The sequence below is a fragment of the Rhodococcus sp. APC 3903 genome (assembly GCF_030407755.1).
In the GTDB taxonomy this organism is placed as follows: Bacteria; Actinomycetota; Actinomycetes; order Mycobacteriales; family Mycobacteriaceae; genus Rhodococcus_F; species Rhodococcus_F erythropolis.
Genome location: NZ_JASDCV010000016.1, coordinates 1 through 169566, shown reverse-complemented (window position 1 = coordinate 169566; position 169566 = coordinate 1). Strand labels below are relative to the sequence as shown.

General features: G+C 61.7%; 152 protein-coding genes, 2 tRNA genes and 2 riboswitches. Of the genes, 94 read left to right on the top strand and 60 right to left on the bottom strand.

The window, feature by feature from the left end; genetic code table 11:
- Nucleotides 1-521: 521 nt before the first annotated feature.
- On the top strand, nucleotides 522-1841 hold the full coding sequence (locus QMA15_RS22570; protein ID WP_290286557.1) for a plasmid pRiA4b ORF-3 family protein: 1320 nt from the start codon (nucleotides 522-524) through the stop codon (nucleotides 1839-1841).
- A gap of 82 nt (nucleotides 1842-1923) precedes the next feature.
- On the opposite strand, the gene QMA15_RS22565 is transcribed toward QMA15_RS22570, so the two are convergent.
- On the bottom strand, nucleotides 1924-2499 hold the full coding sequence (locus QMA15_RS22565) for a TerD family protein (protein ID WP_003940660.1): 576 nt from the start codon (nucleotides 2497-2499) through the stop codon (nucleotides 1924-1926).
- A 113-nt stretch (nucleotides 2500-2612) separates the two neighbouring features.
- Nucleotides 2613-5795, bottom strand: a complete 3183-nt coding sequence (locus tag QMA15_RS22560; protein WP_290286555.1) for a DEAD/DEAH box helicase — start codon at nucleotides 5793-5795, stop codon at nucleotides 2613-2615.
- A gap of 111 nt (nucleotides 5796-5906) precedes the next feature.
- Here QMA15_RS22560 and QMA15_RS22555 point away from each other — a divergent pair, with 111 nt between their 5' ends.
- Complete coding sequence (locus QMA15_RS22555; protein ID WP_113684019.1) at nucleotides 5907-7025, top strand: alpha/beta hydrolase family protein; 1119 nt, start codon at nucleotides 5907-5909, stop codon at nucleotides 7023-7025.
- A gap of 52 nt (nucleotides 7026-7077) precedes the next feature.
- Here QMA15_RS22555 and QMA15_RS22550 read toward each other — a convergent pair whose 3' ends face one another.
- Together QMA15_RS22550 and QMA15_RS22545 are read right to left on the bottom strand one after the other, a co-directional pair.
- Nucleotides 7078-7437 carry an excalibur calcium-binding domain-containing protein gene (locus QMA15_RS22550; RefSeq protein WP_020970160.1) on the bottom strand — a complete coding sequence of 120 codons (360 nt, stop codon included), beginning with the start codon at nucleotides 7435-7437 and terminating at the stop codon, nucleotides 7078-7080.
- A 172-nt stretch (nucleotides 7438-7609) separates the two neighbouring features.
- Nucleotides 7610-8983 (bottom strand): dicarboxylate/amino acid:cation symporter, encoded by a 1374-nt coding sequence (locus tag QMA15_RS22545; RefSeq protein WP_003940669.1) that lies wholly within the window; start codon nucleotides 8981-8983, stop codon nucleotides 7610-7612.
- A 339-nt stretch (nucleotides 8984-9322) separates the two neighbouring features.
- Here QMA15_RS22545 and QMA15_RS22540 point away from each other — a divergent pair, with 339 nt between their 5' ends.
- From QMA15_RS22540 to QMA15_RS22530, 3 genes are all read left to right on the top strand, one after another.
- Nucleotides 9323-10228: a phosphodiesterase gene (locus tag QMA15_RS22540; protein ID WP_020970159.1), complete on the top strand. Its 906-nt coding sequence runs from the start codon at nucleotides 9323-9325 to the stop codon at nucleotides 10226-10228.
- 78 nt (nucleotides 10229-10306) lie between these two features.
- A riboswitch (SAM riboswitch) is annotated at nucleotides 10307-10420 on the top strand.
- Complete coding sequence (locus QMA15_RS22535) at nucleotides 10403-11749, top strand: LLM class flavin-dependent oxidoreductase (protein ID WP_151531919.1); 1347 nt, start codon at nucleotides 10403-10405, stop codon at nucleotides 11747-11749. It overlaps the preceding riboswitch by 18 nt.
- A gap of 20 nt (nucleotides 11750-11769) precedes the next feature.
- Complete coding sequence (locus QMA15_RS22530) at nucleotides 11770-13137, top strand: NtaA/DmoA family FMN-dependent monooxygenase (protein ID WP_020970157.1); 1368 nt, start codon at nucleotides 11770-11772, stop codon at nucleotides 13135-13137.
- 51 nt (nucleotides 13138-13188) lie between these two features.
- On the opposite strand, the gene QMA15_RS22525 is transcribed toward QMA15_RS22530, so the two are convergent.
- Complete coding sequence (locus QMA15_RS22525) at nucleotides 13189-14682, bottom strand: stealth family protein (protein WP_020970156.1); 1494 nt, start codon at nucleotides 14680-14682, stop codon at nucleotides 13189-13191.
- Between the two features lie 280 nt (nucleotides 14683-14962).
- Between QMA15_RS22525 and QMA15_RS22520 the strand changes: the two genes are divergently transcribed.
- Nucleotides 14963-15196 (top strand): hypothetical protein, encoded by a 234-nt coding sequence (locus QMA15_RS22520; RefSeq protein WP_041815078.1) that lies wholly within the window; start codon nucleotides 14963-14965, stop codon nucleotides 15194-15196.
- Between the two features lie 3 nt (nucleotides 15197-15199).
- Here the strand turns inward: QMA15_RS22520 and QMA15_RS22515 are convergent, their stop codons facing one another.
- On the bottom strand, nucleotides 15200-15748 hold the full coding sequence (locus QMA15_RS22515; RefSeq protein WP_020908401.1) for a nuclear transport factor 2 family protein: 549 nt from the start codon (nucleotides 15746-15748) through the stop codon (nucleotides 15200-15202).
- Nucleotides 15749-15859: 111 nt separating this feature from the next.
- On the opposite strand from QMA15_RS22515, the gene QMA15_RS22510 reads away from it, so the two are divergent.
- Nucleotides 15860-16834 (top strand): TauD/TfdA family dioxygenase, encoded by a 975-nt coding sequence (locus QMA15_RS22510; protein ID WP_290286546.1) that lies wholly within the window; start codon nucleotides 15860-15862, stop codon nucleotides 16832-16834.
- Here QMA15_RS22510 and QMA15_RS22505 read toward each other — a convergent pair whose 3' ends face one another.
- Together QMA15_RS22505 and QMA15_RS22500 are read right to left on the bottom strand one after the other, a co-directional pair.
- Nucleotides 16835-17677: a hypothetical protein gene (locus QMA15_RS22505; protein ID WP_290286543.1), complete on the bottom strand. Its 843-nt coding sequence runs from the start codon at nucleotides 17675-17677 to the stop codon at nucleotides 16835-16837.
- 31 nt (nucleotides 17678-17708) lie between these two features.
- Nucleotides 17709-19502 carry an alanine racemase gene (locus QMA15_RS22500; protein ID WP_290286541.1) on the bottom strand — a complete coding sequence of 598 codons (1794 nt, stop codon included), beginning with the start codon at nucleotides 19500-19502 and terminating at the stop codon, nucleotides 17709-17711.
- Between the two features lie 160 nt (nucleotides 19503-19662).
- Here QMA15_RS22500 and QMA15_RS22495 point away from each other — a divergent pair, with 160 nt between their 5' ends.
- On the top strand, nucleotides 19663-21108 hold the full coding sequence (locus QMA15_RS22495; protein WP_214888896.1) for an amino acid permease: 1446 nt from the start codon (nucleotides 19663-19665) through the stop codon (nucleotides 21106-21108).
- Nucleotides 21105-22025, top strand: a complete 921-nt coding sequence (locus QMA15_RS22490; RefSeq protein WP_290286537.1) for a universal stress protein — start codon at nucleotides 21105-21107, stop codon at nucleotides 22023-22025. The genes QMA15_RS22495 and QMA15_RS22490 overlap by 4 nt, the downstream gene beginning before the upstream one ends.
- A gap of 42 nt (nucleotides 22026-22067) precedes the next feature.
- Here QMA15_RS22490 and QMA15_RS22485 read toward each other — a convergent pair whose 3' ends face one another.
- On the bottom strand, nucleotides 22068-23069 hold the full coding sequence (locus QMA15_RS22485) for an MBL fold metallo-hydrolase (protein WP_124569539.1): 1002 nt from the start codon (nucleotides 23067-23069) through the stop codon (nucleotides 22068-22070).
- A gap of 297 nt (nucleotides 23070-23366) precedes the next feature.
- On the opposite strand from QMA15_RS22485, the gene QMA15_RS22480 reads away from it, so the two are divergent.
- The 10 genes from QMA15_RS22480 to QMA15_RS32820 all read left to right on the top strand — a co-directional run bounded on the left by QMA15_RS22480 (nucleotide 23367) and on the right by QMA15_RS32820 (nucleotide 40448).
- Nucleotides 23367-24467, top strand: a complete 1101-nt coding sequence (locus QMA15_RS22480) for an LLM class flavin-dependent oxidoreductase (RefSeq protein WP_290286532.1) — start codon at nucleotides 23367-23369, stop codon at nucleotides 24465-24467.
- Between the two features lie 198 nt (nucleotides 24468-24665).
- Nucleotides 24666-26345 carry a hypothetical protein gene (locus QMA15_RS22475; protein ID WP_290286530.1) on the top strand — a complete coding sequence of 560 codons (1680 nt, stop codon included), beginning with the start codon at nucleotides 24666-24668 and terminating at the stop codon, nucleotides 26343-26345.
- A gap of 81 nt (nucleotides 26346-26426) precedes the next feature.
- The gene (locus QMA15_RS22470; protein ID WP_290286528.1) at nucleotides 26427-31790 is read left to right on the top strand and encodes an AAA domain-containing protein; all 5364 of its coding nucleotides are present in this window, start codon (nucleotides 26427-26429) and stop codon (nucleotides 31788-31790) included.
- Entirely contained in the window at nucleotides 31775-33502 is a 1728-nt protein-coding gene (locus QMA15_RS22465) for a DEAD/DEAH box helicase (RefSeq protein WP_080910613.1), read from the top strand. The genes QMA15_RS22470 and QMA15_RS22465 overlap by 16 nt, the downstream gene beginning before the upstream one ends.
- A 115-nt stretch (nucleotides 33503-33617) precedes the next feature.
- Entirely contained in the window at nucleotides 33618-34481 is an 864-nt protein-coding gene (locus QMA15_RS22460; RefSeq protein WP_290286524.1) for a ParA family protein, read from the top strand.
- Nucleotides 34469-34966 carry a hypothetical protein gene (locus tag QMA15_RS22455; protein ID WP_235169815.1) on the top strand — a complete coding sequence of 166 codons (498 nt, stop codon included), beginning with the start codon at nucleotides 34469-34471 and terminating at the stop codon, nucleotides 34964-34966. Before QMA15_RS22460 ends, QMA15_RS22455 begins: the two co-directional genes overlap by 13 nt.
- 2 nt (nucleotides 34967-34968) lie before the next feature.
- On the top strand, nucleotides 34969-36408 hold the full coding sequence (locus QMA15_RS22450; protein ID WP_290286522.1) for a sigma-70 family RNA polymerase sigma factor: 1440 nt from the start codon (nucleotides 34969-34971) through the stop codon (nucleotides 36406-36408).
- Between the two features lie 99 nt (nucleotides 36409-36507).
- Complete coding sequence (locus QMA15_RS22445; RefSeq protein WP_290286520.1) at nucleotides 36508-37395, top strand: hypothetical protein; 888 nt, start codon at nucleotides 36508-36510, stop codon at nucleotides 37393-37395.
- A 149-nt stretch (nucleotides 37396-37544) separates the two neighbouring features.
- Nucleotides 37545-39626 (top strand): DUF262 domain-containing protein, encoded by a 2082-nt coding sequence (locus tag QMA15_RS22440; protein WP_235169812.1) that lies wholly within the window; start codon nucleotides 37545-37547, stop codon nucleotides 39624-39626.
- 627 nt (nucleotides 39627-40253) lie between these two features.
- On the top strand, nucleotides 40254-40448 hold the full coding sequence (locus tag QMA15_RS32820) for a phospholipase D-like domain-containing protein (protein ID WP_356701986.1): 195 nt from the start codon (nucleotides 40254-40256) through the stop codon (nucleotides 40446-40448).
- 213 nt (nucleotides 40449-40661) lie between these two features.
- On the opposite strand, the gene QMA15_RS22435 is transcribed toward QMA15_RS32820, so the two are convergent.
- Entirely contained in the window at nucleotides 40662-41255 is a 594-nt protein-coding gene (locus QMA15_RS22435; RefSeq protein ID WP_235169811.1) for a hypothetical protein, read from the bottom strand.
- A gap of 339 nt (nucleotides 41256-41594) precedes the next feature.
- Here QMA15_RS22435 and QMA15_RS22430 point away from each other — a divergent pair, with 339 nt between their 5' ends.
- From QMA15_RS22430 to QMA15_RS22410, 5 genes are all read left to right on the top strand, one after another.
- Nucleotides 41595-42893 (top strand): plasmid pRiA4b ORF-3 family protein, encoded by a 1299-nt coding sequence (locus QMA15_RS22430; RefSeq protein WP_356701983.1) that lies wholly within the window; start codon nucleotides 41595-41597, stop codon nucleotides 42891-42893.
- A 386-nt stretch (nucleotides 42894-43279) separates the two neighbouring features.
- Nucleotides 43280-44932 carry a sodium:solute symporter family protein gene (locus QMA15_RS22425; RefSeq protein ID WP_290286569.1) on the top strand — a complete coding sequence of 551 codons (1653 nt, stop codon included), beginning with the start codon at nucleotides 43280-43282 and terminating at the stop codon, nucleotides 44930-44932.
- 27 nt (nucleotides 44933-44959) lie between these two features.
- A complete protein-coding gene (locus QMA15_RS22420) occupies nucleotides 44960-45091 on the top strand; it encodes a putative transporter small subunit (protein WP_003941363.1) in 132 nt (43 codons plus the stop codon).
- 103 nt (nucleotides 45092-45194) lie between these two features.
- A complete protein-coding gene (locus tag QMA15_RS22415) occupies nucleotides 45195-45638 on the top strand; it encodes a MarR family winged helix-turn-helix transcriptional regulator (RefSeq protein WP_007726042.1) in 444 nt (147 codons plus the stop codon).
- A complete protein-coding gene (locus tag QMA15_RS22410; protein WP_020908378.1) occupies nucleotides 45635-47428 on the top strand; it encodes a long-chain fatty acid--CoA ligase in 1794 nt (597 codons plus the stop codon). The genes QMA15_RS22415 and QMA15_RS22410 overlap by 4 nt, the downstream gene beginning before the upstream one ends.
- Here QMA15_RS22410 and QMA15_RS22405 read toward each other — a convergent pair.
- A complete protein-coding gene (locus QMA15_RS22405; RefSeq protein ID WP_003941392.1) occupies nucleotides 47425-47805 on the bottom strand; it encodes a helix-turn-helix domain-containing protein in 381 nt (126 codons plus the stop codon). The genes QMA15_RS22410 and QMA15_RS22405 overlap by 4 nt on opposite strands.
- A 223-nt stretch (nucleotides 47806-48028) precedes the next feature.
- Between QMA15_RS22405 and QMA15_RS22400 the strand changes: the two genes are divergently transcribed.
- From QMA15_RS22400 to QMA15_RS22390, 3 genes are all read left to right on the top strand, one after another.
- On the top strand, nucleotides 48029-48274 hold the full coding sequence (locus tag QMA15_RS22400) for a hypothetical protein (RefSeq protein WP_223257939.1): 246 nt from the start codon (nucleotides 48029-48031) through the stop codon (nucleotides 48272-48274).
- Nucleotides 48275-48398: 124 nt separating this feature from the next.
- Nucleotides 48399-49988: an FAD-binding protein gene (locus tag QMA15_RS22395; RefSeq protein ID WP_290286510.1), complete on the top strand. Its 1590-nt coding sequence runs from the start codon at nucleotides 48399-48401 to the stop codon at nucleotides 49986-49988.
- Nucleotides 49985-50308 carry a ferredoxin family protein gene (locus QMA15_RS22390; RefSeq protein ID WP_007726052.1) on the top strand — a complete coding sequence of 108 codons (324 nt, stop codon included), beginning with the start codon at nucleotides 49985-49987 and terminating at the stop codon, nucleotides 50306-50308. Before QMA15_RS22395 ends, QMA15_RS22390 begins: the two co-directional genes overlap by 4 nt.
- Here QMA15_RS22390 and QMA15_RS22385 read toward each other — a convergent pair.
- On the bottom strand, nucleotides 50298-51353 hold the full coding sequence (locus QMA15_RS22385) for a 2,3-butanediol dehydrogenase (RefSeq protein WP_003941279.1): 1056 nt from the start codon (nucleotides 51351-51353) through the stop codon (nucleotides 50298-50300). The two genes, QMA15_RS22390 and QMA15_RS22385, sit on opposite strands and share 11 nt — an antisense overlap.
- Nucleotides 51354-51529: 176 nt before the next feature.
- On the opposite strand from QMA15_RS22385, the gene QMA15_RS22380 reads away from it, so the two are divergent.
- Entirely contained in the window at nucleotides 51530-52024 is a 495-nt protein-coding gene (locus QMA15_RS22380) for a DUF3558 domain-containing protein (protein ID WP_290286507.1), read from the top strand.
- Between the two features lie 41 nt (nucleotides 52025-52065).
- Complete coding sequence (locus tag QMA15_RS22375) at nucleotides 52066-52392, top strand: hypothetical protein (protein ID WP_290286567.1); 327 nt, start codon at nucleotides 52066-52068, stop codon at nucleotides 52390-52392.
- 1 nt (nucleotide 52393) lies between these two features.
- Here QMA15_RS22375 and QMA15_RS22370 read toward each other — a convergent pair whose 3' ends face one another.
- The 3 genes from QMA15_RS22370 to QMA15_RS22360 all read right to left on the bottom strand — a co-directional run bounded on the left by QMA15_RS22370 (nucleotide 52394) and on the right by QMA15_RS22360 (nucleotide 55940).
- Nucleotides 52394-52747, bottom strand: coding sequence for a UBP-type zinc finger domain-containing protein (locus QMA15_RS22370; protein ID WP_003941317.1), 354 nt, complete (start codon nucleotides 52745-52747; stop codon nucleotides 52394-52396).
- A gap of 70 nt (nucleotides 52748-52817) precedes the next feature.
- The gene (locus QMA15_RS22365; RefSeq protein WP_003941311.1) at nucleotides 52818-54254 is read right to left on the bottom strand and encodes an ATP-binding protein; all 1437 of its coding nucleotides are present in this window, start codon (nucleotides 54252-54254) and stop codon (nucleotides 52818-52820) included.
- A 9-nt stretch (nucleotides 54255-54263) separates the two neighbouring features.
- On the bottom strand, nucleotides 54264-55940 hold the full coding sequence (locus tag QMA15_RS22360) for an FAD-dependent oxidoreductase (protein ID WP_029255750.1): 1677 nt from the start codon (nucleotides 55938-55940) through the stop codon (nucleotides 54264-54266).
- A 180-nt stretch (nucleotides 55941-56120) separates the two neighbouring features.
- On the opposite strand from QMA15_RS22360, the gene QMA15_RS22355 reads away from it, so the two are divergent.
- Nucleotides 56121-56648 carry a DUF3558 domain-containing protein gene (locus tag QMA15_RS22355; protein ID WP_310504002.1) on the top strand — a complete coding sequence of 176 codons (528 nt, stop codon included), beginning with the start codon at nucleotides 56121-56123 and terminating at the stop codon, nucleotides 56646-56648.
- A gap of 212 nt (nucleotides 56649-56860) precedes the next feature.
- A complete protein-coding gene (locus tag QMA15_RS22350; RefSeq protein WP_290286502.1) occupies nucleotides 56861-57040 on the top strand; it encodes a hypothetical protein in 180 nt (59 codons plus the stop codon).
- Between the two features lie 56 nt (nucleotides 57041-57096).
- On the opposite strand, the gene QMA15_RS22345 is transcribed toward QMA15_RS22350, so the two are convergent.
- Both QMA15_RS22345 and QMA15_RS22340 read right to left on the bottom strand, forming a co-directional pair.
- Entirely contained in the window at nucleotides 57097-57558 is a 462-nt protein-coding gene (locus QMA15_RS22345; RefSeq protein ID WP_050655365.1) for a 6,7-dimethyl-8-ribityllumazine synthase, read from the bottom strand.
- A gap of 46 nt (nucleotides 57559-57604) precedes the next feature.
- Nucleotides 57605-58117 (bottom strand): Lrp/AsnC family transcriptional regulator, encoded by a 513-nt coding sequence (locus QMA15_RS22340; protein WP_003941343.1) that lies wholly within the window; start codon nucleotides 58115-58117, stop codon nucleotides 57605-57607.
- A gap of 219 nt (nucleotides 58118-58336) precedes the next feature.
- Here QMA15_RS22340 and QMA15_RS22335 point away from each other — a divergent pair, with 219 nt between their 5' ends.
- The 3 genes from QMA15_RS22335 (at nucleotide 58337) to QMA15_RS22325 (ending at nucleotide 62181) form a co-directional block, all read left to right on the top strand.
- The gene (locus tag QMA15_RS22335) at nucleotides 58337-59452 is read left to right on the top strand and encodes a Glu/Leu/Phe/Val dehydrogenase dimerization domain-containing protein (RefSeq protein ID WP_060938982.1); all 1116 of its coding nucleotides are present in this window, start codon (nucleotides 58337-58339) and stop codon (nucleotides 59450-59452) included.
- A 129-nt stretch (nucleotides 59453-59581) separates the two neighbouring features.
- Entirely contained in the window at nucleotides 59582-60700 is a 1119-nt protein-coding gene (locus QMA15_RS22330; protein WP_279164021.1) for a class I SAM-dependent methyltransferase, read from the top strand.
- 113 nt (nucleotides 60701-60813) lie between these two features.
- Nucleotides 60814-62181 (top strand): acetamidase/formamidase family protein, encoded by a 1368-nt coding sequence (locus QMA15_RS22325; RefSeq protein ID WP_046378835.1) that lies wholly within the window; start codon nucleotides 60814-60816, stop codon nucleotides 62179-62181.
- A gap of 20 nt (nucleotides 62182-62201) precedes the next feature.
- Here QMA15_RS22325 and QMA15_RS22320 read toward each other — a convergent pair whose 3' ends face one another.
- The 7 genes from QMA15_RS22320 to QMA15_RS22290 all read right to left on the bottom strand — a co-directional run bounded on the left by QMA15_RS22320 (nucleotide 62202) and on the right by QMA15_RS22290 (nucleotide 68628).
- Complete coding sequence (locus tag QMA15_RS22320; RefSeq protein WP_070385708.1) at nucleotides 62202-63548, bottom strand: hypothetical protein; 1347 nt, start codon at nucleotides 63546-63548, stop codon at nucleotides 62202-62204.
- Nucleotides 63549-63760: 212 nt separating this feature from the next.
- Nucleotides 63761-64243, bottom strand: coding sequence for a hypothetical protein (locus QMA15_RS22315; protein WP_020970103.1), 483 nt, complete (start codon nucleotides 64241-64243; stop codon nucleotides 63761-63763).
- A gap of 165 nt (nucleotides 64244-64408) precedes the next feature.
- Entirely contained in the window at nucleotides 64409-64966 is a 558-nt protein-coding gene (locus QMA15_RS22310) for a LysM peptidoglycan-binding domain-containing protein (RefSeq protein ID WP_279164020.1), read from the bottom strand.
- 306 nt (nucleotides 64967-65272) lie between these two features.
- Nucleotides 65273-66067 (bottom strand): ABC transporter ATP-binding protein, encoded by a 795-nt coding sequence (locus QMA15_RS22305; protein WP_290286563.1) that lies wholly within the window; start codon nucleotides 66065-66067, stop codon nucleotides 65273-65275.
- Between the two features lie 8 nt (nucleotides 66068-66075).
- Nucleotides 66076-66879: an ABC transporter permease gene (locus QMA15_RS22300; RefSeq protein ID WP_041815060.1), complete on the bottom strand. Its 804-nt coding sequence runs from the start codon at nucleotides 66877-66879 to the stop codon at nucleotides 66076-66078.
- The gene (locus QMA15_RS22295; protein WP_020908360.1) at nucleotides 66857-67885 is read right to left on the bottom strand and encodes an ABC transporter substrate-binding protein; all 1029 of its coding nucleotides are present in this window, start codon (nucleotides 67883-67885) and stop codon (nucleotides 66857-66859) included. The genes QMA15_RS22300 and QMA15_RS22295 overlap by 23 nt, the downstream gene beginning before the upstream one ends.
- Nucleotides 67885-68628 (bottom strand): TenA family protein, encoded by a 744-nt coding sequence (locus QMA15_RS22290; protein ID WP_020970100.1) that lies wholly within the window; start codon nucleotides 68626-68628, stop codon nucleotides 67885-67887. Before QMA15_RS22290 ends, QMA15_RS22295 begins: the two co-directional genes overlap by 1 nt.
- Nucleotides 68616-68711, bottom strand: a riboswitch (TPP riboswitch). (Overlaps the previous gene by 13 nt.)
- A 130-nt stretch (nucleotides 68712-68841) precedes the next feature.
- On the opposite strand from QMA15_RS22290, the gene QMA15_RS22285 reads away from it, so the two are divergent.
- Entirely contained in the window at nucleotides 68842-70410 is a 1569-nt protein-coding gene (locus tag QMA15_RS22285; protein WP_256065407.1) for a carboxylesterase/lipase family protein, read from the top strand.
- On the opposite strand, the gene QMA15_RS22280 is transcribed toward QMA15_RS22285, so the two are convergent.
- Both QMA15_RS22280 and QMA15_RS22275 read right to left on the bottom strand, forming a co-directional pair.
- Nucleotides 70403-71587 (bottom strand): MFS transporter, encoded by a 1185-nt coding sequence (locus QMA15_RS22280; protein ID WP_153211270.1) that lies wholly within the window; start codon nucleotides 71585-71587, stop codon nucleotides 70403-70405. The two genes, QMA15_RS22285 and QMA15_RS22280, sit on opposite strands and share 8 nt — an antisense overlap.
- 212 nt (nucleotides 71588-71799) lie before the next feature.
- Complete coding sequence (locus tag QMA15_RS22275; RefSeq protein WP_020908356.1) at nucleotides 71800-72069, bottom strand: GNAT family N-acetyltransferase; 270 nt, start codon at nucleotides 72067-72069, stop codon at nucleotides 71800-71802.
- A gap of 575 nt (nucleotides 72070-72644) precedes the next feature.
- Between QMA15_RS22275 and QMA15_RS22270 the strand changes: the two genes are divergently transcribed.
- Entirely contained in the window at nucleotides 72645-72971 is a 327-nt protein-coding gene (locus QMA15_RS22270; RefSeq protein WP_003941297.1) for a hypothetical protein, read from the top strand.
- A gap of 57 nt (nucleotides 72972-73028) precedes the next feature.
- On the opposite strand, the gene QMA15_RS22265 is transcribed toward QMA15_RS22270, so the two are convergent.
- Nucleotides 73029-73652, bottom strand: a complete 624-nt coding sequence (locus tag QMA15_RS22265; protein ID WP_279164019.1) for a Type 1 glutamine amidotransferase-like domain-containing protein — start codon at nucleotides 73650-73652, stop codon at nucleotides 73029-73031.
- A gap of 34 nt (nucleotides 73653-73686) precedes the next feature.
- Nucleotides 73687-74505, bottom strand: coding sequence for a maleylpyruvate isomerase family mycothiol-dependent enzyme (locus tag QMA15_RS22260; RefSeq protein WP_069147276.1), 819 nt, complete (start codon nucleotides 74503-74505; stop codon nucleotides 73687-73689).
- Nucleotides 74506-74696: 191 nt separating this feature from the next.
- Here QMA15_RS22260 and QMA15_RS22255 point away from each other — a divergent pair, with 191 nt between their 5' ends.
- Nucleotides 74697-76235, top strand: a complete 1539-nt coding sequence (locus QMA15_RS22255; RefSeq protein WP_279164018.1) for an AMP-binding protein — start codon at nucleotides 74697-74699, stop codon at nucleotides 76233-76235.
- Nucleotides 76236-76326: 91 nt separating this feature from the next.
- On the opposite strand, the gene QMA15_RS22250 is transcribed toward QMA15_RS22255, so the two are convergent.
- Nucleotides 76327-76488, bottom strand: a complete 162-nt coding sequence (locus tag QMA15_RS22250; RefSeq protein ID WP_021344889.1) for a DUF488 family protein — start codon at nucleotides 76486-76488, stop codon at nucleotides 76327-76329.
- 274 nt (nucleotides 76489-76762) lie between these two features.
- Here QMA15_RS22250 and QMA15_RS22245 point away from each other — a divergent pair, with 274 nt between their 5' ends.
- The 3 genes from QMA15_RS22245 to QMA15_RS22235 are packed head-to-tail and all read left to right on the top strand — an operon-like array spanning nucleotide 76763 to nucleotide 79652.
- A complete protein-coding gene (locus tag QMA15_RS22245) occupies nucleotides 76763-77902 on the top strand; it encodes an NAD(P) transhydrogenase subunit alpha (RefSeq protein WP_041815059.1) in 1140 nt (379 codons plus the stop codon).
- On the top strand, nucleotides 77902-78225 hold the full coding sequence (locus QMA15_RS22240) for an NAD(P) transhydrogenase subunit alpha (RefSeq protein ID WP_003941319.1): 324 nt from the start codon (nucleotides 77902-77904) through the stop codon (nucleotides 78223-78225). The genes QMA15_RS22245 and QMA15_RS22240 overlap by 1 nt, the downstream gene beginning before the upstream one ends.
- Complete coding sequence (locus tag QMA15_RS22235; RefSeq protein WP_020908350.1) at nucleotides 78225-79652, top strand: NAD(P)(+) transhydrogenase (Re/Si-specific) subunit beta; 1428 nt, start codon at nucleotides 78225-78227, stop codon at nucleotides 79650-79652. Before QMA15_RS22240 ends, QMA15_RS22235 begins: the two co-directional genes overlap by 1 nt.
- Nucleotides 79653-80022: 370 nt before the next feature.
- Here QMA15_RS22235 and QMA15_RS22230 read toward each other — a convergent pair whose 3' ends face one another.
- The 5 genes from QMA15_RS22230 to pdhA are packed head-to-tail and all read right to left on the bottom strand — an operon-like array spanning nucleotide 80023 to nucleotide 85189.
- Nucleotides 80023-80676, bottom strand: coding sequence for a hypothetical protein (locus tag QMA15_RS22230; RefSeq protein ID WP_020970091.1), 654 nt, complete (start codon nucleotides 80674-80676; stop codon nucleotides 80023-80025).
- 29 nt (nucleotides 80677-80705) lie between these two features.
- Nucleotides 80706-81911 (bottom strand): MFS transporter, encoded by a 1206-nt coding sequence (locus QMA15_RS22225; RefSeq protein WP_019749231.1) that lies wholly within the window; start codon nucleotides 81909-81911, stop codon nucleotides 80706-80708.
- Between the two features lie 10 nt (nucleotides 81912-81921).
- Nucleotides 81922-83130 (bottom strand): dihydrolipoamide acetyltransferase family protein, encoded by a 1209-nt coding sequence (locus QMA15_RS22220; protein WP_279164017.1) that lies wholly within the window; start codon nucleotides 83128-83130, stop codon nucleotides 81922-81924.
- Nucleotides 83127-84104 carry an alpha-ketoacid dehydrogenase subunit beta gene (locus QMA15_RS22215; RefSeq protein ID WP_279164016.1) on the bottom strand — a complete coding sequence of 326 codons (978 nt, stop codon included), beginning with the start codon at nucleotides 84102-84104 and terminating at the stop codon, nucleotides 83127-83129. Before QMA15_RS22215 ends, QMA15_RS22220 begins: the two co-directional genes overlap by 4 nt.
- Nucleotides 84101-85189: a pyruvate dehydrogenase (acetyl-transferring) E1 component subunit alpha gene (pdhA, locus tag QMA15_RS22210; RefSeq protein ID WP_195791921.1), complete on the bottom strand. Its 1089-nt coding sequence runs from the start codon at nucleotides 85187-85189 to the stop codon at nucleotides 84101-84103. Before pdhA ends, QMA15_RS22215 begins: the two co-directional genes overlap by 4 nt.
- Nucleotides 85190-85410: 221 nt before the next feature.
- Here pdhA and QMA15_RS22205 point away from each other — a divergent pair, with 221 nt between their 5' ends.
- The gene (locus QMA15_RS22205) at nucleotides 85411-86439 is read left to right on the top strand and encodes a phosphotransferase family protein (RefSeq protein ID WP_279164015.1); all 1029 of its coding nucleotides are present in this window, start codon (nucleotides 85411-85413) and stop codon (nucleotides 86437-86439) included.
- Here the strand turns inward: QMA15_RS22205 and QMA15_RS22200 are convergent.
- The 3 genes from QMA15_RS22200 to QMA15_RS22190 are packed head-to-tail and all read right to left on the bottom strand — an operon-like array spanning nucleotide 86436 to nucleotide 88630.
- Nucleotides 86436-86885, bottom strand: a complete 450-nt coding sequence (locus tag QMA15_RS22200) for a thioesterase family protein (RefSeq protein WP_019749226.1) — start codon at nucleotides 86883-86885, stop codon at nucleotides 86436-86438. The genes QMA15_RS22205 and QMA15_RS22200 overlap by 4 nt on opposite strands.
- Nucleotides 86882-88120, bottom strand: coding sequence for a benzoate/H(+) symporter BenE family transporter (locus tag QMA15_RS22195; protein WP_092765287.1), 1239 nt, complete (start codon nucleotides 88118-88120; stop codon nucleotides 86882-86884). The genes QMA15_RS22200 and QMA15_RS22195 overlap by 4 nt, the downstream gene beginning before the upstream one ends.
- Nucleotides 88121-88156: 36 nt before the next feature.
- The gene (locus tag QMA15_RS22190; RefSeq protein ID WP_003941284.1) at nucleotides 88157-88630 is read right to left on the bottom strand and encodes an Lrp/AsnC family transcriptional regulator; all 474 of its coding nucleotides are present in this window, start codon (nucleotides 88628-88630) and stop codon (nucleotides 88157-88159) included.
- A gap of 102 nt (nucleotides 88631-88732) precedes the next feature.
- Here QMA15_RS22190 and QMA15_RS22185 point away from each other — a divergent pair, with 102 nt between their 5' ends.
- Together QMA15_RS22185 and QMA15_RS22180 are read left to right on the top strand one after the other, a co-directional pair.
- Nucleotides 88733-89356: a LysE family translocator gene (locus QMA15_RS22185; RefSeq protein ID WP_003941342.1), complete on the top strand. Its 624-nt coding sequence runs from the start codon at nucleotides 88733-88735 to the stop codon at nucleotides 89354-89356.
- Between the two features lie 22 nt (nucleotides 89357-89378).
- Nucleotides 89379-90215, top strand: a complete 837-nt coding sequence (locus QMA15_RS22180; RefSeq protein ID WP_279164014.1) for a sulfurtransferase — start codon at nucleotides 89379-89381, stop codon at nucleotides 90213-90215.
- A 1-nt stretch (nucleotide 90216) separates the two neighbouring features.
- Here the strand turns inward: QMA15_RS22180 and QMA15_RS22175 are convergent, their stop codons facing one another.
- The gene (locus QMA15_RS22175) at nucleotides 90217-90678 is read right to left on the bottom strand and encodes a DUF6328 family protein (protein ID WP_003941357.1); all 462 of its coding nucleotides are present in this window, start codon (nucleotides 90676-90678) and stop codon (nucleotides 90217-90219) included.
- 13 nt (nucleotides 90679-90691) lie between these two features.
- Nucleotides 90692-91510, bottom strand: a complete 819-nt coding sequence (locus QMA15_RS22170) for a shikimate 5-dehydrogenase (protein ID WP_153211238.1) — start codon at nucleotides 91508-91510, stop codon at nucleotides 90692-90694.
- A gap of 127 nt (nucleotides 91511-91637) precedes the next feature.
- Between QMA15_RS22170 and QMA15_RS22165 the strand changes: the two genes are divergently transcribed.
- Nucleotides 91638-93212: a molybdopterin-dependent oxidoreductase gene (locus QMA15_RS22165; RefSeq protein ID WP_153211237.1), complete on the top strand. Its 1575-nt coding sequence runs from the start codon at nucleotides 91638-91640 to the stop codon at nucleotides 93210-93212.
- Here QMA15_RS22165 and QMA15_RS22160 read toward each other — a convergent pair.
- Nucleotides 93199-93834 (bottom strand): TetR/AcrR family transcriptional regulator C-terminal domain-containing protein, encoded by a 636-nt coding sequence (locus QMA15_RS22160; protein WP_279164013.1) that lies wholly within the window; start codon nucleotides 93832-93834, stop codon nucleotides 93199-93201. The genes QMA15_RS22165 and QMA15_RS22160 overlap by 14 nt on opposite strands.
- 158 nt (nucleotides 93835-93992) lie before the next feature.
- Between QMA15_RS22160 and QMA15_RS22155 the strand changes: the two genes are divergently transcribed.
- The gene (locus QMA15_RS22155; RefSeq protein WP_290286463.1) at nucleotides 93993-95225 is read left to right on the top strand and encodes an amidohydrolase family protein; all 1233 of its coding nucleotides are present in this window, start codon (nucleotides 93993-93995) and stop codon (nucleotides 95223-95225) included.
- 1 nt (nucleotide 95226) lies between these two features.
- Here QMA15_RS22155 and QMA15_RS22150 read toward each other — a convergent pair whose 3' ends face one another.
- Both QMA15_RS22150 and QMA15_RS22145 read right to left on the bottom strand, forming a co-directional pair.
- Entirely contained in the window at nucleotides 95227-95928 is a 702-nt protein-coding gene (locus QMA15_RS22150) for an HNH endonuclease family protein (protein ID WP_279164011.1), read from the bottom strand.
- 80 nt (nucleotides 95929-96008) lie between these two features.
- On the bottom strand, nucleotides 96009-96929 hold the full coding sequence (locus QMA15_RS22145) for an NADP-dependent oxidoreductase (RefSeq protein ID WP_279164010.1): 921 nt from the start codon (nucleotides 96927-96929) through the stop codon (nucleotides 96009-96011).
- Nucleotides 96930-97021: 92 nt separating this feature from the next.
- Between QMA15_RS22145 and QMA15_RS22140 the strand changes: the two genes are divergently transcribed.
- From QMA15_RS22140 to QMA15_RS22130, 3 genes are all read left to right on the top strand, one after another.
- Nucleotides 97022-99838, top strand: coding sequence for a DEAD/DEAH box helicase (locus QMA15_RS22140; protein ID WP_279164009.1), 2817 nt, complete (start codon nucleotides 97022-97024; stop codon nucleotides 99836-99838).
- Nucleotides 99835-100608 carry an SWIM zinc finger family protein gene (locus tag QMA15_RS22135; RefSeq protein WP_113684080.1) on the top strand — a complete coding sequence of 258 codons (774 nt, stop codon included), beginning with the start codon at nucleotides 99835-99837 and terminating at the stop codon, nucleotides 100606-100608. Before QMA15_RS22140 ends, QMA15_RS22135 begins: the two co-directional genes overlap by 4 nt.
- 149 nt (nucleotides 100609-100757) lie before the next feature.
- Nucleotides 100758-101507, top strand: a complete 750-nt coding sequence (locus QMA15_RS22130) for a GntR family transcriptional regulator (protein ID WP_019749216.1) — start codon at nucleotides 100758-100760, stop codon at nucleotides 101505-101507.
- Nucleotides 101508-101561: 54 nt separating this feature from the next.
- On the opposite strand, the gene QMA15_RS22125 is transcribed toward QMA15_RS22130, so the two are convergent.
- Both QMA15_RS22125 and QMA15_RS22120 read right to left on the bottom strand, forming a co-directional pair.
- Entirely contained in the window at nucleotides 101562-102020 is a 459-nt protein-coding gene (locus QMA15_RS22125; RefSeq protein WP_019749215.1) for a glucose PTS transporter subunit IIA, read from the bottom strand.
- Nucleotides 102017-102247, bottom strand: a complete 231-nt coding sequence (locus QMA15_RS22120) for a PTS glucose/sucrose transporter subunit IIB (RefSeq protein ID WP_003941324.1) — start codon at nucleotides 102245-102247, stop codon at nucleotides 102017-102019. Before QMA15_RS22120 ends, QMA15_RS22125 begins: the two co-directional genes overlap by 4 nt.
- 327 nt (nucleotides 102248-102574) lie before the next feature.
- On the opposite strand from QMA15_RS22120, the gene QMA15_RS22115 reads away from it, so the two are divergent.
- The 11 genes from QMA15_RS22115 (at nucleotide 102575) to QMA15_RS22065 (ending at nucleotide 114162) form a co-directional block, all read left to right on the top strand.
- Complete coding sequence (locus QMA15_RS22115; RefSeq protein ID WP_279164008.1) at nucleotides 102575-103918, top strand: PTS transporter subunit EIIC; 1344 nt, start codon at nucleotides 102575-102577, stop codon at nucleotides 103916-103918.
- Between the two features lie 2 nt (nucleotides 103919-103920).
- Nucleotides 103921-104190, top strand: a complete 270-nt coding sequence (locus QMA15_RS22110) for an HPr family phosphocarrier protein (protein ID WP_019749212.1) — start codon at nucleotides 103921-103923, stop codon at nucleotides 104188-104190.
- Nucleotides 104190-105863 (top strand): phosphoenolpyruvate--protein phosphotransferase, encoded by a 1674-nt coding sequence (gene ptsP / locus QMA15_RS22105; protein WP_279164007.1) that lies wholly within the window; start codon nucleotides 104190-104192, stop codon nucleotides 105861-105863. Before QMA15_RS22110 ends, ptsP begins: the two co-directional genes overlap by 1 nt.
- The gene (locus tag QMA15_RS22100; protein ID WP_279164006.1) at nucleotides 105860-107101 is read left to right on the top strand and encodes an N-acetylglucosamine-6-phosphate deacetylase; all 1242 of its coding nucleotides are present in this window, start codon (nucleotides 105860-105862) and stop codon (nucleotides 107099-107101) included. Before ptsP ends, QMA15_RS22100 begins: the two co-directional genes overlap by 4 nt.
- A complete protein-coding gene (gene nagB / locus QMA15_RS22095; RefSeq protein ID WP_070797126.1) occupies nucleotides 107089-107868 on the top strand; it encodes a glucosamine-6-phosphate deaminase in 780 nt (259 codons plus the stop codon). The genes QMA15_RS22100 and nagB overlap by 13 nt, the downstream gene beginning before the upstream one ends.
- Before the next feature lies 1 nt (nucleotide 107869).
- Nucleotides 107870-108592 (top strand): copper homeostasis protein CutC, encoded by a 723-nt coding sequence (locus QMA15_RS22090; RefSeq protein WP_290286453.1) that lies wholly within the window; start codon nucleotides 107870-107872, stop codon nucleotides 108590-108592.
- 129 nt (nucleotides 108593-108721) lie between these two features.
- The gene (locus tag QMA15_RS22085; RefSeq protein WP_019749207.1) at nucleotides 108722-110239 is read left to right on the top strand and encodes a CoA-acylating methylmalonate-semialdehyde dehydrogenase; all 1518 of its coding nucleotides are present in this window, start codon (nucleotides 108722-108724) and stop codon (nucleotides 110237-110239) included.
- 14 nt (nucleotides 110240-110253) lie between these two features.
- Nucleotides 110254-111414: an isobutyryl-CoA dehydrogenase gene (locus QMA15_RS22080; protein WP_007726145.1), complete on the top strand. Its 1161-nt coding sequence runs from the start codon at nucleotides 110254-110256 to the stop codon at nucleotides 111412-111414.
- Nucleotides 111411-112469 carry an enoyl-CoA hydratase/isomerase family protein gene (locus tag QMA15_RS22075; protein WP_019749206.1) on the top strand — a complete coding sequence of 353 codons (1059 nt, stop codon included), beginning with the start codon at nucleotides 111411-111413 and terminating at the stop codon, nucleotides 112467-112469. The genes QMA15_RS22080 and QMA15_RS22075 overlap by 4 nt, the downstream gene beginning before the upstream one ends.
- A 23-nt stretch (nucleotides 112470-112492) precedes the next feature.
- Nucleotides 112493-113386 (top strand): 3-hydroxyisobutyrate dehydrogenase, encoded by an 894-nt coding sequence (mmsB, locus tag QMA15_RS22070; protein WP_279164005.1) that lies wholly within the window; start codon nucleotides 112493-112495, stop codon nucleotides 113384-113386.
- Nucleotides 113386-114162, top strand: coding sequence for an enoyl-CoA hydratase (locus QMA15_RS22065; RefSeq protein ID WP_003941374.1), 777 nt, complete (start codon nucleotides 113386-113388; stop codon nucleotides 114160-114162). The genes mmsB and QMA15_RS22065 overlap by 1 nt, the downstream gene beginning before the upstream one ends.
- Before the next feature lie 93 nt (nucleotides 114163-114255).
- On the opposite strand, the gene QMA15_RS22060 is transcribed toward QMA15_RS22065, so the two are convergent.
- The gene (locus tag QMA15_RS22060) at nucleotides 114256-114789 is read right to left on the bottom strand and encodes a MarR family transcriptional regulator (protein ID WP_279164004.1); all 534 of its coding nucleotides are present in this window, start codon (nucleotides 114787-114789) and stop codon (nucleotides 114256-114258) included.
- A gap of 85 nt (nucleotides 114790-114874) precedes the next feature.
- On the opposite strand from QMA15_RS22060, the gene mraY reads away from it, so the two are divergent.
- Entirely contained in the window at nucleotides 114875-115951 is a 1077-nt protein-coding gene (gene mraY, locus QMA15_RS22055; protein WP_003941316.1) for a phospho-N-acetylmuramoyl-pentapeptide-transferase, read from the top strand.
- Here mraY and QMA15_RS22050 read toward each other — a convergent pair.
- Nucleotides 115948-117162 carry a multidrug effflux MFS transporter gene (locus QMA15_RS22050; RefSeq protein WP_051253189.1) on the bottom strand — a complete coding sequence of 405 codons (1215 nt, stop codon included), beginning with the start codon at nucleotides 117160-117162 and terminating at the stop codon, nucleotides 115948-115950. The two genes, mraY and QMA15_RS22050, sit on opposite strands and share 4 nt — an antisense overlap.
- 276 nt (nucleotides 117163-117438) lie before the next feature.
- Between QMA15_RS22050 and QMA15_RS22045 the strand changes: the two genes are divergently transcribed.
- Nucleotides 117439-117509: transfer RNA gene (locus tag QMA15_RS22045), tRNA-Cys, on the top strand.
- Between the two features lie 159 nt (nucleotides 117510-117668).
- Nucleotides 117669-118964, top strand: coding sequence for a DNA cytosine methyltransferase (locus QMA15_RS22040; RefSeq protein ID WP_041815047.1), 1296 nt, complete (start codon nucleotides 117669-117671; stop codon nucleotides 118962-118964).
- Nucleotides 118965-119046: 82 nt separating this feature from the next.
- Here QMA15_RS22040 and QMA15_RS22035 read toward each other — a convergent pair whose 3' ends face one another.
- Both QMA15_RS22035 and QMA15_RS22030 read right to left on the bottom strand, forming a co-directional pair.
- Nucleotides 119047-119172 carry a hypothetical protein gene (locus tag QMA15_RS22035; protein WP_255246884.1) on the bottom strand — a complete coding sequence of 42 codons (126 nt, stop codon included), beginning with the start codon at nucleotides 119170-119172 and terminating at the stop codon, nucleotides 119047-119049.
- A 394-nt stretch (nucleotides 119173-119566) separates the two neighbouring features.
- A complete protein-coding gene (locus tag QMA15_RS22030) occupies nucleotides 119567-120214 on the bottom strand; it encodes a TetR/AcrR family transcriptional regulator (protein WP_046378816.1) in 648 nt (215 codons plus the stop codon).
- 97 nt (nucleotides 120215-120311) lie between these two features.
- Between QMA15_RS22030 and QMA15_RS22025 the strand changes: the two genes are divergently transcribed.
- Both QMA15_RS22025 and QMA15_RS22020 read left to right on the top strand, forming a co-directional pair.
- Nucleotides 120312-122102 (top strand): amidohydrolase family protein, encoded by a 1791-nt coding sequence (locus QMA15_RS22025; protein ID WP_020970060.1) that lies wholly within the window; start codon nucleotides 120312-120314, stop codon nucleotides 122100-122102.
- The gene (locus QMA15_RS22020) at nucleotides 122099-122944 is read left to right on the top strand and encodes an alpha/beta fold hydrolase (protein WP_019749200.1); all 846 of its coding nucleotides are present in this window, start codon (nucleotides 122099-122101) and stop codon (nucleotides 122942-122944) included. The genes QMA15_RS22025 and QMA15_RS22020 overlap by 4 nt, the downstream gene beginning before the upstream one ends.
- An 85-nt stretch (nucleotides 122945-123029) precedes the next feature.
- On the opposite strand, the gene QMA15_RS22015 is transcribed toward QMA15_RS22020, so the two are convergent.
- Genes QMA15_RS22015 through QMA15_RS22005 form a run of 3 tightly spaced genes read right to left on the bottom strand, consistent with a single transcriptional unit; the run spans nucleotide 123030 to nucleotide 126128 of the window.
- Nucleotides 123030-124169: a sulfotransferase gene (locus tag QMA15_RS22015; RefSeq protein WP_279164003.1), complete on the bottom strand. Its 1140-nt coding sequence runs from the start codon at nucleotides 124167-124169 to the stop codon at nucleotides 123030-123032.
- 7 nt (nucleotides 124170-124176) lie between these two features.
- Nucleotides 124177-124959 (bottom strand): SDR family oxidoreductase, encoded by a 783-nt coding sequence (locus tag QMA15_RS22010; RefSeq protein WP_007726165.1) that lies wholly within the window; start codon nucleotides 124957-124959, stop codon nucleotides 124177-124179.
- 2 nt (nucleotides 124960-124961) lie between these two features.
- Nucleotides 124962-126128: a hypothetical protein gene (locus tag QMA15_RS22005; RefSeq protein ID WP_021334277.1), complete on the bottom strand. Its 1167-nt coding sequence runs from the start codon at nucleotides 126126-126128 to the stop codon at nucleotides 124962-124964.
- Between the two features lie 116 nt (nucleotides 126129-126244).
- Between QMA15_RS22005 and QMA15_RS22000 the strand changes: the two genes are divergently transcribed.
- The 5 genes from QMA15_RS22000 to QMA15_RS21980 all read left to right on the top strand — a co-directional run bounded on the left by QMA15_RS22000 (nucleotide 126245) and on the right by QMA15_RS21980 (nucleotide 131613).
- Nucleotides 126245-127180 carry a helix-turn-helix domain-containing protein gene (locus QMA15_RS22000; protein WP_019749196.1) on the top strand — a complete coding sequence of 312 codons (936 nt, stop codon included), beginning with the start codon at nucleotides 126245-126247 and terminating at the stop codon, nucleotides 127178-127180.
- Nucleotides 127181-127323: 143 nt separating this feature from the next.
- Nucleotides 127324-128250: a sulfate adenylyltransferase subunit CysD gene (gene cysD / locus QMA15_RS21995; RefSeq protein WP_019749195.1), complete on the top strand. Its 927-nt coding sequence runs from the start codon at nucleotides 127324-127326 to the stop codon at nucleotides 128248-128250.
- A complete protein-coding gene (gene cysC, locus QMA15_RS21990) occupies nucleotides 128250-130094 on the top strand; it encodes an adenylyl-sulfate kinase (RefSeq protein ID WP_019749194.1) in 1845 nt (614 codons plus the stop codon). Before cysD ends, cysC begins: the two co-directional genes overlap by 1 nt.
- A complete protein-coding gene (locus QMA15_RS21985) occupies nucleotides 130091-131245 on the top strand; it encodes a 3'(2'),5'-bisphosphate nucleotidase CysQ (protein ID WP_047889193.1) in 1155 nt (384 codons plus the stop codon). The genes cysC and QMA15_RS21985 overlap by 4 nt, the downstream gene beginning before the upstream one ends.
- A complete protein-coding gene (locus QMA15_RS21980) occupies nucleotides 131242-131613 on the top strand; it encodes a limonene-1,2-epoxide hydrolase family protein (RefSeq protein ID WP_042952314.1) in 372 nt (123 codons plus the stop codon). Before QMA15_RS21985 ends, QMA15_RS21980 begins: the two co-directional genes overlap by 4 nt.
- 9 nt (nucleotides 131614-131622) lie before the next feature.
- Here QMA15_RS21980 and QMA15_RS21975 read toward each other — a convergent pair whose 3' ends face one another.
- Together QMA15_RS21975 and QMA15_RS21970 are read right to left on the bottom strand one after the other, a co-directional pair.
- Nucleotides 131623-132774: a N(5)-(carboxyethyl)ornithine synthase gene (locus QMA15_RS21975; protein WP_019749192.1), complete on the bottom strand. Its 1152-nt coding sequence runs from the start codon at nucleotides 132772-132774 to the stop codon at nucleotides 131623-131625.
- Between the two features lie 232 nt (nucleotides 132775-133006).
- Complete coding sequence (locus QMA15_RS21970) at nucleotides 133007-133384, bottom strand: MarR family transcriptional regulator (protein WP_019749191.1); 378 nt, start codon at nucleotides 133382-133384, stop codon at nucleotides 133007-133009.
- Between the two features lie 85 nt (nucleotides 133385-133469).
- On the opposite strand from QMA15_RS21970, the gene QMA15_RS21965 reads away from it, so the two are divergent.
- Nucleotides 133470-134999, top strand: coding sequence for an MFS transporter (locus QMA15_RS21965; RefSeq protein ID WP_290286438.1), 1530 nt, complete (start codon nucleotides 133470-133472; stop codon nucleotides 134997-134999).
- A gap of 73 nt (nucleotides 135000-135072) precedes the next feature.
- Here QMA15_RS21965 and QMA15_RS21960 read toward each other — a convergent pair whose 3' ends face one another.
- The 4 genes from QMA15_RS21960 to QMA15_RS21945 form a co-directional block, all read right to left on the bottom strand.
- Entirely contained in the window at nucleotides 135073-136965 is a 1893-nt protein-coding gene (locus QMA15_RS21960) for an FAD-dependent monooxygenase (protein WP_279164082.1), read from the bottom strand.
- Nucleotides 136966-136967: 2 nt separating this feature from the next.
- Nucleotides 136968-138296: an MFS transporter gene (locus QMA15_RS21955; RefSeq protein ID WP_019749188.1), complete on the bottom strand. Its 1329-nt coding sequence runs from the start codon at nucleotides 138294-138296 to the stop codon at nucleotides 136968-136970.
- 128 nt (nucleotides 138297-138424) lie between these two features.
- The gene (locus QMA15_RS21950; RefSeq protein ID WP_019749187.1) at nucleotides 138425-139351 is read right to left on the bottom strand and encodes a LysR family transcriptional regulator; all 927 of its coding nucleotides are present in this window, start codon (nucleotides 139349-139351) and stop codon (nucleotides 138425-138427) included.
- 89 nt (nucleotides 139352-139440) lie between these two features.
- Nucleotides 139441-139516: transfer RNA gene (locus QMA15_RS21945), tRNA-Arg, on the bottom strand.
- 243 nt (nucleotides 139517-139759) lie between these two features.
- Between QMA15_RS21945 and QMA15_RS21940 the strand changes: the two genes are divergently transcribed.
- Nucleotides 139760-142129: a phosphoketolase family protein gene (locus QMA15_RS21940; RefSeq protein ID WP_290286436.1), complete on the top strand. Its 2370-nt coding sequence runs from the start codon at nucleotides 139760-139762 to the stop codon at nucleotides 142127-142129.
- Nucleotides 142130-142194: 65 nt separating this feature from the next.
- On the opposite strand, the gene QMA15_RS21935 is transcribed toward QMA15_RS21940, so the two are convergent.
- Nucleotides 142195-142914 carry a DUF305 domain-containing protein gene (locus tag QMA15_RS21935; protein ID WP_019749185.1) on the bottom strand — a complete coding sequence of 240 codons (720 nt, stop codon included), beginning with the start codon at nucleotides 142912-142914 and terminating at the stop codon, nucleotides 142195-142197.
- Between the two features lie 4 nt (nucleotides 142915-142918).
- The gene (locus QMA15_RS21930; RefSeq protein WP_020908297.1) at nucleotides 142919-143746 is read right to left on the bottom strand and encodes a DUF3105 domain-containing protein; all 828 of its coding nucleotides are present in this window, start codon (nucleotides 143744-143746) and stop codon (nucleotides 142919-142921) included.
- A gap of 216 nt (nucleotides 143747-143962) precedes the next feature.
- Between QMA15_RS21930 and argS the strand changes: the two genes are divergently transcribed.
- The 22 genes from argS to QMA15_RS21820 all read left to right on the top strand — a co-directional run bounded on the left by argS (nucleotide 143963) and on the right by QMA15_RS21820 (nucleotide 167303).
- Nucleotides 143963-145615, top strand: a complete 1653-nt coding sequence (gene argS / locus QMA15_RS21925) for an arginine--tRNA ligase (RefSeq protein ID WP_019749183.1) — start codon at nucleotides 143963-143965, stop codon at nucleotides 145613-145615.
- Nucleotides 145612-147033, top strand: a complete 1422-nt coding sequence (gene lysA / locus QMA15_RS21920) for a diaminopimelate decarboxylase (RefSeq protein WP_019749182.1) — start codon at nucleotides 145612-145614, stop codon at nucleotides 147031-147033. Before argS ends, lysA begins: the two co-directional genes overlap by 4 nt.
- Nucleotides 147030-148343 (top strand): homoserine dehydrogenase, encoded by a 1314-nt coding sequence (locus tag QMA15_RS21915; RefSeq protein ID WP_007726192.1) that lies wholly within the window; start codon nucleotides 147030-147032, stop codon nucleotides 148341-148343. The genes lysA and QMA15_RS21915 overlap by 4 nt, the downstream gene beginning before the upstream one ends.
- The gene (gene thrC, locus QMA15_RS21910; protein ID WP_003941280.1) at nucleotides 148340-149422 is read left to right on the top strand and encodes a threonine synthase; all 1083 of its coding nucleotides are present in this window, start codon (nucleotides 148340-148342) and stop codon (nucleotides 149420-149422) included. Before QMA15_RS21915 ends, thrC begins: the two co-directional genes overlap by 4 nt.
- A 44-nt stretch (nucleotides 149423-149466) precedes the next feature.
- A complete protein-coding gene (thrB, locus tag QMA15_RS21905; protein WP_007726194.1) occupies nucleotides 149467-150411 on the top strand; it encodes a homoserine kinase in 945 nt (314 codons plus the stop codon).
- A gap of 503 nt (nucleotides 150412-150914) precedes the next feature.
- A complete protein-coding gene (gene rho, locus QMA15_RS21900; protein ID WP_290286428.1) occupies nucleotides 150915-153062 on the top strand; it encodes a transcription termination factor Rho in 2148 nt (715 codons plus the stop codon).
- A gap of 225 nt (nucleotides 153063-153287) precedes the next feature.
- Nucleotides 153288-153524, top strand: a complete 237-nt coding sequence (gene rpmE, locus QMA15_RS21895; protein ID WP_003941310.1) for a 50S ribosomal protein L31 — start codon at nucleotides 153288-153290, stop codon at nucleotides 153522-153524.
- A gap of 146 nt (nucleotides 153525-153670) precedes the next feature.
- Nucleotides 153671-154750 carry a peptide chain release factor 1 gene (prfA, locus tag QMA15_RS21890; RefSeq protein ID WP_003941341.1) on the top strand — a complete coding sequence of 360 codons (1080 nt, stop codon included), beginning with the start codon at nucleotides 153671-153673 and terminating at the stop codon, nucleotides 154748-154750.
- Between the two features lie 77 nt (nucleotides 154751-154827).
- Complete coding sequence (gene prmC / locus QMA15_RS21885; RefSeq protein WP_019749178.1) at nucleotides 154828-155760, top strand: peptide chain release factor N(5)-glutamine methyltransferase; 933 nt, start codon at nucleotides 154828-154830, stop codon at nucleotides 155758-155760.
- On the top strand, nucleotides 155757-156419 hold the full coding sequence (locus QMA15_RS21880) for an L-threonylcarbamoyladenylate synthase (RefSeq protein ID WP_003941345.1): 663 nt from the start codon (nucleotides 155757-155759) through the stop codon (nucleotides 156417-156419). The genes prmC and QMA15_RS21880 overlap by 4 nt, the downstream gene beginning before the upstream one ends.
- A gap of 2 nt (nucleotides 156420-156421) precedes the next feature.
- The gene (glyA, locus tag QMA15_RS21875) at nucleotides 156422-157747 is read left to right on the top strand and encodes a serine hydroxymethyltransferase (protein ID WP_080910658.1); all 1326 of its coding nucleotides are present in this window, start codon (nucleotides 156422-156424) and stop codon (nucleotides 157745-157747) included.
- Nucleotides 157744-158931 (top strand): MraY family glycosyltransferase, encoded by a 1188-nt coding sequence (locus QMA15_RS21870; protein ID WP_290286421.1) that lies wholly within the window; start codon nucleotides 157744-157746, stop codon nucleotides 158929-158931. Before glyA ends, QMA15_RS21870 begins: the two co-directional genes overlap by 4 nt.
- 92 nt (nucleotides 158932-159023) lie before the next feature.
- Nucleotides 159024-159434, top strand: a complete 411-nt coding sequence (locus tag QMA15_RS21865) for a hypothetical protein (RefSeq protein WP_020970050.1) — start codon at nucleotides 159024-159026, stop codon at nucleotides 159432-159434.
- A gap of 280 nt (nucleotides 159435-159714) precedes the next feature.
- Nucleotides 159715-160542: a F0F1 ATP synthase subunit A gene (atpB, locus tag QMA15_RS21860; RefSeq protein WP_019749174.1), complete on the top strand. Its 828-nt coding sequence runs from the start codon at nucleotides 159715-159717 to the stop codon at nucleotides 160540-160542.
- An 83-nt stretch (nucleotides 160543-160625) separates the two neighbouring features.
- Entirely contained in the window at nucleotides 160626-160868 is a 243-nt protein-coding gene (locus tag QMA15_RS21855; RefSeq protein WP_003941327.1) for an ATP synthase F0 subunit C, read from the top strand.
- Nucleotides 160869-160875: 7 nt separating this feature from the next.
- Nucleotides 160876-161433: a F0F1 ATP synthase subunit B gene (locus QMA15_RS21850; protein ID WP_019749173.1), complete on the top strand. Its 558-nt coding sequence runs from the start codon at nucleotides 160876-160878 to the stop codon at nucleotides 161431-161433.
- Nucleotides 161434-161438: 5 nt separating this feature from the next.
- Nucleotides 161439-162263, top strand: coding sequence for a F0F1 ATP synthase subunit delta (locus tag QMA15_RS21845; RefSeq protein ID WP_003941304.1), 825 nt, complete (start codon nucleotides 161439-161441; stop codon nucleotides 162261-162263).
- 62 nt (nucleotides 162264-162325) lie between these two features.
- Nucleotides 162326-163969 carry a F0F1 ATP synthase subunit alpha gene (atpA, locus tag QMA15_RS21840; RefSeq protein ID WP_019749171.1) on the top strand — a complete coding sequence of 548 codons (1644 nt, stop codon included), beginning with the start codon at nucleotides 162326-162328 and terminating at the stop codon, nucleotides 163967-163969.
- Nucleotides 163970-164017: 48 nt separating this feature from the next.
- Nucleotides 164018-165001, top strand: coding sequence for a F0F1 ATP synthase subunit gamma (locus QMA15_RS21835; protein WP_003941320.1), 984 nt, complete (start codon nucleotides 164018-164020; stop codon nucleotides 164999-165001).
- Between the two features lie 3 nt (nucleotides 165002-165004).
- Nucleotides 165005-166456 (top strand): F0F1 ATP synthase subunit beta, encoded by a 1452-nt coding sequence (gene atpD, locus QMA15_RS21830; RefSeq protein ID WP_003941349.1) that lies wholly within the window; start codon nucleotides 165005-165007, stop codon nucleotides 166454-166456.
- A gap of 6 nt (nucleotides 166457-166462) precedes the next feature.
- Nucleotides 166463-166831 (top strand): F0F1 ATP synthase subunit epsilon, encoded by a 369-nt coding sequence (locus tag QMA15_RS21825; RefSeq protein WP_019749170.1) that lies wholly within the window; start codon nucleotides 166463-166465, stop codon nucleotides 166829-166831.
- A 49-nt stretch (nucleotides 166832-166880) separates the two neighbouring features.
- Entirely contained in the window at nucleotides 166881-167303 is a 423-nt protein-coding gene (locus QMA15_RS21820; protein ID WP_029255703.1) for a DUF2550 domain-containing protein, read from the top strand.
- 10 nt (nucleotides 167304-167313) lie between these two features.
- On the opposite strand, the gene QMA15_RS21815 is transcribed toward QMA15_RS21820, so the two are convergent.
- Nucleotides 167314-167886, bottom strand: coding sequence for a cob(I)yrinic acid a,c-diamide adenosyltransferase (locus QMA15_RS21815; protein WP_019749169.1), 573 nt, complete (start codon nucleotides 167884-167886; stop codon nucleotides 167314-167316).
- A gap of 54 nt (nucleotides 167887-167940) precedes the next feature.
- Between QMA15_RS21815 and murA the strand changes: the two genes are divergently transcribed.
- Complete coding sequence (murA, locus tag QMA15_RS21810) at nucleotides 167941-169200, top strand: UDP-N-acetylglucosamine 1-carboxyvinyltransferase (RefSeq protein ID WP_003941314.1); 1260 nt, start codon at nucleotides 167941-167943, stop codon at nucleotides 169198-169200.
- Nucleotides 169201-169566: the final 366 nt, after the last annotated feature.

The window sequence follows — 169566 nt, the reverse complement described above, 5'->3', positions numbered from 1 at the left end:
GCGCCGATGGTACTGCACTCGACAGGGTGTGGGAGAGTAGGACACCGCCGAACACAAATTAAGAGAAGCCCCCCAACCAGTGATGGTTGGGGGGCTTTCTCGTACCCAAACACCCCCCACATCGAGTGAACGGCACGTCCGTCGCCTCAGATCGACCGAACGCCCCGTTCACACCATCATGAGCGGGAGCACACGGCCGGCACACCCCCGACTTCGAGCGAACGGTACTTTCGTCGCCTCAGATCGACCGAACGTACCGTTCGCACGATCAGGGCACGATCAGGGCAGGGATTGGGCGAGGAAGATGCCAGCGCCGACGCACGTAGCGACTGGTTAGCCAAGGTACAGATTGTGAACCCTCTCATAGGTGCGAAGTACTCTCCGATTTTGTGCCTTTGTCCCTAGTACTTTGGCCTAGGCTGAGTGTCATGGTGGGGTTGAGCAGCTCGCGGGTGTCGCATTTGCGACTCGTTCCGACGGAACCTGAAGAACTGCAAAGGTTTGTACAAGAAGCTGGCGGAGTGCGTGGGGGCATTCAGATTGCGCGATCGTTACGTTCGAAGAGGCGCGCGGTACCGGCGCAATACGCGATACGTATCAGCGTCGACAATGTATCCACTCAGATCTGGCGACGAATTCTCGTCGCGTCGGATCTGAATCTGGATGACCTGCATTCGGTCGTTCAACGGGCAATGGGGTGGAGTGACCGTCATTCGCACGCGTGGTCCAAGTCAGGAACCCGATTTCCCGGCGAGGTCGAAGAGTATGTAGCTTCCGGAAGCAACGCCGAGCAGCGCCTCGCCGGACGAGTGGCGATCGTAGAGTCTGCGGTACGTCTGGACGAGGTCATGGCCTCGCCCGGCGATGAACTTAGATATCGCTACGGACGCTTCGGAAACTGGAGTCACACGCTGACACTTGAATCTTCGGAAGTACTGCCCGACGGATTCCAAATTGTGTGTGCCGCGGGTCGCGGTGCGTGTCCGCCGGAGGAATGCGTCGGGCCTGACGAGTACGAGCAGCTCCTCGGTGTCCTCGCTTCGGAGAAGTTGCGCTCCCACGAATGGACCCTCGAATGGCCGCAAACCGAATTCGAGCCGACACGATTCGAGATCGCTGAGGTCAACAATCGGCTTCATATACCTCGACCGGACGAGATCGTTGCGCCGTACGACATCGCAATGCTCGTCGAATGCCTGGAACCCTCGCGAGTCCCGGAACTGCACGCGGTCCTCGCCCGAGCCGGCATTGACGATGAGTCGGCAATCGGAGAGTTGGTCCACGTCGAGGCGGGCCAACGCCTTCAAGCGGTCTTGACGCTGATCGGTGTCGAAGGGGTCGACGCTGATGATTTCTTCACGACGGTCGACGCAATGCTCGACGAACCCGAACTAGGACCTGTCAACCTTCCCAAGGGGCGATCACTCTTCGCAGTACTCAAGAGGTTTGGCCTGGTGCGAAAGCACAAAGGGCAGATTGTGCTGACGAAGCGGGGACAGTCAGCGCAGCAGGACGCATCAATCATGTGGTCGGTGATCGTCGACAGCGTTCCGGTTGCGCCGGGAGGCTCGCAGAGAGCAGTGGAACTTCTTGTCCTCCTCGCCGTAGCCGCTGGTTTGTCGCCGGCAGATCGTCATCGCTTCGTCGCGGGAGCACTGGAGTCGATTCGGTCGTCAAGCATCCTCATGTCCGGCGCTCAGACTTCCAAACGTGACACGTCCGGGAGCACCGTAGAGGTGCTCGGTTTGATCGGCGCTACGGGGTACGAGCTGGGGAAGTTCGGCACCAAAGAGGACTCTCCCTGGGCTGTTCACCTCGCGAGGGCGATCCTGCAGCGTTAACTCGCGCGTTCGATGCAGACAACCGAAACGGGGTTCGATCCGGCAATGCCGAATCGAACCCCGTTTCATGTCCTGGAGGAGATCAGATGTTGACGCCGTAGTCGCGGGCGATGCCGGCGAGTCCGGATGCGTAGCCCTGTCCGACTGCGCGGAACTTCCACTCGCCGTTGTGGCGGTAGAGCTCACCGAAAAGCATGGCGGTCTCGGTGGAAGCGTCTTCCGAGAGGTCGTATCGTGCCAGCTCGGATCCATTCGACAGATCTACGACGCGGATGTAGGCGTTGGTGACCTGCCCGAAGGACTGGAGTCGGGCATCGGCGTCGTGGATCGAGACGGGGAAGAAGATGTTGGTGACGTTGGGCGGTACAGCCGGGAGGTCGACGTTGATGACTTCGTCGTCGCCGTCACCTTCACCGGTGAGGTTGTCGCCGGTGTGCTCGATGGATCCGTCGGGCGAGCGAAGGTTGTTGTAGAAGACGAAGTGCAGGTCGGAAAGAACCTTGCGTTCCGGGCCGGTGACCAACGCGCTGGCGTCGAGGTCGAAGTCGGCACCACTGGTGCTGCGTGCATCCCAGCCGAGACCGACTGCGACCTTGGTGAGGTTGGGTGCGGCTTTCGACAGAGATACGTTGCCGCCCTTGGCAAGTGTGACGCCCATTCAGGTTCCTCTCGTTCGAACGAAGTGGATTTCTTCGTTCGGGAGTTCTGTGTTGTCCGTTCTCGACTCACATTACCGTGAGCGGGTAGGTGCGGTTCGACCGAATAGCTACCTCACTCGAACAGCGCGCGAAGATCCTCGGCGTCGAGTCCGGTGCCGAGTGTCCCTTCGGCGTCCATGACATTCGAGAACAATGCCAACTTCTTGGCTTTGAGCGCCATGACCTTCTCTTCGATCGTGTCTTTGGCAATGAGACGGTAGACCATGACGTTTCGTGTCTGCCCGATGCGGTGAGTGCGATCGACCGCTTGTGCCTCGGCGGCCGGGTTCCACCAAGGGTCGAGAATGAAGCAGTAGTCGGCCTCGGTGAGGTTGAGGCCGAAGCCACCAGCCTTGAGGCTGATCAGGAATACGGGGGCTACGCCAGACTTGAACTCCTCCAACACTTCACCGCGATTGCGCGTCGAACCGTCGAGATAGCTGTACGGAATTTTTTCCGCTTCGAGTCGTTTGCGGACAGAACCGAGGAACCCGGTGAATTGGCTGAAGATCAACGCACGGTGTCCGCCGGCAATGACGTCGTCCAATTGCTCGACGAGAGCGTCGACCTTGGCTGAGGGGACAGGTCCGCTTTCCTCGTCGACCAGCGAGACGTCGAGACTGAGTTGGCGTAGCACCGTCAGCGATTGCAGGATCGTGAATCGGTTCTTGTCGACGTCGTCGAGCAGTCCGAGAATCTTCTGCCGTTCGCGTTGCAGATGGGTGTCGTAGATCGCGCGATGGCTCGGATGCAACTCGATCTCGAGTATCTGTTCCTGCTTCGGCGGCAAGTCTGCAGCCACCTGTTCCTTGGTGCGCCGAACCATCAGCGGTTTGACGCGCCGCCGAAGTTGCGCCAATCGCTCTGTGTCGCCTTCCTTTTCGATCGGGTTGCGGTAGACGTCGGTGAAGGTGGTGGGACTGGGGAACAGTCCTGGTGCAGTGATCGCGAGGAGCGACCACAACTCCATGAGATTGTTTTCCATGGGAGTGCCGGTGATCGCGAGTTTGAAGGGTGCGTTCACTGCCGTCGCACACTTGTGGACCTTGGACTTGTGGTTCTTGGCGAATTGGGCTTCGTCGAGTACCAGTCCGGACCAGACGCCCGCCGAATACGCATCGGTGTCGAGGCGAAAGAGAGCGTACGACGTCACGACGATGTCCGCCCCGTCGACGAGTGTTGCCAGGTCGGTTCTTCTGCGCCGCAGAGTATCCGTGATGACAGCGGTGTGGAGGGTTGGTGCAAACTTGGCCACCTCGGATTTCCAATTGGAGACCACGCTGGTGGGAGCAACGATCAGAAAGGGCGGCGCCGCTGGATTCGATTGCCGTGCAGTGCAGATCATTGCGAGAGTTTGCAGGGTCTTGCCCAGGCCCATGTCGTCGGCGAGTATGCCGCCCAGGCTGTGCTGCCGGAGGAAGTTGAGCCAGCGGAATCCGTCGACCTGATAGGGGCGCAGTGTTGCCGTCAACGTGGCGGGGACGTCGACGGGATCGATCCCGGAACCGCCGAGCAATCCTGCGATCTGCTTCTTCCAAGCTGCTGCCTGATGTTCGACTCTTCCCAGTGCCGTCAATTCTTCCCACAGCCCGGCTTGAAACTTGCTGATCGCGAGTTTGCCGGTTGGTCGATCGAGCAGCGACCGCGCTTCGGTGATGAGTCGGTGTAGACCGAGAAGTTCGGGTGCGTCGAGTCGGAAGAAGGCGCCGTCCGGCAGCAGTATGTGAGTCTCACCCTTGCTCAGGGCGGAGAACAGCGTGGTGAACGGAACGCTTTGTCCCGCAACGTCGACGGTGACGTCGAGGTCGAACCAGTCGGATCCGCTGTTCCCGTCGGGGGCTGACGTGCTGAGGCCGATCACGACAGCGTCGTCTGCGGGCCGATAGTCGGCGGGAGTGCCCACGACGGTGAGGTCGACGTCGTCGTTCGCGTCGAGTTGGGGGAGGAGGTCGAGTGTGAACTGCATGGAATCGAGGCCGGCCAACGTTCCCGCGAGAGTGGCCTTCGCCGCGGCCGCACCGAGGCTCTTGGCAATGGCATCTTCGGCAACGTGGTTGCGGATCTCGGACTCGTCGGTGGTTGTGTCTGCGGTAGAAATGATCAGTTCGTCGGCATCGACTGTGTACTTCCATGCCGATTCGATGTCGATGCGGTGGTTGTCCGCGTACGTGGCGACCAGTTGTAGCCGTGGACCGGACACAGTCGGTGGGTTGTAGGCGCCGTCGGAAGATATGACGGGAGCGAGGTTTCCGAGTTTGAACACGAACCGCGAAGTGAATGCATCCCGATGCTCGGCGGGGATGTCGACCGATTTTCCGGAGTCGATCAACTGCCTCAATTGGTGAGTTATCGGCGTGTGCAGTGGTGTCAGAGTGATCGCGTTGGCGTCGTCGAGCGCGAAGACGCCATGTGCCGGCGTGCCGACCAGTCCCCAGTCGGAATGAGTCACGATGTGCCCACCGGCCTGAATTCGGGGCGTCAGGCGGAGGTTGTTGTCTTCTGCACCGTGGACGTCGAGGCAGATGCTGGCATCGTCGAGTAGGGAGATGTTGCCGAGGCCGGCCTTCGAGTGAACGAGTGAAACGCCGACGCTGATGGCCTCACGAAGAAGCGACCAGAGTTGCGGGCTCGCGAACCCGGCAAGATCGATTTCCGCGGCATTTTGATTTCGGTAGTAGTTGCCGGCGCTGTGGAGGAGATGTATGTCGCGTAGAACCCGGAGGTGATCTGCGGGGAACTGAAAAGTGCTTCCGAGTTTGTTCCAGGCGAGCCCGCCGGAGATCCACCCTCTCGCTCCTGGTTGCACGGGTTTGATGATGAGCCTTGTCGATGCGCCCTTGGTTCGGGTGGTGAATTGAATGCCAAGTCCACGTGTAGTGCGGCCGGCCGGGTCTGGTCGGAGCAACTCCTCGAGCGCGCTGTCCCATCCGAGGTGTTGTGGAGTCTTGTTCGCCTCGGCCACCGCTGCGAGCACCAACGCGACTACGTGCTTGCAGTTCATCCGCACGGGACACGTGCAGAGGCCACGCGTGAACGTTGCTGTACCGGCCGCGCTGCGACTTACCGAAATCGTGCAGGTGTACGGCTCTCGCGCAGTTCCCGATACAGCGCCGGTCAAGGTGTCAGCGGTGTCGTTCCATGCGATGGATTCGACTGCATTCTGCCGCAGGTAGGTAAGTCCGCGTTCGTAGGTGGTTGTGCCCACGACAGCGCGAATTCGGTCGAGGTCGAGGGCCCTGACTGAATCCGGTTGCACGGGGCCAGCCTAGTAGCGGTGACCGACAGATCTTGTCGTGGTCGTTTGTCCAAGAAAGTCCGAACTGCACGGTATGTTCACGGAAACATCTTTGACTGGTTTGGGAGTTTCATGAGGACTGAGCGGCGTGCGTGGATCCGATCTGCGCGCACAGGTGCGGTGTGTTTGGCCGTCTGTGCACTTTCTTTGCAGTTGGGCGGACTGTCGACGGCAGCGCCGAGTTCCGGGAGCTCGGGAAGCTCGGGAAGTCTGGGCAGCGTCGAGGGCAGCGTGAGTTCGGGGTCGACGATCCCAGGACCGCTTCAGGAGGATCCGGGCCCCAAGCCGGAGCTGCGCGACGACATCGTCGTCCCGGCCATCGTCGGCGAGAAGGTGACCGCACCGCAGGCAATCAGGCTGACGGTGGCGTCGCCTGCACTTCGACGCGAGGTCGGCGTCGAGATCTTGCTACCCGCGGACAATTCGGTTCCGCGCCCGGCGCTGTACATGCTCGAGGGTGTCGACGCCGGTGAGAAGAGCAGCGGATGGATGACGATCGGCGGCGCTCCGGCGTTCTTCGCCGACAAGAACGTCAACGTCGTGATGCTCAACGGTGGTATCGCGAGCCTGTACTCGGACTGGGAGAATCCGGATCCGCGGCTGGGACTGCACAAGTGGGAAACCTTCATCACCGAAGAGTTGCCACCGCTGATCGACGCACGGTTGAAGACCAACGGCATCAACGCGATTGCCGGCAATTCCATGGGCGCGATGGGCGCAATGATGCTCGCCCAACGCTTTCCGGACATGTATCGTGGCGTCGCGGTTTTCAGTGGCTGCTACTCCACGATGGATCCGCTCGGCCGAACTGCCGTCCAGGCCACGATTTCTTCGCGAAGCGGAGATCCGGCCAACATCTGGGGTGTGCCAGGAGGCCCCGAGTGGGAGGCACACGATTCGTTGATCAACGCAGAGAAGCTGCGTGGCAAGGAAATCTACGTGTCGACGGCAAATGGTCGTCCCGGATCCGACGAGACGCTGCAGACTCCGGAACTACTCGAGCGTCTGGTGATCGGCGGCGGCATCGAGGTTGCTGCGCATGCCTGCACCAAGATGTTCGACGCGCGGTTGCAGGAGCTGAAGATTCCGGCGCAGGTAGATTACGAGCCGAACGGCACACACGCGTGGGCATATTGGCGTGAACGACTACCCAAGGCGTGGCCGACTTTGTCCCGGGCGTTGGGCGTCTGACGGTTCGACAACAGTGCTCGGGTTGTGGGTGCACCACAACCCGAGCGTTGGATCACTCGCAGGCGATGCCGTCGTTGTCCCGGTCGAGATGCGGGGCATATCCGTTCTGGCCCCGGTACAACGGAGCTGCGCCGGCGTTACGCACGGCAGTGCAGTTCTGGTAATACCGCGCCGGTGCGGGAGTGTTCTGCGGCGCCGGCTGGTTCTGGGGCGCTTGCGGAGCGGGCGGTGCAGGCGGTGCGAAGACCGGGGGAAGGAACGGCTGGACTGCGTCGGCAGAGCCAGTCGGAATCATGCGTGCGATCTCGATCGGTAGGAAATCGAAAACCGTGGATGCCTGAGCGGCGGGTGCGGCAACCAGAGTGATTGCGGCGCAACCTGCGATGCTGAATGCCAGACGGCGGAGCTTCATGTGACCTCGTGTTCAACTGGGCAGCCCTTCCACTTCGGAGGGCTGTGCCGGCTGAGCATACTGGCCATAACGACCAAATGGTCTATTTCGGTAAGGGTGAAACCTGGGGTGAAAAGCAGCGTCCCCGCACCGTATTGCTCGGGTGCGGGGACGCTGCTGCTGTCAGCGAGGGTTACGCGTCGACAAGTTCCTCGGCGAAGGGATCACCGTTGCGGGGAGCGTCGAAGCGTTCCTTGTCGAGAATGCCCTCACGCTTTGCGACGATGACCGGGACCAGTGCCTGGCCGGTGACGTTGACTGCGGTACGGCCCATGTCGACGATCGGTTCGACTGCGAGGAGCAGTCCGACGCCGGCCAAGGGAAGACCCAGGGTGGAGAGTGTGAGTGTGAGCATGACTGTCGCACCCGTAGTTCCGGCCGTTGCTGCCGAGCCGATGACCGAAACGACGACGATCAGCAGGTAATCGGTGAAGGTCAGCGGAACGTCGTAGAAGCCGGCGACGAAGATTGCCGCGATCGCGGGATAGATTGCGGCGCAACCGTCCATCTTCGTGGTGGCACCGAGCGGAACTGCGAACGAGGCGTACTCACGAGGAACGCCGAGGTTGCGTTCGGTGACGCGCTCGGTCAGCGGCAGGGTGCCGATCGACGAGCGCGAGACGAACCCGAGCTGAGTTGCGGGCCAGACACCGGAGAAGAAGCTTCGAACCGAGAGACCGTGTGCGGCAATCAGGATCGGGTAGACCACGAAGAAGACAATGGCCAGACCGATGTAGATGGCGGCGGTGAAGACGCCCAGCGAGCCGATCGCATCCCAGCCGTAGGTGGCGACAGCGTTGGCGATCAGCGCGGCGGTGCCGATCGGGGCGAGGCGGATGATCCACCACAGGACCTTCTGGACGATCGCGAGCAGCGAAGCGTTGAACTCGAGGAACGGCGCAGCCTTGGGACCGATCTTGAGTGCAGCAATGCCGATTGCGCCGGCGATGACGAGCAGCTGCAGGACGTTGAAGCTCAGCGATGTAGTCGCCACGCCTTCGGCGACGGAAGTCTTTGCACCCAACCCCAGGAAGTTGTTCGGAACCAGTCCGGTGATGAACGCCCACCACGAGCCGGAGCTCTTGGGTTCCTTCGCGGCTTCGGCGGCGACGTCGGTCCGTGAACCGGGATCGGTGATCAGGCCGACGATGATGCCGATGATCACAGCGATGAAAGCGGTGATCGCGAACCAGAGCAAGGTCTGCACGGCCAGGCGAGCTGCATTGGCGACCTGGCGCAGGTTGGCGATGGAGCTGACAATGGCGGTGAACACCAGCGGGATCACCGCAACGGTGAGCAGCTTGACGTAACTCGAACCGATGGTCTGCACGGTGCCGACCAACCAGTTGACGTTGCCGTCGGCTGCATCAGGCATTGCCCGGGCGACGAGACCGATGATGACGCCGAGTACGAGACCGGCGACGATCTGCGGTCCGAATGCCGTCGCCCAGGACGGAAAACGGGACGTGGACTTTTCCGGCACGCCGGTGGAGGTGGAGCTGGGCATGACTATGCCTTTCGAAAATCAAGGGAGCGAAACGCAGCGCGGCACCAGAGGCCGGGCAGATTCGAAGAAATGTTTCCTGGTACGCGTCAGGTCAGAGCGAGCGCGTACACATTGCGCTCGCCTGCAGGCGAAGGTCGACGTAACGCCGACTGGTCAGGAACAACACTGTCCACACACTACTCGCAGCTTCAACTACTCGATCCCGAGGGTCGCCGCGGGAGTTCGCTTCGTGTTCGTCGGGCGTGCCCCGATCAGTCACTGTTGGTCGGTTGACTAGTCTCGACGATCAGTAGGTGCCGCACCGGCGCCTAAGCGTCGGCAAGCGGAAGCGAGAGACCGATGAGCGTTCGGAATGCCGAGTACCCGCGTCCGAAGCATTTCCTGGTGCACCTCAGTGACACGCATCTGGTGGCTCAGGGGGAGTTGTACGACGCCGTGGATGCGTCGACGAGATTGCGGGAAGTGCTCAGCGGGATCGTGGCCTCGGGCGCACGCCCGGATGCACTGATATTCACCGGCGACCTGACCGACCAGGGACACCCCGACGCATACGCGGAATTGAAAGCCATCGTGGAACCCGTGGCGGCCGAGATCGATGCGCAGGTCATCTGGGCGATGGGCAACCACGACGACCGCTCTACTTTCAGGTCTCTGCTGTTGGGCGAGGACGCCACCGATCATCCCGTCGACAACGTCTACGACCTTGACGGACTGCGGGTGATCACCCTGGATTCGTCGGTTCCCGGTCACCACTACGGTGAGATCTCGGATCGTCAATTGGATTGGCTACGCTCAGAATTGGCGGTGCCCGCGCCCGACGGAACAATTCTGGCCCTGCATCATCCGCCGGTTCCGTGCATTCAGGATCTCGCGGTTCTGGTGGAGTTGCGCGATCAGTCCCGGTTGGCAGACGTCTTGCGTGGCAGCGACGTCCGGGCGATTCTTGCCGGGCATCTGCACTATTCGACGACGGCGACGTTCGCCGGCATTCCGGTGTCCGTGGCGTCGTCGACGTGTTACACCCAGGACTTGAACGTGGAAGTCGGTGGTCAGCGTGGTCGTGACGGGGCTCAGGGGTGCAACCTGGTGCACGTCTACGACGAGACAATTGTTCATTCGGTCGTTCCACTCGGCGCGCACGTGACGGTCGGTGAGCCTGTCGACGCGGCCGAGGGAGCCCGGAGGCTCAGCGCTGCCGGTATTCGAATCCTCGAGAGCGAAAAGGCGGCACGCTCGATCATCTGAGGTGGCAGGCGGTTTCCGGCACCCCGGCGCAGTTCGGGGTGATTGCCGGGCTGTCGCGTACTCACTACCGTCGAGGTAGGTGCAGAGCTCCAGCAACAAGGACCGGCTAGCTGGACGGCAACCCTTCATGCCGATGGGGTGCCCCGGAATCACACCTGGCGATACGCGCGGTGCGTGTCGCAAGCGGCAGTCGCCACGAGAACCGTCAGTCGGGTGCTGACGGTTTCTGCGGTCGGCACTGTGCGCTCCCGAGTAGTTCTCGAACAGGAGTATGCGCCGATGACCTCCACCCCCTCTTCTCATCTTGCTCCGTTGCATCTCGCCGTAGCGCTGGACGGTGCCGGTTGGCACCCTGCAGCCTGGCGAGAGCCACACTCGCGCCCGAGTGAGCTGTTCAGCGCGTCGTATTGGACTGACGTGGTGACGACCGCCGAGCGTGGTCTGCTCGATTTCGTCACCATCGAGGACAGTCTCTCGGTGCCGGCCAACCCACTCGAGCCCGTCGACGACGCGGTTGATCGGGTGCGCGCTCGGCTCGACGCACATCTCGTGGCCGCCCGACTGGCACCGATCACGAGCAACATCGGCTTGATCCCGACCATCACCACCATTCACACCGAGCCGTTTCACGTGTCCAAAGCCGTTGCCACGCTGGATTACACCTCGCGCGGTCGCGCCGGATGGCAGGTGAAGGTTTCGGCGTCGGAATCCGAGGCAGCACAGTTCGGGCGTCGCGACATCCCAGCGCTCACCGATGCCGACCGTCAGTCGATCGTTTCAGGCGTCCTCCCGGACTTCGTGCGCGACCTGTTCGACGAAGCTGCGGAGGCGGCTGACGTAATCCGGCGACTCTGGGACAGCTGGGAGGACGGCGCCGAGATCCGCGATGTGGAGCAGCGCCGGTTCATCGACCGAGACAAGTTGCACTACATCGACTTCGAGGGAAAGTACCTCTCGGTCCGTGGACCGTCGGTGACTCCGCGCCCGCCGCAGGGGCATCCCGTCGTTACCGCGTTGGCACATCAGCGGGTCGCGTACGAGCTGGCGGCGCGGACGGCCGATCTGGTGTTCGTGACGCCGTTCGACGACGAGCAGGTCACGGCAATCCTGGGTGAAGTGCGAGCCGCCGAAGAACACGTGCAGCGCACCGGCGAACCTCTTCGGGTCTTCACCGACATCGTCGTCTTCTTCGATGCGCCGGAAGAAACCGGAAAGGAACGGCTCGCTCGCCTCGACGCGCAGGCCGGCGCCGAATACCGTTCGGACGCGCTGACCTTCACCGGCTCTGCTGCGGAGTTGGCGGATCTCCTGCTCCGGTGGCAGCAGTTGGGAATCGAAGGCTTCCGGTTGCGGCCGGGCGTCCTCGTGGACGACCTCGACGCCATCGCAGGTGAGCTGGTGCCTGAACTGCAGCGACGCAGCGTATTCCGCACCGAATATCCGCAGACGAATCTTCGCGGACTCCTTGGTCTACCCATCGACGTTCCCAACCGCTACGCCGCCGGCACTCCGGCCGCCTGACAGACGAGGAATAGATTTTCATGAGTTCTCAGAAGCGTAAGCAGGTCATCCTGGGTGCCTACCTCGGCGGCGTCAACCATCACACTGCATGGTGGGATCCGCAGGCGGGCAGCCAGATAGAGTTCGATTCTTTCGAGCACACCGCTCGAACCGCCGAGCGTGGGAAGTTCGACTTCTTCTTCCTCGCCGAAGGCCTCGCCCTTCGTGAGCGTGCGGGACAGATTTTCGACCAAGACATCATCGGTAGGCCGGACACCTTCACGGTCCTTGCATCGTTGGCGGCGGTAACCGAACACCTCGGATTGGCCGGCACTATCAATGCCACGTTCAACGAGCCGTACGAACTGGCCCGCCAATTCGCGACGCTGGATCAGTTGTCCGGAGGGCGTGCCGCCTGGAACGTCGTCACCTCGTTCGACGCATTCACCGGCCAGAACTTTCGCCGCGGCGGATACCTCGACCGCGCGCAACGATACGAGCGTGCGGAGGAGACCGTAGCGCTGGTGCGTGAACTGTGGGATTCGTGGCGAAGCGACGACATCGTGGCCGACAAGGCATCAGGGCGCTTTCTCGCGCGACCGGATGCCGGTGAATTCGCTTTTCATGGATCGCATTTCGACGTGAACGGCCGATTCACAGTGCCGCGTAGCCCGCAAGGGCGCCCGGTTATTCTGCAGGCCGGGGTGTCGCCGCAGGGGCGCGATTTTGCTGCCGGCAATGCCGACGCGATCTTCTCACCGTACGGTCAGTTGCCCGAGGCGGCCGATTTCTATCGCGATATCAAAGCACGTGCCGTCGCGGCCGGACGTGACCCGGGTGACATCAAGATCCTGCCGTCGGCGAGTTTTGTTCTCGGCACCTCGGAGGCAGATGCGATCGAGAAGTACCGAGAGATTCGCGACCAGCAGGTCACCGGCCAGACCGCTTTGGTTCTGCTCGAACAGATCTGGAATCTCGATCTGTCGAAGTACGACCCCGAAGGACCACTACCCGATATCGCTCCGGATCCCGAGGCTCCGCCGATCATCCAGGGCCGCGCCTTCATTCACCAAGATCGTTTCGCGACCGTCGCAAAACTGCGCGCGGTAGCCGAGAGCAAGAAGTTGAATCTGCGCGAAGTGGTGATCGATCAGTTCGAGCGTGGACCGATCGTCGGTACACCGCAGCAGGTTGCCGAGAAAATAGATTCGTTTGTCAGCAACGACGGTTCGGACGGATTCATCCTCGGGTCGCACCTCGTGCCGACCGGCCTCGACGAGTTCGTCGACGACGTGGTGCCGCTGCTGCAGGATCGAGGTGTTCTCCGCAGTGACTACGAAGGAACGACGTTGCGTGACAATCTCGGACTGCCCATCCCGGTGCAGCGGGAGCGTGCGACAGCACGCTGATCGACCGAAGTAGCAAGGGCCCAGCCGAAATCGGCTGGGCCCTTGTTTTGTCTAGGCTTCCCAGGGCGCCGGGATGGGGTAATAGCTCTCCAGAAACTCCGTGATCTTGCGTGTGCGAAGTTCCAGATCGATCTCCGGAGCGCTGCCGTCGTTGAGGCAGAAGAAGTCCATGGAGCGCTTGGCGAGCAGTGAGTCCATGTCGCGCAAACCGGCTTTGACCGTCGTATCGACGTACTTGACGGCTGCGGACTTCTGTACCACCGACCGTCCACTCATCAGTGTGTAGTAGTGATACAGCGAATTGGTCACCGAGATATTGGAACTCGCGCGGAAGGTGCTTGCTGCAGTTGCGGCGAAGTCTTCGGCGAACTCGCGTTCCATCTCGGCCATCACGCTTTTGCGTAGTGGCGTCGCTGCGTGCTCCAGATGCCTGGTGGTCATCAGACCGAAGCGGTCCTGGAGTAGCCGGCGGTTGACGCGAGCCGCATTCTCGAACCCGCTGCGGTCGTTGTCGTTGTGTCCCAATCCGATTCTGGTGTCGGCCTCGATGAACATGCTGATCCCACCGGGGGAGAAGAACATGTCCGGGCCAACGGGGCGACCGAAGAACATGTCGTCATTGGAGTAGAGGAAATGCTCTGCCAGACCCGGAATATGGTGCAGCTGGCACTCGACAGCTTGAGAATTATGGGTAGGCAACACACTTGGATCGGCGAAGAATTTTTCGCTGGGCATGAACGTGACTCGCGGATCGTCGGCAAGCCAGTCCGGACGATCGGAATCGGTTGCGACGAAGATCCGCCGGATCCACGGCGCGTACATGTGGATGGATCGAAGCGCGTATTTGAGCTCGTCGATCTGACGGAAGCGCGCTTCTGATTCGTCGCCCTCTCCGACGATGTAGTTCTGCATGCGCTTGGCGCGCTGAGCCTGAAACTCCTTGGAAGAGCCGTCGACCCAGGAAAAGACCAGATCGATATCGAAGCTGATATCGGAGGCATGATCGGCGAACATGTTCTCGATAGTCGGCCAGATCCGGCCGAATCGCTCGACGGTTCCTCGGACAGCTTCTTCGGGGAGGACGGTTCGTCGTGTCAGTGAGTTCTCGACGGGTAGGACGATTTCTTCGTCGGAAATCGACCACAATTCGATTTGAACTCCGATGTTGGCGCCGTAGTTCATGCCGCTTGCGACGTGAACCCGCGGACGGAACAAGCGGAAGATCCGTGACTTGTTGGTTTTCGACAGGGCACCGTCCGCGACAAGGAGCGCGGGGCTCTTCTTCGCGTCGACGGTTTTGGAATAGAAGGGTGCGTTGGCGCATCCCTCGACAAGTGCCTGCCGCAGGTTTTTGCGCTCGGTCCAGCTCACCGCGATCACGGGGCGCTCGTCGTTTCCGCGGACGAGTAGATACTCGATTCCTGCGGCGTCGAGGATGTCGCGGATGAAGAGGAGATCTTCGACCATCGCTTCGAGCGGCGTGGTGGTCGTGATCGCGAGGGCAAAACGATTCTTGAATCGGACGGTCTCGGGTAGCTCGCCCATCCGTGCGCGTGACGCGGCCGACGCCGGTTCCACGGGATTGGGGCTGTCCTGCTCCGGGGGTACGAAGTAGATGTCGTGCGGAGCGGGAGATTCTGTAATGGGATGCCTTCCGATTCTGATCCAGCTGTGTATCTGTCGCCCCCGACGCTGCGAGAGCGTGGTGGCGACGAGCTCAGTCTATGCCGTCGCCGCCGAAAGTCGGACATGAGTGACGGCGATGGGTAGGGCGGGGCGAGTCGGGTACCCCGAGGACCGAAGCGAGAGTGAAGGAGGAGAACCGATGCGTGTGAAAGCGATGGTCGGAACAGGCGCGATGGCGGTTGCGCTGGCCGCCGGCCCAGTTGCGACAGCGTCTGCGGAGCGAACCGAGGCAGCGGGGTCGGAGGGTTCACCGGAGATGCTGACCTGCGAGGTGGTCTTCGATGCACTGGAAGACATGAGCCCGGAATGGGCGGAAGAGGGGATCGATCAGGTCGAAGACTGGTGTGAGTTGATCACCGGCGAAGAAGACTGACCGTCAGCCGCGCGAGATCACTCGTCGCGACAGTCGCCACCGCCCGTCTTCGAGTTCGAACTCATCGGCGTAGCTCCCGACGCCGCTGAGCTTGGGCGAGGTGGTCGTGTCGACGTAGAACGTCCACACCGCATCCGCGCGGGCTGTAGTTTCCGAGGTCACGTCCACGGCGATCGCCGTGGTGACGTGGCGTGTGAATGTGCCCGGACCTTGAATGCCGGCGGCCCGGCGCTCGACTACTCCAGCGGCAATTTCTTCACGGCCACGTCGTACCTGTGCGGGGATACCGCGATCGGGATTGGCCGGCATGTTCCATTCGGCCTCGCGGGTGAACTGCTCGACGTAGTCCTCGACAGAGCCGGTGTCAGCCAGATGGGCGATCCGAGCGAGCGTTGAACGAATCTGTTCGGCAGGGCCCTCGGGTTGCATGCTGTCCTCCGTAGACGTGGGTGCGGCAGATCGCACGCTACAGCTCATGACGACAACGACGACGGCCTCGTCCCAGTGAGCGGCAATATTCTCCGGCGAGGGAGCGGCGAACTTTGAGATCACCTCGAGTTCAACCGTATTCGAGCCTGCAGCGTAAATGATTGAGTGTTCACAGTAGGCAGCGCCATGACGACTGCCGCGCCCGTAGGCTTGACCGACTCACAGGAGATCGCCATGTCCATCACCGAACTCGAACGCGCCACTCAGACCCCGGAGCAGATCTACGCTGCCGGGGGAATCACTGTCCACAAGGTCGGTGAACTGATCGGCGCCCGCATCGACGGCGTACACCTCTCCGGGGACTTGTCCGAAGAAACCGCCTACGCGATCAACTATGCGCTGGCAGCGCACAAGGTTGTGTTCTTCCAAGGGCAGCAGCATCTCGACGACACGTCGCAGTACGAATTCGCCGGAACCCTCGGCACCCAGACCACCCCGCACCCCACGGTGAAGTCCAAGGGAGACAAGCTGTTGGTGCTCGACCGTGCTGCCAACAGTTGGCACACGGATGTGACGTTCGTCGACCGCATCCCGAAAGCCTCGATTCTGCGAGCTACGACCATTCCCGAGTACGGTGGAGCGACCACGTGGGCGTCCACTACCGCTGCGTACGAACAACTGCCGGCTTCGCTCAAGGTATTTGTCGAGAATCTGCGTGCCGTTCACACCAATGCCTACGACTATGCCGAGGTTGTCGATCAGGCGAACCCGGTAGACGCGCAGCGCCAGGCCTACTACGCCGAATTCACTCGCGAGATCTACGAGACCGAACACCCGGTAGTGCGGATCCATCCGGCGACGAGGGAGAAGACCCTCCTGCTCGGTCACTTCTTCAAGGAGTTCGTCGGCCTCAAGCCGTCCGAGTCGGTCGCTCTCTACCAGATCCTCCAGGCGCGAATCATCAAGTTGGAAAACACTGTTCGATGGAACTGGTCGGCCGGCGACCTGGCGATCTGGGACAACCAGGCGACTCAGCATTACGGTATCGCCGACTACGGGACTCAGGCCCGCAGTGTGCACCGGGTGACATTGGCCGGCGACGTCCCCGTCGACGTCCGCGGCGAGCAGAGTCGAATCCTCCAGGGCGATGCCGCGGAGTATTCGATCATCGCGGACATCGATCGGCTTCCTGGCTTCGCCGCGAACTGATCAGTCGTGCTGCGGGTGATCCGGCGGGAACATCTGTCCCCATGAGTGACTGCACGCTCGGCACGTCCATTCGGGGGTGTCCGGTCCCACGACGCAGCCTGTTCCGGCGAGCCACGGTAGGTGATCGAACGGATGGACCGGCATCCCCGGGGCACACTGAGCGGTTCTGTGTGCACCGCACTGCGGGCACAGTGGATTCTTCGACAGCATGTAGTCGATGAAGTTGGTGTGCCCGGAAGTGGCCATCCTTCCGGTGCATTTGCGGCACAGGGCGGCTGGGTAGTCGTCCCCAGGTTCGGCCTGCCTGAAGATCCGTGATGCGGAATGAAAGTGAAGGCGATCGCCGCTGTTGAACTTTCGCAACGGCATCGGTGCGCTGCAACCTGTGCAGTTTCCCCGCTCGCGCATCAACGTTCGGGCGTGGGCAGCCGTGGACGTCGGATCCGGTGTGTCGATGTCGCCGAAGTAGGGCACTTCGTATGACTGGACGGCCGCGAGAATCCGGTCGGCCAGTGCGTCGTCGACCGGCCCTGGATCCGTGGGAAAAGTGATGGACCATCGTTGTTCGAGTTCGGGGACGACGGGTAAAGAGCGGAGCGCGCTCACTTCTTCGTCGACTTCCATCCGCGACGTGCCGTCGAACGGCGCAGCCACGGTCTCGATGCAGAGCACCGTGCGAGGAGTGGTGTCGAGCACAGTGATCACCAGGTCACCGATGGCCATCTTTCCGTGCATGATCCAGGGATCCACACGCGCTCTGGGTTCGAGAAACGCGACTACGGCATCGATCCATGGCGTGCCGAGTGCGATGAATACGTGTTGACCGGGGCTCCGCGTGATCATCGGACGATTCTCGCAAGGGCTGCCGACAACGTCAGGCTTTGACCACCTTGCGCCCCAGCAGCGATGCAACCAATCCGTCGACGAAGGTCGCCTGACGGCCGAGAGGATCGGAAGCCGCCGCTGCGACGCTTCCGATCGACATCGATCTCGTCAGGCCGGTCTCGCTGATGAATTCGGCGGCCAGGTGCGCTTCTCGGAATGTGAGGCCGCCCAGGTGCGTCGTGTCGTCGACGCCGAGAACACGCCCGTCGATGATGTCCATGTCGAAGTGGACGTGGACACCGTTCACGCCCTGGCCCGCCGCGGCGAGGACATGAGGCATCAAGGCTGCCATGCCATGACGATCGATCTCGTCGATCGTCACCAGCAACACCCCGTACTCGTCGAGTGCGCGCTTGTGATCGACCGTGGCGTTCTTGACCCCCACCAAGACGGTGTTCTCCAAACTGGGGCCGTGCAGATCCGCCGCGGACGACAGCAATTGCTCGATATCGCCGTGGGAGGCGAAAATGATTGCACCCAAATCGGTTCCGGGTTCGGTGGCGATCGGAATTCTGGTGTTCTGCCAGGCCTCGGAAGTGAGCCACAGCGGCAACGTCGTGAGATCCGCGGCAGCGTTCTCGGCTTGGATGCAGTTGAATCCGATTCCGGACATGTCTTCGCGTAGACCGTGATCGAGGAGATGGCGTGCCAGGCCGGCAGTTTCGAGGTCGATCAATTCGACTGTTGCATTGGCGTCGATCGGTTCGGTGCCCAGGACATAACGCTTTTCGACGTAGGGCGACGTCATCGCCATCAAGAGCGCGCCGTAATCGATCGTGAAGTCGACCGTGCCACCCAGTCGGTATTCGTCGCCTGTTTCTCCGGCGTCGACGAGGAGGTGATCGCTGCTGGCACTGATCACCTTCAGGCGCGGATCGATCGGGGTCAAGCCTTCCGGCGAGATGTCTTCGCGGCCGATGGACAAGATCAGGCGTCGGCTCGGCTTGTCCTCGTTGTCGAAGACGGGGCGTCGGCCGAATGCATCTTCGCCTGAGACTCCATACGGCCGCGACGGCTTGACCTTCGCCTCGATGATGTCCGCGGTGAGAGTGAAGGCGTCGTTGTTCAGCAGTTCGTACAGTCCGGGGGGAGTAGGTGATTCGGCCAGTACGATGCTGGCGCCCAAACGCAGATGGTTGATCCCCTCGGGCATCGTGCCCGTCTCGAGTAGTGGCAGTGAGAACGTATTGCCGCCGGAAACGATCGGCAGTTCGATCGAGAACCGCTTCGTGATTTCGTCGGCTAGGTAGACCAGATTCGACAGGTTGTCGACGGTCGGTTGGATGCCACCGACGCACGCGAGGTTCGCGCCGATTCCGATCAGTCTGATGCCCTCGATGGGAAGGATTTCAGCGACTACGTCCAACGCCTCCGCCGGCAGGATTCCTTCGCGGAGATCTCCGAGGTCGATCATCAGCACGATGTCGTGGACGACTCCTCGCGCCCGCGCTGCTCTGCCCAGAGCAGCAATCGTCGTCAACTCGGAGTTGAGGCTGATGTCCGCGTAGCGGATCGTGTCGTCGATCTCGTTCAGCGACGGTGCGCGGATCAGCATCAGGGGAACGGTGATGCCGTCGCGGCGAATGCGGGCCAGGTTGTCCAGGCGGGAGTCGGCGATCTGCGTGACGCCGCCGCGGACCATTGCTCGTGCCACTTTGGGGGAGCCGCACGTAGATTTGCTGACACCAGCCACCGATATACCGTGAGCGCTGGACGCCTCGACGAGGACGCGCGCATTCTGTTCGATACGACGCAGGTCGACGGTGATGGTCGGGCCGGTCATGATCTCCCCGTTTTCTCCGAAGGCGGTTCACGATCCGGGCATTCCAGACCGGACGGTTGGCGTGAGCTGGACAACTTTGCTCCAACTGTTGTGTCGCAGGACACTTACGTGCAGTATGAGGATACAACAGTTTCCTACCAGGCACTCTAGAGGAGCGTCGATGGCTACTCTCGTCAAACACGTACTTCGGCGCAAGCCGGCTTTGCAGATAGACCAGGAGACCGGCGCAGATACCAACGGCGGTGAGCTGACCCGCAGTATCGGTTTAGCGCAGTTGTCCATGTTCGGCATCGGCGCCACGATCGGCACCGGTATTTTCTTCGTCCTCTCGCAGGCTGTCCCGGTTGCGGGTCCGGCAGTGATCATCTCCTTCGTTGTTGCCGGTCTCGTCGCGGGACTCACGGCGATCTGTTACGCGGAGTTGGCCGGAGCTGTCCCGGCGTCGGGCTCGTCGTATTCCTACGCTTACGCGACGCTCGGAGAGCTTCCGGCCATGGCCGTCGGCGCGTGTCTGCTTCTCGAGTACGGAGTCTCGGCCGCGGCGGTGTCCGTCGGATGGTCGCAGTATTTGAACCAGCTACTGGGTAACCTCTTCGGGTTCCAGATTCCCGACGCGTTGTCACAAGCGCCGGAACAGGGCGGCATCATCAATCTGCCCGCAGTGATCCTGGTGTGCCTGTGCGGTGTTCTGCTCATCCGCGGCGCCAGCGAATCAGCCAAGGCCAACGCCATCATGGTCTCGATCAAACTCGCAATTCTGCTGCTCTTCATCGTGGTCGGCATCGCCGGATGGAACAGCAATCACTTCGCCGACTTCGCACCGTTCGGATTCAGTGGCGTCATGTCCGCCGCCGGAATCATCTTCTTCTCGTACATCGGCCTCGACGCAGTGTCCACCGCCGGCGAGGAAGTGAAGAACCCTCGTCGCAATCTCCCTCTCGCGATCCTCATTGCACTCGTGTCCGTCACCGCGATCTACATCGCCGTCGTCGCCGTGGCGATCGGTGCACAGGATTCCGCATCGTTCGAAGGTCAGGAAGCCGGACTGTCCGCCATCCTCGAACAGGTGACCGGATCTACCTGGCCGGGAACACTTCTGGCCGCCGGTGCGGTGATCTCCATCTGCAGCGTCACGCTCGTGGTCATCTACGGTCAGACCCGTATCCTGTTCGCGATGTCACGCGACGGCATGATTCCGTCGATCTTCCACAAGGTGAACCCGCGGACTCTGACGCCGGTGCCCAACACCATCATCGTCTGCGTCGTCATCAGCATTCTGGCCGGTTTCATTCCGATCAACTTCCTCGCCGAAATGACCAGCATCGGAACCCTGGTGGCCTTCCTCGTGGTCTCGATCGGGGTCATCATCCTGCGCCGCAGTGACCCGGACCTGCCGCGCAGCTTCAAAGTTCCCGGTTATCCGGTGACGCCGATCCTCTCGATCCTGGGCTGCCTGTGGATCATCAAGGACCTCCGAACCGTCACGATCTACGTGTTCCTCGTCTGGGTGACCGTCGCGATCATCTGGTACTTCGCCTACGGTATGAAGCACTCGCGCCTCGGTGCGAAGAACCGCGCCGAATTGGGATCGGAGTCCGAGTCATGACGCTGCTCGCGGGATACGCACCCGACGGTGACAGTTCCGGAACCGTCCATCTTGCAACGCTGTTGGCGCGCTCGTCCGGTGAACCGCTGGTGATCTGCGCGGTGATTCCCTCGCCGCCACCGCCCGGGATAACGCGTGTCGACGCCGAATACCACCAGCAATTGCGAGCCGAAGCCGAAGCGGCACTGGCGAAAGCGCGGGCAGACATGCCCTCCGACGTCGACGTGACCTATGTCGTGCATGAAGCTCAGTCGACGTCGAGTGGCCTGCTCGATCTCGTTCACGAGCACGAAGCCAAGATGATCGTCCTGGACTCGTCCACGGCCGGGGTGTTCGGCCACGTGGCTCTCGGCAGCGTCACCTCCCGCTTGCTGCACAGCTCCGACGTCCCGGTCGCGCTGGCGCCGAGGGGATTTCGAACCAAGCCCGGTGAGGTGGTTCGCCGCGTCACCGCCGCATACTCGGGCACACCCGATCAGGACGACCTGGTGCTCGCCGCCGCGACCGTGGCTGCGCGTGTCGATGCCGGACTCAGATTGGCGGCGTTTGCAGTTCGTGCAAACGCGCAGTACACGACCACGCTCGGGACCGAGGGGGACTCGCCGGTCATCTCCGAGTGGGCCGAGGTGGTCGAGCGCGAGACCAACGCTGCCTTCGAGAGAGTGCGTGCACTGCCCGAGATACCTGACGTCATGGAATCGGTTATCAGCCATGGCCGTAACTGGGCCGAGGCGCTCGAGGGCGTCGAGTGGGATCGAGGTGACGTTCTGACGGTCGGCTCGAGCAAGGCAGGTCCACTAGCGAGGGTGTTTCTCGGCAGTCGGGCAGCGAAGATCGTGCGGTACTCGCCGGTTCCGGTGGTGGTGGTCCCGCGATCCGCGTCGACCCGAATAGTCGATCAGGCCGAAGCGGAATAAAGATCAGGGCCGACGAGCGGAGGGCTTGTCGGCCCTGATCTTTCAGACGGAGCGAGCGAAGAGCGCGGGCTCGGAGCCGGGAACCTGAGAGACCTGCTCTCGGGCAACCAGATGGCGAAGGTGAGCTGCGCCCTCGGACAACGCCATCGTCTTTCCCATCGGGGAGATCTCGGCCCACGGCTTGTACCACTTCATCTTTGCCGCGACGTCCCACACCGTGAGCTTGTCGTCGGCGAACTCCTGCAGCAGGTGATCGAGTCGTTCCTGGTGATGCTCGATCAGCTCGCCGGCGCGACCTCCGACGTCGTCGATCGGAATGCCGTGAGCGCCGAGACCGCGGGTGATGTTCATGTTCTGCACCCGTGCGAGCGAATCGAGGAAATCGGCGAGGGCGTCACGCTCGTCGAGTGGGTACACGAAGTTGCCGACGTGTGGGGTTGTCTTCTGCAGGACGTGGTCGCCGGTGAACATGACGTCGGCGTCGTCGAGGTAGAAGCAGACGTGGCCAGGCGTGTGGCCGGGGGTGTAGACAACGCGGAGGCCGCGGCCGGTCAGCGCGATGATCTCGTCGTCCGCGAGAAGGCGGTCGGGAGCGGACTCGGGGCCCACGGGAGACTCGCCCGCAGCTGTCAATTTAAATGCATCGCGGTCGGCTTTGGGGGCTCCAGCGCGTTCCATGTTCTCGAGCTGGTAGGCCATCCATTCGTCGTCGCGTGCAGTCGACATCTGATCGAACAGGTAGTGGTCGTCCTCGTGCATCGCGATCCAGGCGCCGGACGCCTCGCGGACCCGGCCGCACAGTCCGGTGTGGTCCGGATGGAAGTGCGTGACTACGACGCCCTCGATGTCGGTCACCGAATGCCCGATCTCGGCGAGCCCCGCGTTGAGGCCCTGCCAGCCGTTGTCGTCGCCCCAACCAGCGTCGACCAAGATCAGTCCGCCGGGGGATTCCATGGCGTAGACGAGCGTGTGCCCGAGCGGGTTGTCCGTGATCGGGACAGGAATCTGAAATATGCCATCACCGATGGCTGCCGCACCGTTCATATCAAGTACCTCTTAACGATAAGGGAACGCACTCTTAGTACTTCATGTTTACCGTGCGCTCGTTTGGTTGGTGACACAGGTCCTGCCTGGCGGGAGTTCGGCATGTTTTCGGTCGACTTCGGATCGGTGAGAGTTTTATCGACCGACTGGTCTCGTTGAGTCGAAAGATGCTGCTGATTAGTAGATTTCGCACATTGGTTGCATTGGGAGCGTCGGTCGGTTGGCGGATCCGTCGAGGAACCGCGCACTAGCCTCCGAGGGACAGGCGCGCTGTGCGGTTATCGAGAAAGACGGGTCATGCGTTTTCAGGTTCTGGACATCATTTTCAACCCACCCCATCCAGTGACCGGCGAGGTAGTTGCCCCGTCCGATCGGCTCAACCGCGTCGTCGAACTGGCGGTTCTCGCCGAAGAACTGGGTATCGATTCGTTCTCGGTGGGTGAGCGCCACGCCGGGCCGGTTCTTTCGTCGGCGCCAACCGTCGTTTTGGGGGCAATTGCGCAGGCCACGGACAGAATCCTGCTCTCGACGGGTGTCACCGTCCTGTCGCTACTCGACCCGATTCGAGTCGCCGAAGATTTCGGAACCATCGATCAGCTGAGCCGGGGACGCCTCGAGATCGTGATCGGCAAGGGCAACGAGGTCCTTCAGTACCCGCTCCTCGGGTTGGATATCGCCAAGCAGTACGAGTACCTCACCGAGAACTATGAACTCCTCAAACTGCTGATCAGCGAGGAAAACGTCAAGTGGGTGGGGACACACCGACCATCGCTCGAGGACGCGACGACGCTACCGCGTCCCTACGACGGCCCGTTCCGTATCTGGCACGGATCGGCTACCTCGTTCGAGGCCGTCGAACTCGCGGCGAAGTGGGGCGATCCCATCGTCACCGCCAACGCCTTCCAGCCTCGTGAGAACTACAAAGTGCTGATCGACCACTACCGCGAGCAGTACCTGGCGTACGGACACGACCCGTCCAAGGCGTACGTCGGCTCGGGTTCGGGTGGATTGTTCCTCGCCGATACCACCGAGCAGGCCATCGAAGAGTTCCGTCCGATCTACGAGGGCGCCGTTGCACAAGCTGACAAACGCAAGCACGACCCCAAAGCGGTCGGAAAGTCGACGAGCTTCCGGACCATCGAGGAGGCCGTCGACCGTGGGCCGGCGTTGGTCGGGTCTTCGGAACGAGTCGCCGAGAAGATCATCGATTACCACCAGAGCTACGGCCACGATTTCCAATCGGTGTCGGTCAATCATGTGCTCGACTTCGAGCATCAGAAGGACACCCTGCGCCGATTTGCGGAAGAGGTTATCCCGCTGGTGAAGGCCGAACTGTCGACGACGCTGTGGACCTCGGCCGACAAAGATCGGGCGAAGGGTTTCACCGCCGTCGACTAAAGACCTCGTTGAGTTGAGTACTTGGGGTTGGATGTGGACGCACCCGCACAATTAACGACACAGAGAGGCGTTGGTTGCGTAGTTCGTAGCCCGAGCCTGTCGTGTTGTCGTGCTAATGATTATCTGGACAGGTGCACTGCATGCCTCGAAGTGTGCACATTCATCAGTGAGTTGGCGAATTTGTTAGCGGAGGAATAAGTGCGGCGGTACGACGGGCTCAACGGGCAGATCGTTATCGATGGTCCGTACTTGTGGCTCACACGGGAACATGCGCCGGCACCGTTGGATGTCAGACTATCGTTGGAGCCCAGACGGGTACTCCTCGAGAAGGTCGTGGGGTGCCTATTCGAGGCTGGAGAGCCGGCTGGAGTCGGCTCGGTCTGTGTGTTGGTCGAAGATGCAGCGACCATCGACGCGTACAGCGCCGACGAACATCCGGACGCTATTGTTTTTGCTCCGGATTCGCGCGAGGAATTCAGAAAGCTGGCGGCCCTGCTATCGGGCGCAGGTAATGAATCGACCAGTGACGAATCACGAGAAGTCACATCTGCCAAGAAGTTCCTTGCAGCACTGGATTCGCTTGATGGACTGGCTGCTGCGGAAGAAATTGTGTCTGTTGTTGCAGGCGTGGACGAGGACGAAGGCGACTACGACGTTTACAACCAACTGGCGGACGAACTCGATATTCTCGACAACGATCCGAGGGTGACGTGGGCTTGGATCGGGGAGTGCTGGTTTGCGGTCGGGGGATTGGCTCCTGGCTCCGAGGACGATCGCACGAAGACGCTTCGAGCGTTTGCATCACTAGCGCAATCTCTCCCCGCCCATGCGGGAACCAAACAGCTTTCGAATGCCGTGAAGGGAACACCTCTCTCTCATTTGTCAACAATGAGGCTGGCACAGCTGTGGGAGTTGGTAGCTCACCTGGTCGACGACTCACAAGTACCTGGCGATGTCTGTCCTGCCGACGCTTCGACTCTGCCGGTGAGCGTGCGGCCTGCCGCGGCTCCATCTTATGTGCGGCCGGTTGCGAGAACAGTGCTGACTCGTCCTGCAGTGATTCCTACTGAAAAGTCGAAGGAACAGGTTCCTCGACCTAGTCCGCCATCGACACGGTTGCCGACAGGTTCTGCCGCAGTCGGCCGAAAGTGGCGAGTGTGGCTTGACTGCGAAGGGTTTCGCACACTGGCAGTCTGCGATCCGGTTTCTGGTGAAACCCACATCACCAAGGGCGATCTGGAAGGCCGACGATTCACGGACCCCTCCGCTGCTGCCAGCGCAGTGATCGACCGATATGACCCGGGTAGTTCACAGGGCGTCGACGGATGGACACTGTGGACATTGCATGACGGGTCAGGGCGATCGATTGGTTCCATGAGAGGTCCATCATCGGCCGGCAGAGTTGGGGCGGTCTCGACGCCGAAACCCGGCACCCGGACCGTTTCATCGGCCGAACAACTGAGTACGTCAGATCGTGGGGTCCTGTGGTTCCTGCAGATGGTGCGTACCCGCGGTGCAGAGTGTGGGCGCCTGGATTCTTCGCGACGAACAGCTGTGTGGATATCCACGACAAGCGGACGACGGTTCATCGTTCGGGTCAAGACGCGCACAGCCGGCACGTGGCAAGCCCAGAAGAGCGATGAGGATCTGACGCTGGACGACACCGGATCGAGGTTTTGGGCCTTCGTCGATCTCGCCGGCGCGGAGCCTGCCGTCTTCATTCTGCATTCCACCGAAGTAGCAGCCGGCATCCGAAAGGCGACCGACGATTGGGTTGCGCATGACCGGCGACGTGACCGAACGGGGCATCACGCGATCGAGCTGAGTCGGGTTGCTCATGGACAAAGCAGATGGGATCTGCTCGGCCTTCGGAAATAGGCACGCCGGAATTGCGGGGTCGCGAGAATTTGTCCGACTCCTTCTTTACTCTTGTGTGTGATGTGGCGCTGCAGTGCCCTTGTGAACAATGAGAGGGGCGAGCAGTTGCCGAATCCGGAGGACGATCCGCAGCTCAAAGACCGCGTTCAACGATTGATGAAGTTCCTACGCGAACTGGTCAAAGCTAGAACCAAGCCTGTGCGCAATCTTCGCCAGCATGACAACATCATCTGGCTCAGTGGCAATTTGCTATCGGTGTCCATCGAGCACAGTGCATCGGGTGGGGAAGTTCTGCTCCGCGCGCGCCGGATCTCGCTGGACGACGCACCTGCAGTGCCCGTTGGCCTGCGCGGCTGGGTGCTAGGAAATATTGCGGATTCGGCATCGACGCCGACACTCTCGGAAGAGTCGTCAGGTGTCGACGCGACATTTGAGCGATGGCTTGCAGAGTGGCGGATGTGGGCGAAACTAGATCAGGAGCGTCGACCATTCTGGCTCTTGTATCAGGATCTGCAAAAGGTTCTTCAAGAACTCACTTCTCGGCCGGAGTCTGTCGAGCTGGTACTTGCATCAGGTCTGCTCGAGCTGTCGGCCAATGCGGCGGGCGAAGATATCAGGACACACATCATCAGTCAGTCGGCCACCGTCGAACGAGATGAATCGTCGGGTGACCTGTTGGTGCGGCTTTCGCCAGATAGTGCACCGAGGCTCGAAGACACGCAGCTACTGACCGGGCTCCATATTTTCGACGGAACCGGGTCGCGGTCTCTCCAGGAGAGTTTGATCGACTACACGTCGCCGGTAGCCGACGATATCGTTGTCTTCTTGAAAGAATGGGCTGCGCGAGCGCTGACAACAACTGTTGAGGTCGGCGATACGGGGTCAGCGTCCCGAACTGGGCGGGCGCTAACTCCCGCACCAGCTCTCGTGCTTCGCAAGCGCGGCGCCTTCGCTCTGGTCGAGTACTACGAGGCGATGATTGCCGAAGCCGAACATGATGGAACTGCAATACCGTTGGGTCTCGCGCAACTGGTCACCCCGATCGAGCCCGAAGATCGAATCGCATGGCTGCAACGGACGGGTTCGGCCGCCACCGTTGCCTACGCGGAAGATCCGCTGTTCCCATTGCCTGCCAATCGGGAACAGGGCGACATCATCGAGAGACTCATCGGTGACAGCGGAGTGGTGGTCGAAGGTCCACCAGGTACTGGCAAGACGCATACCATCGCAAACTTGGTGTCGGCGCTGTTGGCCAAGGGGCAACGCGTGCTGGTTACCAGTGAAAAGTCGCAGGCACTGCGAGTATTGAGGGATAAGCTTCCCGACGAAATGAAGGAGCTGTGCGTTTCCATCACGGACATCGGACGTGGCGGATCGACCGAACTGAACAAAAGCGTCGCTGAAATTGCAACGCGCAAAGCATCATTCAATCACAGGGCGTCGGCAGAGGTCGTCGACGGTCTGAACGACAAGAGGAATCAGGCGCTCAGCCGTAAGGCGGTTATTACGGAAGAGATCAGAGCCCTACGCGAGCGGGAGACTTTCAAGCATCCCCTTGTTGCTCAGGGATATTCGGGGACCGCAGCCGAGATAGTGCGTGATGTCGTCGCTTGCGGCCAGCGGTATGAATGGCTTCCGGCGCCATTGCAGTCGGCTGCGCCAAGCTTGGATCTTCCTCAGTTTCGACAACTCCTGGCGTTGGCGTCGCAATCGAACCCAGTTCGCGCACAGCGGGCACATCAAATGTTTCCAGTGATCGAGGGCAGGCTTCCACAGTGGCCTGACCTGCAGCGTGCCTGTGAGGCGGCCGCGACCATTCCAGCTCCTTTGAATCCCGCTGCGGCGGAGCTTTTGCAAGTCCTCGACGGTGCTAGTCCGGCGACGTTGGCGGAGATCGGTGATAGATGCAAACGGCTTCAGTTCGCAGTAGCCGCAGTACGCGAGTTGGATCCGGCCTACCAGGGTGTTGCAGACGGAATACTGTCCGGAAGCGCGGCCCACTTGTGGTCGAAGACTGCCAAAATCCCAGAACTCCTCCACGTCGCGGCGCAGGCTGACCAGCATGTCGGCGTACGTGTGGTGGAAACCGAGGTCGATGGACGGCGCGCTGCGGTCGTATTCCACGAACTTGCTGTTGCGATGGAAAACGGCCAGGAATGGCGTGGACGATTCCGCAAGAGTGACCAACAAAAGGCGGTCGAAGAGCTGGGCCCTGTCCCCACCGTGGACGGCCAACCTGCAACGTCAACCGAGAATGTCCGATACGTTGCGGAACACCTGCGGGCCTTGGATTGTGTGCGGTCAGCGGCAGCGATCCTTGCCGATCTCGGAGTTAGTGTAACTACCAAGGGTTCTCGCGCCTTGCAAGTGAACAACTTGCATCGCACTGTGAGTGAAGTGCAAACCGTCAATGCCTGCGTGGCCGAAGTGCGGGCGCTCGTAGAGAGGCTTGTTGCCGTAGGCCAAGGCGCGCCGCCTATCCGAGGGCTTGCGCAGGCGCAGGCAGTAGCAGCTGCGGCCGGTGCGGTCGCTGACACTGACCGAGCTGAGCAAGCTCAGACTTACATGCGGCAGCTCAGCGTGGACATTGCCGGAGCATTTGCAGGCGCGGTTTCACCTGAAAGTCAGGCATTGATCGAAGCGATCGACGCGGCCGACATCGACGATATCTCGCATGCGTTGACCGGGTTGGAGATCGCTCGTCGAGAGCGCGACGAAGAGATTCAGCTCAACACGCTGAGTGCGCAATTGGAATCAGAAGCACCGAATCTGGCCCAGTTAATTCGGGGAACGTCCGACGACTCGAGTTGGAACGTCAGACTCGATGAACTCGACGATGCATGGGCGTGGAGGCGTGCCCAAGTCTGGGTGCAGAAACAGCATGAGCCTGGGCGTGACAAAGAACTCGAGCATGTACTCGACGTCACCGAGGCAGATATTTCCCAGCTGACGGCTAAACTCGCGGCAGAGCGAGCGTGGATCGGTTGCCTCGAACGGATGACCGCGGAACAAGTCGGAGCCCTGCAGTCGTACCGCGATCACGTTGCCAATATCGGCAAGGGCACCGGAAAGTACGCCGAGACCTTCCGTGTCGCAGCGCGCGATGCGATGCAGAAGGCACAGGGCGCGGTACCTGCCTGGGTTATGCCACTTCAACAGGTGCTTGCATCGATTCCGCCAGAGCCCAATAGCTTCGACGTCGTTATCGTCGACGAAGCCAGCCAGGCAGATCTCAGTAGCCTCTTCCTCCTGTGGCTGGCACCCCGGGTCATTGTGGTCGGAGACGACAAACAATGCGCGCCAAGTGAAGTAGCGTCCGGCGCGCTCGACGACGTTTTCGGTCGGTTGGAAACGTATCTACCGGACATGCCCGTATATCTGCGGAGCAGCCTCACCCCGAGATCGAGTATGTTCTCGATGCTTCGGACCAGATTCGGCCAGGTGGTCCGTCTGCGCGAACACTTCCGGTGCATGCCCGAGATCATCAACTGGTCGAGCAATCAATTCTACCGCGACGCGCCGTTGATCCCGGTTCGACAGTACGGCGCTGACCGCCTTCCGCCGCTTCGTACCACTTACGTTCCGGGCGGGGCTGTCACCGGCAAGAACGCAGCGTTGGTCAACCGAACAGAGGCCCTCGCTATCGCCGACGCCATCGAGGCGTGCCTGTCCGATACGGCGTACGCGGGTAAGACCTTCGGCGTCGTCGTACTGCAAGGGCAGCGTCAGGTCGACCTCATTCAAAACGAATTGCTCAAACGGCTCGATGTCGACCAGTGGGAGGACCGCAGACTTCGGATCGGAACACCCCCGGATTTCCAGGGCGACGAGCGACACGTAATCCTCCTGTCTATGGTGATCGGGCCTGAACAACGCGTGATGGCCATGACAAAGAACGAGTACCAGCGTCGGTACAACGTCGCGGCATCACGAGCCCAAGATCAGCTCTGGCTGTTCCATTCCGTGACGTCGGACAATCTGCAATCCACTGACCTTCGTCACTCATTGATGACGTACATGCAGAGCACATCGTCGGCGCCGGCCGATCCTATGCCCGAGCACGTCACTCGAGACAGTAAGCACAGCGAATTCGACAGTCTTTTCGAGCAACGAATCTTCCTCGACATCGTTGCGCGCGGGTACCACGTCAACTGCCAGGTAGAAGTAAACGGCAGACGAATCGATCTGGTAGTTACCGGTTCTGCCGGTCGGCTCGCAGTCGAATGTGATGGTGACCATTGGCATTCGACACCTGACCAAGTTCGCTCGGACATGGAACGCGAGCGTGAACTCAAGCGGTGCGGCTGGGAGTTCTGGCGAATTCGGGAGTCCGAGTACTACATGGACCCCGTTGCCTCACTGTCCGGCCTGTGGGCCGAGCTCGATCGCCGCGGAATTTCTCCGGGATCAGTGTCGTCCTTGCCGCTGGCGAAAGCCGCTACAGCCGTGTGGGTTCCGCCTGTGATGCCTAATGACGAATCACTAGCCGAGGACGTTGCGGAGGCCGAGCTGGCCAATGTGATTCCTGCTGATGTCCCGGTTCCGGCAGTCGCTGCACCGGTCGCGGTGACGGTTGTTGATATCCCCGAAGTTTCGGGTGCGATTGCCGACGACGTTGTGGATACGTTGCCCTTTGTGGAGCCGGTTGTGGAAGCGCTGCCTGTTGTGGAACCTGTTGTGGTGGTTGAAGAAATTCCGCAAGAGGAGACTCATCTAGCCGACCCTTCATCGTCTCAAGCCTCAAAGTTGGAGGTATCAACGGCGTGGGAAGTGATGCCGGACAGCGCTATCCCTCGCCCGGACGACTATCTGTTCGACCGAATCTTGGCCATTGTCGAAAGTGAACCTGTGTCCTCACGTGGACTCGCAGCATCGTGGAACCTTAATCATCCGCAAGTGTGGTCTGCATTGCGCAAACTCACACATGACGGCAGATTGATTCGATCAGGCACGCGACCCAATCTGACATACGAGCTAGCTGCGAGATCCGGCGGCTCAGATCCAGTCGATGACTCTGCGAAAGAATCTGTCGTCGAATATATTTCAATTGCTCCGCGCTTGATGCAGACGTTGATTGTCTCCGAGCTTAAATCGGGTCCCATCGATCTATCTACGCTGGCATCGAGGCTGCGTGCAGATCCCGATGCCATTTCCGAAGCTCTGGAGATCCTCGTCTCGATGGGCTTGGTCGAGTTCGTGAACGACCGTTATGCACTTCCAGGAGAGAGCGAATCAGCTGAACCAGCTCTGCCGCCGGCGGATCGAAACTCGGCGAAAGCGGTCCTGACCGCCGCTGCTTGGATGGGTCCGATAACGATTCCTAGGGGCCGTCGGATCACACGCCTGCCGGCGGATCAATTGACTGCAATTCTTGCTGAACTTGTCAGCGAGGGATTGCTGCGCAAGCAAAGCAGCAGCGATGGCGATGAATGGGCCCGGCCATGACAGCGGCACCCGAGGTCGAATCGGATCAACTCAACCTCCGGGACTGGCAGCGAGAAGCGTTGGACAAGTGGTGGTCAGCTGATCGTCGCGGCGTTGTCGAAGCAGTGACGGGAACAGGCAAGACCACCCTGGGGATTGCGGCTTCGGCGTGGGCTGTTCGGCAAGGTTTGTCGGTTCTGGTTGTCGTGCCGGGAATCGACTTGTTAGATCAGTGGTTTCGAGCTTTTCAGAAGAATTTGCCGAAGACGCGGGTCGGTCGTCGAGGTGGCGGATATTCGGAAACCTTCGAGACGTGCGACGTCCTGATCACAACAGTTCAGTCGGCAATCCAGAAGAAAGCACCTATTCCACCAGGTCGGGCTTTGATGGTTGCTGACGAAGTGCATCGCTATGGCGCGCTGACATTTTCGCAACTCTTGCAGCCCATCTACTCTGAACGTCTGGGATTGACAGCGACATTCGAGCGTACTGATGATGGCGTCGAACAGCACCTGTTGCCATACTTCGGCTCGGTGATTCAAGGCTGCGACTACGAGCGCGGACACCAGGACGGCATTCTGGCGCCCGTGCGAGTGATGTTGGTGGCGGTTCCGCTCTCTGAGGTTGAGCAATCGAAGTATTCCGAACTCGATGAAACCGCTCAACGCGAGCAACGTGCATTGATCGGAAAATATGGTTGCACGCCAGAGCCGTTCGGTGAATTCATGCGCGAAGTGCAGCAGTTGAGCGAGGGCGAGGCAGGGCGTGCGACGTGGGCAGCCCGCAATTATCTCCGCGCCTTTTCGCAGCGCCGAGCGCTTCTTGCCGAAGCCGAAAGCAAGCTGGACACTGTGCGAAACTTGGGTGCGGTTCTGTCCCGCTCCGGACGCAGTATTCTCTTCTCCGAGACCAAGGAATCGTCTCGTGCTGCTGCAGAAGTGCTTCTCGAAGAAGGAGTGCTTGCGGCTCCTTATACTAGTGACTTGTCCCGTACTGATCGTTCTATTCTGCTAGCTGCCTTCAGGAACGGCGCGATGAAGGCGCTCGTTGCCCCGAAGGTGCTTGACGAAGGCGTTGATGTTCCCGAGGCTGACGTCGGAATCATTCTGGCGGGCAGCAAAAGTCGTCGTCAGATGATCCAGCGGATGGGGCGGATCATCCGCCCCAAGACAGACGGCAGACATGCCTCCTTCCTGGTTCTGTTTGCGAAGGGAACGTCTGAGGATCCGGAGAACGGAGCACACGGGACGTTCCTCGAGCAATTGACCGGAATCGCGTCAACCATCATTACCGTTGATTCGGCTGTCGCTCCCGGGATTTTGCAGGGGTGGCTGGGTGGATCAAGGGCAGAGGAGAATTCTGTCGACGCGCAGTGCAGCGCGCAGTATCGGGAGACGGCGAATCGACTGAGTTCGAAGTCGGATTGTTCGGAGCTCGACTATGATCTTGGTGAATCTCACTCGTACGAGTTGCGAGCGGTATTGCACGACGTTGCCCGCACTCCATCCGCAGAGAAGTTGGATGCTGTGCTGACTAGTCTTTCGGTCCTGACTCCAGATGCCGTTAGCGTCATGATTCTCCGGTACGGATTAGGAGGGCACCGGCCGATGAGCCGCGTCGAGGTAGCCGCCGCATTAGGGATTGCCACGGAGGCCGCAGCCGCAGTCGAAGCAGAAGCGATGGTACGTCTGGGAGAAAAGGACGCAGCGGAAACGTTGGCTGCGTTGCTTTAAGTCGAAAAATTTCGATCGTGTCGGATGTTCACGCTAGATTGCTGGTAAGCGGAATCGCATATGCGATGGCTGTACGAGTTATCGGTCTGCACTGGGTTTAGAGGGAGAGGCATAAGTGACGCACGTCGTCGCGACTATCAATCTCAAGGGTGGGGTCGGAAAGACGACAACAACTGCGGCGCTCGCGGAGATGCTGTCCGGCGAATTTGGCCAACGTGTGTTGCTGATTGATCTCGATCCGCAGACCAACCTCACGATCATGATGGTAGGCGAGCGTCGTTGGGGTGAAGTCGATTCGCTGAACCTCACCATTGCTTCACTTTTTGACGCAGCGGTCGCGTCAAATGGCGCCGACTACGACATTTCGAGGTTGATCCTCCGCGGTGTTTCACCCTTGAAGAAGGTGATGTCTGTAGATCTCATACCTTCGTCGCTGGCGTTGATCGGTATGCAGGAGAAGGTGGCTGCCGCGGCGCTCGGAATCGGAAATGAATCTACCGACATCCTGCTCCGTGCGCTCACACACGTCGTAGACAACTACGACTACGTACTGATCGATTGCCCGCCGAACCTTGAGACGATCACGCTCAATGGTTTACGCGCTGCAGATGCCTATATCATTCCGACAATTCCAGACGTCATGTCCACCTACGGTATCGGTCCTATCCAGGAACGGGTCAAAAGCCATGGCGAACGTTGGGGCAAGTCGATTGTCGAGCTGGGGATCGTGATCACAAAATACCGGAGGGCGTCATCCGTACATCGAAATACTGTCGATGACCTGAACCGTCGCAAAGACATCGGCATGGTGTTCCCGTCTCTTATTCCCGAGGCCAACCAAATAGCGGCGGCCGCCGAATATGCAGATTTCGGAACGTTGCGGCAAAAGTACGGTACAGATGGTCAGTTCACCGCATTACGGGAACTGACGCAGGATTTCGTGGCAACGACGAAGGTGAGGCTCGGGTGGGCGCGGTAGAGGTTGAATCACAGGTCGTATCGCAGAGTGAGTTAATTCTTCGCCGTGCTACGTCGGACGCTGAGTCCGCGTTGGTGGCGTTAGGGGCATTGGACCCGACTGTCGGTGCCGCGTTGTCCCGCCTCGTCCAGGTTGTGGCGGCAGAGGCGACTCGCACGCCGCGATTCGCCAAGGCGTTGGCAGAGGTCTTTACCTCCGATCAAGGTGCTTCGTCGGCCTTACCCACTCCGCGATCAGTCACATCGAAGAAGCCGAAACGCTCTCGGGCACTGCTTGATCCGTTCCAGGTTTTCGAGGTCTCGGGCGAGGTGGGACTGCGTGCGCGACTGAAGACACTCAGCGTTGATCAGCTCAAAGACGTTGTCGCTCAACATGCAATGAACTACGACAAAGCAGCGATGCGGTGGAAGTCCGACACACGCCTGACCGATCGTATCGTCGAACGCGTTCAGGCTCGCGTGTCCAAGGGTGATGTGCTGCGCTGAGGATGACGACACTCAAGCGTTATGAGGGCTTCGACGGCCAGATTTTGTTGCATGACGGATATCTGTGGATCACACGAGAACGTCTCGCACGACAGATTAATATCCCGTTTCCGATGGATCCTCGTCGGATCCTGTTGTCGGCAATCAGATCTGTACGACTGATTGCTGGTGACGTGGCCCTTCTGGGATCCGTTGTGGTCGGAGTCGATGATGACGATCTGACGCAGATCGACTCGCTGCACGCACATGTCGATGCGGTGAGATTCGACGAATCTGCGAACGCGGACTTCGCGGAACTTTCGAAGCTGTTGGTAAGTCTCGGTGTTTCGGTTTTCGCGGACAGTCTCTTCAAAGTTTCTGATCCTGCTAGTCCCCCAAGCGTTCCATTCCGAGACCCCCCGGAGCCGATACACACTCGGTCTCGACTATCGAAACCTCGCGTTGTTGAGCACTTGCAGATTCCAACTTCCAGTGATTCAGAGCTACCGGTCGTCGAAGATCTGGATGTCGACGCGGATGTCGAACCCGCGGATTCACTTGCTGTGTACTTGGCGCAGGCGGCCAAGTTTTCACTGCTCGATGCGGAAGAGGAAGTTGATCTGGCGAAGCGCATCGAGACGGGACTTTACGTCGACTCGATCTTGGACGAGCTGTCTGCAAAGGGTGAGAAACTACCGGCCTTGGTGCGTCGAGATATGATGTGGCTGAAGCGAGATGGTGATCGATCGAAGATGCTATTCATCAATTCCAACCTCAGGCTCGTAGTGTCGATCGCGCGCCGCTACATCGGACGCGGACTCGACTTCCTCGATCTCGTGCAAGAGGGAAATCTGGGATTGATCAGAGCCGTTGAGAAATTTGACTTCACGACGGGAAATAAGTTCTCCACCTATGCCACGTGGTGGATCAGGCAAGCGATCACCCGGGCGCTCGCAGATCAGGCCCGAACAATCCGCGTACCAGTTCACATGGTGGAGAAGATCGATCGGATCCGGAGCGAAACTCGGCGTCTGGAGATTGAGCGCGGTGTCGGCCCGACGATTGACGAACTCGCTGCATTGCTGGACGAGTCGCCGACCAGTATTCGTGCAATGCAGGACTACGACCGTAGGACCCTCAGTTTGGATGTCCTGACGGATTCTCTTGACGGAGATCAGACGGACATCGCGGATGAATTCGCGGTATCCGTAGACGAAGTGATAAACCACAAGGTGTTCCACCAACAGGTGGAGGATTTGCTGGCTGAGTTCCCCGATAGGCAGGCAGAAATCGTACGGTTGCGGTTTGGGCTCAGCGGACAAGAACCACTGACGCTGGACGAGATCGGAAAGATCTACGGCGTCACCAGAGAGCGAATCCGGCAGCTCGAGGTGAAAACGATGAAGGTTCTCAGGGAAGACAAGAACATGAAGATCTTAGAACCGTATCTCGGCGTGTCTTAGTGGGGTAACGGACTTCGGCGGTGAGCATTTTGTCGGAGTATGGTGCGTACACTTCCAGCGAAGGTAGACCGAGATCTCGGACGTATGGGGAGGAACTGCATGAGTGTTCGATTTGTAGTCGCGGTTGCATGCGCGGGGGTATTGGCAGCAGGCTGCTCGGCCAGCGAAGATGTCAGTTCGGTAGATCCGGACAGCTCGACAAGTACTGCAGCCGTGGATGTGGGCTCAACCTCAGTGACGGCCCAATCGCCCGTCAATCAGGATAAGTACTACCTCGGCTACGGCAAGCATGCTTTTCGATTGGACTCGGGTCAGGCGGGGTGTTGGTTTAATCCGAATACCCAATCGACTGAGCATCTGTCATGCACAATCCCTCTTCCAGCCACTGACGCACCGATAACTGATCCCACGACAGGAATCGTGGCAGCAGCCAACTCGGTCACGATCGATTCAGAGCACGCGCGTAAGGCCATCAACGTGGCCGGCGGGATGTTGGCGGGTCCAGTTCTGCCTACCGGGGCCACTCTTGCCGTTGGTGAATTGGAATGCACTGCGCTTTCCGCTACTTCGATGTCCTGCAAGGGCCGAGGTGGATCCTTTACCTTCGACGGTGATCAGCGGACTGTGAATGTCACAGACAGTAATCCGATCACGACAACGGTCGCGCCATCCTCATCATTTGGAGCTAACAGTTCGCCGCGCGTGGCCGGCGTTGGTGAGGAATGCGGAACGATTTCCAGCAAGAGTGTTGGATCTTTGCCTGTTGTAGTGTTGGTCGGTCAGGTCGATTGTGCCGAAGCCCTTGCGATAGCGGATGCGTATCTCAATGACACGGCAGTAGTAAAACAAGGGCAGGGACAGTTCGCAGACGTCGGCGGGTGGGCATGTTCTTGGCCGTATGTCGTAGGGCGCTCTCACGCGGATTCGTATCTGCAATGTTCGGACAACCGCAATGAACCCAAATTTTCATTCAGGATCGGGGATTGATTTAAGCCAATTCGACGCGGTTTTGGAATGCTGCTGACCGCCTCAATGTGCGCCGATGGCGAATTGCGATAAGTTTCTGTCGACCGCGCGGAGTCGATTTTTGGAATACGGTGATGTGTCCTCCCCCCTTGGAAAGGTAAAGTGCATAAGTGGTCGCAGCTCGAGAAGTTAGTGTTCAGAAACTCCTAGAAGGCACCTCTCAGTATCTGGTGCCCCTCTATCAACGTCCATACCAGTGGGGGCCGGACAATTTTAAAGTTCTTTGGAACGATGTCCTTCAGCTAGTCGAGGATCGTCCCGACGACCCCCTCGCTACGCACTTCATGGGTTCGCTGGTCCTCGCTCCAGTGCCAGATAACATAGCTGGCAGTGTCACTCGCTACCTCGTGGTCGATGGTCAGCAACGATTGACCACGGTGACGCTGTTGTTGGCAGCCATACGTGACCATCTCAGGGAGAACGAGCCCGCGTCGCAACGTGTCTTCGACCGAATCCATAACCAGCTACTTACCAACCAATACGAAGACGATCCGTACAGGCTCAAGCTTGTGCCTACTCAAGCTGACCGTCATGTGTATTCGGCAGTTATCGACGCCAGTCCCACGGCCGGTGGAGACGACGCAGTTGGCGGTGCATATCGATTTTTCCGAGCGCGTCTGTCGGACCTCTCTGCCATTGACGAACAGTTGACTGCAATCCAGATATACGACGCAGTTACTTGCGGATTGTCGGTTGTATCTATCAGCACAGACCCGCGCGACAATGTGCACCGAATTTTCCAGTCACTCAACAACACTGGTCTCCAGCTGACCCAAGGTGACTTGCTCCGAAACTATCTATTCATGCGTATGCCTGACCGCGGTGAGGAAATCCACCGCAAATTTTGGCGACCCCTCGAAGAGGCGCTTGACAGTAATGATCAGATCGAAACACTTTTCTGGCTCGACCTCGTTCACCGCAGGCCCATCGCCAAGCGGACCCAGACGTTCACAGGGCAACAAGCCCGTATTGACCGCTTCACAGACGAAGCGGCCGTTGTCTCCGAGGTGGAGCGCATCGCTCGGCTGGGTGGGCTGTACCGCCTGATGCTCCACCCTAGTGAAGAAACCGATCCTGCGGTGCGCGAGCGACTGGCACGACTTGCAGAATGGGACTCAACGACACCAGCTCCACTGGTACTGCATTTGCTCGTGCTTCGAGACCAGGGTGAAGCTAGTTCTGAGCAGGTTGCTCGGGCTTTACTGTGCATTGAATCGCTGCTCGTGCGCCGTTTCCTCGTCGGACGCGCCACTCAAGGCCTCAATCGGCTATTTCCAGCGGCGGTCCAGGAATTGGACTCCTCTCTGCCGGTCGACGAGGCTCTGCACCGGTACTTGTCCGAAGGACGCAAACATTATGCGACCGACGACCAGCTCCTCGCCGCGATTCTTACCTCGCCGCTGTTTGTCACTGGCCGCGCGGCTCATCGTAAGACCATGCTGACGTGGATCGAGAGACTCTTTGGTAGCAAGGAAATCGTCGACGACGCCAAGCTCAGCATTGAACACGTGATGCCGCAGACGCTGTCGCGGGAGTGGTGTGAGCAACTAGCTGCGCTACATGGCGCGGACAATATCGACGAAATTCACGACCGGCTCGTGCACACCCTCGGCAACCTCACCTTGACGGGCTACAACGAGAATATGGGCAACCGTGAGTTCGACTACAAGCGGAAGATCCTGCGTGCCAGTAGTATCCGCATGAACCAGCGCATCGCAAGTGGCTCCGAATGGGGACCTGAACAGATCGAGCAGCGTGGTCGAGATCTAGCGGCGCGAATCATCACCGCGTGGCCAGGTCCGGTTATCACAGGCAAAGCAAGCCCTGAGGATAGCCCGCTGTGGCACTCGCTCAATCAGCTGTTGGCTCTGTTGCCGGCAGGCCGATGGACAACCTACGGAGATCTGGCCAAGGCCATCGGAACCGGCCCACAAGCTGTTGGTAGCCGTATCGCGACCTCACCTGCGCCAAAAGCTCACCGCGTTCTGAACGTGCAAGGGCAGGTATCGGAAGGATTTCGATGGTTGGAGCCCGAACGTACCGATGATCCCCGTAAAGTACTGGAACAGGAGGGGCTGCGTTTCAGTGCAGCTGGCAAGGCTGACCCCACACAGCGGCTGTCGACCGCAGATCTTGAACAGCTGCGAGCAGCGGCAGACGATGAAATCGAAGTCGGTTCGCGCGCGGAATGACTAGTCAAAGACGGCTTTAGGCTCTTTGCTGCCTTTCGCTGGTCTGTTCATCACAGCGCAGATGGTCATGATATCCCGATGATAAGAAAAGGCGCCTTCGTCGATGCTCATTATGAGTTCACTCGCGAATGCATGCGGCCAATAACTCTACGCTCACCGTTAGTGACGAGCGATAGGTGCTGGTCATAGTGTCAGTAGAAATGGAATGGGGGTAACGAGGTGCTCGATGGCTCGGGTCGAGATTGCCTTCATTGAAACGAAACTTTTGTGTCTCAAGTCTCGTGGTCGTTGGCCAGTTCAGTGCTGACCGACTCAAAGGAATTTGGTCCAGGAGCTTTTGTCAGAAGTACTTAGTACGTGGGATCACAACAAGAGATGTTAAACGACGACCAGTCAACTGCTGATATCTGCGCGAGAATCGCGGACTTATCTAGCTGAGGCGAAGGTTTGTTCGTGTGGCATTTTCGGTGTTTTCTACAGCAGATCACCGTGATTCGTTGTCGTTGAATTGGGGTGCGGGTTGCCCCGGTCTGACGGCGCGCTATGCCAATGGAGCACTGGCAACAGGCCGACGCATAGAGTGATCTCACTCCGGAGAGTGAAGGCCCGGCCGGTCGACATCGGAACCTGAAACAACATAGAGCCAAGTTCATCGTCGTCGATCACGAGATCGTTCTGCTGACTAGCGCAAATTTTTCCTACAACGCGGAGAATCGCAACATCGAATTCGGGATCCTCATAAAGGACAACGCGCTCGCCACCTCAATCGAGTCAACAATGTCCAGCAAACACGGTTCGCTGTATGTGCTCACAGATAGTTGAGAAACCGGCCTACGCGGAGTCAGAGTGCTGCAGGAGGTCATGAGGCTGAGGAGGTTCAACTCAACTTTCGTCCCTGGGCATGCGGTTGGTTGGCCGGGTGCGGATGCATGCCTGATGTTGCAAAAACCGTGACTTTGCAACGTATTTCGGGACAGAGATGCACGCACGCAGCATAATTCGAAGCTCGCGTGCATCTCTACGAAGGGTGATCGACTACTTGGTGGTTGACGCGCCTGCCGTGAGGCCAAGCTCGCCGTCTGCTTCATCGCCGCACGCGCAGTCACAGTCTCCGCCGCAACCGCCGGGATTGCAGTCGCCGGCGTAACTGTCGTCATCCGCGTCGCAGTCGAGGGACCCGCCGAAGGATTCAGCAAAATCGTCGTCGAGTTCGTGAGTGAAGTCGTGGACCTCGTCGATCAGGTTCAGCAGATGCTGCGGAGCGAAGGGATCTGCGTCGAGCATCGTGGAGACCAGCAGGTGGTCGCCGCTGAAAGCGAAGCGCAGGCGCGGCCATTCCTGCGCGAGTTCGATCAACCGAGTCGCAGCATGCGAGGGATTGCCGAGGCCGGTCAGAACCGAAGACCAGACGTTGATCTGAGGGCCGTCATCCGCAACTGTCACGTAGACGACAAACCCGTGAACCGGCACGACAATGTCGCCGTCGTCATCGGTGGCAGGCTCACTGCCCAGCAGTTCGGCGAGAGTTTGAACGCACAGGCGAACCAATTCGTCGCGCTCGTCCGTCACCAAGGCAATTGCGCCGTTGATGTGGAGGGGCTGGTCGGCGGTCGTGTCGTGGTCGCTCATGGATCCTCATGTTCTGTGCCAGTCCGAGCAGGCGCTGGGCACGGTTTTCGTGCGGTAGGTGTCAGGTCTACGGTAATCGGCGCACACTATTGTCCGCGCACTGGATGATTGAAGATGCCTGGCTAGGTCCGCACTGATCAGGACTTGACAGCCGACCAGCTACGTCATGCGAGCCCCGACAAATCGGGCAACCTTGTGGCAGTGAGTATCTCGGCTGTCGGTAGGTAGATCTAGCCTCCATACATGACGGGTCAGCGAGTTCGGCGAGCTTCACATCTGCGTTTGGTACCTGCATATCAAGCGGCGCAAAGCCAGATGAAGGTACTTACGCCGAGGCAGATGCGGAATCAGCGTCGACGGCCGGCGGCGGCGAACTTTGTCATGCGGATCGAAATCGATTGCATCACGCCGCCTATTTGGAGACGGTTTTCGGTTCCGTCGAATATCGAACTGGACCAGCTTCATTCGATTGTGCAGGCGGTGATGGGATGGGGAGATCAACACGCTCATCAGTGGGTGAGTGTCCATCATTCAACGGACAATGGCCCAGATCGGTATATCGCGCCAGAGGTGATCGAGCGCGACGGATACCAGGAAGACGAGTTTGGTGAGGACGAAGTCCGGATCGACGAGGCAGTTACCGCGGTCGGGGAGTACGTCCGTTTTGAGTACAACGCCCGCGCAAGGTGGAGTCACACGTTGGTTCTGGAGCAGATTGTCGAAGACCAGCCGATTTCTGAGCCATCTTGTCTTGACGGTGCGAGGGCGTGCCCGCCGGAGGATTCTGGCGGTCCGATCGGGTATCGCGAGTTCCTGATCGGGCAGGCGAGTAATGGACTGTTCGATCCCGAACGTTTTGTTCCCGCAGAGTCCGATGCAGCGGTCACCATTGCAGTGGCATTGCATAAGTCACCGCCTGTGGGAAGCTCGCTGTTCGAGAAGTTCTTGCGCCGCTTGTCTGTTCATTCCGCGCCGAAACTGTTTGCCGCAGTTGCCGAAGCGGAGCTTCGTGGCGGATATGACAACTACTTCGAGGTGATGCGTGAAGGAGCAACCCGTCAACTGCTGTGGCTGCTGAACTCCGCGCGAGGTGGTGGGATTGTCTTGACGGCGTTCGGGTCACTGCCTCCGGACCTTGTTGCGTCTGCCCGAGACGAACTCGATTGGGACAGTGAGTGGATCGGTGTCACGGCAGGGAGCGGCTCGCAATTGGCAGTTCTCGTTGAAGTCGCAAAGACACTGCGATTGGTCAGAAAACTCCGAGGCACATTGATTTTGACTGGACTCGGCGCGTCAGTTCTTGCGTATGAAGGCGAGCTGTGGCGTCACATCGTGACGGCCATGCCGTTGGGAAAGGGTGAGTTGGCGCAGGAAGCCGGCCGAATTCTGTTCCTTACGTTGGCTGCCGGCTTGTCGCAGTCCGAACGTAGTGAAGTGATGATCGAAGGCCTCACGGCATTGGGTTGGTCGACAACAGACGGAACACGACTCGGAGACGACGATTGGACGTGGATGGTGCGAGACACTCTCGTGTACTTGCGAATGATCGGGGCGATTGTCTCCAATCCGCTGGACCAGCATGTTTCCGCCGATCCCGAGTGGGGTCGACGGTTTGCCAGGATGGTCCTGTCGAAGTAGCTGAGCGCTCGAATCGAGCATCGATTTCAATCGATGCGGAGTTGTTATATGTGCTGGAAGCGCACGATTTTTTTGCTGCGGAATCATGAATATTTTCGGGGGAAAATATTGGAGTTTTTGTTCGAAATTGCCATCATGCTATGGTCGATTCTCAGTTGTTGAATTGCGTGGTCGAGCCAAAAGCTTGCGCAGAAGATTTATTTTGTGGAGGTTGGGTTTCCGAAAAGACGAAGTGCGTGTTGCTAGTCAATTGAATATGTGACCGGTGTTGGTATGGCGGTCGCTCCTAGGGCGTGCAGAAACGAAGCGCAAAGATCCTGAACAGGGGTTTTGTGCTTTGTTCTGCCGATTATGTGCGAAGGATGTGGCATGTGACGGGGTCCGACATGGTCCAGTTCAGTAAATTGGTAATTGTTTCACTGCTTGTTGCTTTTTATGGTGGAACTTTTCTGATTTCTCTTCGTATTGGTAAGAAGCAGGAAAATGCCGACGGTTTTATGACCGCCGGAAACAAGTTAGGATTTGGTGTTTCGGCCGCGAGTATGACGGCCACCTGGATTTGGGCGTCGTCGATGTATGCATCCGCCACTTCTGGCTACACCTACGGAATCTCCGGCCCCATTCACTACGGTTTATGGGGCGCGTTGATGATTCTTTTCATTTATCCGTTTGGCCAGCGAATTCGCAAAGTAGCGCCGAAAGCCCACACACTGGCTGAGGTCATGTACGCGCGGCACGGACGCTCGAGTCAGCTGATGCTCGCGGGCTCCAATATCGTCGGTAGTCTCATCAGTTTGATGTCGAACTTCCTCGCTGGTGGTCTGCTGATCGCGTTGCTTTCGCCGTTCAACTTCATCCAGGGTGTGTTCATCGTTGCGCTGGGCGTTTTGCTGTACACGCTGTGGTCGGGCTTCCGCGCTTCGGTGTTGACCGACTTCGTTCAGCTGATCGGAATGCTCGGTGCGGTAGCGGTTTTGGTGCCGTTCATCTTCTTTGCGGCGGGGTTCCCGGCAGCATTCGAATCCGGCGCAGGCAACCTCACCGCTGAGCAGGGCAACTTCTTCTCGAGCGTTGCCTTCTTCGAACAGGGGGCGCCGTACATCGCGGCAGTTCTTGCGTACGCAATCGGCAACCAGACCATCGCCCAACGTCTGTTCGCGGTCCGCGAGGATCTGATCAAGCCCACCTTCATCACCGCAACCGTGGGATATGGCGCAACGGTCATCGGTGTCGGAATGCTGGGTGTTCTCGCGCTGTACCTCGGAATCGAGCCGATGGATGGTGACGTCAACAACCTGATTCCGCAGATGGCGGCGTCGTACCTGCCCGGAATTTTGCTGGCTGTCTTCTTTGTCATGATCATCGGCGCGCTGTCATCGACGGCGGACTCGGACCTTGCTGCGCTCTCGTCCATCGTGATGACCGACGTTTACGGCCAAGCCGTCGCAGGCAAGGCTAATGCGAACCCTCGACGGATGCTGCTTATCGGCCGAGTAACGATGATTGTTGCCACGGCGGCGGCTATCTCCTTGGCAAGTCTGCAATTGAGCATTCTGGATCTGTTGGTGTTCGTCGGCGCGCTGTGGGGCGCTTTGGTGTTCCCGGTTATCGCGAGCTTCTACTGGGGAAAGGTCACCAACAAAGCCTTCACTGTGTCGGTGCTGATGGCTCTTGCTGCCTTCTTGCCCGTCCGATTCAGTTGGGTGCCAATGGATGGGATGTTCGGGCTCTTCTCCGACATCGTTGCCGTTATCGGTATCGGAGTGGTGCTGGGACTCATGGTATTTGGATTCTTCGGTCTGAAGGTTGCGCAGATCGTCGGTGGCCTGGCGATCGTGCTGTCCGCGCCGTTCGCGATCGGCTTCCTGCACGATTACCCAACGCTCAGCGGATCCTTGGTGGCCTATGCCGTCAGTACCGTCGTGTGCTTTGCGATGTCCGTCAATCAGCGTGAGACGTTCGATTTCGAACTGATCAAGCAGCGGACGGGAGACTTCGACGAGGAGGAGTTTCCTGCCGTGGGAGCGTCCGGAAAGTAACCGTCGAGACAAGTGGAAGGAATACGAATGAGTACAGCTCTACTGACCATTTACGTTCTGATCTGGCCGGCGTTGGTGCTGGTTGTCTTGGGAGTCATCAGCAAGGGATTCTTCAAAGATTGGGCAACTGCCCGCCGCAACGGTGAAGATCTGGTCTAGCTGTTCACGCCGCCACCGACGGACTTCTTGTCGGTGGCGGCGGTCATATTGCAATCGGGACTAGGGGCAGCGTTATAGTTGCCCAGTGCAACACGACGGAGCAATGGCGCTCACCGGTCCACCAGCCGTTCATGACGAGCTGGTGCACCTGACGCGGCAGCTGATGACGGGTGATCGGCATTCCGATGACCACCCGTCGATCGCGCAGCATTCCTTCCTCTCCTTTATCGGCCGCAACGACGGCTGCAAGGCCACGGAGATCTCCGAAGTCTTCGGCGTCAACCGCTCGACCATCTCGCGCCAAGTTCGCGGCTGCATCGAGGCAGGCTGGGTGTATGCCGATCCGGGATCCGTTCGTCAGGGCAATCCATTGCACTTGACGGAGGCTGGCCGCAAATACCTCGACGCCGCCGACGCGCGTCGGCTCGACCAAGTCGCCGGCAGGCTGCACGATTGGACCGAGTCCGAGGTCGCAGACTTCGCCCGCGCACTCCACCGCTTCAGAATCAGCATCGAATCGCAGACCAACGGAGATGACACCCTGTGAGTGAGTACAGCGCCAAAGCCCAGTTCACCATCTCCGACAACGAGTCCGTGGTGCACACCGTCTTCACTCACGCCGAGCGCACGCCCGAACTGACGGTGTTCTCCCGCCCCAAGGGAGAGGGTTGGGTAGACGTCACAGCCAAGGAGTTCTCCGAGCAGGTCACCGGCGTCGCAAACGGTCTCATCGCCGCTGGTGTGCAGGCAGGCGACCGCGTCGCACTGCTCTCCGCGACCCGATACGAGTGGACGCTCTTCGACTTCGCCATCTGGGCCGCCGGCGCCGCTACCGTCCCGATCTACGATTCGTCGTCTCAGGGCCAGGTCAGCTGGATCCTCGAAGACTCCGAGGCCGTCATCGCGATCGTCGAAACCGGCGCGCACGAGCAGCTGTTCCAGGACGCGCCAAGCACTCTCAAAGCAGTCATGCAGATCGATGACGGCGCTGTGGAGAAGCTGACCGCACAGGGTGCCGACGTTGACGACACCGAGCTGAAGAAGCGACTCGCGGGCATCAAGGCCGACGATCTTGCGTCACTCGTCTACACCTCCGGCACGACAGGCCGTCCCAAGGGATGCATCCTCACGCACCGCAACTTCCTGTCCGAGGTGCGCGGGATTCTCACGGCATCGATCGGCAAGGTGGCGGTTCCGGGAAACCGAGTCCTGACCTTCCTGCCGCTCGCTCACGTGCTGGCTCGCGCGGTGTCCCTCGCGACGTTCGAAGCTGGCGCTTCGCAGGCACACTGGTCCGACTTCGCCACCATTACAACTCAATTCGAGCGCTACAAGCCCAACACCATCCTCGGTGTTCCGCGTGTCTTCGAAAAGGTTCGCGACGGCGCAGCACGCAAGGCGGAGTCCGGTGGAAAGATGCCCGGCGCGATCTTCGCCTTCGCGGAAGCCACCGCCAAGGAGTACAGCCAAGCTCTCGACAAGGGCGGTCCCTCGCTGATCTTGAAGGCGAAGCACGCAGTCGCAGACAAGCTCGTGTATTCGAAGCTTCGTGCGGCTCTCGGCGGCGAGTGCTGGTTCGCGATCTCCGGCGGCGGCGCCCTCACTCCTGAACTGGGGCACTTCTTCCGTGGGCTCGGAGTTCCGATTTACGAGGGCTATGGCCTCACGGAAACCACAGCGGCGCACTGCGTCAACGTCCCGGGTGCTCAGAAGATCGGAACCGTCGGACAGCCGATGGGCGGCAACGGGGTACGCATCGCCGAGGATGGCGAGATCGAACTCAACGGCGGGGTTGTCTTCAAGGGCTACTGGAAGAACGACAAGGCCACCGAAGAGACATTCGTCAACGGCTGGATGCGAACCGGTGATCTCGGTGAACTCGACAGCGACGGTTACCTTTCCATCACCGGACGCAAGAAGGATCTTCTGGTGACGGCGGGCGGCAAGAACGTCTCGCCCGGCCCGATGGAAGACCGTATCCGTTCGCATTCCATCGTCTCGCAGGCAGTTGTCGTCGGCGACGGGAAGACCTACATCACGGCGCTGTTGACCGTCGACCCTGAGGTGTTCGAGAAGTGGAAGTCGGAGAACGGCAAGCCTTCCGGCGCCACCGTCGCCGAACTACGTGATGACAAGGACCTTCGAGCGGAGCTGCAGAAGGCCGTCGACGACGCCAATGCCGCTGTTTCGCATGCGGAGTCGATCAAGAAGTTCGTCATTCTCGATCGCGATCTGACCGAGGAAGATGGTGAGATGACAGCGACGCTCAAAATCAAGCGCAATGTCGTCGTCGATCGGTTCTCGAAGGAAATCGAAGGAATGTACGCGAAGAGCTAGGCGCGTTTGGGGAACTGCTCGCGGTACGCCATCACGTCGTCGAGGCGGAACCTGCGGTGGGTGCCGCGTAGTTCGATCGGGAGTTTCCCGGCGTCGGCGAGTTTGCGCACATACGTGTCCGAAACGCCGAGGATCTCTGCTGCCTGCGAGGTGGTGAGGAGTTCTGCAACTGGCCCGAGGGCGACGCTGTCCCCGGCAGCGAGGTAGGTCAGGAGCTGCACGACGGCGTCGCCGACCGACGGAGGAATCTCGATGCTCACGCCGTCGAACACCAGCGTGGTCGTGTCCGTCGAGGTTGCGGCTCTCTCGGCCAGAGCTGTCTTGATTCGCTCGGCAGCGTCACCGTCGACTGCGGAAACGATGTGGTCGATGCTCACGCGTTGTATCTCCGATCGAAGGCAGTGTGTCGCAAGCATAGACAGCGGTAGTGTCCGTCGGCACGCTGGATGGTGCTGTGTGCGTTGCATTACATGAGTGTCACGGGTGGAAAACTATTTACCCACGTAGATCGGAATTCGAAGGGTTTGGCGCGCAAAGATATTCGACTCGACGCATATGTAACTCACCAATCTTGGTGTACCCGCAAGTAACATCCTGAGCGTGGCTAGACGATCGGTAACGGTGAGATTCGACGTAGAGGAACTGAGGGCCCTAGAGACCCTCCAAGAGCTCACGGGGGCGGACATTTCCAGCGTCATACGTGAAGCTGTGATCGAACATGCGCGTCGATGTGTTGTGCAGGGAAAGCCCCGCGACATCACCGAGCGACGCAAATCGCTGACCTTGCAGGAAGCCTTCGCCAAGTACTCCGCGTTGTGCACCGACGAGGAGCGGGAAGCGTCGTAGCGCTCTGCCGATGCGGCGGTGAGCGGTTGAGTTCACAGTGATTCTGACTGTGGCGCTGGGTAGTTCGTTCGAGGAATATTGCGGCAACAGAAGTGTTGCGTAGACCTCTGACAGGAGCTGGCCAGTGACGGACGTCCTCGAACTCTCCACCGATGTATTGGTGATCGGTGGTGGCCCCGCCGGCGCGTGGGCGGCGTTGCGTGCGGCCAAGGCCGGTGCAGACGTCGTCCTGGTCGACAAGGGATACTGCGGAACGAGTGGCGCGACGGCCCCATCCGGAACGGGTGTTTGGTACGTCGAGCCGGATTTGACAGCCCGTGAGCTGGCCAAGGCCGGACGCGAGGCGCTCGGCGGATATCTGGCCGACCACCATTGGATGGACCGCGTCCTCGAGCAGACCTACTCCAACATGGCTCTCCTCGCGGTGGAGGGTAGATATCCGTTCCCTGTCGACCCGAGCACGGGCAAGCAGATACGTACCGGCTTGCAGGGACCTGAATACATGCGACGGATGCGCACCTGGATTCGTCGAGCCGGGGTGCGGATCCTCGACCATTCGCCGGCACTGGAGTTGTTGGTGGACGGCGAGGGCCGAGTTCGCGGAGTCGCCGGATACCAGCGTCACGAACACCAGGACTACCGCGTCTCGGCAGGCGCGGTAGTGGTCGCCAGCGGAGGTTGTGCGTTTCTGTCCGGTGCGCTGGGCACCAACGTCGATACCGGTGACGGTGCATTGATGGCAGCCGAAGTCGGAGCCGAGTTCTCCGGCATGGAGTTCTCGAACGCGTACGGGATCGCGGCGGCCGGATCGACGATCACCAAGACGGCTTACTACGCGTACGCGACGTTCTTTCACGCAGACGGAAGCGTGCTCGAAGGTGCCGGTTCGGCGAAGGGGCGGTCCGTCATCGCCAGCACGTTGCGGAACGAGCCGGTCTTCGCGCAGATCGATCGGGCCGACGCTGAGGTGCAGCGTCGAATGAGGCTGGGGCAACCCAACTTCTTCCTGCAATTCGATCGCCGCGGAATCGATCCCTTCACCGACAAATTCGAGGTCGGCATGCTCGCAGAAGGCACGGTGCGCGGCACTGGGGGAATCAACGTCGTCGATGACGATTGCGCGTCATCCGTTCCGGGACTGTTTGCCGCCGGGGACGCTGCGACCCGAGAGCGAATCTGCGGAGGGTTTACCGGCGGGGGAAGTCACAACGCCGCGTGGGCGATGTCTTCTGGTTCGTGGGCGGGAACCGGTGCTGCGCGCTATGCGCTGTCGGTCGGACGTGGGTCTACCAGTGGTCTTCGCGGAGCCGGAACCGTCGGATTGCGTAATCCGGCACGAACCGGGTTTACTGCCGACGATGTGGTGAAAGCTGCTCAGGCGCAGCTGATTCCCTTCGACAAGAACTACCTCCGCAGCGGTGATCGAGTATCCGCAGCGCTCGGTGAGCTCGAATCGCTGTGGGGTGCAGTGAGTGCGGATCTGGGCGCAGATCCTGCAGGTCGGATGGCGGCGCGGCAGGCTGCCGCGATCACGGCCGTCGGTCGCTGGATGTACCACTCGACGTTGGCGCGGACCGAGACTCGGGGAATGAGCAAGCGGGACGATTATCCCGAACTCGATGTGACGCAGCACCATCACGTCCTCACCGGCGGTTTGGATTCGGTGTGGACCCGGACTTCTGAATCTGTCGGGTCTGCACTGGTGGCGTCATGATCGAGCTGGTGTCCGCGCCTGACTGCATCGGCTGCGACAAGTGCGTAGACGTTTGTCCTACCGATGTTTTCGACCGGACGCCGTCGGGCGTCCCGGTGATTGCGCGCCAATCGGATTGCCAGACCTGCTTCATGTGCGAGGCATATTGCCCGACGGATGCGTTGTATGTGCATCCGCAATCCACGCCGTTGGAAACGGCCGATGTGATCGAGGACGATCACATCGGCCGCTACCGAGAGAAGATCGGATGGGGCAAAGGGCGGGCACCTGGGTCCCTGACTGCGGTGGGCCCGGAGGTGCCCCGTCCGGTTACGACCTGACGAGAATCTTGACTGCAGTGTCGTTGTGCTCGATCAGAGTGGTGAATCCTTCGGAGATCAATTCTTCGAGCTGAATACGACCGGTGATGAATGGCGCCAGATCGACGACACCGTCCTGGACCATCTTGATGACCGCTTCATGGTCGCGTACGTACGCGATGGTTCCGCGTAGATCAATTTCCTTGAGGACCAGCTTCTGCATGTCGATGGTCGCGGGTTTGCCCCAAATCGACACGTTGACAACAACTCCGGCGGGACGGACCGTGTCGAGCATGGTGTCGAGGACCGCGTTGACGCCTGCGCACTCGAAGCCGATGTCTGCGCCGATGCCTCCGCTGAGTTCGAGGACGCGCGCTTTGACGTCTTCGGTGGTGGGATCGATGACGTAGTCGGCCACGCCACTGGAGAGCGCCTTGGCCTTGCGGGCTTCGCTGAGTTCGGTGACGATCGTCGTGACACCCAGACCCTTGAGAACTGCCGCAACGAGGAGTCCGATCGGTCCAGCTCCGCCCACGATGGCGACGTTGCCGCTTTCGGCTCCACTGCGTACGACTGCGTGATGGGCGACGCTCAACGGTTCGATGAGTGCTGCCTCGTCGAGTGGGATGTTGCCGATCTTGTGGATCCAGCGACGGTCGACGACAACCTTCTCGCTGAGCCCGCCACCTCCGCCAGCCAAGCCGATGAACCCCATCTTCGTACACAGGTGGTAGTTGCCCGCCTTGCACGGGGCGCACTCGTTGCAGACGAAGTACGGCTCGACGACGACATTTTCACCGACCTCGACGTCCGTGACACCTTCGCCGACCTCTTCGACGGTGCCGGAGAACTCGTGGCCCATCGTGACCGGCGCATTCTCGTGTGAGAGTGGATGCGGGTGTCCGGGTGCGGAGATGAAGATCGGTCCCTCGAGGTACTCGTGGAGATCCGTGCCGCAGATTCCGCACCATGCGACCTTCAGCTTGACTGTTCCTGGCCGCAATTCGGGCTCAGGGATCTCTTCGATCCGGATGTCTTTCTGCCCGTGGAACCGTGCTGCCTTCATTGATCCGCACCTCACTTCGTTGTGAATCCCCTGGTAGATCGACGTTAGGCCGATTATCGGCGTGGGTGAAGGGTTGCAACGGAATGCAATGTCGTGGAACCGATCGGCGCTGGGGAGCGTCCAATACTGTGAGCGGGTCGCGAATCAGGGGGAGTGCTGTGGGAGTGAGGGGTGCAGTGGTCTTGGTCGCGGCCACGCTGTTGGTTGGGGGTTGTTCCTCGACCGTCGAGGGCGAGGCTTTCCCTGTCGATGTGATTGGGATGTTTGATCCGTGTGAGGTTCTCAGCAATGAGGAATTGGAGAAAGTCGGAGTTGACCCGGCAACCATGGAGATTGACATCGTCGACACCCATATCGATGGGTTCAATATATGCAAGTGGGAAGGATCTTGGTTCTTCCTCCGTCTGACTTCCACAACACACTCGCTGGCGGACGTCCAAGCAAATCCGGTGATGCGCGATCTACATCGAATTCAAATTGGCGGCCGAGAGGTTCTGATGTTCCAGGAACACAATGACAAGGCGGACACCGCGTGCAATATCGCCTTCGCGACTGCTCAGTCCACGGCAATGATTCGAGTGGGTGCGAAAGTCGGTGACCAGCGCCCCGAAACGCCGTGTGAACTGGTTGAGCGGGTCGGTCTGACCGTGTTACCGCTGCTTCCCGAATAGCGCTCGGAAGAGATTCGACTCGTAGTGAATTGGAGTATGTGATGTCCGATTTGTATCTGGAGAAGAGGGTTGCAGAGGATTTGGCGAAGGCGTGTGATGATCTAATTTCGCTGTTCAGGTCACTGTCGGACGATGCGAATTTTCTCGGTCAAGTGGGAGGCTTCGGCACTCTCGGATCGGCCCGGGCACTGCAGGTTAAGTTCGAGGAGAAAGCGGTCGGCGGCCCCGACGCGCTGGTCGATGTGCTGGCGAGTCATGTCGCGGTCGTGGAGGCGATGCAGGCTCAGTTTCAAGCCTGCATCGACAACGCATTCGATCAAGAGTCGTCGAACGTCTCGACTTTGAGGTCGATCGACCAACCGAACTGAGTCAGTGGATGTGTTGCTGCCAATCGGCCGGGACACGACCCTTAGGTCCCGGCGTCGGCTGATCTACGGGATGTGAAGTGGGCGCCGCTAATTCAGGTCCGTCGTACGCCTCGTTGGTTTCGAAGCTCCAGAACCAATCCTCACCGGGTTCGTAGCTCTGCATGAACGGATGCTTCGTCGAGGCCGCATGCTTGCTCGCGTGCTGTGACGGTGAGGAGTCGCAACACCCCACGTGACCGCATTGCGCGCATCGACGCAGGTGCACCCACCAACCGCCGCTCGCATCGCATTCAACGCATCCCGCGCCACTGGGCGGTACGCTCGGATCGATCCCCGCTGGAAGTCCGTCGGTCATGGTCCACCCTCTCGCTGACTGAAGTCGGTCATTTCATCGTGCGCTTTGCCTACCGGCCGTGCAAGGGCGACTAGTCGTCGCGCGTATCCCGCGGTGGGCCCGCGATGGGCAGCAAAACTCTGAACCGGGTGTTACCGGGCTCCGACGTGACCCGAAGCTCACCACGATGCTTGCCGACCACAATTCGCCACGAAATATCAAGGCCGAGACCGGTTCCCTCACCAACAGGCTTAGTCGTGAAGAAGGGTTCGAAGATCCTGTCGATGACGTCATCGGGAATCCCGGCGCCGGTGTCGCAGATCTCGATGCACACGCGGTCACCGTCGCGGCTTGTCCGAACGGTGAGTGTTCCCGATCCGTCCATGGCAGACACCGCATTGTCGATGAGGTTGGTCCACACCTGATTGAGTTCGGCGGCGTAGGCGTCGATCGGTGGCAGCGCGAGGTCGTATTCCTTGACGACTTCGATTCCGCTTCCGATCTTTTGCCCCAACATGATCAACGTGCTGTCAAGTAGTTCGTGGACATCGATGGTCTGGAAGGGTGCGCGGTCCATCTGAGAATACTGTTTGGCTGCACCGACGAGAGTCGAAATCCTCGTTGTGGAGTCGGCGATCTCGTTCATCAGGAGTTCGGATTCGATGGTGTAATTCAGCCAGCGAATTGCGCCTTCGAGTACGGACTCGTCAACGGCTGCAGCAACATTCTCGAGCCAAGCGGTGTCGAGACCAGCCTGCACGAAGGTCGGAGCCAGATCCCAACCCTCTCGAATCGAATGATCCTCGAACCATTCACCCAACGAATCCTCTCGATCCGAGGCTTCGAGGGGAGTGAGCGTCGGCGCCTTGGCGACAACCTCTGCAACTTCCTCTTGAAGTCGCATGAGAGTGACGAGGGCATCGCGGTCGTAGGTGCCCGATGCAACCATCCCCAGTTTGTGACGCATGCCTGCGACACGCTCGCGCAAAGAGGCTGTCGCTCGAACCGCTGCGGCTGCAGGGTTATTGAGCTCGTGAGTCAACCCGGCCGACAGTGATCCGAGTGCAAGGAGTCGCTCTCGCTGATCGATGATCTGCTGAGTGTTCTTCTTGCCGAAGAAAACACCTTCGAGTAGATGGACCGCCATTGGAAACCACTCGCGCATCGCGTTGCCGAACTTGTCGGCGTCCAGGACGAAAAACGTCGAAGGAGTCGTCACTCGCATCGACCCCGCGTAGACCTGCGGTACACGATCGCCGAGATACGCCGTCCAGCCTCCCGAGTAGACGCCGCGCTGGGTGGTCCTGTTGATCTCGATGTCTTCGCCGCCCGACAGCTTGGACAGCACCACCTCGCCCTCGATGAGGACGTAGAAGCAGGTGGCAGGCTCACCTTCGAGGTAGACCTGACCTCGATCGATCTCGGTGATATGGCCTGCCTGGCAGAGTGATTCGAGCTGATCGTCGGTGAGCTTCTCGAACAGGAACAGGGTGCGAAGCAAGTCTGGGCTGCATTCAGGAATGGACATCGAATCTCCCTATTGTTGAGCGAGATAGCGGTGGACGAACATCACGGCCATCGCGCCCTCTCCGACGGCCGACGCGACGCGCTTGGCCGATTCGGCGTGTACGTCCCCGGCGACAAACACTCCGGGGACACTGGTTTCGAGATGATGTGGTGCGCGGTCGAGCGGCCACCCGTCCGGTGTGACGCCTTCGGACGGAAGGTCCGGGCCGGCAAGAACGAAGCCATTTCCGTCGCGGACCACCACGTCTCCGAGCCAGTCGGTCAGGGGAGCGGCACCGATGAAGATGAACAACCACTGAGCATCGACAGTGTCTTCTTCTCCGGTGGCTCTGTTACGCAGTGTGATTCGTTCGAGGTGATCGTCACCCTCAGCGCCGATTACCTCCGTGCACGTGCGCACGGTGATCTTCGGATTCTTTTCGATCTGCTGAATCAGGTAGTAGGACATCGAGGCTTCGAGCGAGTTGCCGCGAATGAGAATGGTGACGGACCTAGCTCCGCGGGAGAGATAGACCGCAGCTTGGCCTGCCGAATTGGCGCCGCCGACTATGTACACATCCTGCTCGCTGCACCGTGCAGCTTCGGTGACGGCCGAGCCGTAGTAAACCCCTCGACCGGTGTATGTATCGAGTCCCGGCGCCGAAAGCTGGCGATAGGAAACACCGGTCGCCAAGATGACCGAATGGGCGTCGACCGACGAACCGTCGTCGAAACGCACTGTGCGGGCCGAGCCGTTGATTTCCAAACCGGTGACGTCGCGAGCGGTGATGACTTCGGCGCCGAACTTGGTTGCCTGGCGTCTTGCGCGATCGGCCAACTGTGCGCCGGAAACTCCGTCGGGGAATCCTAGGTAGTTCTCGATTCGTGAACTCTGGCCGGCCTGACCGCCTGTCGCTCGCCGTTCGATGAGGACCGTCCGAAGTCCCTCCGAAGCGCCGTACAGGGCAGCTCCCAGACCCGCAGGGCCGCCGCCGATGACAACGAGATCGTAAAAGTCTTCGGAGAGGGTGGTACTCAACCCGAGTTTGTCGGCGAGTTCGGCGTCAGTGGGCTCGACGAGGACATCCCCATTGGATGCGATGACGACGGGAAGCCGCAGTTCGTCGGTACCGGCAGCCGAGAGCAGTCGTTGGCCTTCCGGCTCGTCCGACATGTACCAGCGATAGGCAAGTTGGTTGCGTGCCAAGAACTCTCGAACGTCGGATGATCGCTCGGACCAACGATGGCCGATCACCTTTGTTTCCTCGGCGGGGTGATGACTCGAGCTTGCCCAGGCATCGAGCAGCGCATCGATGACGGGGTACAGCTTCTCTTCCGGCGGATCCCACGGCTTGAGGAGGTAGTGGTCGAGGTCGACTACGTTGATGGCGTCGATCGCAGCATCAGTATCGGCGTAGGCGGTCAGTAGAACGCGCCGAGCTACGGGATACAGGTCCATTGCCTGTTCGAGGAACTCGATTCCACTCAAACCGGGCATGCGGTAATCGGCGACGATCACTGCGACTGCATCGCCGCGAAGTTTCATTTCGCGCAAGGTTTCGAGAGCCTGGTCGCCGGACTCCGCACGAATGATTCGGTACTTCTCGCCGTACCGCTTGCGGAGGTCTCGAACGACGGCACGCGAAACACCAGGATCGTCGTCGACGCTGAGGATCGCTGGTTTGGCCGGGGCTTTCGGTGCGCTCACTCGGTGCCTTCCCGAAGTTGTAGTCAACCTCTCCAGTATGCGACTGCTGAGCTGAGCGTCAATCGCTGGAGATGCGCTCTGAGTGAACCAGCGATCGTGACCTGGGAATTTCAAGATTGCGGGAACCGATCGAGCCTCCGATGCATCCAATAGAGTGGGTCCACATCAACAGGGGGTGCCATGCGGGGGTCGGTGGGGGTTGGGCGACTGCTCATGGCTGGGATGTTGGTGTGGGCTGCGGCAGGATGCAGCTCAGTCGTGGAGGGGGCGGCTGAGCCTGCATCCGGCCAAGAGGGTTTGTTCGATCCGTGCAAGGACATTCCGGACTCGGTGTTGGAAGAAGTGGGGCTTGATCCGGCGACCGAGGAAGTTGATATCGCCGGCGTCGAGCAGCCGGGTTGGAAAATCTGTTCGTGGACTGAGTCCTGGTATTACTTGTCGATTTTTTCGACCGAAAGTTCCATCGAGACCACCAAACAGAATCCGAACTACGTGGGATTCAAGCCCGTGACGATCGGCCAGCGAGACGGCGTCGAGTTCCATCTTCAGGCGGATGCCGACCTTGTCAGATGTTTCGTCGCCTTGCCTGCTGCGCAGGGGGCGATTTGGCTCAGCGTCGATACCAAACTTGCTCTTAAGCCCGAAGGGTCGACATGCGAGCTCACGCAACATTACGCGAACCTGCTCGATCAACGTCTCCCCAGTTAAACACGTGTTCTATCGGCCGAATTGAGGATCTAATGTCTGAGACCCATACCTGGCGAACTCCAAGTGCCCACAGCATTGACCTCGACCCAAATGTTGCAGCACAGCTTGCCGTCGCGTGTGAGGGGTTTCTTGCCGAGTTGCAAGACATGGCAGGCAACTTGAACAGACTTACTGCCTTGGACTGCTTTGGGACACTTCAGTCGGGAAAAGACATGGCTGGCAAGTTTGCCCAAAAGGCCACCGGTGGTGCCGATTCACTCGAAAAGTCTCTTCTCAGTCATGCGTTTGTAATCACCGAGATGCGGGACTTCTTCCAGCAATGCGTCGACCGCTACGGCGAAGTCGACGACTCGAATGCGTCAGCGCTGACTAGCGCTGAGACGCCTCGATAGACACAAAAAATCTCGCTGAGCCGATGGCATTCGACTCAGCGAGACTTGGGTAACGACTAGCTGGTTGGCAGGGCCTTCAACGACTTGACGGTGGCGTCGACCGCGCGAGCAGCCTCGGCGCCCTTCTTCACGAAATGCGTGCTGAAGTAGTCGACGTGCTCGGCGTGCTCGTGGAAGTGATGCGGCGTCAAGACCACCGAGAAAACCGGAACGTCGGTGTCGAGCTGCACGCGCATCAGACCGTCGATGACAGCCGTCGCCACGAAGTCATGCCGGTAGATACCGCCGTCGACGACCAGACCTGCGGCAACGATCGCCTGGTAGCGGCCGCTCTTGGCCAACCGCCGAGCATGCAGCGGGATCTCGAAAGCTCCCGGTACCTCGAAGAAATCAACCGTGTCCTTGGGGTAGCCGAGCTCGACGATCGCGTCGGTGAATCCGTCGCGTGCACGGTCGACGATGTTGCGATGCCACGTCGCCTGAATGAACGCGATGCGCTGTCCCTGGATCTCACTCATAACCATGAAACTAGCGCACTGGGAAGCATCGACGCGACCACCCGTCCTAGTCCTGCTGACGGGGGAAGGCGGTCGAACGACCCCATCCGGCGTCATTGGTGAGGTGCTCGAGGAGAGGCTGAATTCGATATGGAAGGGGATTGGTCAGAGCGATGGTCGTGGTCGAATGCGTGACGCCTGGAAGTGACACGATCTGCTCGGCCAACTTCTGCAGCGCCGCGTGCGTCGAGGTGGCGACGCGAACGAGCAAATCCTCGCGACCGGTTGTGGCGTGAATTTCGATCACCTCGGGCAACTCGGTCAGACTCCGAGCGACTGCGCTGATCTTGCCCTGCTCGAGTTCCAGACCGACAAATGCCTGAATCGGGATACCGACCTCGGGGAGATTGAGATTCGGCCGAAACCCGGTGAGAAGTCCGTTGGATTCCATGCGCTTCATTCGCGACTGGACGGTGTTGCGGGCGACGCCCAACGAGTTGGCCAACTCGGCCACACTCATCCTCGAGTCCTTGCTGAGCAGTCCGAGCAACTGGACGTCGAGCTTGTCGATGCTGAGCACTTTGTGAACCTCTCCTCAGTGATATGGGTCACTGGATGATCGAATTGACTAGTTCAAGAGATTTGCATTGACCAAATCGTAGCTCAGGCAGAGCATTGGTTCCACGAATTGCTCAGCGGGATTCTCTTTGGGTTATTTGTCCCCAATAGTACCCAACGGCCATTTCGTCCCAGTATTTCGACTGCACCCCGTTTATCCTTCGGAAAGGTCTATCCCACAATGACTCTCACCGCCGAGCCCGTGAACTCTGTTGTTTCCCATGACGACACTGCGGGCGTGTTCGATCGCGCCGACTACCTGCGCGATTACCCCCACGAGCAGGTGAGCTTCTTCCAGGATCCCGCGAGCGGCCTCAAGGCCATCGTCGCCATCCACTCCACGACGCTCGGCCCCGCGCTCGGCGGAACGCGCTTCTACCCGTACTCCGACGAATCCGCCGCAGTCACAGACGTTTTGCGTCTCTCGCGCGGAATGACCTACAAGGCTGCGGTTGCCGGCGTGGACCTCGGCGGCGGCAAGGCCGTCATCATCGGCGACCCCGCAACGGCCAAGACCGACGAATTGCTCGGCGCCTACGCAAAATTCGTCCAGACCCTCGGCGGCCGCTACATCACCGCTGGTGACGTCGGAACCAACTCCAACGATCTTGACATCATCGGTCGTAACACCGACTTCGTCGTCGGCCGCAACGCTACGGTCGGCGGTTCCGGCGACAGCGCTCCGATGACGGCCCTCGGCGTTTTCCAGTCGATGCGCGCCGCGGCACAGTCGCATTGGGGCACTCCGTCGCTCGCAGGCAAGACCGTTGGTGTCGAGGGCACAGGCAAGGTCGGCTACGAGCTGATCAAGCTTCTCCTCGCAGACGGCGCAACCGTGTTGGCGACCGACGTCAACGCCGGAGCGCTCGATCGCGTCAAGGCGGACTTCCCGCAGGTGAGCATCGTCGACAGCATCATCGACGCTGATCTCGACGTTTACGCACCGTGCGCGATGGGCGCAACACTCACCGACACGACCGCACGCTCGATCAAGGCCGAGGTTGTCTGCGGCGCTGCCAACAACCAGCTCACCGTGCCCGAGGTCGAGAACATCCTCCGCGACCGCGGCATCACCTGGACCCCCGACTACGTCGCCAACGGCGGCGGCCTCATCCAGGTTGCCGGCGAGCTGAAGGGCAACTCGGCCGAAGAGGTCAAGCTCAAGGTCGAGAAGATCTTCGACACGGTCACCGAGATCTTCGCGAAGTCGAAGAACGACGGAATCCTCGCCGGCGAGGCTGCTGACGCGGTCGCCGAGGCTCGGATCGCCGAGGCAGCTCGCGTAGCCAAGGGCTGACATCCCTCTCGCAGTCATGTAGCGCGGCCGGTCCCGACTAGTGTGGACACCAGACGAGCAGATTTTGCAGATCTGGACCACATCAGCCGGTAGACCGGCCGCTATGCGTCGGACGCCGGAAGGGCTTACATGACTGAACAATTCGCAGTGTGGACCGAGAACGACGTCGAGCAATCGGCCCGTTGGGGTTCGACGAGCAACGCCCCGGTGCCCAAGCGCATCGTCGTCGCCGACGACACGATGAAGGCCGACGACGCCTATCGCTTGGCATGCGAAGGCACGGCGTTGTTGTGGCGCGGAGATTTTCAGAACGCTCGCCAACTGTCGAAGGCCGTCGCGTCGCGCATCGACCGCAAGCCGCGCCGAGCGTCCGACGACCCAGCCAAAGCCTTCCATCTCCACCGGCAGACCCAAGGACGCCGCGCGCAGATCCTCGGTATGCTGCTCATTCCCTTGGATGCAGATCTGTCGATTCCACTCCGGCGAGCCCCGGACGCGCAAGTAGCGTTGACCGAAGCCTTCGGGATTACCGGTGAGCCTTCGGTTCGCTCGTTGCGTGACATCCTCGGCGCGATCGGCGCTCACGAGTGGCACCGCAAAGGTGTTTTCATCGAGGCTCTCGACGCACGAGTGCATCCCGCCTTCGGAGTGTTCTCACCCGTCCGCGGGGAGTATGTCGATCTTGTCGCGTCTGCTCCGCTACCGTCGACGGAATCTGCTTTCGATATCGGAACAGGTACCGGCGTTCTTGCTGCCGTCCTGGCGCGGCGTGGAGTTCAGACAGTGACGGCCACCGACCAGGACCCCCGGGCATTGCAATGCGCGCGCACCAACCTGTCGCGGCTTGGCTACGGCGATCAGGTGAACGTGGTGGAAGCAGACCTCTTTCCCGAAGGCACCGCTCCGTTCGTGGTCTGCAATCCTCCCTGGATTCCGGCCAAGGCCACCTCGCCCATCGAATACGCCGTCTACGACCCCGCTGGAGCGATGCTGAAGGGCTTCCTGACTGGTGTCGCAGCGCATCTGGACGACGGGGGAGAAGCGTGGCTGATCCTCTCGGACATTGCCGAACACCTCGGTCTCCGAACGCGATCCGAACTACACGACCTGATTGCGGCCGGTGGGCTCACTGTTGTCGATCGCATGGACGTCAAGCCGACGCACGCAAAGGTCAGTGACCGAACCGATGCGCTTCACGCTGCCCGGGCACGAGAGACGACCTCGCTCTGGCGGCTTCGCCGTCGCTGAATTCATTCTCAGTCAACGGTATTTCCCTGCCATGAAATGGTAATGAACGAGTAACAAATCGGGTCTAGCTTTCTTCGCAGTCGCACATCGTCACGCACTCCGGAGGAATCTCGATGGAAAACACTCTTGCCCGCAACGCAGCCGAAGATCTGACGAAAGGTCTTGGCCGACGCGGATTCATGAGGGCAGTCGCTGCCCTCGGTGCGGGAGTAGGCGTTGCCGGTGTGGCTTCGGGATGCGCGCACTCGAACGCGTCGCCGGCTGGATCGTCCTCCTCTGCGCTGCCGTTCGCCGATGGTGTGCCGATTCTGCAACCGGGCAGCGGAAACGTCAGCGGCGACCACTATCTGAGTTCGGATCCGTCGGACGTCATGTGGGGTTATGTGCCCAACATCCACACCCGCGAGGTGATGCGGATGAAGTCGGGTCAGACCGTCACGATCGACGCCCTCTCGCACGAGGGAATTCTCGAGGATCAAGGGCGCAATCCTCTCGAATACTTCGGTAGCAAAGGCGTTTCCGAGAAGGACGTGCTCGAAGATGCGATTGCCGTTGCGGCCGAATACAACCGAACCGAACGAAACTTCGACAAGGACGGACCGCACGTCGTCACCGGCCCGGTCTTCGTCGAAGGCGCCCAGCCTGGAGACGTACTCAAGATCGAGACTCTCGAAGCCATTCCCCGCGTGCCGTACGGCGTTGTGTCGAGCAGACACGGCAAGGGCGCTCTCGCCGTCACAGCAGACGGAACCGCTCCAGCGGGAATCACTCTGGACGAAGTCATGCCGCCGGTCGCCACAGACGGGCGCGCGACAAAGGACCCGTTGAAGTACGGCGGTGTTTCCACCTTCACGGCGATCGAAGACGGCAAGGGCGTGATGCCTTTCGGACAGTCGAAGGTGCGGTTTCCCTTGCGACCCTTCATGGGAATGATGGGAGTTGCCTATTCCTCGGATGCCGACCCGACGTCCCCGTCGTCGAACTCCATTCCTCCGACCCTGGGCGGCGGAAACATCGACATCAGGCATCTCGGTGTCGGATCAACCTTCTATTTGCCGGTATTCGCTGAAGGCGCCCTCTTCTACGTCGGTGACCCACACATGGCCATGGGCGACGGTGAGGCGGCGCTGACGGCGATGGAAGGATCGCTGCGCGGCACGTTCCGACTCAGCGTGTGCAAGAAGGATTCCGGTGACGCTCCATCGGTGGCTTTCGGGTACCCGTTCGCCGAGACCGAGGAGGCCTGGATTCCGATCGGCCTGTCCGACCCCAACGGTTCGGTCGATGGGCAGAACAGTGACCTCAACGGCGCCATGCGGCGCGCGGTGGTCAACGCACTCGACTTCCTCGAGCACGATCGCGGTATGGATCGAGCGACGGCCTACGCCTATCTTTCTGCCGCAGCCGATTTCACGGTCTCACAGGTAGTCGATCGAACCGTGGGCGTCCACGGACAGATCTTCAAATCCCACTTCGAATAGAGGGAAGGCGATCCGTCGTGTCAGGACGGATCGTCGAAGAGACTCTGTTGCAAGGGATCGGCAAACAGGCCCATCTGCTCAGGTTGCGGCTTTGCCGGCGTCTCGGTTCGAGAATTTGGCAGGACCACCAGTCGCAGAGCCCCGCGAAGACGGTCGACCATGAGTTCCCACCCACCGACCTGATCCTCGTATCCTGCAGCCTCTTCGGCGTCCCCGCGACTGTGGGCGTCCACCGCCTGACTACGGAGCTGAATCTGCCATTCGTTACTGATGTGGAGGAGCTGAAGAATCAGATCGCGATCGCGCCCGCAGACATCGGCTACCGCGTCGAGATCCTCGGCCACGTCCAGATCGAGATGCAGCAGGGTCTCGAGTTCGGGAGGCAGGTCCTCGGCCGTCAGATCGGGCTGCAGCGAGGAGGAGTCACCGCTCTTGTTCGCGAAGAAGAGGTCTCCGCCGACGCGTGCGGCGAACTCGTCGTCCACGGTACGCAGGAACGACGTCAAGGCTGCGCATGTATCGGTGAGTTGTTTGGGAACGAATGGTGAGCCCGCCACCTCGAGGAACACCGACAGACGGTCGTCGATCAAGACGAACTTGATGCGCGACCACTTGCGGTTGAGATCGGCGATGACTTCGGCTGCACGAGTGCGGTTGCTGATGTCCTGAACGAGTGGGGAGAACAACTGCACGTCCATGGACTCGGAAAGCGGACCGACGAACATGACAGTCGAACCGACCCGAATTGGTATGTCGCCGTCGCTGTCCCGCTCGGGAAGCGTGCCGAGCATGGGAAGCAAAGCGAGAGTGACCAACTCCTTGAGGTGGTCGACGTCGTTGGGCATGTAGGCCGCGGTGGGGTCGAGTGTCGGAAGTTCTGTCGACTCGACAACCGACGGATCGAAATCCGGAGTCTGCTCGTTGCCGGTGAGATCGCTGGATAGAAAAGCCGGGTGCTGCACACCGAACACATCACGGAACGCAGCGACAGTCATCGCTGCGAGCTGATCGGCCCAGTTCTGCGCCTTGTCGACGCAGAAGGCGGGGGAGTTGTTCGGATCGTCGAGATTCTCGGAAGGCGGATTCCAGCCGAGTGCGATCAACTTTTGTTCGTCGGCATCTTCGAGTCGATAGCGCGGATGAAGGAAGTCGTTGGAAGGAACCTCGCAGCGGACTGTGTTCTCGTCCCACACGAGGAACTGAACACATGGCGCTGCGCCGTCAGCTGGATCGAAGTCGCCGGTGGACGATTCGACGGCAAGCACGTCGCCGTCGACCATGATGGAAATGTGATCGCCGAGGCGACGTTGAAATTCTGCCCATGCCCGGTCGACACTGACATCGAGATCGAAGCCCATTGCGCTCATCAGCCACCTCCTTCCGCAAAAGCTCAGACCTATACGGTATCGCGAGGTCCCGACAATGCTGCTGTCCTTTTCCGGTCGACCGGATTGCAGCGGGCCACGAACCGTGACGACTAGGAAGGTTGTCGCAGGTAGATCGGGTATTTGAGAGCGGCGACTGAAGTGTGCCTGTAACCGCCGTCACGCCAGGCGGTATGCAGGCGAAAGAGCGATGACTATCCGGCGAGAACGGGCGAGACCTCGACGACGGGCGGCGTGGACCCGGTCGTGACAACTGGGGTGGTGCTGGTCTTGGTGGTCGTGGCTGTCGCGGTCGGTGACGAGGTCGCGGTAGCCGACGCGGTGGTCGTGGACGAGACCGGTGTTGTCGTACTCGTTGCAGTCGTAGTGGACGTAGCGGAGCTCGTGCTTGTCGCGGTCACCACCAGCGGCTGATTACGAGGAGCAGTCGTCTCGTCGGCGATTCGCCAGGTCGGCGTCGGCGGGATGACAACCGTGGGAACTGCAACCGAGCTGTAGAACGCGGCCGGTTCGATCCCGGCGACGGACTCCACGGAAACCGACGAGACCAGAGCGGGAGGCTTCACCACAGGGCCGCCGGAACCGAATGCGCCGGCTGCTCCGCCGAAAACGAGGCCTGATGTCAGAGAGAGAGCGGCCACTGCGACAGCGCCGATCATGACTGTTCTGTCTTTCATGCACACCTGTCCTTCGGGAGCAGTACGGAAGTACTGTAGGCGAAAAGATGCCGCAATGGAGTATCAGGGCCTGCTGGGCGGGACGCGAATCTGTGTGGCGTAGAACACAAAAGGCCCCGGGCGTCGACGCGGACGTCGGCACCCAGGGCCAGGTCAAGCAGTGAATCAGGCGGGGATCGTCAGTACCTGACCGGCGTTGATGAGATCCGGGTTCGGGATGCCGTTTGCATCCGCGATGCGCTGGTACTGGTTGCCGTCACCGTAGAAACGCTCGGCGATTGCCCACAGGGTGTCGCCGCTTTCGACGGTGTAGCTCTGCGCTGCCGGAGCGGCGGGTGCAGGCTCGGGCACCGGTGCCGGAGCGGGCTCCGGGGCAGCCTCGGCGGCCGGAGCCTCGATTGCAGTGTCCGAAGACCACAGAGCATTTCCACCGGCGGACAGAACGACGTTGCGATCGTCCTGAACCGAGAGGGAGGCACCGTCGTTACCTGCGGTCTGCGATGCCCACACGGCGTCGGAGTCCTTGTAGATGACGAAGTTTCCGTCAGCCTGCACCTCGGCGCGGTTGGCGCCGGATCCGTTGGTGCCTGCGGCCCAAACAGCCTGTCCGCCCTCGGACAGAACCAGGTTGCCGTCGTCCTGCAAGGTGAGGGTGTATGCGCCGTTGTCGGACTTGAGTTCCTGGCCGACTCCGAGGCTCTGACCTGACTGCAGTGTGCTCACGCTGTCCCTTTCCAAATCTGTTGCGATGACTGTGCCTCCACGATTCCGCTTTACCGTCCAGTTACCTTCTGGCCGTTGGTCTCGTAGGCGACCGAGTGTACGTTACCGAAGAGTACGGAGAATTGTGCAGCGTTGACGAACTGCGTGTCGAGCGTTCGGATCTTGCTGATATTAAGGCGTTTTGGGTGAAAGTGCCGGATCATGGTACGTGACCTCGTCAGGTTTCGGTGCGCATTCTCCTGAACTTCAGGTGAACTCGAAACTCTCTCAGCGCATTATCAGTAACTACTGCATTATCAGTAACCGCTAGGGGCGTAGCGACTTGCGCGTCTCGTCGTGGAGAACGGCAAGCAGTTCACGCTCGACGTCGGCGAACTCGGGCGTGGTGATCATGTCCAGCTTGCGTGGTCTCGGCAAGGGAACGTCGACTACGCACCTGACCGTTGCCGGACGCGCAGACAGAACGACCACGCGGTCGGACAGATAGATCGCTTCACGAATATCGTGGGTGATCATCAGCACGGTCCACCGGTACTGCTGCCACACGTCTTGCAGCCAAGCCTGCATCTCGGTGCGGGTCAACGAGTCCAGCGCGCCGAACGGCTCGTCGAGCAGCAGGACAGGTTTGCCCTGAACAACGGTGCGCAGCATCGCCGCTCGCTGGCGCATACCGCCCGACAGCTGTGACGGCCGGGCGTCCTCGAATCCGGACAGGCCGAACGCGGGGAACAACTCACGAGCGCGCTCGCGTGCTTCCTTCTTGCCGACTCCCTGCACTTCCAATCCGAGGGCCGTGTTGTCGAGTACCGAGCGCCAAGGGAACAGAAGATCCTTCTGCGGCATGTATGCGGTGTGCACCTCGGCGGCTGCTTCGGATTCAGTTGCGTGCGTGCCCACACGGACTGAACCCGAGGTCGGGGATTCGAGCCCGGCCAGGACGTTGAAGATCGTGCTCTTGCCGCAGCCGCTCGGCCCGATCACCGACACGAATTCGCCCGCAGCGGCGCGGAAGGACACCGAATCGAGCACGAGACGCGATTCTCCGGCCGTGTCGAACCTCTTGGTCAGGTCCTGAATTTCGACCATTGCATCCTCGACCATCGGGTCAGTCATGTCCGCGACCTTTCGTTCATCGCCCATGGTGCAACGATGCGCTCGATGGCGAACGTCAGCAAGTACAGAGTGACGCTGATCAACGCGGTCACCAGTACGGCCGCCAACACCAGGTCGGTGCGGAAGGAGTTCTTCTGGGTGCTCATGTAAATGCCCAAACCGGAAGTAGCGCCGACGTATTCGGAGAACACCGCGCCCACGACCGCGTAGGTGATACCGATACGCAGGGCGGTGAAGAATCGCGGAATCGCCGAAGGAAGGCGGACGTATCGGAACTCCTGCCAGCGAGTGCTGCCCATACTGCGCAGGAGAGCGCCCGCTTCACGGTCGGCCGCGGCAAATCCCTCGATGAGTCCGATGGTCATGGGGAAGAACGTCGCAAGCGCGATCACCAACACCTTCGGCAACAACCCGAAGCCGAACCAGATGATCATCAGCGGCGCGATGGCGATGATCGGCAGCGTCTGCGAGACGACAAAAAGTGGTACCAGCGCGCGTGACAACCACGGCGAAAAGTCCACGACCACAGCAAGAATCCAGGCCAACACCAATGAAACAGTGAAGCCGACCAACGTGACCTGCAATGTCGACCAGGCGTGGCCGGAGATGATCTCGCGGTTGTCCCACCCCTGGGACAGAACGCGCCCCGGAGACGGAAGTACCTGCGGCCGAATCCCACTGATCTCGACGTAGATCTGCCACGCCGCTACGAGGAGCACCACCACGGCGAGCGCGGGAAGCGCCCGCCGCATGGCCGAGACCAGCCGTCCGCTCACGTCAGGACGCGTCGAGATACTCATTGGTGAAGTACTCCGACCAGTCCGGCTTCTGGGTCAGCGGCTTCCCGTCGGGTCCGGCGAGCAATCCGTTGTCGAAGAGGAATCCCGAATAACCCGACCAGGTTTCGAGATTCTGCGTACCGACGACGCCGTTGGCGTCTTTCATGTAGTCGGCGGCAAGCATCCGCTGACTGTCACGGACGAGGTCTTCGTCGGTGAAAGCTCCGGGGTTCGCGTCGATGAGATCCTGCGCGGCCTGGTCCGGGTTGTCGGCAGCAGTCTGATATCCGCGTTGAACGGCTTTGACGAACTTGCGTGCCTCGTCGGGATGGTCCTTCAACCACTGCTGGTTGCCGTTGATCACGATCGAATACGCATCGGGGAAGCCGTAATCGGTGTACTGGAAGTACCGCATCGGAGTTCCGTTTCGCTCCGCTTCGAGGCCTTCCCACGCAAAGTAGGAGACCGTGAAATCTGCCTGCCCCGAGTACACGGCTTCGTACGCGGACGTTCCGAGCGTGACCGTCGTGAAGTTCCCGGTCCCGCCGTCGTTGCGGATGATCTGCTGCAGCGTTTCGACTTCGCCGGGATCGCCGAACCCGGCGTACGTCTTCCCGTCGAGATCACGTGGGCGCGTGATGTCCGCACGATCCGCCTTCACGCCGATGCCGGTGGCGCGGTGCTGAAGTGGCGCGATGACGGACGTCGTGGCGGCGCCGGCCGCTCGGGCGAACGTGGCCTGACTCTGTGTGCTGATGCCGAACTCCGCGTTGCCGGCGTCGACCAGGGTGTCGGGAGAGGTGTTGTTGTACGGCAGGATCGAGACGTCCAGACCGGCGTCCTCGAAGTAGCCCTCTTGGAGTGCAACGTACAAACCGGTGTGGTTCGTGTTCGGGGTCCAGTCGAGTGCGAACCGAATGGTCCCGTCGGAAGAGCCGGTGTCAGCGGCGCATCCGGTCAGAACTGTGAATGCGGCTGCGATCGCGGCAGACGTGGCAAGTGTGCGGCGCAGCGCCGCAAACGACATCACGACGCCGGCCAGGGCTGCTGGTGGAGTGCGGAATCCCAGAACATCAACTCGTAGCGACTGGCGATGCGGAATGCTTCACTCATCGCCTCACGCTCTGTCTCGGTGGCTGCTTCGGCCGCAGCATCGACCAGTACGCGGGCCTGCGCCACCGACTCGTGGAATTCGGGTGCGTCGTACGTCGTGACCCACTGTGCGTACGGATGCGACGGATCGGCGTCGAGTACCTCGCGCGCTGAAGCGGCAAGATCGCGGCCGACCTCGGCGTAGATCCAGAAGCAGGGGAGAACTGCCGCTGCGGAGACCGGGTAAGGCGCAGTTGCCGCAGTCGCCGTCAGATACGAGACGTATCCCAGGCAGGCCTGCGAATGCTCGAGCCTTCCGGATCCCGCTGGAAGAATTCCACCGGTGAGAAGTCCGTCGTGAAGCGCAGATTCCACTGTCGCTGCCGTGGACGCGGAATTCGACCAGAAGCCCGCCGACTGCGGATCCGGGGCGTGGGCCGCGACCAGGGACAACGCTTTCGAATACCCCTCGAGATAAAGCTTGTCCTGCTCGATGTACGTGCGGAACGCGTCGAGAGGCAAGGTTCCGTCGCCGAGGCGTTTGAGGAACTCCAGTGAGTCGATCGACTCGCGGAGGACCTTCGTCTCGGCCCAGAGCCGATCGGTGAACCGATCCGTCGACGGCGCTGTGGCCACCGAGTTTTCGGCAGAATTGTATGCAGGCTGCGTAGTAGCCATGACATCCCTTCGTCAGCATTACCTGATCAGGTTCCCGGGTGTGTTCTCAGCCCCGCCCATGCGGAGCACCCCGTGTCAGAACTAGGCGACCTTAACACCGAGCCTCTGCTTCGTCGGCGCCTACCTGGCAGTTGACTAGTCGACGCACATCGGCCTTATGTTGGTACGTTTGGTCTTGTTTGCCACACGCGCGGGTCGGGAGGGGATTCAGACATGGAGACCGACGTTCGACCGAATCTCGGCGAGGACGGAACACTCGTGATCCGTGCCCGCGGCGGAGATGCCCGCGGGTATCCGGATGGCGGAATATTCGCGTGGAAGGGCATGCCTTACGCAGCAGCGCCGGTGGGTGAACGGAGATTCCGCGCGCCGCAACCCGCTGAGCCCTGGGACGGGGTGCGCGACTGTCGTGAGTTCGGGCCGATCGCGCCGCAGGGCCAGAGCCCGGCGGTTCCGATCGATCGGGCCTTCAAAATCGACGAAGACTGTCTGTCGATCAACGTGTGGGCCCCGCGCCCCGACGGCACGCCGCGACCGGTGATGGTGTGGATTCACGGCGGCGCCTACTGCCTCGGGTCCGCCGCCCAAACGATCTACGACGGCCGTCATCTGGCTGAAACCGGTGACGTCGTTCTCGTCTCCTTCAACTATCGCGTCGGTGCCCTCGGATTCCTGGACCTGTCTGGATTCTCCACCGCGGATACCGTTTTCGAATCGAACTGTGGTCTGCGAGACCAGATTGCGGCACTCGAATGGGTTCGAGACAACATCGACGCCTTCGGGGGTGATCCGAGTGCGGTGACGGTGTTCGGTGAGTCCTCCGGCGCAGGATCCATCACGACGCTCATGACCTGTCCGAGCGCCGAAGGTCTGTTCCATCGTGCGATTGCCCAGAGTCCTCCCGCGACCTCCGTCTACGGGGCCGAGCGCGCCAAGACCGTGGCGGAGCGGTTTCTCGAACTGCTCTCGATCGACCCTGAAGACGCAGGCGATCTGCTGACCACGGATCTGGAACTGCTCGTCAAGGCAAGCGATGACCTGGTCAACGAAATTCCGACCCGGATTCCGGGAACTTTGGCGATGGCACCCGTTGTCGATCGTGATCTGGTGCCGCACTACCCGGTTGCGGCTTTCCAGAAGGGTTACGCGCACCGAATCCCACTGATCATCGGTTCCAACAAGGACGAGGCGTCGATCTTCAAGTTCATGAAGTCTCCGCTGATGCCGGTGAGCGCGCAGTCGGTCGAGGCCATGCTGCAACTGCTGGCGGATGATCACCCAGACATCTCCGCGACCAAGCTTGCCGAGATCATGTCGGCTTACCCTGATCACGCGAAACCGAGTGGCGCGCTGGCACTGTCGCGGGACGCGGCGTTTCGCATGCCGACTCTGTGGATCGCCGACGCTCACTGCAGGCATTCCCCTACGTGGGTCTACCGCTTCGATCACGCGACGCCGATGCTCAAGGCGGCGCGGATCGGTGCGGGCCACGCGACCGAATTACCTTATGTATTCGGCAATTTCGGAACCCTGAACGTCGACCCCACGTTCTGGCTGGGTGGACGGAAAGCTGCGATGGAGGTAGCCGGCCGTATTCAACGGCGATGGTTGGCCTTCGCGCGGCATGCCGTGCCGGCAGCTCTCGACGGTTCGAAGCACTGGGCGCCGTACGAGGAAGAGAGGCGGTCGACGCTGTTGATCGACTCGGCTGACACCCTCGTCAGCGACCCCGATCACGGACTGCGCGTCGCCTGGGGCAACGACGTGATGGGGTTCAACTGACGTCGGTCGAGTGTCGCGGACGATCCAGTTCGCGAAGCACCGGCAGGGAGGCACAGACTGCGGCGATCAGGATGATCGGAATCGACAGGGCCACAAAGGTCGACGCGATTCCGAGTTGATCGAGCAGAGGGCCGACCGCGAGGTAACCCAGCGGGCCGGCGGCGTAGGCAGTCGACGTCATGACACCGACGACGCGTCCGCGCATGTGCTCCGGGCTGTGCGTCTGCATGGCGTAGTTGGCGATCGGGCCGACTGGTCCGTAGACGAGCCCCTGCAGTCCGGCGAGCACGAGGATCACCCACAGCGGAGGTAGAAGCGCCATGGCAAGCATCGCTATGCCGAGAACGGCAACGGCAAAAATCATGATAAGTCGCCGGGACATGATCGGTGCCAGCGGAGCGTAGGCGAGAGAGCCGATGATGCCGCCGATCGCCAATGCCATCAGCACCGATCCGAGTTGCGCCGGTTGATCCAACTCTGTGAAGTACACCGGGAACACGACACTCTCCACCGGCATGTAGAGCGCGACGACGGCCATGTCGATCAGCGCCAGAGTGCGCAGCAGTTTGTTGTTCCAGACGAACCGAAGACCGTCGAGTGTGCCGTGCCAGATCGATTTCGGACGATGTTCGTGTTCGGGGACTCCGGCGCCAGGAAGGCGGATGAAGGCAACCACGACGATCGAGAACACAAAACCAGCCGCCGTCACCCAGAGCGTGTTCACCGCCCCGATCGTTGCGATCAGGACACCGCCGATGCCAGGGCCGATCAGATATGCGACGTTGAAATTGGCCTCATACACGCTGTTGGTGCGATCGAGCTTCCACTTGGCTGTCCGAGTTGCTGCAGGCAGCATGGACTCCCTCGCCGCCATTCCGGCGGGGTCGAACACCGCACCGAGCGCGGCCAACGCCGCGATCACCGGGATCGTCAAGCCCGCGGTGGCCGCGATGATCGGGATCGCCGCTACGGACATCGCCGAAAGAGCGTCGGAAATCATCGACGTTCGACGGCGTCCGAATTTGTCGACGAATGTCCCCGAGAACAGGCTCGACACGAGTAACGGAATGGCTGCTGCGCCGGCAACTATCGCCGCGTCGGTAGCCCTGCCGGTTCGTTCGAGAACAAGCCAGGGGAGTACGACGATGGCGATACCGTTGCCGATCGCCGAGAACAGCGTCGCGAGATTGACGAGGACGAGAGGGAGATAGCTGGGGGTAACTACGTCCTCGGATGCAGGTGGGCGCCGATCTGCTGAGGCGACCACGTTCTTTCCTTCCCCGAGATGGTGCCGACCAGGATTTCGAGAGTTTCGACGACGGCACCATCGACGCTAGCAGCGGGGGTTGTAGGTCCGCGAGTGATTTTTCGCGGACCGTCCTCGTTCGGTTATGCCTGGTAAACGGGGTTCTCTGCAACAAACTTCTCGACGTACGAGCACGTCGGAAGGATCTTCAATCCCTCGTTCCGGGTCTGATCGAGCGCTTCACGCACCACGATGGCGGCAAGCCCGCGCCCGCGAAACTGTGGGTACGTCACCGTGTGGTGGAAATCACGGACACCGGAATGGTCCGAGTACTCGGCAAAACCGGCCAGTTCGCCGTCGACACGGATCTCGAAGCGCGTTTCCGCGGAGTTGTGCGCCACTGTCTCGGTCATCTTCGGGCTCCGTTTCGAAAGGGCGGCCGGTTGCGGCGCGCCGCGTCTGCGTTCTGTGGAGCCACGCTACCTGGCAGGCGGTCCGCAATATCGCTTGCCGGCGTGAGTTCCGTTACTTAGCGCAACTACAACTGGACGACCGTTCAAGGGACCTTGGTCGTGTCGGATCAGGAAGAAAACTGGTCTGTACGTGCCGATTTGCCCGTACTTTTGTGCCCACATTGGGTGATACATATGCATCGCGAACGTAAACATCCCAATATGTGGGACTCGTCACAAAGTTTTTTGTCATCTGTTCGGATGGATTAAGTGGAGGGCCTGAAACGGGCAAATTGCAGGTCAGCGGGGCGCGGATTGTGTGTCGGCGAAGGGTGCGAGCGCCCGGAAACCCCAGGGGTATTGCCTTGGTCATCAGATCGTTTCTCGGACGTGATCCCAAAGACCCGCTTGGGGGGTTAGCGTTTGAATCGTCGGGGATAGAAGAAGCGTTACAACTTCGCCAAAAAAACTTTGGTGCGGCTTCGCAACGGTTCGATTTCGAGTCTTCGTCGGACAACTTCGAGGAAGGAACGCACATGATTTTCGGGCAGCGTGAGTCGAACAGTTACTTTGCCGCAATTTTTTCGTACGACTTCCTTGACGAAGGTCTGGGATACGAGACCATCGCACGGATCCACCGGGGCGAGATCTGCGAGTGGATTCGCGATCTCGAGGCGTCCGGGTTGTTCTCGGCCGCGGAGGTCCATGCCGCCGAACTGGCATGGCGCGAAAATCCACGCCTGCTCCTCGACGCCCTTCTCGAGGACGCCGACGAGGTCTCGGTCAAGCGCTGGGAGATTGCGTGGACGAGGCTAGAGCGTCAGTCGCCGGCAGCCGGAACCGCGGTGGCAGAGCACGGCTGATCCAGTCGGGCCGAGTCGACTGCCCAGTCTGCGTCAAGATCAACCGTCTGCGTCAGATCAGCGGTCGACGACTATCACATCTTGATCAGTAAGCACGGTGAATTGCGCGCCAGCAGTGGTCAGCGCTGCGACCGTCCGCGCGGTCACCTGCGGATCTTCGAGTAACGAATCGCCGCCGTGCGGCACTATCGCGAAGTCGACCAGCGCGAGCCCGGACCAGATCGGGTCGATACCGCACGTAGGCGTGACTTCAGCGGGGTCGTCCGATGCGTCGAGCCCGATCAGAGTCGGAGTCGCCAGACACGCTCCCGCGCTGTATCCCGCATAGGCCACGAGGCCCGAACGAACCAGCATCTCGATGACCCGATCTGCGCCGCTTCGGGCTAGCTGAGCTCGCAGGACGAACGTGTTTCCGCCGCGAACCCACAGGCAGTCGAATTCGCGAAGCCGGACTTCGAGTGCTTCCGGTGCCCCCAGGAAGTCTCGGACGTCAACTTCCTCTGCCGTGAAGCCCGCGGCCCGCAATGGGGTCAATTCGCTTGTCACTGCCGAACTGCGGGCATTGACGGGCCACGAATCTGCAGCCGCGGCGATCACCGCTATGCGCGCGCCGCGGCCTACAAGATCGACAAAAGCCTCGCGGTGGTCGCCGAAACGGTAGGACGAGAGAAACAGTTTCACTTCTCAGTACCTTCGCGACCTACCCACCCAGCTCTCAAATCGTGAACGCCAGATTGTCGACGACGCGTGCGCCCACCGTGGTGTCGCCGCGAAGTGAGATGTCGGTTCGATGATCGGACGCGTGGACGCGGCCACCGGCAATCCGGGTGAAGAGCGGTGAGCTCATCGAGATGGTCGTGGTCGCCGGACCGTCGAGCTCCGGGACGAGCGTTGCACGCGCATCGACCGAGATGTGAAGTGAACGGGCAAGTGGCCCTTCGAGTTCGAAAGTGATCCGTGCTCCCTCGGGTGCCTTTCCTCGTTTCCCGACGACAAATCCGAGCGCGCTGGTGATTTCGCCGAATGCAGTCTCCGCGCGCAATCCGCCTTCCTCGCCCGGAATGCCGACTGCATCTCTGATGTCGAGTTCGTGCATCCAACAGTCGAAGGTCCGAATGCGCATGAACCGGCCATAGGGCGCAAGACCGACCGGTGTCTGTGTCTCGGCGTCCCAGTCGGCGCCCGTCATCGAGCGAAGTGCCTCGGTTCGGCTGGCGGTGATATCGCGGTAGTGCGCCAACAGGTCCGCGTGCGGTGTCCGCCTCAGGCCTTCGACCCAGCGCTCGTTGAATGCAGCAATCTCGTTGCGGACGTGGGGCAATGCGTGGACGTCGAGGTCGATCGACGGCGGATTGATGCCCGCGAGCAGTGATTCCGTACCGATCAGGTGGGACACGATGTCATGGACCGTCCACCCCGGAAGGTTGGATGGTGCCAACCACTGGTCACCGTCGAGTTCGGCAAGCAGTGCGTCGATGACTCTCCATTCCTCGGTCAACGCGTCGACTACTGCGTCCTGGGGCCAACCACTCATGCGGACATCTCCTGTTTCGGACGGTGCGGTTCTCCTCACTGTATGTCGCGCCGGATAAGTGAGCGGGCATTCCCATGCTTCGAGTCGGTGTCGCCAAACGTCCGAGGGAGGCAGAGTTCCTGTGGTAGACCAGGATTGTCGACGCCGAAGCAGGCTCACGCGGCGTTGTCGTCACCGACAGAGGAGTCTTCGTGTTTCCAGGAAATTTTGTCCAGTCCACGCCGGACAAGCCCGCCGTCATTCGCCCGGCGACGGGTGAGTCCATCACCTATCGGGAACTCGACGAACGGTCGACGCAGTTGGCGCGATACTTCCGAAGTGTCGGTGCCAAGCCTGGGGACCACGTCGCTCTCATCTCGAACAACGATCTCCGGGCGTTCGAGGTGTACTGGGCAGCATTGAGATCAGGTCTCTACATCACTGCGGTGAACTGGCATCTCACGGCTGCGGAGACCGCCTACATCGTCGACGACTGCGAGGCGACAATTCTGGTGGCGTCGGGTCAGGCGTCGGCAGCAGTTCCGTTGGACGAGAAGCTGATTCCATGCGTGCGTCACCGATTGGTGTACGGCGGCGCCCTCGAGGGTTTCGACGACTACGAGGATGCGGTCGATGCTCAGTCCGCCGATCCACTCGACTCGCAGCCACGTGGGGCCGACATGCTGTATTCGTCAGGAACCACGGGGAGGCCGAAGGGGATCAAGGGAGACCTTCCGGAGGGCGAGGTGGACACCACCATGGATCCGTACACCGCGGTGTTCGCGCCGATGTACGGGTTCGATTCCGACACAGTCTATTTGTGCCCGGCTCCGGTCTATCACGCGGCGCCCCTGCGCTTTTGTGGCGTGATCAATTCGGTCGGCGGAACCGTGATCTTGATGGATGCATTCGAAGCCGAAACCGCGCTGGAGTTGATCGGTAAATACGCTGTGACGCACAGTCAGTGGGTACCGACGATGTTCGTTCGAATGTTGAAACTTCCGAAGGAGACCCGCGATCGTTACGACGTTTCGACGGTGAAGGTCGCCATTCATGCTGCTGCTCCTTGTCCGCCTGAAGTGAAGGCGGCAATGATCGACTGGTGGGGGCCGGTGATCCACGAGTACTACGCCTCGACCGAGGGTTCGGGCGCCACCTTCATCAACAGCGAGCAGGCCTTGGCGCATCCGGGTTCCGTCGGTCGTGACGGAGTGATGGGGATCGTGCACATCTGTGACGACGCCGGGCGTGATCTTCCGGTCGGCGAGATCGGTACCGTGTTCTGGGAGCGGGAGACTCTGCCATTCCGGTACCACAACGACCCTGAGAAAACGGCTGCCGCGCAGCATCCGGATCATCCGACGTGGACGACGAGTGGAGATATCGGCTATATCGACTCCGAGCGTTTCCTTTATCTGACCGATCGTGCGGCATTCACGATTATCTCTGGTGGCGTCAATATCTATCCGCAGGAGTCCGAGAACATCCTTACCTTGCATCCGAAAGTGTTCGACGTGGCGGTCATCGGTGTTCCCGATGAAGAAATGGGCGAACAGGTCAAGGCGGTTGTCCAACTGGCGGAGGGAGTCGAGCCGAGTGCCCATGTCGCCGAGGAATTGCTGGAATACGTTCGCAGCCAGGTTGCACATTTCAAAGCTCCGAGAAGCATCGACTTTGCCGACGAATTGCCTAGGACCGCGACAGGAAAGCTCGTAAAGCACAAGTTGCGGTCTCAATATGTGAGCAGTTGATCCTCCGGTGAAATACTAGGACATCAGAGTAATTCTGCGAGATAGTCGGCAAGGACCTGCGCGTGGCTGGATCGCAGGTCCTTGCTTGCTGTCAGTAGAGCAACGGGTCGAGAATCCGATGCCGGTGCGATGCGTACTGCAGGTTTTCGCGTTTGACGCCGCGCGGCCAGAGTCGGTCGACGAGGAGACGGACGGCGTTACATTCGGAAGCCGGTTCGTAAACTCCCTCGACGGTGATTATTCGGCGCGTCATTCTCACGCCTCTTCGTCTTTCGGCCGTTTCAAATAGTGGAATAGCCCGCCATTCGAGTGTGATCGGCGCCACAGTAGGCTTCTCAAGGTATGTCCAAACATACTGTTCGGACTCGATTCAGATGGAGAAAGTGCGTCGTCGGTTTCCCTACGCCGCGGTAACTCTGGCTACTATCAGTCACCATTCACCCAAAAGCGGGTCATCTTCCGCTCATCACATGCTGGTTGCCGCTCGTCGCAGCAGGCGAACCACCAACCGCAGAAGGTAATGGAAAATGGAAACATCGAAGAGCGCACAAGTGCGTCCGACGGTCGGCGTCCCTCGAGAATCGAGTGATGGTGAGCGTCGGGTCGCATTGGTGCCGAAAATTGTGTCCGCTTTGATCGGCAAGGGCGTCGACGTGGTCGTCGAGTCCGGGGCCGGTCTCGGGGCGTTGATTCCCGACGAGTTGTACACCGCTGCCGGCGCGAAGATCGGCGATCCGTGGACTGCTGACGTCGTGGTCAAGGTTGCGCCCCCGTCGACAGAAGAGATCGCCCGGATCAGTACCGGCGCGAAGCTCATCGGTTTCCTGAATCCGCGTAATGCGGACAACCGCATCGCCGAGTTGAAGGCCGCCGGCATCGAGGGATACGCCGTGGAGGCGATTCCTCGTATCTCCCGCGCGCAGGTGATGGACGCGTTGTCTTCGCAGGCGAACGTGTCGGGGTACAAGGCTGTTCTGTTGGCAGCATCGGAGTCGACGCGGTTCTTCCCGATGCTCACCACCGCTGCAGGCACGGTGAAGCCTGCGACCGTTCTGGTGCTCGGAGTGGGTGTGGCAGGTCTGCAGGCGCTGGCGACAGCCAAGCGCCTCGGTGGCCGCGCTACCGGGTACGACGTGCGTCCTGAGGTCGCCGACCAGGTGCGTTCGGTGGGTGCACAGTGGCTCGACCTCGGAATCGATGCGGCGGGCGAGGGTGGATACGCCCGCGAGTTGACCGACGACGAGCGAGCGAAGCAGCAGCAGGCACTCGAAGATGCGATCAAGGGCTTCGACGTTGTGATCACCACTGCTCTGGTTCCGGGTCGTCCGGCGCCGCGCCTGGTCACCGCTGCCGCGGTCGAAGGCATGAAGCCGGGCAGTGTCGTGGTCGACCTCGCGGGTGAAACCGGTGGTAACTGCGAGCTGACCGAGCCGGGTCAAACCGTCGTCAAGCACGGCGTGACCATTTGCTCTCCGCTGAATTTGCCGGCGTCCATGCCTGAGCATGCGTCCGAGTTGTACTCGAAGAACATTTCCGCGCTGATCGAACTGATGCTCGTCGATGGCGGGGCGAGCGAAGCGACGGGGAATGTTGCTGCATTGGCGCCTGATTTCTCCGACGAGGTTCTGGCCGGTGCGTGCGTCACCCGTGAAGAGAAGGGCGCCTGATGTACACATCACTTCTGGCGAACATCGCGATCCTGGTGTTGTCCGGGTTCGTCGGTTTCGCTGTGATCTCCAAAGTTCCGAACACCCTGCACACCCCGTTGATGTCCGGCACGAACGCCATCCACGGCATCGTCGTCCTGGGTGCGTTGGTCGTCCTGGGCAAGGTGCACGATCCCTCGATCGGGTTGCAGATCATCTTGTTCGTCGCGCTCGTCTTCGGAACCGTGAACGTTGTCGGTGGTTTTGTGGTCACGGACCGCATGTTGGCGATGTTCAAGGCCAAGCCGGCCGCCAAGTCTGTGTCGAAGGATGGTGACCAGTAATGGAATACCTGGTCAATGCGCTCTACATTGTCGCGTTCTCGATGTTCATCTACGGCCTCATGGGCCTTACCGGCCCGAAGACCGCAGTCCGCGGCAACCAGATCGCCGCGGTCGGCATGCTCATCGCCGTCGTTGCAACTCTGATCTCCATTCGTGATGCGGAAATGGGGAACTGGATCCTCATCGCTGCCGGCCTTGTCATCGGTGTCGTGCTCGGCGTCCCGCCGGCGCTGCGCACGAAGATGACGGCCATGCCGCAGTTGGTGGCACTGTTCAACGGTGTCGGCGGCGGCACGGTCGCGTTGATCGCGTACGCGGAATTCCTGGACTCGGACGGGTTCACCGCTTTCCAGCACGGCGAGTCGCCGACGGTGCACATCGTCATCGCTTCGCTCTTTGCCGCGGTGATCGGATCGATCTCCTTCTGGGGCAGCGTGATCGCGTTCCTGAAGCTGCAGGAAACTCTGCCTGGTCGTCCGATCGGAATCGGTAAGCTCCAGCAGCCGCTCAATGCGCTGCTGCTCATTGCCGCCGTCGCATTCTCGGTAATCATCGGTATCAAGGCGATCTCACCGGAAGGCCCAACCAGCTCACTGTGGATCGTCGGCGTGCTCGTACTCTCGGGCATTCTCGGACTGATGGTCGTGCTGCCCATCGGCGGCGCGGACATGCCCGTCGTCATCTCGCTGCTCAACGCTCTGACCGGTTTGTCAGCTGCTGCTGCAGGTTTGGCGCTCAACAACCAGGCGATGATCGTCGCCGGCATGATCGTGGGTGCTTCGGGCACCATCTTGACCAACCTCATGGCCAAAGCCATGAACCGGTCCATCCCGGCCATCGTGGCCGGCGGCTTCGGTGGCGGCGGCGAAGCGCCGACCTCCGACGGCGTCGTGCGCACGGCAAAGGCGACCTCGGCCGCCGACGCGGCTATCCAGATGGCCTACGCCAACCAGGTCATCGTCGTACCCGGATACGGTCTTGCCGTCGCGCAGGCTCAGCACGCGGTCAAGGACATGGCGAAATTGCTCGAGTCGAAGGGCGTCGAGGTCAAGTACGCCATTCACCCGGTCGCCGGCCGTATGCCTGGTCACATGAACGTTCTTCTCGCAGAGGCGGATGTCTCGTACGACGCGATGAAGGAAATGGACGACATCAACGACGAGTTCTCTCGTACCGATGTCACCTTGGTGATCGGCGCGAACGACGTCACCAACCCGGCGGCGCGCAACGATCCGAGCTCACCGATTCACGGAATGCCGATCCTCAACGTCGACCAGTCGAAGTCGGTCATCGTGCTCAAGCGTTCGATGAACTCCGGTTTCGCCGGTATCGAGAACCCGCTCTTCTTCGCCGAGGGCACCTCGATGCTCTTCGGTGATGCCAAGAAGTCGGTCTCCGAAGTAACCGAGGAGCTCAAGGCGCTGTAGCGCTCGAGCTCGGAAGGGCGTCCACTCGTAACCACGGGTGGGCGCCTTTTTCGTGTCCCTGTGTCGAAACGGCTTCTTGTGCTGAAACGACTTCTTGAAACGACAAAGGCGCCTGGTCCGAGACGAAACTCGGAACAGGCGCCTCTGGCGACGTTTTACGGGACCTCGGGGGTTTCGGGGTCGGAAGAGAAGCCGGAAAGTAGTTCGATCAACTTCTGGATCAGTTCGAGCGGGTTCAGATCTTCGAGGCTCACGGTAAAGACTCCTTCGCTGTGGAACTACTTGATTCGGACATTTCAGAACATACGTCATGCCCCGCCGTCGCGGGAGGGCTTAACGGCGAGAATCTCTGAATCACAAAGATTTAGGACTAAAGTCGGATGCTCCGGTGCCTTGAGAACGCGATTGCTGCCGTATCCGGGCGTAGCGCTTCACGTTTCGCGGCGATGGGCGATCGTGCCATCAAAATGGCTGCAGCACAGGCCCATACCAGAGCGATCAGAACGCCAGCTATCACTCCGAAAAGGCCGCTCATCTCGGCGGCCAGTGCGCTGGCACCGATCGCAGCAACCCCCACGAATCCGAGACCGGCGACTACCGGACGCCACTGCGGGGCAGAGATCAAGATCGCCGAGCAGTACAGCGCGGTCGCCGCTGCCACATGACCGCTGGGCAACAGGTCCTGGGGCACATCGGGGAGCCAGGAACCGAATGCCGCATTGGTGAGATTGGCGCCCATTCCGAGGAGCAGGATCGCGCCGATGCCGTATGGCAGTCCGCGGACCATCGAGACGACGGCCAGAGCAGTAGTGGCTGCGAGTACAGCGGTGACGTCGAATCGGCCTACCGTCCACTCGGCAAGTGCGCGCACCTGTTCGGGGACGCTCACCCCAGGCGAGGTGGGTCGCACGAAATACAAGACGCCCAGCGCTACGACGGCGATCGCAGCAAGGACGAGGAAGCGAGTGGTTGTGGAGGGAGCGGGGTGCTGGGTGGAGGTCGAGACGGTCACGAGTACCAGCATCCCTGTTGAGTCTGTGCCGATCGTGAGGATCAGCTGTGAGGTCTGTAGGCGGTCGGAGAATCGCGCCGAACGACACCCGCACAAGCCGCTGCGACCAGGACGCATGCAAACGGGATCAACATTGCTGTGGTGAGAGGCACAAGCGTGGTGACCCAGCCGATGGTTGCCGGACCGGCGAGGAATCCGATGTATCCCATGCCGACGACGCGAGACATGTTGGTGCCGGCCGAACCTGAGCCCAGATTTCCCGCCGTTGTGAAGATCTGCGGAATGCATCCCGACAGGCCGGCGCCGAACAGCGCCCAACCGAGCAACGTCAGTGGTAGCCAGCCCGACACCACGACGGTCAGCATTCCGATGGACGAGAGCAACGCACCGTAGCGAACCACTGCCACCGGGCCGACTGCCGCGCTGATCCGATCCGCGGTGAATCGGCCGACGGTCATCATGGCGGAGAATGCACCGAACGACAGTGCAGCAACGGCATTCGAGACACCCAGATCTTCCTTGACCTGCAGTGCGCTCCAGTCGTTTGCCACTCCCTCGGCCAGCATCAGAACAAAGGCGAGGGTTCCGAGGGCAAGTACGCGAGCCGAGAATCTGCCGTGTGTCTTTCCGGTAGTCGACGCGGTTTCGGCATGCACGTCGACGTGAGGGAGCAGGGGTCGCGAGCACAACCAGACCGCGAGCAAGCCGATTGCCGACGCGATGCTGAGCGTGACGTACGGCGGAAGATCCAGTGCGAGAGTGCCGAATCCGATGACGGACCCTAATACGCCGCCGACCGAGAACATGCCGTGAAAGGCCGCCATGATCGGGCGCCGGTACAACTGTTCGGCCTCGACAGCCTGCGAGTTCATCGACACGTCCAACGCGCCGTTCGCGAAGCCGAATACAACAAGTGCAGCGCCCAGTTGCCAGGTGTTCGTGGCAAATCCCGGGCCGAGAGTGGCGAATGCCAGCCCGCTACCCGCCAGGATGACCATGCGCCTGCTGCCGTATCGATCGGCGAGCGGACCGCTCAATTGCATACCGGCAATGGCTCCGACAGCAAGAAGGAGAAGCAGTGAGCCGAGCGTCGAGTGACTGATTCCCACACGGTGTTCGATGGACGGAATGTGGACGACCCACATCGCGAGCAGAAATCCGTTGATGCCGAAGATGCCGAAGATGCCGGCCCGGGCGCGTACCAGGGCGGAGGTGGGGACTACTCGGTCGGTGGGGTTGACGCTCACTCGTTCCTTTTTACAGGTGAGACAGCAACAGGTCCGGGTCCGCGAGCATCTGTGCGACAAATGAGAGGAATCTCGCGGCCTGCTCACCATCGAGTATCCGGTGGTCGAACGTCAACGTCAGTGTCGCGACGCTCCGCGCTTCGATCTTGCGCTCGATTACCCAGGGACGCTCGCTCACTGTGCCCAGGCAAAGGATGACGGCTTCTCCCGGATTGAGGAGCGGAATGCCCCCGTCGACGCCGAAGACTCCGACATTGGTGATCGTGACGGTGCCACCGGTCAGGTGATGGACATCGGTCACTCCCGCGCGGGCAGCGACGGTCAGTTCGGTCACCGCGCGTGCAAGTTGGACCAGGCTCAGCGTCTCGGCGCTTTTGATGTTGGGCACGGACAGTCCACGTTCGGAGGCGACGGCGATGCCGAGATTCACGTGATCGTCGATGACGGCGTCGCCGCGGGCCTCGTCCCAATGCGCGTTCACCATCGGGCGCGACGAGATCGCCGTAACCAAGGCCTTGGCCGCGAGAGTCAGCGGAGTGAGAGAAAGTCCGGTGAATGCGTCCGAGGGGCGGAGCCTGCCGAGTAGTTCCATCGAAGGCGTGACATCGGCGGTGAGGAAGACGCTGGCCTGAGGGGCACGGGTACTGGCGACCATCGCCGACGCCATCTGTTTCCGCATGCCGGACGAGACCGGCTGTTTCTGTATACCGGATCCGGCCTTCACGCGAAGCGCGTCTGCGACGTCCGCTGCCGTGACGGCACCGTCGAATCCACTTCCGGTGATTTCGCTCAGGTCGATGCCGGCTTCGCGGGCCGCGCGCCGCGCCGAGGGTGTTGCGGGCCGACGCTCGGTACTCGCCGCGGTTTGCGAGTGTGGCGTAACCCTGTTCCGTCGTCGGCTCGGTCTTTCGGCCGCGGGTCCGTATCCGACAAGCACACTCGGAGACTGTGAATCACTTGGAGACGGTGAATCTGCAGGCTCCTCGATTCGGATGATCGGAGTGCCGACCGGGACGGTAGAGCCAGGTTCGACGAGGAGTTCTCTGACAACGCCCACGTAGGGCGACGGCAGTTCGACAAGAGCTTTGGCTGTCTCTACCTGGGCGAGAACTTGATTGAGTTTCACCTTGTCGCCGATGCCGACCGTCCATTCGACCAGATCGGCGGACGTCAGGCCCTCGCCGAGATCCGGCAACCGGAATTCGTGCCCTGTACTCATGCTGCCAGCGTCCGGTCGAGTGCTGCGAGGATCCGGTCGGCGTCCGGAAGGTGAAATCGCTCGAGCTTGGCGGGCGGGTAGGGGATGTCGAATCCGGTGACCCGCAGGATCGGTGACTCGAGCTGATAGAAGCAGTGTTCCGCGACGTGTGCTGCGATTTCGGCGCCGACGCCGAGAAACTTCGGCGCCTCGTGGACGACGACCAGCCGTCCTGTCTTGTTCACCGACGCCTCGATTGTGTCGAAGTCGAGGGGGGAGAGTGAACGCAGATCCACGACCTCCAGATCGTGGCCTTCTTCTTCGGCGATCCGCGCGGCGTCGAGCGCGGTGGCGACCATGGATCCGTACGCAACTACTGTCGCGTCGTTCCCCGAGCGAGCGACTCGGGCACGGTGGAGCGGAAGCTCGGGCGCGGCATCGGTATTCACGTCGGCGGTATCCCAGTAGCGCCGTTTGGGTTCGAGGAATATCACCGGGTCGTCAGCCGCAATGGATTGGCGGATCATGTGAAAACCGTCGATCGGATTGCTCGGGTACACCACCCGCAGTCCCGCAGTGTGAGCGAAGTACGCTTCCGGCGACTCCGAATGATGTTCCACCGCACCGATTCCGCCGCCACTGGGAATCCGAATCGTCAGTGGCGCAGAGGCAGTGCCTCGGGTGCGGTAGTGGATCTTGGCCACCTGCGAGACGATCTGATCGAAAGCCGGGTAGACAAACCCGTCGAACTGAATTTCGCAGACAGGCCGATATCCGCGCAAGGCAAGACCGAAAGCTGTTCCCACGATCCCTGATTCGGCGAGGGGCATGTCGATCACCCGAGTATCGCCGAAGTCCTTCTGCAGGGCGTCGGTAACCCGGAATACACCGCCGAGACGGCCCACGTCCTCTCCCATGATGACAACGCGACGATCGTCTTCGAGTGCGCGTCGAAGGCCGGTGTTGAGCGCGGTCACCAGATTCATGACGGTCATGACGAAGCCCCTTCCATGCTGCGGAGATACGCGCGATGCTCTTCGCGTTCAACGTCGATCAGTGGGTGTGCCTCGGCGTAGACGTGATCGAAGAGCGCTGACGGGGGTGGATCGGCGAGCGCGATGGTCGCGCGTCGCAGTCCAGCTGCGACGCCGTCGGCCGCCGCCGCGATGGTGCTGAGTTCGTTTTCTCCGAGAAGATCGCGACGGCCGAGGAACAGGCGCATTCGCTCGAGCGGATCGCGGCTTCTCCACTCCGACATGTCGGTATCGGCGCGGTACCTGCTCGGATCGTCGGACGTCGTGTGCGGGCCCATTCGGCAGGTGATCGCCTCGATGAACGTCGGGCCGCTGCCTTCGCGTGCGCGATTGAGCGCCGAGCGCGTGACTGCGAGAACGGCGAGGACGTCGTTGCCGTCGACGCGGATCGCGGGGATGCCGTAACCGATCGCCCGATGTGAGATGGGCGTGCGTGACTGGAGGGATACCGGTTCACTGATGGCCCACTGGTTGTTCTGGCAGAAGAAGACAACGCCGACACGGAAACTGGCGGCAAATCCCATCGCCTCGGCGATGTCGCCCTGACTTGTGGCGCCGTCGCCGAAGTACGCGATCGTTGCGATCTCGGCGCCGTCCAGGTGTGCGCCGAGTGCGTATCCGGTGGCGTGCAGCCCTTGGGAGCCGACGACGATCGCCGGATTGGTGACGTTGAATTGTTCTGGATCCCAACCGGAATGGGAGATTCCTCGCCACATGGTGGTCAGCAATTCGGGGGGAACTCCCCGGCAGTACGCGACGGCGTGTTCGCGGTAGCTGGTGAACGCGAAGTCGTCTGGGGCGAGCGCTCTCGCGGAACCGACCTGGGCGGCTTCCTGGCCCAGCATCGGAGCCCACAAACCTATTTCGCCTTGACGCTGCAGGGCAACAGCTTCGGTGTCGATTCGGCGACACACGACGAGATCGCGATACAACGACAGCAGTTCGGCAGGCCCGATGTCTGTTATCAGACGGTCGAATTCGGGACGGCACACTCGTGCGCCGTTCGGTTGGATGAGTTGGACCGGATAATCGAGGTTGTCGATCATCTTCGCTCACCTCGGTTTCTGCTCATGCCCGGCGCGCCTCGTGAGTACGCCGCACAATCCCGATGTGTTGTATGCAGTTGTCGCTCTACCATCAGGATCCCCCTGATTGGGAAATCCGCAAGTATTTTCACTGCCGTATCAGGACCGGAACTGCGAACTGGCGAGTAACAAACGTGTCGGTACGGCCAACCGATCGGAATTCAACCGCTAGCATCGGTGCGGTGACTGCAGTCGGTTTGAACGAAGAAGCTGTTTCCGCGTGGATCGCCGAACTGGGGGTCGGCGCCACGACACCACTGACTTTCGAGAGGATCGGTAACGGGCAATCGAACCTGACCTACTCCGTGACGGATGCGGGCGGAGGACGGTGGGTACTGCGCAGACCTCCACTCGGCACGTTGTTGGCGTCCGCGCACGACGTCGTTCGCGAGCACCGCATCCTGTCCTCGCTCCAGGGAACCAAAGTGCCGGTTCCGAAGATCCTCGGCATCACGGAAGATCCGGAGATCACGGACGCTCCGCTGGTCCTCATGAGCTACATCGACGGCGTTGTGATCGACGGCGTTCCAGTGGCTCAGAAGTTGACCGAGGACGAGCGTCGCGCGGTTGGATTGGCGATGCCGAAAACCCTCGCAAGCATCCACGGGGTTGACCTGGAAGAGACCGGCCTCGACGATCTGGCCAGCCGCAAGCCCTTTGCCGAGCGTCAGCTCAAACGGTGGTCGGCGCAGTGGGAGAAGTCGAAGACCCGCGATGTTCCTGACGTTGACCGGTTGGCCGAGATTCTGCACCGAAACATTCCGGAACAGAACGAAGTGACCTTGGTTCACGGCGACTTCCACCTCAACAACGTCATCACCGACCCGGTCGAGGGGCGCATCGTTGCCGTCGTCGACTGGGAGTTGTGCACGTTGGGGGAACCGCTCGCGGATCTCGGTGCTCTACTCGCGTACTGGCCGGAAGCCGGTGACAAAGTTGCCGGTCCGTTCATGGCGTCCACGCTGGAAGGCTTCCCGAACCGCGACGAGCTGGTCGATGCCTACGTCGCGGCGACTGGCCGCGACGTGTCAGCGGTCGGATATTGGCACGTACTCGCTCTGTGGAAGCTCTCGATCATCGCCGAGGGTGTGCTGCGACGCATTCTCGACGATCCGCGTAACAAGGCCGAGCACGGCGGCCCGACGGTCGCGCTGATCGACGGAATCGTTGCACGCGCCGTCTTGACGGCAGGTCAGCTCGGTCTGAGCTAGTTTTCGGTCAAGGTCCCGGCTGCTGATCTGATCGCAGCCGGGATCTCCACCGGCTTACGGGTGTCGGCATCGACGTAGACGTGCACGAAGCGACCAGTCGCGGCAGGTTCCCAATGGCCGTTTTCGACCTCGTGGAATATCGCCAGGGCGTAGACGATGCTCTTGGTGCCCAGCTTCTCGACGGAGATACCCACCTGCAACTGCTCGGGGAACGACAGTTCGCTCAGGTACCTGCACGACGTCTCAGCGACGACGCCGATGGCAGGCAGATTGCGGATGTCGGTTCCAGTGGAAGACATCAGCCAGGCGTTGACCGCGGTGTCGAAGTACGAGTAGTAGGTCACGTTGTTGACGTGGCCGTAGTGATCGTTGTCGTCCCACCGCGTCGGGACGGGCCAGAGAACGGGAAACTCGCTGATCGACGGGGGCGTCTGCGCTGTGCTCACGGCTTCGACTGTAGTGAGGACTTTCGCGAGAGTGAGGGCAGGGTGGTGCCCTGTAGGACTGCACGCACGATCAGCCCCACTAACAGCGCCCAGAATGCCGAACCGATTCCCAGGATACTGACCCCGGATGCGGCGATCAGAAACGTGACCACGGCGCCTTCACGTTCACTCGCCTCGCTCAGCGCCGACGTGAGGGCGCCGGCAAGCGTTGCCAGGAGCGCCAGTCCGGCAACAGTTTCCACGACTCCGGCCGGTGCGGCGGCTACCAGAGCGGCCACCGCGGCCGCGCCGGCAGCGAGAACGAGATACGCCCAGCCTGCGGTGAAGGCAGCGATCCATCGACGTTTGGGATCCGGATGTGCGGTGGGGGCGGCGGACAGGGCCGCGCTGATCGCCGCGAGGTTGATCGCATGGCCACCGGCCGGTGCGCCGACGATGGTGCCGATACCCGTCACGATCATCGACGGTCGCCAGGGAACGGTGTAGCCGAACGAATTCATCACGGCCACACCGGGAATGTTCTGCGAAGCCATCGTGACGATGTAGAGGGGAATCGCAATGCCGATCATTGCCTGCCAGGTCCACGACGGCGCGGTGAGATCGATGCGGGGAATCATGGCGCCGGCGTCGAGCACTCGATCCGACGTGACGAGGCTGATCCCGATCACGACCGCTGCTGTGAGAAACGCGAGCGGAACCGCCCATCGCTTGGAGAAGCGCTGCGCGGCAAGCCAAACCAGGATGACGGGCGCGACCGCTGCCGGTGCGTCCCCGACGGCGATGATCGGCGCCAGGCACAACGGCATCAGAACCCCGGCGAGCATCGCTTGCGCGAGGGGCGTCGGGATTGCCGAGATGATCCTTCCGAGCGTCGGCCACAGTCCGGTCAGCACGATCGCGATTCCGACGACGATGAATGCTCCGACCGCGGCCGGCCACCCACCCTCGACCGCTCCGGCGCCGGCGAGGAGGGCGGCACCGGGCGTCGACCAGGCCAGGGTGATCGGCATCCGATACCGGCGTGAGAGCCAGAGCATTCCCAACGCTTGGGTCACACACAGAACCAGCAGTCCGGACGCCGCCTCGGTCGCGTCCGCACCGACAGCGGCGAGGCCGGTGAGGACCACCGCGAACGAACTGGTGAAGCCGACGAGGGCCGTGACGATGCCTGCGCTCATCGGTTGCGAGTTGCTGCGAACGGCTTCCGGTTCGGTGGTATCTGTGGAGTCCGACATGGTCAGTGATTCTGCCCGACCCGCCCCAGACCCGATTTACCTGTCCGGTCGGATGGGTGAGGTGACCGCTTTGCCGTAGATGAGGTGCGTTTGGGCGTGCCAGACCTCGGGATGTGCGGCGAGGTGGTCGATCAATACTCGCTGTAGATGCGCACTGTCACGGACCGCGACGTGGAGGAAGAAATCCTCGGGCCCCGAGACGTTGAAGAGCGCAAGCGTTTCCGGCAGCGCTAGCGCGTCGGCGGTGAACCGGTCGACGAGGTCGCGGCGGTGTGGTCGTAATTGAACGGCGATGATCGCCTGCATCGACCGGCCAACGGCTGCCGGATCGACAACCGCATGGATACCGCTGATCGTTCCGTTGGCACGTAGGCGTCGTACGCGCTCGTGGCACGAGGACGTCGCCAAGCCGACTCGATCGGCCAACACCTTGTTGGTGATCGACGCGTCGTTCTGCAATTCGGCCAAAATCTTCCAGTCCACCGGATCCAGAGGCTCATTCTTCGTCATCTGCCGAACTATATCCGGAGTCGTTTTGAACTTCCCGGATCCAGTTGCACACTCCTGGCATGAACATGTGTCTCGAATCAGCTCGGGTGTGAGGTATTTCGGATGAGTGTCGGTCAATGGCTCGCTTTCGGCTCCCTGCTATCCATCGTCCTGTTCACGCCGGGACCGGATTTTGTCCTGATCCTGCGTCATTCTCTGGCAGATCGTCGGACCGGCGCGGTGGTGGCCGCCGGTGTGATTTCCGGGCTCTTCGTTCACACCGCTGCCGCGTCACTTGGTCTCTCCGCACTTGTGGCGACACGGCCACAGTTGCTCTCTGCGCTCACATACGCCGGGGCGGCATATCTGACCTGGCTCGGCATCTCCGCGATTCGAAGTGCTTTCAAAGCCCGAGCCTCGGACGAGGGAATTCCGGCAGCGAAAGAACCGATCGCGGTCACCACGGCATTTCGCTACGGCTTCCTCTCGAACCTGCTGAACCCGAAGGCGCTGTTGTTCTTTCTCGGGCTACTCCCGCAATTCATCGAGCCGGGTGAAGGCGCAGGGCTGCGCACGTTGATGTTGGCGGGCGCGACGGTGGTCGCCGCGGCACTGTGGTGGGCGATCGTGGTGGTGTTGGCGGCCGGAGCCGGCAAGAAGCTGCGTCGTCCTGGCGTCGGCAAGCGAATCGACGTGGTGACGGGAGTGTTGTTGGTGGGTCTCGGTGCCTTCTTCGGGGTTGCATGAGTGGTCGTGTCAGGATGGGTTCATGACACTTCCCGTGCTGATCGACGTCGAAGAACTGTCCGCTCTCATCGAGGCCGGCGCTGCGCCGCGATTGCTCGATGTCCGATGGGCGCTGGGTGATTCGAACGGCGAGCAGCATTTTCGCGACGGCCATATTCCCGGCGCGGTATTCGTGAACCTCGACGAGGAACTTGCCTCGCCGCCGTCGCCGGACAAGGGAAGGCATCCGCTGCCGAGTCTCGAAGACCTGCAGGACGCTGCGCGTCGTTGGGGAATCGACGACGGTGATTCGGTGGTGCTTTACGACGCCACCGGCAACACGGCCGCTGCCCGTGGTTGGTGGCTGCTGCGGTGGGCCGGGCTCTCGGATGTCCGACTGCTCGACGGCGGGCTACAGGCCTGGGAGTCCGCGGGACTGCCGTTGGCGGCCGGTATCGGTGAGTCGGTCACTCCGGGCAGCGTGACTTTCACCGGCGGCAACATGCCGACGGTCGACATCGACGGCGTCGGCGACTGGACGCGTGCGGGCGGTGTGCTTCTCGACGCCCGAGCAGGGGAGCGGTACCGCGGCGAGGTCGAGCCGATGGATCCCGTCGCAGGGCACATCCCCGGTGCGGTGAGCGCGCCGACGGCGGAGAACATCACCGGCGACGGTCGGTTCCTGGATGCGACCCGCCTGCGTGAGCGGTTCGCCGGACTGGGCGCCGGAGACAGTGTCGCGGTGTACTGCGGATCCGGAGTAACTGCAGCGCATGAGATTGCGGCACTCGCGATCGCCGGTTACGACGCGACGCTGTTCCCGGGCTCGTGGTCACAGTGGTCGAATGACAACACTCGCGCCGTCGACACCGGAGCCTGAGTCAGCTCTTGGTGCGATCGATGAATGACGGCACGAGAAACCACAGTGCCGTGAACATGATCGCGGCGCACGCTGCCAAAACCTTTGCGGCAACTCCGCCGACGGCGACCTCGGCGATCAACAGGACCGTGCCGGTCATGGAGGCGGCCAGAAAGGCTATGCCGCACAGGGCGAATCGGTTGGCGACGGGCAATATGTTCTCGCGGTGCCCACGGCGGAAGAGCATGCGATGCCAGACCGCGGGTGCCATCAGGAACCCGAACGAGATGGCAACAAGTATCACCGTCACCAAGTGGATGCCGCGGATGTACGCCGACGCTTCCTCGTAGCGTTCGGTGAATGCCACGGCCAGCAGGAAGGCAAACAGGATCTGAACACCAGAGAGCGCGACGCGCAGTTCTTGCAACAACTCGTTGAAGTTCCGCGCGAGTTGTTGAGGTGGAGTCTCCCCGGTCTCGTTCACGGCGACGTGGTTCCTATGCCCGTGAGTATTCCGACGCTCGCTGGATCTGCTCCGCGCTCGGACGCACGCCGGTGTAGAGCACGAACTGCTCGGCGGCCTGAAGGGCAATGACCGACGCTCCCGTGATCGCCGTCTTGCCGAGTTCGGTCGCCAACGCGATCAGTGGCGTGTTCGCAGGCATCGCGACGACGTCGAAGACGACATCGGCGTCGCGCACTGCTTGTTCGGGGAACGACAGTGCATCTGCTTCTGCGCCGCCGGACATACCGATCGGAGTGGCGTTGATCAGCACACCGGGACGAAGCTCACCGAGTTCGGCCTGCCAGTCGAAGCCGTACTGCTTCGCGAGCGACGACCCCACTTGCTGGTTGCGGGCGATCACGGTGACGTCGGTGAATCCGGTGTCGCGCACCGCAGCGACGACTGCTTTTGCCATGCCACCGCTGCCGGCGACTGCGACGGACAGGCTCGTGTCGACGTCGTTGTCACGCAGCAGATCGGCCACCGCCTGATAGTCGGTGTTGTAGGCGTGCAGCACTCCGGACTCGTTGACGATCGTGTTCACGGAGTCGATGGCGCTGGCCGAATCGTGCATGACGTCGATGTGCTCGATGACCTGTTCCTTGAACGGCATCGACACCCCGCAGCCTCGAATCCCGAGTGCTCGGATGCCGGCGATCGCGGCGGGTACGTCTTCGGTGGTGAAGGCTTTGTAGACGAAGTTCAGGCCCAATTCCTCGTAGAGGTAATTGTGAAACCTGGTGCCGATGTTGCTCGGTCGCCCGGAGAGCGACATGCACAGGAGCGTGTCCTTGTTGAGGTCGACGGTCATCGTTCCCACTCTAATCGCGAGTTCGGCGTAGTTCTTGATGGAGGAGTGCACCCATCCGGATGTCCCGCAGCGCCGAATGTCGGGTATCCGATCGAAGCACCACTCGCACCGACAGAGCCGAGACGACATGGTCACACAGAACATCGACGAGCACCCGAGCACCGAATCTCGTCCACCGCGTCGTAGATGGGCTGCTCACGCGATCTCCGGGGTCTTGGCCGCGGCTGTCGTCCTGGGCGTCGGTGAACTGGTGGCGCTGCCGATCAACCCGGACGCGTCGCCCTTCTACGCCGTCGGGGCAACGACCGTCGACCGAACCCCGGCGTGGGCTCGCGAGTTCGCGATCGACACCTTCGGCACCAATGACAAGCCGGCGCTGTTCATCGGAATGTCGATATTGATCGTTCTGCTCGGCGCGGTGGCCGGGCTGTTGGAACGGCGACGCCGCCCGATCGGCAGTGTCATCCTTGTTCTTCTGGGCGCGGTTGGTGTGTATGCGGCGATGCAGCGCCCGACTGCCGATGCGATGTACGTGTTCCCGACCCTGGTCGGTGTGGTGGCGGGCGTTGCAACACTGCGGCTGCTGATCACACAGTTGGAGGTGCCGCTCTCGCCTGGCGTCGCCGACTCGTGGTTGCCTCGTCGTCAGTTCCTTCTGCTGGCAGGTGCGGCGTTGGCCGTGGCTGCGGCAGCGGGTGCCGCCGGGAAGTTCGTGGGGCAGAGAATCGCCGGAGCAGTAGCGAATCGTGAAGACTTTATCGTGCCCACCGCCGCTGACCCGGCGCCGCCGATTCCGGCGGGTGCGGACATCGCGATTGCGGGTGCGTCGACGTACATCACGCCCAACGACGACTTCTATCGAATCGACACTGCACTCCTCGTTCCGCAATTGACGACGGATTCGTGGGAACTGCGGATTCACGGAATGGTGGACCGCGAGATGACGTTGTCGTTCGACGATCTGGTGGCGCGAACGCCCATCGAGCGAGTCATCACGCTGACGTGTGTTTCCAACGAGGTGGGCGGCGTTCTGGCCGGGAACGCGAAGTGGATCGGTTATCCCATGAAGGACCTGCTCGACGAAGTCGGTGTCCATCCCGACGCCGACATGCTCCTGTCGACCAGCGTCGACGGCTTCACAGTCGGCACCCCGGTCGAGATAGTCACCGACGGCCGTGACGCGATTCTCGCCGTGGCGATGAACGGTGAGCCGTTGCCGTTCGAGCACGGTTATCCCGTTCGGCAGGTAGTTCCCGGCCTGTACGGTTTCGTCTCCGCCACCAAGTGGGTGACGGAGTGGGAACTCACGCGTTTCGACAAGGTCGAGGCCTATTGGACCCAGCGCGGTTGGGGTGCGCAGGCACCGATCAAGACGTCCTCGCGTATCGAGGTGCCGGCAGCTTTGGCGCCGATCGAGCCGGGCCAGGTGCTGGTGGCGGGAACGGCCTGGGCGCAGCATCGCGGGATCGAGAAGGTCGAGGTTCGCGTCGACAACGGCGAATGGCAACCGGCGACACTGGCGCAGGAGTACTCGATCGACACCTGGCGTCAATGGTCGTGGATGTGGGATGCAGGCTCAGGTTTGCACACCGTGCAGGTCAGAGCGACGGATTTGGACGGGAACGTTCAGGTGGAAGAGCGCACTCCGCCGATTCCCGGTGGAGCCACTGGATGGCATACGAGGTCGTTCACCGTGAAGTGACAGGTAGATCCGAATGGGATTCGGCATACAGGCGGACGACGCACTGGGCCATCCATCCAGCGATCAGCGTTCGCAGGCCGAAGTCGAAGGTGTCGTCGGTTCGCAGTGGGTTCGCGGACTCACGCGTGACCTCGCTCGGGTTGGAGGATTGAGTCCACGCGACATCCGGCGTCGAGAGTTTCACGACGGATCCGAGAACCAGACTGTCCAGCGTGGAAATTGCGTGACGCGTATCGGTCGAATCGAAACCCCCGTCCGAAAATGCTTGAACCAGTGCAGTATCGATATCAAAAGTCACCTCGGTGCGGACGCTGCGTGTCATGAGTAGCGGGATGAGGCGCCAATGTTCGACGGCAGCTCGGCGATATGCCCACCCCCACGCGCTGATCCGTTCGCTCCACCCTGCGGGTGGGTGGGGGACAGAGATCGACGACATCACGCGGATGCGCATGAGTTCGACGATCTCGGATCGACCCGAAATATGTGTGTAGAGCGAAGACGGAGTCACGTTCAGTTGCTTGGCGATCCCGGGCATGGTGAAGTCGCCGGTTGCGTCGACAGCATCCAGAGCCGCATCGGTGATGTTTCGCGTGGACAGTATCGGCTGAGTGGGACGCGGCATCGATTCTCCTGGTGAGGGATTCGTCGGCAATCTCGGACTTGATCGATTGATGACAACTCCTTGATTTCGGGAGCCGGTATGCATCATACTAACCGAACCCTATTCGGTATGTCGGCGGAATCTTCCGGCGATCGGTACACGTCGGAGGAACATTCAATATGTCTGTCGTATGGCTGACCGGTGCAACGATCATCGACGGCACGGGCGCCGACCCGATCGAGAACTGCGCTGTTGCCGTGGAAGATGGCCGCATCAGTGCACTCGGTGGAACGCCGCCTGCGGGGGCGGAGCTGCTGGACTGCACCGGGCTGACAATCACTCCCGGCCTCATCGACGCGCACGTTCATCTCGGTGGATCGAGCGATCTCGCACCGAGTCTGCGGCGTCAGATCTCGGTAGCCGAGCTCGCTGCAGACATGTTCGCGACCTGCGCATCGACCCTCGACGGGGGATTCACCACTGTTCGTGACTGCGGCGGAATCGACGGTGGACTCGCCGGAGTTGTCGCCTCGGGCAAGATTCCGGGTCCGCGGATCATTCAGTGCGGCCCGATCCAGTGCCAGACCGGTGGACACGGACACCTGGCGGCCGAGTGGGAGCCGACTTCGGACTGGTCCGATCATGACATCCCCGGATTACGTTGTATGTCTCTGCTTTCCGACGGTCCGCACGAAATGCGAAAGAACGTTCGCGAGACGTTCCGCAGGGGTGCGAACTTCCTCAAACTGTGTGTCACCGGGGGAGTGGTATCCACTCATGACAAGCTCACCGATACCCAGTTCACGGTCGACGAGATCGAAGTTGCCGTCGAGGAAGCCAATGCGCGCGGTACCTATGTCACGGTGCATGCCCACAACAACGAGGGAATCCGAAACGCTGTCACTGCCGGCGCGAAATGCGTCGAGCACGGCTCAGGTATCGACGACGAGACTGCCAAGTTGATGGCCGAGCACGACGTCGCGTTGGTGCCGACGTTGGCTGTGGTGCAGGCACTCTCGGACAGCGCGGCGTCAGCAGGTCTACCCGAATCGATTTCGGCTCGGATCGGTCAGATGATGCAGGGTCAGATCGACGGGCTTCTTGCTGCTCGAAATGCCGGCGTCAGAGTGGGATTGGGATCGGACCTCATCGGTACCGATCAAACGGGCCGGGGAATGGAGCTAGTCCTGCGCGCCAAGGTCGAAACCCCGATGGACGCATTGGTTTCCGCTACCCGGATCAACGCCGACATTCTCGGTATCGCCGACGAGGTCGGCACCATCGAAGTCGGCAAGTTCGCCGACCTCGTTGCATTCCGCGGCAATCCGTTGACGGATCCGTCCATCTTCGCCGATCGTGAGCGCATCGCACTCGTCATTCAGAGCGGTCGAGTGGTGAAGGACGGCCGGTAGCTCAACAGCGAGTGGCGAGTTCTGTCAACGCCGAGTGATCCGCCCGGCTGACCGGTAAGCCGTAGGAAATCGCGACGGTCAAGTACTTGCCGGCGTAAAAGCATCGGTATGCAGGATTGGGCGGCAACCACTCACCGGGCGTGCTGTCGCCTTTCGACTGGTTGTCGGGGCCGTTGACGGCCAACAGGTTCAGTGACGTGTCGTTCGCGAACCTCATCCGAAGCGCGGGCGTCCAGGAGTTCGCGCCGAAGTCCCAAGCCGCGGCGAGTGGGAAGACGTGGTCGATCTGGACGGACTTGGCCTGGCTGCGTTCGAATTCGATGCGATCACCGGAGTACGGGTCGGTCATCGCGCCCGACAGTACGACGCAGTCACGTGTTCCAGGTTTGAACACCACGTCCGAGAGATCATGGGCCAGAACGTTGTTGCGGGTATCGCACCCGTCGTGGCCACCAGGTGCGTCCTGGTCGTCGGACCAAGCGGGGCCGAAGACGCAAGCCTCGCCGTTACCGCAGCCGCGCTCGTATCCACCCGGATGTGGTCGGTTGTCGACAATCGCGGTCCGGGACAGCAGCTCTTCCAGTTCCGATCGTGTCGGGCTGCCCGGGGCCGAATCGAGACGCTCGTCCCCGAACCATCCGCAGGACGCGACGAGACATACGAGCGCGAGCGTCGACAGGATCGCAGATAACCGTGCAACCACCTGTGCCCCCGTCCGTCGTAGACGGTGATTCAACGCCGCCCGTCGTAGACCGTGATTGAACCATCGGGGGCCGACAGAAATCAGCCGAACTCGATCACCACTTTGCCGGCTGAATGGCCGTCTTCGACTGCAGCGAGCGCTTCCCCAGCGCGGGAGAATGGGTAACGGCCGGACACGGACGGGTCGAGGGTCCCGTCGGCCACGAGCGCCGCGACCTCCGTGAATACTGCTGTAGTTCTTCGGCGTTCGACACCACCTCCGCCGAGTCGGCTCGCCGCCAGAGGATCGGCGATGCTCAGGATCGGCGCGTCCGATCGGGCGAGCTCAGCGCCGCGAGTGAGAGTGTCCCCGCCGACCAGGTCGAAAACCGCGTCCACTCCGTCTGGGGACAACGCGGACACTTCGCCTGCGAAGGCGTCTCCCGACGCAACCCACCGTGCTCCCGCTCCCTCGATCGCGGTTCGCTTGGACTCACTCGCGACGCCGATGACGTCGATGCCTCGAGACACCGCAATCGCGGTCGTGCTTCGACCAACGCCGCCGCCGGCACCGAGGAGCAGGAGTGTTGCCCCGGGTTTCAGATCCAGACCGTGGAGAGCGTCGTAAGCCGTTCCCGCCGCAACCGTCAGCACCGAGGCATCGGCCCAGGACACGGTCGGCGGCTTGTGTGCTGCCGAGGAGACGTTGAGCAATGTCGACGCGGCGTAGCCGCCGAAGCCGGTAGCGGTAGCGCCGAACACTTCGTCGCCGACCTCGAACTCGGTGACCCGCGGACCTACTCCGATGACAACACCGGACACTTCGCGGCCCAGAACCGCAGGCAGCGTCACCGGGACAGTATCTTTTCGAGTACCCGCGCGAACTTTCCAGTCAGCTGGGTTGACGCCCGCCGCTCGGACCGACACCAGCAGTTGGCCGGCACCCGGTGGGGGCAGGGTGACGTCGAAGTAGGACTGTGTGTCGGGTCCGCCGTACTCGGTGAAGCCGTATGCCGTCGTCATGACTGCCAGCCTATTGCCCAGCCAGATCGGAAGGACGGTCCGGAAGGGTGGTGTCGAAGAGCGGTGTCGGTGGCACCTGATTGGATGGTCGGATGCTGCATGGACTCTGGTCACCGGGATCGGGGCTCAAACTGTGGGTCGACGGGCACGACGGTGCCGGAACCGACGATCCGCGAGATCCGGTCAGTGCTGTCCTGCATCGTAAGTTCCGTCATCGTGTGAATGTCGCTATGCCGCCCGTGCCTGGCGGGCCTTTGCAGAGTGAGTACGCAGCTGTTGCGTTGGCGCCGCCGGACGCAGTCGATCTCCTGCTGCGGTTCAAGGCCGACGACCAGCGAATCGCGGGAGACCTGCACTTTCTCGTGCACGTGGCGCGAGGAATCGACCGTTGGGTGCGCGCCGGCCGGGTGGTGCCGGCGCTGACGCGAGCCGAGGGTAGTTGGTGGCCGCGGTGGCAGTTGTCGGTGGGGGAACGCCAGCGCGCCTGGATCGGCGAATTGGTAATGGCCATGCCGCCGGTGCAGCGGTCAGTCGGCTCGCCGAGGGCGACGATCGAAGACATCACGAACGAACTCACGGACCCGATCGTCCGTCGTGTTCTCGGTGACTCGCATCCGGTGGTGCAGACCCCGCTGTGGCAGGCCGTGTTGTCCGGGGACGCTTTCGACGACGTGTCGGTACGAGCGGCCGAGGGACTCGCCGAATGGGGGTCGACGTTCACCGCCGGAGAGCCGGACCTGGTTCTGCGGCTGATCGAGCCTGAACTCGACGACAATTCCGATCCCGACGACGATGCGCTGTGGCGTCTGCACGTGTGTTTGCGTCCCGAAGGTGAAGCGCCCGAACGTGTTCGACTGCACCGGGCAGATCCCAAACGTATCCAGCTCGGCAGCCGCAAACTCGAAGAGGCGATCAAGGCTTACCCACGTTTTCGCGACGTGCCGCGCGACGAGGACAGTCTCGACCTGTTGCTGCCCACTCCTGTCGTGATGGACCTGGTCGGACACGGCGCGATAGTCCTGCGAGAGCGAGGGATCACGCTGCTGCTTCCGCGTGCCTGGAACGTGGTGTCTCCATCCCTGCGTGTGCGGGTGACCTCGGCGGCGTCTCCGATCGTTGCGGAGAATCGTACGGTCGGTATGGACCAATTGCTGGAATACGATTGGGAATTGGCGCTCGGAGACAAGGTGCTCACCGCCGAGGAAATGACCCGACTGGTCGATGCGAAGTCCGATCTGGTCCAGTTGCGCGGCGAGTGGGTTCAGGCGGACAAAGACGTCCTGGCCCGCGCGGCTCGTTTTGTCAGTCAGCGGCACTCGAGCGGGGACCGAGCGATTGTCGATCTGATCAAGGATTTGATCGCCGACGACCTCAAAGACCTGCCGGTCGAGGAAGTGAAGGCAACCGGATGGGCTTCGGCACTGCTCGATCAGTCGGTAGCTCCGCGGCAGGTCGCGGTACCGTCGACGGTCAACGCGACTTTGCGTCCGTACCAACGACGCGGTCTCGACTGGTTGGCGTACATGAGTGCCCTCGGGCTCGGCGCGGTACTGGCCGACGACATGGGTCTGGGTAAGACGCTGCAACTGTTGGCGTTACTTGCGCACGAGAAGTCCAAGACAGCAACACTTTTGGTGTGCCCGATGTCGGTCGTGGGAAACTGGCAGCGTGAAGCGGCGCGATTTGTGCCGAGCTTGCGCGTCTACGTTCATCACGGTTCGGATCGCGCTACCGGGGCGGAGTTGGAACAGGCAGTTCGTGAGAGTGATCTAGTGATCACCACCTACGCGCTCATGACCCGCGACGTCGCGGCGCTCAAGGATCTCGACTGGCGGCGCGTGGTGCTTGACGAAGCTCAACACATCAAGAACGCCAAGACATCTCAGGCCCGCGCTGCTCGCAGCATTCCTGCGGACCATCGCGTTGCTCTGACCGGAACGCCGGTGGAGAACCGGCTGGACGAGTTGCGGTCCATCCTCGATTTTGCCAATCGCGGGGTACTCGGCTCTGAGCAGATGTTCCGCAAACGGTTTGTCGTGCCGATCGAGCGGGAAAAAGATCAACTTGCCGTCTCGAGACTGCGAGCCGTCACGTCCCCCTTTGTGCTGCGACGGGTCAAGACCGATCCCTCCGTGATCGCGGATCTCCCGGAGAAGTTGGAGATGACGGTTCGAGCGAATCTCAGTGAGGAACAGGCGGCGTTGTACCGCGCCGTGGTGGACGAGATGATGGCGCAGATCAAGGGAACGGAAGGGATGAAGCGCAAAGGCGCCGTCCTGTCTGCGCTGACCAAACTCAAACAGGTGTGCAATCATCCGGCGCACTTCCTGCGCGACGGTTCGCCGGTGATGCGCCGCGGGCAACACCGTTCGGGAAAACTTGGCCTGGTCGAAGATATCGTCGAGTCGGTCACGGCCGACGACGAGAAGGTTCTGTTGTTCACACAGTTTCGTGAGTTCGGGGAATTAGTGGTGCCGTACCTGGCCGACCGGTTCACCACCGAGGTTCCGTTTCTCCACGGCGGCGTGTCCAAGGCTGGACGCGACGCGATGGTCGAGGCATTCCAAGGCGCAGACGGTCCGCCCATCATGGTGCTCTCGCTCAAGGCCGGCGGCACCGGCCTGAATCTCACAGCAGCCAACCATGTGGTTCACCTCGACAGATGGTGGAACCCGGCGGTTGAGAACCAGGCGACGGACCGTGTCTTCCGCATCGGTCAGAGAAAGAACGTGCAGGTCCGCAAGATGGTGTGCGTCGGAACTTTGGAAGAGCGAATCGACACGATGATCGCGAGTAAAAGTGAACTCGCCGAACTTGCAGTCGGGACCGGTGAGAACTGGGTGACGGAGATGAGCGTCGAGCAATTGGACGAGTTGTTGCGACTCGGCGACGACGCGGTGGGCGAATGAGTCCGCGCGGTAAGGGCCCCGATTTCAGCGAGTACACCGGGTCCCGACGGCGAGCACCCGCGCCGGTTAAGCCTCGTCCAGCGTTCGGGAGAACGTTCTGGGGCAAGGCTTTTGTCCGCGTCGTCGAAGAGATCGGCGACAAACCTCGTGTCACGCGTGGGCGTACGTATGCGCGTTCGGGTCAGGTTTTGGCGCTCGACATCGAACCGGGAGTGGTGACGGCCGAGGTTCAGGGCAGCCAACTTCAACCTTTCGTTTCCACGCTGTCGATCGACACCCTTGATCAATCGGATATCGACGACATCATCACTAAAATCCGCCGAGTGCCGGGAAGCCTTGCCGCGCTGGTGTCCGGCACTGTCCCGGACATGCTTGCTGCCCAACTGATACCGGACGGCCCGTCGGCTTTCCGTTTCGACTGCACCTGCCCCGATATCGGCTGGCCGTGCAAACATGCTGCGGCCGTGGCGTTCTTGACTGCCGAGCGAATCGACACCGATCCGCTGAGGTTGCTGAGACTTCGCGGGGTCGACCTGGAGCAGTTGATCGGGGGAGTGGAGGACGAGTCGACTGTTCCGGTCGACGTCGAGAATTGGTTCGGAATCGCTGCTGCCCTCCCCGCGCTACCGAAGGTGCAATTTCGACCGGCGATCGACGATCTGGATATCCGCCGTCTGCGTGAGGCGGTTGCGGCACTGGGATTGGACATGGCTCAGCAGAACGTCGCCTTGGACGAAATACGGTCCATCTACCGACGGTTGGACGGTTGAAATCGGACAACTCCGGACTGATGCTAGTTTCCTACCGTGAATTCCAGTATCGTTAATTGGACCGGTCCGGTCGGGACCTGCCCGCGATTTCAGATCGTTATCGTCGGCGAATAGACGACTATTCATTTCTCGGAGGGACAGTCGCTGTGATGCCCGTTCATTTGCGCGACAGCGCAATACCCAAACATGAGCAGTTGCGCACCATTCTCCTGCGCAAGTGCACCCAAGAACTCCAGCCTGGCGACTTGATGACCAGCGAGCGAAACCTGATGCAGGACTACGGCGTCAGTCGGATCACTGTTCGCGAGGCCATCGGCCAGTTGGTCAATGACGGACACCTCGTGCGTGTGCGTGGCAAGGGCACCTTTGTCGCGCACCGCGCTGTTCAGTCCAAGCTGCACCTTGCGTCGTTCACCGAGGAGATGAGGGCCCAGGGGCATCACCCCACCACAGTGGTCCTGGTCAGTGAGCAGGGGCCGGTCCCCGAAAGCACTGCTGCCGCACTGAATATGAGACCGGGTTCCGAGGGTTATCACGTCAAGCGCTTGCGCCTCGCCGACGGCGAGCCGGTGAGTGTGGACGACGGCTGGTTCAATCCGGAACTGTTGCCTGGTCTACTCGACATGGACTTGACGGGTTCGATCTACCGGGCGACCGCTGACAAGTACGACAAGCCGATCGACCGGGCAGAGCAGACTGTCAGTGCAGATGGTGCCAGTACGGAGATCGCGACTCTCCTCGGCACTCGTAAAGGCGCGCCGGTTCTGTACTTCGATCGAGTGTCGTTCAGTGAGATCGCGCCGGTCGAACACACTCGCAGTTGGTACCGATCCGACCGCTACCAGTTGCAGATGGAAGTGCAGGGCCAGGCGCGGCCCAAAACGCGCGGAGACCAATAGCCATCGTTCGAAACGAAAGGGCGAGCACACCTTCCGGTGTGCTCGCCCTTTGCGTTACGCCGACCAGTCGAACAGAGTGTCGCCTGTGGCGACGTCCCCACCGACGGAAGGGGATTCGACGGTGTCCGGTTTGGAATCCATCACGACAACCGGGCAGATCGCCGAGTAGCCGGTCGTGTCGATGTGCGCTGGATCGAAGCTGACAATGGGATCACCCGCATCGACGGTGTCACCCTCGGCGGCGATGAGCGTGAATCCGTCGCCTTCGAGCTTGACCGTGTCGATGCCGATATGGACCAGCACACCGGTGGCCTTCTCGCCGAAGATCACAAACGCGTGGGGGTGAAGTTTCAGGATCTTTCCGCTGATCGGCGCCACGACCGTGAGCGGGCCTTGACCGCGGGCGGGTTCGATCGCGACGCCCGAGCCGACCATCTGCTGAGCGAAAACCGGGTCCGGGACGTCCGCGAGTGCGACGACCCGGCCGGGCAGCGGGGCGAGGACGACCGTCACAGGATGTCCTCGATGTCCTCGGCAAGGGTGTCGGCTTCGGGCCCGACGATGACCTGGACAACCGTTCCGGCCTTGAGTACGCCGTGTGCGCCGGCAGCCTTGAGGGCGGACTCGTTCACCTTCGCTCCGTCCTTGACCTCGGTACGCAGGCGGGTGATGCAAGCCTCGATCTCGACGATGTTCTCTGCGCCGCCGAGGCCCTTGATGATTGCTTCCGCTTTCGACATTTGCTGCTCCTGATTGTCGGGTTGGTCGTGATCGTTGAACGGTCGTACAGGTGGGCTGACTAGTTGCTGGTCAAGGCTATCCCGGTTACGTATGTCACATTTGGGTGTTGACAACTCGCCTCGACCAGGTAAAACTACAACTGGTTATGACCGGACAGTACCCGTTGGAAGTCCGGCTCCACAACAGTTTCGACAAAACGGTTTTGCCCTCACTTCCGAGCATGAACCGTGACCTGCATTTTCACGAAACCTGCACGTGCACGACACCCGAATTTCCAGAACCAGCGGCCGATCGCGACGCGGCCCGGCGAACGAAGAAGGTCCTTGATGACTCTCGAAGACACCCCGAAGAAGGAATCGAAAGTGTTCGCCGGGGTTCAACGCCTCGGCCGAAGCTTGATGCTTCCGATCGCCGTTCTGCCGGCTGCGGGAATCTTGCTCCGCCTAGGCCAGGACGACCTGCTCGGGCGATTCAGTTCGATGCACAGTGCTGCTGCAGTGATCTCTGCGGCAGGACAAGCAGTCTTCACGTGGCTGCCGCTGATCTTCGCCGTCGGTATCGCAATCGGCTGGGCCAAGAAGGCCGACGGCTCGACTGCCTTGGCAGCCGTCGTCGGCTACATGGTGATCGACGGAGTGTTCAAGGCGATGTCGCCCATCGTCCTCGAAGGGAAGACCGACCCGAACGGGGATCAATCACTGATCAACTACGGTGTGCTCGCCGGCATCGTGATGGGCTTGCTGTCGGCGATCTTGTGGCAGCGGTTCTATCGAACGAAGCTTCCCGATTATCTCGGATTCTTCAACGGGCGCAGGCTCGTTCCCATTCTGACAGCGATCACAGGTCTCGTCGTCGGTGTCCTGATGGCATTCGTGTACCCGTTGTTCAACTCCGGATTGAACTGGGTCGGTGAAGCAGTTGCTTCCAATACCGTTGTGGGCGGCGGCATTTACGGCGCAGCGAACCGCCTCCTGATCCCCACCGGCTTGCATCACATCTTGAACTCCGCCGTGTGGTTCCTGATCGGCGACTACCAGGACGCGAGCGGACAGATCGTTCGCGGCGACCTCAACCGGTTCTTCGCCGGCGACCCATCTGCCGGCACGTTCATGACCGGCTTCTTCCCGATCATGATGTTCGCCCTCCCCGCTGCAGCCTTCGCAATCTGGCGCAACGCCAAGCCTTCTCAGAAGAAGCTCGTCGGCGGCATCATGCTCTCCACCGGCCTGACTGCTTTCCTCACCGGTATCACCGAGCCGCTCGAATTCTCCTTCATGTTCGTCGCGTGGCCGCTGTACGTCATCCACTCGCTCCTGACCGGAACGTCGATGGCCTTGGTCAATGCGCTGGGGATTCACGACGGATTCACGTTCTCCGCAGGCTTCTTCGACTACGTGTTGAACTTCGGCAAGGCCACCAACGCATGGATGTTGATCCCGATCGGACTCGGCTACGCCGTGATCTACTACTTCCTTTTCAGCTTCGTCATCAAGAAGTGGAATCTGCGCACGCCGGGACGAGAAGAAGAGGTCGAGGTGTCCGCAGGTGAGCCCGACGCCGCGCTGCTCGAGGCCGAACTGGCACTGGCTGCCGAAGGTGACAGCCGCACCGACGCCCCGCTCGTCGCCGAACTGGAAAACAAGCTCGACAAGGAACTGGGAGGACGCTGACCATGGCGATCGCAACCACGACAATCGGATCCCGAGTCGGGCTCCACGCACGACCCGCAGCGCTCTTCGCGCGCGCCGCGGCCGACCTGCCGGTCGACGTCACCATCTCGCTGGGCGACGGCGAACCCGTCGACGCCTCCAGCATGTTGTCTGTCATGACTCTCGGAGCCGCATTTGGGGATTCGGTGACGTTGCGTGCTGACGGTGACGGCGCCGATGCTGCGGTCGGTTCGCTCGCAGAGCTTCTCGCCTCCGAACTGGACGAAGCCTGATGACGGCGAGTGTGGACAACCGCATCGCGGGTATCGGAGTGAGCGCGGGTTCGGTCTGTGCGCCGTGGTTGCGATTCTCCACACCTGAGCCGACTTCGGCGTCGGACCCGATGACCGGCAGTCCCGAGGCGGAGCTGATCAGGATCCGTGAGGCACTGGACGCCGTCGCGGAGGAACTGCTCTCGCGTGCAAAGACAGTCGACGGCGTATCGGCGGAGATCCTGACGACGTCGGCTGCGATGGCGCGCGATGCGGGCATCGTGAAGGCGGCCAAGGCGAACCTGGAATCGGGGCTGCCGACCGCACACGCCGTCGCAGTTGCCTTCGACGCATTCTGTGAAAAGCTCACGGCGCTCGGTGGGTACATGGCCGAGCGGGCAACGGATTTGCGCGATCTCGGGCAGCGAGCCGTGGCCGTTCTTCGCGGGGAACCGATGCCCGGAATCCCCGCTCCCGGTCATCCGTACATCCTGGTGGCGCGCGACCTCGCTCCGGCAGATACAGCGACGTTGGGCAACAGTGACGTGGTCGGATTGTTGACTGCCGAAGGAGGTCCGACCAGCCACACCGCAATCTTGGCGAAGTCGCTCGGAATCCCGGCCGTGGTCAACTGCTCGGGAACCGATCTGCTGGCGGAGGGAAAACTCCTCATCCTCGACGGCACCACCGGGACGGTCACCATCGATCCCTCGGCAGAAATGCGCGAGCGCGCTGTTCTCGAAGCATCGTTCGTGGCAGAGCAGTCGGCTTCGGCCCATGGTCCAGGACGCACGCGTGACGGGTTCGCGGTGAGGTTGTCGGCCAACATCGGAACCCTCGAGGACGCCGCGCGGGCCGGGGCGGCGGATTGTGAGGGCGTCGGACTGTTCCGCACCGAATTCTCGTATCTCGGGCGCCACGACGCACCTTCGGTGGAGGAGCAAGCGCAGACGTATTCGTCGGTGCTCGGGCACTTCGCCGGACAGAAAGTGGTGGTCCGCACTCTCGACTCGGGGTCGGACAAGCCGTTGCCGTTTCTCGATCTCGGGGTCGAGGAGAATCCGGCCCTTGGTATCCGCGGACTTCGTGTCGGCACGGTCTATCCCGACACACTCATCAGTCAGCTCGACGCCCTCGCGGCTGCAGGCAACGCGACGGGCGCCGATCTGTGGGTGATGGCGCCGATGGTAGCCACTGCCGACGAGGCGAAAGACTTTGCAGAACTTGCGCGTTCGCGGGGGATCGGCAAGGTCGGAGCAATGATCGAGATTCCGGCTGCAGCGTTGCGAGCGAAGGATATCCTCGAGCACCTCGATTTTGTCAGTATCGGCACCAACGATCTGAGCCAGTACACCTGCGCCGTGGATCGTATGGCCGGAGGCCTGGCGCAACTGCTCGATCCGTGGCAGCCGGCGGTCCTCGATCTGATCGCGATGGTCGGTCAGGCGGGCGCCGACGCCGGGAAACCTGTTGGTGTGTGCGGAGAATCCGCGTCGGACCCGCTGTTGGCTCCGGTTCTGGTCGGTTTGGGCGTGACGAGTCTGTCGATGTCGGTCCCGGCATTGGGCGCAGTTCGCGCGCAACTGGCCTCTCTCGATCTGGCGGTGTGCAAGGACATGGCCGCTGCGGCGCGGGGCGCGCGAAACCCGCTCGAGGGTAGAGCAGCTGTCGCGCGGATTCGCGAGTCAGCATGAGTACATCAGGCTCGGCTGCTGTCGGCGATCCGCTCGTACTGCGGGGAACGGTGATCGGATCTCCGATCGGCAAGATTCACGACGGAGTTGTGGTCGCGGACGGTGAGAAGATCAGCTGGGTCGGCTCGGCTGCGGACTACATGGCGTCCGCACCGGTCGTCGTCATTCCGGAACGCACCGACACGGTGATCATGCCCGGCCTGATCGATGTCCACAGCCACGGCGCAGCTGGTGCTGGTTTCCCGAACACCGACGCCGATGGTGCGAGCCGCGCTGCGGCGCACCATGGTGAGCACGGCACGACCGGAATGCTGGCCAGCCTGGTCTCTGCACCGCGCGCAGATCTGGTCCGACAAGCAACGATGCTCGCCGATCTGGTCGAACGCGGAGAACTTCTGGGTATCCACCTCGAGGGGCCGTTCATCAACGGCGTTCGCTGCGGTGCCCAGGATCCGGCGGCGATCGTGCCCGGCGATCCGGACCTTCTCGAAGCCGTCTGTGACGCTGCGCGGGGGACCGTGCGGTCCATGACCTTGGCGCCCGAGACCGAGAACTTCGAAGAGTTGCTCGCGATCATGCGTCATCGCAATATCGTGCCGAGTTTCGGTCACACCGATGCGGACGCGGCAACGACATCGACGCGCATCGATGCTGCGGTGCACGGGGATTGGGCCGGTCAGATCAGCGCAACCCACCTCTTCAACGGGATGCCACCCCTGCACCATCGATCTCCGGGTCCCGTCGCGGCGTGCCTGGCGGCTGCCGCGAGAGGCGAGATGGTGGTGGAACTGATCGCAGACGGTGTGCATCTTGCGCCCGAGACCGTGTCGATGGTCTTCGACGCTGTCGGACCGGACCAGATCGCCTTGGTCAGTGATTCGATGGCCGCGGCCGGAATGGACGACGGCGACTACCAACTCGGTGCGCTCGACGTCACGGTTGCCGACGGAGTAGCAAGACTCGCGACCACCGACGGCAGTTCCGGTGCCATCGCCGGAGGGACTGCAAGATTGCTCGACGTGCTTCGCAGCACTGTCTTCGACGGCGGCGTCGCGCTGGAAGACGCTGTCGCAGCGGCAACTCGGAGCCCAGCGCGTCTGCTGGGACTTGGCGACCTGATCGGATCGCTGGCCGTGGGCTGCCGAGCCGACATCGTGGTCACCGATCGTCAATTGCGCCTGGGGCGTGTACTACTCGGCGGAAAAGCCGCCGGAAAGGAAAAATCATGGAAATCGTAATTCAGCCGACACCCGCGGAGGTCGACTCGACCGTCGCGGACATCGTCGAAGGCTACGTCAGAGCCGGGGCGACGACGCTTGGGCTTGCAACGGGGTCGTCGCCGATCGGAACCTATCGTGAACTGGCAGCGAGGCATCGCGATGCCGAACTCGACTTCTCGCTGGCTCGGGCGTTTCTGCTCGACGAGTACCTGGGATTGCCGAAACGCCATCCGCAGTCGTACTACTCGGTGATTCGGTCGGAGTTCGTCGATCACGTCAATCTGGATCCGGCGATGGTGTCGAGTCCCAACGGTGAAGCACCGTGCCCGGAGAAAGAGATCGCACGATACGACCAGAGCATCGCGGCGGCCGGGGGAGTGGACGTGCAGTTGCTCGGCATCGGCACCGACGGTCACATCGGCTTCAACGAACCAGGATCGTCGTTGACCTCGAGAACTCGCGTGAAGACGCTGACCGAGCAGACCCGGATCGACAACGCACGCTTTTTCGACGGGGTGGACGACGTCCCACACCACGTGCTGACCCAGGGCCTCGGAACCATCAGCGATGCAAGGCATCTGGTGATGATCGCGACCGGAGAAGGTAAGGCCGATGCGATCGGCGCTGCCGTCGAAGGTCCGTTGTCTGCGTTCTGCCCGGCTTCGGTGATGCAATTGCATCGCCATGTCACCGTCGTGATCGACGAAGCTGCGGCCAGTTCGCTCAAACTTGCCGACTACTACCGGTATGCGCTCGAGCACAAGCCGTCGTGGCAGTCCTTCTGACATGACGGTTCTGGAGCTGGCGGTGCAGGACGTGCGGGGGGCGAGGATCGCACGTTCGGTAGGAGCGACTCGAGTCGAGTTGTGTGCGGCGCTCGGTCCGACGGGGGGATTGACGCCAAGCATTGGAGTGATCGAGGCAACGTCGGAAGTGGGGATCGCGGTTCACCCGCTGATCCGTCCGCGCGCCGGAGGTTTTGTGTTCTCACCCGACGAAGTGTGGGTGATGGAGCACGACGTACGTGCGGCCGTGGCCGGTGGAGCTTCCGGCATCGTGGTCGGCGCGCTGACAGAAGACAATACGATCGACACCGTGGTGCTGCGTCGCATCATCGGATGCGTGGACCGTGCGAGGGTCGATGTGACGGTACATCGTGCGATGGACGTGGTGGCCGACCGACTGACCGCGCTGGACGAACTGATCGACCTGGGCGTGACCCGCGTGCTGACGTCCGGGGGTGCGGATACCTGCAGCGAGGGTCTCGACGAGATCGGTCGCATGGTCGAACATGCCGCGGGCCGGATCCAGATCATGGCCGGTGGCGGAATAACCGTCGACGACATCCCGGCAATCGCCGCCGTCGGCGTCGATGCGGTGCATCTCTCGGCACGCAAGGTTGTCGCGGTGTCCGGTGGCCCGGGCGGGGGATCGGACGGATACGACGTCACCGATGCAGTAGTCGCGCAGGAAGCGGCAGCCGCGCTCCGCGCTGTGCGCCTTTATTAACCCCCCGCGGTTAATAAAGGCGCACAGCCCTTGGGCTCTAGACATACATGGACATCCAACTATAGGATGGTAGACATATTCACTGCTGCCTCCTGGGCGGTCCATACGAGCAAGGAACGGGTTAGCACAATGGTTGAAAATGCGACGGTTCACGAGTTGACGCACTTCGTCGGTGGCAAGCGTGTTCCCGGGACATCTGATCGATTTGCGGACGTGTTCGATCCCAACACCGGCAAGGTGCAGGCCCGCGTCCCCCTCGCGAGCAAGGCCGAGACCGAAGCCATCATCGCCAATGCCGAAGAGGCGCAGCAGGTGTGGGCAGCATACAACCCGCAGAAGCGCGCCCGCGTGCTGATGAAGTTCCTGCAGCTCGCTCAGGCCGAGATGGATTCTCTGGCCCGCCTCCTCTCGTCCGAGCACGGCAAGACCGTCGCCGACGCCAAGGGGGACATCCAGCGTGGCCTCGAGGTCATCGAGTTCGCCGTCGGCGCTCCGCACCTGCTCAAGGGTGAATTCACCGAGAGTGCCGGCACCGGCATCGACGTGTACTCCATGCGTCAGCCGCTCGGCGTCGTCGCAGGCATCACGCCCTTCAACTTCCCCGCGATGATCCCGCTGTGGAAGGCCGGCCCCGCCCTCGCCGCCGGTAACGCCTTCATCCTCAAGCCCTCCGAGCGTGACCCCTCCGTCCCGCTGCGACTGGCTGAGCTGTTCCTCGAAGCCGGACTGCCTGCGGGTGTGTTCAACGTGGTCAACGGTGACAAGGAAGTTGTCGACGTCCTGCTCACCGACGATCGCATCAAGGCTGTCGGCTTCGTCGGCTCCACGCCGATCGCTCAGTACATCTACGAGACGGCCGCAGCTCACGGCAAGCGCGCACAGTGCTTCGGTGGCGCCAAGAACCACGCCATCGTCATGCCGGACGCCGACCTCGACGAGGTTGCCGACGCCCTGATCGGTGCAGGCTACGGCAGTGCCGGTGAGCGTTGCATGGCCATCTCGGTTGCCGTTCCCGTCGGCGAGGAGACCGCGGACGCTCTTGTCGCGAAGCTGAAGGAGCGCGTCGCGAAGCTCAAGATCGGTCGCAGTGACGACGAAGGCGTCGATTTCGGACCGCTCGTTTGCCAGGATGCCCTCGACCGCGTCAACAACTACGTGCAGATCGGCATCGACGAAGGCGCAACGGCAGTCGTCGACGGCCGCGGCTTCACCCTCGAAGGCCACGAAGGTGGATTCTTCGCCGGCGCAACCCTGTTCGACAACGTCACCTCGGACATGCGCATCTACAAGGAAGAGATCTTCGGACCTGTCCTTCAGGTGGTTCGCGCTGCCGATTACGAAGAGGCACTGCGTCTTCCGACCGAACATGAGTACGGCAACGGCGTCTCCATCTTCACCCGCGACGGCGACACCGCGCGTGACTTCACCGCTCGCGTCAACGTCGGCATGGTCGGCGTCAACGTGCCGATCCCGGTCCCGATCGCGTACCACACCTTCGGTGGCTGGAAGCGCTCCGGCTTCGGTGACCTGAACCAGCACGGTCCCGACTCCTTCCGCTTCTACACCAAGACCAAGACGGTGACGCAGCGTTGGCCTTCCGGCAAGAAGGAAGAGACCAATCACTTCGTCATCCCCACGATGAACTGATCGGACTACCTTCCATGTTTACTCTGACCGATGACGAGCGGGCGATTCGTGACACTGCCCGCGACTTCGCGGCCGAGCATCTGGCGCCCAACGCAGTGGAGTGGGATCAGACCAAGCATTTCCCGGTGGACGTCCTCCGTAAGGCGGCGTCCCTGGGAATGGGCGGTATCTACATTCGTGAAGACGTGGGCGGCAGTGAGCTGAGCCGCGTCGACGCTGCCCGGATCTTCGAAGAGCTGGCCAAGGGCGATCCGTCGATCGCCGCGTACATCTCCATCCACAACATGGTCACGTGGATGATCGACCAGTTCGGCAACGACGAACAGCGCCACAAGTGGGTCCCCGGACTCTGCTCGATGGATCAACTGGGCAGCTACTGCCTCACCGAACCCGGCGCTGGCTCCGATGCTGCGGGCTTGAGCACCAAGGCCGTTCGTGACGGCGACGACTACATCCTCAACGGCGTCAAGCAGTTCATCTCCGGCGCAGGCACTTCCGACGTGTACGTCGTGATGGCGCGCACCGGATCTGCCGGTGCCAAGGGGATCTCGGCGTTCATCGTGCCCAAGGATTCGCCCGGACTGTCGTTCGGTGCCAACGAGGTCAAGATGGGCTGGAACGCGCAGCCCACCCGTCAGGTGATCTTCGAAGACGTGCGAGTTCCTGCCGCCAACATGCTCGGTGAAGAGGGCAGCGGCTTCCGCATCGCTATGAAGGGTCTCAACGGCGGCCGGCTGAACATCGCCGCCTGCTCGGTCGGTGGGGCCCAGGCGGCGCTGGAGAAGGCAGTCGCATATCTGGTGGACCGCAAAGCTTTCGGTTCGGCACTGATCGAGTCGCAGGCCCTGCAGTTCCAGCTCGCCGACATGCGTACCGAACTCGAAGCGGCCAGGACGTTGCTGTGGCGCGCCGCTGCCGCACTCGAAGACGGAGCGTCCGACGTCGTGGAGTTGTGTGCGATGGCCAAGCGCTTTGCCACCGACACCGGGTTCGACGTAGCCAACAAGGCTCTCCAGCTTCACGGCGGGTACGGCTATCTTGCTGAGTACGGGATCGAGAAGATCGTCCGCGATCTTCGGGTTCATCAGATCCTCGAAGGCAGCAACGAGATCATGAGGGTGGTCATCGCGCGAAGCGTGGTCGCATCAGGTCAGGGAAAGCAAGGAGCAGCATGAGCGACGAGCTCGAGGTATTGATCGAAAAGCGTGACGGACTGGGGCTCATCACCCTCAACCGGCCCAAGGCGATCAACGCCCTCAACCACTCGATGGTCAAGGCGATGGCCAAGGCACTCGCGGAATGGAAGTCCGACGACGACGTCAAGGCGGTCGTACTCACGGGCGCCGGCGAGCGTGGTCTGTGCGCCGGCGGCGACATCGTCTCGATCTACCACGACGCCAAGGACGGCAAGACCGGTTCGCTCGATTTCTGGCGTGAGGAGTACATCCTCAATTCCGAGATCGCGAACTACCCGAAGCCGTACGTCGCAATCATGGACGGGATCGTCATGGGCGGCGGCGTCGGAGTGTCCGCACACGGCGACATTCGCATCGTGACCGAGCGCTCGATGATCGGAATGCCCGAGACCGGAATCGGTTTCATCCCTGACGTGGGCGGAACTTACCTGCTCTCGCGTGCTCCCGGTGAACTCGGAACGCACATCGCGCTCACCACGGCGCGACTGAGCGCCGGCGATGCCATCGCAGCAGGCTTCGCGGATCACTTCATCCCGTCGGAGAACATCGAGACGTTCATCGCCGCACTCGCGTCGTCTTCGGTTGCCGACGCCGTGGCGCAGTACGCGGAGCCGGCTCCGGTGTCGGAACTGTTGGCCCAGCAGAGCTGGATCGACGCCGCGTACTCTGCCGACGACGTCTCCACCATCGTCGAGCGTCTTCGAGCGAGTGGAATCCCCGAGGCGGAGAAGGCAGCGGAGCAGATTCTCGGCAAGTCTCCGATTGCACTGTCGGTGACCCTGCGATCCCTGCGACATGCCAAGGAAGCAGCAAGCTTGGAAGAAGTCCTCAACGAGGAGTTCCGGGTCTCGACGGCAGCGCTCGCCTCACACGACCTGGTCGAGGGTATTCGCGCCCAGGTAGTCGAGAAGGACCGAAACCCGAAGTGGTTGCCGGCAACCCTCGAAGATGTCACGGCTGAATCCGTCGATGCCTACTTCGCCCCGCTGGGCGACAACGAGCTCGGACTCACCCCTCAACCGCAAGGCAACTGATCACCGCCGAAGGAGCATCACTAATGAGCACCATTGGATTTATCGGACTCGGTCACATGGGTGGCCCGATGGCGGCCAATCTCGTCAAGGCCGGACACAAGGTCGTCGGTTTCGATCTGGCACCCGCGGCGCTGGAGCAGGCAGTCAAAGACGGTGCAGCGGTAGCGGATTCGGCGGTCGACGCCGTTCGCGGTGCCGACGTCGTGATCACGATGCTGCCGAGCGGTAAGCATGTTCTGGGTCTGTACGAAGAGCTGCTGCCGGTGGCAACACCGGGCACGCTGTTCATCGACTGTTCCACCATCGACGTCGCAGACGCCCGCGAGGCACACGACAAGGCCGAAGCGGCCGGTCACCGCAGCGTCGACGCACCGGTCTCCGGTGGAGTCGTCGGGGCTACCGCAGGCACGCTGGCATTCATGGTCGGCGGTTCCGAAGCTGACTTCCAGGCCGCGTCACCGTTGCTGGACGTGATGGGCCGCAAGGTCGTTCACTGCGGCGACGCCGGTGTCGGCCAGGCTGCCAAGATCTGCAACAACATGATCCTCGGCATTTCGATGATCGCGATCAGCGAGGCATTCGTGCTGGGCGAGAAGCTCGGCCTGAGCAACCAGGCGCTCTTCGACGTGGCGTCCAACGCCTCGGGGCAGTGCTGGTCACTGACCACCAACTGCCCGGTACCGGGACCGGTGCCCACCAGCCCGGCCAACAACGACTACCAGCCCGGCTTTGCTGTCGCGCTGATGGACAAGGACCTCGGTCTGGCTGCAAATGCGCTGCGCAACAACGGCGTCGATGCGGAGATCGGGCTCAAGGCCGCGGAACTCTACAGTCGCTTCCACGCCGCGGGCGGTGGCGGTCAGGACTTCTCTGCCATCATCAACGACATCCGTGACCGTTCGACCGAAGGACAGTAGTGACCGACTTCAACACCATCATCCTCGAGCGTAAGGGTCGCGTCGGCGTCATCACGCTCAACCGCCCGAAGGCTCTCAACGCCCTGAACTCCGAGCTGATGAACGAGGTCGTCGCCGCGGTTGCCGACCTCGAAGCGGACAACGGCATCGGAGCCATCCTGATCACCGGTTCCGAGCGCGCCTTCGCCGCCGGCGCCGACATCAAGGAAATGCAGTCCAAGACGTACATGGACGCATACGTCGAAGATTTCTTCACCCCGTGGGACCGCGTCGCAGCCGCTCGTAAGCCGCTGATCGCCGCCGTCTCCGGGTACGCGCTCGGTGGTGGCTGCGAACTGGCGATGCTCTGCGATTTCATCATCGCTTCGGATACCGCGAAGTTCGGCCAGCCCGAGATCAAGCTCGGTGTCATTCCGGGTATCGGTGGCTCACAGCGCCTTACGCGCGCCGTGGGTAAGGCCAAGGCCATGGAGCTGTGCCTGACCGGCCGCAACATGGACGCAGAAGAGGCCGAGCGCGCAGGCCTGGTTGCCCGGATCGTTCCGGCCGCCGATCTGCTCGACGACGCATTGAAGACCGCAACCACCATCGCCGAGATGTCGCTGCCGATTGCGATGATGGCCAAGGAAGCGGTCAACCGTTCCTTCGAGACCACACTCGCCGAGGGCGTCCGCTTCGAGCGTCGGGTGTTCCACTCGACCTTCGCGACGGAGGATCAGAAGGAAGGCATGACCGCGTTCGTGGAGAAGCGGTCCGCCGAGTTCAAGCACCGCTGAAATTCGTTAGCGCTGAACTTTCGAACAGCTGAAACTGCCCTCACACTCGTCGAGAGTGTGAGGGCAGTTTCTTTGTGTGTACGGGTCGTCGGTTCACCACTTGGTGGGCGCGCCGCCGGTGTCGAAGTCACCCGCAGTCTTGCGAAGTTCAGTGAGGATCGTCACCAATTGCTCGAGCTTGTCCTGCTGGAGTCCGGGGTGTGCGAACACTTTGCTGTTGAGCATTTCAGTGGCTTCGAGGGCCAGCGCGCGACCCGCTTCGGAGATCTCGATGAGCGTCGCACGTCGATCGCTGGGATGCGGGACCCGTCTGACCAGCTCCGCTTTCTCCAAGCGGTCGACGGCATTGGTGACGCTGGTGGGGTGAACCTGGAGTCGGGCGCTTGCCTTGGCCATCGGGAGGGCGCCCGACCTGGTGAAGGTGAGAAGCGTCAGCAGTTCGTAGCGGGCGAAGGTCAGCCCGAGAGGCTTGAGTACCTCTTCGACCCGCGCCATCATGATCTGCTGCGCACGCATCACCGACGTGACCGCAGCCATACCGTCGGCGACATCGCTCCAACCGTGCTTCGTCCACTGACGATGCGCCTCTTCGATGGGGTCGAGGGGGAGCGGCGCGGGGGGAGACATAAGTTCGATCATCCCATGCTGGCAAGCGGTCGGGTGCCTTGTCTGATTGTGTGTCGCAGCCGCTTACGTCTGTAGAGTCCCACGGGTGATTTCAATCCTCGTAGCGGGTGGCGTCTCGTTGTTCGTCGCGCTCTTCCTGACTCCGTTTCTCATTCGTGTGCTTTCGCGGCAGGGGCTCGGGCACGAGATTCGGATCGAGGGTCCGCAGAGTCATCAGGGCAAGCGTGGCACCCCGTCGATGGGCGGGATCGCGATCATCGCCGGCATGTGGGCGGGCTACCTGGCGGCACACATCATCGGTTTCGGCTCGCGGCTACCGCGGTTGTCTGCATCCGGTTGGCTGGTTCTCGCGCTCGCCACGTCACTGGGAATCGTCGGCTTTCTCGACGACTTCATCAAGATCCGCAAGAAGCGCAATCTCGGGCTGAACAAGACGGCAAAGACCGTCGGTCAACTGGCGAGCGCCATCATCTTCGGCATTCTGTTCCTGCAGTTCTCCAACAACAACGGAGTCACCCCCGGAAGCCAGTACCTGTCCCATGTGCGAGATATCTCGGTGTTCTCCATGGGTGCCATCGGCTTTGTGGTCTTCTTCTGCATTCTGGTGTTCGCCTGGTCCAACGCCGTCAATTTCACCGACGGTCTCGACGGTCTCGCGGCCGGTTCGATGGGCATGATCCTGGGGACCTACGTCGTCATCGCCGGTTGGCAGTACCGGAACTCGTGTGTCCTCGAGCCTGCCGCCGGTTGCTACGACGTTCGTGACCCCCTGGATCTCGCTATCGTCGCTGCCGCGGCAGGCGGGGCGTGCCTCGGCTTCCTCTGGTGGAATGCCGCCCCGGCTCAGATCTTCATGGGTGACACCGGCTCCTTGGCGCTGGGCGGCCTGGTGGTCGGCCTGTCCGTCACGACGCACACCGAGCTGCTGATGGTCATCATCGGCGCCCTGTTCGTGGCTGAGATCCTGTCGGTGATCATCCAGGTTCTGGTCTTCCGATCGTCCGGCCGACGCGTATTCAAGATGGCCCCGATCCATCATCACTTCGAGTTACTCGGTTGGCCGGAAACCGTCGTGATTGCAAGATTCTGGATCTTTGTCGCGATCTCGTGCGTCCTGGGACTTGCCACCTTCTACAGCGAGTGGTTCTCCGCTGCCGGTTAGACCGATTCACTCTTTCGGGTCGTATCACTCTTTCGGGTCGTAGCCAGAAGAGCGACCAGACCGAGCGACACACACGCCGTCATCGTGACGGCCAGGGCTGTGCTCGTGTTTCCCAGCAGGCCGACGGCCGGCGCGATGGCCGCACCGACGCCGAACTGGAATGCACCGAGCATTGCCGCGGCAGTACCGGCCGCTTCGCCGTGACGAGCGAGCGCCAGTGCCGGGGCGTTGGGAAGAACGAACCCGATGGCACCGGCCATGACCCACAGTGCGATCACGAATCCGGCGAGCCCGCCCAGTTCCAGGACCGCGACGGCAATGACGACGGCCCCGGAGACAACTGCAGCCACGAGGGCCCACTTGGTGATCTGCTGAGGAGTCCAGCGATCGAGCAGTCGGACGTTGACCTGCGAAGCACCGATCAACGCAATCGCGCCCGCACTGAAGAGCAGTGCGAACTCCTGCTGATTGAGGCCGTACTGATCTTGATAGACAAACGACGCGCCTGAGACATACGCGAACAACGACGCCATACCGACGCTGGAGACGAGCGTCAGGACCATGAACGTGCGGTCGCCGAGCAGCGAACCGTAGGTGCGGAGAACCGACTTCAATCCGCTCGGGCGACGCTTTTCCTTCGGCAGTGTTTCGGACAGTCCGAAAGCACCGATCATCGCCGTGCCGACGCCGATCAGTGCCAGGACGACGAAGATCCCGCGCCAGTCGAGGGCGACGAGGAGGGCGCCACCGATGCTGGGCGCCAGGATCGGCGCAACGCCGAGCACGAGCATCAGCCGACTCATCACGACGGCAACGGTGTTACCGCTGTAGAGGTCGCGGACGATCGCCATGGTGACCACTGCCGCGGCCGCCGCGCCCATGCCCTGGAAAACCCGCAGGATGCCGAGGACCGCGATGCTCGGTGCGAACACCGCCAGCAGCGAAGCCAGGATGTGCACACCGATCCCGGCGAGCAGCGGCTTCTTGCGGCCGAGAGTGTCCGAGAGCGGCCCGACCAACAGCTGTCCGAGTGCGAGGCCGATGAGAGTTCCGGTGATCGTCAGCTGAACCGTTGACGACGAGACCCCGAGATCGGCGCCGATATCCGGCAGCGCGGGCAGGTACATGTCGATGGTGAAGGGCCCGAGCGCAGTCATGGAACCGAGGGCAAGAATCTTCCCGACGCTGGGCTTACGGTCGACACTGCTCATTTCCAGCGGGGCTGCCTTCACGGGCGGGGCAACGGCGGTGTTCTCGGCACTCATGAAACCTTCTGGGTTGTCTGGGTCTGGCGAACTGCTCGGTCGTTCGGGCGAAATTCGTATGATCTGCGCCCGCCGAGGGAGTCAGCATCGAGACTGACCGATTTGTTCCCGAAGGGCTCGCAGTTTTCCCAGAGACTGGAACGGCGGGTGGGATCGCACTCGAATCATGCTGAGCGGAACTGTGGTTCGACGCCGTGACTCAGGGCAGAGTTACTTACTGACGCGGGTGTGGCTGAGTGGCTAGGCACCGGCCTGCAAAGCCGTTCACACGGGTTCGAGTCCCGTCATCCGCTCGTGTCGGAGACCGGCAGGCATACCGCCTGCCGGTCTTCCTTGTGAGGTCCCGGTTCACGGGGTCGGCTGCGATAGTCTGGGCTGCCGGAGCGAGCGGACCATATGAGTGAGGCACTGAATTGATTTCGGGACAGGACCTGCGATCACGGCGCTTGGACGTGGGGATCAGTCAGTTCCAGTTCGCCCGTCAAGCGGGAGTCTCGTCAGCCGTCGTCTCCGCGTGGGAACTCGACAAGGCGTATCCGAAGCCACCGGCGGAACGAGCAGTTCTCACGGCCCTCTCCGCGCTGGAAGCGGCCAAGCGTGAGGGTACGTACGCGGCCCCCCGGAAGCGATCGAGCGGCAGTACCCGTGCGCGTCGAGTGACACCGGTCAACGACCCCGCCTCGGTGGCCAGGCGTGCCGTCGCGGGGGCAGGAAGCGGCGACCCCACCGTATTGACAGCGTTCTCGGGTTGTGGCGGTATGGCCGAAGGCTTTCGGATGGCGGGGTTTTCGGTGGAGGGATACATCGAAGTCGTGCCGGAGGCGCGTGCGACCTTCGATCGGAACTTCCCCGGCGCGAGGTGCCTCGGCGAGGACATTCGGGCGATCGACGAAGCCCGGGTGAAAGATCTTCTGGCACAAGTGGACATCGATGTGTTGGCTGGGGGACCGCCGTGTCAGGGGTTCAGCCTCGCCGGCCGGCGAGACCGCGACGATCCGCGCAACCATCTCTTCCGGAACCTGCTGCAGCTCGCCGAATTGGTGAAGCCGAAGGTCTTGGTGATGGAAAACGTGCGACTGCTGCTCAGCATGAAGGACCCGGACGGTGGGATGGTCGTCGACCGGATTCTCGGCGAGATGGCTGCATGCGGTTACGACGCGTCGGTCAACACGGTCAATGCGCAGGATTACGGCGTCCCGCAGTTCCGGGAACGAGTGTTCATCGTGGCGACCCGCCGCGACAGTAGTATCGGGCCGCTGCGTTTTCCGCCGAAGACTCACGGCGTGAATGGTGTTGCGCCGCTGAGGACTTTTCGCGATGCCACCGTCGACCTGGCCCCGCTGGAATCCGGGCAGGCTTGCGAGACGGACCCGCTGCACTGGGCCGTCGAGCATCCCGAGCACGTCTTGCGGTGGCTGCGTGATGTACCAGAAGGAATGTCGGCGCACGACAACGAAGATCCGGCCATGCGACCGTCGTCCGGGTACAACACGACGTACAAGCGCCTCCGGTGGGACGAGCCGGCGTCCACGGTCGGAACCACTTTCGGGATGATCTCGGCTTCACGCAACGTGCATCCGAAACACACGCGATCGTTGACCGTTCGAGAAGCTGCTCGCCTCCAGACCTTTCCCGACGACTACGTCTTCGAGGGTAAGTGGGGAGCGGTGCGCACGATGATCGGCAATGCGGTGCCGCCGCAGCTGGCGTCGGTACTGGCAGGAGAGATCAAGAAGGCACTCGGCTGAGATAGAGCACCTACGGAAAATGGGGCCGACAATGTCGGCCCCATTTCGAGTTACGCCCTGGCAGGGGTGTGGTGCAAGCGAATCAGCTGAGGTTGAGCTTGGCGATCAACGGCTGGACGACCTTGATGATGTCGATGACGGCGCTGAGGGTGTTGATGGAACCCATGTTTCGGTCCTCCGTGTCGTATGTACAGGTTTGTATGTACAAGGTTGTGTCTGCGTGGTGTTTCTGTACGACCTTGTGTCGCAGACACAAGTTAGCAAACTGGACGCTTGTTTTGGTCGAAATGACCACTTTGCGCTGAAGTTGCTGAAAAGTTCACGGATTGTTCAGGAGCGGAAACAAAAAACAGGCCGGACTCCCCGAAGTCCGGCCTGTCGATGACGCTTTGCGATCAGCTGAATGCCGAAAGTGCGCTGATGAGGCCGATGCCCGCAACTGCGACCTTGAGGACACTCAAGACGTCTTCGAGCTTGACACCCTCGGGCAATACGTTTTCGACAGACTCCATGTTGGATCCTTCATGTGTTGGGGTCGTGGTCCAGCGCCACTGCAAGCAAGATACCCAATCGTGACCACCTGTGAAACCCCGGCGCGAAGATCACAGTTTTGTTGCGCCGGACTCACTGGCCGTCGCAGCCATGGTGGCCGCCACTATTTGTTCCACGCTGATGCCCGCCGCCGGTAGGCAGTGGTAGAAAATTCGTTCGCAGAGGTCGACCATCTCGCCTCGTTCGAGGGTCGGCTCGTCGATCCAGTTGACGACTATTTCCTCCATGAATGCCTGCCACCCGGCGATGGTCGCCTCGACGGTCGCATTCGATTCGATGCCCAGATTTGTGAGCGCGGCGACGATCCATGTGGTGAACGTTCGGCGCATCCCGCGATAGATCGTGCGCATCCGGACGTCGCCACTGCCGGCCATCCGCATCACGGCGAGGTAAATGGTGGGGTGCTCGATAACGGCATCGACGAAAGTTTCGATACCTGAACGCAGCTGGGACGTGATCGGTAGTTCGGGATCCGGTCGCATTCGATCTTCGAGATCGGCCGAGGCAGCCTCGAGGATCGCGTTCTGGAAACCCTTCTTGTTCTTGAAGTAGTGAAACAGCAGTGGGGGCGAGACACCGGCCTCGGCTGCGACGCGATCCATCGACAGTTGGTCGAAAGGCTCGGTCCGCAACATGCGTACTGCTACCTCGAGGATTTGCCTCTGACGGTCTTCGGGGGAGCGGGGGACTGCGGCCATTCCGACATCTTATGTATTGGTTCGGAAGGTTCATTGACTTTTACTCAACGCTGTCTATAACGTGAGGTAACACATACGTGAGGCGAGGAGTCCGACAGTGTCTGCTTTCGACATCGTGGTCAACGACGGGTTGTGGTTCGACGGGACGGGGGCTCCTGGTCTGCGTCGAAATCTCGGAATTCGAGACGGCGTGGTCGCGGAGGTGTCCACGACGCGCCTGGAGATCGGGCCGGACACCGAGGTGATCGACGCGGCCGGCAAGTGGGTTCTCCCGGGCTTTGTCGACGTCCACACGCACTACGACGCCGAAGCCTTGGTCAGTCCAGGCCTTCCGGAATCGGTTCGCCACGGCGTCACTACGGTCGTGCTCGGCAATTGCTCACTGTCGACGGTGTATTCGACCCCGCGTGAAATCGCTGACCTGTTCAGCCGGGTCGAAGCAGTTCCCCACGACGCGGTGCTGCGCATCCTCGAAGCGAACAAGACCTGGACCGGTCCCGCGGCCTACACCGCCGCACTCGAAGCCCTTCCCCTCGGACCCAATGTCGCGGCATTCATCGGCCACTCCGACATCCGCACGCACGTACTCGGATTGGGGCGCGGCACCGACAAGAAGGTCAAGCCGACCCGCTCGGAACTCGGCCGGATGGGCTCGATGCTCGAGGACGCCATCGATGCGGGGATGCTAGGCCTGTCGTCGATGACCAATGCCCTCGACAAGATCGACGGCGACGAATACCGTTCTCGCTCTTTGCCGTCGACGTATGCACGGTGGAAAGAGTTCCGATTCCTCAACCGCATCCTTCGCGATCGCGGAAAGATCTTGCAGAGCGCTCCGACCATCAACCTGCATCCGAACGTCGCGGCGTTCTTCGCCGAAAGCTCCGCCATCGGACGCAAGAAGCCGCTCAAGACGTCGCTGCTCTCCGGTGCGGATTCGAAGGCCTACCCGGTGATCGTGTACTTCATGCTCGCTGCGGCCCCACTGCTCAATCGCTTCGCGAAGACCGATTTCAAGTGGCAGCACCTTCCGGTTCCCTTCACCGTCTACGCGGATGGAATCGACCTGGTCGTGTTCGAGGAGTTCGGTGCCGGCGCCGCCGCTTTGCATCTCAAGGACCAGGTGGAGCGCAACGAACTGCTCCAGGACGAGTCGTACCGTCGCGCATTCCGTAAGGACTACGACAACAAGTTCTCACCCCGCATCTGGCATCGCAATTTCTACGATGCGGTTATCGTGGGATGCCCGGACGAGACGTTGATCGGCAAGAACTTCGGTCAGGTCGGTGACATCCGCGGAGTGCACCCGGTGGACGCGTACCTCGACCTGGTGGTGAAGTACGGGCGAGATCTTCGCTGGCGCACCACCATTGCCAATCACCGGCCCAAGTTCGCGAAGAAACTCGCCGCGAGTTCCGGTGTGCAGATGGGCTTCGGCGATGCCGGCGCACATCTGCGCAACATGGCGTTCTACAACTACCCGGTGCGACTCCTCAAGCGCGTCAAGGACGCTCAGAGTGACCGCAAGCCGTTCCTCACCATCGAGCGCGCAATCCACCGCCTGACCGGTGAACTGGCGGACTGGTACGGCATCGACGCCGGACATCTACGCCAGGGCGACCGCGCGGACTTCGTTGTCATCGATCCAGCCGGGCTCGACGAGTCGGTCGACGGCTTGTTCGAGGCAACCGTTCCCGAGTACGGCGGGATCAGTCGAATGGTCAACCGCAGCGACGATGCGGCCGTCGCGACAGTGATCAACGGCCGACTCGTCTACCGCGAAGGTGAATTCGCCCCGGGATTCGGCATCGAAAAGACAGGCCAGTTCCTGCGCGCAGGTGAAAAGGCTCCGATTACACGGGCCGCGAAGACTAGCGTGGCGCTATGACTACGCCGGCGGATCGCCTCACCTCGTACTCCCGGTCCGGGCTGACCTTCGACGTACGCGACGAAGGACCGGCAGACGGTCCGGTCGTGGTCCTCCTGCACGGATTTCCGCAGGATTCCCGCTCATGGGATCACCTCGCGCCGTTACTGCACGCCCGCGGCTTCCGCACCGTGGCGCCGGACCAGCGAGGGTACTCACCCGGTGCCCGGCCGAAAGCGCGCTGGGCCTACCGCGGGTCCGAACTCGCCGCCGACACTGTCGCGCTGATCGACACACTCGGTGTGGGGAAGGTGCACCTGGTCGGCCACGACTGGGGTGCCGCGGTCGCGTGGCAGGTGGCTGCCGAACGGCCGGATTTGCTCGATACCGTTACCACGGTGTCGGTTCCGCACCCGCTGGCCTTCATCAAGGCGATGGTGACCAGCACTCAGGGACTGAAATCGTGGTACATGGGGGCGTTCCAATTACCCTTCGTTCCTGAGAAGATTCTGGCCTCGTCATCGCTGGGCGAGAAGTTCCTGGTTTCGAGTGGGCAGACGCCGGAGAATGCGCGGCGCGATCTGAACGCCATGCTCGCTCCCGGCAGACTGCGCGGCGGTCTGAACTGGTACCGCGCGATGTGGATGACCAAGCCGAACCCGGCAGCTGCCCGGGTCACCGTGCCGACCCTGCACGTCTGGAGTGACGGCGACGCCGCCATCGGGCCCAAGGGTTCTGCCCTCACTCCCGCGTTTGTCGACGGTCCGTATCGGTTCGAAGTTCTCCGGGGTGTGAGCCACTGGATTCCCGACGAGGCGCCGACGGAGTTGGACCGGTTGCTCGGCGAGCATTTCAGCAGCTGACCGAGTTGCGTACTGAAGCCCCCGCCGTCCGGCGGGGGCTTCAGTCGTCAGCAAGGTCGTCAGCGAGGTCGTCGACCAACGGTGGTCAGCGAGTTCCGAATCGCTCCTCCACCTGTTCCTTCGTCAGGCCGAACTCCTCGAGCGTGTACTTGTGCGACGGTTTGCGAGCACCCGAGCGGCTTTCCTCGTGCATGGCCTCCATCGACTGCTGGGCGGTAGATGTCAACGGGATGTCGAAGTGCGTGTAGATGTTCTCGACGGTTCCCAGTGGATCGGTGACGAAGTCCTGATAGTCGACGTCGATGAACTGCGCGGGATTGTGGTGTGCGCGTGCACTGTCGAACTGCTCGAGCCCCCTGGCCCACAGTTCGAGCTGACTTTCGCCGATCACCTTGTCGGTGAACGTGTTCGACCAACCCTCTGTCGCCTGGGCGGCCAGGCTGCATACCGACGGAATGATCGTCGTAGGGGAGCGGTGAGTCTGGATGACGAGAGCGTCGGGGTACGCCTCCATCAATTCGTCGAGCGCAAACAGGTGGCTCGGGTTCTTGAGGACCCACCGTCGATCCTGATCGGGCAGACCGATCAGCTGCAGGTTCTTCTTGTGTCGTGCATAGGCGTTCGACCACTCCTGGTCCTTCAGCCATGCGGAGTACGTGGGTAGATTTGCCAGGCACTCGTACGACACGGACTTGAACGTCTGACGCAAGAGTTGCCAACATTCTTCGACTTCGCTGGCCGACATGTAGTGCACGCCCATGAATTCGGGATGCTCGACGTGGTGTTGACCGAATGTCTCCTCGATCTTGGCGAAGACCGGGTTCGATTCCCACGTATCGCGAGGCGGGCGAGGCTGAGGGAACTCGGTCAGCCACATCTCGAGGCCCTGGTGAGCCGGGTCGACCGTGAGGAGGCGGTGCAAGGCAGTGGTGCCCGTCCGTGGCAATCCGGTGACGAAGATCGGCCGCTCGATCTTGACGTCGGCGTGTTCCGGATGCTCCTTCCACGCCGATTCGCTGAGCAGACGGGCCACCAGGGCGCCGCGAAGGAATACCCGAGAGATCTTGCTGCCGAAGGGCTTCAGATCCTCGTCGCGGTCGTAAGACTCGAGGAGGACCGACAGAGCCTCGGTGTAATCGTCGACGCCGAAGTCCGTCAGGCCGGTCATCCGCGTCGCCGAGGCATGGAGATCCTCGACGGTGCCGACGTGAGTGCGTTCAGTCATGGTGCTCCTAGTGATGGAATTCGCCGCAGTTGACGTCGATGCATTGGCCGGTGATCGCGCTGGCCATCGGGGACGCCAGGAAGATCGCCGCATCGGATACTTCATCCGTGGTCGGCAGGCGCTTGAGGTCGGTGTTCGACGCAGTGTGCTCGTAGATCTGCTCGACGGTCATGCCGAACTTCTCCGCCTGGTGCGCGAAGTATCCCTTGAGGGTGTCTCCCCAGATATAGCCGGGTGCAATCGAATTGACACGAATTCCCTGCGGGCCGAGTTCGGTGGCCAGGGACTGCGACATGGCGAGCAGGGCCGACTTCGCCATCTTGTAGCTGCCGTAACGCTCTTGCGAATGCCGCAACACCATCGAATTGATGTTCACCACGGAGCCGTCCGACTCGGCAAGTGCCGGCGTGAACAGCTGAGTCAGGCGCAACGCCCCGAGAACGGTCAGTTCGATGCTGTCGCGGATGTGCTGGTAATCGGTGCGAGCCAACGGTTTCATCGACGGAATCGAGAATGCATTGTTGATCAGAGTGTCGACTTTGCCGTAGGCGGCAATGGACTCGGCCACCAGATTCTCGGCGGAAGCCTGGTCGGTGATGTCGGTGGCAACGGTGACGGCGCGCCCACCGGCATCGACTATTTCTTTCGCAACGTCGTCGAGTCGCGATTGCGTACGTGCTGCGAGAACAAGACTCGCGCCGGCCGACGCACATCGAAGGGCCAGAGCGCGGCCGAGTGCCGGGCCGACTCCGGAGATGACTACTACACGGTCTTCGAGCAAGGCGGTCATGATTACCCCAGCATTCGGTTGTCGATGGCGGCCTGGCGCTGGGCAATGCGCGCTGCCCAGTCCTCGGCGGTGATGGTGTTGGTGTCGAAATGCGGCAGGTGCTTCGCAATATCTGCGACGGCGACGATTTCGACGGTGGGACCGTCCTGCGGCGTCAGCTCGCGGGACACGCGCTGCCAACGGAACTGCAGAATGCCGCGCGGATGTCCGACGGTTTCGATCCAGTTGGTGACACCGGGGTTCTTCTCGCTGACCACCATTCGGACCATCCCGTCCGGATCGACCTGTGCCTGGCCGTTGTTGAGGGAGGTCTGATGATTGACGTAGTCCAGTGAGATGTACCAGAGGCTCCCGAGTTGGAAGCCGAGATACGGTGCGTCGGAGGCGGGAACGGTGATGATCATCGCCTGCTCGTCGGTGAGTTCGTAATGTCCCACCGACGAGTACTGCGTTGCCAGCCCGCCCGGTGTCAGGCGTGGTTCGGTCATGGTGTTGACCGTGAGCTTGAGGTAGAACCACTCCGGGAACTGGAGCCACGTCTTGACCCGCGTGACCAGTGCCTTCCCAGCCCGGGCGTAACGCTTCTCGGTCTCTTCGGCGGTGAGAGGTGGCGGCGCGATCCCGATCGAATCGGTGCGCTCGATGCGGATCACGCCGCGCTGCTGACTCCAGTCGCTGTAGACCTCGCGAACGACCAGCTGCGAGGATCCGGGGGCCAGGGTGTAGTAGTTGGCTCGGCCGTCGGCGGGGCCGGGGCCGAACCAAGCGACGAAGTTGCCGTCGTCGTCTATCTCCAGCTCGCGGTCGTCGAAGGCGATTTCGCTGCCGGGAACGTTCGAGTTGGTGTAGTTCCCACTCAACACCTGGAAGCTGAGATCGGCTGTGGTGCCGCGCTTTCCGGTGACCTTGTATTCCTTGTCGTCGTTGATACGGGCGCCGAAGTAGAGGGTGTCCGGGTTGTCGAGACCCATCTTGGTGAATGGTCCGGTGCCCTGGATGAAACTCGGATGGGTCTTTTCGCTGGCCCAGGCGGCATGCGTCGTCGCGATGATTCCGCCGGCCAGATATTGGTATCCCTCCAGTAGATCCTGTTCGGATCTGATGTGCGGCGCAGTCTCGATCAATTTCTCGGCTTCGGCGATCGCCTCGGCAAACGGGTCCGTCAGCACGCTGGCTCCTCACAGTTCCGACTATGTCGCCGGTCCAGAGCGTCGTGGTACAAATATGTACCTATTTGGTAGATGTTGGGTATTTCGACAATAGAACGCGTTCTAGGGAGTGGTCAATGGGTGGACCGGAGAAGACGCCTGAAGAGGGACGCTCGAGGGGGAGGCAATCGCCTCCCACCGAACGGGTGGTTCAGGTGCTCGACTACCTCGTCGGCCGCCCTGATCAGCGGTTCGGGCTGTCGGAACTGGCCCGCGCGCTCGAGATCAGCAAGCCCACCTGCCTGGGAATCCTCACGGCGCTGGCTGATCGTGGATACCTGACTCGGGACGAGGTGTCGAAGACCTATGGGCTCGGTCCGGCCTTGATCGCGGCCGGACGTGCAGCTCAGCGAGGGTTTGCCGTCGGACCCATTGCCCGCACCCATCTGGAGAAAGTGAGCACGGAGTTCGGAACGACGTGCACGGCGTCCGGTGTGATCGGTGATCAGATCAGCGTTCTCGAAGTGACCGGACCGATCGGAGCGCGTCGCGCTGCCAAGGTCGGTCAGGTGTACCCGTTCGCTCCACCGGTCGGACTGATGTACGTCCTCTGGGGTTCGGATCACGACATGGACAGTTGGCTGGGCAAAGAGCCGAGCCTGCCGGTGCGCTTGGATCGCGAGCGTCTGTGGAACGTGGTCCGCGAGTGTCGCGCTGCGGGGTATCTGGTCGAGAGTCTGGATCCAGTCGGGCAGCGACTGCACACGTTGATGGCGGGCGTTGCGACGCACGATCTTCCGCCGGAGGTGCGTGAACTGCTCGGGGAGATGGTGTCGAGCCTGGGCGAGAGGGTGTACCTCGGGCGCGACATCAGCTCTGACGACGAGCATCCCGTCAGTCTCATCGCGGCCCCGACCTACGACGCCGAGGGGCATCAGGCCCTTGTACTGACACTTTATGTGGGCGGGGCGATTACGGGCGCCGAGATCGAGCGAAGGGCTGTGGCGCTGGTTGCGGCGGCGGATGCGGTGACGGCGGAAGTTGGTGGCCGGAGTCCGGTTCGCGGTTTGTGACGTCTGATTGCCGGTCATTGACCTTTGGGTAGAACGAGTTCTATTCTGTGATTGCGTTCAATTTAGAACCAGTCCGGTACATAAATGTACCGATGCGGAAATGGTGTTCCGCACGGAGTACGTGATGCTCAGGAGCGAAAGACATGGCAACACTCCAGACCCCGCCCGCCTACGAGTTGTCGCATTTGCGGGCACTCGAAGCGGAGGCGGTCCATATTTTCCGCGAAGTCGCAGCGACTTTCGAAAAGCCGGTCCTCCTGTTCTCCGGAGGTAAGGATTCCGTCGTGATGCTGCACGTAGCGGCCAAGGCATTCTGGCCTGCCCCATTGCCGTTCGCCGTGATGCACGTCGACACCGGTCACAATTTCGACGAGGTGATCGAGTTCCGCGACCGCACGGTCGATCGCTTCAACCTGCGTCTTGTCGTCTCCAGCGTGCAGGACGACATCGACGCCGGACGCGTCATCGAGGATACCGGAGTCGGTTCGAGTCGCAATCGCCTGCAGACGCACGCGTTGCTGCGCGGAATTCGCGACAACAAGTTCGACGCCGTGTTCGGTGGTGCTCGCCGAGACGAGGAGAAGGCGCGCGCCAAAGAGAGGGTGTTCAGCTTCCGGGACGAGTTCGGGCAGTGGGATCCCAAGGTGCAGCGACCTGAACTGTGGAACCTGTACAACGGCAAACACCGTAAGGGTGAACACATTCGGATCTTCCCGCTCTCCAACTGGACAGAGCTCGACATCTGGCAGTACATCGAGAAGGAACGGATCGACCTTCCCGGCATCTACTACGCCCATCGTCGCGAAGTTGTTCCGCGCGACGGAATGTTGTTGGCACGCACCCGCTTCCTCGAGCTTCGCGCCGGCGAGGAGTCCTACGAGGCGTTGGTGCGCTTCCGTACGGTCGGCGACGCAACGTGTACCGGATGCGTCGAATCGTCGGCCGAAACACCGGCCGCTGTCGTGGAAGAAGTTGCGGCGAGCCGTATCACGGAGCGTGGCGCAACCAGAGCTGATGACCGGATTTCCGAAGCTGGCATGGAAGATCGTAAGAAAGAGGGGTACTTCTGATGCCGCAACTGCTGAGAGTCGCTACAGCGGGGAGTGTCGACGACGGGAAATCAACACTCATCGGCCGGTTGCTCTACGACTCCAAGTCGATCTTCGAGGACCAACTCGAGGCCGTGGAGCGGAGCAGTCGAGAACGCGGCGACGAGTACGCCAACCTCGCGCTACTGACCGACGGATTGCGCGCCGAGCGTGAACAGGGCATCACGATCGACGTCGCCCACCGGTATTTCGCGACCCCACACCGGAAGTTCATCATCGCGGACACACCCGGGCACGAGCAGTACACCCGCAACATGGTGACCGGCGCTTCGACGGCCGACCTTGCCCTGATCCTGGTGGACGCACGCAAAGGTGTGCTCGAACAGACGCGACGGCACGCTTTCTTGTCGACTCTCCTGGGGATACCCCACCTCGTGCTGTGTGTGAACAAAATGGACCTCGTGGGCTGGTCTCAGGAACGGTTCGAGGAGATCAAGGAAGAATTCCGGCAATTCGCGATCAAACTGGACGTCCACGATCTGACGTTCATTCCGGTGTCGGCGCTGTTGGGGGACAACATCGTTGCCCGGACCGAGAACATGTCCTGGTACGACGGGCCTTCTCTGCTGCACCATCTCGAGCAGGTACACATCGCTTCGGATCGCAACTTGATCGACGCGCGTTTCCCGGTGCAGTACGTGATCCGTCCGCAGAAGCAAACGGATGCCGACCTCCACGATTTCCGGGGATACGCCGGAACGGTTGCCAGTGGCGTCTTCAAACCCGGCGACGAAATCGTGGCTTTGCCTTCAGGATTCACCTCGACGGTGAAGGCAGTCCACGGGCCGGGCGGTGACGTGATCGACGAGGCGTTTGCGCCCTCGGCCGTCTGCATCGAGCTGGCCGACGATCTCGACGTCAGCCGAGGGGACCAATTGTGTCGGCTCAACAACCGGCCGCAGGTCGGGCAGGAAATCGATGCGATGGTCTGTTGGTTGACTGAACAGACCACCCTGTCGGAGAACAACCGCTACTCGTTGCTGCACACCACGCGCTCCACGAAAGCGCAGATCGTCAAGCTCGACTATCGCCTGGACGTCAATTCTCTGCACCGCGACGAGAAGGCAGAATCTCTGTCCCTCAATGAGATCGGTCGCATCTCGATCAAAACGCAGCAGCCGTTGATGTTCGATCCCTACCGCCGCAACCGCGTGACAGGCAGCTTCATCCTCGTGGACGAGACCACGGGCAATACCGTCGCGGCCGGAATGATCAACGGTCCGACACTCAAGGAATCGCGCGTCGTCTGGCACAGTGCGGAGGTTTCTCGCGAGGAACGTGCGACCGCCGGCGCCACCGTCTGGCTCACCGGTCTCTCGGCCTCTGGCAAGTCGACGATCGCGGTCGAACTCGAACGCCGCTTGGTGGCCGCGGGTATCCCGGCGTACCGCCTCGACGGCGACAACCTCCGGCACGGATTGAACGCGGATCTGGGATTCAGTGCCGAGGACCGAGCTGAGAACGTCCGCCGAGTCGGCTCGGTGGCGCAGTTGTTCGCTGATTCAGGTGCAGTGGCAGTGGCCTGCCTGATCAGCCCGTACCGCGAAGATCGTGATCGAGTGCGGGCGGCTCACGAGGCCGCCGGGCTGAAGTTCGTCGAGGTTTACGTCGACACCCCGATCGAGCAATGTGAAGCCCGAGACCCCAAGGGTATGTACGCCAAGGCCAGGGCCGGGGAAATCAAGGGTTTCACCGGAGTCGACGATCCGTACGAGGCTCCAGCCAGTGCCGAGCTGGTGATCAGACCCGAAGACGGAACGCCTACCGAACTTGCGCTGCGAATTATGGAAGTGTTGGACCGGTGAGCGAATCCACACACAGCAGAATCGCCGACGAGGCACTCGCGGCGGAATTGGCGCAGGCCGCTGGTGCGATCCTCCTGGGGATCCGAGCCGAGGGCCTGGGTGTCGACGACGGTCGTGAGCTAGGTCGCCGGGGCGACAAGGCCGCCGATTCCTACATCCTCGACCGGTTGGCCGCCGAGCGGCCGGAGGATTCCGTGCTCTCGGAGGAGTCTGCCGATGATCGCAATCGTCTGGACGCATCCCGGGTTTGGATCATCGATCCGCTGGACGGCTCCAAGGAATACGGCTTGCCGGATCACGCGGATTGGGCAGTGCACGTGGCGCTTTGGGAGCGCGGTAGCGGAATTACCGCAGCCGCGGTTGCTCAGCCGGCGCTCGGAGCGGTGTACTCCAGTGGCGACGAGGCCGATTCGGTTCCCGCGAATTCGCCGCTCCGCGTAGTAGTCAGCGGATCGCGACCGCCCGCATTCACCGAAGCGGTGGCCGCCGAACTCGGCGCCGACGTGGTGCACATGGGATCGGCCGGCGCCAAGGCGATGGCGGTGGTGCGAGGCGAGGTCGACGCCTACCTGCACGCCGGTGGGCAGTGGGAATGGGATTCGGCTGCACCCGTCGGCGTCGCACAGGCGGCCGGGCTGCATTGCAGCCGCATCGACGGTTCACCGCTGCTCTACAACGAATCTCATCCCTACCTTCCGGATCTCGTGATCTGCCGACCGGAGTTGGCTGAGTCGATCCTAGGTGCAATTGCCAAGCACTCCACGGAGTCTGCGGTCAGTGGGCGCGTCGCCATGGCGCGTGAATACGTGAACGCATTGCTCACTCACGACGCAACGAAGGTCCGATTCGCCGCTGACGCCTGGCGAGTCGAGAACGGTCAGCGAACCGGTGACACCGGCGCTTTCATCAGCAACGAGCTCGAACAGGGGCAGCAATATCGCGGAATCGTGGCGATACGTGAACTCGCGCTGCGTGAGTGGGGCGAGAGCGTCGTCGCGCGGTATCTGCTCGACCTCGGAACACCTGGCCAGGCACCGGCCGTCACAGTTTTCGTCACCGAGTACTTCGGGATACCGGCAGGCGAGATCGAAAGCATCCTGGCAATCATCGAACCCTACGACAACGATTCGAAAGAGGCTGGAACACAATGACATCGGACAAGCTGATCACCGATTTCTGCGCGCTGTGGGCGGCCGCCGATGTTGCAAAGATCGTCGACTACTTCACCGATGACGTCGTTTATCACAACATTCCGATGGAGCCCGTGGTCGGTCGCGAGGCCGTCCGGGCGTTCATCGAGCAGTTTGTCGGTGCCTTCGGCAACATCGACTTTCAGATCAAGCGTCAGGTCGCGGACGGCAACACCGTCATGAACGAGCGCGTCGACGTCTTCACCATCAACGGCGCCGAGGTAGCGCTCCCGGTCATGGGGGTATTCGAAGTCGAGGACGGAAAGATCAAAGCCTGGCGCGACTATTTCGACATGGCACCGATCAACGCGGCAGCCGGCCAGGCCTGATCGGGGCGCCTATTCCGCGATGACAGCGTGCGGGTAGTCCGCCGAACGGTGCTGGAAACGCGTAATGGCGGGATTCACGATGACGCCGTCACGGATTTCGATGGCGCGGTCGACGGTCTCGTCTGCCTTCCAGGCCGTCTCTCCTGCCATCACAGTGGGCAGGTAGGGAAGAAGTGATTCGCTGATCTCCCACGACGCGGAGTTCCACAGGTACGACGGGCTGTGATCGACGCCGTAGTAAGTGATGTTGTCGCCGACGATGAAGGTCGGATCCGCGAACGAGGTGGGACGAGCCCAGCTGAACCCCATGCCTTCGTCGCACGAGACGTCGACGATGAGGCTTCCCGGTTGGAAGTCCATGAGATCTTCCTCGGTCAGGAACGTCAGCGGGGCATCCGTGTTCTGCAGCACGCAGTTGACGACGATGTCGTGCTCGGCCAGGAAGCCCGGTACCGGCACGCTGTGGTTGTCGAGCATGACGTGGCTGCCGCGGACGTCGCCGTTGTTGTTGTCGAACGAGACCATTCGCGCCGAGTGGATAGGGGAGCTGACGGCGGTGACGCCGCGCTGAGTCAGTACGTCCACTTCGTGGATACCGTGCGCCTTGAGTGCAGTGACGGCGCCGCGTGCAGTGGCACCGAAACCGATCACGGCAGCAGTGAGACGGCGGCCGTAGTCTCCGGTGGAACCGATCAACTGCAGGGCGTGCAGTACCGAGCAATAGCCGGCCAACTCGTTGTTCTTGTGGAACACATGCAGATTGAACGATCCGTCGCTGTGCCAGAAGTTCATCGCTTCGAAGGCGATGAGAGTCAGTTTCTTGTCGATCGCGATCTGTGTCAGCTCGGTGTCCTGGACACAGTGCGGCCAGCCCCAGAGAACCTGACCCGACCGTAGTTCGGCGAGGTCACGCACCAACGGCTTCGGTAGCAGAACCACATCGGTTTCCGCCAAAATCTGCTTGCGCGTGCGGATTCCGGCCACCAGACGCGAGAGGTAGTCGTCGGAGTAGCCGAAGGGGTGGCCGTAACCCTCTTCGAGGTAGATCCGAGAACGTAGTTCGGCATCGATGCGATCGAAATGCGCAGGATGGATCGGCAACCGGCGTTCTGCCGGTTTGCTCGACTGTCCGATGACTCCAAGGGTGCGTGCGTTGTTCAATTGTGTATCTCTCGATAGGAGCAGGTAGAGATGTCAGGCAGGCGCCTGAGGGACTAGCAGAAGCCGCAGGAACGCTGGCAGATTGCCTCGGCCAGGATCGCGGAAGGCGTGCCGGCTGCGCTGCTGTCGATCGCCGACGGCAACAGAAAGGCGCGCCGGTATGTGCTCAGTCTAGTCCTGAACGGTCCTCGCCCGGCGGCCGGGCGAGGTGCGGTGCTGCTCCGACGTAGGGCTACTGCTCGCGCAGGCGTGAATCCAGCACGGCCAGTTGAATTTTGCTGGCATCCGTGTGTACTTGACGACCTTTGTCGGTGACGTCGATGAAGACTCCGCGCCGGTCAGCCTCGCACAGTGCTCGCTGAACCAGTCCGGCCTTCTCGAGGCGGGCGACGCTGCGGGAGAGCGCACTGGGACTCAGGTACATCTCCGAAGCCAGATCCTGCATCCGTGGACGCTCGCACGAGGTGTCCATGAGTCGGTCGAGGGCCTCGAAGTCGCTCATACTCAGGCCGTGCGCCGACTGCATCTGGCGATCGAGTTCGCACGCGATGTCGTTGTAGCTGGTCGACAACGAGCGCCAGGTGTTGCGCAATTCCGATTCCGACGTCACGACCGCATTCTAGTTGAAGACTCGATTACGTGCAATTGCATTAAATGCTTGTGCATTAAGTGCATGTGCATCTATTCTCGCTGACGTGACTTGCACAGACTCGACACTCAAACCATTCGATTCGCCGGAATCCCCGGGTTCTACGGAATCCACCGATCCGGCCACAGGAGAGGGCTGGTCCCTCAAGCTGTGGGGCATCCTCGCGGTGCTCTGCCTCGTGTTGTTCCTCGACGGTCTCGATGTGTCAATGGTGGGCGTCGCTCTACCGTCCATCGGCAACGAACTGGGCCTGTCCACTACTTCGCTGCAGTGGATCATCAACGGCTACGTCCTCGGATTCGGCGGCTTGTTGCTACTCGGTGGACGTACCGCCGATCTTCTCGGGCGCAGGAAGGTCTTCCTGATCGCGCTGACCGTGTTCGCAATCGCTTCGCTGGTCGGTGGCCTTGTCGACAACGGAACACTGCTGATCGCATCACGATTCGTGAAGGGACTGGCGGCGGCCTTCACTGCGCCGACTGCAATGTCCATTCTCACCACGACGTTCAAGGAAGGTCCGGCCCGTAACCGTGCGCTTTCGGTGTTCTCCGTGTTCGGCGCCAGTGGTTACTCGTCGGGCCTGATCCTGGGTGGACTGTTGACCAGTGCCGGTTGGCGATTCACGTTCCTGATGCCGGTTCCGTTTGCCGTCATCGCTCTGATCGGTGGGTACTTCCTCATTCCGCGGGACCGTCCCGCAGATGCCGGGGGACACGACCTCGTCGGCGCCGTCACCCTGGTGACGGGAATGCTTCTCACCGTGTACACGATGGTTTCGGCTCCGACTCGTGGATGGGCACACCCGATGACGCTGGGTTCGTTCGCCGTCGCTGCCGTGCTTCTGGCGACGTTCTTCTTCGTGGAGAAGAAGGTGGCGCATCCGCTTGTGCGACTTGGGCTTCTACGCGTCGGCACCATCGTTCGTGCGAATCTGGCCATCATCGCGCTCTTCGGTTCCTACCTGAGCTTCCAGTTCATGATGACGATCTTCCTGCAGTCGGCCCTCGGCTGGTCACCCCTGAAGATGGCGATGGCACTGCTCCCCGCGGGCATCATCGTCGCCTTCGGATCACCGTTCGTCGGACGGTTGGTCGACCTGTACGGCAGTGCCAAGCTCATCATCGCGGCACTGACCTCGCTCAGCGTCGGGTACCTCTGGTTCCTCTTCGCGGGCAGCGATTCACCGTCGTACGTCGTGGCGATTCTGCCGAGCGTCATCCTGCTCGGACTCGGATTCGCGTTGGGGTACACCTCGATCATGGCCCAGGCCACCTCCGGCGTCGACGACTCGGAACAGGGATTGGCGTCCGGGCTGGTGAACACCTCCGCTCAGGTCGGTGCGGCGCTCGTACTCGCTCTGACTACCGCCCTCGTGACCGCCGGATCGCACACCGCATCCGGTGCCGGTACCGCCGGATTCGAACAGTTCCATCCCGGACTGATCCTGGTTACCGGAGTCGCGCTGGTGGGCTTGGCGATCACCGTCTCGCCGCTGGTACGTGGAAGGTCGCTGCGGGGAAGATCCGTGCGTGAAAGGCGCGCTGAGGAAGGAAAGGAATTGGCCGAGGTCAACTGAATACTTGCTTCATCCGCGAATGCGCTCGGCCGCGTAGGAGACAATCCTGCGCGGCCGAGTTGCTGTGTCTGAACTATCGGGTGGCAGATTTCAGGGCTGCGTCTTTCGGGGCCGCGTCTTTCAGGGCTGCGTCGAAACTTGTCGACGTAGCTTGCGAACCGAGAATCAAGGCAAGGCGCACCAACATGGCTTCGCGGTCGGACGGATCAGCCTGATCGAGTGCGTTCGACAGTGCCAACCAGACGTGCTCGCGGTGGCCCTCGTCGTCGATCACCGCAGTTGTCGCCGACTGTGCCGTATCGAAGTGCGTCGGCGCAGTGCCGGCGGTGAGGTGCTTGGCCACGTCGTTCAATTGCGTGGGATCGCTGATGCGGCAGAGCGCCAATCCGTCGGGCCGAATCACGAAGATCTCGCCGACACGAGCACCGAGGGCAGATGCGAGATTGCCTTCGGCATCGGGAATCGTGGAGTCGTTAGTTCCCGCGGTGATCACCCGTACGGTTTCCGGTGCAAGGGCCTGAGCGAGGATTTCGGCTTGCGTGTCGAGTTCGGATACCAGCTCAGCTGACAGTCCGAAAGCCAGCAGGCCGAATCCAGTACCGCGCAGACTGTTCAAGGAGGTTTTCGAACCGTCCGCCGAGACCTGGACGACTCTGTCTTCCAGCGGATCCCCGGGCAGTACGCCCTCGGTGCCCGCAGCTGTGGGCCACGTCAGCGGCGAGAGACGGGCGTGCGTTGCACTCGACTGGCGCGGGTTGATGAGGTGCGCGAATTCGCTTCGCTTGGTGGCGAGTTCGAGTACGGCGTCGCGGGTGGTCCGGTAGCCGTGACTGCCGGGCGACATGATGAGCGTCGACTTGCCTGCATTGTCGACGTTCTGCTGCCACGCGCTGCGACGTTCCTTCGAATACGCGTCGAGGATGGCGGTATCGGCAGCTCCGTTGATGACGGCCGCCAGTTGCCACACCAGGGTCTCGGCATCTTCCATGCCAGAGTTGAGGCCACGAACACCGAAGATCGGAACGAGATGCGCGGCGTCGCCGGCAAAGAGCACACGGCCGTGAGTGAAATCTTCCAGGGCGAGTGCATGGGCGCGGTAGAAGCCGAACCATTCCAGGGTCCAGGGGATGTCGCTCTGGAGCCATTCGAGGTGACGCGTGATGCGGTCACGGATGCGATCTTCTTGCGTCTCCGCTTCCGGATCGTCCGACGCATCGAGCTGGTAGTCGATGCGCCAGATGTCCCGTGGTTGGCGGTGCATGATGATCGTGGAGCCCGGGTTGCTGGGTGCGTCGAACCACACCAGACGCTCGGCCGGGAGTTCCGATTCCCAATGAATGTCGGCAATGACGTAGTTGCCCTCGTAGCTGTTGCCCTGCAAGCGGATTCCGCTGAGTTCGCGCATCTTGCTGCGTCCACCGTCGGCAGCCACGACCCACGCCGCACGCAGTTCGCGGGTTCCGAACGCGGTGTCGACGGTCAGAGTTACCTCGTCGTCACCGCCGGAGATGCCGGCGATCGACGACGACCAGTGGAAGTTCACCAGTGGGTGGGCGAGCAACTTGTCGGTCATGATCTGTTCGAACTCGGATTGCGAGACGTTGACCATGGGTCCGCGCGCGTCGTGCTCGGCGGATGCCATCCGGAACTGCAGTACTTCCTGATCGCGGTAGTAACTCCGACCACCCACCCACGGTAGAACGATGTCTTCGAGTTCGGCGCCGAAACCAAGGCGTTCGGCAACTTCGAGACTGTGCCGTGACACGCAGATCGCGCGACTGCCGAACGAGACCTGATCGGCCGCTTCGAGAATCGTGACGGGAATGCCGCGCTGGGCCAAGCCCATGGCTACGCCCATGCCGACTGGGCCGGCTCCGACGATCACGACGGGAAGTGCGTCGGCCGAAGGCGCCATGGAAGCGAAGTCCTCGGGGGCGTACTTCTTCGGATGAAAGTAGGTCGACATGGTCACGAGGCTTTCTGTGCGGCAGTGTTTTTCGGGATCAGTTGAGGTTCCGGGAGTAGCAGGATGGAAACCAAGCTGATCACGGCAATGATCACGAAGTAAACGGTGATGGCGAACGAGGTGTCGAAGGCGGCGTAGAGCGCGGTGGCGATCATCGGGGCCAGACCGCCGCCGAGGATTGCGCCGATCTGGTAGCCGAGTGACGCTCCGCTGTAGCGGATGTGTGCGGGGAACAATTCGGCGAACAGTGCCGCTTGTGGGCCGGCGCAGCAGCCGAGCGTGAAGCCGAGGGCGATCATCGATACGAGCATCACCGGGACGATCGCTGTGTCGATCAGCGGAAAGAACACCGCTGCCGCCACTACCAGGGTGATCGAACTGCGGATGTAGACGGTCCGGCGTCCGAGAGTGTCCGACTTGTGAGCGCTGAAAGCCATTCCCGCCATCCAGAACGGGCAGGATGCGATGAGGAGGAAGAGCATCGTGGTTTTGCTGAAGCCGAGTTCGGTCTCGCCGTATTTGAGCACGTAAACCATGTACGCGTACGCAATTCCGTTGGTGGCGATGAAGGTTCCACCGGCGAGGAGCACTGTCTTCCAGTGTCTGGTGAGAACCTCGAGAATCGGCATGGACTCCGCCGGTGCTTCGGACTTCGAAGCGGTGAACTCGTCACTTTCCTCGAGGCCGAGACGGATCCACATCGCAACGCCCACAAGAACTGCGCTGAGCAGGAACGGGATTCGCCATCCCCAGGAGTTGAATGCATCGTCGTCCATGAAGGCGGCGAGGGGGAGATAGACGAGATTGGCCACCAGTACGCCTGCGGGAACACCGATTTGTGGTGCGCTGCCGTACAGCCCCTTCTTGCCCTCCGGTGCGTTTTCGGTGGCGACCAGAACTGCGCCGCCCCACTCGCCGCCGACACCGAGTCCCTGAACGAATCGCAAGGTCACCAGGAGTATGGGGGCGAAGACGCCGATGGCGGCGTAGTTGGGTAGCAGGCCGATGGCAACGGTGGCGCAGCCCATCAGCATCAACGAGGTGACCAACATGGATTTGCGTCCGATGCGGTCGCCGAAGTGGCCCATCACGATTCCGCCGATGGGACGCGCGACGAATCCGACGGCGAGGGTGGCGAAGGCGGCCAGGGTGCCGGCCAGATCGGACGTGCCGGGGAAGAACTGCTTGCCGAGCACGAGCGCGGCGGCGGTGCCGTAGATGAAGAAGTCGTACCACTCGATGGCGGTGCCGACAAAGCTGCCGAGGGCGGCCTTGCGCGCCTTGACCGTCGCGGCGGTGCGCGTAGCGGTCGGTGAGGCGATGGAGGTCATGAAGTGCCTTTCGAGATGAATGTGGCTTGAAGAAACAATGACGTGCGCCACAACAATTGAAAAGCGAAAGAATTGGAGGTTCTTGCACGGAAAATACGTGGAACCAGCTCCGCTGCCTGGTAGTGGGACTATTGGGCAGGTTCCGAGGGTGAAACGAATTCTATGAAAGCGCGTGCGACGCGGCTGAGGCGAGTGTTCTGGTGCCACGCGAGAACTACGTGCACCGACGGCACGACAGGGGAAGCGATGGTCTTGACGACTACCTCGAGCCCCTCGTACGTGACGTCCATCTTGGGGCGCTGGAGCAACAGCGTCCAGCCGAGTCCGCGCCCGACAAATGCCCGCGCCGTCTCGAAGTTCGCGGTTCTGTATGCAACCTTCGGGATGAATCCGCCTGCGCGGCAGACGTCGAGCGCGTGTTTGGTGCTCGGCGGCGCGTCGAGGAGAACCATCGGGTGGTCCGCGAGGTCCGGAAGATGGATCGGTCGCTCGGACCGCGCGAGTGGGTGTTCTGCACCCAGGACGATCAAGGGTTCGCGGATGGCCAACGGAACTGTGCGCAATTGTGGAGACAGGTCCAGGTCGTAAGCGATCGCGAGGTCCAACTCGCCGTTCTCGAGATGTGTCTGGAGCCGATTCTGAGTGTCCTCGCGGAACTCCACCTGCGCGTCGGGATTCTCACGGGTGAACCCGGCGATCATCGACGGCAATACCGTCGGCCCCAGAGCGGGATAGCAACCGATCGCGATGGGCCCCGACACGTTTCCGCCGGTTCCGAGCGCATCGGATTCGAGCTCCCCGGCTTGCTGAAGTAGCGCCCGGGCGCGCACCAGAACGGATTCGCCGGTGCGGGTCAGTTGAATGCCGAATGAGCGACGGCGAACGCACAGTTGAACTTTGAGCGCGCGTTCGAGTTCGGTGAGCGACGCGGACAGGGCAGAGGGGGAGAGGTGCAAGCGCTCGGCCGCGGCGCTGATCGTCCCGGTCTCGGCTACCGCGACAAACGCAGCAAGCTGACGCATCGTGTACGTGGGAGCAGGATCGATGCGAGGCATGAGATCGACAGTAGTCGGATAGATTGCCCTGTATATTTTGGTGCGGCACCGTGGAGAAGTCGAAGATCAATCGCTGACCTGCGTCTTCGTGGTGCCCCCGGCAGGATTCGAACCTGCGACCTTTCGCTCCGGAGGCGAACGCTCTATCCCCTGAGCTACGGGGGCGCACCGAACTTTCGGTGTGCCGATTGGGCTGCGTTAGCGTAGCGCATCACGGGGGGCCAAGACCAAACCGGCACCCGTCTCGGCATGGCGTCGTCGCGGGAGGCAGTCGAGGATGCGGCCGGGGACCATGGTCGTCGAATCATCTGTACCGACTGACTCGGATGCTTTTTACGCCTAGGCTCGGCTCTGAGCACAGGCTCGGGCGGACTGCTCGGGCACCCTCGTGAGGTACGGGAGTCGTTGATGACCGATCACCACTATTCCGAAGACCAGCTCGCGCTCGACCTGAAGTGGTGGGCAGCGGCCAACTACCTGACCGTTGCGCAGATCTATCTGAAAGACAACACGCTTCTGCGGGAACCGTTGCGAGCCGAGCACATCAAGCCTCGACTGCTCGGGCACTGGGGGACCAGCCCCGGCCTGTCGATGATCTACACGCTCCTCAATCGGCACATCGTCGCCACTGATGCTGACTGGCTGTACGTCACCGGCCCGGGGCACGGCGGCCCGGCGCTGGTCGCGTCGACGTATCTCGAGGGAACGTATTCGGAGATCTATCCGGAAGTCTCGGACGACGCCGAGGGTATCCACCGGATGTGTCGGCGATTCTCGGCTCCCGGCGGAGTGCCCAGCCATGTGAGTGTGCAGACACCCGGAAGCATCCACGAAGGAGGCGAGCTCGGCTACGCCCTTGCACATGCGGCCGGCGCTGCCTTCGATCATCCGAACCTCGTGGTGGCCTGTGTGATCGGCGACGGCGAAGCCGAGACCGGGCCGTTGTCCGGCTCGTGGAAGCTCCCGGCGTTCCTCAATCCGCGGCGCGACGGCGCGGTGTTGCCGATCCTGCACGTGAACGGCGCCAAGATCGCGGGCCCGACCGTGTACGGGCGCAGCAGCGACGAAGACATTCAGGCCTACCTCGGCGGCCAGGGGTGGGCGCCGATCGTCGTCTCCGGTGACGACCCCGACGTCGTGTTTCCTCAGTTGTATCAAGCGATCTCGCAGGCACACGAGAAGATCCGCGAGATGCAGGGTGCCGCACGCCGCGGCGACGAGTGGACGGGTTCGTGGCCGGCAATAGTCTTGCGGACGCCGAAAGGATGGACCGGTCCACACACCGTCGACGGAATCTTGGTCGAGGGCACACATCGTGCGCACCAGGTGCCGTTGTCCGGCGTGCGAACCAACGAATCGCATCTGCGGCAACTCGAAGAGTGGATGCGGTCGTACCGTCCGGACGAGTTGTTCGACGCCAACGGATCACTCGTCGCGGAACTGGCGGCGCTCTCGCCGGCGGGGGACAAGCGCATGGGGAGCACTCCCTACGCGAACGGTGGACGACTTCGCGTCGATCTCCCGATGCCGCCGCTCGAAAAGTACGCGCTTCCCATCCAATCCCCGGGTTCGACCTTCCACGAGACGACGCGAGTGCTCGGCGAGCTTCTGCGCGACATCTACGCCGCCACGGAAACCGAGGACAGCGGCGGGATCTTCCGACTCTTCTGTCCGGACGAGACGTCGAGCAATCGCCTCGGCGCCGTGTTCGAGACAACCGACCGCTGCTGGCAACTGCCGATCACCGACTACGACGACGGGCTGTCCGCGGACGGTCGTGTCATGGAGGTCCTCAGCGAGCACCTCTGCGAAGGTTGGCTCGAGGGCTATCTGTTGTCCGGTCGACACGGGATGTTCGCGAGCTACGAAGCATTTGCGATGGTGAGCGTGTCGATGCTCATCCAGCACGCCAAGTGGCTCCAACATGCCGTCGACCTGCCGTGGCGGGCGTCCGTCGCTTCGCTCAACGTGCTGCTGACCAGTACATGCTGGCGCAACGACCACAACGGATTCAGTCATCAGGGCCCCGGCATGATCGACGCCGTTATTCCCTTGGCGCCCAGTGTGATCCGCGTGTGGCTGCCGCCGGATTCCAACACCTTGCTCTCGATCTCGGACCACTGCCTGCGTAGTACCGACCACGTCAACCTGATAGTCGTGGACAAGCAACCGCACCTGCAGTACCTCACGCTCGAGCAAGCGCACGAGCACTGCGCGGCCGGAGCTTCGGTGTGGGAATGGGCCGGAACCGAGGCTCGCGGACAGGAACCGGACGTGGTGCTGGCCGCTGCGGGAGATGTGCCGACGCAGGAGATCCTGGCTGCCGCGCAGTTGCTGCGCGATCACACACCCGAACTGATCACCCGCGTCGTCAACGTCGTCGATCTGATGGCCTTGCTGACGCCAACCGAGCATCCCCACGGATTCGGGGAGCGGGTCTTCCTCGATCTGTTCACCGCGCAGACCGACGTCGTGTTCGCATTCCACGGGTACTCGCGTGCGGTGCACGAACTGATTCACGGGCGTCCGAGTCCCGAGCGCTTCCACGTTCGCGGATTCAGTGAACAGGGAACAACCACAACACCGTTCGACATGGTTGTCCTCAACAAGATGAGCCGCTACCACCTGGTGATCGAGGCGCTACGACGCTCCAAGCGTCGGCCGGCCGGGGCTTCCGAGTTGGCGGAGTTCTGCCGGACACAGCTCGAAAAGCACTCGCGTTACATCGTCGAGCACCTCGAAGACATGCCGGAGGTAGAAAACTGGACCTGGTCCTGAAATTCAGGACCAGGCCCAGTTGGGTCTGAACATTCTCGGTTCAGCGCAGTGCAGTGCAGTGCAGCTCAGTTCATGGGCAGCGGCACTGCGCCGCGAGCCGCCAACATGTCGGTCATCAGCTTGGACTCGCTCTGCTGCGTGTTGACCATGGTCTGTGCCAGGCTGCGCACCGGACCCTCGGTGGCGTCGGCAGCTGCGTACTCCATCATCGGAAGCCCACCTTCGTGGTGACGAAGCATCAACTGCAGGAACAAGGTGTCGAGTTGCAGGCCTTCCGCCGCGCGGAGAGCCGCGAGGTCCTCGGGGGACGCCATGCCGGGCATCGTGTCGACCGGGCCGGAATGAGCCATGTCCATCGTGGCCGAAGTCCCGTGCGATCCGTGGCCGGAGCCCGAATCCGACGACATCCACTCCATGTACGGACCCACCTTGGACAGCGGCTGATCCCACATGGTCAGCCACGCCTGCATCTGACCGAGCTGGTTCTGCTGCGTGGTCAAGATGTCGAACGCCAGCGTGCGTACGTCGTTGTCCGTGGACTTCGTCAGGGCGATGGACGCCATGTCCACGGCCTGGCTGTGGTGCACGCTCATGTCCTGAGCGAAGCCCACGTCCACCGAATCCGAGGCCGGAACGGTCAGTGACGACTTCGCATCGGGTCCGAGGAGGTTGGTCAGTGCGCCGAGGGCAAAACCGACGGCGATCGCGCCGATCAGACCGATGATCAGCAGTGCGGTGCGCTGACTCGGCTTCGAAGGCTGATCGGTGGTCTCTGAACTATTCACCGGACTATCCACCGGCGGGAATCTGTTCGTCGGTGGCCGGGGTCGCGCCCGTGCCGTCCATCTGGATGGCGTCGGCGCCCGGAGGTGTCGGATCGAACGGCGACGTCGACGGGGTGAACAGCGGGTTGGTGCAGCTCGCTCCGACCTCGGGGTAGACGTTCGGGTTCTGGTTCAACGCGGTGATGAACTGATCGATGCGATCGTCGTCGGCCTTGTCGATCTCGAGGCGGTGGCCCCACGACTGCAGAGAAATGGGGCTGCTCTGGCCGGGGTACGGCGACATCAGCATGTAGGACTTGCCGTTGACGCGTGCGGCGAGGCTGTCGATCTGGTCCTGGTCGACGAGATCGGGGTTGTACGTGATCCAGATGGCGCCGTGCTCGAGCGAGTGGACGGCGTTCTCGGTGCGGATCGGGTCGGCGTACACGGTTCCGGTGCAGTTCGCCCAGGTGGCGTCGTGCGGGCCACCGAACGGCGGGGTCTGGTCGTACGCCACGCGCTGAGTGGAATCGACGTGCTGGCCGGCCGGGTACTCGATCTTGAGGACGCCGTCGATCTTGTCGGACGGATCCTTGTTCTCGGAGCTGTACTTGTACGGCTCGAGGGCCTGCCGCTCCTCGACCTTGGGCCACAGATTGATACCGAGCACGGCGATGAGTGCGAGCACAGCCACACCGGCGCCGATCGACAGCCAGGGGATCTGGCGGGGAGCGGGGACGCCGCCCTTACCCTTCTTGGCCGGCCGACTGTTCTTGTTGGCGGCCTTGATGGCCTTGGCTGATTTGGCCCCGGAGTTCTTGTTGGGACCGCGACTATCGGAACCGCTTGGCATCGATTGGGCTCTTTCGGTGTGTGGGCTTGAGGTGTGGCGCGCCCGCGCATGAAGGTACGCGGTGGTAGCTCGGGCATTACCACTGTACTTTCCGAGTCTGAGGGCAAACTTTGAGAGTGGCGTGCGACACGCCACAGCGGCCCCGCGCACGTTCACGGAGAGCGAGGCGTGAGGCGAGTCTCCACTTCCGGTGTGCAGGCAATAGGATGAATACCTGTGACTCCAGCTGACCTTGCCGAACTGCTCCGCGGAACCGCAGCGAGCGTCCTTGCCGATCGTGGCCTCGACGTATCCGTGCTGCCCGAAACCCTTACCGTCGAGCGACCACGCAACCCCGAGCACGGCGATTACGCCACCAACATTGCCATGCAGGTAGCCAAGAAGGTCGGCACTAATCCCCGCGAGCTGGCGGGCTGGATCGCCGAAGCCCTCACCGCTGCCGACGGAATCGAATCCGCCGAGATCGCCGGACCCGGCTTCCTCAACATTCGGTTGGACAAGGACGCCCAGGGCGCGATCGTCGTGTCGGTTCTCGAAGCCGGTGCGTCGTACGGCTCGGGCGACTCTCTCGCCGGCAAGAAGATCAACCTCGAATTCGTCTCGGCCAACCCCACCGGACCGATTCACCTCGGTGGAACCCGTTGGGCTGCAGTCGGAGACGCGCTCGGACGCATTCTGTCCGCGCAGGGTGGATTGGTCACACGTGAGTACTACTTCAACGATCACGGTGCCCAGATCGACCGCTTCTCGCGTTCGCTGATCGCTGCAGCGAAAGGTGAACCTGCTCCGGAAGACGGTTACGCCGGTGCATACATCGCCGACATCGCCGCCTCGGTTCTGAAGCAGCGTCCCGACGTCATGGAGCTGCCCGCCGACGAGCAGCAGGAAACCTTCCGCGCCATCGGCGTCGAATTGATGTTCACGCACATCAAGCAGACCCTCCACGACTTCGGCGTCGACTTCGACGTCTACTTCCACGAGAACTCGCTCTTCGAATCCGGTGCGGTCGAGAAGGCCGTCGAATCCCTCAAGGGTTCGGGCAACCTCTTCCACGAAGACGGTGCGTGGTGGCTCAAGAGCACCGACTACGGCGACGACAAGGACCGCGTCGTCATCAAGAGCGACGGCAACGCCGCCTACATCGCCGGTGACATCGCCTACTTCCAGAACAAGCGCGCCCGCGGGTTCGACCTCTGCATCTACATGCTCGGTGCCGACCATCACGGATACATCGGCCGTCTCAAGGCTGCCGCGGCCGCATTCGGCGACGATCCGGACACCGTCGAGGTGCTGATCGGCCAGATGGTCAACCTCGTCAAGGACGGCACTGCCGTCAAGATGAGCAAGCGCGCAGGCACCGTCATCACCCTCGACGACCTGGTCGAGGCAATCGGCGTCGACGCCTCGCGTTACGTCATGATCCGCTCGTCGGTCGACTCGAGCATCGACATCGATCTCGACCTGTGGACCAAGACCAGCAGCGAGAACCCCGTCTACTACGTCCAGTACGCGCATGCACGCCTCTCGGCGATCGCTCGCAACGCCGCGGACCTCGGTCTGTCCGCCGACGCGAGCAACCTCGCCCTGCTCACCGTCGAGCAGGAGGGTGACCTCATCCGCACGATCGGCGAGTACCCACGCGTCGTGTCGAGCGCGGCGAATCTGCGTGAGCCGCACCGTATTGCCCGCTACCTCGAAGAACTCGCGGGTGCGTACCACCGCTTCTACGGCGCGTGCCGCATCCTTCCGCAAGGCGACGAAGACGCCACCGACGTGCACCGCGCGCGTCTGGCTCTCTGCGCCGCCACCCGACAGGTCCTGGCCAACGGCCTCGAACTGCTCGGCGTCACCGCACCGGAGCAAATGTGAACGCGCACCCCGCCGGCCCCAAGCATGCCGAGCAGTTGCAGGCCCCCGGCTTGCCCGACCGTCCGGCCAGCCCCGAAGCCTTCGGTGAACTCTCACCGCAGGTGTGGCCGCGCAACGCTTCTCGCGGCGACGACGGTGAAGTGACCCTCGCGGGTGTCAAGGTCGGTGAACTTGCCGAGAAGTACGGCACCCCGCTGTTCGTCATCGACGAGGACGACTTCCGCTCGCGTTGCCGCGACATGGCCCGCGCCTTCGGCCCGGATGCCAAGGTGCACTACGCATCCAAGGCATTCCTCTGTGGCGAGATCGCACGCTGGGTCGCCGACGAAGGCCTCTCGCTCGACGTCTGCTCCGGCGGTGAACTGGCGATCGCGTTGCACGCGGACTTCCCGGCCGAGCGAATTGCCATGCACGGCAACAACAAGTCAGTCGCCGAACTGGCCGCTGGTGTCGCCGCGGGCGTCGGGCATGTCGTGCTCGACTCGGCGATCGAGATCGACCGACTCGATCGTGTCGCCGGTGAGGCCGGTGTCGTTCAGGACGTGTTGATCCGACTGACCGTCGGCGTCGAAGCGCATACCCACGAATTCATCTCCACCGCACATGAGGACCAGAAGTTCGGTTTCTCGCTGGCCGGGGGAGCGGCGATCGACGCGGTCCGTCGCGTCTTCGCTGCCGACAACTTGCGACTGGTCGGCCTGCACAGCCACATCGGTTCGCAGATCTTCGACGTCGACGGTTTCGAGGTGGCAGCGCACCGCGTGATCGGTTTGCTCCGCGACGTCGTCACCGAGTTCGGAGTCGAGAAGACCAAGCAGATTTCGATCATCGACCTCGGCGGCGGCATGGGGATCTCGTACATCCCCTCCGACGACCCGCCGCCCGTCGACGAACTGGCAGCAAAGCTCGGCCACATCGTGCGCAACGAGTCCGCACTGGCCGGATTGCCGGAGCCGACGCTTGCCGTCGAACCCGGCCGCGCCATCGCCGGACCTGGCACGGTGACGCTCTACGAGGTCGGCACCATCAAGGACGTCACGGTGGGTAGCTCGCTGACACGCCGCTACATCAGCGTCGACGGCGGGATGAGCGACAACATCCGCACGTCCCTCTACGGTGCGGAGTACGAAGCCAAGTTGGTTTCGCGAACTTCCGAGGCTGATCCCGTCGTTGCACGTATCGTCGGTAAGCACTGCGAGTCCGGTGACGTGGTCATTCGGGACACCTGGATGCCCGAGGACGTCGGGCCCGGTGATTTACTAGCGGTAGCAGCGACCGGTGCATACTGCTATTCGATGTCGAGCAGGTACAACCTGCTCACCCGCCCAGCCGTGGTGGCGGTGCGTGACGGAGTCTCACGCGTGATTCTGCGGAGGGAAACAGTGGAAGATCTGCTCAGCTTGGAGGTATCGCAGTGACGAGCGAATCGGCGCATCGCGCTATCGGTGTGGCCGTTCTCGGCCTCGGCAACGTCGGGAGCGAGGTCGTCCGGATCATTCGTGAGCAGGCCGAGGAACTCGAAGCTCGCGTCGGCGCCCCGTTGGAACTGCGGGGAGTTGCCGTCCGCCGTATCGGCTCGGACCGCGGAATTCCCGAGGAACTGCAGACGACGGACGCCGAGTCCCTGGTCGGTCGTGACGACGTCGACATCGTGGTCGAGGTGATCGGCGGAATCGAGCTCCCTCGCAAGCTGATTCTCTCTTCCCTCAACTCCGGTAAGTCGGTCGTGACCGCCAACAAGGCGCTGCTCGCGGACCACACCGGTGAATTGGCGGAGGCTGCAGAGGCCAACTCTGTCGACCTGTACTTCGAGGCCGCTGTTGCCGGTGCGATCCCCGTGATCCGCCCGCTCACACAGTCGTTGGCCGGAGACCGTGTCAACAAGGTCGCCGGAATCGTGAACGGCACCACCAACTTCATCCTCTCCGCGATGGACGAGACCGGCGCCGACTACGAAGAGACCCTCGCCGAAGCCGGACGCCTCGGATACGCGGAAGCCGACCCGACCGCGGACGTCGAAGGCTACGACGCCGCGGCGAAGGCTGCGATCCTCGCGTCGATCGCGTTCCACACCCGCGTCACTGCCGCGGACGTGTACCGCGAAGGAATCTCCACGATCACCTCCGCCGACCTGGCGTCGGCGAAGGCACTCGACTGCACGATCAAGTTGCTCTCGATCTGCGAGCGCATCGTCACGCCCAAGGGCAAGGAGCGGATTTCCGCTCGCGTGTACCCGGCGCTGGTTCCGCTCAGCCATCCGCTGGCCTCGGTCAACGGCGCGTTCAACGCCGTTGTCGTGGAAGCAGAGAACGCCGGCCGGCTCATGTTCTACGGCCAGGGCGCAGGCGGCGCCCCCACCGCTTCCGCGGTGATGGGTGACCTGGTGATGGCGGCGCGCAACAAGGTTCACGGCGGCCGCGGCCCCCGCGAGTCCAAGTACGCCAAGCTCAAGGTCGCCCCGATGGGCGACATCCTCACGCGCTACTACGTGAACATGGAGGTCGCGGACAAGGAAGGTGTGCTGTCCGCAGTCGCCGCCGAGTTCGCCAAGCACGGCGTGAGCATCTCCGTCGTCCGCCAGGAGGGCGCCGGCGCCGGCGCGCGTCTGGTGGTCGTCACTCATGTAGCAACCGACGCGGCTCTCTCCGAGACCGTGGCGGCCCTCAACGAACTCGAATTCGTCACCGCTGTGACCAGCGTGCTGCGACTGGAAGGCACTGAACAATGACCGGCATCGTCAACCCCGTCCACAAGGCATGGCCGGGTCTCATCGAGGCATACCGGGACCGTCTCGCGATCGGTGACAACTGGAAGACCGTCACCCTGCGCGAAGGCGGCACCCCGCTCCTGCCGGCCGGCCACCTCTCCGAGATCACCGGCTGCGACGTCTACCTCAAGGTCGAGGGTCTCAACCCCACCGGTTCCTTCAAGGACCGCGGCATGACGATGGCCGTCACCGACGCCTTGGCCCGGGGCCAGCGCGCAGTTCTGTGCGCGTCCACCGGCAACACCTCCGCCTCGGCCGCTGCGTATGCAGCCAAGGCAGGCATGACCTGCGCCGTGCTCATCCCGCAGGGCAAGATCGCCATGGGCAAGCTTGCGCAGGCAGTCATGCACGGCGCCAAGATCATTCAGGTCCAGGGCAACTTCGACGACTGCCTCGAACTGGCACGCAAGACCACGGCGGAATTCCCCACCATCGGTCTGGTCAACTCCGTCAACCCGGTGCGCATCGAAGGTCAGAAGACCGCGGCATTCGAGATCATGGACGTGCTCGGCAAGGCTCCCGACGTGCACGCTCTCCCGGTCGGAAACGCAGGAAACATCACCGCGTACTGGCGCGGATACTCCGAGTACTACGCCGACGGTCTGACCACGGTCAAGCCCCGCATGCTCGGCGTCCAGGCAGCCGGTGCGGCTCCGCTGGTCAACGGCGCACCCGTCAAGGACCCCGAAACCATCGCTACCGCAATCCGAATCGGTTCCCCCGCTTCCTGGAACGGCGCTGTCGCCGCGAAGGAAGAGTCGAACGGTGCATTCCGTGCCGCCACCGACGAGAAGATCCTCGAGGCTTACCGTCTGATCGCCGCCACCGAGGGCGTCTTCGTCGAACCGGCGTCGGCAGCCAGTGTCGCCGGCCTGCTCGCCGCACGTGCAGAGGGCTGGCTCGAGCCGGGCCTGACCGTCGTGTGCACGGTGACCGGTAACGGTCTCAAGGATCCTGACACGGCTTTGAAGGGTATGCCGAACGTCGAGCCGATCGGTGTCGATCCCGTTGCCGTCGCGGCTGCCCTCGAGCTTGCATAGTGTCCGTGGATTCATCGACCACTCCGCGGAATCCGGTGTCTGACATGACTATAACCCTGCCTATCGGCCTTTCGGTGACTGCTCGCGTCCCGGCCTCGAGTGCAAACTTGGGGCCGGGGTTCGACACCCTCGGTCTGGCGTTGGGGTTGTACGACGAAATCGTGGTCACCACAACGGATTCGGGCCTTCAGATTCGCGTCGAAGGTGAAGGCGCTGCCGACGTACCTTGGGGTCCTTCGCATCTCGTAGTTCGCGCTATCGAACGCGGTCTCGAAGCGGCCGGGGTGTGGGCAAGTGGCCTGGACGTGTTGTGCCGCAACGCGATCCCGCACTCGCGCGGGTTGGGATCCTCGGCTTCTGCGGCTGTCGGCGGACTGGCAGCAGCCAACGGTCTGGCGCGCGCACTCGATGCCGAGATCGGCTTGACGGAAGAGCAGTTGGTTCAACTCTCGTCCGAGTTCGAAGGTCACCCGGACAATGCGTCTGCCAGTGTTCTCGGTGGCGCAGTCGTCTCGTGGAGTTGCCCACCGGCCGTCGAAGGCGACGAGCCGATCTACTCCGCGGCGAAACTCGATGTCCATCCCGACATCCGTGCTGTGGCACTGGTTCCCGAGGAGCGGTCGTCCACCGCACACACTCGTGGCCTCCTGCCCGAATTGGTTCCGCACCAGGATGCCTCGTTCAACGCGAGCCGCAGCGCGCTGGCCGTCGTTGCGCTCACTGCTCGGCCCGATCTGTTGATGGCAGCCACCGAGGATCGCCTGCATCAGGCGCAGCGCGCACCCGCACTTCCGCTCACGACGCGATGGATCGGGATCTTGCGCGAGGCGGGCATTGCTGCGACCGTTTCGGGAGCAGGCCCCACCGTGTTGGCGCTCAGCACAGAACCTTTCCCCGTCGAGCTCGCCGAAGCGGCGCGGGCAGACGGACTACGTGTGCTCGAATTGGACATCGCCGACGGCGTCGAAGTATCCACGACGACTGTCTGATCCCTGCCTTGGTCCTGGTGATCGCCCACTACCGATCGGTAGTGAACTGACACACCCAGTCGTCCAAATTCTTGCCGGACTCAGGTTTGGACGCTATCCTGGGCTATGTCCGTACATCGTGCGCGTCAGTCGCCGGTGCATCACCAGGGGGCAAAACTCCTTCCCAATCGGGGTCCACAGTCCTTGGCATGATTCTCGCAGGCATGATTCTCACGCTTGTACCTTCTCCGAAGGTTTGAATCCTCCGCGGATCGAACACTCAGAGGTTCCATATCTCTGGGGTTCAACACACGGGGGAGTGAATCGTCGACGAAGGCGCGTTGGGCAGGTTTGCGAGCGCATGAAAAGTTTGAGGCGAGAGTTTCCGACAATCATGTGACGGCGGACAAGCCGGCAGTTCTGGACAGCAACCACGTACGGCACCACCGAGTTCGGTATTCAATCGAACTGCGGGACGAACCCTCGACTTTGCGCAGTGCGAGTGAGGGAAGGAAAGGACCTCCGTGACCGATACGGACCTCATCGCCACTTCTGCACCCGCCGGGTCGGAATCAGGCGACAATTCTCAGGCGTCATCTTCAGCATCGAACGGTGCGGTGGCGACCTCCACGAAGCGTGCCGAAACGCGCCGTGGTGCCGGACTCTCCGGCATGGTGCTCACCGAACTCCGCACTCTTGCGGGTGAACTGGGCATCAAAGGCACTTCCGGCATGCGCAAGGGCGACCTGATCGCAGCCATCAAGGAGCGCCAGGGCGGCAGCGCAAAGGCTGCACCCGCACAGAGCGAACTCACTCTCGACGACGCACCCGTTGCGCGCACTCGTGCCAAGAGCACCCGCGCCGCACGCACCGAAACCCCCGCAGCCGAAACGGCTCCCGCGGCAGAATCCGCTCCTGCCGAGGCAGCGCCTGCGCGTACCGAATCCGCCGAGGATTCCGATCAGAGCGCACCCCGTCGTGGACGTCAGCGTCGCGGCGCCGCTCGTCGTGCAGGTTCACCCGACCAGGGTGAACTGAGCATCGAGCAGGACACTCCTTCGGCAAAGTCCGACGCGGACACCTCGAAGGCCGCCGATACCTCGAAGGTCGCCGAGACCGCCAAGGCTGAGGCTCCGGCCGAGCGTCCTGCGCGCACCGAGGGCAAGTCCGACGCTGATCAGGGTCCCGCCGAGCAGGGCAACGAGCGTCCCCGCCGCGAGCGCAACCGGGACAATCAGGGCCAGCGCGACAACCAGGGCCAGCGCGAGAACCAGGGCAACCGGGGCAACCAGGATCGCCAGGATCGCCAGGATCGCCAGGATCGTCAGGATCGCGGCAACCAGAACAACGCCGGCCAGAACAACGCCGGTCCGCGTACGGACAACCGCAACAACGGACCGGACGACGACGAAGAGGGTGGACGCGGACGCCGCGGACGCCGTTTCCGCGAGCGCCGTGGCCGTGGTCGCGACCGCGGTGAGGGTGGCGCACCCAACGATTCGCGTGAGACCGAAATCCGCGAGGACGACGTCCTTCAGCCGGTCGCCGGCATCCTCGACGTGCTCGACAATTACGCATTCGTGCGTACGTCCGGGTACCTCGCCGGTCCCAACGACGTCTACGTCTCCATGAACCTGATCCGCAAGAACGGCCTTCGCCGTGGCGACGCCATCACCGGTGCCGTCCGCGTCTCGCGTGACGGTGAGCAGGGCAGCCAGCGTCAGAAGTTCAACCCGCTGGTCCGCATCGACACGGTCAACGGCGGCGACGTCGAGGCCGCGAAGAAGCGTCCCGAGTTCAACAAGCTCACGCCGCTGTACCCGAACCAGCGTCTGCGCCTCGAGACCGAGCAGCACATTCTCACCACGCGTGTCATCGACCTGGTGATGCCCATCGGTAAGGGCCAGCGCGCCCTCATCGTGAGCCCGCCCAAGGCCGGTAAGACCAGCGTGTTGCAGGCGATCGCGAATGCCGTCGCCACCAACAATCCTGAGTGCTACCTGATGGTCATCCTCGTGGACGAGCGTCCCGAGGAAGTGACCGACATGCAGCGCAGCGTGAAGGGTGAGGTCATTTCCTCCACCTTCGACCGCCCGCCGGGAGATCACACCGCAGTTGCCGAGCTGGCAATCGAGCGTGCGAAGCGCCTGGTCGAGATGGGTAAGGACGTCGTCGTACTCCTCGACTCCATCACGCGTCTGGGTCGTGCGTACAACAACTCCTCGCCGGCGTCCGGACGCATCCTCTCCGGTGGTGTCGACTCGACGGCGCTCTACCCGCCGAAGCGTTTCCTCGGCGCTGCCCGCAACATCGAGAACGGCGGATCGCTCACCATCATCGCCACCGCGATGGTCGAGACCGGATCCACCGGCGACACCGTGATCTTCGAAGAGTTCAAGGGCACCGGCAACGCCGAGCTCAAGCTCGATCGCAAGATCGCCGAACGCCGCGTGTTCCCGGCCGTGGACGTCAACCCGTCCAGCACGCGTAAGGACGAGCTGCTCCTGAGCCCGGACGAAGCTGCTGTGCTGCACAAGCTCCGCCGCGTCCTGTCCGGACTGGACTCGCATCAGGCCATCGATCTGCTGATCGATCGACTGAAGAAGAGCAAGAACAACCTCGAGTTCCTGATGCAGGTCTCCAAGACCGCACCGGGTGCGATCGACGACTGATCGACTCGACGTCAAAGGCCCACAACCAGCTGGTTGTGGGCCTTTTGCGTGGGCGGAACAAAACCGAGGGGCAGTGCGTTGACAACTTCGTACATCCACCCCGAGGCGTGCGAGACGCGGATTATCTGGTGAGGTACCGCATCTGGCATACTGAACGGCCGAGTCCGGTTCCGGTTCACGATGTCGATTGGCGACGTCGACCCGGCGACCATTGAAAGGGACACCATGAAGGCAGGAATCCACCCAACCTACGTAGCGACCACCGTCGTCTGCGGTTGCGGTAACACGTTCGAGACCCACAGCACCAAGGAGTCCGGACGCATCAACGTCGAGGTTTGCTCGCAGTGCCACCCGTTCTACACGGGCAAGCAGAAGATTCTCGACACCGGTGGACGCGTCGCTCGCTTCGAGGCTCGCTACGGCAAGCGCGCAGACAGCAAGGTCCCGGCCACCGAGTCCTAGCTGTTCCGCCGACGCCCGATCTGCCATGCGCAGATCGGGCGTCGGCTTTTTTGTGCCTGCACTCGGTTTGCGCGTTTCCCGGGTCCCGGCGTCGAAATACCTTCAAGCGCGCACCGTAGGAATCGAAACTCAGAGCGGAGCGAACCATGGCAGGCGCAACCCAGCCCTCGGCCATCGACGACATCTTGGCGGAGCACGCCGGTCTCGAAGCGCAGATGTCCGATCCGGCGCTGCACAACGACCCTGCCGCTGCCAGGCGCGTCGGTAAGCGGTTCTCCGAGCTCTCGCCGATCATGTCGACGTACAACAAGCTCACGGCTGCGCAGGACGATCTGGAAGCTGCGCGCGAACTCGCCGCCGACGATTCCAGCTTCGCCGCCGAGATCCCCGATCTCGAAGCCGAGGTCGCGCAGCTCGAGCAGACGCTGACCGATCAGTTGGCGCCGCGTGATCCGCATGACGGCGACGACATCGTCCTCGAAGTGAAGTCCGGTGAGGGCGGCGAAGAATCCGCGCTCTTCGCCTCGGACCTGGCCCGCATGTACGTCCGCTACGCGGAACGGCACGGCTGGCGCGTCGAGATCCTCGACGCGACGGTCTCCGATCTCGGCGGATACAAGGAAGCAACGCTGTCGATCAAGAGCAAGTCAGACACCCCGGACGGAGTGTGGGCGCGGCTGAAGTTCGAGGGCGGGGTTCACCGCGTCCAGCGAGTGCCCGTCACCGAATCCCAGGGACGCGTTCACACTTCGGCCGCCGGCGTTCTGGTCTACCCGGAGCCCGAAGAGGTCGAGCAAGTCCAGATCGACGAGAGTGACCTGCGTATCGACGTCTACCGTTCGTCCGGCAAGGGCGGTCAGGGCGTCAACACCACCGACTCCGCGGTTCGAATCACGCACCTTCCGACCGGCATCGTCGTCACCTGCCAGAACGAGCGCTCGCAGCTCCAGAACAAGGCGCGTGCCATGCAGGTGCTTGCAGCCCGTTTGCAGGTAGTCGCCGAGGAAGCCGCGGACGCAGAAGCGTCGGCAGGTCGCCAGAGTCAGGTTCGGACGGTGGACCGTTCGGAGCGCATCCGCACCTACAACTTCCCTGAGAACCGCATCACCGATCACCGCATCGGATTCAAGTCGCACAACCTCGACGCAGTGCTCGACGGTGAGCTCGATGCACTTCTCGACGCATTGGGCAAGGCGGACCGAGAGGCACGTCTCGCGGCCGAGTAGATGCAGACCATGACTGACCTCCGTCCCGCCGGGAACTCGGTGAACCGCGTGTCGGTTGAGCGTGGCAGGCTGTACCCGTGAGTCGACTTCCACTTCGTTTGGCGCTGATCGAAGCTGCAAAACAGCTCGACGCCGCAGGTGTGCCCAGCCCACGCACCGACGCCGAGTTGTTGGCATCCCACCTGCTCGGCGTCGAACGCACGCGTCTTGGGCTGATTCCGTTGGTCGATCCTGAGGTCATCGCGGCGTTCGACGAGTTGGTTGCGCAACGCGTGAAGCGGATTCCGTTGCAGCACATCATCGGAGTCGCATCGATGGGCAACATCGACGTCGCTGTCGGTCCGGGTGTCTTCATTCCGCGGCCCGAAACCGAATTGCTCATGGGTTGGGCGCTCTCGTTCCTCGAAGGTTGCGGAAGTAAGCCGCCGGTAGTTCTGGACCTGTGCACGGGATCGGGTGTACTCGCGCTGTCCATCGCCGAGGCCCGTCCAGACGCCGTCGTTCACGCCGTGGAGAAAGAGCCCGCCGCGTTGGCGTGGGCGCGTCGTAATGCTGCCGACCGCGAGGCCGCCGGTGATACACCGATCCATCTGCATCAGGGTGATGTCACCGATCGGAACCTGTTGCCAGGGCTCGAGGGCGGCGTCGATCTGGTCGTGTCCAATCCGCCGTACATCCCCGAAGGCGCGCAATTGCAGCCTGAGGTCATGGATTACGACCCGCACACCGCGTTGTTCGGTGGCGCCGACGGTCTGTCCGTCATCAAACCCATGATCAGCAACATCGCGAGGTGGCTTCGAATCGGCGGCGCGGCAGGCATCGAGCACGACGACACCAACGGCGACGGCGTCGCTGCGCTGTTCTCGGCGCGCCGGGTGTTCGGCGACGTTGCACAGCATCCCGATCTTGCCGGTCGTCCGCGTTTCGTCGTCGCCAGACGTGTCGCCACCGACGTCGAAGCGCAGCGGAATCGAACGCCCGAAGTGCAGAGTGAAAGGATGGCTGAGTGAGCACCGTGTACGACTGCAGTCAGACAGATTCCCGAACCGCAGGCTTGGCCGCCGCGAAGAACGCGCTCAAGGCCGGCCGACTCGTAGTTCTCCCTACCGACACCCTTTACGGACTCGCCGCGGACGCGTTCGACAGCGAAGCTGTCACGAGTCTGTTGCGTGCCAAGGGACGCGGGCGAGACATGCCCGTCCCGGTACTGGTCGGATCGTGGAACACCATCGACGGGCTCGTCTACAGCGTGCGCCCCCAGGCCCGGGATCTGATCCGCGCGTTCTGGCCCGGCGGACTGAGCTTGGTCGTCGAGCAGGCGCCTTCACTTGCCTGGGACCTCGGTGATACCCGCGGAACCGTCATGCTCCGCATGCCGCTGCACCCGGTTGCCCTCGAACTGTTGCGCGATGTCGGACCGCTTGCCGTCTCGAGCGCCAACATTTCGGGGCGTCCGCCGGCAACTACCGTCGAGGAAGCCCGAGATCAGCTCGGCGGATCTGCCAGCGTGTACCTCGACGGGGGCAAGGCCGAACACGCCGTTGCTTCCACGATCGTCGACCTGACCGGCAATTCACCGCGTATCTTGCGAGTGGGTGCCGTCTCGGCAGAATCCATCGCCGAGGTATTGGGCACCAGTCCGGAAAGCCTCGTAGAGGGAGTTTCGTAACGATGGTCGGCGCCGGCGGCGAGCGCGCGGGGGAATCCACGTATTGGGGACCGGATTTCGGTGAGCTTGCCACGGCGGACCCCGAGATCGCGGCTGTTGCGCTGGCCGAACTCGAGCGTCAGCGCGGCGGGCTTCAACTCATCGCGAGCGAGAACTTCACCAGCCCCTCGGTACTGGCTGCCTTGGGTTCGACCCTGAGCAACAAGTACGCCGAGGGCTATCCGGGTCGGCGTTACTACGGCGGGTGCGAGTACGTCGACGTAGCCGAGAATCTGGCGATCGACCGGGCAAAGGCACTGTTCGGCGCCGAGCACGTCAACGTCCAGCCGCATTCGGGGGCCACCGCGAATCTCGCGGTGTACGCCGCATTCGCCAAGCCAGGCGACACCGTATTGGCGATGAGTTTGCCGCACGGTGGGCATCTGACTCACGGGTCTCGGGTCAGCTTTTCGGGGCAGTGGTTCACCACCGTTCCCTATCACGTCGATTCGGCCACCGAATTGATCGACTACGACGAGGTTCGCACCCTGGCTCTGGCGCACAAGCCGAAAATCATCGTCGCCGGCGCGACCGCGTACTCCCGAACCATCGACTTCGCAGCCTTCCGGTCGATCGCGGACGAGGTCGGTGCGATCCTGTGGGTCGATGCCGCCCACTTCATCGGACTCGTGGCAGGCCGGGCGATACCGTCGTGTGTTCCGTATGCCGACGTGGTCTCCGCGACGACGCACAAGGTCCTCAGAGGCCCGCGCGGCGGAATGATCTTGTGCCGCAGCGAGCATGCCTCTGCTGTCGATCGCGCGGTGTTCCCCTTCATTCAAGGCGGCCCGATGATGCATGCGATCGCTGCGAAGGCGGTTGCCTTCAAAGAAGCGTCGACGCCGGAATATCGTTGGTATGCACAGGAAGTGGTTGCCAATGCGTCGGCGCTCGCGCAGTCGTTGGAAGCTCGCGGCCTGCGCACCGTGTCCGGTGGAACCGACACGCATCTGGCGCTTCTCGACCTGCGCGCAAGCGGTGTCACCGGAGTCGACGCCGAGCGTAGGTGCGGACTGGCTTCGATCACGCTCAACAAGAACGCGATTCCGTTCGATCCGCAGTCGCCGGCCGTCACGTCCGGAATCCGCGTCGGATCCGCGGCCGTGACGACCCAGGGATTCAACACGTCCGACATGAGCGTCGTGGGGGAGTTGATCGCGCGTGCAGTCGTAGCGGATCCAGCCACCACGTCAGGGGAGGCCGAGTTGGCATCAGTTGCCGACGGCGTTCGCGAACTGGTACGGGCAAAGCCTGCCTATCCCCGCCAGACGGGTGATCTCGCGCAGTGATCACTTCCTACGAGGCGACCACGTATCTGGCACAGGGCGGCGGGGGAGCGGGTGTTCCCATCCGTGAACTGTTGCTCGTGCTGTGTACGGCGGCGGTAGTGACATACCTGGCGACTGGCGCAGTCCGGTTGTTGGCGCTGCGGTTCGGCGCCGTCGCCGTACCGCGTGATCGGGACGTTCACGTCGAGCCGATTCCGCGCCTCGGTGGCGTCGGAATGTATATCGGCATGGTTGTCGGTCTGCTGTTCGCGCAGCAATTACCGGCGCTCACAAGAGGTTTCGGCTTCGGTAGTCCGGATGTGCACGCTGCGCTCGTCGCGGGCGCCGTCATCGTCCTCGTGGGCGTGATCGACGACAGGTGGGGTCTCGACGCTCTCACCAAGTTCGTGGGTCAGGTGACTGCTGCCGGAGTTCTTGTGGTGATGGGCGTCAGTTGGTTCATCATCTACAACCCGTTCGGTGGTGACGGTGGGTCCACGATCATCCTCGATCAGATTCAATCGGGACTGTTCACGGTGGCTATCGCCGTGGCGACCATCAACGCGATGAACTTCGTCGACGGTCTCGACGGATTGGCCGCCGGTTTGGGCCTCATCGCGGCCTTGGCGATCCTCATCTTCTCGATCGGTCTGCTCCACGATCAGGGCGGCGACGCGAGTGTCTACCCGCCGGCGATGATCGCGGCGGCCTTGGCAGGCGCTTGTCTCGGTTTTCTTCCGCACAACTTCAATCCAGCGCGCATTTTCATGGGCGATTCCGGGTCGATGTTGATCGGTCTCATGCTTGCCGCGATCTCCACCAGTGCATCCGGTCGTATTCCGCTCACTGCTTACGGAACCCGCGACCTGGTCGGCCTCCTCGCGCCGTTGTTGCTGGTCGGTGCTGTAATGTTCATCCCGATGCTGGACATGCTCCTGGCCGTGATCCGCCGGACGAAAGCGGGCGTCAGTCCGTTCAGTCCGGACAAGATGCACCTGCATCATCGCCTCCTGCAAATCGGACACACGCACCGACGGGTTGTGCTGGTCATCTACCTGTGGGTCAGCGTTCTGGCTTTCGGTGCCGTCGGATCCTCGCTGCTCAATCGACAGCTGGTTGTCGTACTGGTTGCGGCCGGGTTGGTCATTGCCTTGTTCTTCACCGCGGTGCCGTCCCTGATCGATCGCAAGCAACAGCGTCGGTAGCCAAGTTTCCCGATCCATTACCCTTGGGCATCGTGACGAACACGCCGCAGCCTGTACCTGCCTCGCAACCCATCCCTGATTCGACCGCCGCCATGAAGTCGGCCGTGAAGTGGGGTGTGATGGGGCTGATCGCGCTGGCCGTGGTCGGCGCGCTCCTGGGCGGGCTCTTCGCCGGCAAGGAAGGCGTCTACGGCGCTTTGATCGGCGCAGCCGTCGGCGGCGGGTTCATCCTGTTCACGGCGCTGGGCGTGCTGCTCACAGCGAAGTTGCCTGCGCTCACGGCCGGTGCAGTTCTTCTCGGCACGTGGCTGCTGAAGATGATTCTCGCGATGGTTGTTCTCTTTGTCCTCTCGGACATGGATTTCTACAACAAGACCGCTCTCGTCCTGGTCATCATCATGTCGCTGGTCGTCGTGCTCGGTGCGGAGACATACGGCGTTCTCGGAACCAAAACTCCGTACGTCGATCCCACTCCCAGCAGCAACGTCGACGACGACGAGTAGTACTACAAGAGGTAACTAATCGGACTTCCAGGTACCCCATCTACACAATGTCGTAGATGACTTGATAAGGTTCGGTTCAAGCGAGAGCAATGGTGGGCCGAGTAACACTCAGCCGACGATGCCATGTGCTCGCAGGTGGTCGAAATTCTGGCCACTGAGTCGACGAGAGTCGCCGACACCGACAGACGCCAGGCCCCTCTAGGGTTCTCCAGCTGCTGACGAATGCGCGAGTCGAACTTGTCGACTTGTAGATCGTCAATGTCCGATCGAACCGCAGTCAATGATGGCTGCGGACCGACTACGGGAGAGAACGCTGAGCGTCACCACCCTGGCCGCGGATGAATTCCATGCGCCGTCACTAGACGATTTTTTCCCGCCCTCCGTGTTGATTCACGCGGGCCCCTTCGAGCTCGACCGTCTGATGCTGATTCGTCTGCTGATGTCGGTGCTGGTCGCAGCCTTCTTCGTGATCGCGATGCGCAGCCCTCGATTGGTTCCCCGTGGGATGCAGAACGCCGCTGAGCTTGCGCTCGACTTCGTTCGTATCAACATCGCCGAGGAGATCCTGGGCAAGGAACAGGGCAAGCGCTTCCTGCCGGTCATCACGACGATCTTCTTCATCGTGGTCGCCAGCAACATGGCCAGCATCATTCCTTTCCTGAACATCTCGCCGAACGCACGAATCGGTATGCCCCTGGTACTCGCGGCGCTCGCCTACATCGTGTTCAACTACGTCGGAATCAAGAAGTACGGCTTCTTCAAGTACGTCAAGAGCAGCATCGTCGTTCCCGGCGTTCCGCTGCCCCTGCACTTCTTGTTGGTGCCCATCGAGTTCATCTCGACCTTCATCCTGCGCCCGTTCACGCTGATGGTTCGTCTCATGGCCAACATGTTGGCCGGCCACATCCTGCTGGTGCTGTTCTTCAGCGCGACGAACTACTTCTTCTTCGTGTCCGGCGGATTCCAGGCGATCTTCGGCGTTCCGTCGATCATCGCCGGTATCGCATTCACGTTCTTCGAGCTGCTGGTCATCTTCCTGCAGGCTTACGTGTTCGCGTTGCTGACCGCGGTGTACATCGAATTGGCGCTCCACGCCGACGAGCACTGACCTTTTACCTCCTCACCAGCTACACCAAGAACTGAGCCTCTTGCCGAATCCGGCAGAGGTCAACAGAAAGGGAATGGAACACCATGAGCATCGCTTACCTCGCTCAGGAAGTTGTCGAGACCAAGTCGCGCGGCTACGGAGCCATCGGCTACGGCCTCGCAGCAATCGGCCCCGGCATCGGCGTGGGCATCGTTGTGGGCAAGGCAATCGAAGGCATGGTCCGCCAGCCCGAGATGGCCGGCCAGGTTCGTACCACCATGTTCCTCGGTATTGCATTCACCGAGGCCCTCGCATTGATCGGCCTTGTCGCCGGTTTCATTTTCTAAGACAGACATGGGAGCCACCTTCGCAGTGCTCGCGGCAACAGAGGAGACACACAATCCTCTCTTGCCCGAGACATACGACATCGTGTGGTCCGCGGTTGCGCTCGTCGTAGTCGGTTTTGTCTTCTGGAAGCTCGTTCTTCCGAAGTTCCAGAAGGTCTTGGCCGAACGCACCGAGCAGATCGAGGGCGGCATCAAGAAGGCCGAAGACGCACAGGCAGAGGCAGCGGCCGCGCTCGAGCAGTACCGCGCGCAGCTCGCCGAAGCTCGTACCGAGGCAGCGCAGATCCGTGAGGAAGCGCGTACCCAGGGTCAGCAGATCATCGCTGACATGAAGGTTCAGGCGCAGGACGAGAGCGACCGCATCGTGGCCGCAGGCCACAGCCAGCTCGTCGCCCAGCGTCAGCAGATCGTCGCTGAGCTCCGCTCGGATCTCGGCAAGACCGCTGTAGACCTGGCCGAGAAGGTCATCGGGGAGTCTCTCGCCGACGACGTGAAGCGCGCCGGAACGGTTGATCGTTTCCTCAACGAGCTCGACACCGTCAGCGCTGATTCAGCCAGGAAGTGAGCAACATGTACGCAGCGAGCCGTGAAGCCTTGGCGCAGACTCGTTCTGCGCTGAGCAGTGCCCTGGGCGCCGTCTCTGCAGGAGCCGCAACTGCTGCTTCTGCTCAGGCTGGGTCCGAGCTCTTCTCGGTGGTCGAGGTACTCGACGGCCAGCGCGCTCTTCGCAGCGCGCTGGCTGACGCTTCGGCACCGGCCGCTGGTCGCCAGGCTTTGGCAGAGCAGTTGTTCTCCGGAAAGGTCGGCGCCGAGGCGCTCGCCACCGTGAAGGCAGCTGCAGGCCAGGACTGGTCTGCGGCCCGCGACTTGGTCAACTCGCTCGAACTGCTCGGACGCGAAGCTCTGCTCCGCGCCGCAGCCGATCAGAGCCAGTTGGACACCGTTGAGGACGAGCTCTTCCGTCTCGGTCGCATCGTGGCAGGGGATCCCAGCCTGGAGCAGACGCTCTCGGATCTGTCGGTTCCCGCAGCCCGCAAGCGTGAGTTCCTCTCCCGCTTGCTCTACGGCAAGGTCACCGCGGTCACCGAGGCACTCGCCGGACAGGCCGTCGGCCGGTTGAAGTCTGCACCCGCAGACACTTTCGATCAGCTGTCGAATCTTGCCGCAGCGCAGCGCGATACCACCGTTGCTCACGTTCGCAGCGCCTCGGCGTTGAGCTCGGAGCAGTCGGATCGCTTGGCCAGCACTCTTACCCGCACCTACGGGAAGCCGGTAGCAGTACACGTCGAGGTTGATCCAGAACTCCTCAGCGGCTTGGTCGTCCGGGTGGGCGACGAGGTTATCGACGGCAGCGCAGCGGGTCGACTCGCAGCACTGCGGAAGAACCTCAAGTAGTCCTTCAGCCGAACACATACTCCAGATCTTTTCGAAGACCAGACACCGAGAGCAGGAAAAACATGGCGGAGCTGACGATCTCCTCCGACGAGATCCGTAGCGCGATCGACAACTACACCGCGAGCTACTCCCCGGAGGCCTCCCGTGAGGAGGTCGGCACAGTGACCGACACCAGTGACGGCATTGCGCACGTCTCTGGCCTGCCTTCGGCTATGTCCAACGAGCTGTTGGAGTTCCCCGGTGGAATCGTCGGCGTCGCGCTCAACCTGGATGCCACCGAAATCGGTGCCGTCATCCTTGGCGATTACCAGAACATTCAAGAAGGCCAGGAAGTAAAGCGCACGGGCGACGTTCTGTCGGTTCCCGTCGGCGATGCTTTCCTCGGCCGCGTCATCGACCCGCTGGGTGCGCCCATCGACGGCCTCGGCGAGATCGAGAGCACCGAGAACCGTGCACTCGAGCTCCAGGCCGCTTCGGTGCTCGAGCGCCAGCCGGTCGAAGAGCCGCTCCAGACCGGTATCAAGGCTATCGACGCCATGACCCCGATCGGCCGCGGCCAGCGCCAGCTCATCATCGGCGACCGCAAGACCGGCAAGACCGCGGTCTGCATCGACGCCATCCTGAACCAGAAGGCCAACTGGGATTCCGGCGATGTCAACAAGCAGGTGCGCTGCATCTACGTTGCCATCGGTCAGAAGGGTTCCACCATCGCGGGCGTCAAGGCTGCCCTCGAGGAGAAGGGCGCGATGGAGTACACCACCATCGTTGCTGCTCCGGCCTCTGATTCCGCAGGCTTCAAGTGGCTCGCACCGTACACCGGCTCGGCCATCGGCCAGCACTGGATGTACCAGGGCAAGCACGTTCTGGTCGTGTTCGACGACCTGACCAAGCAGGCAGAGGCGTACCGCGCCATCTCGCTGCTGCTGCGTCGCCCGCCGGGACGCGAGGCTTACCCCGGTGACGTCTTCTACTTGCACTCCCGTCTGCTGGAGCGTTCGGCGAAGCTGTCCGACGCACTCGGCGGTGGCTCGCTGACGGCTCTGCCGATCATCGAGACCAAGGCGAACGACGTCTCGGCGTACATCCCGACCAACGTCATCTCCATCACCGACGGTCAGGTGTTCCTCGAGTCCGACCTGTTCAACAAGGGCGTTCGCCCCGCGATCAACGTCGGTATCTCGGTCTCCCGCGTCGGTGGCGCTGCACAGACCAAGGGCATGAAGAAGGTTTCCGGTTCGCTGCGTCTGGAACTGGCTCAGTTCCGTGAGCTCGAAGCGTTCTCCGCTTTCGCATCTGACCTCGACGCTGCCTCCAAGGCTCAGCTCGAGCGCGGTGCCCGTCTGGTCGAGCTGCTCAAGCAGGATCAGTACAGCCCGATCCCTGTCGAGGACCAGATCGTCTCGATCTACCTCGCCGGCGAAGGCATCTTCGACAGCGTTCCGATCGGTGACGTCCGTCGCTTCGAGAAGGAACTGCTCGAAGACCTCAAGCACTCGGCTGCTGGCGTCTACTCCAGCATCAACGGCGGTAAGGCACTCGATGCCGACAACGCTGCTGCGCTGATCGCTGCAACGAACAAGTTCAAGGAAGGCTTCATCGCATCCGACGGAAGCCGGGTCGTGAACGAGGCCGAGGCTGACGCTTTGGGCGCCGACGAGGTCGAGAACGAGCAGATCAACGTCAAGCGCAAGACCGTCAGCAAGTGACGTACGCGCCCATGACACTGCGAATTCCGAAGGGAGAGTGATTGATCGATGGCGAGCATTCTCGAATTGCGGTCTCGTATCAAGTCGGTCAACTCGACCAAGAAGATCACCAAGGCACAGGAACTGATCGCGACTTCGCGTATCACCAAGGCTCAGATTCGCGTCGCCGCGTCCAAGCCGTATGCCGAGGAGATCACGAAGGTACTCACCGAATTGGCGAGTGCGTCTGCTTCGCTCGATCACCCGTTGCTCAACGAGCGCCCGGAGCCGAAGCGGGCTGCGGTCCTCGTTGTCACCAGTGACCGCGGCATGTGTGGTGGCTACAACTCCAACGTCCTCAAGCAGGCAGAAGAGCTCATGGCTCTCCTCCGCAGCGAGGGCAAGGAGCCGGTCGTGTACGTGCTCGGTTCCAAGGGACTCGGCTACTACACGTTCCGCGGCCGCGACATCGGTGCTGCGTGGACGGGCTTCTCGCAGGATCCGGGTTACTCGGATGCAGCGAAGGCCAGCCGCCACCTGGTGGAGCTGTTCATGGCTGGTTCGGGTAACCAGGTTGCCGCTCCGAACGGTGAAGGCACGATCGAGGGCGTCGACGAACTCCATATCGTCTACACCCGCTTCGTGTCGATGCTGACGCAGACTCCCGAGGTTCGCCGTATGGCTCCTCTCGAGGTCTTCGTGTCGGAAGAGCGCATCGAACTCGGTGACGACATGCTGACCAACGGCCACGACGACGACCATGACAATGGCCCCGTCGCGGACTTCAGCTTCGAGCCCGAGCCCGAGAAGCTTCTCGGTGCTCTTCTCCCGAAGTACGTCAGCACTCGTATCTTCTCGTCGCTTCTCGATGCTGCGGCATCGGAGTCGGCAGCCCGTCGTACCGCCATGAAGGCCGCGACGGACAACGCAAACGAACTGGTGAACACGTTGAGCCGTCAGGCCAACCAGGCTCGCCAGGCCCAGATCACCCAGGAAATCAGCGAGATCGTCGGCGGCGCCAACGCGCTCGCCTCGAGCGCAGGAAGTGACTAGCACATGACCGCAGCAGTAACCGAAAACAACGGGGCAGGTTCGGCTTCGGCCGTAGCCGGCCGCGTCGTGCGGGTCATCGGTCCCGTCGTGGACGTTGAATTCCCGCGTGGCGCTGTTCCTGAACTGTTCAACGCCCTGAACGCCGAGATCACGCTTCCCTCGGTCGCCAAGACGCTGACGCTCGAGGTTGCACAGCACCTCGGTGACAACCTGGTCCGCACCGTCTCCATGCAGCCCACCGACGGCCTCGTCCGCGGCACTGCAGTGACCGACTCGGGCAAGCCGATCTCGGTTCCCGTCGGTGACGTCGTCAAGGGCCACGTGTTTAACGCCCTGGGCGATTGCCTCGACACCCCCGGCCTCGGCCGCGACGGCGAGCAGTGGGGCATCCACCGCAAGCCACCAGCCTTCGATCAGCTCGAAGGTAAGACCGAGATCCTCGAGACCGGCATCAAGGTCATCGACCTTCTCACCCCGTACGTCAAGGGTGGAAAGATTGGCCTGTTCGGTGGCGCCGGCGTCGGCAAGACCGTTCTGATCCAGGAAATGATCACGCGTATCGCTCGCGAGTTCTCGGGCACCTCGGTGTTCGCAGGCGTCGGTGAGCGTACCCGTGAGGGCACCGACCTCCACCTGGAAATGGAAGAGATGGGCGTCCTCCAGGACACCGCCCTTGTCTTCGGCCAGATGGATGAGCCGCCCGGAACGCGTATGCGCGTCGCCCTGTCCGCACTGACGATGGCGGAGTACTTCCGCGACGTTCAGGGCCAGGACGTCCTGCTGTTCATCGACAACATCTTCCGCTTCACGCAGGCAGGTTCCGAGGTTTCCACCCTCCTCGGCCGTATGCCTTCGGCAGTGGGCTACCAGCCCACGCTGGCGGACGAGATGGGTGAGCTCCAGGAGCGCATCACCTCGACCCGCGGTCGCTCGATCACCTCGCTGCAGGCTATTTACGTGCCCGCCGACGACTACACCGACCCCGCGCCGGCTACGACGTTCGCGCACCTCGATGCCACCACCGAGCTCTCGCGCCCGATTTCGCAGATGGGTATCTACCCCGCTGTGGATCCGCTGAGCTCGACCTCCCGCATCCTGGAGCCCGGCATCGTCGGTGCCGAGCACTTCCGCGTTGCCAACGAGGTCAAGCGCATCCTGCAGAAGTACAAGGAACTGCAGGACATCATCGCCATCCTCGGTATGGACGAGCTTCAGGAAGAGGACAAGGTCCTCGTCGGCCGCGCCCGTCGTATCCAGAAGTTCCTCGGCCAGAACTTCATCGTTGCCGAGAAGTTCACCGGTGAGCCCGGCTCCGTCGTGCCGCTCCGCGACACGATCGAAGCCTTCGACCGCGTCTGCAAGGGCGAGTTCGATCACCTGCCCGAGCAGGCATTCAACAGCTGCGGTGGACTCGACGACGTCGAAGCTGCAGCCAAGAAGATGGCCGGGAAGTAGTCCACGATGGCTGAGATGACCGTAGAACTCGTTGCCGTCGAGCAGCGCTTGTGGTCTGGTTCGGCGACGCTGGTCAGCGCTCAGACCACCGAGGGCGAAATCGGCATCATGCCCGGGCATGAGCCGGTCCTCGGCCAGCTGATCGAGGGCGGAACCGTGTCGATCACCCCGGTCGACGGCGAGCGTATCGTTGCTGCAGTACACGGAGGGTTCCTCTCCGTCACTGCGACGACGGTGACGATCCTTGCCGAGTCCGCGGACATGGCACAGGACATCGACGTCGAGGCAGCCAAGGCTGTCTTGGCCGAGAACTCGGGCGACCTCGAAGCGATTGCGGTCGCCAAGGGTCAGCTCCGGGCCGTCGAGCGCGCGTAAGTTACTCGAGTAAAGCCGCGACGGGAGCCGACGAACAGTGACATTCGGAATGACTGTGTTGATCATTCTGGTTGTGCTGCTCGCGGTTCTCGTCGCGGCTTTTCTGTATCGTCTGCTGGTTCTACGTCGCGGCGGTACCGCTGCACTGCTTCGTGTTCTGCCATCCCCGGGGGACAGCGGGTGGCGTCACGGAATCATTCGCTACGGCGAAAGCACCTTCGTCTTTTTCAAACTGTCGAGTCTGCGGCCGGGCCCGGACTCCAGGATTGATCGTCAAGGAATCGAGGTCGAGAGCCGTCGCTCTCCCTCGGGTACCGAATTCGACATCATGAGCGACGACATCGTCGTGGTCAAGGTCAACGACGGATCGTCGGCCTACGAAATCGCCTTGGACAGTGGAGCATTGACAGCTTTCCTGTCCTGGGTCGAATCACGGCCGGACGGGCGCGCCCGTAGGCGACGCACCGCCTGACCGGTCCCGCTCAAGCCCCGGCGCCGGGCTTCCAGAGCACATCGCCTTCAGGATTTGCCACTCTTCCCATGATGAAGAGCAGATCCGACAATCTGTTGAGATATTTCGCGGGGAGGACGCTGGTGTCTTCCGGGTTCGCATCGATGGCGGACCAGGCCGCACGCTCCGCACGCCGCGAGACGGTTCTTGCTACGTGAAGCAGGGCGCCCAGGGCAGTTCCGCCGGGCAGAATGAACGAATTCAACGGTGCCAGTTGCTCATTGAGCTCATCGCACCATCCTTCGAGTCGATCGATATAGGCCTGAGTCACTCGCAGCGGTGGGTACTTCGGGTTCTCGACGACAGGGGTGGACAGGTCGGCCCCCGCGTCGAAGAGGTCGTTCTGGATCTGGCGCAGCATCGCGAGCAGATTCTCCGGGGGTGTGCCGAGGGCAACGGCCACACCGATCGCCGCGTTGGTCTCGTCGCAATCCGCGTAGGCGATCAGACGCGGATCGTTCTTGGAGACTCGCGAAAAATCGCTGAGGCCGGTGGTCCCGTCGTCGCCGGTCCGGGTGTAGATCTTCGTCAGGTGAACAGACATAGGGCTACGGTACCGGCGCGGTGCCGACGAGGTTGTGGCTCTAGGCTGTGAACCGTGAGTGAGCACTTTCTTGTGACCGGGGGTAACCGCCTCGAAGGTGAAGTACTGGTGGGAGGGGCCAAGAACAGTGTGTTGAAGCTGATGGCCGCTGCGCTGTTGGCCGAAGGCACCACTGTGGTGACCAACTGCCCGGACATTCTTGACGTGCCGCTGATGGCGGACGTCTTGCGAGGGCTGGGCTGCGAGGTCGAACTCGAAGACTCCGAAGTGCGGATCACGACGCCGGCCGAGCCGAAATATCACGCTGATTTTGACGCGGTCAAGCAGTTTCGGGCGTCGGTGTGTGTGCTTGGTCCGCTGGTCGCGCGTTGTCGACGCGCTGTTGTCGCACTTCCTGGCGGCGATGCGATCGGTTCGAGGCCACTCGACATGCACCAATCCGGGCTCCGCCTGTTGGGCGCGCGTAGCGAAATCGAACACGGATGTGTCGTTGCCGAGGCAGACGACCTTCACGGCGCGAACATTCGCCTGGTCTTCCCGTCTGTGGGTGCAACCGAGAACATCTTGATGGCAGCAGTGCTCGCCCGAGGTGAAACGGTGATCGACAACGCTGCACGTGAGCCCGAGATCGTGGATCTCTGCAACATGCTCAACGAAATGGGCGCCAAGGTATCGGGCGGCGGAAGTTCGACGCTCACCATTCAAGGCGTCCGCAAGTTGGAACCGACTACGCACCGTGTCATCGGTGACCGCATCGTTGCCGCAACATGGGGTGTCGCTGCCTCCATGACCAGGGGCGACGTCCGCGTTCGCGGGGTGAATCACAAGCATCTCGGGTTGGTCCTCGACAAGCTTCGGACAGCCGGCGCGGAGGTGACTCCCGAGGTAGACGGTTTCCGTGTCATCCAGCGTGAACGACCCAAAGCAGTCAATTTCGCGACATTGCCTTACCCCGGATTCCCGACCGACCTGCAGCCGATGGCAATCGGTTTGGCGGCGGTTGCCGAGGGCACGTCGATGATCACCGAGAACGTATTCGAATCGCGTTTCCGATTTGTCGAGGAAATGATCCGACTCGGCGCCGACGCTCGTACTGATGGTCACCATGCTGTGATCCGCGGAGTTCCAGTGCTGTCGAGTGCGCCGGTGTGGTCTTCGGACATTCGGGCAGGCGCCGGGCTCGTGCTTGCCGGGTTGGTCGCGGACGGAACCACCGAAGTCCACGACATCTTCCACATCGACCGTGGGTACCCGCGTTTCGTCGAGAATCTTCGTGGACTCGGGGGAGTGATCGAGCGGGTGGGCTCCGAATAGGTTCGGTGCTCGGCGTCACACTCGGGCCTATTCGCGATTGGCGGAAAGGCTTAACTGTCTGACCTGGCCTTGGCTAGTGAATCGGTGTTGTGACCAGGCGATTTGTGAATTGATTGAAGGTTCGCGTAACTTTGTCCAGGTCAGAGCGACACGGACACCGACTCCCACCTGCGAGGGTGAGTGACACGAGGTTGTACGAAGTGCCTGGCGAACACAATTCAGTTTTCTTCACGGGGTTCCGGTTTGCGCCGGTGACCTGGTTGGGATAGGCTGGAAAAGTTGCCCCGGAGCGGCGACCATAGGGTCGTGGTGATGGTGTGTGCGTGTTCTTTGAGAACTCAACAGTGTGTCGATGAATGTCAGTGC

Excerpts from the sequence above, each read along its gene's own strand:
- QMA15_RS22015 (WP_279164003.1), bottom strand. The coding sequence starts at position 124,169 with ATGACTGAACGCACTCACGTCGGCACCGTCGAGGATCTCCATGCCTCG.
- QMA15_RS22170 (WP_153211238.1), bottom strand. The coding sequence starts at position 91,510 with ATGACCGTCGACCTCAACAAGGACACGCTCCTGTGCATGTCGCTCTCC.
- QMA15_RS22185 (WP_003941342.1), top strand. The coding sequence starts at position 88,733 with ATGAGTGTCGGTCAATGGCTCGCTTTCGGCTCCCTGCTATCCATCGTC.
- QMA15_RS22250 (WP_021344889.1), bottom strand. The coding sequence starts at position 76,488 with ATGACGCGCCGAATAATCACCGTCGAGGGAGTTTACGAACCGGCTTCC.
- QMA15_RS22165 (WP_153211237.1), top strand. The coding sequence starts at position 91,638 with ATGGTCACACAGAACATCGACGAGCACCCGAGCACCGAATCTCGTCCA.
- QMA15_RS22335 (WP_060938982.1), top strand. The coding sequence starts at position 58,337 with ATGACTCTCACCGCCGAGCCCGTGAACTCTGTTGTTTCCCATGACGAC.
- QMA15_RS21820 (WP_029255703.1), top strand. The coding sequence starts at position 166,881 with ATGACTGTGTTGATCATTCTGGTTGTGCTGCTCGCGGTTCTCGTCGCG.
- QMA15_RS21930 (WP_020908297.1), bottom strand. The coding sequence starts at position 143,746 with ATGCCAAGCGGTTCCGATAGTCGCGGTCCCAACAAGAACTCCGGGGCC.
- QMA15_RS22100 (WP_279164006.1), top strand. The coding sequence starts at position 105,860 with ATGAGTACATCAGGCTCGGCTGCTGTCGGCGATCCGCTCGTACTGCGG.
- QMA15_RS21940 (WP_290286436.1), top strand. The coding sequence starts at position 139,760 with ATGACCGATCACCACTATTCCGAAGACCAGCTCGCGCTCGACCTGAAG.
- mmsB (WP_279164005.1), top strand. The coding sequence starts at position 112,493 with ATGAGCACCATTGGATTTATCGGACTCGGTCACATGGGTGGCCCGATG.
- QMA15_RS22300 (WP_041815060.1), bottom strand. The coding sequence starts at position 66,879 with ATGAGTATCTCGACGCGTCCTGACGTGAGCGGACGGCTGGTCTCGGCC.
- QMA15_RS22415 (WP_007726042.1), top strand. The coding sequence starts at position 45,195 with ATGGCGCTCACCGGTCCACCAGCCGTTCATGACGAGCTGGTGCACCTG.
- QMA15_RS22495 (WP_214888896.1), top strand. The coding sequence starts at position 19,663 with ATGGCTACTCTCGTCAAACACGTACTTCGGCGCAAGCCGGCTTTGCAG.
- pdhA (WP_195791921.1), bottom strand. The coding sequence starts at position 85,189 with ATGATCGACAACCTCGATTATCCGGTCCAACTCATCCAACCGAACGGC.
- QMA15_RS22090 (WP_290286453.1), top strand. The coding sequence starts at position 107,870 with ATGACGGTTCTGGAGCTGGCGGTGCAGGACGTGCGGGGGGCGAGGATC.
- QMA15_RS22020 (WP_019749200.1), top strand. The coding sequence starts at position 122,099 with ATGACTACGCCGGCGGATCGCCTCACCTCGTACTCCCGGTCCGGGCTG.
- QMA15_RS22505 (WP_290286543.1), bottom strand. The coding sequence starts at position 17,677 with ATGATCACGCGGAGCCCCGGTCAACACGTATTCATCGCACTCGGCACG.
- QMA15_RS22220 (WP_279164017.1), bottom strand. The coding sequence starts at position 83,130 with ATGAGTACAGGGCACGAATTCCGGTTGCCGGATCTCGGCGAGGGCCTG.
- QMA15_RS22370 (WP_003941317.1), bottom strand. The coding sequence starts at position 52,747 with ATGACCGACGGACTTCCAGCGGGGATCGATCCGAGCGTACCGCCCAGT.
- QMA15_RS22240 (WP_003941319.1), top strand. The coding sequence starts at position 77,902 with ATGTACACATCACTTCTGGCGAACATCGCGATCCTGGTGTTGTCCGGG.
- QMA15_RS22110 (WP_019749212.1), top strand. The coding sequence starts at position 103,921 with ATGGCGATCGCAACCACGACAATCGGATCCCGAGTCGGGCTCCACGCA.
- QMA15_RS21815 (WP_019749169.1), bottom strand. The coding sequence starts at position 167,886 with ATGTCTGTTCACCTGACGAAGATCTACACCCGGACCGGCGACGACGGG.
- ptsP (WP_279164007.1), top strand. The coding sequence starts at position 104,190 with ATGACGGCGAGTGTGGACAACCGCATCGCGGGTATCGGAGTGAGCGCG.
- QMA15_RS22425 (WP_290286569.1), top strand. The coding sequence starts at position 43,280 with ATGGTCCAGTTCAGTAAATTGGTAATTGTTTCACTGCTTGTTGCTTTT.
- QMA15_RS21955 (WP_019749188.1), bottom strand. The coding sequence starts at position 138,296 with ATGACCTCCATCGCCTCACCGACCGCTACGCGCACCGCCGCGACGGTC.
- QMA15_RS22530 (WP_020970157.1), top strand. The coding sequence starts at position 11,770 with ATGAGTTCTCAGAAGCGTAAGCAGGTCATCCTGGGTGCCTACCTCGGC.
- QMA15_RS22375 (WP_290286567.1), top strand. The coding sequence starts at position 52,066 with ATGTCCGATTTGTATCTGGAGAAGAGGGTTGCAGAGGATTTGGCGAAG.
- QMA15_RS22050 (WP_051253189.1), bottom strand. The coding sequence starts at position 117,162 with ATGAGCAGTGTCGACCGTAAGCCCAGCGTCGGGAAGATTCTTGCCCTC.
- QMA15_RS22550 (WP_020970160.1), bottom strand. The coding sequence starts at position 7,437 with ATGAAGCTCCGCCGTCTGGCATTCAGCATCGCAGGTTGCGCCGCAATC.
- cysC (WP_019749194.1), top strand. The coding sequence starts at position 128,250 with ATGCCGCAACTGCTGAGAGTCGCTACAGCGGGGAGTGTCGACGACGGG.
- QMA15_RS22275 (WP_020908356.1), bottom strand. The coding sequence starts at position 72,069 with ATGACCGAGACAGTGGCGCACAACTCCGCGGAAACGCGCTTCGAGATC.
- cysD (WP_019749195.1), top strand. The coding sequence starts at position 127,324 with ATGGCAACACTCCAGACCCCGCCCGCCTACGAGTTGTCGCATTTGCGG.
- QMA15_RS22555 (WP_113684019.1), top strand. The coding sequence starts at position 5,907 with ATGAGGACTGAGCGGCGTGCGTGGATCCGATCTGCGCGCACAGGTGCG.
- atpB (WP_019749174.1), top strand. The coding sequence starts at position 159,715 with ATGATGGCTGCGGACCGACTACGGGAGAGAACGCTGAGCGTCACCACC.
- QMA15_RS22155 (WP_290286463.1), top strand. The coding sequence starts at position 93,993 with ATGTCTGTCGTATGGCTGACCGGTGCAACGATCATCGACGGCACGGGC.
- QMA15_RS22355 (WP_310504002.1), top strand. The coding sequence starts at position 56,121 with ATGCGGGGGTCGGTGGGGGTTGGGCGACTGCTCATGGCTGGGATGTTG.
- QMA15_RS22325 (WP_046378835.1), top strand. The coding sequence starts at position 60,814 with ATGGAAAACACTCTTGCCCGCAACGCAGCCGAAGATCTGACGAAAGGT.
- QMA15_RS22525 (WP_020970156.1), bottom strand. The coding sequence starts at position 14,682 with ATGGGCGAGCTACCCGAGACCGTCCGATTCAAGAATCGTTTTGCCCTC.
- QMA15_RS21960 (WP_279164082.1), bottom strand. The coding sequence starts at position 136,965 with ATGTCGACCTACTTTCATCCGAAGAAGTACGCCCCCGAGGACTTCGCT.
- QMA15_RS22140 (WP_279164009.1), top strand. The coding sequence starts at position 97,022 with ATGCTGCATGGACTCTGGTCACCGGGATCGGGGCTCAAACTGTGGGTC.
- QMA15_RS22160 (WP_279164013.1), bottom strand. The coding sequence starts at position 93,834 with ATGCCGCGTCCCACTCAGCCGATACTGTCCACGCGAAACATCACCGAT.
- QMA15_RS22000 (WP_019749196.1), top strand. The coding sequence starts at position 126,245 with ATGGGTGGACCGGAGAAGACGCCTGAAGAGGGACGCTCGAGGGGGAGG.
- atpA (WP_019749171.1), top strand. The coding sequence starts at position 162,326 with ATGGCGGAGCTGACGATCTCCTCCGACGAGATCCGTAGCGCGATCGAC.
- QMA15_RS22315 (WP_020970103.1), bottom strand. The coding sequence starts at position 64,243 with ATGAAAGACAGAACAGTCATGATCGGCGCTGTCGCAGTGGCCGCTCTC.
- QMA15_RS22060 (WP_279164004.1), bottom strand. The coding sequence starts at position 114,789 with ATGTCTCCCCCCGCGCCGCTCCCCCTCGACCCCATCGAAGAGGCGCAT.
- QMA15_RS22075 (WP_019749206.1), top strand. The coding sequence starts at position 111,411 with ATGAGCGACGAGCTCGAGGTATTGATCGAAAAGCGTGACGGACTGGGG.
- QMA15_RS22365 (WP_003941311.1), bottom strand. The coding sequence starts at position 54,254 with ATGTCCATTCCTGAATGCAGCCCAGACTTGCTTCGCACCCTGTTCCTG.
- QMA15_RS22215 (WP_279164016.1), bottom strand. The coding sequence starts at position 84,104 with ATGACCGTCATGAATCTGGTGACCGCGCTCAACACCGGCCTTCGACGC.
- QMA15_RS22295 (WP_020908360.1), bottom strand. The coding sequence starts at position 67,885 with ATGTCGTTTGCGGCGCTGCGCCGCACACTTGCCACGTCTGCCGCGATC.
- QMA15_RS21850 (WP_019749173.1), top strand. The coding sequence starts at position 160,876 with ATGGGAGCCACCTTCGCAGTGCTCGCGGCAACAGAGGAGACACACAAT.
- atpD (WP_003941349.1), top strand. The coding sequence starts at position 165,005 with ATGACCGCAGCAGTAACCGAAAACAACGGGGCAGGTTCGGCTTCGGCC.
- QMA15_RS22565 (WP_003940660.1), bottom strand. The coding sequence starts at position 2,499 with ATGGGCGTCACACTTGCCAAGGGCGGCAACGTATCTCTGTCGAAAGCC.
- QMA15_RS22120 (WP_003941324.1), bottom strand. The coding sequence starts at position 102,247 with ATGTCGAAAGCGGAAGCAATCATCAAGGGCCTCGGCGGCGCAGAGAAC.
- QMA15_RS22080 (WP_007726145.1), top strand. The coding sequence starts at position 110,254 with ATGTTTACTCTGACCGATGACGAGCGGGCGATTCGTGACACTGCCCGC.
- QMA15_RS22180 (WP_279164014.1), top strand. The coding sequence starts at position 89,379 with ATGACACTTCCCGTGCTGATCGACGTCGAAGAACTGTCCGCTCTCATC.
- QMA15_RS22010 (WP_007726165.1), bottom strand. The coding sequence starts at position 124,959 with ATGACCGCCTTGCTCGAAGACCGTGTAGTAGTCATCTCCGGAGTCGGC.
- QMA15_RS22350 (WP_290286502.1), top strand. The coding sequence starts at position 56,861 with ATGGCTGGCAAGTTTGCCCAAAAGGCCACCGGTGGTGCCGATTCACTC.
- QMA15_RS21950 (WP_019749187.1), bottom strand. The coding sequence starts at position 139,351 with ATGCCTCGCATCGATCCTGCTCCCACGTACACGATGCGTCAGCTTGCT.
- QMA15_RS22285 (WP_256065407.1), top strand. The coding sequence starts at position 68,842 with ATGGAGACCGACGTTCGACCGAATCTCGGCGAGGACGGAACACTCGTG.
- QMA15_RS22390 (WP_007726052.1), top strand. The coding sequence starts at position 49,985 with ATGATCGAGCTGGTGTCCGCGCCTGACTGCATCGGCTGCGACAAGTGC.
- QMA15_RS21855 (WP_003941327.1), top strand. The coding sequence starts at position 160,626 with ATGAGCATCGCTTACCTCGCTCAGGAAGTTGTCGAGACCAAGTCGCGC.
- QMA15_RS21825 (WP_019749170.1), top strand. The coding sequence starts at position 166,463 with ATGGCTGAGATGACCGTAGAACTCGTTGCCGTCGAGCAGCGCTTGTGG.
- QMA15_RS22465 (WP_080910613.1), top strand. The coding sequence starts at position 31,775 with ATGGGCCCGGCCATGACAGCGGCACCCGAGGTCGAATCGGATCAACTC.
- QMA15_RS22145 (WP_279164010.1), bottom strand. The coding sequence starts at position 96,929 with ATGACGACGGCATACGGCTTCACCGAGTACGGCGGACCCGACACACAG.
- QMA15_RS22490 (WP_290286537.1), top strand. The coding sequence starts at position 21,105 with ATGACGCTGCTCGCGGGATACGCACCCGACGGTGACAGTTCCGGAACC.
- QMA15_RS22510 (WP_290286546.1), top strand. The coding sequence starts at position 15,860 with ATGTCCATCACCGAACTCGAACGCGCCACTCAGACCCCGGAGCAGATC.
- QMA15_RS22190 (WP_003941284.1), bottom strand. The coding sequence starts at position 88,630 with ATGACGAAGAATGAGCCTCTGGATCCGGTGGACTGGAAGATTTTGGCC.
- QMA15_RS22420 (WP_003941363.1), top strand. The coding sequence starts at position 44,960 with ATGAGTACAGCTCTACTGACCATTTACGTTCTGATCTGGCCGGCGTTG.
- QMA15_RS22345 (WP_050655365.1), bottom strand. The coding sequence starts at position 57,558 with ATGAGTGAGATCCAGGGACAGCGCATCGCGTTCATTCAGGCGACGTGG.
- QMA15_RS22085 (WP_019749207.1), top strand. The coding sequence starts at position 108,722 with ATGGTTGAAAATGCGACGGTTCACGAGTTGACGCACTTCGTCGGTGGC.
- QMA15_RS22445 (WP_290286520.1), top strand. The coding sequence starts at position 36,508 with ATGAGTGTTCGATTTGTAGTCGCGGTTGCATGCGCGGGGGTATTGGCA.
- QMA15_RS22245 (WP_041815059.1), top strand. The coding sequence starts at position 76,763 with ATGGAAACATCGAAGAGCGCACAAGTGCGTCCGACGGTCGGCGTCCCT.
- QMA15_RS22520 (WP_041815078.1), top strand. The coding sequence starts at position 14,963 with ATGCGTGTGAAAGCGATGGTCGGAACAGGCGCGATGGCGGTTGCGCTG.
- QMA15_RS21845 (WP_003941304.1), top strand. The coding sequence starts at position 161,439 with ATGTACGCAGCGAGCCGTGAAGCCTTGGCGCAGACTCGTTCTGCGCTG.
- nagB (WP_070797126.1), top strand. The coding sequence starts at position 107,089 with ATGGAAATCGTAATTCAGCCGACACCCGCGGAGGTCGACTCGACCGTC.
- QMA15_RS22030 (WP_046378816.1), bottom strand. The coding sequence starts at position 120,214 with ATGGCCGCAGTCCCCCGCTCCCCCGAAGACCGTCAGAGGCAAATCCTC.
- QMA15_RS22235 (WP_020908350.1), top strand. The coding sequence starts at position 78,225 with ATGGAATACCTGGTCAATGCGCTCTACATTGTCGCGTTCTCGATGTTC.
- QMA15_RS22480 (WP_290286532.1), top strand. The coding sequence starts at position 23,367 with ATGCGTTTTCAGGTTCTGGACATCATTTTCAACCCACCCCATCCAGTG.
- prfA (WP_003941341.1), top strand. The coding sequence starts at position 153,671 with ATGGCAGGCGCAACCCAGCCCTCGGCCATCGACGACATCTTGGCGGAG.
- QMA15_RS21980 (WP_042952314.1), top strand. The coding sequence starts at position 131,242 with ATGACATCGGACAAGCTGATCACCGATTTCTGCGCGCTGTGGGCGGCC.
- QMA15_RS21835 (WP_003941320.1), top strand. The coding sequence starts at position 164,018 with ATGGCGAGCATTCTCGAATTGCGGTCTCGTATCAAGTCGGTCAACTCG.
- QMA15_RS22115 (WP_279164008.1), top strand. The coding sequence starts at position 102,575 with ATGACTCTCGAAGACACCCCGAAGAAGGAATCGAAAGTGTTCGCCGGG.
- QMA15_RS22135 (WP_113684080.1), top strand. The coding sequence starts at position 99,835 with ATGAGTCCGCGCGGTAAGGGCCCCGATTTCAGCGAGTACACCGGGTCC.
- rpmE (WP_003941310.1), top strand. The coding sequence starts at position 153,288 with ATGAAGGCAGGAATCCACCCAACCTACGTAGCGACCACCGTCGTCTGC.
- QMA15_RS22195 (WP_092765287.1), bottom strand. The coding sequence starts at position 88,120 with ATGTCGGACTCCACAGATACCACCGAACCGGAAGCCGTTCGCAGCAAC.
- QMA15_RS22305 (WP_290286563.1), bottom strand. The coding sequence starts at position 66,067 with ATGGTCGAGGATGCAATGGTCGAAATTCAGGACCTGACCAAGAGGTTC.
- QMA15_RS22385 (WP_003941279.1), bottom strand. The coding sequence starts at position 51,353 with ATGAAGGCAGCACGGTTCCACGGGCAGAAAGACATCCGGATCGAAGAG.
- QMA15_RS22430 (WP_356701983.1), top strand. The coding sequence starts at position 41,595 with ATGCGGAATCAGCGTCGACGGCCGGCGGCGGCGAACTTTGTCATGCGG.
- QMA15_RS22320 (WP_070385708.1), bottom strand. The coding sequence starts at position 63,548 with ATGAGCGCAATGGGCTTCGATCTCGATGTCAGTGTCGACCGGGCATGG.
- QMA15_RS22500 (WP_290286541.1), bottom strand. The coding sequence starts at position 19,502 with ATGACCGGCCCGACCATCACCGTCGACCTGCGTCGTATCGAACAGAAT.
- QMA15_RS22290 (WP_020970100.1), bottom strand. The coding sequence starts at position 68,628 with ATGGCTACTACGCAGCCTGCATACAATTCTGCCGAAAACTCGGTGGCC.
- QMA15_RS22485 (WP_124569539.1), bottom strand. The coding sequence starts at position 23,069 with ATGAACGGTGCGGCAGCCATCGGTGATGGCATATTTCAGATTCCTGTC.
- QMA15_RS22260 (WP_069147276.1), bottom strand. The coding sequence starts at position 74,505 with ATGAGTGGTTGGCCCCAGGACGCAGTAGTCGACGCGTTGACCGAGGAA.
- QMA15_RS22545 (WP_003940669.1), bottom strand. The coding sequence starts at position 8,983 with ATGCCCAGCTCCACCTCCACCGGCGTGCCGGAAAAGTCCACGTCCCGT.
- thrB (WP_007726194.1), top strand. The coding sequence starts at position 149,467 with ATGACTATAACCCTGCCTATCGGCCTTTCGGTGACTGCTCGCGTCCCG.
- QMA15_RS22330 (WP_279164021.1), top strand. The coding sequence starts at position 59,582 with ATGACTGAACAATTCGCAGTGTGGACCGAGAACGACGTCGAGCAATCG.
- QMA15_RS22540 (WP_020970159.1), top strand. The coding sequence starts at position 9,323 with ATGAGCGTTCGGAATGCCGAGTACCCGCGTCCGAAGCATTTCCTGGTG.
- QMA15_RS22230 (WP_020970091.1), bottom strand. The coding sequence starts at position 80,676 with ATGCTGGTACTCGTGACCGTCTCGACCTCCACCCAGCACCCCGCTCCC.
- QMA15_RS22450 (WP_290286522.1), top strand. The coding sequence starts at position 34,969 with ATGACGACACTCAAGCGTTATGAGGGCTTCGACGGCCAGATTTTGTTG.
- thrC (WP_003941280.1), top strand. The coding sequence starts at position 148,340 with ATGACCGGCATCGTCAACCCCGTCCACAAGGCATGGCCGGGTCTCATC.
- QMA15_RS22435 (WP_235169811.1), bottom strand. The coding sequence starts at position 41,255 with ATGAGCGACCACGACACGACCGCCGACCAGCCCCTCCACATCAACGGC.
- glyA (WP_080910658.1), top strand. The coding sequence starts at position 156,422 with ATGGTCGGCGCCGGCGGCGAGCGCGCGGGGGAATCCACGTATTGGGGA.
- QMA15_RS22130 (WP_019749216.1), top strand. The coding sequence starts at position 100,758 with ATGCCCGTTCATTTGCGCGACAGCGCAATACCCAAACATGAGCAGTTG.
- QMA15_RS22270 (WP_003941297.1), top strand. The coding sequence starts at position 72,645 with ATGATTTTCGGGCAGCGTGAGTCGAACAGTTACTTTGCCGCAATTTTT.
- QMA15_RS21865 (WP_020970050.1), top strand. The coding sequence starts at position 159,024 with ATGAAGTCGGCCGTGAAGTGGGGTGTGATGGGGCTGATCGCGCTGGCC.